The sequence below is a fragment of the Staphylococcus warneri genome, assembly GCF_900636385.1.
Classification (GTDB): Bacteria; Bacillota; Bacilli; order Staphylococcales; family Staphylococcaceae; genus Staphylococcus; species Staphylococcus warneri.
In genome coordinates this window covers 519,042-749,727 of sequence record NZ_LR134269.1, presented here as the reverse complement: position 1 = coordinate 749,727, position 230,686 = coordinate 519,042, and the positions used below count along the sequence as shown (strand labels likewise).

Genomic DNA, 230,686 nt, shown 5'->3' with positions numbered 1-230,686 from the left:
GTTATTAATTTAACAAAGACATTTTTTCAAATTTAATGAGAAGGTACGAATGAACCGAGAAGTGGCAATAAATTAATCATCACTCCACCTAAAGATAACATGGCACTGCTTTCTTTATCTCGAAACGTGATAGCTGCACTAAAAACCCCTATCATAGCAACTAATCTAGGAATCATTAATGAAGGATAATGTGGCATATTTAGAAATACACCTGCACCTGCAATAACGCCACATAGTAATGAAATATATAAAAACTGTTTCATAATTTGAACATCCTTTATTTAATCATTAAATACTTTAGATATAACTAATTATTAAAGAAAAGTCGCCTTCAAATACATTATCTAAATCCTCTGAAGTCAGGACAAAATGGCTTCCTTTTTGAATATCAAAAATATCACCGTCTGTAATTAATTTCCCTTCACCATCTATTACAGACACTAAACAAAACTCGCGTGGTTTCATATAATTTAATGTTCCTGAAATTTCCCATTTAACTATAGTGAAGAAATCATTAGAAACAATATGTGTGCATTGATGACTTTCTATAATTTCTTTTTCTGGAACAATATTAGGCAATTCATTATTAAATGCCATAACATCTAATGCTTTATTAATATTAAGTTCTCTTGACTCACCGTTATGATTATCGCGTTGATAGTCATAAACTCGATATGAAATGTCCGAAGACTGCATAACTTCATATGCAACAATACCAGCACCGATACTATGAATTGTTCCAGCTGGTACAAAGTAAAATTCACCCGACTTTACATTTACTTTTCTTAATGTATCTTCGACAGTACCAGCATCTAGATGCTGTTTAAATGTTTCTTTTGAATCTGCAGTTGTACCTAATATAATTTCAGACCCTTCCTCTGCATCAATCACGTACCAACATTCTGATTTTCCATATTGACCATTCTCATTTTCATAAGCATAAGAATCATCAGGATGAACATGAATAGATAACGGTGATTCTGCATCAACAATTTTAGCGAGCAATGGAAAATCCTTACTTGGAAACTCACCGAATAATTCTCGATGTTCTGCCCATACTTGATCTAAAGTTTGACCTGCATAGGGACCATTCTTAATTATATTTTTACCATTAGGGTGAGCTGAGATTCCCCAACATTCTCCAATTTGTTGATTGGGTAGTTGGTATCCAAAGGTTTCTAATTTATTACCACCCCACATTTTCTCATGGAAAATAGGTTTTAAAAACAGTGGCATGTCTACACCTCCATTACTCTTGATGTTTATGTAATTATCATTGACCAATACTCAATCAACGATTCGTATACTATGTATTTCATTATTAATGTTTATATCAACAATTAATAAATTTAACTCACTATATGTGATTGTATCACAATTCATATTTTTATGGTTAAGATGATTATTGACTATTTTCAATCGATATTTATGTCATTCATTACTTTTAATTATACTTTCTTAGTACATTTAAGGTGATCTCCGATATTATATCAATTTATAATCCAAATGAATAGTAACAGTATATTTCATTGTTTGGGGTTAAAAAGTATAAAAAATATATAGGCCAAGCAATGACTTGCTCGCCCTATATATTTGTATATCTCTATATTTACTACTTCATTATTCGTAAGATTTTAATGCATCTTTAATAGATTCATTACCAGATAAAATTTGAAATTCTTGCTTGTTGAATTTATCAGAAGTTACTACGTAATTTAACACACTAGCTACATCTTCTCGTGGTATTGAACCATAACTATCAAAATATAAATCTGCTTTTATTTGACCAGTACCTTTGTCATCTTTAAGACCACCTGGATGCACAATGGTATAATTTAAATTAGAATGTCTTAAATAATCATCCGCATAGTGCTTAGCGATAGTATAAGGTTTTAAGTCGCCACTTTGATCAAACGCTTCTCTTCTTGAATCGTACGTTGAAACCATTACATAATGCTTAATATCCGCTTCTTCACTTGCTTTAATCGTTTTTACTGCACCATCTAAATCTACATATATTGTTTTATCAGCTCCAGTACTACCACCAGAACCCACTGAGAAAAGGACTTTATCAAAAGATTGAAACTTATTCTTTAATTCTTCAATACTTTCTTTTTCAACATCAATATTTAAAGCTTTAATACCTTTATCTTCTAATGCTTTAACTTGTTCATCTTTTCTCACACCTGCAGTAAAATCAACATTATCATCTTTTAATTGATCAACTAACTTAGAGCCCACGCCACCATTAGCGCCTATAATCAAAATACTCATATTAAACGTCCTCCTTAAAAACTTATATCATTATTCTTACCTTTTTCCTCATTATTTAAACGCTAAATCTCTGTTGACTAAAAATACGTACTAGTTTATATTAATATATGAATACATATTCATATATTAAGAGGTGTTCGTATGACTGAAAAGAATATAGACATGTCTAATCAACAAACTTTAGAACGAGTGACAGATATTTTCAAAGCTTTAAGTGATATTAACCGCATTAGAATCATGGAATTATTAGCGTCAGGTGAAGCAAGTGTTGGCCACATTTCACATTCATTGTCGTTAACTCAATCTAATGTCTCCCATCAACTTAAACTTTTAAAATCGGTAAATCTGGTAAAATCAAAACGTCAGGGTCAAAGTATGATTTATTCTTTAGATGACCAACATGTTTCTACTTTATTGAAACAAGCAATTCATCATGCGAGTCACCCTATAGAAGGTGAAAAATAATATGTCAACACATCATCATGATCATGCACATTCACACGCACACGGGCATGTACATACAAACAACAAAAAAATCTTATTAATCTCATTTATTATTATAGCCCTATTTATGTTAGTAGAAATTATTGGCGGTTTTTTAGCCAATAGTCTGGCCTTACTTTCTGACGGCTTCCATATGTTCAGTGATGCCCTATCACTATTAGTAGCACTCATTGCATTTATCTATGCTGAAAAACATGCAACAGTATCTAAGACCTATGGTTATAAACGATTTGAAGTCTTAGCGGCACTTTTTAATGGTGTTACACTATTTGTCATTAGTATTTTAATCGTTATAGAAGCTATTAAACGCTTTTTCACGCCACCAGAAGTTCAATCAAAAGAAATGTTTGTCATCAGTATCTTAGGTTTAATTGTCAATGTTGTCATTGCACTTTTAATGTTTAAAGGTGGAGATACTTCACACAATTTAAATATGCGCGGTGCATTCTTACATGTACTTGGTGACTTATTTGGATCTATTGGTGCAATTGTCGCTGCAATATTAATTTGGACATTGGGTTGGACGATTGCTGACCCGATAGCAAGTATTTTAGTTTCTGTTATTATCTTAAAAAGTGCTTATGGTATTGCTAAATCATCTTTAAATATATTAATGGAAGGCACACCAACCGACGTTGATTTAGATATCGTTATTCAAACTTTAACGAAAAACATTGAAATTCAAAGCGTCCATGATTATCATGTATGGACGATATCTAATGATATGAACGCATTAAGTTGCCATGCCGTTGTGCCAGATACTTTAACTGTCAAAGACTGCGAGCAATTACTTAAACGTATCGAACACGATTTATTACATTTAAATATTCAACATATGACAATTCAATTAGAAACAGCAAATCATGATCATGACGAAACAACACTTTGTACTGGCGTTCATCATCATTAATATAAAAAAGTTGCTCCATCAATCTAATGATGGGGCAACTTTTAATTACATAAATTTTTCAAATATAAGTTCTTTTGCAGGTACCTGTTTCGCTTCAAATCCTTCTAAAAATTCTTCATTATCGTATGCTAATTTAACTCTTTCTAATGAAATGTCTGTGTCAGTAACCGTTACTATACCATATACAGCATGTGATCCATTATTTAATCCAACAGCACCTGGATTGAAATACATTTTGTTTTTGTCATCAAACATATGCAAACGATGGTTATGGCCAAATATGATTAAATCAGCATCTTTATCCGCAAATAATTGAGTCATTTCATTTTCATCATCTTTAACGATTGGACTAAATGGTTGTTCATCAATTGACGAAGACAATTTATCATTCTCTATTTCATAATGGATAAATAATACTTTTTTCCCACAAATTGTTTTTTCAATATAACGTGGTAATTGATTGAGTTCTTCATAATAGTCTTCATCTAAATGGCCTGCAATCCATCGGTGGTGTTCATAAAACTTATCTTTTAAATCATCCGGATAAGGAGTGCCATTAACAACAGACATAATAGCTTCATCATGATTCCCTGCAATCATTTCCATATCGTCACGATCAAATATATGATCTAATACTTTATTTGTCTCGTGACCAATTCCAATGTTGTCACCAAGATTATAAATTTTATCAATATCGTCTCTATTATCAATATCATCCAATACAGTTTCTAATGCATCAAAGTTACCATGCACGTCAGTAATAATTGCAAATTTCATGATGATATCTCCTTTCATTTTCAATTCATTAGAACATTTTAACACTTAATACCCTATTATGTTAGATATTAATTTGAAAAAGTCCAAATTTTTGATATTGTATTTATATTAACGAAAAGGAGTGCTTAAAATTTGTTTAAATATTACAACTTAGCATTTAAGAATGCTAAACCTCAGAATCTTAAAGCAATACTATTTACATTAGTAAGCTTTATCGTCATTTTTTTAATCGGTAGAGTGGCAATGGCTATGATTGGTCAACAAATCATGCAATTGCAAATGATGATGCAATTCGGTCAACCAGTCGGACCATTACTTACACCGATTATTGGACTTGCATTAGTCGTAATTTTATTATTTATCTTTTTAGGTTATCAATTAATTGCAGGTGCGATTAATGTTATTTCAAAAGCAATCAGAAAAGAAAAAGTTAAATTCTCAGATTTATTTATCTCATTCAAAAAAGGTCATTATGGTAAAAGTGTATTACTAGCATTAATCACTGTAGCATTATTTATCATAATGGGAGTCATTTTATTTTTAGTAAATAAATTGCTTGGCCTTGTAATATCACCATTAGTAAATGCTATTCAAGGACCTATTAGTGGCATGGATAATCCAATGCCTGCTTACCTAGCATTCCAAATTGGTGTAACTTTAATTGTTGGATTCATTACTTCAATCTTTTATTGGTTTTTCTTTGTGTTAATCATTAATTACACAGCAGCATACACAGAAAACCCAACACAAGGACCAATTAAACTTTTCAAAGAAGGATTTAAAGCAATTAAAAATGGCCATAAAACATGGTTAAAATTCTTCATTGGTATTTTATTAATTAATTTATTAATTACTATCATCACACGTGTATTAGTGACTCTTGTACAAATGGCAACTGGTAGTATGTCACAAACAGTTGCGCAAGTATTATTAGTTATTTTACAAGTTATTGTTATTTTAGTAACACTATTTATTTACTATGCTTTATTAATGGGAATCGTTCAATATTTCGTACTACGAGGCGAAAAAGTAACTACTGATTCTAAAAAAGGTAAAAAAGACAAAAAAGATAAAGCTATAAATAATAAAGATGCTAAATCAAAATCAACACAATCTAGTCAATTACAAGATAAAACTAAAGACAATGTTAATGATCATACAAGTAATTTAAAAGATTCAACACAATCTAATGCTCAAGATTCTAATAAAGACTTAAACGATAAAGCTACTCAACATAAAGAAGATTTATCAAATACAGCAACATCAAAAAAAGATGATTTAGAAAAAACAGCAAAAGATACAATTGATAAAAACAATCCTAATAATAAATAATAATTGATAATAATAAAAGACGGCGTTCATTGGTTTTAAACCTTTGAACGCCGTCTTATTTTATTTATCAAATTACTATACCAATTTAGTCTAATAAATGTTTTTTCAAATATTTAGCCGCACCATCTTCTTCATTAGTAAATTCTGTCACATCATTCGTCAATGCTTTAATCTCAGTTCGTGCATTTTTCATTGCCACTGTAAAATTCCCAAATTCAAACATAGCTCTATCGTTATCACTATCACCCATAACAAGAGTCTCTTCTTGTTTAATATTAAAATGTTCAATCATTTCCTTAATACCAGTACCTTTATCAGTATTATAAGCCATTGTTTCAGCATTATAACGTGATGAATTAGAAACACTAATATTTAGAGTCACTTTATTTTGCTTTAATTCATCTCTGAAATGAGTGATTTTATCTAAGTTTGTGTCAAATAAGTATATTTTCGAATAGTCTTTATCTGGTAAACTCTCTACCCATTGAATTTTATCCTTGAGCGCATCTTGTCTTGAAGCCCATTCACTTTGACCTACATTATTAGGTGGTGTATCTCCACCGCTAATCATATTTCTCATCCATTGCTCATCTTCTTTTAATACAAGTCGTTGTTCACCAAATGGAAATACTTCATAGTAAATATTTTGTTGTTGCGCCAATGACACTATACGTTTAACTGATTCTAGAGACATACTATGCTTGAATATATTTTCATCATTAACTTCCCCTGTAGTTCCATTTGAGCTAATAATACCATCTACTGAAAAACCTTCAGGAACAAGTTGATGAATTTCAGAATATGAACGTCCAGTTGCTAAAAATACTTTATATCCATTTTCTCTTAAAGCATTAATGACATCTCTCGTATATTCTGATGCTTTGTTATCTTCATGTAAAATCGTACCATCCATATCTAAAAATATTGCTTTAATGTTGTCCATATTTTCCTCCATAACATTATCATATATTACTTAAAATTTTGTCATTAAATGAATAAAAGTGCAATAAAAATAACCTCTTCTCAGTTAATATTAACTAAAAAGAGGCTATCAAGAACTTTTATAAATATTTCAAATTATTTTCTAAAGATTATTCTACTGTTACTGATTTAGCTAAATTACGTGGTTTATCCACATCAAGGTCTCTGTGTAACGCAGCATAATAAGAAATCAATTGTAATGCCACTACAGAAACTAATGGTGTTAATAATTCATGAACGTGAGGAATCACGTAAGTATCATCTTCTTTATCTAAACCTTCCATAGAAATAATACAAGTGCTAGCACCACGTGCTGCAACTTCTTTAACATTACCACGGATTGATAAGTTTACATTATCTTGAGTTGCTAAAGCTATTACTGGTGTACGATCTTCAATTAAGGCAATTGTACCGTGTTTTAATTCTCCACCAGCAAATCCTTCAGCTTGGATATATGAAATTTCTTTAAGTTTTAATGCACCTTCTTGGCTGACATTATAATCAATAGTACGACCAATAAAGAATGCATTTCTAGTAGTTTCAAGGAAATCAGTAGCAATTTTTTCCATTACTGGTGCATCATCTACGATTGTTTCGATTGCAGTAGTCACTTTAGCTAATTCTCTCAACAAATCGATATCCGCTTCACGACCATGCGTTCTAGCAACGATTTGAGCTAAGATAGATAATACAGCAATTTGAGCTGTATAAGCTTTTGTAGAGGCTACAGCAATTTCTGGACCAGCATGTAATAATAAAGTATGGTCTGCTTCACGAGATAATGTAGAACCAGGTACATTCGTAATTGTTAATGCTTTATGACCTAATTTCTTAGTTTCAACTAATACTGCACGGCTATCTGCAGTTTCACCAGATTGTGAAATATAAATGAATAATGGTTTTTCAGATAATAATGGCATGTTGTATACAAACTCAGATGCCACATGTACTTCTGTTGGCACACCAGACCATTTTTCTAAGAATTCTTTACCTACTAATCCTGCATGATAGCTAGTACCTGCAGCAATAATATAGATACGATCTGCTTGTGATACGTCATTGATAATATCTTCATCAATTTTCAAGTTACCTTCATCATCTTGGTATTCTTGAATAATACGACGCATTACTGCTGGTTGTTCATGAATTTCTTTTAGCATGTAGTGATCATACACACCTTTTTCTGCATCTGAAGCATCAATTTCAGCAGTGTATGTTTCACGTTCTTGAACTTGACCATTAGCATCTTTAATAATTACTTCGTCACGTTTCACAATAACGATTTCATGGTCGTGAATTTCTTTATATTCATTTGTTGCTTGTAACATTGCTAAAGCATCAGAAGCAATAACATTAAAGCCATCGCCAACACCAATTAATAGTGGTGATTTGTTTTTAGCAACAAACATTGTATCTTTATCTTTTTCATCTAATAAACCTAACGCATAAGAACCATGTAATAATGATACTACTTTTGTAAATGCGTCTTCTGTTTCGAAACCTTGTTTAGAGAAATATTCAACTAATTGAACAATAACTTCTGTATCTGTCTCAGAAACAAACGTAACATCGCTTAAGTATTCACTTCTTAATTCTTCATAGTTTTCAATTACACCATTATGTACTAGTGTAAAACGACCAGTTGTAGATTGATGTGGATGTGAATTTTCGTAATTTGGAACACCGTGAGTTGCCCAACGAGTGTGACCGATTCCAACTGTACCATCAATATCGCTACTATCAGCTACTTTTCGTAATTCTGCGATACGTCCTTTTTCTTTAAATACTTTAGTACCTGCTTCATTTGCAACAGCAACACCTGCTGAATCATAGCCTCTATATTCTAATTTTTCTAATCCTTTTAATAATAATTCTTTGGCATTATCGTAGCCAATATATCCTACTATTCCGCACATATTTATATTTCCTCCAATTATTGAAATAACGTTAGTAACAATGATTTATTACCCATAATTTAGTTTAGTAATCTTCTATCATTATTATTTCGGTACTACAAGTGAACAAAAACTTATTTAAACCCACTTGAAAATAAGCGTGATATTTTATCACACTTAACATTCTAACGTCTTTCATTTTATATAATATTTATTGGCGATCTTATTAACTTTGTCCAATAGGTTGCCCTACTGTTTTACTTAATAAGCTAACGAATGAGCCACATCCGGGATAGCATCCGCCGATCTTTTCGATCACTATCCTCCTCGTCTACAAGATGTGCTTATAAGCTATAAGAATTTCAACATTTGAATTAAATTCTTAATTACTGCATTATAACAACAACTTGCACAGGCGCTTTGTAATATTTATCTTCTATCCCCCTTCCCATTAAGACCTATTGTACAATGACAAATTACTCAATTGCAAATATTTTCACAAGCTTTTTGTAAAAAACTCCTAGCGTAAATTGCATATGAAATTAATTGTTAACAAACTGTATATTTACATTCTCTTTACCTATATATAATAGAATTATTGTTGTCACGATTTATATGACAAATTCGAATTTTGTTCTTATTGTAGTAATGAGCTTCTTAGATATACAATATATATAGTCAAAATACTAATTTAAAAGAGGTGTAGAAATGGCACAAACACAAGAGAAAAAAGGTTTCGGCCGTAAAGTTCAAGCATTCGGTTCGTTCCTTAGTAGTATGATTATGCCAAATATTGGTGCATTCATCGCTTGGGGATTTATCGCTGCAATTTTTATCGACAATGGTTGGTTACCAAATAAAGATTTAGCTCAATTAGCTGATCCAATGATTAAATTCTTAATTCCATTATTAATTGCATTTAGTGGTGGTCGTTTAATCCATGGATTACGTGGTGGTATTATTGCTGCAACTTCAACTATGGGGGTTATCGTTGCATTACCAGATACACCAATGCTATTAGGCGCAATGATTATGGGACCATTAGTTGGTTGGTTAATGAAGAAAACAGATGAAATCGTTCAACCAAGAACACCACAAGGTTTCGAGATGTTATTCAATAACTTCTCAGCAGGTATCTTAGGTTTCATCATGACAATTCTAAGTTTTGAAATTTTAGCTCCAATTATGAAATTCATCATGCACATTTTATCTGTTGCAGTTGAAGCTTTAGTACACGCTCACTTATTACCAATCGTAAGTATTATTGTTGAGCCAGCTAAAATCGTATTCTTAAATAACGCTATTAACCATGGTGTATTTACACCACTTGGTGCAGACCAAGCTGCTACAGCAGGTCAATCTATTTTATACGCAATCGAATCAAACCCTGGACCAGGTTTCGGTGTGTTACTTGCACATATGATTTTTGGTAAAGGTACTGCAAAAGCAACATCTTATGGTGCAGGAATCATCCACTTCTTAGGTGGTATTCATGAAATTTACTTCCCATATGTATTAATGAGACCTATGTTATTCATCTCAGTTATTTTAGGTGGAATGACAGGCGTTGCAACATACCAAGCAACTGGATTCGGATTCAAAAGTCCTGCATCTCCAGGATCATTCATAGTATATTGTATTAACGCACCTAGAGGAGAATTCCTTCACATGTTATTAGGTGTTGTATTAGCAACATTAGTATCATTCGCAGTTTCAGCAATTATTCTTAAGTTTACAAAAGAACCAAAACAAGATTTAGAAGCAGCTACTGCTCAAATGGAAGCTACTAAAGGTAAAAAATCAAGTGTATCTTCAAAATTAAGCAGTAAAGAAAATAATCAACAAGCTAGTACAACTGGTGCTACTGCAGGTGCTACATCAACAGAAGAATCTAATAATAGCGAAGACGACGCAGATCAATTATTAGATAACTATAATACTGAAGATGTAGATGCGCATGATTACAGTAATGTGAACCATGTTATCTTTGCTTGTGATGCGGGTATGGGTTCTAGTGCAATGGGTGCTAGTATGTTACGTAATAAATTTAAAAAAGCTGGTATTTCTGATGTGAATGTAACAAATACAGCTATTAACCAATTACCTAACGATGCTCAATTAGTTATCACTCAAAAAACATTAACTGATCGTGCCATCAAACAAGTACCAAATGCAATTCATATTTCAGTTGATAATTTCTTAAATTCACCTAGATATGAAGAGTTATTAAATAACCTTAAAAAAGAAGAACAATAATTTTAAATAAATATTAAATGGAGGATACCGCCATGCTATTGAGTACACGTGAAAAAGAGATTATAGAACTATTAATCAAGTATCACGGTCAATATGTCACTATTTATGACATTGCTCAACAACTGGCAGTGTCCTCTCGTACTATTCATAGAGAATTAAATCATGTGGAATCTTATATTGATACTTTTTCTATAGAATTAGAACGTGTAAACAAAAAGGGTATACGTTTAAAAGGACTTAATCAAGATATTCAAGCATTAAAACTTGAAATGACTCAACAGCAAACGCTCGATTTATCCGTTGAAGAGCAAAAAGTTATTATTCTATATGCACTTATACAATCTAAGCATGCTGTTAAACAATATAGCCTTGCACAAGAAATTGGCGTATCCATTCAGTCATTAACAAAACTGTTAGACGACTTAGAACAAGATTTGGCATTATATCAATTATCATTGACACGTAAACGTGGCGAAGGTGTTATTTTAAACGGCACTGAATCTAAAAAAAGAGAATTCTTAAGTCAATTAATGGTAAATAACTTAAATAGTACAAGTGTGTATTCAGTTATAGAAAACCACTTTGTTTACCAATCATTACATCAATCTCAGCAATCACTTGTGGATTTAGATCGAATATTTAAAGTTGAGAGAATTTTAATGGATTATTTAGGACAGCTTCCCTATTCATTGACAGAATCTAGCTATTTAACATTAACTGTTCATATCGTTTTAAGTATTACAAGAATGCAAAACAATGAATATGTATCACTTAATGATGATATTTATCAATCTGTAAAGGATACATTCGAACATGAAATTGCTAGTGAAATCGCAAAACATCTAGAGCATCTCTATGATGTTCAATTTAATCAAGCTGAAATCACATTTATTACCATTCATTTGCGCGGTTCAAAACGTAAAGATACTAAAGACACTTTATTTGAAGATAAGAAAAGCGAACAAAAAATTAAATCTTTTGTACAGACAGTAGAAGAGATTTCAGGTCAATACTTTGATGATAAAGATACATTAATTAATGGTTTATCATTGCATATTAATCCAGCTATCAATCGCTTAGAATCAAATATTGAAACTTATAATCCGTTAACCGATATGATTAAGTACAAATATCCAAGACTATTTGATAATGTGAGTAAGGCGTTACGTGTCGTTTGGCCAGATTTGATATTCCCAGAAAGTGAAGTCGCCTTTATCGTGCTTCATTTTGGAGGATCTATCAAAAATCAAGGACATCAATTTTTAAACATTCTAGTTGTCTGTAGTAGCGGTATTGGAACAAGTCGTTTATTAGCAACACGTCTCGAACAAGTGTTTAGTGAAATTGAACGTATTACCCAAGCATCTGTTAGTGACTTAAATGTATTAGATTTATCTAGTTATGATGGCATTATATCTACAGTTAATTTAGATATTGACAGACCATTTTTAACAGTGAATCCTCTACTTCCTGATTCAGATATTGGTTATGTATCATCATTTTTAAATACCAAAGAAACACATCATTTGGTAACACATAAAGAAGTAGAGACTTTATCAACATCTAAAGATGATATTTTAGAAACCATGCGTGCAGGTTTAAAATTAGTTGATTCAGTGAAAATAGAATATAAATCAGTTGAAAATTGGAAACAACATTTAGCTGATTACTTGGTCAGTCAAGATATCATTAAAGATGGGCAGTCATTCGCTGAACAATTACAACACCGGTTAGAGGATAATCCAAGTTGGATATTACGTCCTTACCCTATTGCGATTCCACATATGAAAGATGATATGTTTAAGCAACCTTGTATTCTCATCACTATCTTGGAAGAACCAATAGCGTTGAGTAATGTTCAAAATGACAATCATTCAATTAAATATATGTTAAGTATGTTTATTCCAGAAAATGCAATCATGACAAAGTTAGTTAGTACAATATCAGAAACTCTTAGTGATCATTTGGAAAACTTAGATGATTTTATGCAAAATCCACAGGAATTTAAAACAATACTGGAAAAGCAATTTTTAAAACAAATAAAACAACAATTAATTTAGGAGTGTATTAATCAATGAGTGAATTATTCAGTAACGAAAATATTTTTATCAATGTATCAGTAGGTAGTCAAAACGAAGCAATCGAAAAAGCAGGACAAGCATTAGTAGATAGTGGTGCTGTTACAGAAAACTACATCCAAGCAATGAAAGATCGTGAAGATGTTGTATCTACATTTATGGGTAATGGCTTAGCTATTCCACATGGTACTGAAGAAGCTAAAGGTAACGTTATCCAATCAGGTTTAACCTTATTACAAATTCCTGAAGGTGTAGATTGGAACGGCGAAGAAGTTAAAGTCGTTGTTGGTATCGCTGGTAAAGACGGAGAACATTTAGACCTATTATCTAAAATCGCAATTACTTTCAGTGAAGAAGAAAATGTAGAACGTATTATCAATGCTAAATCTGCTGACGAAATCAAACAAGTCTTTGAGGAGGCTGATGCATAATGAAAGCAGTACATTTTGGTGCCGGTAATATCGGTCGTGGATTTATTGGTTATATCTTAGCAGATAATAATATTAAAGTTACATTTGCAGATGTAAATGAGGAAATTATTAATGCTTTACAAAAAGAGCATGAATACGATGTTATTTTAGCAGATGAGTCTAAAACAACGACTCGTGTTAACAACGTTGATGCTATTAACTCAGCCAAACCGTCTGATGAATTAAAACAAGCCATTTTAGAAGCTGATTTAATTACAACTGCTGTTGGTGTTAATATTTTACCAATTATTGCTAAATCATTCGCACCATACTTAAAAGAAAAAGAGAATCACGTTAATATCGTTGCTTGTGAGAATGCAATTATGGCAACAGACACACTTAAAAAAGCTATTTTAGATATAACTGGTCCTCTTGGTGATCATATTCACTTTGCAAACTCTGCAGTTGATAGAATCGTTCCATTACAAAAAAATGAAAATATTTTAGATGTTATGGTAGAACCTTTCTTCGAGTGGGTAGTAGAAAAAGATGCTTGGTATGGACAGGAATTAGATCATATTAAATACGTTGATGATTTAACACCTTATATTGAAAGAAAATTATTAACAGTAAATACTGGCCATGCATTTTTAGCATATGCTGGTTACAATGATAATAAAGCAACAGTATTAGATGCCGTTCAAGATAGTACGATTGAAGCAGGTTTAAGACGTGTATTAGCTGAAACAAGCGAATATATTACACGCGAATTTTATTTCACTAAAACTGAACAATCACAATACGTAGAAAAAATTATCGAACGTTTCAATAATCCTCATCTTTCTGATGAAGTTACTCGTGTAGGTCGTGGAACACTACGTAAAATTGGACCTAAAGATCGTATTATTAAACCATTAAATTATTTATATGAACATAATTTAGAAAGAGATGGCTTAGTTAAAGCAGCTGCCCTACTTCTAAAATATGATGACAAAGCAGATCAAGAAACAGTAGAGAAAAATAATTATATTCAAGAACATGGTGTTAAAGCCTTCTTACAAACATATGCTAAAGTTGAAGGACCATTAGCAGAAGAGATTGAAAAAGAATATAATGAACTAGTTGCAAAATAAGGTATTATAAAGAACCAGAAACTAAAGTTTCTGGTTCTTTTTGTAATATAAAAACAAATGCCACTTTTAAATGTGACATTTGTTTTTATCATTTATTTATCTAAACCCATTTTGTCTTCGACTACATCTGCAATTTGTTGTGCAAATCTTTGTGCATCTTCGTCAGTTGATGCTTCTACCATCACACGTACTAATGGTTCTGTACCTGAAGGACGAACTAAAATTCTACCTTCACCATTCATTTCAACTTCAACTTTAGTCATTACTTCTTTAACATCAATATTTTCTTCAACACGATATTTATCAGTCACTCTCACATTGATTAAAGATTGAGGATAAGTCTTCATTTGTGATGCTAATTCACTTAATGATTTACCTGACATTTTAACAATAGCTGCTAGTTGTACACCTGTTAATAATCCATCACCCGTAGTATTATAATCCATTAAAACAATGTGACCTGATTGTTCACCACCAAGATTATAATTGCCACGTCTCATTTCTTCAACCACGTAACGGTCACCGACTTTTGTTTTATTAGATTGGATGCCCTCATTCTCTAATGCTTTATAAAAACCTAAATTACTCATTACTGTTGAAACAATCATATTATTATTTAACTCTTGGTTTTTATGCATTTCTTGTCCAATGATAAACATAATTTGGTCACCATCAACAATTTGTCCTTTTTCATCTACTGCAATGATTCTATCGCCATCACCATCAAATGCTAATCCGAAATCTGCGCCAGTTTCAAGAACTTTTTCTGCAAGTGCTTGAGGATGTGTAGAACCGCATTTTTCATTTATATTATAGCCATCAGGACTACAACCTACTGTTTCAGTATCCGCTTCTAAATCACCGAATAGGAATGGTGCTAAAGATGATGTAGAACCATTTGCACCATCTAATACTATTTTCATACCTTCTAAATTCACGTCTACTGTTGATTTTAAATAACTTAAATATTTTTGTGCACCTTCAAAATAATCTGAGTAATGAACGATATCAGTACCAACGGGTCTTGGAAGACTTGGATCATCTTGATCTAATAATGCTTCTATTTCTTCTTCTTGATCGTCAGATAGTTTAAATCCATCTGAACCAAAGAATTTAATACCGTTATCAGCAACTGGGTTATGTGATGCTGAAATCATCACACCTAATCCTGCATCCATTTCTCTTGTTAAATATGCAACACCTGGGGTAGAAATAATACCTAAGCGCATAACTTCTGCACCAATAGAAATTAACCCTGCAATTAATGCAGCTTCTAACATTTCCCCGGAGACTCTTGTATCTCTTCCTACAAGTACTCTAGGATTTTTTTCACCTTTATTATGCGCTAATACGTAACCACCATATCTACCTAATTTAAATGCTAGTTCTGGCGTTAACTCTTCGTTTGCGACACCTCTGACACCGTCTGTACCAAAATATTTTCCCATGATTTACTCTCCTTTTATTTCTTTCAATTATTTAACCGTAATATAAGCCTTTGTTTCTTCAGGTTTAACCTTACTTACATTTTTAGGCAAATCAAATTTCACTGTCTTTTCAGTTGATTCTGAAATATGATCTAAATCAACTTCAGCTGTAATACTATCTATACCCTGTAAGTCTTCTCTACTACCATAAATCTCTACTTCATCATCATCTAATTTTATACTATCAACTTTTTTATTATCATCTAAATTTCCAGTAGTCTTAGTATTCACTTTTACCTTTTTACTAAAAGGCTTAACAGATACTTTCAAATCTACTTGTCCTGGATTAATTGAGACGTTTAATTTATTTAAATCTTTATCGTAAGCGTTAACTTCTGCAACATCTTTTGTATCTTTGCTAATCTTACTAGCATTTTTATATGTTGCTTTTAAGTAAGCAATTTGATTCAATTGCTCTTCTCCACCTGTTACTTTAACTGTTTCTGGTGAAATTTGTTGTTTATCTATTTTATATTCATTTGAAATATCACTTTGACTTACATCCGGTTGTACATGCATCGTCTTTGTAGTTTTCTTTTCTAATGTAATATTGGCTGCTTTAGGTTTTATATTGTAATTAATACCATTACTTATTCCTTTAACTTGGAATTTTTCATGATATTTACCAGCCTTTTCTCCAGACAAATCAACAACTACTTTTAAGTCATCTGGACTTTCAATTTTTAATAATTTAGATTGTGGCCCTGATATATTTACATCTACTGTATCTGGAACATGTGTTGCATGTAAATCTTTATGATTATAAACCACTTCCACTGGAACATCTTGGATTGTCTTCGTTGATTTCTGTGAAATATCATCTGAATTAAATATGTTACCAAAAACATTATTCACAGATAAGAAGAAGAATATCGCTAAAATTAATGCAACAAATCTTAATCCCCACTTGCTTTCTAACATATTAATTCACACCTTTCTTTTGAAAGTGTGTGCCAAACCAATGCTCAGCTAATAATTCTTCAAACACTTCATTTGAAATATCTCTTCTCAATTTACCATCAAATGTAACTGAAACATCACCTGTCTCTTCAGAAACAATGACTGTAAAGGCATCTGATACTTCAGAAATACCTACTGCTGCTCTATGTCTAGTACCTAGACTTTTAGAAATTTTAACACTATCTGATAAAGGTAAATAACTAGCGGCTGCTGCTATTTTAGTCCCTTGAATAATCATAGCTCCGTCATGTAAAGGTGTATTAGGTATAAATACATTTGTTAATAACTCTTGAGAAATTTTAGAATCCATAGGAATCCCAGTTTCAATATAATCTTGTAAACCTGTTTCTTTCTCAAACACTATTAATGCACCTATACGACGTTTAGCCATATACTGAACCGCTTTAGATACAGATTGGATTAACTTCTCTTCATCTTTAGTATAGGCATTTGTATAACGTTTCAAGAAACTTCCTCTACCTAATTGTTCTAACGCTCTTCGAATCTCAGGTTGGAAAATAACTATTAAAGCAAGTACACCCCACTGAATTACGATATCGAACAATTTAGAAGTCGCAGTCAAATTTAGCATTTTACTGATTTGTTGACCGATTACTATAACAACAATACCTTTTAATAATTGTATTGCTTTAGTTCCTTTAAAAACTGTAATAAGTAAGTAAAGGACATACCATACAATCAATAAATCGAGGACACTAGTTATGACTTTCAAAGTACTAAAATTTTGAAAAAAATTGGAAAAATCCATAACATCTCCTCCGATAACATTTTCCATATCATCCATTATATCAATCATTAGAACAAGTGTCATATGAACGGAGAGAAAAATGAAAAAAACTTGCATGTCAAAATACATGCAAGTTGCAATAAATATTTTATAATAATGTTTCTCCGAAGAATGTTCCAAGTAATGAAACTGCTTGTTCAGCTGTACTATTATGTAAATCAATTAATGGATTAACTTCAACTAAATCCATAGATGTTATCATATTACTTTCATGAAGTAATTCTAAAGCAAAATGGCTTTCCCTATAGCTCAATCCACCTAATACTCTTGTACCTGTTCCTGGTGTTTCAGTTGGATCTAAAGCATCTACATCTAAGGATAAATGTAATCCATCAACATGTCTTGATTTCAAATAACTTAATGTATCATTAATAACTGTTTCTATACCAAGTTTATCTATATCGGCCATAGTATAAGTTTTAATATTTTGTGCTTTGATATACTCACGTTCACCTTTATCTAAATCTCTCATACCAATTAAAACAATATTTTCAGGTTTAAGTTTTGGTTGAATGTCATTTAAATTAACAAGATCACTTGGACCTTCACCTAATAATATTCTTAATGGCATACCATGAATATTACCTGAAGGTGACTCTTCAGGTATGTTCAAATCACCATGAGCATCATACCAAATCACACCTAGATTTTCATAGTGTTTACAAATACCAGATATTGAACCCACTGCTATAGAATGATCTCCGCCTAAAACTAATGGAAATCTATCATTTATTATCGTTTGGTCTACTTTTTGGCTAAGCGTCTTTGAAACATTAATAATTTCATCATAATTTCTCAAGCCTTGTTGCTCAGAATTAAACTTTTTCAAATCTATAGCAGGAACGTCTATATTGCCTTTATCATGAACGTTAATACCTATATTTTCTAGTCTATCTTGTAATTCTGCATATCTTATAGCATCTGGACCTAAATTCACCCCTAATTTTCTTTGACCAAATGTTGAAGGCACCCCTATAATATCTATGTTTTTCATTTATATATCCACCTCTTTTTTTCGTGTTATTTATAGAATAATGTATCCGTTTACATAAAACAATAAAAAAAAACACCTTTCCGAAGAAAGATGTTAAGAGTGAGCCATAGAGGATTCGAACCTCTGACCCTCTGATTAAAAGTCAGATGCTCTACCAACTGAGCTAATGGCTCTTATGGCTGGGCTAGCTGGATTCGAACCAGCGCGTGACGGAGTCAAAGTCCGTTGCCTTACCGCTTGGCTATAGCCCATTAAGATGGTGGAGGGGGGCAGATTCGAACTGCCGAACCCGAAGGAGCGGATTTACAGTCCGCCGCGTTTAGCCACTTCGCTACCCCTCCAGCATATTTAATTAAAAATCAATGGTGGAGAATGACGGGTTCGAACCGCCGACCCTCTGCTTGTAAGGCAGATGCTCTCCTAGCTGAGCTAATTCTCCATTAAATGACTCCTACGGGACTCGAACCCGTGTTACCGCCGTGAAAGGGCGGTGTCTTAACCGCTTGACCAAGGAGCCATGGCTCCACAGGTAGGACTCGAACCTACGACCGATCGGTTAACAGCCGATAGCTCTACCACTGAGCTACTGTGGAATAATTATATATTTGCCTGGCAACGTCCTACTCTAGCGGAACGTTAGTCCGACTACCATCGGCGCTAAGGAGCTTAACTTCTGTGTTCGGCATGGGAACAGGTGTGACCTCCTTGCCATTGTCACCAGACAAATGGAATGTATTATACATTCAAAACTAGATAGTAAGTAAAATGATTTTGCGTCGCAAAACATAAATTTTGATTAAGTCTTCGATCGATTAGTATTCGTCAGCTCCACGTGTCACCACGCTTCCACCTCGAACCTATTAACCTCATCATCTTTGAGGGATCTTATAACCGAAGTTGGGAAATCTCATCTTGAGGGGGGCTTCATGCTTAGATGCTTTCAGCACTTATCCCGTCCATACATAGCTACCCAGCTATGCCGTTGGCACGACAACTGGTACACCAGAGGTATGTCCATCCCGGTCCTCTCGTACTAAGGACAGCTCCTCTCAAATTTCCTACGCCCACGACGGATAGGGACCGAACTGTCTCACGACGTTCTGAACCCAGCTCGCGTACCGCTTTAATGGGCGAACAGCCCAACCCTTGGGACCGACTACAGCCCCAGGATGCGATGAGCCGACATCGAGGTGCCAAACCTCCCCGTCGATGTGAACTCTTGGGGGAGATAAGCCTGTTATCCCCGGGGTAGCTTTTATCCGTTGAGCGATGGCCCTTCCATGCGGAACCACCGGATCACTAAGTCCGTCTTTCGACCCTGCTCGACTTGTAAGTCTCGCAGTCAAGCTCCCTTATGCCTTTACACTCTATGAATGATTTCCAACCATTCTGAGGGAACCTTTGAGCGCCTCCGTTACCTTTTAGGAGGCGACCGCCCCAGTCAAACTGCCCACCTGACACTGTCTCCCACCACGATAAGTGGTGCGGGTTAGAAAGCCAACACAGCTAGGGTAGTATCCCACCAATGCCTCCACGTAAGCTAGCGCTCACGTTTCAAAGGCTCCTACCTATCCTGTACAAGCTGTGCCGAATTTCAATATCAGGCTACAGTAAAGCTCCACGGGGTCTTTCCGTCCTGTCGCGGGTAACCTGCATCTTCACAGGTACTATGATTTCACCGAGTCTCTCGTTGAGACAGTGCCCAAATCGTTACGCCTTTCGTGCGGGTCGGAACTTACCCGACAAGGAATTTCGCTACCTTAGGACCGTTATAGTTACGGCCGCCGTTTACTGGGGCTTCGATTCGTAGCTTCGCAGAAGCTAACTACTCCTCTTAACCTTCCAGCACCGGGCAGGCGTCAGCCCCTATACATCACCTTACGGTTTAGCAGAGACCTGTGTTTTTGATAAACAGTCGCTTGGGCCTATTCACTGCGGCTCTTCTGGGCGTTAACCCTAAAGAGCACCCCTTCTCCCGAAGTTACGGGGTCATTTTGCCGAGTTCCTTAACGAGAGTTCGCTCGCTCACCTTAGAATTCTCATCTTGACTACCTGTGTCGGTTTGCGGTACGGGCACCTGTTATCTATCTAGAGGCTTTTCTTGGCAGTGTGAAATCAACGACTCGAGGAAACAATTTCCTCTCCCCATCACAGCTTGACCTTATGAGTGCCGGATTTGCCTAACACTCAGTCTTACTGCTTGGACGTGCAATCCAATAGCACGCTTCGCCTATCCTACTGCGTCCCCCCATCGATTAAAACGATACTAGGTGGTACAGGAATATCAACCTGTTATCCATCGCCTACGCCTGTCGGCCTCAGCTTAGGACCCGACTAACCCAGAGCGGACGAGCCTTCCTCTGGAAACCTTAGTCAATCGGTGGACGGGATTCTCACCCGTCTTTCGCTACTCACACCGGCATTCTCACTTCTAAGCGCTCCACATGTCCTTGCGATCATGCTTCGACGCCCTTAGAACGCTCTCCTACCATTGTCCTACGGACAATCCACAGCTTCGGTAATATGTTTAGCCCCGGTACATTTTCGGCGCAGTGTCACTCGACTAGTGAGCTATTACGCACTCTTTAAATGATGGCTGCTTCTAAGCCAACATCCTAGTTGTCTGGGCAACGCCACATCCTTTTCCACTTAACATATATTTTGGGACCTTAGCTGGTGGTCTGGGCTGTTTCCCTTTCGAACACGGACCTTATCACCCATGTTCTGACTCCCAAGTTAAATTGATTGGCATTCGGAGTTTGTCTGAATTCGGTAACCCGAGAAGGGCCCCTCGTCCAAACAGTGCTCTACCTCCAATAATCATCACTTGAGGCTAGCCCTAAAGCTATTTCGGAGAGAACCAGCTATCTCCAAGTTCGATTGGAATTTCTCCGCTACCCTCAGTTCATCCGCTCACTTTTCAACGTAAGTCGGTTCGGTCCTCCATTCAGTGTTACCTGAACTTCAACCTGACCAAGGGTAGATCACCTGGTTTCGGGTCTACGACCAAATACTAAACGCCCTATTCAGACTCGCTTTCGCTACGGCTCCACATTAGCTGCTTAACCTTGCATCAAATCGTAACTCGCCGGTTCATTCTACAAAAGGCACGCCATCACCCATTAACGGGCTCTGACTACTTGTAAGCACACGGTTTCAAGTTCTCTTTCACTCCCCTTCCGGGGTACTTTTCACCTTTCCCTCACGGTACTGGTTCACTATCGGTCACTAGAGAGTATTTAGCCTTAGGAGATGGTCCTCCCAGATTCCGACGGAATTTCACGTGCTCCGTCGTACTCAGGATCCACTCAAGAGAGTATATATTTTCGACTACAGGATTATTACCTTCTTTGATTCAACTTTCCAGATGATTCGTCTAATATATACTTTTGTAACTCCGTATAGAGTGTCCTACAACCCCAACAAGCAAGCTTGTTGGTTTGGGCTCTTCCCGTTTCGCTCGCCGCTACTCAGGGAATCGATTTTTCTTTCTCTTCCTCCGGGTACTAAGATGTTTCAGTTCTCCGGGTCTGCCTTCTGATATGCTATGTATTCACATATCGATAACATGACATAACTCATGCTGGGTTTCCCCATTCGGAAATCTCTGGATCAACGCTTACTTACAGCTCCCCAAAGCATATCGTCGTTAGTAACGTCCTTCATCGGCTTCTAGTGCCAAGGCATCCACCGTGCGCCCTTAATAACTTAATCTATGTTTCCATCCTACAGAAAACGCGTTATTAATCTTGTGAGTGTTCTTTCGAACACTAGCGATTATTTCTTATGAATTCAAGCTTTAAAACTCTAATTCACTCGGTTTTGCTTGGTAAAATCTATTTTACTTACTTATCTAGTTTTCAATGTACAAGTTCTATTTCCAGTCAAGCGTTTGCATACTGTTTTGTTATCATTACTTTAAATACTCATTTACTCTAGTAAACTCCGCTTTAAAGTAACTCAACGCATTGTCTGCGAATCGCTTTCTTTGAAAAAGAAGATATGTGAATGTTATATAAACATTCAAAACTGAATACAATATGTCAATGTTATTCCTCATCTTCTACGAAGATGTTCCGAATATATCCTTAGAAAGGAGGTGATCCAGCCGCACCTTCCGATACGGCTACCTTGTTACGACTTCACCCCAATCATTTGTCCCACCTTCGACGGCTAGCTCCATAAATGGTTACTCCACCGGCTTCGGGTGTTACAAACTCTCGTGGTGTGACGGGCGGTGTGTACAAGACCCGGGAACGTATTCACCGTAGCATGCTGATCTACGATTACTAGCGATTCCAGCTTCATGTAGTCGAGTTGCAGACTACAATCCGAACTGAGAACAACTTTATGGGATTTGCTTGACCTCGCGGTTTAGCTGCCCTTTGTATTGTCCATTGTAGCACGTGTGTAGCCCAAATCATAAGGGGCATGATGATTTGACGTCATCCCCACCTTCCTCCGGTTTGTCACCGGCAGTCAACTTAGAGTGCCCAACTTAATGATGGCAACTAAGCTTAAGGGTTGCGCTCGTTGCGGGACTTAACCCAACATCTCACGACACGAGCTGACGACAACCATGCACCACCTGTCACTTTGTCCCCCGAAGGGGAAGACTCTATCTCTAGAGCGGTCAAAGGATGTCAAGATTTGGTAAGGTTCTTCGCGTTGCTTCGAATTAAACCACATGCTCCACCGCTTGTGCGGGTCCCCGTCAATTCCTTTGAGTTTCAACCTTGCGGTCGTACTCCCCAGGCGGAGTGCTTAATGCGTTAGCTGCAGCACTAAGGGGCGGAAACCCCCTAACACTTAGCACTCATCGTTTACGGCGTGGACTACCAGGGTATCTAATCCTGTTTGATCCCCACGCTTTCGCACATCAGCGTCAGTTACAGACCAGAAAGTCGCCTTCGCCACTGGTGTTCCTCCATATCTCTGCGCATTTCACCGCTACACATGGAATTCCACTTTCCTCTTCTGCACTCAAGTTTTCCAGTTTCCAATGACCCTCCACGGTTGAGCCGTGGGCTTTCACATCAGACTTAAAAAACCGCCTACGCGCGCTTTACGCCCAATAATTCCGGATAACGCTTGCCACCTACGTATTACCGCGGCTGCTGGCACGTAGTTAGCCGTGGCTTTCTGATCAGGTACCGTCAAGATGTGCACAGTTACTTACACATTTGTTCTTCCCTGATAACAGAGTTTTACGATCCGAAGACCTTCATCACTCACGCGGCGTTGCTCCGTCAGGCTTTCGCCCATTGCGGAAGATTCCCTACTGCTGCCTCCCGTAGGAGTCTGGACCGTGTCTCAGTTCCAGTGTGGCCGATCACCCTCTCAGGTCGGCTACGTATCGTTGCCTTGGTAAGCCGTTACCTTACCAACTAGCTAATACGGCGCGGATCCATCTATAAGTGACAGCAAAGCCGCCTTTCACTATTGAACCATGCGGTTCAATATGTTATCCGGTATTAGCTCCGGTTTCCCGAAGTTATCCCAGTCTTATAGGTAGGTTATCCACGTGTTACTCACCCGTCCGCCGCTAACGTCAAAGGAGCAAGCTCCTTATCTGTTCGCTCGACTTGCATGTATTAGGCACGCCGCCAGCGTTCATCCTGAGCCAGGATCAAACTCTCCATAAAAAAATTATGATGTTTGATTAGCTCATAAAACTAAATTAATTGTTGTAACTTTCGTTACATTATTGGAATTAACGTTGACATATTGTCATTCAGTTTTCAATGTTCATTTGATACAATCTTCATCATTATATAACTTCTTTAACTCGAAGTCAATATTTAATTAAGATTACTTTAATAAGTTTAATAGATTTATTTTCGCTTTGCAATAGTAAGTTTTACACTTTCTTAACAAAGTTTTATTAAACTTAACTTGTCGTTTTTGACGACTTTTATATAATATCAATTTTATCTTTTGAAGTCAACAATGAAATCAAACTTTTTTTCAAACTTTTTTTAAATTGATATTTTCGAGTTGAATAACTCACAAGAAATTATTCTAACAGGATTTTTCTAAAATGCAATAGAAAAAGCGTATAAAATTAAAGTTAATTTTATACGCCAAATCACTTTTTGTTACTTTTGTGTAGTTGCGATTACTTTTTGAGCAATTGTCTGATAGATTTTACCTAATCTATCTTCAGGTTGATAGATGGACGGAGAAAAGTCTGTAGGGTTCCATGTTGGTTGTTCTAATGGCAATTCGCCGAATAATTGAGTTTCTAACTCATCTGCTAATTTCGTTCCGCCACCTTTACCAAATACATACTCTTTATTGCCAGTCTCTTTACTTTCGAAATAACTCATGTTTTCAATAACACCTAAAATTGAATGTTCTGTATGTTTTGCCATAGCCCCTGCTCTTGCAGCGACGAATGCTGCGGTTGGATGAGGTGTAGTGACAATAATTTCTTTACTAGAAGGTAGCATTGAATGAACATCTAGCGCAACATCACCTGTACCTGGAGGTAAGTCTAATAATAAGTAATCTAGATCACCCCATTTTACTTCAGTGAAAAAGTTAGTTAGCATTTTACCTAACATTGGTCCTCTCCAAATGACTGGTGCATTTTCTTCAACAAAAAATGCCATAGAAATTACTTTAACACCATATCTTTCAACCGGGATAACTTCTTTTCCTTCGATACCAGGTTTTTCATCAATGCCCATCATATCTGGTACACTAAATCCATAAATATCAGCATCTACTAGCCCTACTTTTTTTCCTTCTCTAGCTAAAGCAACTGCTAGATTAACTGCAACAGTTGATTTACCCACGCCACCTTTACCTGATGCGATTGCAATAAATTCAACAGGATTATTTTTTGATAATAATCCTTCTATTGTTTTAGGCTTTTCAGTGCCTTTACCTCTATATTGTTCAACTGTACCTTCAGGTAATTCTTCAAATCTGATACCTACTGTTTTTGCACCATTTTCTTTTAGCGTTTTAACTACAGCCATTTGTAGGTCTAGTTGAGGTTGCCCACCTAATTGTGCCATAGCAATTTTTACACTCACATGTTCAATTTCTTCTTTAATAGAAACATCCACTATTCCTTCAGTCTCTTTTAAAGGAACATCAATAATTGGATCTTTTATTTCTCCAACTAATTCTTTGACTTGATTTACCGTTAACAAAGTAAATCCCCCTTATTTATATTATCTCAACTAAATAACTAAAGTGTGCTATTACCTAGTCTATCTTTTTTAGTATAAGACTTTTTATGTAATAAAAAAAGAAGTTAGCTTTAAATTAATAGCTAACTTCTAAGAATTAATTGTATTTAAACTTCTCTAATATTTTTATTCTTATTTCTAGGTTCTTTGATAAATAATGCGAAACTAAATGCAACAACTACAAATAAAGTAACTAACGCAAATGACACATCTACACCTGCAGCAACGGTTTGTCGTTGTATCATTTCTTTACTTCCAGATGTAGCTATTGTAGATCCTAACCATTTTGATCCCATACTCATAAATGTGACCATTAAAGCTGTTCCTAAAGATCCAGCCATGACACGTCCGAAGTTCATAATGGCTGTGCCATGGGAAATGTTCTTATTTTCTAACGCGTTAATACCAGCTGTATTAATAGGCATCATTAATAAAGAAACTGCAAACATTCTTATCGCATATATTATAATTAAATACATATAAGATGTGTCTGCTTTTAAGAAACATAATAAAAATGTACATATCGTTAAGATAGTAAAGCCAGAAATGATAAGTGGTCTTGGGCCGTATTTATCATAAAAACTACCTGTAAACACAGACATTAATCCATTAATTATTGCACCTGGCATAATAACTAAACCTGATAATAATGCAGATAGTGCTAAAGCATTTTGTACATACAATGGAATTAATAATGCAGGTCCAACCATGGACATCATCACTATCATTGAAGTTATGGTACTAAAACAAAAAGTTCTCGTCTTAAATACTTTTAAATTAAGTAATGGATTAGATATTGTTAATTGTCGTCTAATAAATATTAATATAATTATCAGACTTATGATTAATGTACCAATGATAATTGGATTACCGAAGCCTAAACTACCCGCACTACTGAATGCATATAACATCATACCGAATCCAATTGTAGAATATAATATAGAACGTTTGTCAAGCTTAGTTTGCTTAGTTTCATTATAGCTTGAAATAAATATAAAACCGAAGATGAGTGCGATTAATGCGATACCAACAATGATGATGAATGGCACCCTCCAACTAACATGGTCAATAATTAAGCCTGTGAATGTAGGACCAATCGCTGGTGCAAATTGAATCACTAAACCTGCTAATCCCATTGCAAACCCACGTCTTTCCCTAGAAAACAGAGTAAACAATGTAAATTGCATTAGTGGCATTAGTACACCTGCCCCCATAGCTTGAATAACTCTCGCAGTCATCAACACACCAAAATTAGGTGCTATGGCTGCTACAATCGATCCAATTAAAAAGGTACCCATTGCAGATAAGTATAATGGTCTCGTTTTAACTCGGTCCATTAAATAAGCAGTTAACGGAATCATAACACCATTAACTAACATAAATCCCGTTATCAACCACTGAGATGTACTTTCATCTATTTTTAACTCTCTCATAATATGAGGTAAGGCTGTATTCAATAATGTTTGGTTTAAAATAGCTACAAAAGCACTAATTAGCATTACAGAAACAATTAAATTCCTTCGTCTTTTACTAATTTCTATATTGCTCATGAACATAATCTCCTTTATTTGATAATAGTACTTCATTCAAACAAATTAAGAAAAACGATTCAAATTTAGTGCTCATTACTTTTTGTTATTTAAATTTGTGCTATCTGGATAGAAAATTTCTTTACAAATATATAAGAATCCAATAATTACCATAATCACCCAAAACTTAATATCAATATATGTGTAATGGACATGTATTATAAAATAAAACAATATTGTAGTAACTGAATAACCAATTAAATGATAAGTAATTCCTTGGAAATATGGATTTTGTGGCAAACGTTTTCTAAAGTAATCCATAAGATGTTCAACTGCGAATAAAGTGAAGTATCCTAAAACAATATAACTACCATAATAGAAAATATTGTCGTAAAAGCTTTTATTATAGCCAAAATATCCTAATTTAAAATATATTAAAATCCTACTTAAGCCATATAATCCAAATCCTAAAAACATCAAAAAAATCGTTCCTGATATAATAAAAATAGTAAGAACAATAAGTGTAGATATTAAATTGTACATCTTATTTCTAAAAAACTTCATTACACTTATCCTCCTCCTATTTTGAATACATTAAGTATTTTACCATTAATCGATGACCTTATAAAATTATAAAAACGCCCACAATAAATGTAGGCGTTCAAACGAATTGTTAAGTTTGATTAGTTAGTCACCGGTTTGTTCTTATAAATGAAACTCCATAATGCAACTAATACAATTGCAATAATAATTGCTAAACCTAGTACATTATGCAAATTGCTACCGAACCAACCTGCTTTCATAGCATACATATAACCCATAACCGTTGATCCAATTGAAGACCCTAAGTTTTTAGTCAATGCGTAAAATGACATCATTTTTTTCATTTGATGTGGAGATGTTTCCTCTTGCACAATGACACTATCTTTTGTATATACAAACCCAAAACTCAAGCCAGCAAGAATAACGCTAAATGCTATAAGTAAAGGGGTTTTTATACCGAAAATAATAATGATACTTCCAATGATTAGGAAGGTAAATGCGCCAATATATAATGCTTTTCTTGAAAACTTCGCTTCTAATTTAGCTAGGTTAAAGTTTAAGATTATCCATGCTACAGATAATGGAAAAATAACAAATCCACTTTGAAGCGGTGATAAACCGATTTGTTCTTGTAGATATACTGGAATATATAAATTGAAGCCCATTAAACAAATGGCAATGAGTAAATCTGTAATAAATACTAAGGCAATGGATTTATTAAATTCTACCACTGGTAAAAATGGGTGATCAGTTGTTTTTTCAACTTTATATAAAATATACCCTATCAATAATGCAAGTAATAGTGATAAAACATTCAATAAAACTTGATTTTGATTAAGCAAGCTAAACATTAATAAACCAATAAATACATAAAATAAACTTAAACCTTTTACATCAAAGTTTGTCTTAGATATGATTTCTTCCTCTGGAAAATGGAATGTAAAAATGACTAATATAATCGCAATAATGGCAATCGGAATATTAATGAAGAAAAGCCAATGCCAAGTTGCTATTTCAAGTATACCTCCACCTAAAAGTGGACCTATAATACTTGATACACCCCAAACACTTCCTACTATGCCCATGATTTTATATCTTAATGGGATTTCAAATGCAAGTTTAGGAACAATTTGTGATAACGACATCATCACACCAGCACCAAATCCTTGAATGACTCTAGATATAATGAGCATCATAAAAGTTTCACTTGTACCTGACATAAAACTACCTATTGCAAATAAAACTAACCCTGTGATAGCGATATATATAATTTTAAATCGCGACATTAGTTCACCAACAATCGGGTTTGCTATAACTAAAGCAATAAAATATGCTGTAAATACTAAAGAAATAAAGCTTCCAGCATTTAAATCTTGACGAATGGTCGGCATTGCTAGTGAAATAATTGATGCTTCAATCGCAGCCATAAACATTATCAAAATTAATGCTAATACCGTTATCATCGATTTTAATCTCATTTAGTTGTCCTCCAACTTAATTTTTCTTACAACTCAATCTATATTATAGACTTTCATTTAATAAAACAATCATTAATTAGTATGACTTTTCGTTTTGTTATATTTTATTTCATCTTTCCAACTGTAATTGTAAATAAACGCTTTATTTAATTGATTCCTAATTAATTTATAAAAAAGGTAACTAGAGACATGATTGTAAAATCTCTAGCTACCTTTAGTTTTTCATCTAAGACATAAAAAATAATATGCCTATTAAATGGAAAAATGAAGCAATTAAAATAAATATATGCCATATCATATGAAAATATGGTCGGTTCTTTTGTGCATAAAACCAAGCACCAATAGTATATGATAAACCACCTAATACAATAAATAGTATAAATAACCATGATGTTCTTAAAATGATAATAGGTGCAAATATAACACCTACCCAACCCATAACTAAATATACTATTAGACTTAGCTTATGATTGACATGAGTGGCGATTGACTTATATAAAATCCCCCACACAGTTGTCCCCCATAATAGAATAAACACAGTCCAACCTAACCAACCACCAACTACATTTAACAATATTGGTGTATATGTACCTGATATCGCAACATATATCATACTATGGTCTATAATTCGCAATACATATTTTTGTACTGTATGATTCGCCATTGCATGATAGACCGTTGATGATATGAACATCAAAAATAAACTAATGACAAATATTGAAATACTTGTCGATAACAATGCCCCATGCTTATTAAAACTATGCACTGCAGCGTATGGTAATATAACCATTGTACAAAATGATGCAAAGCCATGCGTGACAGTATTTCCAACTTCCTCACCAAATGACAAAGGCATGATATCTTTAAAAGAACTATGATTTGATTCAATATGTTGTTCTGTGTTTGACATACTCTGGACCACCTTAGTTTAAATCATTCCCATTCGTTTCAAATCAGCTGTTGCCGTTTCTACACTGTCTTTTCCTTCTTTATTTTTCAATGGTGAAAACTCTTCTTCTCTAGGTACTTGTAACGTAATAAAACTAGTACCATAACGGAAGATATCAAAATAGAATAACTCGAATTTAAGTGTTGGTCGTTCAACTACTCCAAAGTCTTCATCTAGTTGTTTTAAATTTTTAATTGCTAAGTGATATGGTAATTCCCTATCAACTGCACTCATAATAAATCCTAATTTAAATGCATGAATACCGATGTTTGCATTATCAAATTGATTTGCAACATTAGGATCTAGTTCAGAATACTCAAGAACTGTATCTTTGCTATCTTTATTTACAAGTCTACCGACACTTTCACCTTGCTTAGGTTGTATTGTCTTAGACGTAATATCTTTATTGTTGGAAACTGTAAATCCTGCAAACATAGGATCTAAAACTTTAACTAAAACATTATCAATATTATTTAAAAATATATATTTAACATTATCTTGTTTCATTTTATCAAGGTAGCCAGCTTTTTTAAGTGATTTAAAGATACCGCCATTACCGTTTGGTGTCTCCATAATATGACCCGCTTCATTTAATACAAGTTGGCCTTCTTCACTTAATGCAACGATATTATCTTGTTTAAAGAAATGTATTTTATCTATATCATAATTAAAATATTGATGTTGTTCAAAATAAGCTAAAGTAGCTTCATGATTGGTATCACTAGTCATGATATACCAATCCATTGTATGTCCTGTTTCTTTCTTCAATGCCATCAATTGACGCGCTTGTAATTCAAACAAACTTACGCCTTCTATTTCAAATGATCCTTTTGGACCTGAATACCCTAATCTAGTCCCTTGACCACCAGCCATTAATACGACTGCAAACTGGCCATTTCTTATTGCTTCAATACCTTGATTTCTATATTCATCTTTCACTTGTTCATCAAGTTCAGACTTTACAGTATATTTAACTTCCGATACATCTGATGTATCATCAATGGTTTGTCTATTAACATATAAGTTTTTATACATTTCTTGAATTTCTTCTAAATCTAATGATTCAAGTTTATCTTCAAGCGCGTGCTTTTCATTACTACTCATCAATTTTTCATATTCGTATAAATGTTGTTGATTAAATTTCTCTAATTTATTTTTCTCTAACATTAATTTGTCTCCTTATGTAAATTATAATTTCACTCGATTGTATATTCGAATTTATGTATCTTGTTTTTAATATTGCGTAAATATGTATCCCCAATGATGTATGATATCATTTACTTCACTTTGAAAAAACACATAAATAGCTCCAACTGTTAAAGCAGTTGCAAGTGATAAATCTACAAGTCCACCTGTTTTAAAATTCAACGGTGTTTTAATTGTTATTGGCAATGGATACAATAATTTAACCCCTTTAGGTGTTACCATATCTAGTATAACATGTGAAATCAATCCTATGATAATTGCTACTTCATAATATATAGGTGCCTCTATGATATGAAGTAAAAATCCAATGATTCCTATAAATAGCAATGAATGGGTAAATGTCCGATGACCAAATAACAGTCGAATTAAAAAACTAAGTATTTTAAATTTCCTACCTATTTTACTTTGGGTATGACAAATATCAGGTAATAAACTAGAAATAACCGACAATACAATAACTGTCACTGATGAAAATAAATCTGTATGAAAATATTGAGTTGTTAGAGCACCTACTAATAAACCACAAGATGCATGTGTCTTTCCAGTCATAATTACCTCTCCTTTAATAGCAATATTTTATCATATTCTCCTTATTTATACGAACGTATTTTCGGTCTCTTCTATTTTTTAAATCATTATTAATTAGTATGACTTAATTTTAAAAAGTATCACATTATATCTTGAAAACGGTTACAAAATGATTTATGATATACTTACAAAATTAATTAAAGGATGTGTATTGGATCATGGCAATGACAGTAAAAAAAGATAATAATGAGGTTAGAATTCAATGGAGAGTAGCAGATATTAAAATTCCAACAAACGAAATTAAAAATATCTCTCAAGACCAAGATATTCACGCAGTACCTAACGTTGAAGGTAGAGAAGTTTCTAGAATCGGTTCTACATTCGGTAAAACAAATCGCGTTATTATCGATACAGATGACCATGAATACATTATTTATACTCAAAATGATCAAAAAGTATACAACGAATTAACAAAATAATCTTATTTTAATAGAGTTTTCATAAACTTTGAGACAATGATATTGCTAATAATCGCAATGCTCATTGTCTCTTTTTATTTTTAATAGTCCTAATGAAGGACTATAATTTAATTAGATAACATTTGACGAATAATTTAAATATATATAAGGAGTGATTTTAATGTTTGTTGTTACAAATCGCATTACTGTTAAACAAGGTTTCGCAGAAAAAATGGCACCAAGATTCACACAAGGTGGAAAAATTGAATCGCTAAAAGGATTTAATAAAATCGAAGTTTGGCAAGTCAATAACGAAGATGATGAAACTGAGGATATGTACGTTAATACATGGTGGGAAACTGAAGATGATTTCAATAACTGGGTAAAAAGCGATGCATTTAAAGAGGCGCATCAACGACCAAAAGATTCAAAAAGCGACGAACCATCTCCAGTTATTAAAAACCAAATCGTAAAAGCAAATGTACTATCTGTTTTAAATCCATAACAATATCAATATAGTTAGAATAGAAAAAAAGCCAAGATGTGCAGTTGTTAATACAACAAATAAGGCATCTTGGCTTATATATTATAAAAATAGATGTGCGATTAAAGTAATAATAGGTAATGTAATAATTGTTCTGATTAAGAAGATAACAAATAGTTTACCGATATTAACTGGTATTTTTGAACCTAAAATGACGCCGCCTACTTCTGATAAATATATTAATTGTGTAATACTCAATGCACCAATAACAAATCGAGTTAAATCACTATGTGCACTTTCAATTAATATAGATGGTAAAAACATATCTGCAAAACCAATTAAAATGGTTTGAGATGCGTGTGTAGCTTCAGGTATTTGTAAGAGTTGTAAAAATGGAACGAATGGTTTCCCAATTAATTCAAAGATTGGCGTATAGTTCGCAATTATAGTAGCAATCGTACCAATGCTCATCACTATAGGTAATATAACAAACCACATATCTACGACTGTTTTTAATCCGGCTTTAAAGAAGCCTTTCACACCTGGTGCTTTAATCCCTACTTCTGTAGCCATATCAAATCCATGACCAATTGCTGTTTTACCTTCAGGAAGTTGCTCTGTTCTTGCATCACTCGATACTTCTTTCGCATATTCATCTGGTATCTTATTCAAGGGCCATATTCTTGGCATGATAACCGCCGCAATTAAACATGAAATAATAACACTTAAATAGAATAAGAAAAATTGATCTTGCATTTTAACAGTATCTGCAATAATAATAGCAAAGGTAATAGAAACCACACTAAAAGTAGTTGAAATCACTGTTGCTTCCCTTCTTGAATAAAAACCTTCTTCATATTGACGACTAGTTATTAATACACCAACAGTACCATCTCCAATAAAAGATGCTAAATTATCAACTGTTGAACGGCCAGGTAATGTAAACAACGGTCGCATGACAGGTCTAAATAAAGGCCCTAACAACTCTAACAGGCCGTATTCCATAAGTAATGGTAAAAATAAAGCCGCAAATAAAAATACTGCTACTAAAGTTGGTAATAAACTAGAAAACACAAGACCACCAGTATCTTCTGAATATATCATTTTAGGTCCAACTTTAAGTAACGTCATCCATGCAAAGATTACTGCTAAAACCCTTAATATTATCCAACTTACATTCACATTAAACGCATTATATAATAATCCTTTTGGATCCAATTTATCTTTTAAAATCGTAGAACAAATGAGTGTTAAAATAGCTGATAAAGTTATAATCGTCACAATGATAAAAGGCATTGCTCCACCAACAATATCTTTCAGCCAATTAGCTAAAAATGCAACAGGTAGCGTCGTTTGCTTTTTACCATCTTGTTCTACTGGTATAGGAATTAAAAATAAAATAATGCCGATAAGTGACATCGTTATAAATTTAATTCGACCTTTAATGATTTCTTGCTTAGAATATCTATTCATCTTTCGTCATCCATTTCTTTCTATTTAAAAATACAATTATATATACTCAAATTACATTTATATTTGTTTCAAAACACTCTTTCATATATATACATTTTTATGAATAATTAAGTATTTAATACTATACGCGATTTACATTCAAAGTGCAATGGCTAAAAGTTAAATAATTTTATAAATATATAGTTACTCATTTAAATATTTTGTGACATGGAAAATGCACCAAGAAACACAATATCATGTATCTTGATGCATACAATGTCTATGAGTCGTATCACTAATTATTACATTTTTCTTAATAAGAATAAGAAGTAAGGTGCACCGATAATAGCAATAATGACACCTACTGGAATATCTAATGGCGGATGAATACCTCTCGCTAAACCATCACCAAATGTTAATAATATCGCTCCGATTAAACCTGACATTATTGCGACATGCATTGTTTTATGGCCAACTATTTGTCTTGCGATATGTGGTGAAATCAATCCTAAGAAACTTATACCACCAACAACTGAAATTGAAGCGCCTGCTAACATTACTGATAAGATGAGTAACACCATTTTTAATCTTTTAACTTTAGCACCTAATGCGACAGCGACGTTATCTCCCAATCCTAGGATATCCAATTGATGGCTCAACATTAAAATTATCGGAATAGTGATAATGAACCAAGGTAATATAGATAAGAAGTTTGAAATATTATGACCGTATAAACTACCAGTTAACCAAACAAGCGCATTATTAGCATCCATTGGATTGCGAATTAATAAAAACTGCACAATCGCCGTACATATTGCCCCTATTGCTAAACCAATTAAAGCTAAATTAGATCCTTTAACATCAAATTTAGAAATTAAAAAAGACAATATTAAACTAATCATTAACGCCCCAATAAACGAACCAATAGGTAATATCGCTAATGGTGCTGATGGAAATAGCATGATGATAATAACAGCAGCTAAACTGGCACCTTTAGAGATACCTATCACATCTGGAGAGGCAAGTGGATTTCGAACAACACCTTGGATAATTGCCCCAGATATCGCTAAACTGCTACCGATAATCAGTCCTAATAATGTTCTAGGGATTCTATATTCATTTAAAATAAAATTATCATGTGTGAAGATGCCTTTAATCGCCTCGATAGGATTCACGATTACTGAGCCAATACATAGGCTAAAAATGGCACTAATAACTAATAATATTGTAACAATACTATATCTAATCATATGCTTCTTCCTTGTCATACGCGTTTCACCCCTTTAACTGTGATAAATAAGAAGTAAAATGCACCTACGAAAGAAGTCACGATACCAACTGGAGATTCAAAAGGATGTGTGACAAGTCGTGATAAAACATCAGAAAATAATAATAAATCGGCACCAATTATAATAGTGAGTGGAATCATTAAGATATAATTATTTTTGATATAACGTTTTACAATATGAGGTACGATTAAGCCTACAAATCCTATTGGACCTGCGATTGAAACTGATAAACCCGCTAAAATAATGACTAATAATCCTAAGAGCATTCGAACAACTTGAATTTTTTGACCTAATCCTTTAGCAATATCGTCGCCTAGTTCCATTATTGTTAATTGACGTCCCATAAGCATTGTAACTATCATAGCCACAACTAACCATGGTGTAATAGCAATCACTTCTGGCCACTTAACACCTGACAATGAACCTACTAACCAAAACATCACTGATGAGTTGGAATCTTCATTTAACAATATTACTCCTTGAGTCATACTACTGAAGAATAGATGAATAGCCATACCTGCCAATGCTAATTTAACTGGTGTCATTGCCTTAGTTGAACCTGAAAGTGTATAGACCGTTAATCCACCTAAAAATGCACCAATCATTGCTAAAATCATGGAATAGCTTTCAAGTGAAGGTATCAGAACCGTTATTAATACAATAACGAAAGAAGCTCCAGCATTCACACCAAATATTTGTGGTGAGGCTAATGGGTTCCTCGTAATAGATTGCATTAATAAACCTGCAAGTGCCAATGCACCACCGATTAATAAACCTGCTAACATGCGTGGCATTCTAGAATTATGTATCAAGAATGTCTGTTTCGTATCAGTATGACCTGTTATATAATGAATGATATCTTTAAATTCAATATGAGAAGAACCAATCGCTAAATTTAAATAAATACAAATAAAAAGAAAGCACACACTCACAATATATGTGAGTGTAGTGCGTTTTCTTTTTTCTTGTAGTATAGCGGATTGACTACTTTGTTCCTTCATAGTCATAGTTTTCCACCTTACTTATCGTCTTTATTGTGATCCTTTTTAGAAATCTCAACTAATTCTTTCGCCATTTCTTCAGAAGAAATTAATCCACGAGCTCTAGCCCATAAATCACGATCTACAACGTCTACACGATCATTTTTAACAGCGTCAAGTTTTTTCCAGACTGGATCTTTTTGCATTTTCTTGAATGTTGGTTCATCTGGACTCGCTTTATCAGTCATAATAAACATACGACCTGGATTAACGTCAGACAATGTTTCTGAATTCATTTCTAAATAAGGACCTTTTAAGTATTTACTTAAACCTTTTGTAACATCTGGTGATAATGCTTCTTTAAATCCTAATTGTGTTAGGAATTGACCAACATATGATTCACTAGGATGTCCTAAGAAACTTGATTTTGCCGCTACAGCTGGTAATACTTTTTCATCTTTATCAAATTTGATGTCTTTTTTGTATTCAGCAATTTTCTTATCATGTTCTTTTAGACGTTTTTTACCTTCGTCTTCTTTACCTAATGCCTTAGAAATTGTTTTGAATGCATCGATATTATCATCATAGTTCCCATCGAAACTTTTTAGTTCGATCGTTGGTGCAATTTTGTTTAAATCTTTATAAATACCTTTATGTCTGTTGCTATCAGCAATAATTAAATCTGGTTTTAACTTACTAATCTCTTCTAAATTGGGTTGCTTACGAGCACCTACTGAAGTATAATTTCCGATTTTATCTCTTAAGGGTTTAATAATACGTTCTTTTTTATTATCATCTGCAACCCCTACAGGTTTAACATCTAACGCTGCTAATGCATCTACAAATGAATATTCAAGAACGACCACACGTTTAGGATGTTTAGGAACTTTAGTTGTTCCTTCAGCACGTTTAATTTCAACCCCATCTTTAGACGCTGATTTATTTTTAGAGTCGTCTGACCCATTATTACTTACGCTACCGCATGCAGTGACTAATACTAAAGCTAACATTAAGCCGAGTATGCTCAAAAACTTGATACCTTTCATTTTTCCACTCCTTAACTATGTATATGCTTACATATATAGTTTATTGATAACGATTCTCATTGTCAATATGATTTTTATAAATTTTATAATTAATATGAACCCTTCGAATACTTTTATCATATATAATGCGGAATGGTTTTAGCATATATTTGAATTTTAAATTTCCAAGATATTAAAAAGGAGCACCTTACATTACTCTCAAAATTAATTGAGATCACTGATGTCGGTGCTCCGTTGATTAGATATTTGAATTTATATGATACGTTGAACAAAATGGCTCATTAAATGAATGAATCATCGTTTCAACTTTCGTATCAGTTACATATACTTTTTCTAGGTTTTTATTATACATCGAGCGAGATAATGCTTCATAACTCAATTGAAATTGTATTTTATTACCAATTTGATAATGATCTTGATTATTTAAATCGATCATTAAATGATCACTTGATGCACCAATAATTTGGATATCATTGGCTATCGGGCTTATATGAGTTGTATCCGTATCAATGTATCCTATATCAACTATCGCTTGCAAATATGACTGTTTCGTATGACTATTCATACGTGGTTTAATTTCTAATATTTCTGCTTCCAATACTATCGCATCTTGATACAAATGTGAAACGGGCTTGTCTGTAGTTGTATCGACGCCTCTAAATAATGTTTCACCAATTCGTAATTCATTTATTTTGCCTAAGTCATTATACATCGTTAGCGGTAGCATACTTGAGTTTCCACCCGATACAATTTTCATGCGATAACCTATTTCTCTCTCAATGGCACTAACAAATTTGTTAATCATAAAGACATCATCTTCGATTGGTGAACTTGATTTAAAACACATAAAATTAAATGACACACCAACAAGTTGAATATGGGATAAATTCAATATGGTTTCGATATATTTAACAACATCGTAAGTTAGAACACCCTCTCTACCGTCTTTCCAATCAACCATTAATATCACTTGATGTTTTATATTTAAATGTTGCGCTATACGATTCAGCTCAATAATAGTATTTAATTCGGTTTGAATACTGATTTGTGTATCTTTAATCATATTATCTAACTGTGATAATTGTGTTGATCGTAATATCGTGAATGAACAATCAAAATTAGTTAATTGTCTTATATTCTCTAATCGAGAATCTGCAAAATGTGTGATACCTAATTCAATTAATTTTTGAACAATTTGTAGGTCCCCTGCGATAGATTTAATGACAGGTGTAAATTGTATGTGTTTAGCATCTAAAATGGTTTGAAGTACTTTGGCATTGTATTGTATTTTGGATAAATTTATTTTTATATTTGCCATGTACTTACACCTCTTTTTTTATTGGATTTTCCAATTCTGTATTTAAATATTTCTTCACTTTATTTTCCATTCGCATACTTAATAATGCTTTAACTGAAATTGTTGGTCCAAATAAGACACGATGTAAAGCTTGAGCATGATTTTTATTGGCATCAATCGCCGCTTCAATTTCTTGTTGTACTATTTTAAATAATCTCTCTTCATTCACCATGTCATATTGATTAAAATGATGAATTAACTCTGCCAATTGATTTTGGACAACGGCATGTTGAAACTTACCTATTACTGCTTCAATTGAATCTGCAATTAAACTTTCATTCGTAATTTTAACATCTGGTAGCTTATGTTTTAATGTTTGTAAATCAATACGGGAACCACCTAAATCTCGGACTAAAAAGTTCATTTGATAATTAGGACCAAGATTTACGATGGTATTTTGCATATGTGCTTCTAAAGCAATACCGTAATCTTGAATATACGCTATTAATGGTCTTACTAATGTGCTTGTATATTGTCGAATAAATTGTTCTATCGATTCTGTAGTGAGCTCGTTATTTATCCATTTAATATAACTATCAACTATGACGTCATCATCAACCGGATTGCGATTCACTAGACTTGCGCTAACTATAGTTGATCCTTCTTGAGCTAACACTGGCTTTTCTCTAACAATACACGCTAATTGACGTGCTAAATCCGCGTCCACATCGACATACTCGCCAAATGGCTCAGCAGACACTTTTAATTCAGGATAAATATTCAACATATCTTGCAGTGCATAACTTAATTTAGGACCATCAACCGTTGTCACAGTAGATACTGTTCGTACAGCACTTGTCGCTTGTACATTTACAGGTAATTTTATATGAAATGGATGATGCAATAACTCCATTGTTCTAAAAGACAATGTGGCTTTAGATTCGACTGTAAACGGTGTTGGAATTAATATTTTCTCACTAATCCATGTTTTAAAACGTTCACCAATCACATGATCATATTGCCATGGATGTACAAAGATCGCCCGATAATTATTCATTTCTAAATCGAGCGGTTTTAGAAATGATTGTAATTTATCCTTAAGTTCTGGAATAACTTGATTAACGATATACTGTTCATCATTTTCCATTGATGTTGTCCTTATATGTGAAGATGAAACTAACATAATATGTAATGGAATAATTTTTTCAAATTCTGGTGCATAGCGACGTATTTCCTCTGATGTTAATGGCAACTTGGTCTTAGTTAAAGGATGTGTAGGATGACCTTCTAAAACTAAACTTTCAGAGTAACTTAAATCGTTTGTAGTACCATTATCTTTGATATGTTGCAACCATGTAAAAAAATTAATCGTGTCTGGTAGCATTGAAAATGTCATACTTTGATGAATTAATGATGTTCTATTATTAAATTGTTTATATGATTCTACAAAGCTATCCCTACTATGGATAAGCTCATGATATAAACGCTCAGATATTTCAATATCAAAAGCATCATTCAATATGTTAAGTAAACTTTCTAAACTTGTAATTTGAATGCGTTCATCACCACATTGATATGTGAATGGTCCATCAAATACATATCTTTCTAACATACTTTTTCTTAAAACATAGGCAGTTAGAACTCGTCCATGATATTGTATTTCTATTTTATCTGTTGATTGATTTATTTTTGCGTCCTCAGGACATATTCGTTCTTTTACAATTGCATTTAACATTCTATGTTGAATATTTTTATCTGCAAGTAACCACTCATTGCGTGTCATTGTGAAATTCCTCCAATTTTATGAACTCGTTGCATTAAGTAAAATATGATCGAAATGGCTACTGTACTTATTCCCATAATTAAAAATGTATTTAATACGCCAAATTTGTCAGCAAAGAAACTCATAATTAAACTTCCTAACGGTATCATGCCTCGGTCCATCATTACAATACTTAATACCTTACCCCTTTCATAATCTTTAACACTATTTTGGAAATAAACGCGATTTGTTGTTCTCGCCCATTGGCTAAATAATCCAATTAAAGTAATACAGATAAACATCATTACTAAATTATGAACAATGATACCTAATAAGGCGATACCAAAAAGTAATGAACTAAGATAATACATTTTAACAGCATCGATATGATCTAGAATTTTAGGTAATATCACAGTAGCGATAATGCCACCAATAGCACAACAAGTCATTGCAATACCAAATATTTCAGATTGTCCGGGAAAAACATGATTAGTTAAGACCGGTAATATTGTTGTATATGAAAAACCGGTTGCCATAATTAGAAGTGAAGTAAAGAAAATCTTACTACCTTCTAAATTGCGTTTGAAATAATCCAACACTACTTTTAATGACATCTCTTTTTGGTGTTCCCCCAAATCAGTTGCTTGAATATGTATTGGTAAACATAAAGCTACCGCTATGAGATAACAAATAGCCTGAGCTAAAAATGTCGTTGGTGCATGATAAACTGCTAAAATAACACCTGCAATGGCTGGACCAATAGAACGACATATATTAATAATAAATGAGTGAAATGATACTGCTTGTGTTGTTGTGATTTTATCAGATAAATCTGGTAAGACTGCTTGTCTTACTGGTGTTTCAACAGCACTTAGCATTCCTCGTAATGTCGCATAGATTAATACAATATATACAGGAATTTGATTAAATGAGTACGTCATCACACACAGTATTGCTGTAACTAAAAATGATGAAGAGATTGTAATACGCAGTAAATTTCCTTTATCATATTTATCAGCTATAGAACCTGCCCATACACTTAGTAACAAAATGGGTACGAGCCGGCAAAAATTAACTAAACCTAAATAAACTGCGTTATGATATGTAGTAAGTACAAACCAGTTTAACCCGATTTGCCCAATCCAATTCCCTAAAAACAGTAGAAATGAACTGGAAAAGAAAAATTTAGCCATAAATTTCACCTGTCTTTTTAATTGATAATAATAATCATTATCATTAATATGGATTATACAAATCTTATTAATTTTTGTAAAATATTTTTTTAGAGGTGAATTATGAATTTAATTAAAAACACAAAAGAACATAATTTAAAACTGACCAAAGATGAGCAAAATGCTTATCAATTTTTAAGTCAATCTCATCCAGAATGGTCGCAATACTTTATTGAAAATATAAATATTGGTCGCGATAAAGTGACACAAAGATTAGTCACATCAATACATAGAGAAAATCTGGTACACGGCAAAGATCATAGTAGAATATTAAAAAGTAAAGATATCGAAGCTTTGTCCATCCATCGACCTGAAGTTTTAGAAATAGAATTTAAAGCATCACATAAAAAGTTATATGCACCTATAAGTGGTCAACACGCATTTAATCGTGTAGATGTTGAAGGTCCTTTTTATTATCAATCTATAAATGATTCATCTTTTTATCGAGTAGAACATCCGAATGATATATTAGAATGGGTTTTAATTGAAGCACCGGAGTTAGATAACGAGGCTAGCGATCAATTTAAAGATGATTTAACAAATAGCGCAGCAAATATGATATTTGCTATTAGTTATCAAGCCTATAGCATGAAAGGTGAGTCACAACCTTTGTTTGATATTATTAAAAATCATAATGATAGCTATTTACGTTCAGAACAAGCTGTTATCGAAGGTCACCCTCTACATCCAGGTGCAAAATTAAGAAAAGGTATGGATTCAAGTGAGACATTTAAATATTCTCCTGAATTTGCTCAACCCATTGATTTGAAAATTATTTTGATACATCATCAATTTAGTAAAGTGCAATCATTAGATAAATCTTATAATGATACGATCAACCAACTTTTCCCTAGTATGTATCAACAACTTTTGGATGAAATAAAACAATATGATGATATCAATATAGATGATTATCATGTCATGATAGTACATCCTTGGCAGTATGATGAAGTGCTCGATCGAGATTATAGTAAAGAACTAGATCAACATATGATCATTAAGACTCAATGTACATTACCGTATTATGCTGGATTATCTTTTAGAACATTGATGCCAAAAGCGCCAAATGAAGATCCTCATATTAAGTTATCAACTAATGTGCATATTACTGGAGAGATTAGAACATTATCGGAGCAAACCACACATAATGGCCCGTTAGTGACCCACATTTTAAATCAAATATTAGTTAATGATACGACATTCAAACCATATGCATCATCGGTCATTGATGAAGTTGCTGGTATCCATTTTTATAATGAAAACGACCTAGACCCAATACAAACTGAGCGTAGTGAACAATTAGGTACTTTATTTAGAACCAATATTAACACTCATCTCAAGCAAAATGGTTTAACTTCAATGATTCCATCTAGTCTAGTCGCTCAATATCCATATCACCCTGAGCCACCAATAGTGTCATTAATTAAGTTATACCAAAGTCACCATAAATTCACTTCATACGATGAAGCTGCTCTAACGTGGATGAAAGATTATAGTCATGCCCTATTAGGCTTAGTTGTACCGTTATTAACGAAGTACGGAATTGCACTTGAAGCACATTTGCAGAACGCAATTGTACATTTTAACGAAGATGGTTCATTAAATCATTTATATGTGAGAGACTTTGAAGGATTAAGAATCGATCAAGCAAGATTAAATGATATGGGTTATGCTACAGACCAATTTCACGAGAAATCACGCATTTTAACAGAATCTAAAGTTTCTGTTTTCAATAAAGCTTTTTATTCAACCGTTCAAAATCATTTAGGCGAATTAATCTTAACCATTGTACAATCAGCTGATCATAAGAATTTAGAAGATATAATTTGGAACGATATAGCAAACATCATTCACCAAATATTAGATACAATGACCGATGTTCCTAATGAAAGAATCTCTGAAATTCAAAATGTAATGTTTGCTAAAACAATTGATTATAAATGCGTAACTACCATGCGCTTAGAAGATGAAGCACACGAATACACATATATTAAAGTAAATAATCCCTTACATTCTTAATACTAAAACGTATGAAAAAATCCGTGAGATACATATTTAAGTATCTCACGGATTCTTTATTATAAAACTAAATAACTAAATGGACAGATTATTGTAAACCTTGTCTTTCGTTATTGTTGTTGTTTTGGTTGTTATCTTTTTCATGTTTTTGTTGCCATTCTTTTTTAGTCATAACATCGTCAACTTGCATGTTAACTTCTACAACTTCTAAACCAGTGATATATTTCACTTGTTCTTTAACTAAGTCAGTTACTTTACGGAAGATTTTTGGTGCAGATTCACCATATTCTAAAATAACTTTTAAGTCGATAGCAGCTTGTTTTTCACCAACTTCAACAGAAACACCTGTTGTTACATTGTTACCACTTGAGAAAGCGTTAGTAAAGCTATCAGTGAAGCCGCCTTTCATATCTAAGATACCTTTAACTTCGCGAGCTGCGATACCAGCAATTTTTTCAACTACTTCATCAGAGAAAGTTAATTTGTTTTCAAATTGAGGTTGTTGGTTTTCTTGTTGTTGCTGTTGTTTTTGTTGTTCTTGTCTTTCTTTTTCGTTAACACCTGTTTGGTTATCATACGCTTGTTTTGCTTTATTGTTATCTACTGCCATTTTGCATTCTCCTTTTTAAATAAAATTATTATTCTTTAATCTTTTTAAAACTTTAAATGAACATCTTAGAAATTAAAGTTAAATTAACTCCATCTATTTAGAAAATTCAAAAAGTCTTGTGTACGGTCTTTAATATACCCAATTCCTATTCCTATTAAACATAAAACAATAATTAAAATTGTTTTCCAGAAACCTAAAGTTAGGAATAATATAGCTATAAGTAAAAATGCTAAAAATCCGATGATTCTCCATTTGAAAGTTTTCAATATGTTAATAAGCTGTTGCGTAGAGTCTTGTCCATTTTGGTTATTATTATTAGCCATGATATCCCTCCCTTACAACACTCTTGGACCAGAAGTTTTCTGATCTTTGACGTTTACTTCTAATTTTCTTACTGGCATTTCAGTAAAGTGCTCAACATTTTGTTTAATATCAGCACGAATACTTTCTGTTAATGATGTTGCTTGAACATTGTTTGGAACAAAGTAATCTGCCTTAATATCAATAAATGATTTTTTCTTCTTGTTGTACATTTTTGTAACAACGTTAGGTTGTCTAACTTGATCATATTTAGCAATCGTATCATAAACTGTTTTCTCAACAGCTTTTCTTGATACATAGACATGACCGTCGTCAAATTCTTTGTACAATCCAGGTTTTCTATACGTAGGTTTAAATATGCTTAGTACTAATATTAAACCAATTAATATTAGCAATCCTGCTAGACCAATCAATAGTGGTTGGAACCAATTGAATTGTAAGAAGTAATCTTGATATTGAGAAATACGACTATCTTTAATATACATAAACAATAGGAAACCAACGATGAATACGATAAGTAGGCCAAGGATAAAGTTTTTAAGTCTTTTCACCTCGTATGACACCTCCTCAATTAGTATTATATTTTTTAGTATCACACAAAATGAGTACCCTATTATAAATAAATCAAAACCAATAATTTAAAATTTAATTATCAGTTTTTATATTTAATTAAGTACTACTTATATGGTTTATTCCCATTTAATTGTAATCGGAAACATTTTTTTCAAAAAATCTAAAAACTTTTTTTATCTTTCGAACTTTTATATTCTAAAACGTCTGAATCTCTATCTTTCACTAATATCTTGTTACTTGGTCTAGGTTTTTCTTCACCCAGTGATTTAAATAATGACCATATCATTAAAATAATGACAATTGAAAACGGTAATGCTGCGATAATCAGTAAATTTTGTATGGCTTGTGTTCCACCTGTATAAATCATAATGATAGCAAATAAAGCCATAATGATTCCCCAACTGACCTTTACAATTGAAGATGGATTAATATCACCCTGTGAACTGAGCATTCCTAATACATAAGTTGCTGAATCTGCAGAGGTAACAAAGAAAATCATTATCACAATTAACGTTAAAATGCTTAAAATAAATCCAAGTGGATAATGTTCTAATGTTGCAAATGTAGCGGTTTCAGTTGCTTCTTTCGCGATGTTAGCAATTTTATTGTCTTGTAAATACATTGCAGAAGCACCGAAAACAGCAAAGAATATAAAACAAACTAATGCAGGAACGAATAATACACCTAAAATAAATTCTTTAATGGTACGTCCTCTTGAAACACGTGCAATAAAGATGCCTACAAACGGCGCCCAGGATACCCACCAAGCCCAATAAAAGATTGTCCAATTTTGTAACCATTGGAATTTTTGCTGGCTGGATGGAATTCTTAAACTCATACTAAAGAAATTAGCTATATAATTCCCTAAACCATTCGTAAACGTATTTAAAATATAAAGCGTTGGACCCACAATAAATAAACCAACTAATACAATAAACGCTAATGCCATATTGATATTACTTAGTGTTTTAATGCCTTTATCAATACCTGACCAGGCAGACCAAGTAAATAACACTGTTGCAATCGCAATTAATATCACTTGCGTACCAAAATTATTCGGCAAATGGAATAGAAAATGAAGTCCTTCATTAATTTGTAAAGCACCGAATCCTAATGTCGCCGCTACCCCTGTCACAGTAGCTATCACTGCTAATACATCAATGGCGCCTCCAATCGGTCCTTTCATTGCTTTTTCTCCAAAAATAGGTACTAATGTTGCACTCACTAAACCAGGATAGCCTTTATGAAAGCTAAAATAAGCAAAGACAAGTGCAACAATACCGTACACAGCCCATGCATGAATACCCCAATGGAAAAATGAAAATTGCATGGCATCATTAATTGCAGTTTGTGTACCTGCTTTATGTATTGGTGTTAGTTTAAAGGCATGACTAATGGGTTCAGCCGTTGTCCAAAATACTAAACCAATCCCCATACCAGCACTAAATAACATCGCAAACCACGATGGTAATGAAAACTCTGGATCTTCACCTTCTTTACCTAAAGTAATTGTTGCATATCTAGAAAATAGTAAATAAACACATACAATTAATATAAGTAATACTAATAATAGGTAATACCATGAAAAATGAACCGCTATAAATGAAGTGATATTTTTAGTAACGGTTTCTAATTGTTTTGGCAAGATTGCACCATAGATAACAAAAAGAGTACAAATGGATAATGCAACCCAAAATACAATGCTAATAGATTTATTTTTCATATGTATAACACTCCCCTTTTTCTAACTTTCATATACCCTAGCTACTTACTTCCAATCATGTTTAATTATTTTTCAATTTATATCAATTAATATTTTAATAATTTATTGAAATAAGATTGATCTATAAAAAAAATAAAAAACCTGAGACGTGATATCCCAGGTTTTGACAATATATTTTGATTTTGTATATTAATGATTCCAGATAATATAGTGTTTACTATCCAGTATCATTTGCTTAATTAAATAAATGATTACTTGTTCTAAAACACTATTTTTCGAAGTTATTTTCTCACTAATAATTAAATGTTAATTACCAACTTTCCTATCATTGTATGACTTTCTAATGTTTGATGTGCTTTGTATAGATTGTCTACTGTTAATCCTTCAATCACTTTTGTAGTAGTTGGTTGGTAGATACCTTGCTCTATTTTCGTTGTAATATCTTTTAAGTAATCATGATGCTTAATCATATCATTAGTTTGATGAACAGGTCTTGCAAACATAAACTCATGAGAAAATGAAATACTTTTAGACTTAAGTAGATTTAAATCTTGTTTTTCATTAAATGCTACAATTGTCGCGATATGTCCTCTTGGTTTAATTAAATCAATCATCGTTTCGTAATACATATCAGAATTAAATGTACAGAATATATAATCTACTTCTTCAATACTTTGTTGATTTAATTGTTGTTTTAAATCTTTTTTATGATTGATAACGATGTCTGCCCCCATGTCGTAACACCATTTCTCTGTTTCATCTCTGGACGCAGTCGTAATCACTTGTAAACCATAGTGACTTGCAATTTGTGTTGCAATACTGCCTACACCACCAGCACCATTAATAATTAATATAGTCTTACCTTTATTATCCTTTGGGTTATCTGAAATATTGAAACAATCAAACAACGTTTCTGATGCTGTAAGCCCTGTTAACGGTAAACTTGCAGCTTGTTCATTTGTAATATTTTCAGGTGCATGTGCGACTAACTGTTCATCAATTACTTGATATTCAGCATTGGAACCATGTTGACTAGGAGAACCTGAATAAAACACTCTATCTCCTACTTCAAACATAGACACATTATTTCCAATTGCTTCAACTGTACCAACTGCATCAAATCCTAAAATTCTTGGTGGATGTGATACTGTCAATTGTCTTTGTTTAGTATCTACAGGATTTACACTAATACTTTTTACTTTTACTAAAATTTCTGTGCTATTTGGCTGCGGCAGGTCTATGTCATATGTTTTAAATTGATTTCCTTCGTCTAAGTTAAATGGTTGATCAAACCCTATTGCTTTCATGCTGCAATCACCTCAAATTGATTTTAAATAAAACTGTCTGCCTCGTAATTTAACATCTACTTTTTTATTCAGGATCTGCTACTTTAATCACTTGCTTACCGAAATTGTCACCTGTAAAAAGATTTCTAAATGCTTCAGGTACTTTATCAAACCCATTCGCCACAGTTGTTTGCGTTTTTATTTTATCTTCATGAACCCATTGTGCTAATGTTTCGCTCGCATTTTTAAAATCATTTGCAAATTCGGCAACTAAGAAACCTCTCATCATGGCTTGTTTTTTAACTAATGTGCCTTGTATTCTTGGACCAATGTCATCTTCCGGGTGATTATATGAAGAAATAGCACCACACACTGGCACACGTGCAAAGCGATTAAGATGTTTAAATACTTCATCTGCAATAGTTCCACCAACATTTTCATAATATACATCCACACCATCTGGTAATGCTTGTGCTAAATTCTCAGCGAATTGTTTATCTTTGTAATCAATACCAGCATCAAAACCCAATGTATCCGTTAAATAATTTACTTTATCAGGACCACCAGCGATGCCTACCACACGACAACCTTTGATCTTAGCGATTTGACCTACCAAAGAACCTACTGCGCCTGATGCTGCTGAAACCACAACCGTTTCACCTTCTTGTGGGCGTCCAATATCTAATAAACCATGATAAGCTGTTTGACCTGGCATACCTAGTACGCTTAAATATAATTCTAGTGGTACTTCTGTAGACGGCACTATATTAACTTTGTCACTAGTTACTGTATTATATTTTCTCCAAGGCAACATACCAGTAACAATATCGCCTTCTTGGAACCCATCCGCTTCTGAAGCAGTTACTTGAGCAACGATATGACTTACAATTGGTTGGCCAACTTCAAATGGTTGAACATAGGAGTCTCCTTGTGACATTCTGCCTCTCATATAAGGATCAACTGAAATATATAAAGTTTTTAATTGTATTTCACCATTTTGTGGATTTTTAATGTCTATTTCCTCGTATTTAAATGTATCATCCTGTGGCATGCCATCAGGATATTTATTGAAATTAATTTGTTCATTATTCATCGAATCATCCTTTTTCAATTTATAGTTATTACCATAATACCTCAGTTCAAGATGTCGCAATCATTTTGTTCGAACTGTATAATATGAATCAATAAATGAGAAAAAGTTGGAGATGTATTCAATCATGAAACTAAGTATTTTAGATTATGTGCCTATTTTTGAAAATAGAAATGCTACTGATGCACTGAATCATAGTATCGAATTAGCACAACTTGCAGAAAAGCTAGGATATGAAAGGTATTGGGTAGCAGAACATCACCAAGTTTTATCAGTAGCATCTAGTGCGCCAGAGATGATTATGATGGCTCTGTTAGAACAAACGACACATATACGTATTGGAAGTGGTGGTATCATGATTCCACACTATAGTCCGTATAAAGTAGCAGAACAGTTTAAAATTATGGAAGCACGACATCCTCAACGTGTTGATTTAGCTTTAGGCCGTTCTAAAAGCTACCCAAATGTTTTTGCAGCATTGAACGAAAATAAAACTCAACCACTACAATTCGAAACCCAATTAAACGATTTACAAAAATATTTTACTGAAGATGTTACTCAACCACATCGCTTTCAAACTTTAATTGCAACGCCACAAATCAATAGTTATCCTGAAATGTTTATCCTTGGAATGAGTGAACGAAGTGCGAAACTAGCAGGTAGAAAAGGCTTGCCTTTTGTCATAGCACAGATGGGTCAAGCATCACATCACCTTCAAGCGGCTATTAAAACATATAAATCTACTATATATCAGCACTATGGAGACCGAGTCAAACCATATGTCATATTAGCAACGTTTGTTGTTACCGGAGAAAACCTAGACAAAACCAATCAATTACTAAATGCCTTTCATTTGTGGTTAATTAGGATTTTTTATGCTAATCAGCCTAAATCTTACCCTTCAATTGATACAGTTATAAATCGACAATGGACTGATAGAGAACTTAAGAAGAAGTCATCCAACGCAAACCGTGTGATTAGCGGTTCACCATATCAAGTAGCTACCCAGCTAAAGCAACTGAAGAAGGATTATCATGTTGACGAAATAATGATCTTGCCGCATGTATATGGAGAAGCCAATCGTAAAAGATTATTAGAACTAGTAATGGAATATAGTAAAACATGAGAAATTATAAAAATAAAGGTACAATATCCAATTGAATACATTATCGAACCTTTCTACCTATAAATAGAAAGGTTCGATTTGTACGTATGGAAATTGTACCTTTTTCTTATTTAGACCAAAGAAAATCTATTATTTCATTGGCTACTTGTTTATTTTCATGTAATTGGCTATGTTGTGCTGACTTTCCAGTATATTTAGATTCTTTATAACTACTCACCGAATCTCCTATTAAATATTTTAAAGATTGAGATGAAGCATTTGAAACACGCCCATCAGAATGTGTTCCATCTTTTAAGTCTCCAAATATATTTAATACTTTAATATCTTTATTTTTATAACTATCTTTAAGAGATAATAATGCTTTGTAATTATCAGTCATTTTACTTGGCTTACCATTTTGATCAACCGTAATTTCATTTACCTTTTCGTTTAAATTTAAAACGCCATTGAATGTCCCAGCAATATTAACCTCTTTATTTAATTGAGGTAAGTCTTTATCTGTACCATACATTTTCATAAAGTATGCAAATGATAAATTCCCCATTGAGTGTCCTACAAAATTATATTTATCAATCTTATATTTGGATTTAAGATTTGCTAACACATTTTTGATATTTTTAGCGTTTTGTTCAGTGTCACCATTTTTATTATCTTCCATCTCTACTTTGATTATAGGATTTGAAGCATTGTCTTTAAGATTCCCCTTAAAATTGACATTGCCATCCTTTGATACCCTTGCTGTGATGACATTATTAGTTACACCTTGTTTGACAGCTTGGTTTACCATATATTTTTCTGAGTTTTCACTACCACCATAACCATGCACGAATATTGTACCAATATGTGATTGTTTAAAATGTTCTGTATCTACTTTTGTTGCGTGATGTTGACGAACGAATATCACTGATGCAACTATAATCAATGCAATGATTAAAACACTAATCATTAGTAGCCATTTTGACTTCATAAAGTTACCTCTTTTTCATATATTTCATTCAGTATATAGTATTTTTTCAAATTTCGCACATAAAAAACCAAGGTGCATCGCAATGATACACCTTGTAAAAAATACTCTATTTAATTTCTCTTGTTTCAGCTAATTGTTTGTACCAATAAGCACTTTTCTTTGGATAACGTTCTTGTGTATCAAAATCTACATAGAATAATCCATATCGTTTTTCATAACCATTTGACCATGAGAACACATCCATTAATGACCATAAGAAATAACCTTTAACATTAGCACCATCAGCTATTGCATCTGAGATAACATTTAAATGTTGTTTAATATAATCAATACGTGCATCATCATGAACTGTTTTTTCAGATTCTATAAATTCATCTTTATAACCTAAACCATTTTCAGTGATATAGATTTTATGATAATTTGGATAGTCTTTGACAACACGCATAATTTGGTCATATAAACCTTGTGGGTAAATCATCCAATCCCAATCTGTTCTTGGTACATCGACATCAAACTCTCTTTGTCCGACACCTTTTAATTGGTATTTTGATCCACCTTTATCTCCAGTTGAGTTATGTGTAATTAGACATTCTCCATCGTAAGCTTTCATCCAATCACTCATATAATAGTTAATACCTAGGAAGTCATTTAAATCTTTAGCTGCATCTAAAATTCGGTAATCTTCATCTGTGATATCTAATTTGCCACCGTTCACAGAAAGTATATGTTGAACGCCTTCCATAGTTTCTCTTGAATATTTACCTAAATATGTTGCATCTAAAATGAATTTATTATGAATGATATCTTCTAATTCTGCTGCTTTAACATCTTCTGGATTGTTAGGATCTAAAGGATATTTAGTTGGTAATGCATGTACAACACCAATTTCGCCGTTATATCCTCCATCTTTAAATAGCTTCACTGCTTTGGCATGTGCCACCATCATGTTGTGATGAGATTGAAATACTTTTCCAAAGTCATATGTTATACCTGGAGGGAACTTCCCAACTAAGTATTGACCATCTCCAATAGGACCAATTTCATTAAATGTTGTCCAGTATTTTACTTCAGGGAACTCTTTAAAGCAGAATTCTGCATAATCTACAAAATAGTCAATCGTTTTACGATTTAAAAAGTCACCATCTTTGTGAAGTACTTCAGGTGTATCGAAATGATGTAATGTAACAAATGGTTCTACATGACGCTTATGGCATTCGGCAAATAGTTTATGGTAATATTCAACACCTTTTGGATTTACTTCTCCATAACCATTTGGGAAAATTCTAGACCATGCGATAGATATACGAATACCATTCACACCAAATTTTTCACTTAATTCTAAATCCACTGGATAGCGATGATAAAAATCACTTGCAGGTTCTGCAGTATACCAGTAATTTTCTTCTAGATAAGTATCCCATGCGACACGCCCTTTACCATCCGTTTGAGTTGCTCCTTCAGCTTGATATGCGGCAGTCGCTCCACCAAAAATAAAATCTTCAGGTAATTTTTTAGTCATTATGAAAAACGCTCCTATCTAATCTTCAAATTGTTTTTGTACAAATGCTAGTGCTGCTTGTCCATCACGCGTTAAATTAATATACTCAACACCTTGAGTTTTAACTAACTTGATACCTAATTTGTCAGTGTCTTGTTTGATATCTTCATAGTTGGAAGCCACTTGAGGGGCTAAAATAATTAACTGATAATCTTTCATAATATCCATATGTGCACCGTAGCCACCAGCTGCAGCTTTGACAGGAACATTAAATTCTTCAGCTGCTTTATTTAAAGCATTAGCTAATAATCCACTTGTTCCTCCACCTGCACATAGGACTAATACATTTGTTTGTTCTTTAATATTGTTTGTTAAGTCTGCTTTAGTTTCAGTACCTTTATTTGAATGTGATGCTAAAATAGCGTCTGCCTTTTTAGTATCGAAATTAGCTGCTACTTTATCTTGTAACTCACTATTACTTTCCTTAATGCCGGCTTCTTCTTCTAAAATTTCATTATCATACACTTTTAAGAATGGATAATAGATAATGATATCAACAACGATTAATACTACTGCAAGAACAAATGATAACAGTGCAAATTGTGTACCCATGACGATACCTAAAGGCGCTGGAGTAGTCCATGGTAAGTTAACTGAGAAACTATTCATTCCTAAAACATCAACGAAGAATTTAAAGATCCATACGTTTACAATTGGTGTTAATACAAAAGGTATAAAGAATACTGGGTTTAAAACTAATGGAGCACCAAACAAGATCGGCTCATTTACACCAAAGAATGTTGGTACAACAGATGCTCTACCAATAGCTCTGTTACGTTTAGATTTAGCTACCCACATAAACATAAATGGAACAACTAATGTGGCACCAGTACCACCCATTGTTACGATAAACATTTGTGTACCTGATGTAATAACATTATTTGCATGTTCACCAGCTTGAATTAACTTAAAGTTAGCTTCAATATTTGCATATGTAATGGCAGCAATTGCAGGTTCTACGATGGAAGGACCATGGATACCTACAAACCAGAATAATGCAAAGGCACCAAAGATGATTGTTATTCCAATCCAACCATTAGCTGCTGTAAATAACGGTTCAAATACTTTAAGTACCGCTTCTGCAACATTCGTTTTAATAGTCGCTCTAATTGTTAAATCAATACCATATAAAATTAAAATAACTGCTGAAAATGGAAAAATATCTTTGAATACTTGTGAAATATTCGGTGGTACTTCTTTAGGCATTTTGATAGTAATATCACGTTTAATAAAGAAGTTATAAACAATAACTGTGATAAATGCTGATATAAAGGCAGTTAATAATCCTTTAGTTCCTAAAAATGCATTTAAAAATCCGCCTTCTTTAGCAGGATCGGCTGCTAAGAATAAGAAACCACAGATTGACGCAAGCATTGTTGAAATAAAGTTGATTTGGTTAGTACTTTCAAGCTTACGATTGTATGAATCTGTAAGTGATTTAGCTGTCGTTCCAGCTACGAGTAATGCTACAAGTCCCATTGTATAGTTATATGGTTTCATCAAGATGCCTTCCATCTCTTTATCCCATTTGAAACCAAATACGTTAGGTACAAAAGCGATTAGTAAAAATAAACTTGAGAATAAGATGACAGGCATTGCTGAAATAAATCCATCACGGATAGCTCTTAAATAAATGTTTCTTGATAATTTTTCAAAAAATGGTTTACCCTTCTCAATTTGAGCAATTAACTTTTTCATCAAGGTCTTCACCCTCTTTTATATAATTCTATTAAATGTGACATGACATCTTTTAATAAAATCGTTGTCATTAAATGGTCTTGACCGTGCATCATTGTCACACTATATGCGATATCTTCTCCTTGAGCTTCTTTAGCTAAAAGACTAGTTTGAGCTTTGTGTGCATCTGCTATAAGGCTTTTACCTTCTTCAATTAAAGCTTCTGCTTTGTCAAAATCTTTATTTTGTGCAGCTGTTAATGCTTCTAAAAACTTAGATCGTGCATCTCCTGCAAATGCCACAATTTCAAATCCAATTAATTGTACTTCTTCTCTATTCATGAGCGTTATACTCCCCTCAAATCAATATCATTTATTTCCAAGATGTTGCTGTTTTTGTAAGTACTTTGTTAAGATCGTCGATATTTTTAAATCCAGTTGTTCTTAACCACTCACGTGCTGCCGCTTCACCTTGCTCAATATATACTTGAACAGCACCTGCCCAAGTAGCACGTCCACAAAGTACACCATTAAATTTAGCACCTGCTTCATGTGCAAATTTTAATGTTTCTTGGAATAATTCTGCAGATACACCAGCACTTAAATAAATGTATGGTAAATTTGTTGCAGCCTCTTGATCTCTGAAATGTTGTGCCGCTTCTTCTTTTGTATAAACAACCTCTCCGTCTGCAAATCCTTCAACATATTTCATATTTACAGGTACTTCTACTTTTAATACATCAACGTTGAATCGAGGTTCTGAGAATAATTTCATAGCTTCGTTCACTTTTCTAGGTTTTACTTTTGCAAATTCAACACTGCCATTATCTGCAATATTGTCATCATATGATAAAACTTCTAAGAAGAATGGAATGTCTTCTGCTACACATTCTGAACCGATTCTTTCAATATAAGCTTGTTTTTGAATATTGATCTGTTCTTCATCATCAACGTCATAATATAATAAGAATTTAACTGCATCTGCACCTTGTTCTTTTAAGCGTTTTGCTGACCATTCAACTAAACAATCTGGTAAACGGCCTTTAGCATTTACGTCGTAACCAGTTTTTTCGTAAGCTAATAATAAACCACAATTTTTATTTCTTGCTTATGTTGCTGGTAAACCATACTCTGGGTCAAGTAAGATAGATGAAGCGTATTGAGTTAATTCTTCTGCTACTAAAACTTTTAATTGTTCAATTTGTTCAACTGTTGGCTCACCAGTTTGATATTTAGCCATCATACGTTTTAAAGCACCACGTTGGTCAAATGCAAGTGCTGAAATAACACCTTGCTCATTACTTAATTGTGAAATTGCTGCCGTTTTATTTTGAGTTTTTACCATTATTTACACCTCGAATAATTCAATTTGATGATACAAATCATCATAATTATTTAAATTGACGTATCCAGTACGTGATTCTTGAGCATTTAGCATACCTAAAGTATTCGCCTTTTTAAGTAGTTGTTCATCACTCTCATGATTTAACAATGCAGCAGCGATTCCAGCCACTGTAGAGTCACCCGAACCAACTGGATTTAATACTTCTATAGATGGAATATTAACTTTGTAATATTGATTATGATGCTTAGCAAACATACCTTTGGCACCTAATGACACAATAACCCATTCGATATCATTGAAAATTGGGTTATTTAGTGCTTTCTTAAGTCCTTCAATACTCTCATCAACTGGTTGGTTTAAAAGTTGATATAGTTCATCTATATTAGGTTTAATAACTGTTGGTTTAAATGGAGAGTGTATAGATGTCATCAATGTGTCTCCAAAGCTATCAAGTATGACTGGTAATTGATGTTCATGACATTTCTCAATAATCTTTGAATAATAATCCAGATTTAATCCCTTTGGTAAGCTACCTGATATCGCTACGACGTCCATTTTTTTAATTAATGTATCAACGTGATTTAAAAAATCAGAACTTTCTTCTTCACTTATTGTTGGACCTTGTTCTAAAATCTCTGTTTGCTTTCCTTGATGTAGTACAGCAATACAATTTCTCGTTGCATCATTAATTTTGAAAAACGAATGTTTAATTTGTGAATCATCTAATTGATTTTCAATAAAATCTCCTAATGGACCACCTATTAAACCACTAGCAGTAACAGGTTCACTTAATTGATTTAATACACGTGTCACATTAAGACCTTTACCGCCTGCTGTCTTATCGATATTTGAAACTCGATTAACTGTATCTAGATGAAACGCTTCAATTGCATATGAAATATCTACAGATGGATTTAATGTTAGTGTTAATATCATATGCGTCGTCCTTTAATCGTGATACTCGCCTTTGTCCCATTTTTCTAAAAATTCATCGAAGAAATGAGGATCTGCTTGATCTGCATTATGCGTTTCTAAATGTTTAATTTTTGCAATTAACTTTTCACTTTTTTCAGTTGGTTTATATTTAGCATCGATAAATGCTTCAATAATATCGCACATTAATAGTTCACCAATGATTTTCCCACCGAAACCAATAACATTTGCATTGAGTTCTTCTTTAGCGTATAGTGCTGATGTCATATCACGTACAAGTGCTGCTCTTACTCCTGGAACTTTGTTTACTGCATTATTTATTCCTACACCTGTTCCGCAAATACAAATACCTAAATCTGCATTCCCACTAGTGACTTGTTCTCCTACTTTTTTACCGAAGATTGGATAATGTGTTCGTGTAAAATCATAAGTACCAACGTCAATGACTTCATGACCTTTTGATTTTAAGAATTGTGAAACTTCCATTTTTGTATCAGTTACTATATGATCGCAACCTAAAGCTATCTTCATTTTTTATCCTCCTTTAATTAGCACATTTTATTAAGCATATCTACACGTATTTGATGACGTCCGCCATCATAATGACCATTTACGAATCCCTTAACTACATTTTTGGCTAAAGTATCCCCAACAATTTCTGAACCCATAGTGATCATTTTTGAATTATTATGACCTCTTGTCATATAAGCAGATCTTTCATCTGATACTTCTGCAGCAATCATGCCTTTAATTTTTGTAGCAGTCATAAAGCTACCTACACCAAAAGCATCGATAGCAATTCCTAAATTGTCATCGTTCTTTTGTACTTCTTTCGCTATGGCAAGTGTAGAATCAACAAAATCTAATTCTTTACCTTCTGTTACGTCTAAAATATCGAAATTCTTTTCAACTAGGTATGTTTTAATTAAATCTTTTAAACGTTTACCATCAACATCTGATCCAATAATGATTGTCATAAAAAATCTCCTTTTTGATTTATTAATTAAAAGCGACTTTCAAAAATTAGAGAAAAGGCTTTCAAATCTTCATGTTTAAATTATAAACGTAATCAAACATTAATTCAACATAATATGTTGCTATTTTGTTTGAATTCATAGTTTATTCAAACATTTATAATTAAATTGTGTGAATATCACACATTAATGTGTGAAAAACTACTTGAAAATGTTGAATTTATGAACAAAAATAAAAAACCTTGAATCGATTGATTCAAGGTTTTGGTTCATTTTAATATTATTCAACAACTTCAATATATGATTTAATTTGGTCTAACTTTTCAGAATCAGTTACGTCCATCACTACTGCTGTCAAATCATCTAAATGACAAAAAGATGTAAAGTCTTCTTTTCCAACTTTCGAATGGTCGATTAACAAATACTTCTCAATCGAATGTTCTAAGGCTAGTTGTTGCGTATATGCTTCATCCATTGAAGATGTCATGACAGCACCATTATTAACACCATTGCTACTAAAGAACATTTTACTAAAACGTAGCTTTTCAAGTATGGTATTAGTCATTTCACCTACAAATGCTTCGGTCAAATGTCGCATTTCTCCGCCTAATAAGTAGACACGAAAATTAGTTGTTTGCTTCTCTAATAATATTTTGTATACAGGCAAGCAATTCGTAATGATGGTTAGAGAATGATGATTCATTTCTTCAGCTAAAATTTCTACAGTAGTTCCAGGACCTAAAAATAAAGTATCTCCATCTTCTATTAATGAAATAGCTTTTTTAGCAATATATCTTTTTTCTTCCATCTGATGTGTGTGCTTTTCTTTATGTGACATCTCTTTATATTGAAAAGTAGAATTACTACGTGCACCACCATGTATTTTCGTCAAAATGCCTTGATTTTCAAGTTCTACTAGATCTCTTCTTACAGTCATATCTGAAACATTTAATCCGTCTACTATTTCATTGGTTCTTACAGTTCCTTTTTTATTTACTAATTTTGCAATCGCATCTAATCTGTCGTGCTTATTCACCTTATTTTGCCTCCTTAATTAGGCTCTATAATGTATCATTGATTGTAATATAATGATAGTTAAACATATATTACTCACTGTGACTCTACTAATGTTTACCATGCTAGTTTTATGTAAATTCCATCTTATATTGAACTTTATTAAATTACAGGTGTCTTCAATATCGATAGGTTTATTATTATAATATCATTGTAAAGTGTTTTTGTGATTGAGATAAAGTTAAAGTATAGATAAATTTTTATAAAAATGAGGTGTCTTTTTGAATAATAAAATTGAATCTTTAAAAAATATACTAAATCATTCTAGCAACATTGTATTTTTTACAGGTGCTGGCGTTTCGGTAGCAAGTGGTGTACCTGACTTTCGCTCTATGGGCGGATTATTCGATGAAATATCTAAAGAAGGTTACTCTCCAGAATACTTACTAAGTCGTGATTATTTACAAGATGATCCAAAAGGTTTTATTAATTTTTGTCATAAAAGACTAATGTATATAGATAAGTCACCAAATATAGTTCATCATTGGATCGCACAATTAGAACATGACGAAAAATCTTTAGGTGTCATCACACAAAATATCGATGGATTCCATTCGGACGCAGGTAATAAATATGTAGATGAGTTACATGGGTCACTAAACACCTTTTATTGTAATCAATGTCACCATCAATATTCTAAAAAGGATGTTATTGAAAGACAATTAAAGCAATGTGATATTTGTGGCGCTACAATTCGTCCTGACATCGTATTATACGGGGAAATGTTGGATCAAAATGTTATAATGCGTGCATTACAGAAAATTGAAAATGCAGACACATTAGTTGTACTAGGCTCTTCTTTAGTCGTACAACCTGCAGCAGGGCTCATATCCAATTTCAAAGGTGACAATTTAATTATTATCAATAAAGATTATACACCTTATGATGCTCATGCTTCTTTGGTCATTAATGATGATATGATAAATGTCGTTTCAGAATTAAATAAATAACAAACAAGCACTTCTCGAACTTTCGAGAAGTGCTTGTTCACTATGACAATTATGATAAATGATAGTTGATTGATTGAGAAATATACTCAGTTATATATGGATTTTCGTATTTTTTAAAATAATTATTAAATCTTTCATCGCTTTGATATGTATCTGCTATTAAACAAAGCAATTGATTATCCATAAGTCCAATTTGATTCATAAACTCTTTCCACTCATACACAACTTCATAAGCATCCTCAACATCTATTTTATTTAAAGATAGCTTATTAAATTTTTGGAAAATCTCTTCAAACTCTTTCATTTTTTCTTCTTTAAATAGATTTTCACCGTTTGATATGACGAATTCTTTATAAATATCTGTATGTCCATATTTTATTTTTGCTTCTTCCTGATATTGCTTAAAAGCTATATTATTCAATTCATTAATTTCTGTAATTGGAACATCTTTAATATACTGTTCAACTGCACTCTTTGTATTTTCTAAACTTTCTATTTTTCTATTTAAAATTTCTTTCTGCTTTTTTAATACCATTTTCAATTCGCTATCACTTTTATTGATAACTTTACTTATATCTTTAATACTCATATCCATGCTTTTTAATAATATTATTTTTTGTAACTTCACTAAATCTTTTTGAGAATATATTCTATGATTACTTCCATTCTTTTTAACTTTCAATAATGCAATTTCATCATAATAATGTAGTGTTCTTTTGGTTACCCCTGTTATTTTCATGATTTCTTTTAAACTATATTGGTATTCCAAAACGCTTCCACCTCACTTAAAATTTCATCAGCTGATTTGATTGTTGCTTTTTCAATACTACATTTTGTTTTTTCTAAATAATATTTTATTAAGTAATACCCACATGTATAACCAACAGCGTATGGTATCCCCATTGGTTCGCCTCCATATGATTTTGAAATTTCGTCACCGTATAAATAAGGAGTTGATTCAAAAATATTATTAATAGACAAATTATTCTTTATAAGATTTTTGATTAATTTTTGGTTCTTATTCCAGTCTGTTGATGTTACCCATGGACCTATATAATCTGTACCATATAATGATTCTACAAAATTTTCTGCTAAACCTTCAGCTACAATTAATTCTGCTAATGAACCACCATCCCAATCAACATATTGATATCTAATATTATGATTAATTTCATGAGCAATTGCACTTTTAACTCTACTTAATGTATAACTATTAGGTACTAATGATAGAATAATGTACCCTGGTATGCCCCCATCACCAACATAATTTTGATTCAAGAACATAGTGGGTTTATTTTCATCACCTAATAAAGCTGTAAATATATATTCTTTTATTTTAGGTTGAACATCAGACATTTCAAATCGATGTATTGCACGCTTTATTGAATGTTCACAATCATTCCAAAATTGGTTATCCATTTCTTTTATCTTGTCTATGTCATTTAATTTAATCTCACTAGGAATAATATGCGATTGGCCTAAATATGAAAATATATCAAAATTATTACTGCACTCTTTATCAAAAGGTATCTGCTGTATTTGAAACTTCATTTCAAACTCTCTAAGTACTTTCTTTTTAAAATATTTGTTTCTTTTATCTTTTTCCATACTAACAAGTTGTCTATATACTTCATCAGATCTAATTAATTTTATATTGTACATATGATTTTTACCTCCTTACAACTAACATAAGGGATAACGTAACGTTACTTTCAAGAAATATTTATAATTAATATTATCTTTAAACAACACAAAAAAGCACTTCTCGAACTTTCGAGAAGTGCTTTTCGCTCTATTAATGGTAAACCAATTTGTTTGCGAACAAGTTCGCAACAAGCTTGGCAATATTAACGTTTTGAGAATTGAGGTGAACGACGAGCTTTTTTAAGACCTGGTTTTTTACGTTCTTTCATACGTGGGTCACGTGTTAATAATCCAGCGCGTTTTAAAGAACCTCTGTATTCAGGATCTGCTTCTAATAATGCACGAGCGATTCCGTGACGGATAGCTTGTGCTTGTCCTGTGAATCCACCACCGTGAACGTTAACTAAAACGTCATAGTTACCTTTAGTTTCAGTAACATCGAATGGTTGGTTTAAGTCTAAGATTAATGATTCAAATGGTAAGTAGTCACGTACGTCACGGTTGTTAACTTTGATGTTACCTTCACCTGGTACTAAACGTACACGTGCTACTGAGTTTTTACGACGGCCTGTGCCTTTATATTCAACTTGTGCCAATGTAATTTCCTCCTTCTAATTAACCACGTAACTCGTAGTTTTCTGGTTGTTGTGCAGCGTGTGGATGTTCAGCGCCACCATATACAAATAATTTTTTACCTTGTTTTTCGCCTAAACGACTACTTGGTAGCATACCTTTAATTGAAGTTTCAAGTAAACGTTCTGGGTTAGTTCTTCTTAATTCACCAGCAGAAATAGATTTTAAACCACCTGGGTGATTTGAGTGACGGTAATACATTTTGTCTTGTTCTTTATTACCAGTGAATTGAATTTTTGAAGCGTTGATAATGATTACATAATCACCTGTATCAACGTGTGGTGTATAAGTTACTTTATTTTTACCGCGTAAGATAGATGCTACTTCTGATGATAAACGACCTAATGTTTGGCCTTCAGCATCGATAACATACCATTTGCGCTCAATGTTTGATTCATTTGCCATAAATGTTTGACGCATAATAATTGTCCTCCTAAAAATAAATGCTTCGTTTTAGACTCTAGACAAACTTGATTAACAATAGTTACTTCCGTAATGTCTATATTCTATTTGGTTTGATTTAAAAATTGTTACGATTTAAAGCGTAGATTTCATTTATTTTGTTAACTGTTGTTCTATTTTGCTTATATATCTTGTAACACAATAAGATTCCGGGGCTTATCGTGGGGTGGATATAAAACAATACCGTTAATAATCTTATAATTTCATAGGCCTTTTGTCAATGCAATTCAATCATTTTGTAATGATTTTTTATAATGTATTTTAATTTCGTCTCCAAAATCTTTAATTAATGCTTTATCTGATAAATAAACTTTTTCTAAATATAGCCCTTCAGATGGCGCAGTAAAAGGTATTTTATTTCTATTTTTCTCCTCTAGTAATTGTGGGATTTCTTCTGGAGATCTTTTACCTTTTCCTACTTCTATTAAAAAGGCGACTAGTACACGAACCATATTATATAAGAAGCCTGATCCAGTAACGATGTAATCGAAGCCTTCATCTGTTTTTACGATTTCACTTTGGTATAAGGTTCTCACCTTACTCTCTACTTCTGTTTTTTGTGAACAGAATCCAGTAAAGTCGTGAGTACCTATAAATCGTTTTGCAGCTTCATTCATCTGATTTAAGTCTAATGAATCTGCTATATAGGTTTTCAACCCACTTTGAAATGGATCCCGATGCTTAGCTTGATAAACTTTATATCGATACCGTTTGCCTACACAATCATATCTGCAATGAAAATCTTCATCGACGTGTTGAACAGATTTCACATATATATCATCTGGTAATGCACTATTCATTGCATATTGCCATTTACTATTTTCAATTTGTAATTCTGTATCAAAATGAAAATATTGTTGGTACGCATGTACACCTCTATCAGTACGACTAGAAGGGTGTATACGTATATGGCGTTTGTGCATTCTTTTTAGTATTTTTTCAAATTGCTGTTGCACAGTTCTACCTTGTTGTTGAATTTGAAATCCTAAAAATTGGTTACCTTGATATTCTATTTCTACTAAAATACGCAATCATTTACACTCCCATAAATTTAATTAACAATAATACACCTAATATAGGAATTAATAGTAACAATATCAATGTATCTCTCAGACGCCACTGAAGTAGTCTGTAGCTCGTTCTTTCTGCGTATGCATCATATCCCCTTACTTCCATAGCAATCGCTAATTCCTCTGCTCTTTGAAAGGCAGAAATGAACAATGGAATCATCAATGGAATGAATGCTTTAATTCTTGTAACAACGCCTCCAGAACTTATTTCAGAGCCTCTAGATTTTTGCGCTAAAATAATTTTATCAAGTTCATCCATAAGCGTTGGTATGAATCTTAATGCGATAGACATCATCATACTTAATTGATGTACTGGTAGTTTCAACCATTTTAATGGTGTTAATAATTTTTCAAACGCATCTGTCAAATCAATAGGACTTGTTGAAAGTGTCATTACAGTCGCTATCATAACAATGAAAATTAAGCGTAAGGAAATATAAACGCCTTCTAAAATACCATTACTTTCAATAGTGATAAAGTGCCAATGTAAAAGAACTGTACCACCTTTTGTAAAGAATAAGTGCATTAAAAATGTAAATATTAAAAAGACAAATATTGGTGTTAGTCCTTTAATTAAAAACATAAAATTAATTTTAGCCATTCTCACAATTAATAAAATCAATATAAACAACCATGCATATGTACCAAAGGAATGGCATAAAAATATAAAAATAATAAAAATAAATACAAATATCAGTTTTGATCTTGGATCTAAATGATGAATAAATGAATTGCTAGGAAGGTAGCGTCCAATTATTAATTTATTTTTCATTTTGCCACTCCTTGTACAACTCTACAAACTCTTCTTCTGTTAAAGCAGTGGTTGGTAATTTTGTATTATATTTCGTTTCAAAGTCATGTTGTAAACAAACAACATCAGGCATAGTGATATGCCATTGATTAAGTGTTTCAGGGCGACTGAAAAGCGTTCTAGGATTTTCAATAGCCTTTACCTCACCTTTTTGCATAACGATGATTTCTTCAGCATATTTAGCAACATCATTCATGTCATGAGTCACTAGTATAATTGTCTTATGCTGTTCAGTTTGCAATTTTTTAAGTAAAGTCATAACTTGAAGTCTACTTTTAGGGTCTAGACCTGCAGTTGGTTCATCGACAACGATTATATCAGGATCCATAGCTAAAATAGAAACTAATGCTAATTTTCTCATTTGACCACCCGACATTTGAAACGGTGATAAAGACATGACATTTCGTGAAAAACCAAGTTCTAATAACATATCAAAAGCTGTGTCTTTCACTTTTTGTACATTCATATTGAAATTTTTCGGTCCAAATTCAATTTCCTTTTCTACAGTATCTTCAAAAAGTTGTGATTCTGGAAATTGGAAAACCATACCTACATGTTTACGTATAGGTCTTAAAAATTTATCTTTCGTTTTTCTGTCTATACGCTTTTCATTAAATTCTATTGACCCATTTGTTGGCTTTAGAAGTGCATTGATATGTTGAATCAATGTTGATTTACCACTACCAGTTTGTCCGACAATCGCGTAATAATGTCCTTGTTCAAAAGTAAGTGAAATGTTATTTATGGCTTTAAACTCATATGGTGTTTTAGGTTGATAAATATAGCTCACATTATTCATATTTAGACTCATAATTGATCAACCAACCCTTCATATGTGACAAATGATGAACTTTCAAACAATAGTTGATTCATTTTCATAGCAAAAGGTAATTCTAGACCTATTTTCATTAATTGATCAACATCATTATAGATTTCATTGGGTTTACCTTGTTTATAAATTCTCCCATGATTCATAACAATAATATTATCTGCACTCATCGTTTCTGCTAAATCATGTGTAATAGAAATAATTGTAATTTGTTGTTCCTTTTGAAGTTCTTTTACTAATTGTAATAATGATGTTTTAGCTACAGGATCTAACATTGATGTAGCTTCATCTAAGATAATGACGGATGGATTTAATGCTAAAACACTAGCAATAGCTACTCTTTGTTTTTGACCACCCGATAAAGAATGTGGTTCGTATTCTGCTAAATCTAACATGTCTACTTGTTTCAATGCTCTTGTCACTTTTTCCTGCATTTCGTGATAAGGTACTGAATGATTTTCCAAACCAAAGGCAACATCATACTTTACAATTGCACCCACAAATTGGTTGTCTGGATTCTGAAAAACAATACCAATTTGTTTTCTTATTTGGGCTATATTATCTTTATCAATTTTATGTTGATTAAATAAAATTTGTCCTTCATCTGATTCTTCAATGCCTACCATTAGTTTAGTAACAGTAGACTTACCTGAACCGTTGTGACCAACAATACTCGTCCATTGGCCTCGAGGAATATGAAATGACACGTCATTTAAAGTGAAGGCAGAATCACTTTGGTATTTAAAAGATACATTTTTGAATTCTATAATATTTTGTTCTTCCTTCACTTTTATTCCCCCTTATTTTTAGTTACCTTTAACATTTTACATTATTTAATATCATATGTATACGTGTTCATTATGATTAAAAGCATTTTGTATTTCTATCAATGAAGTATTAAAAAAAGCTGAGGATATAAATATCTCAGCTTAAAATAAAAAAGCGCGCACCCCATCAGTTTTGTTGAGTTCACGCTTTAATTTAATATTTAGTTTGATGGGGTACTCTGAGCTAGACAATGTCTGTATGTGGCAGATATTATCGTTGCACTCATTTGCTTTATATATAAGTAGTTAGTGTATTTATAATTAAATTATACTAATTCGATAATTACTGATTCAGCACCGTCACCACGACGAGGGCCTTCTTTAAGAATACGAGTATAACCACCTTGGCGGTCTGTATAACGTTCAGCGATTTCACCGAATAATTTTTGAAGAGCAGTTTGAGTAGTTTCATCTTCGTTTAAGATTTCAACATTTTGTAATGTTTTAGCTGCATTACGACGAGAAGCTAAATCTCCTTTTTTACCTAAAGTGATTAATTTCTCAACAACACTGCGAACTTCTTTTGCACGAGCTTCTGTAGTTTCAATACGCTCACTTACGATAAGTGAAGTAGCTAAGTTACGTAACATAGCTTTACGTTGATCAGAAGTACGACCTAATTTTCTGTAACCCATGAGTTAACCTCCTTTATCAATCTTCTTTTCTTAATCCTAATCCTAAATCTTCTAATTTATATTTTACTTCTTCAAGAGATTTACGACCTAAATTACGCACTTTCATCATGTCAGCTTCAGATTTATCAGCTAACTCTTGTACAGAATTGATTCCTGCGCGTTTCAAGCAGTTATAAGAACGTACAGATAAGTCTAGTTCTTCAATAGACATTTCTAATACTTTTTCTTTTTGATCTTCCTCTTTTTCGATCATGATTTCAGCATTTTGTGCTTCATCAGTTAGACCTACAAAGATATTCAAGTGTTCAGTCATTATTTTTGCTGCTAATGATACTGATTCTTGAGGAGTGATTGAACCATTAGTCCAAACATCTAAAGTTAATTTATCAAAATCACTACTTTGACCTACACGTGTGTTTTCAACTGTATAGTTAACACGTTCTACAGGTGAATATAGTGAATCTACTGGAATTACACCAATTGGTAAATCACTAGTATTATTTGTTTCAGCTAATGCGTAACCTCTACCCTTATTAGCAACAAGACGAACTTTTAAATGTCCACCTTTAGAAACAGTAGCAATTTTAAGTTCAGGATTTAAAATCTCTACATCACTGTCGTGAGTAATATCACTTGCAGTAACTTCACCTTCATCCTTAACATCGATTTCTAAAGTTTTATCTTCTTCAGAATAGATTTTTAATGCTAGCTTTTTGATGTTCATAATAATAGTAGATACATCTTCAACAACATTATCTACTGCTGAGAATTCGTGTAACACGCCTTCAATTTCGATGTACTTAACTGCTGATCCTGGTAATGAAGATAGTAGGATACGACGTAAGGAGTTTCCTAGTGTAGTACCGTAGCCACGTTCAAGTGGTTCAACAACGAACTTACCGAATTTAGCATCTTCACTAATTTCAATTGTCTCAATTCTAGGTTTTTCGATTTCTATCATTTACAAATATCCTCCTTAAATACGTCGACTTGATTTATACTGTTTGCTCAGTGACCTGTAACAACACAACCATAAATTAGACGCGACGACGTTTTGGTGGACGACAACCATTATGTGGTACTGGAGTAACGTCTCTGATTGCTGTTACTTCAAGTCCTGCTGATTGTAATGCACGGATAGCTGATTCACGGCCTGGTCCAGGTCCTTTAACTGTTACTTCTACAGTTTTTAAACCATGTTCCATAGCTGTTTTAGAAGCTGTTTCAGACGCCATTTGCGCTGCGAATGGTGTTGATTTTTTAGATCCTTTGAATCCTAATGCACCAGCTGATGACCAAGATAATGCATTACCGAATTCGTCAGTAATCGTTACAATTGTATTATTGAATGTTGAACGGATGTGTGCAACACCACTTTCAATATTCTTTTTCACTTTACGTTTACGAGATACTTGTTTACGTGCCATTTATTATTTGCCTCCTTTACCGATTATTTTTTCTTGTTCGCTACAGTTTTAACTGGGCCTTTACGCGTACGAGCGTTGTTTTTAGTTTTTTGACCGCGAACTGGTAAGCCACGACGGTGACGAATACCACGGTATGATGAAATTTCCATTAAACGTTTAATGTTTAAGTTTTGCTCACGACGTAAGTCACCTTCTACTTTGTAGCTATCAACTACTTCACGGATGCGACCTAATTCATCGTCAGTTAAATCTTTTACGCGAGTGTCTGCTGATACGTTAGCTTCTTCAACGATTTTTTTCGCAGTAGAAGTACCGATACCATATACATAAGTTAAAGAAATAACAACGCGTTTTTCACGTGGAATATCCACTCCTGCAATACGTGCCATATACATTTACACCTCTCTTTTATTAACCTTGTCTTTGTTTGTGTTTTGGATTTTCACAAATTACCATTACTTTACCTTTACGTTTAATGACTTTACATTTTTCGCAAATTGGTTTTACTGATGGTCTTACTTTCATTTTAATACCTCCCTATATTATGGAGTGACGATTATTTATAACGATAAGTAATTCTACCGCGTGATAAATCATACGGAGACATCTCAACAGTTACTTTGTCGCCAGGTAGAATTCGAATGTAGTTCATTCTAATTTTTCCACTTACATGTGCTAAAATTTCATGACCATTTTCTAATTCTACTTTAAACATTGCGTTTGGTAAAGTATCTAATACAGTACCTTCTAATTCAATAACATCTTGTTTAGCCATTGATTAACTTCCCCCTTTTTGCAATAGTAAGGTTATCGTCAATAGACAACTTCAACGATACGAATCTATTAGTGACTAGCTTTAATAAGTTTAACAAAAATTACGGGAATTAATTATCGTTATTTGTCACTCATATTAAATTGTATATTACAGTGTTAGTAAACATTCACATCAACATAGATCGTAAAAGTTGATCTATTGTAATTGGTCTAAGATATCAATGACATCAGTAGTAACCTCTTCAATATCTTTTGAACCATCAATATTTTTTAATACACCTTTATTATCATAGTATTCTAATATAGGTTTTGATTGTTTAACATTGACTTTCAAACGATTTGAAACAGTTTCCGGATTATCATCTTCACGTTGATATAATTTACCGCCATCAAGATCACAAATACCTTCAACTTTTGGAGGATTAAATACAAGATGATAAGTTGTACCACAATTCTCACAGATACGACGACCTGTAAGACGATTCATTAGTTCTTCCTCTGGAACTTCAATATTGATGACAGCATCAATATTTCTATCAAGTTCAGCCATAATTGAATTTAAAGCTTCTGCTTGATCGATTGTTCTAGGGAATCCATCTAATAAAAATCCTTTTTTTGCATCGTCTTCAGAAATTCTTTCTTTAACGATACCCACAGTAACTTCATCAGGGACTAATTCTCCACGATCCATGTACGATTTAGCTTCTTTACCTAAATCAGTTTCATCTTTAATCGCTTTTCTGAACATGTCACCAGTAGATATGTGTGGTATTGGGAATTTCTTAACAATTTCACTCGCTTGAGTTCCTTTACCTGCACCAGGTAAGCCCATTAAAATGATATTCATAAGTGCCCTCCTACAAATTATCTACCACCAAAGCCTTTATACTCTTTTTGATTTACTTGCGCTTCTAATGATTTCATAGTCTCTATAGCAACACCGATAACGATAAGTAAGCTTGTACCACCAATTTGAATTGATCTTGGTAAGCCCATAAACTTAGTCGCTAATATCGGTAAAATTGCAATGACAGCTAAGAAAATAGAGCCAACAAATGTTAATCGATAAAGCACTTTAGTAATATATTTTTTTGTTTGTTCACCAGGACGAATTCCTGGGACATAACTACCTTGTTTCTTAAGGTTGTCAGCCATTTTTTCTGGATTAACTTGAACAAATGCATAAAAATATGCAAATGCAATGATTAATACAATATAGATAACCATTCCTATGTTGCTTGATGGATTTGCTGTATCAGCTATTTGTTGTGCCCATTCAGCTTTAGGGAAAAATAGCGTCAACGTTCTTGGTAATAAGAAAAATGCCATCGCAAAGATAACAGGAATAACACCAGCTGAGTTAACTTTTAAAGGTAGATAAGTTGCTTGTGAACCTAATCGTTGAGCTGTTTGTTTCTTTGCATATTGAATAGGAATTTTACGTTTCGCTTCAAGTACAAATATTGCACCTACTGTTAACAGTACTAATGCAACAATGAGTGCTACTATTTTCAACCAAGCTAAAGACGTATCTTCTTGACCTACAAATGCTTGTTGGCCTGCTTGAATGATACTTGATGGTAACGTTGATAAAATACCTGCAAAGATGATAAGTGAAATACCATTACCAACACCAAACTGAGTGATTTGGTCACCAAGCCATATCAAGAATGCAGTTCCTGCTGTTAAAGTTAGTGCAATCAATAAATAACTATATACAGAATGACTTACAATTAAGCGGCCACCATATAAGTTATTGAATTGGAACGACATACCTATTGACTGAATGAATGCTAAAATAATAGCGAAATAACGTGTTACATTGTTGATTTTTCTTCTACCTACATCACCTTGTTTAGCCCATTCAGAGAACTTAGGAACAATATCCATCTGTAATAATTGCATTACAATAGATGCGGTAATGTATGGCATGATTCCCATCGCAAATATTGAAAAGTTCTTCAAGGCTCCACCACCGAAAGTGTTAAGTAAATCAGTGACACCTTGAGAACCTTTTGCTGCTTGATCAAAAGCATTAGGATTTACTCCAGGAGCTGGAATATAAGTCCCAATCTTAAAGATCACTAACATTGCTAGAGTGAAGAAAATCTTGTTTCGAACTTCTTTAGTTTTAAAGAAGCTCACAAGCGTTTGAAACATTAGATCACCTCGTGTGCTCCACCTTTAGCATCAATAGCTTCTGCTGCTGAAGTTGATAACTTATGAGCTTTCACTGTTAATTTTTTATCTAGTGAGCCGTTACCTAGTACTTTGATACCAGATTTTTCGTTCTTAACAACACCAGATTCTACTAATAAAGCTGGAGTTACTTCAGTACCATCTTCGAATTGATTAAGTTGGTCTAAGTTAACAATAGCATATTCTTTACGATTTATGTTAGTGAAACCACGTTTTGGTAAACGACGGAATAATGGTAATTGTCCACCTTCAAATCCAGGTCTTACTTTACCACCTGAACGTGCTTTTTGACCTTTATGTCCACGGCCACTTGTTTTACCATTACCAGTTGCTGCACCACGACCTACACGGTTTCGTTCTTTACGTGAACCTTCTGCTGGTTTTAACTCATGTAATTTCATGTCGGCACCTCCTTAATTATTTTTCTTCTACTGTTAATAAATGTTTAACTTTGTTGATTTGCCCACGAATAGCAGGGTTATCTTCAACAACTACTGAACTATTAGTCTTTTTAAGACCTAAAGCTTCAACAGTTTTACGTTGTGTTTCAGGACGACCAATAACACTACGAGTGAGGGTAATTTGTAATTTAGCCATAACTTATTTTCCCTCCTTAATTATATAATTCTTCAACTGTTTTGCCGCGTAATTTCGCAACATCTTCAGCGTTTTTAAGGTTTTGTAAACCATTTAAAGTTGCACGAACCATGTTAATTGGTGTGTTTGAACCTAATGATTTACTTAAGATATCAGTGATACCTGCTAATTCTAATACCGCACGAACTGGTCCACCAGCGATAACACCAGTACCAGGAGCTGCAGGTTTCATGAATACACTACCTGAACCATAACGGCCAGTGATTGTGTGAGGTGTAGTACCTTCAACACGTGGAACTACAACTAAATCTTTTTTAGCTGCTTCTACAGCTTTTTTGATTGCTTCTGGTACCTCTTGTGCTTTACCAGTACCGAAACCTACACGACCATTTTTGTCTCCCACTACTACTAATGCAGTGAAACGGAAACGACGTCCACCTTTAACAACTTTAGCAACACGATTGATTGTAACAACGCGTTCTTCAAATTCTTTCGTTTCTTCTTCTCTACGAGCCATGTATTTGTCCCTCCTTTAAATTAAAATTCTAAACCGTTTTCTCTAGCAGCTTCTGCTAATGCTTTAACGCGTCCGTGGTATAAGTAACCTCCACGATCGAATACGATTTCTTTAATTCCTTTATCACTTGCTTTTTTAGCAATTGTTTCGCCAACTTTTGTTGATAAATCAACTTTTGTAGCTGATTCGTTAGCAATATCTTTATCTTTAGATGAAGCTTGAGCTAATGTTTCGCCTTTAACATCATCAATGATTTGTGCGTAAATGTGTTTGTTTGAACGATATACATTTAAACGTGGCTTTTCAGCTGTACCTGATAATTTAGTACGAACACGTGAATGTCTTTTCAAACGCACTTTATTTTTATCAATTTTACTGATCATTTCAATACTCCTTTCTGTAGAGTGTTATCTATTATTTACCAGTTTTACCTTCTTTACGGCGTACGTATTCACCTTGGTAACGAATACCTTTACCTTTATAAGGTTCTGGAGGTCTTACTGAACGGATGTTAGAAGCGATTGCCCCAACTTGCTCTTTAGATACACCAGAAACTTTAACAGTTGTGTTTTTCTCTACAGCGAAAGTAATTCCATCTTCGGCTTTAATTTCAACTGGGTGAGAGTAACCAACGTTAAGTACTAAATCATTACCTTGCATTTGAGCACGGTAACCTACACCAACAAGTTCAAGCGTTTTTTCGAAACCTTGAGAAACACCTTGTACCATATTATTTAATAAAGCACGAGTTGTACCATGATCTGTTCTGTCATCTTTAGAATCAGATGGTCTTACAACTTCAATTGTGTTTTCTTCTTGTTTGAATGTCATTCTTTCGTTTAATGTTTTTGATAATTCACCTTTTGGACCTTTAACAGTTACATTGTTTTTGTCAAAAGTTACTGTTACGTCACTAGGGATGTCAATAATTTTCTTACCAACACGACTCATGTTATGGCACCTCCTTATTATTTATTACCAAACGTATGCGATAATTTCTCCACCAACATTACGTTTTCTTGCTTCTTTATCAGTGATAACACCTTCAGAAGTTGATACTAATGCAATACCTAAACCATTAAGTACTTTTGGTACTTCGTTAGCTTTAGCATAAACACGTAAACCTGGTTTTGAAATACGTTTTAATCCTGTGATAACACGTTCATTGTTTTGACCATATTTTAAGAATAAACGAATAACACCTTGCTTATCGTCTTCTACGTATTCAACGTTTTTAATGAAACCTTCGTTTTTTAAGATTTCAGCAATTTCTTTTTTGATATTAGACGCAGGTAATTCTAATTTATCGTGACGAACCATGTTTGCGTTTCTTACACGAGTTAGCATATCTGCGATTGGATCTGTCATTGTCATTGATTGTTGCCTCCTTTCAGACTCTTGTTTATTACCAGCTAGCTTTGCGTACGCCAGGAATTTGGCCTTTGTAAGCTAATTCACGGAAACAAATACGGCATAATTTAAATTTACGATATACAGAATGTGGACGACCACAGCGTTCACAACGAGTGTATTCACGAACTGCGAATTTTTGTTTTTTTTGTTGCTTAGCAACCATTGAAGTTTTAGCCACTTAATTAGCCTCCTTTTAGAGATTATTTACGAAATGGCATACCGAAGTTTGATAACAATTCACGAGCTTCCTCGTCAGTGTTAGCAGTAGTTACGATAACAATATCCATTCCTCTTACTTTGCTTACTTTATCATAATCGATTTCAGGGAAAATTAATTGTTCTTTAACACCTAATGTGTAGTTACCGCGACCATCGAATGCTTTTTTAGAAACACCTTGGAAGTCACGTACACGTGGTAGTGATACTGAAATTAGTTTGTCTAAGAATTCATACATTCTTTCTCCGCGAAGTGTAACTTTCGCACCGATTGGCATACCTTCACGTAAACGGAATGTTGCAACTGATTTTTTAGCTTTAGTTACTAATGGTTTTTGACCAGTGATTAATTCTAACTCTTCAACAGCGTTATCTAACACTTTAGAGTTTTGAACAGCGTCACCTACACCCATGTTCACTACGATTTTGTCAATTTTAGGTACTTCCATTACTGAACTATAGTTAAATTTCTTTACTAAGTTCTCAGTAACTTCAGAATTGAATTTTTCTTTTAAACGGTTCAAAGTGGATCCTCCTTTCAACTAGTAATTAATTATTAGATTTAATTTCTTCGCCAGATTTTTTTGCAATACGAACTTTTTTACCATCAACAAATTTGTAACCTACACGTGTTGGTTCGTTTGTTTTAGGGTCTAATAATTGTACGTTAGAAACATGGATAGCTGCCTCTGTTTCTAAAATTCCACCTTCAGGGTTTAATTGAGTTGGTTTTTGGTGTTTTTTAATAACGTTAACACCTTCCACAACGACACGGTCACGTTTAGGTTCAGTAGCTACTACTTTACCTTCTTTACCTTTGTCTTTACCTGCGATAACTTTTACGTTGTCACCTTTTTTGATATGCATGTGGGCACCTCCTTATATATTTTGGTTAATTGATTTTATAGTACTTCTGGTGCTAATGATACGATTTTCATGAAGTTACCTTCACGTAATTCACGAGCAACAGGACCAAAGATACGAGTACCACGTGGGCCTTTGTCATCACGAATGATAACACATGCATTTTCGTCAAATTTGATATATGAACCATCGTTACGGCGTACACCTGATTTAGTACGTACTACAACAGCTTTGACAACATCGCCTTTTTTAACAACGCCACCTGGTGTTGCATTTTTAACAGTACATACGATAACATCGCCGATGTTCGCTGTTTTGCGACCAGATCCACCTAATACTTTGATTGTAAGAACTTCACGAGCACCAGAGTTGTCTGCTACTTTTAAACGTGTCTCTTGTTGGATCATTAGTTAAACCTCCCTTATCTCTAATCTTGAATTAAATAATTACTGACTCTTCAACAATTTCTACTAAACGAAAACGTTTTGTTGCTGATAAAGGACGAGTTTCTTGAATTTTAACAATGTCTCCTAATTTAGCTGAATTGTTTTCATCATGAGTTTTGTATTTTTTTGAGTATTTTACTCGTTTGCCGTATAATTTGTGTGTTTTGTAAGTTTCAACAAGTACTGTAATTGTCTTGTCCATTTTATCAGAAACAACTCTACCTACATAAACTTTACGATCATTTCTTTCGCTCACTTTTGTAACCTCCTCTTTCAATTAATTATTGATTAGCCTTACTTTGTTCAATTTCTCTTTCACGAGCAACAGTTTTTAGACGTGCAATCGTTTTTCTTACTGTGCGAATACGTGCAGTTTCTTCTAATTGACCTGTAGCTAACTGAAAGCGTAGGTTAAAAAGCTCTTCTTTTGAAGATTTGATTTGTTCTTCGATTTCTGAAGTGGTTAAGTCTCTAATTTCCTTAGCTTTCATTTGTTTCACCACCCAATTCTTCACGTTTTACAAACTTAGTTTTTACTGGAAGTTTGTGACTTGCTAAACGTAGTGCTTCGCGTGCAACTTCTTCTTGTACACCAGCGACTTCGAATAAAATTCTACCAGGTTTAACGACTGCGATCCAGCCTTCAACCGCACCTTTACCGGCACCCATACGTACTTCTAAAGGTTTTTTAGTATATGGTGTATGAGGGAAGATTTTGATCCAAACTTTCCCACCACGTTTCATATAACGAGTCATTGCAATACGAGCTGATTCGATTTGACGAGAAGTGATCCAAGACGTTGTAGTTGCTTGTAAACCATACTCACCAAATGTTACATAGTTACCGCCTTTTGAACGACCAGTTGTTTTAGGACGATGTTGACGACGATATTTAACACGTTTTGGTAGTAACATGATTATTTTCCTCCTTCACTAGTGTTCTTAGTAGTAGGAAGAACTTCTCCACGATAGATCCATACTTTAACGCCTAATTTACCATAAGTAGTATCTGCTTCAGCGTGTGCATAATCGATGTCAGCACGTAATGTATGAAGTGGAACAGTTCCTTCAGAATATTGTTCAGCACGAGCAATATCAGCTCCGCCTAAACGACCTGATACTTGAGTTTTAATACCTTTAGCACCAAGTTTCATAGCTCTTGTAATAGCTTGTTTTTGTACACGACGGAATGAAGCACGGTTTTCTAATTGACGTGCGATATTTTCAGCAACTAATCTTGCATCGATATCAATTTTCTTAATTTCAATTACGTTGATGTGTACTTTTTTATCAGTTAAAGCGTTTAATTTGTTACGAAGTTTATCAATTTCAGAACCGCCTTTACCAATTACCATACCAGGTTTACCAGTATGAATTGCGATATTAATACGGTTTGCAGCACGTTCGATATCTACGTGAGAAACTGATGCTTCTTTTAATTCATTATCAATAAATTTACGGATTTTTAAATCTTCGTGTAATAGTGAAGCGAAATCTTTTTCAGCATACCATTTTGCTTCCCAATCACGGATAATTCCAACACGAAGTCCGATTGGATTAATTTTTTGACCCACAGTATTCCCTCCTTAGAAAGTTATTAAGCTTCTTTAGCTTCTTCTTTACCGTCACTTACGACGATTGTAATGTGGCTTGTACGTTTGTTGATCGCACTTGCACGTCCTTGCGCACGTGGGCGGAAACGTTTTAAAGTTGGTCCTTCGTTAGCGTAAGCTTCTTTAACTACTAATTCATCTGTGTTCATGTCGTAGTTATGTTCAGCATTAGCTAAAGCGGACATTAATACTTTTTCGATAACTGGAGATGAAGCTTTGTTTGTTAATTTTAAAATTGCAATAGCTTCTCCAGCATTTTTACCTCTAATTAAGTCAAGAACTAATCTTACTTTACGAGGTGCGATTCTTATTGTTCTAGCAACCGCTTTTGCTTCCATTAGGATTTCCTCCTCTACTTATTAAAAATTATCTTCTTGTTTTTTTATCGTCAACAGCATGACCTTTAAATGTACGAGTTGGTGCGAATTCACCTAATTTGTGACCTACCATATCTTCTGTAACATATACAGGTACATGTTTACGTCCATCGTATACTGCGAAAGTATGACCAATGAAATTTGGGAAAACTGTAGAACGACGAGACCATGTTTTAATTACTTGTTTTTTTTCACTTCCGTCTTGTGCTTCAACTTTTTTCATTAAGTAATCATCGACGAAAGGTCCTTTTTTAATACTACGAGCCATTTGGGCGCCTCCCTTCTTATTCTGTGCGTGCAGCTGTTACGCCGCACACCCAAATAAGTTAATTTTATTATTTTTTCTTACGTCCACGAACGATAAGTTTGTCTGATGATTTTTTACCACGACGTGTTTTCTTACCAAGCGTAGGTTTACCCCAAGGTGACATTGGAGATGGTCTACCGATTGGTGCACGACCTTCACCACCACCGTGTGGGTGATCGTTAGGGTTCATTACAGAACCACGAACTGTAGGGCGGATACCTTTCCATCTTGAACGTCCAGCTTTACCAACATTTACTAGTTCGTGTTGGATATTACCAACTTGACCAATAGTAGCACGGCAAGTTGAAAGAATCATACGAACTTCACCAGAGCGTAATCTGATTAATACATATTTACCTTCTTTACCTAATACCTGTGAGCTAGCACCAGCTGAACGAGCGATTTGTCCACCTTTACCAGGTTTTAACTCGATATTGTGGATTACTGTACCAACAGGAATATTTTGTAATGGTAAAGCATTACCTACTTTGATATCTGCTTCAGCACCACTTTCAACTGTTTGACCTACTTGTAATCCTTTAGGTGCGATAATATAACGTTTTTCACCATCAGCATATACTAATAATGCAATGTTAGCTGAACGGTTTGGATCATATTGGATAGAATCAACTTTAGCGTTGATGCCGTCTTTGTTACGTTTGAAATCGATAACACGGTATTGACGTTTATGTCCTCCACCATGATGGCGAACAGTCAATTTACCTTGGTTGTTACGTCCCGCTCTTTTCGGTAGCGGTTGTAATAATGACTTTTCTGGTGTAGTTTTCGTAATTTCAGCGAAATCTAATGAAGTCATATTACGACGACCATTAGTTATTGGCTTATACTTTTTAAGAGCCATTGTCGTTTACCTCCTTATTGGTAATGTTTTTTAGTTGAATAAGTCGATTGAACCTTCTTTAAGTTTTACAATCGCTTTTCTTCTTTTATTTGTGTAGCCTTGGTAACGGCCCATACGCTTTTTCTTAGGTTTGTAGTTGATGATGTTTACATTATCAACTTTTACGTCGAAGATTTCTTCAACAGCAATTTTAACTTGTGTTTTGTTAGCACGAGTATCAACATCGAATGTATATTTATCTTCTGCCATTGCTTCTGAAGATTTCTCAGTGATTACGGGGCGCTTAAGAATATCTCTAGCTTCCATTATCCGAGCACCTCCTCAACTTTTTTAGCAGCAGCTTCAGTGATTACAACACTGTCAGCGCTTGTGATATCTAATACATTTAAACCTTGAGCAGTTGTTACTTGAACACCTGGGATGTTACGTGCTGATAATTCAACATTTACATCTTCGTTTTCAACAACTACTAAGACTTTTTTAGGTTGTTCTAATGTAGTTAAAACATTTTTGAATTCTTTTGTTTTTGGTGCATCGAAACCGAATGCATCTACAACTGTGAATCCATTTTCTTTAACTTTGAATGATAATGCAGAACGTAATGCTAAACGACGCATTTTCTTAGGCATTTTGTAACCATAACTTCTTGGAGTTGGTCCGAATACAACGCCACCGCCACGCCATTGTGGTGCACGGATTGTACCTTGACGAGCACGACCTGTTCCTTTTTGTCTCCATGGTTTACGTCCACCGCCACGTACTGCTGAACGGTTTTTAACAGAATGTGTACCTTGACGTAATGAAGCACGTTGTAAATTAATAGCTTCAAATAGAACGCTATTATTAGGTTCGATTGCAAATACTGCATCGCTTAATTCAACTGAACCACTTTTTGATCCGTCTACTTTTAAAACATCATAATTAGCCATTATGCATTTTCCTCCTTTCGCTTGTTAATTATTTATTACCTTTTTTAATTGATTTAATTGAAGTTGAAATTTCTACTAAACCTTTTTTAGGTCCAGGTACATTACCTTTTACTAAGATTACACTGTTTTCAGTGTCAACTTGTACTACTTCTAGGTTTTGTACAGTAACTGTGTTTCCACCCATACGGCCTGGCATTTTTTGACCTTTAAATACTCTTGAAGCATCTGAAGCCATACCTACAGAACCTGGTGCTCTGTGGAAATGAGAACCGTGTGCCATTGGTCCACGAGCTTGTCCGTGACGTTTAATAGCACCTTGGAAACCTTTACCTTTTGAAACGCCTGTAACATCAATGATGTCACCAGTTTCGAATGTATCAACTGAGACTTCTTGACCTACTTCGTATTCATCAACGTTAACGTTTCTGAATTCACGAATGAAGCGCTTAGGTGCTGTGTCAGCTTTTTTAGCATGACCTTCAGCTGGTTTATTAGCATATTTATTAGTTTTAGAACCTTTTTTGTATGCTTTTTTATCTTCAAATCCTACTTGGATTGCGTTGTAACCATCAACTTCTTCAGTTTTCTTTTGTAATACAACGTTTTGTCCTGCTTCTACTACTGTAACTGGGATTAATTCACCGTTTTCTCCAAACACTTGTGTCATCCCGATTTTTCTTCCTAAGATTCCTTTGGTCATCGAAAGTCCACCTCCTAAATTTTTCTATTATAATTTGATTTCGATGTCTACACCAGATGGTAAGTTTAAGCCCATAAGAGCATCAACTGTTTTTGGTGTTGGGTTAACAATATCGATTAAACGTTTATGAGTACGTTGTTCGAATTGTTCACGTGAATCTTTGTACTTATGCACGGCACGGATGATTGTATAAACTGACTTTTCAGTTGGTAACGGAATTGGTCCAGAAACATCTGCACCAGAACGTTTAGCAGTTTCAACAATTTTCTCTGCTGATTGATCAATCACGCGGTGATCATAAGCTTTTAATCTGATTCTGATTTTTTGTTTTGCCATAATTTTCCCTCCTTATTCGTCTACATTTAAGTGATAGACTTCTCCACGAAAACTATCTCACACAGCGCCATGGCAAAGCGGCCGGGTGTGTCAGTAACCTTTCGCTTCATCGCGTTTCTTAAAGTCCAACATTAGATATGTTACATGAAAAACACTGATAAATCAATGGTTTTCACTAACTTTTTTCTGTTTTGTCTAACACATACTTTGTTATTGTACTTTAAATGTATTGCTTATTCAACCGTTTTAGGGAATTTTTTTACTTTATTTCTATTTTCATTTTGTCTGTTATAAACTTTTTAATACTAACTTTAGTTTCTTTTTATTATAATAGAAGAGAACGGGGGTGAATTAAATGAAAAACGGTATTAAACTAACCCTAGCAATTATTGGAGTATTTTTAATCATTTGCGAATTCTTTTACGGCATTCCATTTTTAGGTGGCAGCGTTATTGTAAGCTTTGGATGGCAGCCATTATTATTTAATGCATTTTTATATCTAATTCTTACTATAATATTATTAGTAGATACTCAAAATACTATTAAACCTATGGTGATTATTCCGATACTTGGGATCATTGGATCGTTTGTCGCATTTATTCCTTTTGTAGGTATGATTATTCATTGGGCATTGTTTGTATTGATGATTTTCTTTGTCTTTATTGTACTAGCTGCGCCAACGTACATTCCGAATAAAAACGCAAGAGTCATCTATACACAATATAAAGATGGTCATAAATCTAAATAGATATCTTATTACTTCAATCTAAAAAAGACGTTCACACTCATGTTGGTGTGAACGTCCTTTTTATTTAGCCATGTACGAATACGAAGTATAAAATGAATAATACCATTAATACATACATAATCGGATGTACTTCTTTATGTCTTTTACTAATTAACATAGTAATTGGATAGAATATAAATCCACATGCAATACCAGTAGCTATTGAATATGATAAAGGCATCATGATAATTGTAATAAATGCTGGAACTGCAACTTCGAATCGTTTCCAATTGATTTCAGCAAAATTCGCTGCCATTAACACACCTACTACGACAAGTGCTGGCGTTGTAACCGCACTTGTAACTACAGCGATTAATGGACTAAAGAATAATGCTAATAAGAAACAGAATCCAGTTACAATACTGGCAAAACCTGTTCTAGCACCTACTGCTACACCTGAAGTTGATTCAATGTAAGATGTAGTTGTTGTAGTACCGAAAATAGCACCTACAATTGTTGCTAGTGAGTCTGAGAATAAAGCTCTACCTGCTCTCGGTAATTTATTATCTTTCATGATACCGGCTTGAGTTGCTACTGCAACTAAAGTACCTGCTGTATCAAAGAAATCTATAAATAAGAAAGTTAAAATGACAATTAAGAATTGTATCGTAAATAATTGTCCTGGATCTTTAAATGCTTCAAATGCAGCACCAAATGTTGGTTTGATACTAGGAATTTGACCAACAACGCCAGTAGGTGTATGAATTTGACCTGTAATCATACCAACTATGGCAGTGATAATCATACCAATAAATATAGAACCTGGTACTTTTTTTGCATATAATACTACTGTAATTACAATACCAAATATTGCTAATAACACTGGCGCTTTTGTTAAATGACCAAGTGTGACTAATGTTGAATCATTTTTAACAATGATACCTGAACTTTGTAAACCGACAAAGGTGATAAACAATCCTATCCCAGCTGAGACGGCCATTTTCATTTGATACGGAATCGCGTTAATGATAATCTCTCGAAGACCAGTGACGGTCAAAATCGCGAAGAAGATACCCGAGAATAAAACGCCTGTTAAACCGACTTTCCAAGGAATGCCCATTGTTAAAACAACTGTAAATGCGAAGAATGCATTTAATCCCATTCCTGGTGCTAACGCAATTGGATACTTAGCAATAAGGCCCATAAATAATGAACCTACAAATGCTGCTAAGGCAGTTGCTACAAAAATGGCTCCTTGATCCATCTTCATATCTGCAGATACACCCTTAACTCCTGCTAAACTTAAAACTTGTGGATTTACTGCTAAAATATACGCCATTGATAAGAAAGTAGTGATACCACCCAAGATTTCTCTTTTAAAGTTTGTACCATATTCATCGAACTTGAAGTATTTTTTCACGGCTAATGCTCCTTTTTTTGAAATACTTTAATATTTTAATACCAATTTTCTAAAAAGACAATACTAAATACGAACTTTCATAATTTTCGGCACGTTTTTGTTCGAATTTATTTATAATTTTAGATTTTTTAAAGCATCTTTAAACGGATTATTATCAAGTTCTTCTTGTTGATTCATATATTTTTTCATTTCTTTTTTGGATACTTTACCACTCGATTTTTCTTTCATACGTTTATCCATCTGCGCTTGGGTTTCTGAATGACCACATACACATCTATATGTTGCATCTTTTCCTCTACCAAATAAAGTCATTTTCTTTTTACAGTTTGGACAACGCGCGTTTGTTTTTCTTTGAATATTTTTTTTTGTTTTACATGTTGGATCTTGGCAAACTAACATTTGACCATTTTTGGTTTTGACTTTAATCATAAATTTACCACATGTAGGACATTCGGTAGTGGTTAAATTATCGTGTTTGTATTTCTGTTCACTATTCTTAATAATGTTTACAATTTCAGTCGTAAATTCCTTCATCTTTTTTATAAATTGCTGCTTATTATATTTTCCTTTTTCAATTAATAGTAATTTTTCTTCCCATTCAGCCATTAATAATGGTGATGTTAATTTTGATGGTGCAAGCTCTAAAATTTGTTTACCTTTTGATGTTACTTTAATTTTGCCATCTCTTGATTCAATTGCATTCATATTGAAGAGCTTTTCAATAATATCAGCTCGTGTGGCAACAGTCCCAATACCCCCCGCTTCTTTAAGTGTATGTACGTGTTTTTTATCATCCAAATGTATATAATTCTGAGGACTTTCCATAGCTTTTAATAATGTTCCTTCATTAAAATAATCTGGCGGTGTTGTTTGATGTGACTTTATATCGGTATGTTGTATATTAACTGTTTGGTTATTTTTAAAAGGATTCTGAGTAACAATTTCTGTTTCTTGTTGTTTCAATGCTTTAAACCCTAATTGAGTTGTGACATTTTCGTTTAATACAAATTTGAACTGACCTACTACTAAATGCACTTTAATATGTTGATATTCATATGGTGGCATTAAACTTTCAAGAAATCTTTCTACTATTAACATATAGATTTTCATTTCTCTATTACTTAATTGAGATAAGTCAGGTCTTATTTCGGTTGGAATGATTGCATGGTGATCAGAAACTTTTTGGTTATTAAATATATTCATTTTAGTAGAATAAGATTGAGACATTAATGCTCTTATATTTTCTTTATATTCTGTCGCCAATAATGCTTGTAATCTTTCTTTTATAGTTGACACCATATCGGTTGTTAAATAATTAGAATCAGTACGCGGATATGTAACTAATTTATGTCTTTCATATAAATTCTGTAAAGTATTTAACGTTTCTTTTGGTCCCATCTTATAGCGATGATAAGCATCTTGTTGTAAATCCGTTAAGTTATATAAAGATCTAGGGTAAGTCTTTTTATGTTTTGATACTACATTTTCTATTTGACCCTTTTTATTTTTTATATCATCTACTATTGATTTAAGTTCTTGTTGGTCAGTGACTCGACGTTGCCCAGAATCAAAATTAAACTCAAACCCGTCTACTTTAATTGTTAATGTATAGTATGTTTGCGGTTTAAATTCATTAATTTCATTTTGACGAGATTGAACCAATTGAATGGTAGGCGTTTGAACTCGACCTAAAGATAATTGTGCATCATATTTTGTTGTCAAAGCTCTTGTTGCATTGATACCAACTACCCAATCTGCCTCACTTCTTGCTAGTGCTGCTTCGTATAAGTGTTGATATTGACGGCCATCTTTTAGATGATTAAAACCATCTTTAATAGCTTTCTTAGTTACTGAACTTATCCATAATCGCTTAATAGGTTTTTTGTTTCCAACTTTATCTAAAATAAGTCTTGCAACGAGCTCCTCTTCTCTACCAGCATCTGTGGCAATGATTATTTCATTAACATTGTCTTTTTGCATTAATGACTTTACTGTTTTAAATTGTTTACTTGTTTTGCCAATCACTACTGTTTTCATTTGTTTCGGAATGATTGGTAAATCTTCAAGTTTCCATTCCTGAAAAGCCTTGTCATATTGTTCAGGTGTTGCATTCGTAACTAGATGACCTAGTGCCCAAGTTACAATATATTGATTATTTTCAAAATAACCATTCCTTTTCTGATTTATATTAAGTGCACTTGCAATATCTCGTGCAACTGAAGGTTTTTCTGCTAAAATTAATGATTGCATTTGTGATAATTCCCTTTCTTATTTAACTATAATAAATATAGATTTAAGCTTTTTTAATGTCTATAATAATTATGTTTAATGGATTACATTAATTGTAACATGTACATGTATCAATTAACTTTCATTTATTTGTAATTACCCATATAATTATATTAATCACTATGTTACGGAGGTAGGATTATGGACATTATTCAGTTGAATGACCCAAAAGAAATAAAATCTTTCATTGAAACTTCTGATTACCAAGTAACTTCCTATTTATATAAAATACCTCAACAATTTACTGAATTTGATCAATTATTAGAAGAAGCAATTAATCATCCTGGCGCATTTGCCATTATTGAAGATAGCCAAATCAAAGCACTAATTTTTGCAATTCCATATGAAACTTATAAATTCAAAGTTATTGGTCCATTTATAGAAGCAAATTACACATTGTCTCCGGAATTATTCCAACAATTATTTGACACTATGATAGCTGGGCAACCTGATTATGCGGTATATAATTTTTCATTCGAAGAAGGCGTACAAACATATAAACCTTTCGTTAAACAAATTCAAGCGAGTTATAATTTCACAGACTATTATTTAGAAGCTCATCAAGATATAGGCGATCTAGGAAGTGAACAAAATATTATTGAATACCAAAAAGGATTTTATCGTGCATTTTCACGTATGCATCAAAAAACATTCAAACACGATGCTATGGATGCAAATGACATCATAAATAGTATTGATGAGACACATCGATTATTCCTATTCGTTAGTGAAGGTTTATTAAAAGGTTATTTATATTTAGACGTTAATACGCAACAAGCTAGTGCTGAAATAAAGTATTTCAGTTCACATATTGATTATCGTATGAAGGGTATCGCCTTTGATTTATTAGAATACGCATTAAATTATGCATTTATTCATTTTGATTTGCGCAAAGTTTATTTCAAAATACGTAATAAAAACAGTAGACTTGTGGAACGATTTAACGAATTAGGTTTTAAAACGAACTACGAATACAAAAAATATAAATTAGAACCACAACATATACATGAAACAGTTAATAATACCGATAATTAAAAATGTCTATTATACATCTTCCTATAATTGGGGGATGTATTTTTTTAATGCAGCAAACCAATATTCGAGCGATGTTTTTTACTATTCTATCAATTTGTTTTAGAATTAACTCCAAGTGTTATTAAGGGGAGCACTTAATTCGTAATTTAGGAGAGTGAGAAACATATGCAGTTTCTTGATATTTTAATAGCATTGTTACCAGCACTATTTTGGGGTAGTGTTGTTATTATCAATGTTTTCGTTGGTGGTGGCCCCTATAACCAAATCAGAGGTACCACTTTAGGTGCACTCATTGTAGGTATTTGTTTACTTTTAACTGGTAATGCAGCATTTGACGATTTAACAGTCATTATAGTTGGATTATTCTCTGGTGCTCTTTGGGCATTCGGTCAAGGGAACCAATTAAAATCTGTTAATTTAATTGGTGTATCTAAAACAATGCCTATCTCAACTGGCATGCAGTTGGTCGGCACCACTCTATTTAGTGTTATTTTCCTTGGTGAATGGAGTACTATGGTACAAGTTGTATTCGGTCTATTATCCATGGTGCTATTAGTCGCAGGTATAGCATTAACATCATTAAAAGCTAAAAACGAAGGAAAATCTGACGATCCAGAGTTCAAAAAAGCAATGGGTATTCTTTTAATTTCAACAGTTGGTTATGTTGGTTATGTTGTATTAGGAGATATCTTTAATGTTAGTGGTACTAAAGCGCTATTCTTCCAATCAGTCGGAATGGCAATTGGTGGATTCATTTTATCAATGAATCATAAAACATCAATCAAGTCTACTGCCTTAAACCTTATTCCTGGTGTAGTATGGGCAATCGGTAACTTATTTATGTTCTATTCACAACCTAAAGTAGGCGTTGCAACTAGTTTTTCATTATCTCAATTATTAGTTATCGTATCTACACTTGGCGGTATCTTTATCTTAGGAGAGAAAAAAGACAGTCGTCAGATGACAGGGATATGGTCAGGTATTATCCTTATTATCATTGCTGCTATTATTTTAGGTAATCTAAAATAATTTATTTATAGGAGGCTCTTAAATGTTTAAAGACTTAGAAAATAAAGTAGTCATTATTACAGGAGCCGGTAGTGGTATTGGAAAATCATTTGCAGAAAACTTTGGTAAAGCTAAATCCAAAGTTGTACTTAACTATCGCTCTGATAAACATGATGATTCTTTACAAGAATCAGTAGATATAATCAAACAAGCTGGTGGAGATGCTTTACTTGTTCAAGGTGATGTATCAAAAGAAGAAGATGTGATCAACTTAATTAAACAAACCGTTAATCATTTTGGAACGTTAGATATTATGATTAATAATGCTGGTTTTGAAAAACCAACACCAACTCATGAAATGACGCTTGAAGAATGGCAAAAAGTTATAGATATTAACTTAACTGGCGCTTTTATCGGTTCAAGAGAAGCGATAAAACAATTCAGAGATGAAGATAAACAAGGTGTTATCATTAATACTTCAAGTGTTCACGACACAATTCCATGGCCTAATTACGTCCATTACGCTTCTAGTAAAGGTGGATTAAAATTAATGATGGAAACAATGTCGATGGAATATGCTCAGTTTGGTATCAGAATTAACAATATATCTCCTGGGGCTATTGTTACTGAACATACCAAAGAAAAATTCTCTGACCCAAAAACACGTGCAGAAACATTAGAAATGATTCCTGCCAAAGAAATTGGTGATGCTCAAGACATTGCTAATGTAGCTTTATTCTTAGCATCAGATTTAGCTCATTATGTTCATGGTACTACCATTTATGTTGATGGTGGTATGACAAACTATCCTGCATTTATGGGTGGTAAAGGCTAAATCAAAAAAATAAACCATGCAATATACATGCACAATATATGTTATTTAATAACACTATGTTTGCTTGTATTGCATGGTTTTTATTTTAGTTCTGTGACAAAATGACTATGAAACAAAGAATGCTTGATACATATATAATATAATAATACTAATGACAATCGTTAAATTAGTAACCATCCCTATTAAAGGTAACGTTTTGTATTTAAATTGAATTGAATAAGGTATAATCGCCACTCCTACAGGTAATAACCATGTGATTAATAATGTTGTTTTAATCATTTGATCAGATACCGGTAAGAAATAATGTACAAGAAGTCCTGCACCTAAGCCAATTCCGTAATGTAGACATAGGTATTTGATTGCAATAGGTAAATACGCTCGATCAATTGTAAAGCTCAGCATAACACCTAATAAAATCATAGACATTGGCATATTGGCTTTACCTAAAATTGAAAAGAAATCTATGGCTACTTTTGGTAAATGTATATTAGCCATATTTAACGTAAACATAACAATGTATGTAACTAGCGGAACCGATTGAATTAGTTTTAGTCCTAAAAATTTAAAGTTAAACTGGTCGCTTCCCTCACTATAGTAACTACCAACAAAGTAAGTTAGACCGAACATAATTACTGCTCCACCAATATCAACCATTCCAAAATAAACCATACCCGTTCCCGGCCAAATAGCATCTACAAGTGGATAAGCAAATAACCCAATATTCATAGAACCAATCATCATACCTACTGAACCACGCATTTGATTATTATATTTTCGAAAACACCAAATAACGATAATTTTAGCTAATACTCCGTAAATAATCATCATAACAGGCAATATCGAAAACGATGGATTTAAATCAGCATGATTCAAATTAACAATCACTAAAGAAGGTAGGGTTACATTTAAAACTAAAGTGGAAAGTACTTGACTATCCGTTGCTTTTAAATAATTAATTCGCTTTAAAAAGTACCCTAAAGCGATTAAAAGAATAATCATTACAAATTGCTCCGTCATACCAACCCTTCTTTCACGTATCTCAACTCTTACAATTGATAACTTTAACACATTTGCTATAAATTTTAGAACCACTTTGTTTCATGATATAATTTAAATACTCTGTAAAATTAAAAATAAAGGAGTTGTCTTTGAATGAATTTAGAATCTAAATTAGCTGAACTTAAATATGATTACACGCGCCTACAAGGTGATTTGGAAAAACGTGAGTCATTAAATCAAAATATCGATCCACTAGTTAATCAATTAGAAGAAATCGAAAAAGAGATGGCTATGGTGAGAAAGCAAATAAATGAACAATAGTGTTTGTGGTGTCACAATATCATTACATTTTTTATTAAAGACATCCTAGTCATAAGTAATAGAACGTGCTAATATAAATTCGAAATAGAAAGGATGTCAATTCATGAAATTATACTTAATCTTATTACCTTTACTATACTTAATTGTAAGTTACATAAGTATATTCAAAATGAATTCTATATTTACTAGAATCTTAAGAATAATCATGGCTGTGTTATTATTATTTGTAGTTGCTATTACTACAATGCAATTCCCAAATGAAAATTGGTGGGTATTCATAGTCTTATTACTGTTAGTTGGTAATGTTGAAGTAACAGCATTTAAATCACTAAAAAATGATGTAAAAGGTGTAAACATATTAAACATCTTATCCATTGGATTATTTGTTATTTATATTATTCTAACCTTAATTTTATATTAATAATTAAGCCTCTTATCCCTTAGTTGGGATAAGAGGCTTTTTACATACTATTTTCTGTTTAGTTTTCGATATATTTTATCTTTAAGTGTAAATAATATTTCATAAATTACCGGAACAACGATAAGTGTTAATATCGTTGAAGAAATAAGTCCTCCAATAACTGTTGCAGCCATACCTTTAGAAATTAATATAGAACTGTCTTCCCCAAAGAGTAATGGTACCAATGCACCTATTGTTGCAATGGCTGTCATTAAAATAGGACGTATTCTTGTGCCACCTGCTTCTATTAATGCAGATTTCATATCCATTCCAGATTTTTCGTTATTTATTACTCTATCTATTAATACGATTGCGTTGGTCACTACAATACCAATTAACATCAACATACCAATCAAACTAGGTACTGAAATGGTTTCGCCTGTAATTACAAGTGAAAGCACAACGCCAATAACCGTAAATGGTAACGAGAATAAAATGGTAAATGGTGCTAAACCACCTTTAAACGTAATGACTAAGATAAGATATACTATAATAATTGCTGCTAACATCGCTATCGCAAGTTGAGACATAGCAGAATTAATATCATCTGTTGCACCACCAACGTTCACTTTTACACCATGTGGTTTATCCATCTTATTGACTTTTGACATGACTTTTTGAGAAGTACCACCGACATCGCTATTTGTTATCTTACCAGAAACTGTTGTTGAATAGTCACCATCTTCTTGTGTTAGTTTACTTGGTGTTGAAGATTTTTCCAGTTTGGCAATCTCACTTAATTTAATTGTTCCACCCGTTGGTTTCTTCAATTTAATATTTTCTAATTTACTTTGAGACCAATCTGTCTGTTTGTTTTGTTTTACTTTCACATCAATTTTCTTACCATTTTCCTTTACTGTCGTAACTGTTTTTTCAGGTAAGTTTTCATTTAAATTCATAGCTAACTGGCTAGCAGATATACCATTATCAGCCGCTTTATTTTGGTCGACTTTGACTTCATATTGTTGATATGTTTCTGACAAGTCGGATTTGACATTATTGATGCCTTTAACATCTTTCATTGTACTTTCTATTTTATGAACTGTACCTTTAATCGCATCTGTTGAAGGTCCTTGAACTGTCACTTCAATAGAATCATTACCTGCACCAGTTCCTAAATCTTGGTTTTTCCATTGTCCTGGATGTTTAAAGGAATCGACATGCTTAAGGACCTTATCTGGTTCTTCCTCAAAGTTAGGTGTGTCTTTATCGTAGTCTACCATCAAGGCCATACTATTTGTACTTCCTGTAGGATCAGAAGGTGTGGGTCCACCTACTGAGTATTGTACTGTTTTTACTTTATTTTTTGTTTTAAGATATTTTTGAACTTGTTCACCATGTTCAAGTACCGATTTTTCAGTTTCTCCAGGTTTTGGTGTATAAGTTAACGCCATGAATTTATTATCACCTGATGAAATGTAGCTTGTACCTAGTTTAGCCGCGCCTAGACCAATGCTGCCTACTAGTAGAACAATACTAATGATAATAACTATCCATTTATGATTGAGAGACCAATTGAGTAACTTTTTATAACCAGTGCTGATTACACCTTGCGCTTGTTTCTGAGGTTTAGTTTGAATTCCTTTTCTAAACAATGTTGAACCTAATGCCGGAACAACAGTAATAGATACTAATAATGACGCTAATAAACTGAATGTGATAGCTAATGCAAATGGTCTGAACATCTCACCAACTGATCCTGATACGAATGCTAGTGGTAAGAATACAATGATAGTCACAAGAGTTGAAGATAGAATAGGTTTAAACACTTCCGTTGTAGCACTGACAATAAGTGAATCACCTTTAAGTTGTTCATTTCTATCTGATAAGCGTCTATATATATTTTCTACAACAACAATAGAATCATCAATGACACGTCCAATTGCTACTGTTAGGGCACCTAATGTCAATATATTTAATGATACATTAGATAATTTAAGTGCAACTAATGCTATTAAGATTGACATTGGTATTGAAACAATTGAAATGGCCGTTGTTCTTATATTTCTTAAGAATAAAAGTATAACTACTATCGCTACAATGGTACCTAAAGCTGCTTTTTCAATCATCGTATATAATGAATCTTCAATAGGCTTTGCTGTATCCATTGTTTTAATGGCTTTCATTTCACTATTATTTTTTTCAAATTCATCTACTTTTTTCTGTACATCTTTGGCAACTTGAACAGTATTAGCATCTTGTGCTTTAGTAATTTGTAAGTTAACTGCATCCTTACCATTTGTTTTAGAAATTGATGTACGTTCATCACCAACTGATATATCCGCTACATCTTTTAATTTAAATGATGGCATTGAGCTAGATGAACCTTGCTTTGAACTACTCGCTGATGATGGTTCAGATGGCATTAAACTTTCACTATCTTGATTATCAGCACTACCGCTTTCGCTACTTTGTCCTTGACCAGCAATCGTCGCTGGTATCTTTAGATTCTTAAATGCATCAACAGAAGTAAATTGACCATCTACAACAATTGATTTGTCTGTATCTCCAAATTGGAATAAACCTAAGGGTGTTTCCCTAGTGGCAGTCTTCAGATAGTTTTCAACATCGTCTGCCGTGACACCTTTACTATCTAACTCTTTTTGTTTGAATTTTAATGTCACTTCACGATTGGTTTGACCATTTAATTGTGCATTTTGTACACCATCAATTGTTTGTAATTTAGGAATAAGCTGTTGATTTAACTTTTTCGTCACCGATTTTAAATCATTATCTTTATCAGTTAAAGAATATGCGATAATAGGAAAGGCATCCATCGAATTACGTGTTAATTCAGGGTCACTGACACCATCTTTAAATTTGATTTTGTCTATTTCCTTCTTTAATTGTTCCTCTGCTTTATCCATATCTGTGTCATTATTATATTCAACAGTCACTATAGAAGCATTTTGAATAGATTCTGTTTTGACACTTTTAACATAAGCCATCGATCTCACTTGGCTATCAATTTTACTACTAATTTCATCTTGTGTCGTTTGCGGTGTTGCACCTGGCATTGTTGTTTGGACAGAAATCATAGGATTTTCAACATCTGGTAATAATTCAAGCTTTAATTTAGCGCTAGCATAAACGCCTCCTAAAATAACAAGTAATACCATAAGGAAAATTGCGAATTTATTACCAAGAGAAAATTGCAATAGTTTTTTTATCATTTATCAAGTGTCCCCTTTTATTAATTTCTAGTCTTAGTTCGATACGCATAAATTGCAATGTTCATTCAAAAAAATCTGAACGTTCTTTTATAGACAGAATCGTTCAGATAAAATGGTTAAATTTATTTACGTTTTAATTTTCGTGAAAGTTTAATTTTAGCTTTCGTTAATTTAGGTTTCACTTGTTCGATAAGTTGATACAATGGTTGATTTAAAACATAGTCAAATTCACCAATTTTTTCACTTAAATAAGTGCCCCATACTTTTTTGAACGTCCATAATCCATAATGATCAGACTCTTTGTCAGGATTATTATCAGTGCCGCCAAAGTCATATGTTGTTGCACCATGATCACGCGCATATTTCATCATTGTATATTGCATATGATGGTTTGGTAGAAAATCACGGAAATCATTAGATGATGCACCATATAAGTAATATGATTTATTTCCTGCAAACATTAATAATGCACCTGACAGATAAATGCCGTCTGGATGTTCTTTTTCAAGTTCTAACAAATCATTTTTTAAATCCTGAGACTTTTTAATTTTGTTATTTGCATCATTAATCTTATTTAATGTTTTTTTGTCTTGCTTTTTATTTTGAAGCTTTTCAATTTCATTTTCTAAATCTGTTATTTCTGAGTTTACCGTTTCAAGGACCGGTTTAGGTTCTAACTTAACTAAGAATAGTTCTGCATCACCATCATCATGTAAGGCATCATATATATTTTCAAAATAGCTAATGTCACGCGTTAAGAAACCATCACGCTCACCAGTAATTTGCATTAAATGCGCAAAAGTTTTTAAGCCTTCTCTGCCAGCTCTTTCAACCTTTGTACCACGTTTAAGGGCAAGTCTTACTTTAGAACGATTTCGTCTTTCAAAACTTTGGATAATATCTTCGTCTGATTTATCTATTGGCGTTATCATAGTCATTCTAGGTTGAATATAATCTTTAGATAATCCTTCTTTAAATCCTTTGTGTCTAAAGCCTAGGTTACGTAAATTCTTCAATGCTTCTGCACCATGTTCGACTTCAACATCTGGATCTATTTTAATAGCATAGGCTTTTTCGTCTTTAGCTACTTTTTTCGCTTCTTCTAATAATTGTGATAACGCATCTTTGTTATCATAATCTGTTACAAATCCTCTTGAAACATAACATAATGTAAATGGTAGTTTAGGAATCTTCTTAAATAATAATTGTCCAACACCTTTGATTTCACCATTTTCACCAACCGCAATCCTTCTTGAATACCATCCAGTCAATTTCTTAGTTTCTGCCCATTTCGTAAGTTGCAGTAAATCGCCATTTGGATGAGATTTTACAAATGCGTCATGTTCTTGATTAGTGATATTCATCTTTTCCATGGTTTATAATATCTCCTTTATATTAACAATACCTATAATTATACAACGTCTGAATATAAGTGTCGACAAAACACATTAACGATTAAACTTCAATATTTAACTTTATTTCCATCGATACTAGATGAGTATTTTTATCAAGTTTAATTCGTTTTTAAAGTTAGATTAATCTTGATATAATATACTATCTAATTCTAAAGGAAAGTAGTGTATTTAATGCGGCCAACACTCATTGTATTGTTCATTGTTTTTAATCTTGTTTCTATTATTACTACTGTACAAAGTGGATTTACCATTGACTATTTTAGTCTGAAAGTCATCATAGCAATATTCACTTTAGTATTATCTATACTATTTTTATTAATTAGAACGACTTCTTTGTGTAGTTGCTTAAGTGTTATATCTGTTATCGTTGTTTTTATTCATATCGCTATTATTATTCAAAGTGCCTATAATTATCTATATTAATGAATCGGCTCGAATCGATATTTAGCACCTCTAATATATAGTGAATATGGTGCCGTAGCTTCAGTATCCTTAAGCACTACGGTATGATAACCAGATTGTTTACCATCTTCAATACGAAAATATATCTGGTCTTCTTTCAAAATCAAATCCGTATATTTCTCAGTTTCTTCAACTATTTCCATATCAAACCAATTTTGCCAGTTCTTAACTGTCTGAGCTCTCTTACTACTTGAAACCATAATCATATCAATAGAAAATTGAGTTTGATATAACGACTTTAGTTGTTCATGTCGATTGGCGTCTCCTTGATCCCATTGAATAAAGAATGGTGGTTTGACCATATAACTTGGATCAGCTATATAGATAAGACGCCACGTTATTTTTTCACCTCTTTTAGTTTCTCTTTCCATATTTACAGGACCAATGACATCTATATTTCTATCTTCTAATGTCTGTTTAATCGCATCAATATTACTTGTTCTTAAACATATTGTTTTGAATCCTTGTTTAAAGTTATCTTGAGCTATTTTCGTCGCAAATGACACTCTACCCTCTTCGGTTTTAGCTAATTTTTGTAATTTCTCTTGGTCTTCTACATCTAAAAATTCTATGTAATTTTCATTTATATAGGACAATTTATTAAATGTTCCAAATTTATGATGTTTCCCTCCGGAATTGAGTTTAACAACTTCACCTGGAAACTTAAATTGCTCTAATTGATCAATATAATGAATGATATGATCAAATTTCAAATCCATGTTATGAGCTCCTTTTTACATTTCTTAATCCTTATTTTAACAAATGTATCGATAATTTACTTCTAAAACCTAGCAAAAAAGTATTGCAAAATATAGCTTTTAGTCCTATAATAATGCTTGCGTTTAAAAAGGTTAGCCAAGCTAACTAATTTATAATATTTTGGGGTGTACTCATGATTAGTAATGATTTTTTTAATAGTTTTATAAGTATTTATCGACCTTATATTAAATTAACACAACCAATATTGGACCGATATGATATCCATACTGGTCAATGGCTTGTATTAAAAGACATAGCTCAATTCCAACCGACGACTTTAGTTAACATTTCTTACCGTCGTTCTATAGAGAAACCAACAACACGAAAGTTTATCAAAGTATTGTTAGAAAAAGAATTGATCACATTTACAACGGGTAATGACAAGCGTCAAAAATGGTTGAGTTTAACAGAAGAAGGCATGCAATTATTTAACGCGATTAATAAAGAGGTTAATGAAATACAAAGTGAAATTATTAAGAAATCAGGTGTTAATGAGCAACAATTATCAAAAATTATCGAGTCAATGTCTATCATTTATGAAACAATACTAAAGGAGAGTCAAGAATGAATGAATCGTCAGCAACTAAAGCACCTATTTTTACCAAACGCTTCAATCTAAATTTCATCATAAACTTTTTCGTATACTTATGTATGTATTTGTTGATTGTTGTAATTGCTGGATATAGTAAGACTGAATATCATGCATCAGATAGTTTAGCAGGCCTTGTCGTTGGTTTATTTATTGTAGGATCATTAATAGGTCGTTTTGGAACAGGTAAATATGTAAATTTATTTGGTCCTAAAAAGATATTAATATTTGGTTTAAGTTGTTTGATAATAACTCAAGCACTTTATTTTATTCCAAGTAATATTTATTTCTTAATGTTTGTACGTTTAATAAATGGTATTGCGACAGCGATTGCTACTACAGCTACAGGAACTATAGCAGCATATGTAACGCCTCAAACTCGTAAAAGTGAAGGTATCAGCTTATTTTCATTAAGTTTAGTATTAGGTACTGCCGTAGGACCTTTCTTTGGTATTCTGCTGCTTAATGCCTTTTCAATCACTGTACTATTCACTTTATGTATTGCATTAGGAATCATTGGTTTACTATTATCTTTATTCATTAAAATAGATTTTGAAACTGTTAAACCCAGTCATAATGCTTCAGAACCTAAGGGGTTCAGTATCCATAACTTTATCGCCAAAGAGGCAGTTCCAGTAGCATTTGTGATGATGTTAGTTGGTGTAACTTATGCAGCTATATTAACTTATTTACAAGTGTTTGCGGAACAACGTGACTTAGTTAATGCAGCAAGTTATTTCTTTATTTTCTATGCTATCGCTTCATTAGTCACACGACCTATAGCAGGCCGTCTCATGGATAATAAAAATGAAAATGTTGTGGTTTACCCAGCATTCATTGCACAAATACTATGTTTTATTTGTTTAGTTTTCAGTTATAACAGTGGCTTATTATTACTTGCTGGTATTTTACTAGGTATAGGATATGGAAACCTTTCTTCATCTATGCAAGCTATTTCTATAAAAGTTTCACCATCATCTAAATATGGCTTAGCCACATCAACTTATTTTATTGGTCTAGATATCGGCGTAGGTTTTGGACCTTCATTCTTAGGATTATTTACGCATATGGTTTCATATAGTCAGATTTATGGCGCAATGGCTATATTAGGTCTATTAACTACAGCTGTATACTTCTTGGTACATGGTAAGAAAGTTAGACATACGTATTCTTATGAATAATGATTAAATCAAGCTAATTTTATTAAATTTAAAAAGCTAGAGAAACCTCATTAACAAGGCTTCTCTAGCTTTCTTTTTCATTATATAGTTAGTTTGCAATACTAATCGCTTCTATTTCATTAATCATTTTATCAATTAATTTCTTTTGTGACGCATTGAAGAAATAATAGACTTGTCGTTCGTCTGTTTCAGAACGTAGTTTTGAAATAAGTTCTTTTTTATAGATTTTACGGATAATGACATCAATTTTACTTGTATCCCAAAGCATTTCAAAATGTAATGTATCTCTTAATTCTTTTCCACTTATTTTCTCTCCTTCAAAGACTTTGTATAATACAACAAACTCTTCAATTGAAATACGATAAGTTGATTTCAACCAATGCTTAAGTTGACTTAGCTCTCTTTCAGATGCAATAAAACCTTGTACTTTATTTGTCATAATAAAATGCCTTCTATGTTGATTCTTAGATGTGATGTTTGTATTGTACAATTAAATTGCTTAACTTTATTATATAACATTGTTAGAATTTTATCTATTACAAATATTAAATTTAAGTCTAAAATTGGTTTGGAATTACATCATTTTAAAGTACGATTTTAATATTGAAAAGTAAATAAATGTAAAAGCACAGATATCACAAAACGTTTTAAATCCATTAATCGAATAATTGTTTCTAAAATATGAGTCTTCTTTTATTCATAATTAGTTTTATAGTTTAATGCTATCCGCCTATATAATTCATGTTTATTTTATTACGCTTTCTATTTTGAACGGTTTGTTCAGTTCGCTCATCAGAGTAACGATCATCTCTAACATGCCATAGTGCTTTAAATTGCTCTAATAACATTGCATCTGTTGCACCTGATCGCATTAAAGCTTTGACATCAAACCCCTCTACTTCTGCAAATAAACAACCATAAAATTTTCCATCTGAAGATAAACGTGCCCTAGTACAAGATGAACAAAATGACTGAGAAACACTTGTAATCAATCCAAATTTCACTTGATTATCTTTATGTCTATAGTACTTTGCAACCTCACCAAAATATTTTGGTTCTACTGGTTCTATATCAAAATGTTCTTCTATCATACTTAACATTTCATCTTTAGTTACTACTTTACTGAAATCCCAACCATTGTCGTTCCCAACATCCATAAACTCTATAAATCTGATTTCAATGCCTCTATCTTTAAAGTAATCTAACATCGGAATGATTTGATCATCATTAATGCCTTTTTGAATGACTACATTCACCTTAATTTCAAACCCTATTGATATAGCATAATCAATCTGTTCTAGTATTGTAGATGCTTTAATATTTCGGTTGTTAATAGCTTGAAAAACTTCATCATCTATCGCGTCTAGACTAATATTAATTCGTCTTAAACCTGCATTATATAAATTTTGACCATGTTTTTTTAATAGTAAGCCATTTGTAGTCAATCCAATATCTTCTATACCTTCAATTTGATTCAGTTGCTCTATGAGTTGGTAAAGATTTCTACGTAGTAGTGGTTCACCACCAGTAATTCTTATTTTTTTAACACCCAATTGCGCGTAAAGCTTAGATATTCTTACCATCTCTTCGAATGTTAATAATTCTTCTTTGGGTAAAAAGACAAAATCATCACCAAATATTTCTTTTGGCATGCAATAATCACATCTAAAATTACATCTATCAGTGACAGATAATCTTAAATCTCTTATTGGTCGACCTAATTTATCTTTAATTTGCTCTACCATCATGGACCCTCCTTATTAACTTAACTGTTGTTTTAAAGTGTCCAAGTCTTGTTGTGAATTGATATTATAATACCAATATGACGGTGCTTTGATGTCTTCTACTTTAATCCAATCTATATTCATTTGATTATATAATTGTTTAAAACTATAATCATCGGACTCTAGAATATCTTCTATAACGGCTTTCGTCTTAGGACTATAAAAACCTATAGTTGGAATATAACGCCCTGATGCTTTTACCGTTGCGATATCTATTTGATCATCTATTAAGTGTGACACCATAAATTGATAGAGTTGATTAATAGCTCTTTCACTGATCATAGGTGTATCAACTGACACTACAAAAAATAATTCTTCATCTGGATACTGTTGCATAGCTGTAAATATACCTGCTAATGGGCCTTTCCCTTTATGCTCCTCGGTATCCACGACCACGTTCGTATGGTCAAATTGATTTTTTAATTGATTATTTGTACTAATCAAAATGTCATTAAACATATTTGTTGATTCTAATACTTTGATAATACGCTGATAAAACATTTGACCTTCAACTTCGGCAAATGCTTTAGGACGTCCAAAACGTCTGGATTCTCCTCCAGCGAGTATAATTGCTTTCATTTATTTTATCCTCCGCTGACTGGTTGTATGAGTGCCACAGTATCACCAGATCCTATCATATCTTTGTCTTTTACAAATTCTTCATTTACCGCAATTTGAAATTGCTTATGTGTTAATTCAGGATGTCGTTGTAATAATAAGTCTTTAAAAACTTCAACAGTTACTTTCTCTGACAAATCAATTGATTCTGACTGTTGATTAATCATATCTTTAAGTTCTGCAAAGTAGAGTACTTTCATTTCACTTCCCCCTTTGACTTTCCTCGTAGCTACCTTTTTGGTGCCCTTGCCACTCCGATCCATCTTCCCAAATTTCTTTTTTCCAAATTGGAACAATTTCTTTAATTCGCTCTATGGCATATTCATTTGCCTGATACGCATATTTACGATGTGGAGAAGATACGACAATTAAAACAGCTATGTCTGAAATTTGTAATGGACCTATTCTGTGAACAATAGTTGTGACGGTTCCTGGCCACTTTTCTTCTATTTCTTGGCCAATTTGAGCCATTTTCTTCTCTGCCATTGGAATATATGCTTCATATTCTAAATACTCTGTTTTAACGCCTTTCGTCCATTCACGTACATGACCAGTAAACATGACCATTGCACCTTGATGTTCATTTAATGTGAATTCACGATAGGGTTCAGTTTGAATCGGTGTAGTTACGATTTCAAATTGCTTCATTTTGCTCAATCCTTATGTGTTACTTTATTTATTAACCATTCATCAAATTTTTGATATGCATTTGGTTCATTTAATTTTATCCTATAACATATATTGTTTAAATGATTTAACTCATGTAATTGTTTTTCATTATCGTAAACAATAATCTTGTCATAATTTTCATGTTTGAATCCTTCAACTAGTACAACATCACAATCAATTGTAACAGATTCCTTAATAATATTAGAAAGGCTTTGTTCAGTCGTTCTAGTGACTGTTTGACGATAGGCATGACCTTGTACAATACTTTGATCGGCACCTGATTGAAAGTGTTTCATATGGTCTACAGGCTGATGTTGTAATTGTATGTCTTCACCTTGATGACCATGATGTTTGATACTTGCAACTTTAAAATTTTGCTCTTTTAAAAATGATATTGCATGTGTCATCAATGTTGTTTTCCCAACATTTTTATATCCAATAATTTGTAAGATCATATATTTAATTCCTCTTCGTAAGCCGCTGACTCAGTGAGTATAACATCAACAGTATGTCCTTGTTTAAATCCACGCGTACCTCCTGGCAACATAATCATGGCATTGGCATGTGCAATAGCTACGACCGCACCCGATTTATTAAACCCGGAAGGTACAACAGTTGCACCTGCAGGAGTTAATGTTGCAGTAGCTCGTATAAATCTTGTAAATGGATTTGCTTTAGTAAAATCTTCCATAAGCGTTGCTTTTACAATTTGAGGATACACCGCTTTGGCATTCATCATATGATTCATCGCTGGTTTCACAAATAATTCAAAGCCAGTAAAACATGCAGACGGATTACCAGATAAACCAAACAAATATTTTTGATTAGCTACGGCTACGGTTGTTACACTACCTGGACGCATAGCGACTTTATTAAATAATACATTGGCATCTAAAGCTCGATAAATTTCAGGTAAATAATCAAAATCTCCAACAGATACACCACCTGTCGTAATGACCATGTCATGTTGCTCCATTGCATGTTTAACAACTTCAATACTACTTTGTAAATCGTCTTGTTGTATCTGATAGGATCCTACGTGGATGCCAAGTTGTTCAGCTAGTGCTTTAATCATTGGTCCATTTGAATTTCTAATTTTACCTGGTTGAAGTTCATCACTTACATCTAACAGTTCACTGCCAGTAGCTATAACTGCGATACTAGGTTTTTCATAAACTTCAACTTCTGTATAACCATAGGTTGCCAAAACTGCAATAGCACCTGGATTAATACGTTGACCAACTGTTAATACAATGTCTCCAGTTTGTGTTTCTTCACCTTTTAATGACACATTCTCGTGGTGTTCGAAAGATTTTCTAATAGAAAATGTATCTTCTTCCTCAACTGTTTGCTCAAACATCACCACTGCATCTGCGCCTTTTGGTAATTGGGCACCTGTCATAATACGTACCGCTTCGTATTGCCCAACTTCTTTATGTGACACTGAACCAGCCCCAATATGATCTATCACTTTAAATTTGATTCGATGGTCACCACGAGCACCTACAGTATCTTTACTTCTAATTGCAAAACCATCGTAAGGTGACTTATCAAATCTTGGAATATCATAAGTAGCTACAATGTCATTCGCCAATACATAACCAATACTTTCTTCTAATGACACAGTTATTTTATTTGAACGAATATTTTGATTTACAATTCGTTGAATAGCTTCTTTAACAGGAATTGGACTTCTTTTTTCAAATGGCATTTGATCATCTCCATAAATAATTTTTCATGATATACTTGTGTCGAAAAGGAGGATTAACATGTCAGAATTCACACACATTAACCAACAAGGTAACGCTAAAATGGTCGATGTTTCTAATAAGGAAGTTACTAAACGAACTGCTATTGCACACTCAAGTATTATAGTGAATGAAACAATTTATAAACAAATTGTTCAAAATACTAACGCTAAAGGTAATGTATTAAATACAGCACAAATTGCTGGAATTATGGCTGCTAAAAATACATCAACGATTATTCCAATGTGCCATCCGCTTCCATTAACAGGTATAGATGTTTCATTTGACTGGAATACAACACATTCAAATCATTTCGAACTGAACATTCAAGCTACAGTATCCACAACAGGTAAAACTGGTGTAGAAATGGAAGCCTTAACGGCTGCCTCTGTAACTGCTTTAACCATATATGATATGACTAAAGCAGTAGATAAAGGTATGATAATAGGTCAAACCTATTTAACATCTAAATCCGGTGGAAAATCAGGAGATTATCATCGATCCAATTAGTTTTAATTCGATAGTTAAGAGGCAGAAGGACATAAATAATCAAACATCAACTACGATCAACATATGATTTATACTAAGAATCTGACGTCCCTGCCTCCTTATCTTCATTTCGTTAGTTCATGTATCAAATGATTAAGTTCAGGTTTAATGAGCTTGTTAATAGCTAACTTAATGGCGCCTGTAGATCCAGGTAATGCAAATATTAATGCTTCGTCATGTGTTCCAGCTACTGCTCTTGATAATAATGACCTCGTACCTACATCTTCTGTATAACTTAAGTATCTGAATAGTTCACCAAACCCCTCAATTTCTTTGTCTAATAAAGGTCGCACAACCTCAATGGTTACATCTCTTTGTGCAATTCCTGTACCACCAGTTGTGATAATGACATCAATATTTTTTTGTTGTAACCAAGTTTGTAATTGGCTGTGTATAGCCTCTTGATCATCTTTTACAATTTGATAATTTTCCCTTTTGATATTTATATTTTCATCTTTTAATAGCGTTTGTATAAGTTGACCGCCCTTATCTGTTTCGTAATTTCTAGTATCTGAAACTGTAAGTACTGCAACTTCTATATTTCTATCTAATTTCACATTTGTGTGCATCATTTAAGTCCTCCTAACAATCATTATCCAAATAATTGATTAATTAATTTTGTTGCTTCATTAGGATTATTCATACCGTGAATAAGCAATCTTCCACCATTAAACGCAACGATACGATATCCATTGAATGTAAAAACAATCATATATGGATTCTGTTTATATTGAATATGGTGTGTCTTTAAAAATGCTTCTAACATTTCCTGGGAAATTGTCGAGTTATTGTATTGTACAGTATCTCTTCCACATAACGTTGTATATTGTCGTTGGTTGCGCTTTAAGAACGGATAATTGGGTGTTTTTCCACAAGTAGGACATGTGTCGTTATGCATATTTTTAAAACCAATGGCATGATGGTAACCTTCCCAAATGTCACCATATTTCAATTTAATATCTGTAGACTGATTGGTTAGCACTTTTAAAGCATCAGCAAGTTGAAAACTAGTTGTCATCGTTACAGCGGGTTGTATCACCCCTACTGTATCGCAAGTCAAATTAATTGAAGGCAATTGTGGGACTAGACAATTGAAGCAAGGCGTCTTACCAGGTATGAAAGTTGTTTGAGCATATGTACTTTGAACAACACCCCCGTAAATCCATGGTATGCACTTTTGATATGCAATATCATTAATGAGTTGACGCGTTTCAAAGTTATCAGTTGCATCAATAATTAAATCAATGTTAGTTGTGTAGATGTCTAAAAAGTATGCATCAACATGTGATACATAAGCATTAATATCAATATCATGACGAATCGCTTCTAAATGATTCTTAGCTGCTATGACTTTCGGTAACATATCTTTTGCGTCTTGTTCAGTGAATAAGGTTTGTCTCTGTATATTACTAAGCTCAATATAATCACGATCAACAATTGTCAATTGTTGAATACCCGCTCGAATCAAACCTTCAGCTACATGAGTTCCCAATGCTCCCATCCCTACAATCATGACATGTTTTTGACCAATAAGATGTTGTCCTTCTTCTTTAATATGTTTAAATAAGATTTGCCTTGAATATCTCTCTTGATCCATCTTTGAATCTCCCTTAAATAGTATTGCTTCTATTATAAAACTTGTTGGACAAAGTGACAAAAAGTCTACATAAAACAAGCGAAACTATATGATGAATATCATCTTAATATAGTTTCGCCATAATTATTTACGCTATTTTTAAGAAATCATTATTAATTCATGAGCAAGCGTATGTGCCTCTTCATTAGAATGTGTAACAAAGATAATTGGTATTTTCCATAAGTTATAAATTTTATGAACTAGGTTCATACTCTCATACTTAGTATGGTCATCTAAACTAGAAAATGGCTCGTCTAAAAGTAATAAGTCGGGTTTAATACTTAATGCTCGAGCTAATGCTACACGTTGCGCTTCTCCTCCGGATAATGTGATAGGATATTGATCAACTAAATGTGAAATATTAAGTGTATTCATAACATCATTGATATGTTTCGAAGATTGCGTCATAAATGTAATATTTTGTTGCACAGTAAGATGTGGAAATAGCTGATAGTCTTGAAATAAATACCCAATTCGTCTTTGTTGAATTTTGAGTTGTATTCGTCTAGATGAACTAGTAAGTATCCGTTGATTTACTTCAATTTCAGCTTGATCTGCTTTCTTCAAACCCGCAATCATATTTAATATAGTCGTCTTCCCTATGCCGGATGGACCTTGTATAGCATAAATTTTAGGGGCGTCATCGTTTATATGAATCTCGATATTACGTTGATTAATTTTATGTGATATATCAATTTTCAACATTTAATCACGCTCCCTGAACTTATCATAATTCATTAAATTGATCGTCATAATGACGACTATTGAGAATGCTACAAGCACTAGAACCCATAGCCAAGCTTGATTTTCTTTACCTTCAACTACTAAGAAATAAATTTCTAATGGTAAAGTATTGGTTTTATTTGGAATGTAACCAGCTACCATTAATGTCGCACCAAATTCTCCAATTGCTCTCGCAAAACTCATCACTATGCCAGATAATATATAACGTTTCGATAATGGAAGTACAATACGATAAAATATTTTACTTTCACTTGCACCCATTGTGCGTGCTGTATCTAACATACGTTTATCTATACTATTAAATCCTTGAATCGTATGTTGATACATAAGCGGAAAACTTACTATTACTGAGGCAATAACTGCACCTGTAAGTGTAAACACTACTGGCAGATGTAATATATTATTGAAGAATAGACCTATGATTCCCCGCGGTGAAAAAATAATAAGTAATATAAACCCCATCACTGTTGGCGGTAAGACGATAGGTAATAAGATGAAACTCTCCACTATTTTTACCCAACGCTTTTTACGATGGTATAGCCATTTAGATACAAGAATACCTAAAATCATGACAATGATGGTACTCATTGTTGCCACGCGGATAGATATCCAGAATGAAGTTAAGTCAGGCATGAAAGACAACTCCTATGCTGAGAACTGATAGTCTTTGATAATTTGTTTAGCTTTATCTGTTTTTAAGAATTCCATCCATTTTTTAGCTAATTTTTTATCTGAAGTAGCCCCAGCTTTATAAGTGATTGGTTTTGATAACTTCACTTGTTTAATTTCTTTTACATTGTCGATTTTTTTCTTATTTTTATATAAATCTGTTTTATAAACAAATCCTTGTTGTGCGTTACCCTTTTGCACATAATTTAATACTTGTTTAACATCTTTTGCATAAATGACTTTATCTTTAACAGTATTCCATAAATCATTCTCTTCTAAATATTGTTTGCCATACTTACCTGCTGGAACTGTCTCAATTTGGCCTAAAGCCAATTTATCATTTCCTTTTAAATCTTTAACAGAATGATAATCTTTGTCCTTTTCACCGATAAGTACTAAGTTATTTTTAGCATAATTATATGTATCATGCGCTTTCTTTTTATTTTTTAAGATATCAACATCTTTTGTATTAGCTGACATGATAACGTCAACTGGTGCACCTGATTCAACTTGTTGTCTTAAAGCACCTGAACCTCCATAGTTAAAGTCAACTTTAGCCTCTTTATGTTCTTTTTCAAATTCTTTTTTCAATTCTTTACTAACATCTGTTAAACTTGCTGCTGCTGAAATTTGTAATTCTTGTTTCTTACCATTATCAGCCTTGTCACTTTTTTTACCATTGTCAGAAGATGAATTCGAACATCCTCCTAACACTAGTAAACTCATTAACATTACTACAAAAATACTTTTAATTTTCATTATAAAACCTCCTTATTCTCTATTATACTTCAAGATGTATATCATTTATTATGACATTTTCGTGTAAACATTTGATAGCAATTTTTAATTTCAACCTTTTTCTTAATTATATAGTACATAATGATTTAAAATATATCATTAACCCTTTAATATATTAATTATAGAGATAAAGGGAGTAAAGATATGAATAGAGATATATCATCTAATCAAAATATTGTACGATATGAAAATGGACAACTTAAGGAAAGTGTTGACACATATGTGACTGAATTCCCGCTAACAATAATGGTAAATGGCGAAGAATTTGCCACTGTTATTTGTAGTCCCACTAATATGGAAGAATTAGTATTGGGTTTTTTAGCTTCTGAAGGTGCCTTATTAAAAAAAGATGAATTAAAATCCATTCAAATTGATGATAGTAAAGGCTTTGCTCATGTCGAATTAACAAAGTCATTAAATGATCGCTTCGAATATTCCACTAAACGCATGATTGCCTCATGTTGTGGTAAAAGTCGTGAATTTTATTTCCAAAATGATGCCGCTACTGCTAAGACATCACTATCGAAAATAACAATCACACCTCAACAAGTATTGAATATGATGACTCGTTTACAAAGTGCGAGTACGATATTCAAACAAACGGGTGGTTTGCATAATGCAGCAATTAGTGATGGTGATACATTTTTCGAACATCGACAAGACATTGGACGTCATAATGCCCTAGATAAGCTATATGGCTTTTGTATTCAAAACCATATACCTGTTAGGAATAAAGTTTTAATATTCAGTGGTCGTATTTCTTCAGAAATTTTAATCAAGGCTGCTAAAATTGGCGTAGGTGTTATATTATCTAAGTCAGCTCCTACTACACTTGCGATTCAACTTGCACATGATTTAAATATCACAGCTGTAGGTTTTATTAGAGATGGTAATTTCAATGTATATAGTCACCCTGAACGTATTAAAGCTGCTAAAGATTCTAACGAATAAGTCGAATCTTTAGCAGCTATTGTTATATTTTTTCTTTTAAAACTTGATATCTAAAACTGCGATATACATACCCTTGCTTCAAATACATGTCTTTAACTGTATCTTCACCATCGGCAACTAACATCACTGGTCTTTCACCGGCTAATTCACCCACAAATGCTTGCATCGTTTGCCCAATACCATTTCTTTGGTAGTCCTCTAAGACACCAAATCCATCTATTTCAACCGAGTTTTTATTTTCAATGATATCTACAATACCAACAGGTTGACCGTTTAAATAACTAACCATTGGTGTTGCTTTATTGATATTAAAATTTTGTTTAACATTCTTAACGCTTTGTTTCGCATATTTTTTACCAAAGGGTAATGAAAATTGATAATAAATATCAAGATAGTCTTGCAAATTTTCCCTATTAACTTTGATTAATGTGACATCGTCTCTTTTGTTTAATTGTGCTAAATCTTGTCCTTCTATTAAATAAAATTCTAAGACTCCCAGTTTAAATCCTAATTCTTTAAATAAATCAAACCATGCTTCATTAAGATATTCATTTTCTGGGAAATAAAAGGATAAATGGTCAGATCCTTGTGTAACATGCATTTCTTTTTGTGTTTCAATATCTGTTAGCCATTGAACTTGTGTCGGACACTGATGATATAACCATGTATTATTAGAATATTGCAATGCATCAGTCGGTGTTAAATAAATGGTTTTGCGTGCATCTTCAGATAGCATATTTCCTTCTAAATAAATGTCTGATATCGTCAAATGTTTCATCCTTATCCCATCCCTGCCGATAATTAGAATCGTTTATCATTCTTATATGAAACATTGTCTTATAGTCATTTTATTTAATCAACTGTTTGAATCGAGAATGATTCAAAATCGTTGCGCCTACTAAACTTGCTATGATCGCTTTAATAATGTCACCTGGCATAAATGCTAACGATAATTTAATAGATTCTTTTACTGGGATATTTGTAATGAACCCCATAATGATTGTTCCTAAAATATCTAAACCAAGGACACCTACCACTAAAGTTACAATTAATAAAATAATAAAATTGATTTTATGTAAATATTTATCTCTAACCCATCCGATAAAGAAAGCAACAAATGGATATAAGAATAAAAATCCTGCAGATGGACCTGCAAATGCGCCTATACCGCCACGTCCGCCAGATAAAACTGGTAATCCTACTGCAGCTAGTAATAAAAAGATAACTACGCTTAATGTACCTAATTTTCTACCTAAAATGATACCTGCTAAGAATATACCAATATTTTGTAATACAATTGGAACTGGCATGATTGGTAACGGGACACCAGGTACTAACCCTAATATACATATAATTGCTGCCATCAAGGCTGTGTAAACTAAATCTTTTGTACTCAATATGTTCATCCTCCTTACATGAAGATGATTATACCATTAATGTAAACCTAAGTGAATATATAGTTTACATTAGTTCGCTCGTTTAGCTAAGTCTCCTATATAGTTAAAGAACTTATTACGTTCTACGTAATTGATCATATTAATCTCTCTACCATTATCACGTTGAACAGTTCTGCCTTGACTCGGACCATGAGCAATCACATCTACATTTAGTTTTACTGATTTAGTTAATTTTGGATTTCCAACATAAGCTGTTGTCAGTACATCCCATAAGAAATAAGTTGAATTAGTAACAAAATGAGTTAATGGAGGCACCGCTGCATAACTCACTCCTAAGAAGTCAATACCCGTAAAATGACGTTCATCAGCCCATCGTTGTCTTACATCTAAAGTTAATGGGACTTGGTTTGTACTTTCTAGTGCAACCATATCTATTTTAATTTTACTATCAAATACTATTTTAACTGCTTCTGGATCCCAGAAAGCATTCCATTCTGCGGTACCATCATGTTCAGGTTCTTCAACGTTTCCTTTTTCTAAAAATGTACCACCCATCCACACAAGTTTTTCAATTTTATTTTCGATTGTGGGATCGGTTTTTAAAGCTTTGGCTAAATCTGTTAGTGGTCCTGTAAATAATAGAATTAGCTTATCGTCTGCTTTTTTAAGTTTATCTATAATATCTTCGTATGCTTCAAGTGTATTTTCTTTTGACTCAGCATTGGCCACTTTTTCATTTAGAATCGGTAATGCATCCATGAAAAAAGCATGCATTCTCCAATCTTTTGGAAATGGGTTTTTCCCTCTTTCATAAGAAGGTGCAACATTAAGTTTTTGCTTCGAAAATCGATTAATTATTTTGATAGATGCGCTTAAAGATGGTTCTAAGTAGCAATCTGCTCCTATTGTACTAACCCCAACTAGTTCTACATTTTCCATATGTAAAAGTAAAAATAATGATACTAAATCATCGACGCCACCATCATGATTAAAATAAACTTTTTTCATAAATAATACTCCTTTAATTGTATTTAAAATATTTTAATAATTATTAGCTATTTCATTATATCGAATAATTACAAAGATGACATAAAAGAACAAAAAGAAGTTGAACCATTGACTGACCATGGCTCAACTTCTTCATTATTGATATCGTTTATTTAGTATCCATTAATTTTTTCTTTAAATCTTTACGCATAAAGTCTAAGCTATACGGATCATTATACCAGTATGTTTCTGCTTTCACTTTAATCACTTTACCGTCTTTAACTGCTGGTAAGTTTTTCCACATATTAGTTTTTTCATAAGCTGGTGTTGCTTTGCCTTCACTTGTTGAAACAATGTAATCGCCAGCATATTTATCAACTTTTTCTTGTTTCACTTCAGCAAATCCTGCTTTTTTAGTTAAATCATCAACTGCTTTAGGCATTTTCAAACCAAATGCTTGATATAGAATTTCTCCACCACGGCCCCAATGGTCGCCATAAGTATATAATTTCTTATCAAATTCATCAAAGATAGTTACAGTTTTGTCTTCACCAATTTTATCTTTGATTTCTTTACCATCTTTAGCAGTTTGATCTTTCCATTCTTTTTCCCATTTTTTAACTGCATCTTCTTTACCTAGTAGTTTACCTAGTTCTTCTTGTTGTTCTAAATAATTATGTTTTGCATAGTTAAATGGCACAGTTGCTGCAATTTTCTTGTATTTTTTGATACTCTTATTTTGATCTAATACAATAATTAAATCTGGTTTTTCTTTAGCAACTTTCTCAACATCGTCGTCACCAACTTTAGTAACACCTTTAAATTTATCTTTTAAAACATCACTTTGATCAACTTGGTTACTTACTGCTACAACGTTACCACCTAATTTTTTTACGCCACCAGCATATGATGGTGCAACAACAGCAATACGTTTTGGATTTTTAGGAATATCAATTTTTTTCCCATCATCCGTTTTGTAAGATTTTGTTTCTGCCTTTTTATCAGACTCTTTAGAGCCATTCCCTGAATTGTTACCACATGCAGCTAATAACAACACTAATGCTATTAAAGGTAATAATAATTTTTTCATATTTTCCTCCTATTGAAAACGATTATCAATTTCATTAAAATTATACAAGATTGCATGTAGTTTTACAATAAGTTTTTATAATAATAAATTTGATATTTTGCTACGAATTTTAATCTAACTTACATTAAACCAGTAATACTTTTAGCAATATTAGTATATGCCATATCTTCCATTGGAGGATTATGAAGTCCTGCTCGCATGTCACGATAATATCTTTGTAGTGGTCTTTCCATCTCTAGACTCTTAGCACCAACAATTCTCATTGCTAAATCTACCACTTCCAAGCCTTGATTTAATACTAAGACTTTACTTGCAGATGTCTCATTCCAAATATCCGTATCTTTCTCATATAATTGATATCCATGAGCAGTACTCCATAGAAAATGTCTTGCAGATAATAAAAGTGATTCCATTTTACCTAGATTTTGTTGTACTGTCGGAATTTCAGCAATTGTGCCATCTATGCTATTAGGACTATATGTTTTTGCAAAATCTACTGCATAGTCTCTTGCAGCTTGAGCAATACCTAAATATACACTTGGAATATGCAATATCCATCCATTCAATGATGGCTTACGTTGATGTTCTACAAAATATTGTTCAGGTATCTTCACATCATTTAAAACTAAATCATGACTTTCAGTTGCTCGCATACCTATCATGTTCCAATTATCAGCTATTTCTAAACCTTCAAAGTCTCTAGGAACTAAAAAGAAACCTACTTGTCCTAGTTCTTCTACATAAGCACCTACCACAAAGTGCGTTAATGCCTTACTCATTGACGTAAATGTTTTAACACCATTTAAGACATATCCGTCATCAACTTTGACTGCGTTTGTGGCAGGACGACCACCACGTGTTGGGCTACCAGTTTCTGCTTCACTCACTGCACGATTAACGAGTGCACCCTTCTTCACTTCTTCAGCAAATTCATCTAACAAATCTTGTTCCCACAGTTGTTGTTCATAAAGTTGTCCCACTACACTTAAATGCCAACCAATAGAAAGGGCTGTTGCACCATCGATACGAGCTAAATGTGTTTGTAGAATAACCATATCTTCAATTGTTCCACCCTCACCGCCATATGCTTTAGGTAAGGTTAATAATGTATATCCTTCATCAATGAGCCATTGTACATTTTCATATGGAAAACGTGATTCGATATCATTGTTTTCTGCATATGATTTAAATTGCTCTTCTACAGCCTTAAATTTGTCTATCCATTTTCGTTGCAACTCAGTTTGGACTAATAATGATTGTCCCATTTCTTCACCTCATTAACGTATATCTTTTAGCTTAATTATTCTTAGTTTAACACTCGACATTATTAATTAAAAGTACTGAAATCACAGAATCCCTACTTTACCGATAAGAATTAATATGATAAGTTAATTTTAATGATAAAGGGAGGTTAGCAACTTGATCAAAGTAGAACATTTATCTCATTTTTACCATTCAAATCAAGTGCTTAAAGATATTAGTTTTTCACAACAAAGGGGATCAGTGACAGCTATTATAGGCCCTAGTGGTTCTGGGAAGACCACTTTACTTCGTACATTGAATGCACTTGCTATTCCGTCAAAAGGTCACATCACTATTGATGACTATCAGTTCAATGCAGAGCAGCACAATAAAAAAGATATTTCACACCTGAGACAACAATCAGCAATGGTCTTTCAAAATTATCAACTGTTTAAAAATAAAACAGTACTCGAAAATATAACTGAAGGTCTCATATATGGCCAAGGTAAGAATAAAAAAGAAGCTATACATATCGCTGAAGAACATTTGCGTATGGTGAATTTGATAGCACATAAGGATAAATATCCAATTCAACTTTCCGGAGGTCAAAGCCAACGTGTAGGCATCGTACGCGCACTTGCACTTAATCCCAAAGTCTTACTATTAGATGAACCTACTTCAGCATTAGATCCTGAGTCGATTCAAAGTATTTTAAACTTAATCAAAAATATCGCACAACAAGGTATGACGATGGTTATAGTGACGCATGAAATTAGTTTTGCCAAAGCGATTGCCGATCAAATTTTGTTTATTGATAATGGGGAATTGATTAAACAAGGCACACCTAACGATGTTTTACATCAGCCTAGTAATGATCGCATCCAACGTTTTATCCAAAGAATTAAAACAGAGGAGGATGCAACGTGAAACGTATAAAAATGTATCTCATGTTAACCGTTCTCGTATTAAGTGTCTCTCTTCTTTATTCATGCTCTAATGATAATGAGCAACATGCAACGAAATCACATCCAAAAGAAATTAAAGTCGCACTTTCAGCTGAAGTTAACCCACCCTATCTGTATACTGATAAAAACAATCATTTTATAGGGTTAGATATGGAATATATGAAACTATTAGAGAAGAAATTACCGCAGTATGATTTTAAATATGAGGTTGGCGAAGAAGAATCTAATTTAGTAGGTATTGGTTCTAATAAGTTTGATATGGGCATTAATTGGTTCTTTAAAACGCCTGAAAGAGAGAAGCAGTTTTTATACCAAGATGTGCCGTATAGTTACGCACTACCTATGCTCGCAGTTAATAAGAAGAATAATGATATACATCAACTCAGTGACTTAACTCAAAAAAGGTTAACACCTATGGCTCCAAGTGGTGGTTTATTTTCAATTTTAAAACAATATAATCAGACTCATGATAAAAAGATAGATATAGATACGATTCAATCACCTTCTAACGGTGACAACTTGAAGATGGTTGGTAATGGCCGTCGTGACGCTATGTTTCTAAATTGGAATACATATAAAGCTGTTCAAGACAAAGTTCACGAAGACGTTAAGATTGGTGGCATCGTTAAAAAAGAACCGCTTCATATTGTTTACAATAAAGATAACCAACAATTACATGATGATATCGATCAAGCGACACGTGAATTAAAAAAAGAAGGCAAACTTCAACAATTATCTCAGAAATACTTTGACATCAATGTATTCGAAGATTTAAACAAGATTAATCGACATAAGAATCAATTGGAGGTGCATTAGTTAAATGTCTGCTACACAATGGCTAGATTTATTTAATCAAGTCGTCCAACAATTGCCAATTACGTTAATCATGATTATATGTGCACTCATTTTAGCAACTATACTAGGTTTAATCCTTACTATAATACGTATAAAACAAGTGCCCTATCTATCAACATGTGTGAGAATCTACCAATCATTTATGAGAAGCACACCACTTCTCCTTCAATTATTTTTAGTTTATTTTGCATTACCTCAATTTCTGTTAATATTTCATATCAATATCAATCATTTTGATCGATTATTTTTCATTATTTTAGCATTCAGTCTACACAGCGCAGCCTATTTATCTGAAGTATTTCGAGCAGGTTATTTATCAGTGGATTATCGTCAAATTGAAGCTGGTCTTTCAGTAGGATTAAGTTATCCAAGAATCTTGAAAGACATCATTATACCGCAAGCATTAAGAAACAGTATTCCCAATTTAACAACCCAAATCATTGAACTAATTAAAGATACATCATTAGCTTTCACTATTGGCATTATAGATATGATGGGACAAGTTCAACTAATTATTGGAAATAATTATGGGTTAGGTATGTTAGAAGTCTATATTGTGATTTCTATAATCTATTGGTTACTAGCATTAATCATTCAGGGAACATTTACAATTATCAGTAAAATTTCAGAAAAGCCTTATCAAGTTTAAGGGGGATATACCAGTGACTTTTATTTTCCATACTATTATTGAAGTTTTAAAAGGTGTACCTCACACTTTAGCAGTAACTTTAATAGCCATGTGTGTAGGGATACTGATTGGATCCATATTTGCTCTGATTCGTTTACATCGAATTCCTGGACTATCTCAATTTGTAGTCATCTATAATTCATTTTTTAGAAGTACACCCTTAATAGTTCAATTATTTGTGTTTTATTATGGAGTCCCAGCATTCATTCTTTGGTTTAACACCATATTCAATACAAAAATGAATCCAGATATGGTCCCTCCTTTAATGATTGCAGCTATCACTTTTTCATTACATGCAACTGCATACTTATCCGAATCAATTAAAGGTGGTTTACTTTCAGTAGATACAAAACAAATCGAAGCTGCACAAACAGTAGGCTTATCCAATTGGAATGTTTATCGACGTATAGTATTTCCACAAGCATTTGGATATGCACTACCTAATATTGAAAACCAATTTATTATGCTATTAAAAGGGACATCGCTCGCTTTTGCTGTCCAAGTAACTGAAATAATGGCAATTAGTACTGAAATTGCTAATGAAGGCTATCAATTTGTACCAGTTTATACGGTCGCTGCACTATTTTATTGGGCTTTAGCGATTATTATTGAGCTCATCTTCCATAAGTTAGAACATCATACAACCCATTATTTAGTGTCATAAACTAAAACTCTGGAACACAACACTTTTAAATAAGCGTGAACCAGAGTTTTTTAACTAATTCTTGTTCTCGAGATTTCTATGAGGACGACCAGCAAATAACATAATCCATGTCGCTAGAATAAATGGCATTGTTAATGATGGTAATCCAATAGGTTCAAGCATCGTATTCAAACCCAAATGTAATAATACAGTTAATAATAACCCTAGGAATGTTGAAAAATATGTATTGATACTCGTCTTGAATGTGGTACCCAATGCAATTGCTGTTAAAATTAAATTATAACCAAATAACCCTTGATTAATGTCATTCACGTTACCACCTAACATTGCTACAATTACAAAACCGAGTATATTACCTAAAACGGCATATACCGTTGCTTTTCTAGAGCCAATTAAAATACCAATTAATATAAGCAAGCCTGCCCATACGCTAGGAATAATAAAGACTTCACTAAAGCCTTCTAAAGTGGTTTTAATGATATTTACATGTTCAGAACTATGGTTCTTCACAATGGATTCTACAGTTCCCGGAATGATATTCAACGGTGTTTTAACAGCTCTCACTTGTTCTGAAATTGAAACTGCAAACCAAGTTACAATAACAAATGGTGCAGTTAACATTGCTATACCATATGGCTTTAACCATTCTCTAATAGCTGAACCAACTGGTAAAGTTAGCACAGTAGCCACAATCGTTATCAAAATACCTGCCCAATTTTCATTTAAAAACAAAGTTAATGCAATTGCAGTTAATACTGGACTAAAACCAGCTAAACCATCATTGATCTCTTCATTAGAATAATTAACATGTGGTGCTAATACATATGCGATTATACTTCCAACGAGTGCACTTAATCCCACTTTCCAATTACCAATAAATAAAGCAATTAACACTAATAATCCTGTGTAATGATTATTAATTAATAACACTTGGGATATATTCTTTAAGATAATACTTACTGCTTTCATGACATATGCCCCCTAATTTCATAATTATCATGATACATCACTTTTTAAAAAATGTGTATAAATATGTTATTTACTCTTTTTATATAATATACGTATTAATAAAATTAAATGATTTTTATAATTGCATTCTAAAAATCAAATATTTTGTGCCTTTTATTTAAAATTTGAAACTTATCGACTCATTATACTTGTTAATTATTAAAAATCGTCCTAATATAAAATTTGCAAGTTTATTTTGCAATTATAAATATTTGAAAGAAGGGATTATTTTGCATTTTACACAACGAGAGCAAGATAAATTAATGATTGTTGTGGCTGCAGAAGTTGCTCGTCGCAGAAAAGCACGAGGCCTTAAACTAAACCATCCAGAAGCACTTGCTTTAATTAGTGACGAATTATTAGAAGGCGCAAGAGATGGAAAAACAGTAGCTGAATTAATGAGCTTTGGTAAAACAATTTTAAATGAAGAAGATGTAATGGATGGTGTTGCAAGTATGATTACTGAAATCGAAATCGAAGCAACATTCCCAGATGGAACTAAATTAATCACTGTCCATCATCCAATAGTTTAAGGAGGACGTTAATATGATTCCTGGAGAAATTAGAATTAAAAATACAGATATTGAAATTAACCCAAATTCACCAGAAACGGTACTTGAAGTAAAAAACACTGGAGATCGCCCTATTCAAATAGGCTCACATTTCCACTTTTTTGAGGCTAACTTAGCTTTGGATTTTGAACGCGACAAAGCTTACGGTAAACATTTAGATATTCCTGCTGGTGCAGCTGTCAGATTTGAACCTGGAGATGTCAAACAAGTCCAACTTGTAGAGTATGCAGGTAATCGTAGAATTTATGGCTTCCGCGGATTTGTAAATGGCCCTATCGATGGTTCCCGTGTATATCGTCCTACTGGCGAAGACGATAAATATGCAGGCGTATTCAATGACGAAGGCCATGATAATGTCAATAAAAAAGGTGGTACTAAATAATGAGCTTTAAAATGACGCAATCACAATACACAAGTTTATACGGTCCAACCGTTGGTGACGCTGTAAGATTAGGTGATACTAACCTATTTGCAGAAGTTGAGAAAGATTATGCTAATTATGGTGACGAAGCTACATTCGGTGGTGGGAAATCTATTCGTGATGGTATGGCACAGAATCCTAACGTAACTCGTGATGATAAAAATGTAGCCGATTTAGTTTTAACGAACGCAATGATTATCGATTATGACAAAATTGTTAAAGCGGATATCGGAATTAAAAACGGCTATATTTTTGCAATCGGTAAAGCGGGTAATCCTGACATTATGGATAATGTGAATATCATCATTGGTAGTACAACTGATATTATTTCTGCTGAAGGGAAAATCGTAACAGCTGGTGGTATTGATACTCATGTTCACTTTATCAATCCTGAGCAAGCAGAAGTCGCATTAGAAAGCGGTATTACAACACATATCGGTGGTGGTACTGGTGCTTCAGAAGGTGCAAAAGCAACAACTGTAACCCCTGGTCCTTGGCATATACATCGTATGTTAGAAGCTGCAGAAGCATTACCTATCAATGTTGGTTTTACAGGTAAAGGACAAGCAGTCAATCACACAGCACTTATCGAACAAATCCATGCTGGTGTTATTGGTTTAAAAGTTCATGAAGACTGGGGTGCTACACCATCAGCATTAAGTCATGCATTAGACGTAGCAGATGAATTCGATGTTCAAATTGCACTTCATGCCGATACATTAAACGAAGCTGGTTTTATGGAAGATACAATGAAAGCAGTTAATAATCGTGTCTTACACATGTATCATACTGAAGGTGCTGGTGGCGGACATGCACCTGACTTAATTAAATCAGCGTCTTATTCAAATATCTTACCTTCATCTACTAACCCTACATTACCTTATACGCATAATACTGTAGATGAACACTTAGATATGGTTATGATTACACACCATTTAAATGCTTCAATTCCAGAAGATATTGCATTTGCAGACTCACGTATTCGTAAAGAAACTATTGCTGCTGAAGATGTATTACAAGATATGGGTGTATTCAGTATGATTAGTTCTGACTCACAAGCGATGGGACGTGTCGGTGAAGTTATCACGCGTGCATGGCAAACCGCTCATCGTATGAAAGAACAACGTGGTCCATTAGAAGGCGATTCAGAATATAACGATAATAATCGTATTAAACGTTATATTGCGAAATATACAATTAACCCTGCTATTACACATGGTATTTCTGACTATGTTGGTTCAATTGAATCTGGTAAATTAGCTGACTTAGTATTATGGGATCCTGCTTTCTTTGGTGTTAAACCTGAGCTTGTAGTAAAAGGCGGTTTAATAAATGTAGCAGTTAATGGTGATGCTAATGGTTCTATCCCAACATCAGAACCAATGAAATATCGTAGAATGTATGGACAATATGGCGGTAATATTACTCATACAGCTATGACATTTGTATCTAATACTGCTTATGAAAATGGTATTTACAGACAACTTAACTTACAACGTATGGTAAGACCTGTTAAAAATATCCGTAACTTGACAAAAGCAGATATGAAGAATAACAGTGCAACACCTAAATTAGATGTTGATCCACAAACATATGAAGTTTATGTTGATGGGGAAAAAATTACGAGTGAAGCAGCAACTGAGTTACCATTAACTCAAAGATACTTCTTATTCTAGGAGGAAGCATATTAATGATTATCGAAGAAATACAAGGCAATATAGCCAATTTATCAGCTGAAGAAAAAAATAAACATGTCGAAAAAGTATATCTAGAAAATTCTGATTTAGTTAAACGTATTCAACGTGTCAAAACAGATCATGGTAACGAATTAGGTATTCGATTAAAACAACCTATCGACTTACAATATGGTGATATTTTATATCAAGATGAGAACAATATGATTGTCGTAGATGTTAATTCTGAAGATTTATTAGTGATTAAACCACGTAATTTAAAAGAAATGGGAGATATTGCTCATCAACTTGGGAACCGTCATTTACCAGCACAGTTCACAGAAACTGAAATGTTAGTACAATATGACTATCTTGTAGAAGATTTACTAAAATCTTTAGGTATTCCATATAGTCACGAAGATAGAAAAGTAAATCAAGCATTTAGACATATAGGACATTCCCATGATTGATCATCAAAATTTACGTTTATTTCAGTTCTGTGATTCGCAATTTCCAACGGGTGCTTTCAGTCACTCATTCGGATTAGAAACCTATATACAACGTGAGTCAGTCAATAATGATGACACTTTTGTACAATGGTTAAAATTATTTTTAAATGAACAGTTAACGTATTCGGATGGTCTTGCGATGAGAATTGTCTATGAGGCTCTAGAAGCAAATGACACAGAAAAGATTTTACGTATGGATCAACTTATATTCGTACAAAGTATTCCTAAAGAAACACGTGTTGGTGCAAAACAGATGGGAACACGTATGGTGAAATTAGCGACGGAATTATACGATAGCGAATGGATTAATTGGTATCATGAACAAATGAAAAATAAAAAAGCCAAATTGCATCCAGCTATCTGCTTCACTATGCTTGGTTATCATTTAGGTGTTGATATAGGAACAATCATTGATTATTACCTTTATCAAAATGTATCAAGTTTAACACAAAATGCAGTGAGAGCTATTCCTTTAGGACAAACTGCTGGGCAAAAAGTGGTTACACAAATGGTGCCTTATATCGAAGAAACAAGAAATCATATATTATCACTTGATGAAAGCGACTTTGGTATGACAGCACCCGGTTTAGAATTAAACCAAATGGAACATGAAAATGTTAATGTAAGAATCTTTATTTCATAGGAGGTATCAGTATGACTGAACCAATTAAAATTGGAATTGGTGGCCCTGTTGGTGCAGGTAAAACCCAATTAATAGAAAAAGTAGTTAGACGTCTAGCCAAAGATATGAGCATCGGCGTTATAACGAATGACATTTATACAAAAGAAGACGAAAAGATCTTAGTTAATACAGGTGTCTTACCTGAAGATAGAATTATTGGTGTAGAAACAGGTGGTTGCCCTCATACAGCAATTCGTGAAGATGCTTCTATGAACTTTGCTGCTATTGATGAGTTATTAGAACGTAATGATGATATTGAACTTATCTTTATTGAATCTGGTGGCGACAACTTAGCAGCTACATTCAGTCCTGAACTTGTAGATTTTTCAATCTATATTATCGACGTTGCTCAAGGTGAAAAAATCCCTCGTAAAGGTGGACAAGGTATGATTAAATCAGACTTTTTCATCATCAATAAAACGGATTTAGCACCACATGTTGGCGCATCGTTAGAACAAATGGCTGAAGATACAAAAGTATTTAGAGGCGACAGACCATTCGCGTTTACTAACTTAAAAACAGATGAAGGTCTTGATGAAGTGATTAAGTGGATTGAACGAGATACTTTACTTAAAGGATTATCATAATGTCTCAACAAGCTTGGACAGGTCAACTTGATTTAACCGTATTTAATAATGGAAGTCGTTCTGTTGCACGTGATATCTTTTTTGAAAAAGCATTAAAAGTTATTCGTCCAGTATATTTAAACGGATCAACCATCCCTACTTTCTATATTGTTAATGTCGGTGGTGGTTATCTTGACGGTGATCGTTATTCAATGAATTTTAATATTGAAGAAAATGCTAGTGTAACACTGACTTCTCAAGGTGCGACGAAAATTTATAAAACATTAAACGACAGAGTGGAACAGTATCAAACATTCCATTTAAAGCCAAACGCATACATGGAATATGTGGCAGATCCAATTATTGCATACGAAAATGCTAAATTTTATCAATACAATCGCTTTGACTTAGATCAAACCAGTGCCATGTTTTATACTGATATTCTTACACCTGGTTATTCATCAGAAGATAAAAACTTTTCATATAAGTATATGCATTTGGTAAATGAAATATACATCGATAATGAATTAGTAACTTATGATAACCTTATGTTAAATCCCGAAAAAAATTCAATAGATTCTATTGGTTATATGGAAAATTATACTCATTTAGGATCAGCTTATTTTATTCATCCTAATGTAAATCAAAGATTTATCGATGAGGTTTATGATCAAATTAAACATTTTGAGAAAGAATTAAATTGTCGACTTGGCATTTCACAATTACCAACACACGGGCTATCGATTAGAATTTTATCTAACCGTACACAGTATATTGAAAAGATCCTTGAAACAGTTCAAGCTTATATTGCTAATATGCTGTATGATAGAAATTTAAATTTCTTAAGAAAATATTAATGTGAATCAAGTGTCAAAATGATTAAAATTTAAAAAGGCTTGGTTGCCATTTGGTAACCAAGCCTTTCTTTATTTGAAAAATAAGGGGCGAAGCTAAATTATGTAATTAAGATGCTATTCAGTTTGTGGTTAATGGATCATTTTTATCGTATCTACAATAAGAAAACATTCATTAACCTTGAAACACACCCATTTTCCAATAAGTTTATAATGATAAACACCTATAATTCCCTAGCTACACGATAAAAGCGTAACAACTAATGCTCCACTTTCTTACTCAATTCCAAAACTTGCTTTCCATCACAATTAATTATCTGAATTTGAACCATTAAATATAAAATATAATAAAACAAGTCACTTAGATATATTGTTCTAATTCATCAATGAGTTGCTTAATTTTATCCTTTTGTTCTTTTGTCACAAAAACTATTACTGTACGTTCGTCATGCACGCTTCTCTTTTTAGATAATAAATTTAACTCTTTTAATTTTTGTAATGCTTTAGTTAAGTAATATGGTTTAAATTCAGAACATGTTGCAATTTCTTTAGAAGATATTTCATTAGACTCACTTTTTAATATGTAATTCAGAATATAAATTTCTTCATAGTTAAGATTATATTGCTTTTTTGTATCTCTAAAGAATTTTTTCACTTGAAATGTAGCGTCAACTAAATCATTAATATTTTTTATTTTTGCCATTCTAAAACCACTCCTCTGATGCACATCTTGTTGTAGCAAGGTTTACATAATTTCATCTTACTGAATTGATCTCCACCCATGTTACAAAGTTCATTTTAAACAAACAAGTTTAAAAATTCAATAATTTTATTACTCGAATTTGCATTTATATATTTATTTCTTTTCTCAAACATTTATTTAACTTTTTTCATGGTTATTAAAATATATATATCACAAATTTACCACTTATTCTGAAAGCGTATATTTTAAAATTTTTATAATTCCCATTTGATTAGTTGGATTTTTACAAATAATAAATTGCTAAGCAATATTAAAATAAAAATAACGATATGCCATAATAATACGTATTATCATGGCATATCGCTATATATCATTAGTAGTATTGACAGTTTCATTTCAAATATTTCTTATAACCGCTTGTTTAAGCCTGTATTTTATCTTTTACAAAATCAACAAACGCTTGAACTTCATTAGATTTAAAATCGTGCATCGGTATTTTACCAATATTAAAATTAAATATAATTGTTTCACCATCATATTCAATTTCATTCACTTCATCGTAGCCAATATTTCTATAATAGAATTGACCATTCATATCTACATTCATAATTAAACGTTCAGACGTAGCTATAAATGCACCCTCAAATTGAGATTGTCCTTGAACTTGGTAATCCATAATTCCTAACACTGAAGGACCTTTCTTTTCAGTTGGGAATAAATCATTGGGATTGACATTATCTAAAATCATACACAAACTCCTTCTATCTATAACTCATCTATTTATATATCTTTAATTCCCTTTTTTAAAATTTCATAACATGATTCAATGATAGAAACGACTAAGTTCATATTAGAATGTTTTATTTTAAGTTTGATCGTACGTTCATCTTCGACACATCTTTCTTTTATAATATAACCCTTTTGTTTCAACTTCTTTATATTGGGACTTAAAGCTACAACACCTCTTTGTGTTTGATATCTCATATACTTAATTGTCATTTCATTTTCATTAATAAGTAATGTAGCTAGTACATAGAGTTCTTCAATTGAAAGGTTATATTTATTTAAACATTGACTAATGTAACTAATCATTTCATTACAGGTTATAACATATTTAATAGAATGTTTTGTTGTAGCATTTATAATTAATTGATTTGAATTAAGCATTTCAAGAAGTTCACTAAATAAAAAATGTATTTTTTGTTTCTGTAGCTCTGTTATCGATATACTTAATTGTCGTTGGTCTTCATCCTTACGATCTTTCAAAATCCAATGTTGTTGATATAAGTATTGTAACATTTGTAGTATCTTTGTTTTTTGTTCGACCATTTCAAGTTGATTAAGATCCATATACTTTTCATTGTTTTTCTCATTAACTAAAAAGTAAAGTAATTTAATATGATCAAATGTTAAATGGTATGAATATTTTAAATAATCGTTAGCGACTTTAATAATCATGTAGTGCGCAATAAACGTCTTTATTTTTACATTTGGCATGATGAATCTTCCCCTTTACATACCAGTCATACATCATTAACTAAAATATTAATATGAACCATTGCTATACTTGGTAGTTGTATCGTGTTTTTACCTATTTCTTTTTTACAAATTTCACCAATCCAATATAAATTTTCTGTTTTAATCTCACTTGTATCTGATTTCCTATCTCCTTTAGTTGACTTCATAAAAGGCTGATAGTCTATCATGTTAATTTCAGCATGATTGATATTAGTTATATTTGCGAAATTGAATTGAACAAAATCAATATTAGGATTTTTAGTCATTGGTATATCTAGTAGTGCAATACACTGATATTCATTTCTATAATGAGACACTATCAAATTAGCATTCTCAAATATAACTTTACCACGCAATTGATTATAAATATCCAATAAAAACAATATGGAATGAGTCGATGTGATTTGAGAAAATTGTATATCTTTCATATCAATATCATCCCAATGTAAACAGACAGCATTGACATTTTTCAGTTGTTTAAAAATGTCTTTAAATTGTTTAAAATGCGACTGTTTGATAAAACAAGTATGATTACCCTCTATCAAATTACTAATCATTAATTTTTCATTTTTAATAAAATCAAATTGACTTACTTTATTTAAAGGAATCATGATCATGTCTACTAGTTTTTCAGCCTTATCAATCATATTTAATTGTTGTTGATAAGGAGACCAAATTAATTGATAATCATCAAAATATACATTCAATAATTGTTTAAATTCTTTAATTCTATCAATATTAATCCCTCGAATTAAAACTTCTAATTTTTCATTTTTAAATCGCCTTTTTATTTGAAATAAGATTTTGATTAATTTTTGGATGGCTATTTTTTCAATTGAAGTCAATTCATCTGAGTGTTCTGTTTTAATCTTATAAACTGGAATCATATTCACATCATTTAACATTTTTAATCGTTGATTTAAATGTTCTTCAAATACCTTGCTTTGTTTTATGAGTGAAGTTAATTCAACTTCTATAATGATATGGATCGGCTTACATCTATAATTCAATTTCTCTTTCAATTTCAACAAATCAAAATGACTGAGCGTTATTAATTTATCCACTTCTATATATAATTGATGAGGGACAATCCTTTTGCGCTGTTTACTTACTGGGAAATGAACATCAATCATCATAGATGATTGTTGATTATCTTTATTCACGTGGTTCAAAAGTCTTAATATACTTTCGTCCAATTTAATTTCTTTTGTTTTATTATTAGAGATAGACGTCTCTATATATAGTTTTCTAATTAATTTTGGCGTTTGACCATAAGCATCTTTAAATAATTTGATAAACCTAGAATAATGATTGAAACCATGATTTATCGCAATAAACTCGATTGATTGATCGGTTGATAAAATATCAATCAAACAAAATTTTAGTCTAATATGTTTTAAATATTGGTTAAAACTATAATAAGGTGTATGTTGAAACATTTGTGTTAATTGATGACTTGGCACATTAGTTGCATTTACTAATTCATTCTTATTTATTTTTCTTGAGTGATTGTCTACTAAATAATTATGAATAGGTTCTGAAATGAGTGAAATGCCCTGATTCCCTTTTTCATCTGAAGCGATTGAGCATAATTCAATACATAAATATTTGATAATTTTATCAATCATCATTTCTTCTGTTTGATTCATACATTTTATTTCGATTAACTTGGTTAGTAGATCAGTAATTTTTGAGTAGTTCGACGTTGGTATTTCTCCACCTATTAGTCTTGTTCGAGGTGTTACAAATCTCAAGAAATCCTTAGTTGAAACTTCTATTAAACAAGTTATAGCTTGATTTTCACTTTTAATTTGATATACATCATTCATCATTACGAGTAAAACACGACCAGGCCACATCTCATACTTTTTTAAATTAACGATCATGTTACCTGTCCCTTTTAACCAATAAATAAGTTTGATATTTGACTCTTTACTATTATTAATAATTAAATTCTGAAATATTCGGACTGAATAGTTTTCTATCATGTTGTTTCCTCACGCTGCTTACAATAACATCATCCACATAACTTCATGCTTTGATTTAATAAGTATCTCTTAATTAGATAACCTCTATCTTCACATTCAATTTTATAACGATTTAATATTCTATACTATCAATTCTTTTAAAGATTATATCAATTTTCATTTATATTTAAACAGCATGTTTTAGACTATTAGTTACTTTATCCATTTTTCAATATATTTTATCACTCGTTGATAACTATCATTTATTAAGAACAGTTCATATTTTACATATATTATTAAATGATGTTGTCCTACGCTTTAATTTATTATTCATCCTTTAAAATATAATACAATTTAAATTTTCTGTAAGTTTACAGATATGTAACACATTTTTTCGTAATATTTTAAATTCATTTAATAAATGGCATAACCATCATATTTCAACAAAATCATTGCCGTATTATTTTTATTTTAAGTTGTGTAACAATATTAGCAAAAAATTACAAATCCATAACAACGCCCACAAACCTACTTTTTTTTGGTAAAGTATTGCTTGTCGTTAAGAACGAATTCATTTACATAAAAACATAGCTTTTATGCTATTAAAATTATAAAAATAAATTGGAGGATATTTATCAAATGAAAAAAATCGCTACAGCTACAATCGCAACTGCAGGAATCGCTACTTTCGCTTTTGCAAATCATGATGCTCAAGCAGCAGAAAATAATAATGGTGGATATAACCCAAATGATCCAACTTCTTACAGTTATTCATATACAATCGATCAACAAGGTAATTACCACTACACTTGGCAAGGAAATTGGAGCCCAGACAAAGTAAACCATAATAACAGCTACGATTATGGTTACAATACTCAAGCTTACAACAATTACAATAACTACAATTATAATAATTATGATTATGGCTATAACACTCAAGCTTATAACACACCACAACGTACAGGCGGTTTAGGTGCTAGTTATTCAGCAACAAGCCATAACGTACATGTAACTACGACATCTGCACCATCTTCAAATGGTATTTCATTATCAAGAGCAACTTCAAATGGCGGAAACTTATACACTGCTGGACAATGTACATATTATGTATATGACCGTGTAGGTGGAAAAGTTGGTTCAACTTGGGGTAATGCTAATAATTGGGCAAACGCTGCAGCAGCTGCAGGTTACACTGTAAATAATCGCCCAGCAGCAGGTGCTATTTTACAAACAACTCAAGGTGGATTTGGTCATGTTGCTTACGTTGAAAGTGTAAACAGTGACGGTTCAATTCGCGTTTCTGAAATGAACTATGGACATGGTCCTGGTGTAGTAACATCACGTACTATCTCAGCTAGTCAAGCTGGTTCATATAACTACATTCACTAATCATTTTTAGTCATATTTAAAAAACCGAGTATTATGTTCACAAAATTGTGAATGTAATACTCGGTTTCTTTATATGATTGCAACTATTATATTAACGATTTAATTGAGAACAGTAACTAAATAACTGTCTCGTTAATAACCAAGTAAACCAGGTAATATCGCTACAACCTTACCCGGTTCTTGGTTACAAACAAATTCAAATAATCTTTCTTGATTCGCTTTTTCTACATAATAATTGGCAATTTATTAAATGTTGTTTAAAAGAATTCGTTTAGTCTAATATTTCATGATTAAATTCCGCTACAAAACTCAATCACTACTCTAATTAGAAGGATATTTATCAGTTAAAACATCATTCAGATATAATCGCTACAATTTATATCTATGTAATTGTTTTAACTTATTTAATACTTTCCACATTTTCATTCATTTAAACTTCACTTTTATTAATTTTTTTAATTCCTATTCCTGTAAAGCCATAAATAACTGCAATGATTGCACATATATAACAAGGAACGGTCCATATAAAGAAGTCATTAACACTTACATTTAATTGATGTGCATAGTATATACCTGATGTTCCCCAAGGTATTAAAGGCAATACCATTGTACTTGAATCTTCCAATGTTCGAGATAATACAGTTTGGGATAAATGTCTCTCTTCGAACATTTCTTTCATAAGTACCCCTACCATTATAATAACGATAGATGCGACACCAGCTGCAAAAACTAGCATGAGACAACATACTACTGTTACTAATATAAGTGTGCCAACAGAATTCACACCTTTTGATACTGTCTTTAATAAAACATCTAGACAACCGGCTTTTTCAACAATACCAGCAAATGCATACCCACAGAATATGGTCACGATAATTTCAGTCATACTCATCATGCCACCCTGTTCTATTAGTGCTTTGACACTATTTGAAACATGACTTTGATTTACCATAGTATGACTAAAACCATTAAATGTTGCCTTGAAACCATCAACAATATTGAAATGATTGTTAAATGTTCCTACTAAAAGTGCACTTAAACTTGATATTAACATCGCAGGTACAGTAGAAATTTTTAATAGTAAGCATACTATAATCACAATTAATGGAATCCATACAAATATATTAATATTGTATACCTGTGTTAATTCATGAAGTAGTTGTTTAATTTGCTTAGGATTCGTATGACTTTGATATTTTAATCCTGCAAAAAACCAGACAATTAATCCAATGATAGAAGCAGGTATCGTAGTCCACATCATCGATCTAATATGTGAAAAGATATTGACTTTTGTAACTAATGCGGCTAGGTTGGTCGTATCTGATAGTGGTGACATTTTGTCACCAAATACTGCACCAGCAATAATAGCGCCTGCAGCCATACCACTTTCAATACCTAATTGATTTCCGATTGATATTAACGCAATACCAGCAGTTGATGCTGACCCCCATGCCGTACCAGTCGCTACTGACGTAATCGCACTAATGATAAAAGCAGAAACTAGAAAATAACTTGGATTTAAAAAATTAAGACCATAATAAATAAGTGCAGGTACAGTACCGGAGAACATCCAACTACCTACAATAATACCCACAGCTAAAATAATAAATATCGCCGGCATCGCTGTATTCAATCGTTTAGATATCCCTTCTTCCAAATCTTCCCAACGTAATCCTACCCGATAAGCAATACATGCTGCATAAGCTGAAGATATAAGTAATAAAACTTGAATAGGTATATTAAAGATGACAAATCCTGTTGTTACTACGATTACCATAACTATAATTGTAGATATAGACTCTAAAAAAGTTGGTTGTCTTTTCATATATCTAAACCCCTTTACTTTTCTTTTTGAAACAAGACCTCTTTCCTTTCCATATTTTTAAATCACTATTCTAAATCTAATTTATCTAATCCTAGTTCCTCAACTGTTAGACCATCTTCAAAGAAATCACGTTCTAAAATAGTAGAAGCAATGACAATCACTGCATCAATATTAGGCGTAGGTACATCAATCACACGTCCCAAGCTAGACCATAGTACTAAGCCATATGCAATGTCTTCTGTTAAATATCTATTTTCTACATGATTAGGACCAGGAATTTGAGAGAATACTGGACTCGTATTAAATAAACGATTTAACGGCTCATCCTCATCTTTACGTTCTAAATAGCCTCTTTGAATTCTAGATTCTTTAGCAGTTTCTAATTCAAATCCTAATTTACGCCCTAAATTCAAACGTTCTAATTCAATACCATGAAGTAGACGAACAGTATGCTTTGTAATCCCTTCTTTATATAGTGAGAATTCATCTGCATAATCAATACGTCCAACATTTAATAAAGTAGGCCCTGGATGTACCTCTGGGTTACCATTTTCTAAATTGGTTTTAAGTAAACTTTCCTCTTTAACCAAATTCGGATAAATTTGTGAAACTTTATCATAACTGTCATTTAATTCTTCTCGATTAAATGTAGAGAAGTATACTCTACGCACGTTCAATGATAAATCGACACGTGCTTCATTAAAATCAACGCGTGTACCATAAGTTAATGTATTAGCTTCAGCAAAATGAGGCATTACATCAATATGTCTATCTTCAAGTACATTCATAAAGCGTATAGATGCCATTGATGCAGCGATATTAAAGAATATCAGTTGATCATTTGTGACATGATAAGACATCACTTTTGCATAATATTCGATAAATGAAGATGGGATAATGACTTGTATAATATCTGCATCCTTCATCACATATTCAATATCATCACTGATATCCGTGAACTGAATGAATTTTTCTTCTCCTTCATTATTAAAATCAAATCCACCTTTTTCTATTGGTTTATTGAATTTTTCTAGAGATTGGTTACGACAATACAATTTAACCTCATGACCTTTATCCACCATGTCTAGTGCAGCTGTTACAGCACCATTACCTGAACCAATAATTGCTATTTTCATTAAAATCCTCTCTCTTTCTTAATCTTTTTCTTTCATTAAAAAAGCGGGACTGAAATGACTTTTATAAAAAGATTTCTTAGCCCCACTCTATTTTTCAATCTTGCTACAACTACTAAATACTAAAATCAAACATTATAGATGTAACAATCATTTTTAATTGGACATTTATGTTTAAATACTTGAATTAGGTATGATTAACGTCTCAATTATTTTCAACCCATTAACTTGTAATAATTTTATATATCCTTATTTTAAATGAATTAAACCTTTAAATGAACAATAACGTATATCATGTTATAAGTAAATCTAAAAACTTATTTATCAATTTATAATTATTTGATATAGTAAAGATGTAATAAATTTAATTTACATATAAAATGGAGGTAATACCATGACAGAACACAATCAGAATGATGTTTTACATGATCAATCTTCTGAAGTAGTTGATTCAGATAACCAAGAATCTCGATTAATGGCTATGTTAATCTATTTATTAAGTTTATTCAGTGGTTTTATTGGTCCGCTTATCATTTGGATAATCAAACATAAAGAATCTCGTTTCGTTAATAAAGCTGGTAAAAATTACTTAAACTTTGTTATTTCCTATACAATTTGGACAATAATTATATTAGTTGTTATGTTAGTTCCATTTTTTATCGGGTTAAGTATGGGTACTGATACCTCTATGACTGTAGGTTTTATTATCTATATCATTGGCTTTATTATTATGATGGTTTTAGCCTTTGTTTCATTTATTTTTACTATTATTGCATGTGTTAAATACTATAATGGCAATGAATACCTAATTCCACTTAGCATTAGATTTTTCAAATAATCTCTAACACATTTATTACAACTCTTTGTAATATTTATGATTGATGGTCATTTATTAAATTAATTATAAATCAGTGTGGATGCACTTTGTAAGCGTTACAAACTTTTATTACCATGATTCTCGTTTATTACAGCGAGCGTCATGGTTTTTTTAATTTAATTACGATGCTGTAACATTCCGCACAAGGTAATGATTTTCTGTTAAAGTTACTCTTGTCGTAAAAACGATAAAACTTAAATTGGTAAATGAAGATGATTTCCGGTTCGCTACGCCGTATCTTCTTACATAATAAAACCAAACAAAATTCGGGAGGATATTTATCATGAAAAAAATCGCAACTATTACTACATTAACAGCAGGCATTGGCGCTGCATATTTCGGTACAACTGCTCATCACGCAGATGCTGCAGAATTTAATCAATCAAATAATCAATCATATAATTATAATACAGCTCAAACATCTACTAGCAATACTACATCAGAAAGATCTGCTTCTGGTAACTTATATACAGCTGGTCAATGTACTTGGTACGTTTATGACAAAGTTGGCGGAAAAGTAGGCTCAACTTGGGGAGACGCTAGAAACTGGGCATCAGCTGCACAACAAGCTGGTTATACAGTCAATCACACACCAAAAGCTGGATCAATTTTACAATCATCAGCAGGTGGTTATGGTCACGTTGCTTATGTTGAAAGTGTTGGTTCTGACGGTTCAGTTACAGTTTCTGAAATGAACTATAGCGGTGGACCTTTCTCAGTAAGCACACGTACTATTTCTGCAGGTGAAGCAAGCTCATATAATTATATTCATATCTAATTCATATATGAAATAGACATTTAAAGTCTGTAGATGCTTTTAATTAAGCATTTACAGGCTTTTTTCTTTCTATAAATTATTCCCCTATTCACATCCTTTTTTAGAATATGCTTCCCTAATATTGAAATACATATATAATAAAACTTATTTTGAAAATGTATCTTAACGACATCAATTTCAAACTTTGCCCTATATCTTTAAATTTGAGAGAATATTCTTATTGTTATTTGATAAGGAGGACCTTTACATTGAAATGGTTAAAAGTCATTCTAGCAGGACTAGTTGAAATCATATGGGTTACTGGACTGAATAATGCTGATTCAATTTTCAGTTGGTTATTTACACTTATCTTTATCATTTTAAGCTTTTATCTCGTCATCAATGCTACGAAATCTTTACCAGTTGGTACAGTGTATGCGATATTCGTCGGCATTGGAGCAGCTGGTACTGTGATCGTCGATATACTATTTTTCAACCAACCTTTTACATTTATGAAAATATTATTAGTTACTTTATTAATAATAGGTATTATAGGTTTAAAGCTTTCCACAACGGATGATGTTGAAGGAGGTAGCAAATAATGGCTTGGGTGTATCTTTTAATCGCAGGTTGTTTAGAAGTGATTGGTGTTATATTGATGAATGAATGGTCTAGAACTAAACATAAAATTTTCATTCTTCTCATTGGTATTGCCTTTGTATGTAGTTTTAGTACATTAAAACTATCAATGATAGATATTCCTATGGGTACTGCTTATGCTATCTGGACAGGTATTGGTACAGCTGGGGGTACGATGATAGGTATGATCTTTTATCATGAATCCAAAAATATTATGAGAATTCTTTGTATTCTACTTATACTAGGATCAGTCATTGGATTACGTTTAATCAATTAATATATTATTCAGCTCATATGTTTATTCATTGTTTAGAGTATTATCTTTTTATATACTGTTGATAAAAGGAGTGATTAGGATGGAAAAAGTATTTATCGCAGGTGCAATTCCAGAGGTCGGTTTAAACCTTCTCAAAGAACATTTCGAAGTAGAAATGTACGATGATGACGGATTAATTAGTAAAGATGCGCTAATAAATGGTGTTAAAGATGCCACTGCATTAGTAAGTTTATTATCAACTAATGTAGATAAAGATGTGATTGATAGTGCTAAAAATTTAAAAATCATTGCTAACTATGGTGCAGGTTTTAATAATGTAGATATTGACTATGCACGTGAGAAAGATATTGATGTGACAAACACACCGAAAGCTTCAACCAATGCTACAGCTGATTTAACCATTGGTCTTATCTTAAGTGTCGCAAGACGTATTGTTGAAGGCGACGAGTTATCACGTACGAAAGGCTTTGATGGTTGGGCTCCCCTATTCTTTAGAGGTAGAGAAGTTTCTGAGAAAACCATTGGCATTATTGGATTAGGAGAAATTGGTGGTGCAGTTGCAAAACGTGCACGTGCATTTGATATGGATGTTTTATATACTGGACCTCATCGTAAAGAGGAAAAAGAACGAGATATCGGTGCTAAATATGTTGATTTAGATACATTACTTGAGAATGCAGACTTCATCACAATTAATGCTGCCTATAATCCTGATTTACATCACTTAATTGATACTGAACAATTCAAAAAGATGAAATCTACAGCTTATATTGTTAATGCTGGACGTGGTCCAATCATTAATGAACAAGCACTTGTAAAAGCCTTACAAGACAAAGAAATTGAAGGTGCAGCATTAGATGTATATGAATTTGAACCTAAAATTACAGATGAATTAAAATCGCTTAAAAATGTTGTACTTACACCACATATTGGTAATGCAACATTTGAAGCAAGAGATATGATGGCTAAAATTGTAGCAAATGATACAATTAAAAAATTAAATGGCAAAACGCCGCAATTCATTGTTAATCCTCAAAAGTAAAACAAAAGGCAATCCAAATCACATCATTGATTTGGATTGCCTTTTTACTTATACACTATTTTTCTTTAGATTTATAAAGAAATTTAGTTTGGTTTGAAGCAATTTTATTCGGTAATATTTTCATCATTGTATTTCTGCATTTGATCATCAAACTGTTATGATATTGTGCAATCTTTCCAATTTTACGTGATTTTTTAATCACTTTTGCTGTATGATTTACTCTTAATTTATCATATCTTTCTAATGCTTCATTGAAGTCATATGATTTTAAACAGTTAGCTAATACAATTGCATCTTCCATAGCTTGTCCTGCACCTTGACCCATATTAGGTGTTGTTGCATGTGCTGCGTCACCTAGTAAAATAGTACGCTCTTTAACGAAAGATTTTAGTGGTTTCATATCATAAATATCGTTTAATATAATGCCTGTTTCACTTTGTTTATCTAATATTTGTCTTACAATATTGGGATAATGATTAAATCGTGCTTGTAAATGTGGCTTACCAAATGATTGGTATTTGACATCTTTTTCTTTAGCGTTGATTATGATAAACCAATATGCTTGGTTATCAATTAATGGCACAATACCAACGCGTCCTTGTTTGCCCCAAAATTCTTTAGCTACATCCGTTTCATCTAAATGAATATCATCGACTAGCCCACGGAAGCATGTATAGCCTTGATATTGAACCTTGCTTTGGCTATCAATAGCTTCTCTAACAATTGAATGTATGCCATCTGCACCAATACATAAATCAAAGGCTTCACTTTCTTGTTCCATGAAATGAAGAATGACTTTTGAATTACTATTATCTATTTTAGTTACGCCATGTTTTAAATAAATGCTGTCTTGTTGTACATAAGACTGAATAATACTGATTAGTGTTTGACGAGATAATGTAACATTAAGTGTATCTCGTTTTAAATGCGCAGTCATCAATGGTTTATTATGCTCATCAAGCGTTTGCATTGATGTTAAATTCTGACCCGCATTTTTTATACCTTTCGCTAAATCGTGGTTGTGTAGTTTTTGAATGACATTGTCACCAATACCTATACCCGCACCCACTTCTCTAATTGCATCATTTTTTTCAAAAATTTTAACTTGATGACCTTGTTCTTGTAATAGTGCAGCCGCTGTTAAGCCACCGATCCCTGCACCGACAATTGCGATTTTCATATGATTCCACCTCAACATTGTGATTCTTATATATTTTATCACATCTCATACATTTACAAAATTGAGTAAACTAAAGATATGCTTGCCACAATAAAAAGAGTATACCGCTCGCTTTCAAGCAGATACTCTTATCAATTTATAATTTAAATGTAATAATCTTTTCGAACTTTGTCTTTTTTGATTCCAAATTGTTCGTAATATTTCTTCATTATTTTTGCTATATTGTCAGCCCAGTGGATGTCACTTGCATATTGATTCTGTCCTGGTGTTTTCGGGTTCCATCTCATTTGATAAAGTGAAATTTGTTGATTTTCAAAATATTGATTCCTTACAAATTTTGCTCCACCTAATATTGCCTTTCGTGGCGATGTCCAATCTTCCTTTTTGGCATAACTTTTACCAGTATGCACCGCATTCTCATCAAATGCACCGATACCATAAAAATTATAATAATTGTGTTTACCATCTTTGATTCCATGTGCCAATTCAGAGTCACCATTTCCAGTTTCCACAATTGCATGGCTGATTAAGTATATAATATTAACTTCATATTTATCTTGAGCATCTATAAAACTTTGCCCTTGATTCTCTAAAATCCCTTTTCCTTTAAGCATTTTATTAACTTCTTCTTTTGACATAGGTACTTTTTCGGAAATATCCATATATTTGAGTTTGTTATCGCCATGATGAATTGACATGGCCTTTTTAATATCATTTTCATTTGCTTTTTTAAACTCACCATGATCTTCTTTCATATTAAGTACGCCTTTATTTTGTTGACGTGAGACCGCTTCGTTAAAAGACACACGTTTATCATTATTAAATAAATTAGTATCAAAAATGATATACAGTATTCCGAAAACAATCAATAGTAAGAGGATAATAATAGTACTTACACGGGACTTACTCAATTTCTTCATTCAATAAAAGCTCCTATTTTAACTATTTAGACAAAACGACATATGCGATTACAATTGCTATGACAACGATAAAGAATGATACGTTAATTGCAATCTTCATACCTGTTCTATCACGAAATAGTACATTAAATATTACTAAACTAATAGCCAACGATACCGTAAAAAATGTGATGGCTAATATCAACTTCAACATTATTAAAAAGATGATACCAATCACTAATAAAACATTAGATACGATAGCCATAGCTTTTAATATATTGGGATTAATCATATGACACCTCTATTCACTTAAAATAATACTTATCCTACATGATACATGATTTAATTTGTAAATGTCGACATAAAGAAATAAGGTCAGAACATGTGATGGAAAATGAATCATCCATCACGCTTTTGACAAACCTGTTCATCAAAAGTTGTTTGTTCTGACCTCTTCTTATATCTAATCTTCTCGAGACATACCTTTTAATAAATTAAGCATATAGGTGATACTTCTATTCATATCATCATCTTTAAGAACCCCTAGCAAGCTTCGAACACTCGTTTTGGAATGGCTACTTGCTTGATTGGCTACATGCATACCTTTATTCAGTCTATTGAGCATCTCACTTAAGTCTTTAACATTTAAGTCGCCAAGTAAAAATACTAATGATGCCATATTAGATAATAATCCAGTATAAATATCTTTATTTAATTCGACTGCAAATTTATTAATAATAACTTGTCTACCTTTAATACCACCAGATAGTGCGTCTAACAATTTCGCTTCGTCTAAAACTTTAACTAATCGAATTGCTTTCATGATACTATCTTTATTCTCAGATATTGCATCTAACACTTCATTGAGATTATCTGCTTTGACTTGTTCATCTGATTTTTCCATGCGTTTAATTTGAGTTATTCTTTCTGCCATCAGTCATTCACCTGATTTCCTGGGAAAATATAGTCTGGACGCGCCCATTTTTTATCAACTCTGACACTATATTGTGGATTACGTTGTTTGTCTACACGGAAGTTAGTTGGGTTTAGCGGTGATTTACCACGTTTAGTTATCACTTCCATTCTTGCACTTGTACGTTTATACGATGGTGTATCTGTGTATGGATCTACATCACTATTAGTAAGTAAGTTGATTGCACCCATATTACCATTTTCTAAAGCATCATTATTTAAAGGAATGTAAATTTGTTTTCCACTTACGCGATCTGTAACATGTACCGTTAATGTAGCTTCGCCAGTTTCAGAAATTAATTTAACTTGTGCACCTTCATGAATACCTCTATCTTCAGCAAGTTCTGGTGAGATTTCTACAAAGGCATTAGGCACTTTATATTTAATCATTTCAGTTTGATATGTCATGTTTCCTTCATGGAAATGTTCTAATAATCTACCATTATTAACATGTAAGTCATACACTTCATCTTCTTTGAAGAAATTATCGAATGTTAATGGATAAAGTTTTGCTTTACCGTTATCAAAGTTAAATCCATTTAAATAAAGTAATGGCTCATCTGTACCATCTTTATGCACTGGCCACTGTAAACTATTAAAGCCTTCTAATAAGTCGTAACTTACACCTTCATATAATGGTGTCACACGTGCAATTTCATCCATAATTTCGCTTGGATTTTTGTAGTTCCAGTTAAATCCTAAACGATTTGCGATAAGTTGGAAAATTTTCCAGTCTGGTTTAGAGTCACCTTTAGGATCAAGTGCTTGGTATAACCTTTGGATTCGACGTTCAGTATTAGTGAATGTGCCATCTTTTTCTAATGACGGACTAGCTGGTAATACAACATCTGCATAAGTTGCTGTATAAGTTAAGAATTCGTCTTGAACAACCATAAAGTCTAGTTTTTCAAAGGCAGCTTGAACAAAATTGATATTAGAATCAACTATTCCTGTATCTTCACCATATAAATATAGTGAATTAATTTCACCATTATGAATACCTTCTATCATTTGATGATTATCTCGACCTGGTTTCTTATTTAATTCGACGCCGTATTCTCTTTCGAATTTCGCACGAACATCATCATCAACTACTTTTTGATAACCTGTAAATTGGTCAGGCATGCTACCCATATCGCTACAACCTTGAACGTTATTATGTCCACGTAATGGATATGCACCTGTACCTGGTTTTCTATAGTTACCTGTTACTAGTAATAAATTTGAAATGGCAGTACTTGAATCACTTCCGATATCTTGTTGTGTGATACCCATTGCCCAACAAATAGATACTGATTCTGCTTTAGCTACTTCTTTAGCAAAGTTAATCAAACGTGATTGAGGGATGCCTGTAGCTTCTTCTGCAAATGCCATCGTAAATGGTGCTAATGATTCATAATACTTCTCAAAATCATCTACCCATTCGTCTAGGAATGCTTTGTCATGCAGATCATGATCAATAATATATTTCGTTACAGCACCTAACCATACTAAGTCTGTACCTGGTTTCGGTTGATAAAATTCATCTGCACGTTCAGCCATTTCATGTTTTCTAATATCAAATACATGTGATTTTTGTCCAAATAATTTTTGAGCTCGTTTCATTCGTGATGCAATAACAGGGTGTGCCTCAGCAGTATTTGTACCAATTAATACAGTCATTGCTGCTTTTTCAAGGTCTTCAATACTACCTGAATCACCACCGTGCCCGACAGTTCTAAATAATCCTTTAGTAGCCGGTGCTTGGCAATATCTTGAGCAGTTGTCAACATTATTCGTTCCAATGACTTGTCGTGCAAGTTTTTGCATTAAATATGACTCTTCATTTGTTGCTTTTGAAGAGGAAATGAATGCCAAATGATCTGCGTCATATTTGTCTTTAATTTGTTTGAAATTATCTGTAATAACATCTAACGCTTCTTCCCATTCAACTTCATGAAATTGACCATCTTTACGCACAAGTGGTTTCGTCAAACGTTGATCAGAATTAATATGTCCCCAAGAGAATTTTCCTTTCACACATGATGCAATTTTATTAGCTGGAGAATCATGTGAAGGTTGTACTTTCAACACTTCTCTATCTTTAGTCCATACTTCAAATGAGCAACCTACACCGCAGTATGTACATACTGTTTTGGTTTTGTTAATTCTCTCTTTACGCATTTCCGCTTCAGAATCAGAAATAGCAAATAATGGACCATAACCTGGTTCAGCCTTTTTAGTTAAATCAATCATTGCAGCTAATGAACCTGGTTCAGTATCTGTCATATATCCAGCGTTACCTTCCATATTGACTTCCATCATGGCATTACATGGACAAACTGTTGCACATTGGCCGCATGATACACATGAAGATTCATTAATAGGTACATCATTATCCCAAATAACTCTAGGATGTTCACGATCCCAATCAATACTGATTGTTTCATTTACTTCAATATCTTGGCATGCCTCTACACAACGTCCGCACAAAATACATTGGTTCGGATCATAGCGGTAGAATGGACCATAATCTTTTTCATATGGCTTTTCTTTATATTCATAAGTTTGATGTTGAAGCCCCCACTCGTCCATCGTATTATGAATTTCACAGTCTCCATTGTTATAATCACACACTGTACAATACAACATATGTTTTTCTAAAATACGATCTAATGCTTCTTTTTGAGATGCTTGTACATGATCCGTAGTTGTATTGACTGTCATTGGTCTATCAATAGTTGTGCCACAAGCTCTTTCTATTTTGCCGTCAATTTCTACAGTACAGGTATCACAAGTTTGAATAGGCCCCATTGACTCGTTATAACAAATGGCTGGTACGAACGTATCTCTCGAACGTATAAATTCAAGTAAGTTGGTACCTGGTTCAACCAAATAATCTGTACCATCTAGAGTGACGATTAAATGTTCTTTCATATTTTCACCCCATTATATATAGTTCCGTATATGCTAACGTTATAATGTCTAACTTCCATCTATTTAAAATGCCCCACACATATATGTATAGATAGAATCAGTTTAATTGTATAACTTTAACCATGCAATGTTAAGTATTTTTAAAATTTAATTGATTGTTTAATGTGAGTATTTAAACCAATACAAATAATCGAATTAAAAAAAGACAATAGCGACGATTTTAAACTATCGCTATTGCCCTTAATTTAAACTGGTTATTATTTATTATGATATCGTTATAAATTCAAATTGTCTTTAAGTAAATTCGTGTTCTCTTGAAGTGAGCTATCGCTAGGTACAAAGTAATATAATCCGTCATCTTGTATGCCGCCTTGACCATCTAATTGATGTCTACTCACTGTATCATTAGCATCTTTATATTTACTTCTAATTGTATTGAGTTCTCCTAATGACAGATCTGTTTTAACATTCTTTTGTATTTCATTCATTAACGGTGCAAAATGTGTAATCGATGACGCACTAGTCATTTTATTAGCCATAGCTTCTAGAATGAGTTGTTGGCGTTCTTGACGGCCGAAATCTCCACCAGCACCTTCTTCTTTACGACTTCTAATAAAGCTCATCGCCTCTTCACCATTAACATGCGTTTTCTTACCTTTTTCAAAATGTATTCCGTTTGTTGTAAAGGTATCGTTACTTACAACATCAATTCCACCCATAGTATCTATCATGTCATGTAATCCATCCATATCGATCGTTGCGTAATGATCAATGGGAACATTCATTAATTTTTCTAATGAATTGACAGCCATATTAGGACCACCATACGCATAAGCATGTGCTATTTTTGGTTCTGTTGCATAGTTAATTTTATAGTATAATTTTAACAAAAAGGAGTCTTTTGTATGAACTATTTCAGATATAAACAATTCGATAAGGATGTTATTACTGTAGCCGTTGGCTACTACTTAAGATATGCATTAAGTTATCGTGATATATCTGAAATATTAAGAGAGCGTGGCGTGAACGTTCATCACTCAACGGTCTATCGATGGGTTCAAGAATATGCTCCTATTTTGTATCAAATTTGGAAGAAAAAGAATAACAAAGCGTATTATAAGTGGCGTATTGATGAGACATATATCAAAATCAAAGGAAAATGGTGTTATTTGTATCGTGCCATTGATGCAGATGGTCATACATTAGATATTTGGTTACGTAAGAAACGAGATAATCAATCAGCATATGCGTTTATTAAAAGACTTATTAAACAGTTTGGTAAACCTCAAACAATTATTACAGATCAAGCACCTTCAATGAAGGTGGCCATGTCTAAGTTGAGGAAAGATTTTAAACTCAAATCTAATTGTCATTGTACATCTAAGTATCTTAATAACCTCATTGAACAAGATCATCGTCATACTAAGGTGAAGAAGACAAGCTATCGAAGTATTAATACGGCAAAGAACACGCTCAAAGGCATTGAATGTATTTATGGATTATATAAAAGGAACCGTAGGTCTCTTCAGATCTACGGATTTTCTCCTTGTCACGAAATTAGTTACATGTTAGTCAGTTAAACGAAGACTGACACAATAAAATGGTGATTAGCTATATTTTTCTAACTTTGCAACAGAACCCTATTTTTTCTGTTGTACCTTTACCAACCATTTTAGCTTGAGTATCTCTAGGTACACTTACAATCTCTGTTTTCTTCTCTTTTGGATTAATAGATAGAATCATAATCGTATCACTACGAGATCCGCCACCTTGCGCTTTACGTTCAGCATCCGAATCTACACCAAATAATGCTATCGTGAATGGATCACCATTTTTCAAATTAACTTTGCCGTTTCTTAAATGTGAATAATCTCTATTTAAAGGATTATGTATTTTATCTCCAGTAATAAATATCTTGGCAATGACATATATCATTGCTAATAGCGCTAATATAAATAATATGCCAACAAACCAAACTAAAATTTTAGCTGGTAGACTCATTCTATTTTTTTCTGTTCTGCGCACACCCATCATTCCTTTTCCATAATTACTTTACATGCTATATACCTTTATTATTATATAATAGAAAAATATTTTTACTATACTTCTAAAGTCTTATTATGCGAAATTTATTGTAAAATATTAATCCTAATGGAATATGGAATAATGATTTTAATATCGAACATTATCTTATCTTTCATAACCCATATCACTATTTAAAATTTCAAGTACTGCGGAGTAACATCCTTCATTACTAATAATAAATGGCGCAGCTGTTGATAAATCTATAGGTCCACCATTTAACGCTGTCATTTTCAGCCCAAGTTCTTTCGCAAATAAAAATTGTGCGGCAATATCCCAAGGTTTAGGATTAGTATTGATATGTGCACCAAATTGACCTTTAATCACCCTAATTGAATCTAAGCCACAAGAACCAATAATTCTATGACTAAAAGACGCATCATATAATTGATGAATCGTTTCATCATTCATGACTTGTGTATTGAACGATAATATGGCTTCTTCTATATCCATATTAGGTGGTTGTTTCATCACTTGCGCATTATCAAATGCGCCTTCATTTTCAATAGCCTTATATAAATGTTGATGTGGGTAATCATATATATATGAAAGCTTAGGTTCGCCATCTACAAAATAACCTAAAATAATACAATAATCTTCCTGTTGTTTCACCAAATTAGACGTACCATCTATAGGATCCATAATCCAAACATGTCCTTGTCTAGGATCTATCTCATCATTATTTTTTTCTTCTGCAAATAACCGATGACCTTCAAGTTGTGTTTGTAGGAATACTTGAAATTCGTTTTGAATTTGTTTATCCACATTTGTCACTAAGTCAAAGCGATTTAACTTTGTATCTGTTTCCATTTCCGCGATTAAATTTGGGATGATTTGGTCTACGTTTTTCAACCATTTTGTTATCATTTCATCTATCTTGTGCAAATCAATGTTATGCATTAATAACACCTTCCTATATATCTAAAAATATTAATGATTTTATCATAATTAATTAAATTAAATGTGTTAATAGCTATAGTAACATGCCAGTGTCCATTTGCATCTTTTTACATAAAAAAATCGGCTAGTCTTATGCTAGCCGACAAATAGAAAGGAAAGTAAGTAATAAATATTGAAGATGTTTTAGTGTAACTCGAACGATTACCAGCTATCTGTTATATAGCTCTACCCCTTTGTTAATCGCTCCCCCTGTTACAAATAATATATTAACATAAAGCGTTTTCTTTTGTAAGCGTTTTCCAAAATTTTTTTAGACCATTTTTTCACTTTTTAATCCAAAAATGCGCTATAAATGTCATCATTGTCGCTTATATGATATAATTATTGTAATATGTAATGTTAATTTGGAGGTGACTTTCATTGAATAAGTTAGAACGACAAAATCGCTTAATAACAGAAATACAACAAAGTAATAAAATAACTGCTTCTGAATTAGCCAAACGTTTTAATGTATCAAAACGTACCATTCTGAGAGATATTGATGATTTAGAAAATCAAGGTGTTCAAATTCATGCTTCTCATGGTAGCCAGGGTGGTTACAAAATTCAAGATGCACAAGCCAAAATTGCACTTACTTTGACTGATAGTCAATTGTCTGCGCTATTTCTTACCTTAAATGAAAGTCAATCTTATTCTACGCTACCCTATACTAAAGAAATTCAAGATATACTTAAACAATGTTTAACTTTACCTCAAACGCGTGTACGAAAATTATTAAAAAAAATGGATTACTATATAAAATTCGAAGATACCGCACAGATAACACTTCCAAATATCTTTTCCGATATTTTAATTTACTGTACTGAACGAAATGTCATGCTTGTAGATTTTTATGAAGACAATCAAACTATTGCGGAGAACGTTATCTTTATTGGTCTATTATGTAAAGATGGTCAGTGGCATGCTGTGGTATTTGAAATTGGACTAGGTTCTACACGAGAACTCCCTATTAAAGATATACAAGATATCTCCTACTCATTTGAAAAAACAATTAAAACGCATGATATTACGATTGATAATTATCAACAATTTTTAAACCCAACTGATTTACACGTGTAATCAGTTGGGTTTATTGTATATTACATAGAAATTGTATATATCGTGATTATAAATGATAATAGATTATTGAGCATATGAATCGTAATAGAAGACGCTAAATTTCTGTTTGACTTTAAATATACGAATACTAAAATAACTGCGAGTATAAAGTATGCACCAAATTCTAATGGTGATTTAGCATCACTTACATGAATTAGTGAAAATGTTACAGCGGAGATAATCCCCATAAAAATAAAATTAAATTTTTTTCCTAATTCACCTATAATGATATGTCTGAATACAATCTCTTCAACGATAGGCCCAACAATCACTATCAATATAAAAGTGATTGGTAAAAATAGAGGGGTCTTAAATAATTGATTTAATGCTAATTCATTCTGTGTTTCATTAAATTGCCATGATTGCGGTAATAATTCCATCATCCATTCATAGGCTTTTGACGCACAAATTGAGATAATGAACATCACAATTAAAAATTTCCAATGCTTTTTTATATAATTAATCCCATTCTTCAAGCGTTCTGAAAAGGAACTGATATGCATAAGGTAAAAACATAAAATGGCAATAACATAACTCATGGTTTGTGCAACGGTAGCAACCATCTCACCCATTAATCGATCTATATGTATATAATGCGTATTTAATATATTTACACCTATCCTTGAAAATATCATCATTGTTATAAAGATAATTGGTATTAAAAATAAATCTCTCCAAGCAATATCTTTAAAACGGTACCCTTTGTTCGAAAGTTTCATATCTATATTTCCTTTCTTTTTACATTTAACTACTAAGGAGGCTTTATGAATTCTCAAGAAACATTAAACCATATTGAATTAAAATTAACACAACTTATCACACATACTGAAATGCTAAAATATTACTTAGTATCACATTATAGCAAATTTGAACCATCATTAAATGAATTTAATACATTCATCATTAAAGAAAGTAATTGGATTAAGACAAATTCAACAAACCGCAACTGTACTTCTTTAAGTCATTTCACTCATTATCAAAATTTAATTGCTTACCTCGTCGAATACCCGCTTCATACTATTAATTATGGTGATATTTTTCATCATATTATCGAATACCAAAATATGATTTACCGTACACTTATTCAATTTAAAGATCACACTTTTTAATTCTACTTATTTCCCTCATTATATTTTTCGTATTTTATTCTCCAAAAGTACTATTTATTTTATTTATTAATATTTTTGTAAAAAACAAACCTAAATCTAAAATGTAAATTGTAAATGACTAATATTAGCGTTATAATCGGATATGATTAAGCTTATAAATGAGGAGGATGATCATGCTCGGTTTCTCGGTCTCGTTAGGAAGTAAATTAAATCAATCTTATATTCAATCAATGGTATCTCAGGGATACGATACTATTTTTACTTCTCTACAAATACCCGAAGAGGATGATCAACTTACACTGATACATTTTGGGGAATTGTGTCAGATATTATCTCAATATTCAATCACCTTTATTATTGATGTGAATCCTTCTTTACTTAATCACCACTTTTACAGTTTATTAGATCAATACGCTCATGGGGATTTTGTTATCAGAATCGATCACGACCTTAATATCAATCTTATTCATGATATACAGCAACACGGTTATCGATGTTGCATTAACGCAAGTACGATAACTCAAAGTGAATTATCCACGCTATATCGTCATTCAAATATTCAATCACTAGTATACTGTCATAATTATTATCCAAGGCCGGATACTGGATTAAGTGCGACATTTGTCGAACAACAAAATGCACTCATACATTCTTTTGATTCAATGGCAGATATATATGCCTTCATTCCAGGAACTGAATTAAGAGGACCCATTTTTAAAGGTTTACCAACTATCGAGGTACATCGTAATCAGCATCCTTGTTTCGCGGTTCATGAATTAGAACGTGTTGGTATCTCAAATATTATTATTGGAGATACTAGGTTTGATTTAAATTTAGCGCGTCAACTCTATCAAATGTGTGTCCAACGACACTTTGAACTGCGTGTTAATGTCACTGAAAATATCAATGATGACCTGTCAAATATACTATTTACTAAGCATCATTCAAGAATCGATTCGCCCGAACATATCATACGTTCTTATGAATCTAGACACTTAATTAATCAAACTATTGAAGCCGTTGGTATCGACCAAAGATTACCCGGAGATATTACTATCGATAATCATCTGAATGGTCGATATGAAGGTGAACTACAAGTAATTAAATCACCACTTCAAGGACATCCAAATATCAATCGTATTGCACGAATTTATAAACAGGATCAACCATTTATCCATTTGATAGCGCCAGGTGATACTTTTGAATTTAAATGTTTAAAGGAGCAATGACAATTGAATCATTTAACGACTGAATCACGTAATACAGAGACTATGCATTTAGATGAAATGTCAATTCAAGAAGCACTTCAAACGATGAATGACGAAGATCAATTCGTTCCCAAAGCTATAGAACCGATCATTCCTGAATTAACAAAAGTCATCAAAGAAGCGATATCTAAATTCAAGAAACATGGTCGATTGATATACATTGGTGCAGGCACAAGTGGTCGATTAGGTGTTTTAGATGCAGCAGAATGCGTACCTACATTTAATACTTCACCCGATGAAGTCATAGGTATTATTGCCGGTGGAAGTAAGGCTATGACAGAAGCTGTTGAAGGTGCGGAGGATAATGAAGAACAAGGGAAAGCTGATTTAAAGGCAATTCAACTATCAAAAGATGACATAGTGATTGGTATTTCTGCTAGTGGACGTACACCTTACGTTAAAGCCGCTTTAGCCTATGCAAACGAGGTTGGCGCCGTAAGCGTATCTCTTTCTTGCAACACAAACAGTGAGATGAGTAAGTTAACACAATATGTGTTGGAAGTACCTGTCGGACCAGAAGTATTAACCGGTTCAACTCGCTTAAAATCAGGTACAGCCCAAAAACTCATTCTCAATATGATATCTACCATGACGATGATTGGTGTAGGGAAAGTTTACGATAACTTGATGGTAGATTTAAAACCAACAAATCAAAAATTAATTCAACGTTCTATTCGAATTATTAAAGATATATGTGATTTAAATGACGAAGAAGCTAAGTTACTCTATGAAAAAGCCGATCAAAACATTAAAACTGCTGTTGTGATGTATTTATGTGACACAACTAAAGATGATGCACAAAACAAATTATTACAACATAATGGTGTGATTAAGCAAGCCATCAAAGGTTAAGGGGGCTAATTCTATGAGTAAAGAAGACAGACTCGCACAAGAAATCATCAATGCGGTAGGTGGAATGCGTAATATACAGCGTATCATGCATTGTATGACTAGAGTGCGGTTATCCATTAAGAATCCAGATATAGTTAATTATGATGAATTACATCAAATAGAAGGTGTCATAGGCATCGTTGAAGATGAAACACTTCAAATCATTGTGGGTCCCGGTGTAGTAGAGAAAGTGGCAGGACATATGGCAGATTATAGCCATGTACCGTTAGGTGAAGATATCTCCTATTCGGACAATCAAAGTTATCAATCTCAAGCTAAAGAACTTGCAAAAGAAAATAAAAAGCACTACCAAAAATCAAGAAAACATAGTAAATGGCAACGTTTCTTGAAATCAATTTCAAATATCTTTATTCCTTTAATCCCCGCTTTTATCGGTGCAGGTTTAATCGGTGGTATTGCAGCTGTGCTCAATAATATGCTTACTGCTCATATGATTTCTGGGGATTTTATGAAACAACTCGTAACCGTATTAAATGTGATTAAAGACGGAATGTTAGCATATCTAGCCATTTTCACTGGTATCAATAGTGCTAAAGTATTTGGCGCAACTCCTGGTTTAGGTGGTGTCATTGGTGGCACAACACTACTAACTGGTCTGACTGATGAAAATCCGATTAAAAATATTTTCACTGGTGAACCACTTGTTGCTGGTCAAGGTGGAATTATAGGTGTTATATTCGCTGTTTGGATACTGAGCATTATTGAGAAAAGACTACATAAAGTAACTCCAAATGCTATAGATATTATCGTCACACCAACATTATCCCTACTCGGAGTAGGATTATTAACTATTTTTATCATCATGCCAATGGCTGGGTTTGTATCAGATGGTTTAGTTCACGTCGTTAATTGGGTAATAGACGTTGGTGGTGTCTTTAGCGGATTTATCATCGGTGCATTTTTCCTTCCACTAGTAATGTTAGGACTTCACCATATTTTTACGCCAATTCATATTGAATTGATAAACAGTACTGGTGTAACTTATCTACTACCTATTGCTGCAATGGCGGGTGCAGGTCAAGTTGGTGCTGCATTAGCATTATGGGTTAGATGCCGACACAATCAACCACTAAGAAACACATTAAAAGGTGCCTTACCTGTTGGATTCTTAGGTATCGGGGAACCACTGATTTACGGTGTAACCTTGCCGCTTGGAAGACCATTCTTCACTGCTTGTATAGGTGGAGGTATTGGAGGTGCCGTCATTGGCGGTATTGGTCATATTGGAGCTAAAGCTGTAGGACCTAGTGGCTTATCACTATTGCCACTGATATCAGATAATATGTATTTAGGTTATATTGCTGGATTGCTGTCAGCATATATCGGTGGATTTATCATGACTTATTTATTTGGAACGACTAAAGAAATGAGAAACTCTAATAAACTGGGTGATTAAAATGACAAACATTTTATATGAAATAGATAACCAGTATCCCTATTTAACAAAAAATGAGAAAAAAATAGCAAATTATATTTTGAATGCACCGCACCATGTTGTGCAAATGAATTCTCAAGATCTAGCACAAGAACTTGATACAAGTCCATCTTCTATTATTAGATTTAGCAAAAAAGTCACTGAAGGTGGTTTTCACGAATTAAAAATTGGTTTATCTAAATATTTACCAAAAGAGACCACGGTCTACAATGTGGAATTAGTTGACAATGAAAGTACAGCATCATTAAAAAAGAAGATGCATTCTCGTGCTAAAGGTGCTTTGAATAATGCAAATGAAACACTAGACGATAAAACAATTGATCGTATTTGTGATCAATTTAAACAATCGAATCGCATTTTCATATATGGTTATGGCGCTTCATTTGTCGTTGCAACTGATTTATATCAAAAGCTATCTCGTATTGGAATGAATGTACAACTTGTACAAGAGACACATATTTTCACTACTATGTTAGCATCCTGTGATAGTCGAGATTGTGTTGTTTTTATTACTAATAATGGTATGCAAAGTGAAATGCAAGCCATTGCTAAAGTTGTAGTAGATTATCATATTCCAATTATTACAATTACAAGTTCTTCAAAAAATATTATTTCTCAGATGTCAGATATAGTACTAGATTATGGACAATCAGATGAAAATGAAATGCGAATGGGTGCGACTACATCATTATTTGCACAAATGTTTACGATCGATATCCTATATTATCGTTATATAGCTCTTAATTATCAATCATCGTTAGACTTCATTACACAATCAAAAATGGCATTAGATAATTATAGAAAACATCTTTCCAATATTGATTTCAAACATTAAAAAAGATACAGTTTAGACATTAATGAGTGTCTAGACTGTATCTTTTTCAATTCTATAGTTCGAAAGAAAAAAGAGGTTAGGACAAAAGCGTTTAGGATTTCCTACAGAAAATCCTACTTTAAGGACCCCGTTAATCGGTTCCCCAAAGCACAAAAACTTTATGTCTCAACCTCTTTAAAATCAAACTATTTTAATGTATTATTTTTTCTTGCCTGTTGTTCAGCTTTATTATATCTAATGAAGTAATAAATAGTAACGATAGCTAAGAAAATAATACCAATCACTACTGAAACCACTGTTTCTTTATTAAATAACATTCCAATTAAAACAATAACTAAAAATGCAATTGTTAAGTAACTTGCTACCATACCACCAGGCATTTTGAATGGATGGTTTTTCGTTTCTTCTGGATGTAATTTTCTAAAGCGAATATGGCTAAATAAAATCATAAACCAAGGAATCATACCAGGTAAAATAGATGCACTGTAAACATATACGAAAATGCTATCAGCACCTTTAATGAAAGTTGGTAATATCACATTTAATAATGCTCCAATTAAAATACCTGTAGAAATCGCTAATACTGTATATAATGGCACACCATTTTTCATTACTTTAGTGAATATCTTAGGTAATTGACCTTTACGTGCTAATGTATAAATCATACGGCTCGCACTGAAGATACCTGAGTTACAACCAGACATTGCTGCTGTTAATACAACAAAGTTAATTAATCCTGCTGCAAATGTAATACCTACTTTAGCAAATGTTGCTACAAATGGGCTACCGATGTTTCCTAATTCATCCCAAGGATAAACTGAAACGATAACGAAGATAGCACCAAGATAGAAAATTAATATACGCCAAATGACACCATTAACTGCTTTGACAATATTTTTTTGTGGATCCTTTGTTTCTCCTGCTGAAATACCAATTAATTCTACCCCTTGATATGAACCAATGACAATAGATAATGCAAAGAAGAATCCAACAATACCATTTGGCATAAATCCACCGTGTGACCATAAATTAGAAATACCAACTGGATGTCCGCCATTTCCAATTCCAAATAAAATTAATCCAAATCCTGCAATAATCATTAAAATAATTGTTACAACTTTAATCAACGCAAACCAGAATTCAAATTCACCGAACGCTTTAACTGACACTAAGTTAGCTGCTGTTAATAGAAGAACTGCTATAATTCCCGGTATCCAAGCTGGTAAGTTCGGGAACCAATAATTCATATATTCTCCTACTGCTATTACTTCACTCATACCAACAACAACCCATTGGAATATATTACTCCAAGCGGTCATATAACCTGCTGCTGGATGTATGTAATCACTTGCAAATGTAGCGAATGAACCCGTTGTCGGATTAATATATATCATTTCTCCCATTGCTCGCATAATTAAAAATAAAAATATACCCGCAATTAAATATGCAAATATTACAGATGGCCCAGTCCATTTAATGGTGCTTGTTGCTCCCATAAACAAACCTACACCAATCGTACCGCCAAGTGCGATCATTTGCATTTGACGTGCACTCAATCCCCTTTTTAATTCATTATTCTCCATAACAATAACCCACCTCTTTTTACTAAGATAAAATAATAATAATCTTATTTACGCAATTATACTATAAAATGACGAAATTGAAACAATATTTTAACAATTTATTGAAATCGCTTACAAAACTGGCATGGCAGTCTTTTGCAAAACCGCAATTTTACTACATTTGCAATAAACAACTGCCTTAAAAAATATTTAAAAAAAAGAAAATGATTCATGTTTTTTAACTTCGAAATAATCGTAATGGTCACTGTTTTTGTTTTCTAATATAGTTTTATTTAATCTCTAACTCATTTATGTTCTCAAGATTCTTTAACGTTTGTTCAATTATGGTTTATGATATACTTTTCATATCATCATTAAGGAGATCGTTATGAGTCAAACATTAATTAAAAAAGCACTAAAAATTTCAGCTATCTTTTTAATTATCTTTTTCTTACTCAATTATTTTTCAGTTAAAAACCCAAATTTACTACCACTCATTGGTAAATCTGTATTAGCTGCAGTTGCATTCTTTATCATTTATGTAGTTGCTTTTACAGTTTTAGATTCTCCAGAGAGAAAAATGAAATTTGGTACTACATTGCATATAGCAATCATCATTGGTTTAATTATTGGTGCATTGATATCACAGATTCAATTAGGTGTTTTAATAGGTATTGTTATTGGTATCATTGCTGGTTTTATTTGGGAATATATTGAAAAACGAAATGGAGGTCAACGTTAATGTCAGTTTTGATTGGCGTCATCATTTTAATACTATTAATTATCAGTTTTATACCGAATTATAAAGCCATGAAATTAGCAAAATCACAAGGTCAAAAGACAACACGTTTTGCCATAATGGTCGGTATCGATGCGATTTTAATCGTGTTAATTTTAGTTACATTATTATTAAAAATCATGTAATAATTTATTTCATATATGAAGAAACCCGTTTCAGATTGAGTTAATGATCTCAATCTGAAACGGGCATTTTTATAGTTTACCTTGTAATAATAGGAAATATCCAATTGTAGCTAAAATCAAATAAATCACTGTCCCCACTACAAATGATCTTACATGCACATGAAATGGAACACGTTTATTAAATATGGGTCCTAAGATTAAATTACCTATACCAATAATAAGTGGACCAGCTATAAAAAATAGTATCGTGTAAAACATGCCATACCTCCTATTTCACTTCAAAAAAGCGTTGCATAATGTCATCAAAATCAATATCTTTGGCAATATAGTTTACTGAAGTAAAATCTTGTTCTTCTGTCATGACATTCGTGTTGACGATAACATCCAAGCCAGCTAAATTGGCAGCAGTTGCACCATTAACTGAATCTTCTATTGCTAAACAATGGGTTGGATTATAATTCAACTGTTGCACCGCTGTTAAATAAGGTTCAGGATCAGGTTTGACATTCGAAACATCTTCTCTGCCTACAATGACATCAATATATTCGTCTAAACCTAATTTATGGAAGGTAGGAAGTATATCTTCTCTATGACTACTTGTTGCAATAGCCATTGGAATGTGACGTTGTTTTAAATATGCCATTAAATTTCCAATCGTTTCAACGATCGGAAGTTGGCTACTTGTATCATTATGTTCTTTATATATTGCTGCTTTCTTCTCTGAACCAAGTAATGATTCTAAATACTGATGAAGCTCAGTTGCTGCACCACCTATCGATCTACGATAAAAAGCTAACGATATAGGGGCTTCGTTGTGTTTTACTAAATGTTTATTGATGACATCGAAAAGATGTTTTTCTGTATCGATAATCGTACCATCAAAATCAAATACAACTGCTCTGTACATAATATATGTGCTCCTTTGTCTCTCTTAAGTTAAATATGTTCATTGATTCATATTTTAACATAATCAGACTTTCCATTTCCCTTAAAAGTGCATCAGAGACGTTTACTTTTAGAAGACCAGTATTTAGCAAGAATAGGACCTGAAATATTGTGTACTAAGCTGAACACTGCCCCCGGTACTGCAGCTAAAGGACTGAAATGAACAGTAGCCAGTGAAACTGCTAAACCAGAATTTTGCATACCCACTTCAATAGCAACTGCCTTTTTATCTGGATAATCCATTTTAAACACTTTAGCTAATAGATAACCAATTGTATATCCTAATACGTTGTGTAATATTACGACGACAAAAATAAGTAATCCTGTTTTTAAAATTTGTGCTTTACTACCTGCAACTACAGCTGCCAATATAAGTGAAATCGCAATAACAGATACAAGCGGTAATGCCGTCGCTGCTTTATGAGCAAATTGGCGCGCTACCTTTTGGAAAACAAATCCAATGATTATTGGAATCAGTACCACTTGAACAACAGACCACAACATACTTGTGAATGATACATTTAACCATTCATGCGCAAAAAGATAAATCAGTGCTGGTGTGACAAAAGGTGCAATCAGAGTTGAAACACTTGTGATTGCAACAGATAACGCCACATTCGCTTTAGCTAAGTAACTCATGACATTACTAGATGTTCCACCCGGACAGCACCCTACTAGAATGACACCAATCGCAATTTCTGGTGGTAAATGAAAACCTTTGGCAATCAGAAAGGCTAATGTTGGCATAATCGTAAATTGCAAAATCACCCCAATAATAACGGGTTTAGGTGATTGTAATACAATCTTGAAATCTTTTGGATCAATCGTCATCCCCATTCCTAGCATGACAATACCTAATAAGTAAGGGACAAATCCTCCTAATATAGCCATATGTGATGGAAACACAAAACCAATTATAGCTGCCACTAACATCCAAAATATAAATGTCTTAGTGGCAAATTGACTCATACGATTCAACATATAAACACATCCTTAATCGTTAATAATGACAAATATTATCACAACTCATAATTATGAACAATATTATTTTCAGAATTTTTCGATATTTTAAGGTGTATAAAGTCTTTGTAACGAGATTTTAATAAAATGCTAAACACCATGGTACACTTGATTTCGCTAGCTTTATATCCATATTCTTATTAACCTTCATTCAAAAGTCCTAGTGAATATCAAAAAGAAGCGTGGTACAATCAATTTAACGAAATAAAAAAACAAATATCCTACATAACTATATATTATTTGAGCCACGTACGAATGTTAGCAATTGGGAGGCATAACATGTTGATAGACAAATTTGAAACCTATATCATCAATATCGCAGATTTAAAATCGCGATCATCACGCAAATCTTTAACAAAGCTTTGTAAACAACTTAAGTTTTGTGAATCATTTCAATACCAAATCTTTAAACAACAAGGTATGTACGCTTTAGAAGTCAGCTTACCTAAACAACAACTACCTTACTTTATTAGCTTTTTAAGTTTCCATAACTTTACCATTTACCAAATTTTATCACCAAAGCAACTAGACGAATTACTTGATTCAGAACGTTTATACCAATCTGCTAAACGATTTGAATTATCTATCGATGGCTTACAAGACGCATTTATCAAAGACAAAGTGATTGATATTATGAATATGTATATGAATCACTATAATATTAGCTATACATTAAATAAAAATTGTGCAAGTATCATTTGTCCTCCTGATATTTTTTCTAAATTACTACATACTATAGCAACACGTAACATAGATATTCTTTCAGCAGGATATAAATCTAAAATGATAAATAAAGCAAGAATTTCATAATTCAACTATTTAAACACTAATTATAAAAGGGATTCCGAAACGATATTGTTTCGGAATCCCTTGTTTTAATTATTTTTCATCATTATCGTAAACTAAGTGTTCAAATGATTCTCTCACTTGTGGTACAGACATACCTACAACGACTTGTACACTTTTGCCACTTTTAACTAGGCCATGTGCCATTTGATTATGTGTAAAATAACTACTGTCTTCTACTTTATTTTCATCATTAACTGTTAATCTTAATCGAGTTGTACAATTAGTAACATCTTTAATATTTTCTTTACCGCCAAGTCCTTCTAAATAATAAGCTGCCTTATCATCATATTCATTTCCGGTTGACTGAGGTTGCGCCGTCTTGCCTTCGCCTTTTTTCTCTTTGTAATCTTGTTTAGAGAATAATTTAACTTCTTCTTCATTTTTACGACGACCTGGTAGTGGAATATCAAATTTCAATATTAAAAATCTAAATAATACATAGTAAATACCTACAAATATTAAACCAATAACCACTTGAATCACATATGTCATCCAATGTTCTTTGCCAAGTGGTATCCAGTTTGTAGCTAAGAAGTCTAAAACACCACCGCCCATGTTACCTACTAATCCAAATCCATACATAATTGTATCCATTGTAGCTGCCAGTAAAGCATGTAATACGAATAAATATGGTGCAATAAATAAGAATGTAAATTCTAATGGTTCAGTAATACCCGCAACAACCGCTGTAAGTGTTGCTGGTATTAACAATGCAGCCACTTTTTTACGATTCTCTTTTGGTGTTGTTGAATACATAGCTAATGCAATACCTAAACAGCCGAATACTTTTCCGTTACCTTGTAACATAAAGCCGTATGGGAATTGTTCTTTTAACGGTTTACTACTTTCTGCAAATTGGTTTAAATGTTGCAACCATTCCGCTTTGAGACCATGATTGACAACGACTGGACCAACTTCAATCGGTGCATAAATGAAGTGATGTAAACCTGTTGGGATCAACACTCTTTCTAAGAAATGATATAACCACACGCCTACATATCCTGATCCGATAATAAAGTGTTGTACTGACGCTATACCATGTTGAACTGTAGGCCATACGACACATGTAATTGCTGCAACAGGTAACATAACAAAGAATGAAATCGTCACTACAAATGTTAATCCTTGGAATACGCCTAACATTTCTGGAAGACGTTTACTATAATAACGATTATGAATCCATGTAATAATACCTGAGATAATAATACCGCCTAAAATATTAGTATCTAATGTTTCTATCCCGGCAATTGCTTTAAGACCAGTAACATTTTCAACGCCTTTTTCTAAATTGGCACCAAATGTATGTGGCCATTGCGTTAATATCGCATTAATAAATGTATTAAACATCAAATAGCCCATTAATGCAGCTAGTGCAGCATGTCCAGGTGCTTTTTTAGCCAAAGATAATGGTAAACCTACTACAAATACAATTTCCATATGGTTGAATATGACCCAACCACCTGACTCTATTACTGACCAAAATTTAAACCAAAATGTATGTTGGTCTGCTAAACCTCCCATAATTGTTGGGTTTTTAAATAATGTTGCAAACCCAAGTACAATCCCAAAGAAAGCAAACATCAAGACAGGTACAATCATTGCACTACCAAAACGTTTGATTGCATTCATTATAATTACCTCCACATCCCAATTTCGTTCTATTTCACATTGAAAATGAGTATTAAACCATTCCTTTCAATGTCTTATCTTGTTTCTAATATATAGTAAACGCTTACATCACTACAACGTCATTGACGCATTTTGAAAGTATTTTGTATAATCAGATTATGTTTTCTTATGATGAAAATTTTTTCAACACTAACAAATGAGGTGTCGTCATGTTTCTAGATGAACGTGTGAACGCGAACTTTAATCAACTCAATGACAATGATTTACAAATTGCAAATTTCGTTAATACCCATGTTGATTTATGTAAAAATTTGAAAATTCAAGACTTGGCGCAACATACACATGCATCAAATGCCACTATACATCGCTTTACACGAAAATTAGGATTTGATGGTTATAGTGACTTCAAATCATTTTTAAAATTTGAAAGTGAAAAGAAAAATCAATTGCCTTCTGACTCTATCGAATCATTTAGACAAGAAATTGAAAATACATTTAATTATTTAGATCGTATAGATTATGAACTATTAACTAATAAAATGAATGATGCTGGAACGATATATTTATATGGAACAGGTCGAGCTCAAATCAATGTGGCTGAAGAAGCACAAAGAATATTATTAACAATGCATAAAAACATCATTATTCTTTATGATGTCCACGAATTAAAAATGGTCTTAAACAAAACAGTATCGCAAGACCTTTTCTTTATCATTTCACTATCTGGAGAAACATATCAATTAAAAGAAGTGACTCAGTTATTACAATTGAGACAAAAATATTTTATCTCTGTCACAACGATGAAAGATAATTCGTTAGCCCAACAAGCAAATTATAATGTTTATGTATCTAGTAATACATTTTATTTAAATGATGGCACTGACTATTCAAGTTTCATTAGTTATCATATTTTCTTTGAAACGCTGCTCAGAAAATATAATGAACGCAAAGAGAAAGGCGACCTCAATTGATGCATTAGCCTATAAAGATAAAAAGCCAGTAAATGAGCTTTCTTAAGTTCATTTACTGGCTTATATAACTTATGTTTAAAACGAATTAGTTATTTTTTTGTTCTTCAATTTCTTCTAACACTGCATTCATTTTATCAAACATAAGTTCAAATCCATGTGCAGTGGAATCATGATATTCTTTCTTTTTCTGTTTGTATTCAAGGTTGGTTAATCTTCTTTCGCGTTCCATATATGATTGATAATAGAAGAACATTTGTGTGCCACCTGATTCACGTTCAAAGAATTCTACTTCTATAATATCCTCATCGTTACTTAAGCCTGGCATACCTATTGTCATTTTAATAAATTCATCCATGACTAATTCTTCGTATGTACCTTCGATAATATTTTGTTTGCCATTTCTACTATCAACGATACGATACTTACCACCTTCTTGGACATCTGCTTCAAATGATTTATTCGTACGTTTCGACGTCATAAACCATTGTTTAAGAATATCTTCTTTCGTCCAAGCTTCATAAATTGTTTCTGGTGAATATTTTAATAAACGTTCAATATCAATTTCTACATATTCATTTTCCACATTATACTTTGCCACTTTCAGTCACCTACTTTCACTCTTAATACTATTTTAACGTATTTGTTCAAACTTCCAAACATTTATACATTAAAAAAGATTGCGCTTCTACACATTTAGTCTAGTTTACCATTAAAACGCTGACTTAAAACATTTTCAATATTTATAATTCTATTTATCAACTAAAAAACCGAGACTAAAAAGTCTCAGTTTTTAATCATATTTATGCTTTATTTTTTAATTTCGGATACCCAATTAAAATAGCAATCAGCCCACATACTCCAAGCATGATTGGATAAATACTATAAGGTACAAGTAAGAATGGTGAGATACCAGCCACTCCTGCAGCTGAAATAACTTGAGGACTATATGGTAATAAGCCTTGGAAACATCCACCAAATATATCTAAAATACTAGCTGATTTACGTGGATCAACATCATATTCATCTGCTATATTTTTAGCTAATGGTCCTGACATAATGATTGAAATAGTATTATTAGCTGTTGCAATATCTGCTACACTAACTAAACTGGCAATACCTATTTCAGCCCCACGTTTAGATTTCACGCGCCCTCTAACTACATTTAACAACCAATCTATACCGCCATTATGTTGAATAAGTCCTACTAAACCACCAATTAATAGGGCAATCATCGCAATATCTTCCATACCTATAATCCCTTTAGATACAGCACTTAGTAATCCTTTCCAACCAAATGAGCCATCAATAAGACCAATGATTCCAGATAAAACTGTTCCACCAATAAGAACGATAATCACATTGACACCAACTAGCGCTAGAATCAACACCAATAGATATGGAATGACTTTAACTAATTGGAAATCATAACTTTTAGAATGATCCATGGAAATACCATTTGTTAGGAAAAATAGTACAACTATAGTTAATATCGCACCTGGTAAAACAATTCTAAAGTTTACTTTAAATTTATCTTTCATCTTCGTATGTTGTGTACGTACAGCCGCTATCGTAGTATCAGAAATCATAGAAAGATTATCTCCAAACATAGCGCCACCAACTACTGTAGCCATAGCTAATGCTGCAGAGACATCTGTTGCTTGCGCAAAGCCAAATCCTACTGGTGCAATAGCTGCTACTGTGCCTACTGATGTTCCCATTGAAATAGAAACAAACATACAAATGATAAATAAACCTACTATAATTAAATTTTCAGGGATGAGAGACAATCCCAAATTTACAGTAGAAGTCACGCCACCCATTTTCTCTGTAGTCGTAGAAAATGCGCCTGCTAAAATAAAGATAAGCATCATTAAAATAATATTTGAATGACCTGCACCTTTAGTAAACACTTCAACTTTAGTGGCAAATTTTTCTTTGCGATTCATCAACAAAGCAACGATTACTGTAATCGTTATCGCAACATTTAACGGCATCGTCGTGAAATCACCCGAGATGATACCTACACCTAAAAATAACAACATAAATAATAATAACGGAAATAACGCCCAAGCATTACCCTTTTTAGTTTCTTTCATCATTAGACCTACTTCCTTACAAAAAATACCTCTTTTCCTTATGATAAAGAAAAGAGGTCCATCTACAACGATTATCCCCTTATCTTCAAACCTAGACAGGTTACTGGAATTGGCACATGATTCAATGTTGCCGAAGCTTCATAGGGCCAGTCCCTCCACTTCTCTTGATAAGTGATTCATATTTAACGTTTACGTTACAAGATAATTCCTATGACGTCAATCATAAATTATAACTTCGTCGTAAAATATTTTTCATAAATAATTAATGCAACAGCAACTACGAATAACATTGCAATAGCTATACCAAAGACGATCCACCATTTTAAATAAAGTGATACAATCATTAAAATAATAGAAATGATCGTCATACTAATCATCAGTATTTTAAATTGTCGTTCACGTTGTTGAGAGATCACTTTATAATCTCGATGATTTTTCCTTTGTGTATCATCATCAATTTGTAATTTAGTTTCTATATAAAAAACAAACGCCATAGTTACCATTAGGATTAAGAAACCAATCCATACATGGGATTGTGATATTAGCACTATTCCGGCATAACCTAAATACAAACACCCCGCAATAATACCTAATAACCGGTCGATTGTTTGATTAATCCATATGATATTATTTTTAATATTTTTATTAACAAAATACAGATTTTTTAATGCATTGGTTAAAGCAAATAAAAGTATTAAAATGATTAAAAACCATTGATTTTTAGTAAATAACGAAAATATAACTATAGCGATTATACCTATTATGAACGGAGCAACCCTTATAAACCTATCTTTCACCATGTCATAACCTCCTTTAGATATAAGATTTAATTTGCATGTCCTCGTATAAAATGCCAATCCCTTAAATATATAGGGTATTTTTTAATTAAATTTCATTCTTCAAAAAGGTTAATAATTTTATATTTTTATTTTACATTAAACATATTTTTATTCCAAATTCATAATAAAATTGGATATAGTTATCATATAATTTGTCACAAAAAAATAGTCGATAAAGTATTAACACTTTATCGACCAACTTATATTCATTAGTTAATTTGAATACCGCCTGTCACACCGAAGACTTGTCCAGTTGTATAACTTGATTCTTCAGATGCTAATAGGACATATGTTCCTGATAATTCAACAGGTTGTCCTGCACGGCCAAGTGGTGTTTCCTTACCAAATTCAGGAATATTTCGTTGTGGTTGTCCACCAGTAATTTGTAATGGTGACCAAAATGGTCCTGGGGCTACACAATTGACACGAATACCTTTTGCGCCAAGTTCTTCTGATAAACTTTTTGTTAATGAGATAATTGCAGCTTTCGAAGCGGCATAATCATGTAAAATAGGACTTGGATTATATCCTTGAACAGATGATGTTGTTGTAATTGATGCACCTGGTTGTAAATATTCTAACGCTTTTTGTACTGTCCAAAATATAGGATATACATTGGTTTCAAATGTCTCTTTAAATGATTGTGTATCAAACCCTTGTATATCGTCATGGTATTGTTGATGTCCAGCTACTAATGTCACATTATCCAGCCCACCAAGTTGTTGATGTGCTTCTTCGACCATGTCATAGTTAAATTGTTCATCACGTATATCACCAGGCAGTAACACTGCTTTTTGTCCCGCTTCTTCAATCACTTGTTTAACTTCTTGTGCGTCTTTGTCTTCACTTGGAAGATAATTAATAGCAACATCTGCGCCTTCTTTAGCATAAGCAATAGCTGCTGCGCGTCCAATGGCAGAATCGCCACCAGTGACTAACATTTTATATCCTTTTAATCGACCGTGTCCGACGTATGATGTCTCACCGCAATCTGGTTCAGGTTTTAATTGGCTTTGCAAGCCTGGAAGTGGCTGCTCTTGTTGTTCATAGTCTGTTGATTTGAATTTATTTCTAGGATCTTGTGCTGACATTTCAAATTCATCTCCTCAATTTGTATATGTTCTCATATACCCAAGGTTATCCAGATGTTAATCATACTATCTTTATACAATTTATGGAGACTATTGATTCAGAAGACGTTTAGTGAGTGTCACAAAATATGTCGGCACTTTTTCTAAAATACGTTCATCAGGATCAAATAAAGGATGATGTAGATCATACTCACTATTAGATCCTATGAATGCAAATACGCCGGGATACGTTTCTGTATAACCAGAAAAGTCTTCACCAATTGTTAATGGTAAATCCATAATTGATACATGATAACCAACATCTTCTGCTACTTCTATCGCTATATCAGTTAATTCATCATCATTAATCACTGTTCCAGGAAGTCGTGTATATCGGCAATCAACTTGTAAATTAAATGTTTGTGCTAAACCATCAGCAATTTCATTCATTCGTTGTTCGATATACGCTCTATGCTCAGGTTTAAATGAACGGACAGTACCTTGTACATAGGCTTGATCCGCAATGACATTCCATGTATTTCCACATGAAATTTCACCAATTGTAACAACGGCATTATCAAATGCAGATAAATTTCTACTAACAATCGTTTGTAAACTATTAATCAGTTGACCTAAAGCCACCGTTGGGTCATTACCTTGTTCTGGTTTAGCAGCATGCGCGCCTTTTCCTTTAATATCAAATTCGAAACGGTCTACTGCAGATGTAATAGGACCTTTTTTAATTGCAAAGTCACCAATGTCCATCGTTGGATAATTATGGAAACCTAAAACTGCTTTTACACCGTCTAATACACCTGTAGCTACTACTTTTTTAGCTCCATGACCTAGCTCTTCTGCCGCTTGGAAAATGATTCTCACTCGACCATTTAGTTCATTCTCTTGGGCTTTCAATTGTGTTGCAACGCCTAATATACTTGCCATATGAATATCATGACCACATGCATGCATGACACCTTGATTGGTTGACGTAAATTCATGTTCGACTTGCTCATTGATAGGTAGCGCATCTATATCAGTTCTAATCGCAATCATTTGGTCCCCTTGTCCTATTTCTGCAACTAATCCTGTATCTAAAGGTAAATCTAAAATTTTTATCTCATGTGCTTCTAAAATACGTTTAAGTCGTTGTGTAGTTTCATATTCTTTCTCTGATATTTCAGGGAATTGGTGAAATGTTCGTCGCCAATTCACATAGTCTGTATAATCAGTCATTGTTATCTCCATCCCTTTCAACCTAAAAACTATTTTTCTATATATAGTAACATAATTGTCAAACTTTTCTAAAAATACACTGATCCTTTTACTATAAACAAAAAACCGTACCGACAATGTCGGCACGGTCATTTCAATGAACACTTTGTCTTAATCTAATGAAAATTCATTATCTACAATTACTCTACCATCTTTAATCACTTTTTGAGCATGGTTGATACCAAAGTGATAAGGAATATATTCATGGTTTGGCGCATTCCAAATAACGATATTAGCTTTGTCGCCTTCATTAATTGTACCTGCGTCTAAATCAATAGCTTTTGCTGCATTAACTGTTACCGCATTCCAAACTTCATTTGGTGATAATTTTAATTTCAATGCGGCAATGGCCATAGCTAATTGTAAGTTATTAGTAACACTGCTACCAGGGTTATAGTCTGTTGCAATAGCGATAGCACCATCATTATCTAGCATACCTCTCGCATCTGCATAATCATTTTTATCTAGATAGAATGTCGTAGCTGGTAATAATACGGCTACTGTGTCACTATTTTTTAATTTTGCTTTACCTTCTGCACTTGAAGCAACAAGGTGATCAGCAGAAATTGCATTTTCGTCAATAGCTAACTCTAGACCACCAAGTGGATCAATTTCATCAGCATGAATTTTAACTTTAAATCCTGCCTCTTTCGCTTTTTGCATATAATGTTTAGATTCTTCAACTGAGAATACACCCGTTTCACAGAAGATATCTGCAAAGTCTGCATATTCTTTTACTTCTGGTAAAAGCTCAATCATCTCATTTAAGAACGCTTCATTAGACTCTGCTTCTTTAGGAACCGCATGTGGTCCTAAGAATGTATGTCTCATATCTAAACCGTATTTCTCTGCTAAACGATTAGACACTCTTAATTGTTTAAGTTCATTTTCTTTATCTAAACCATAACCACTTTTACTTTCAACGCCTAAAACACCATGTTGAATCATTGTTAGTAAATCGTGTTCAGCTTTTTTAAATAAATCTTCTTCACTAATGTCACGTGTGGCTTTAACTGTTGATAAAATACCGCCACCAGATTCTAATATCTCTAAATAAGATTTACCTTGTCGTTTTAATGACATTTCATGTTCTCTTGAGCCACCGAAAACTAAGTGCGTGTGTGCATCAATCAATGATGGTGACACTACTTTACCTGTAGCATCAATCACTTGTTCAGCATCATATTTATCAGTATGTGGTCCTGAATATACAATTTTACCGTCGTTCACAACTACCGTACCATTTTCAATCACATCTAATTGATCAAGTTCCGCACCTTTTAAAGGACGATCAGTTGATTTTGGTAAAATAAGCTCTTTAATGTTTTGAATAATTAAATCGTTCATTATTTATCACCTGCTTCATCAATCATTGGAATTTTGATGCCTTTATCTTTAGCCGTTTGAATGGCGATGTCATAACCGGCATCAACATGTCTTACTACTCCCATACCCGGATCTGTAGTTAATACACGTCCTAATCGACGATCTGCACGTTCTGAGCCATCTGCTACAACAACCATACCAGCATGTAATGAATAACCCATACCTACGCCACCGCCATGGTGGAATGAAATCCAAGAACCGCCTGCTGCAGTATTAATTAATGCATTAAGTACAGCCCAGTCACCTACTGCATCACTTCCATCTCGCATACCTTCTGTTTCACGGTTTGGACTTGCTACTGAACCAGAATCTAAATGATCTCGTCCGATAACAATTGGTGCAGAAATTTCACCATCACGCACTAATTTATTAAGTGCTAGTCCCATTTTGGCACGTTCTTCATAGCCTAACCATGCAATTCTTGAAGGTAAACCTTGATAAGAAATTTTCTCTTCTGCTAGATCTAACCAACGAATTAATTTTTCATTATCCGGGAATAATTTTCTCATTTCTTCATCTGCACGTTCAATATCTTTTGGATCACCACTTAATGCTGCAAAGCGGAATGGTCCTTTACCTTCACAGAATAATGGTCTAATATATGCAGGCACAAATCCTGGGAAATCAAATGCATCTTTTACTCCGTTATTATATGCAACTTGACGGATATTGTTACCATAGTCAAATGCAACGGCACCTTGTTTTTGGAATTCAAGCATTAACTCAACATGTTTAGCCATTGAAGCTTGAGATAATTCTACGTATTTTTTTGGATCTTCTTTACGTAGCTTTTTAGCTTCTTCAACTGAATATCCTTGTGGTACATAACCATTTAATGGGTCATGTGCACTTGTTTGGTCAGTAATAATATCAATTTTAAATCCTTTGTCTAAAATAGCTTTGTGAATGTCTACTGCATTACCTACTAATCCTATAGATAAAGCTTCCCCTTTTTGTCTAGCGTCTTCAGCTAATTTTAATGCTTCATCTAAATCGTTAGTCTTGATATCGCAGTATTTTGTTTCGACACGTTTATCAACACGACTTTCGTCGACATCTACACAAATAGCTACACCATTATTCATAGTCACAGCAAGTGGTTGTGCACCACCCATACCACCTAATCCAGCAGTAAGTGTTACTGTACCTGTTAAATCACTTTGATATTCTTGATTACCAAGTTCAGCAAATGTTTCATAAGTACCTTGAACGATACCTTGTGAACCAATATAAATCCAACTACCTGCTGTCATTTGACCATACATCATTAAGCCTTTTTTATCTAATTCATTAAAATGATCCCAGTTCGCCCATTCAGGCACTAAAACTGAATTGGAAATTAATACTCGTGGCGCTTCTTCATGTGTTTTAAATACTGCCACTGGTTTACCAGATTGTACAAGCATTGTTTCATCTGCTTCTAAATCTCTTAATGTATTTTCAATTGCTTCAAAGGCTTTCCAATTACGAGCAGCTTTACCAATACCACCATATACCACAAGTTCTTCTGGGTGTTCCGCTACTTCTGGATCTAAGTTATTATATAGCATTCGTAGTACTGCTTCTTGTTCCCAACCTTTACATTCGATATCTAACCCTTTTTTTGCATGAATTTCTCTCATTACTATCTCTCCCATCCGAAATAATATCAAAATCCAAAATATATTAAGTTTCTCTTTAATCATTATCTTCTAAATATTCGTACTATTCAAAAGATAACAATCACTATTAATCAGGTTGTTACAACCATATTATATTATGCTAAGATATAGATAACAAATATAAATAAACTAATTATTTATAGATAAAAACTATGATATATAGGAGATGACCTATGAAAATCATTCAATTAGAATATTTTTTAGCCGTTGTAAAATACAATAGTTTTACGAAAGCCGCTAATTTTTTACATATTAGTCAACCTTCCTTAACTGCAGCTATTAAAAAAATGGAAGCTGATTTAGGATACGACTTATTTATGCGTACTACCAAAGATATTAAAATCACTGAAAAAGGGATTCAGTTTTATAAATATGCTGAAGATCTAGTAGAATCCTATCGTTCAACAGTTGAAAAAATGTATGATTTAAATGTGTCTTCGGAACCCCGTATTAAAATGGGCATTTTAGAATCCACGAGTCAATGGATGGCCAATGTCATCCGTGCACATCATAAGCGTTACCCTAATCAGCAATACCGAATTTATGAAGTGCATGATCAACATCAATCCATTGAGCAACTTACCAACTTTAATGTTCATTTTGCCTTAACAAACGAAGAAATACGCCATCAAGATATTACATCGATCGCATTATATAAAGAATCTTATATATTATTAACACCTAAAGATGCATTTCCAAAGCAAAAAACGATTCAATTGGATGACTTACCTTTAATTTTGCCGAATAAAAATTCTCAAGTTCGTAAACACTTAGATGATTATTTTAATAGAGTAGGTATCCACCCTAATATCATTATGGAATCTGATCGTTTTGAATCCGCTACTAATCTAGTCCATTTAGGTATTGGTTATGCGGTTATTCCACGATTTTATTACCAATCATTTAATACACGGAATTTAGACTACATTAAAATACGCCCTAATTTAGGACGCAAAATTTATATTAATTATTTAAAAAAGAGAAAGCACTCTGAACAAGTACTTTCTCTTATTGAACAATGTATTGATTATTGGAATTTATAATAAGAAGTGATGCACTAAATTCGCAATCAGTTTCGCTGTACGATTGTCTTGATCGTATTTAGGGTTCATTTCAGCAATACTTACTGATTTAACCTTTTCACTTGGGACAATGCGTTTTGCTAATTCAAACACTGTATGTGGATAGATGCCTAAGACTGCTGGAGCACTAACACCTGGAGCAAAGGCACTATCTACAACATCCATACAAATCGTAAACATGATTACATCATGATCGTGAATAAAACGTTCAATCATATCTTTAATCGGTGGTGATACTTGATGTAATAATTCATCAGCATAAACAAATGATACGCCTTTTTCTTTAGCATAGTCGAATAAACCTTGTGTGTTACCACCTTGAGAAATACCTAATACCATGTAATCTGCATTGTCGTCTTGTTCTAGTATTTGTCTAAAACTCGTACCTGAAGTGGATTCACCTTCATCACGTGTATCAAAGTGGGCATCAATATTAATAACCCCAATTGACTCATTAGGATACACTTGTCTAGTCGCTAAATATTGTGCATAGGCGATATCATGCCCACCACCTAATAAGAATGTTTGCTTATGATTATGAATAGACTTAGCTGCTAATTCTGCAAATTCCTTTTGAGTATCAATTAGTGCGTCATGATCATGCTCGACATTTCCATAATCAACGATTTGTTCACATTGATTCAAAATTGGTAAGCCAGCGAACGCTTTTTTAATCGCATTAGGCCCCTCTTTTGCACCTACACGCCCTTTATTTAGTTCGACACCTTTATCAATCGCATAACCTAAGATACCAACACCTTTTTGTTTAGATGCTAATTCTACTTGTCTTAAGTCATTAAATTGGATAGTTTGAAAATGTCTAAATTGTTTGGCATCTGTTTCACTATCTAATCTTCCAGTCCATAAGCTTGGTTCAGCTAGTTGATACATTGTTCTTCCCCCTTGATTTCTTTGCTTTATCCTTATAATTAAAGTATAACTTTGGCTCACACTTAATTCAATGTTGTTCTTATATTCCCGTTTAACCTAAATTTAATTACGTTTATAATTCATTACTATTACATTTTGATGATAATTAAAATAGACAATTTATCTATCATCTTTTAAGATGTATAATTGTAAATAAAACAATAATTGCTTGTTTCCGTAATGGAGGTTACATAAAATGAAAAACAATCGAATTTCTGGGTTTCAATGGGCAATGACAATATTTGTGTTTTTTGTCGTGACAATGGCCTTATTCGTAATACTTAGAGATTTCCAAGCAGCAATAGGCGTGAAACGTTTTGTATTCGACATTACAGACCTTTCTCCATTTATTGCAGCTATCATATGTCTACTTGTCTTTAAACATAAAAAAGAACAAATGGCGAGTTTAAAATTCACTTTTAGTCTCAAAGTTATTGAGCGTTTATTACTCGCATTAATCATACCTTTATTTATTTTCATTATCGGTATGTTCTGCTTCAATACATTCGCAGATAGTTTCATCCTACTACAAGCATCTGATTTATCTGTGTCAATATTCGCAATTTTAATCGGTCATTTAATCATGGCGTTTGTAGTAGAATTAGGTTTCCGTTCATATTTGCAACATATCGTTGAAACAAAGATGAACACATTATTTGCGAGTATTGTTGTAGGTATCATTTATTCTATCTTTAATGCTAATACAACATACGGTCTTGAGTTCGCAGGCTATCATTTCTTATATACATTTGCTTTCTCAATGATTGTAGGTGAGTTAATTAGAGCTACTAATGGTCGTACCATTTATATTGCTACACTTTTCCACGCAGCAATGTCATTTGGTTTAGTATTCTTGTTTAGTGAAGAAATTGGCGATTTATTCTCTATGAAAGTCATCGCCTTAGCTACGACTGCTGTTGGTTTAATTTATATCATTTTAAGCTTAATCATTCGTGCTATCTTTTATAAAAAGACGAATCAAAATTTAGATGAAGTAGAACCTAATAATTATTTAGATCATGTTAGCGATGATAATGACAATGATTATACTGAAACTAAGCATGATAATAGTAGAATTTCAGATAACCATGATCGTCATAAAGATACATTAGATGCTCAACATCAAGACAATAAGTATGACGCTCAAGATCATGGTCATGACTCTGAGTCAACTGATCATTTAAAAGAACATACATCATATAAACAAGATCGTCGTTCATCCGTTGTTTCTGATTTACAAGATGAAATCAAACAAACTGAAGAACATAGCCCTAACAACAAATATTAATTAATCAAGCCCGTCACATTCATATTAATGAGTGGACGGGTTTTTTTAACGTTTAAATGTCGAACCTAAATGGGTAAATTTAGTCAGGCAAAATTATATTTATTAGGAATGTTAAGATACTATAATATATTTCCTCATTCTTTAAGGAGTGGTTTGATGAATTTAGAAGAAAATAATAACCCTATTACAATAATTGGTGGTGGCATCGGTGGTTTAACATTAGCACGTGTACTATATGTGAATGGCATACCTGCTAAAGTGTATGAATCTGATGCATCACGTGACGCACGTACACAAGGTGGACAGTTAGATATACATGAATATAATGGTCAAGTTGCACTGGAAAAAGCAAACTTAATGGATGAATTCCGTTCTATTATTCAAAAAGGCGCTGACGCAACACGTATTGTAAATCAAAATGGTGAATTACTATTAGATTTACCTGACGACGAATCCAATGGCCGACCAGAAGTTTTACGTGGTGATTTAAGAAATATTTTAATCGACTCATTACCAAAAGACATGATTGAATGGAATAAAAAAGTAGACCACGTAGAAAAATTGGATAAAAAACAATATAAAGTTGTATTTAGAGATAACACATCTGTAACAACTGCTCAACTTATTGGTGCAGATGGTGCTTGGTCTAAAGTACGCAATATATTAACTGATATTAAACCACATTATTCTGGTTATACCTTTATTGAAACCTATTTATATGATGTTGATCGTCAATATCCTAAAACAGCTAACAAAGTAGGCAAAGGTGCAATGTATGCTCTATCACCAAATAAAGGTATAGTTGCTCATAGAGAAGCAGGCGATATTTTACACACGTATATTCAAATGAATTGTGATAGCGAATGGATAGATAGCATTGATTTTTCAAATGGCCAAGAAGCAACTAATACTATAGCTGCAGAATTTAAAGGTTGGTCACCAGAAGTCACTGCTTTAATTACTCAAGCGGATAGTTCTATTACACCTCGTAAAATTAATGCTCTACCTGATACACATCGTTGGAAACGTCAATCAGGTATCACATTAATTGGTGATGCTGCACATTTAATGGCACCATCTGGTGAAGGTGCTAATTTAGCAATGTTAGACGGTGCGGAATTAGCGGAATTAATCGCTGAACATCCAAATGATATTGATAAAGCTATTGCTTTATACGAAGAAAAAATGTTCCCTAGAAGTGAGGAAGAAGCTAAAGAATCTCATGAATTATTAGATATTTGTCTAGGTGCAAATAGTCCTCAAAGTTTAGTCGATTTATTCAACAGTGCACAATAAAAGTTGAATCATATTAAAATAAGCGTCTATAGTCGTTCTCATGAACGGCCATAGACGCTTTTGTTATTGAGTAAGAGTTAATTTTACTAGATATTATACTTGTCGATTCATCTTTTTAACACCTTGTTGTGTGCCGATAATTGCTTGGTCAGCCACATCAAGGAAATAACCTGTTTCTAAAACACCTGTGATGTGAATTAAAAATTCATGCATTTCATAAGGATCAATACCTTTTGGTAATGCACAATCTAAAATATAATTACCATTATCAGTCGTAAATGGGACATCATCCGTAACACGACGTTCTGTTGTCACGCCGTCAATTGTTTCTATTTTCTTAGCAACTTGATACCAATTAAATTTATCTACTTCAACCGGTAATTTAAATGTTTCACCTAGGTAGTTAACAACTTTGTTTTCATCAGCAATAACCACAAAGCGGTCTGCCATTTCATCGATTACTTTTTCTCTAAATAGCGCTCCACCGCCACCTTTAATAAGGTTAAGCTGAGGATCTACTTCGTCAGCACCATCAATAGCTAAATCGATTTTATCAATATCGTTTACATCAACAATATTAATATTTAATTCTTTAGCTAAAAACGCCGTCTTATTAGAAGTACATACTCCGATAATATTATAATGTTTTTCATCAATAAGTTGAGCGATTTTAGGCACTAATAATTCAATTGTACTTCCTGTGCCAATACCGAGCGTCATACCATCCTCGATTTGACTTAAAACATCATCTAGCGTCATCATTTTGAGTTGTTTTACATCATTCATCACGTCATGAGCCCCTTTTCTAAATCGTTTACATTTCTTATTTTACATGACTTTTTCAATTTAACATACCATAATCAACGTTTAATTTTTAATATATTTTAAAATCTTTCATAAAAATGAAATTCTATAGTAAAATACACTTCAAACAATAATTTAGGGGGGACCATGATGATACCAGTGTACGCCATTTCGACAGGAAAAATAGAATCACTTCAATACAAAGATGCCAAACCTATGCAATCAGCAATCAATAAACAACCTTTTAAAGATCAAATGTGGCTATCAAAATTAGGATTTGTTGATGATGAACAAGCTTATAAAGATCATGGTGGTCCAGATAAAGCCGTATGCTGTTTTAGTAAAAAGAACTATGACATGTATCGTGGTGATTTACTTGATATGCCAGAGTACGCCATGTTCGGTGAGAATTTGACAATTGAAGATTTAGATGAAAATGTCGTTTATTTCGGTAACCAATATCAATTAGGCGATGCAATTATCGAAGTTTCTGAAATTAGAGAACCCTGTTGGAAAATCCAAGCAAAGTACGGGCTTTCTGACTTGGTTAAACGTATGTCTCAATCAGGCAAAACGGGCTTTTATTGTCGTGTCATTAAAGAAGGATATGTCAGTCAACATCATCACTTAGAATTAATAAAGGAAGCCGAATTAGATACACAACTATCCGTCCAAACATTAAACGACATTTATTATAATGACAGAAAAAATGCAGACAGAATCGCATCAGCATTGAAAAATCCATATTTATCGTCTAAAAGATATGAGAAACTTGAAAAAATGTATCAACGTGCAACAAAATAAACAAAAAAATAAAACAATAAAAAGAGTAGAACAATTACATCGTAAAAAACGATGTTTATTCTACTCTTTAACTTATTTCTCATGAATTTGATAGCTCGTTTGTGAATAAAACATTTCATTCGCTTTTAATATTGATGAAGCTTGATCACCATATAAGTTAATATCATTTGGCAAATACTGTGCCTCGATTGTCAAACCCGAATGTGCTTTATAAATATTTGCATAACTTTTCCAGTTTTTCGGTTGATTAAATGTATATAATATGACGTAAGGCATATCCGTTTTAACATCTAATTGAAACTCATCATTATCTATTGATAATTGTTGTTCCCCTACTTTGAACGGATGATCTAAACCATTAAATTGAGACACTTGTTGTGATATCGGCTCATGGCTACTTTCAAAAATGTCTTTAAAATATATGGCGTCCTTATTAAATATCTGTTGTATATCTAACGTGTTGTCTGAACTAATCATATGATCCTCATTTAATGGATACATATTCAATTTAGAGCTAGACACTCGATGATTATCAATAACGTTATTATCTCGATTAAGATTAAAATAAACGCGGTTCATAGGGTTAAACAAAGTAGTTTTCGTTGATATAGCTTCATATTGAATTGTCCAACAATGATTCGCATCATATGTATGAGTGACTTTAATTTCCATATCCCCTGGATAATGATCATCTGCTTCTTTTAACGTTGTTTTGAAAATGATTTTGACATGTCCTAAATCGTCTACAACTTCATAGTCAAATAATTTAGAATCTAAACCATGACTACCACCGTGAATATGATGTTGGCCATCATTAGCTTCTAATTGATATGTTTCTCCTTCTAAATTAAAAGTCGCATTTGAAATACGACCACCATATCGTCCAACAGTCGCCCCAAATCTAAATGGATTATCAAAATAAAATTCATCCGCTTCAACAACATTCCCTAATACAATATTGTTGTCATGATATTTCCATGACACAATTCTCGCACCATAATTTGTAAATACAATTTTGGTTTCTTCATTATCAATTTTAATTAAGTCTACACCATATCTTTGATGCTCAATTTCAACATTCATTACATACTTCTCCCTTTCAAACACGTTTATTATGCCCGATGTGGTAACAGCATAATTAAGACGCCTATTAAACAGACGAATGCACCCAGTATATCGTATTTATCTGGCATATTCTTATCAATAAGCATAGACCAAACTAAACTCATAACGATGAATACGCCCCCGTATGCAGCATATACTCTTCCAAATGTCGGAAATGTTTGTAGTGTTGCTATCACACCATACAAGATGAGTATCACGCCGCCAATAACACCTAGCCACGATGGTTGGCCTTCCCGAAGCCATAACCATATTAAGTAGCCGCCTCCAATTTCACATAAACCCGCTAATATAAATATAAAAAAAGAATAAACCATCACAAACATTACGCCTTTCTGTTCATTATCTATGAAGCTTCACTTTATACAACATACATGAGTTCATATGAATTATCTACCTCTTAAATCCAAGACATGAATCTGATTGTCATTTCATTAAAACCTTAGTTATAAGTAACTCGGGGTAAAGAGTCACTGAATAATATAAAAAAATGTCGCTTGTGATGCCTATTTATCTTCTATTGTATTATATTAATTGGCTTGCTAATACATACATATTGTTACACTTTTTCTACTAATATGCCATAGTAAAATACAAATTAAAGAGGAAGAACGTTTTGTAAACTCTTACAAGTTTAATTTAACGCGCTTCCTCTTTTTTAATTATTTTTTCATTACCTTTTTAATGGTATTAAATAGTCCTTTTTCAAAAGTTAATACAGAATCTTTATATGTTTTAACGGCGATCCATAATAAAATAAACATCACTACAACTGATATTAATATACTAACGATGATTTCCCAAACTTGTAACTCAGTCGATTGGGCACGTACTAACAATTCAAAAGGTGCTAAAAAAGGTATAAAGCTAGTTATTTTTATTAATAAAATGTCAGGTTTAAACATACTGAATATCGCAATATAAAAAGCAATCATTGCAAATAAAGTTAATGGCATTAATGTTTGGTTAATATCTTCAATTCTTGTTGCTAAAGAACCTAATATTGCCGCTAGCAACACGTATGTTAATATTCCGATAATCATACATAACAATCCTACGATTAAAACTTGCCAAGTGATATGACTCATGGATACATGAAAGTCTTTTAACATTCGTTTTAAATCAAAGGCAAAGATACAAATGATAGCAACTACAACAATCATTACAATTTGTGTTAAAGCGACAGCGATAATCCCTGCAATCTTAGCCATAATATGAGTGATTGGAGATACACTCGTAATAATCATTTCAATGACTCTTGATGTTTTTTCTGTGGCAATTTCCATTGCAACTTGTGTTGCGTAATTGAAAACAATAAAGAACATCAACATTAGAATCGCATATACTAGAACTAAATTAAGTAGTTTTTGACCTTCATCCAGTTGCTGATCTTTCTTATCTGAGAGGACTTGACTGTCAACCTTACTTTGGGACTGTAATTTTTTCAAATCATTGTTACTTAAATGTAGTTGCGATGCGACTAGTTTAGATTGAATCGATGTCAGTACCCCATTTATTTTTTGCTCTTTTTCTTGTGAGACACTTTCTTTACTCAAGATAGTTGCTGATAACTGTTGTTTATCTTTCACCTTAATGATATAGGCTTCTTTTAACTTTTCATTTTTCACTTGTTTCTTCGCTTCTTGTTTACTTACCTTTTTAAATGAAGCATCTTCATCAATCACATTTCCTTGTTGTTTAATGGCTTTGTATATTGGCTCACTATTCGTTACGATACCGATTTGATCACCGTCACCTTTAAACATATCCATGATTTTGTCAGCATTGGATAATGCTATCATTAAAATAATGACAATCGCCATGAAGATGATAAAAGATTTAGATTTCACTTTACTTTTATATGTGAGTCCAAATGTAGCCCAAAATTTATTCATGTAAATCACCCACCTTATCAATAAAGATGTCTTTAAGGGAAGGTTCTAGTACTTGGAAGCGACGTACATAGCCATGTGAGATGACATGATGATATATTTTTTCTGCAACGGATTCATCTTGTATCGTCACTTTGATATGACGTTTATTTGTTTCAAAACCTATCACACCTTCAATATCAGCTATGTCAGGCATTGATTTATCAGTTTCAATGATAACTTGCTTATAACCATGTGAGGCTTTCACGTCATGTATGTCACCTGATACCACAAGTTCACCATGGTTCAAGATACATACATCGTCACATAACTCTTCAACATGTTCCATACGATGAGAACTATAAATAATTGTTGAACCTTGATCATTTAAATCTTTTACAGCTGATTTGAGTAATTCAACATTAACAGGGTCTAAACCACTAAAAGGTTCATCTAATATCAGTAATTCTGGTTGATGCAACATACTTGCTAATAATTGAATTTTTTGTTGATTACCTTTGGATAAGGCATCAATACGTTTATGACGATTTTCTGTTATAGCAAATCGTTTGAGCCAATAATCAATATTTTTCTTAATATCTGATTTAGACATCCCTTTAAGTGTTGCAAGATAAGTCAGTTCATCTTCCACAGTCATTTTAGGATGTAAACCACGTTCTTCTGGTAAGTAGCCAATTCGATTATACATTGACTGATCAATCGCATGACCATCATATGTAATGTGTCCTTCAGTAGGTTCGCTTAATCCTAATATCATCCTAAAGGTGGTTGTCTTACCTGCACCATTACGTCCTAAAAAGCCAAGCATTTTCCCTTTTTCAAGATGGATAGAAATATCATTGACTGCCGTAAATTGATTGAATTTCTTCGTCACATGATCAATATGTAATGACATGTTTACCTCCCCAAATAATATTTTTATTATTATTTAATATAACATTATTAGTTCTATTAATGAATTTAGATTTTGCAATATGTCAAACTTTACAATTATTTATGTAAGCACTATCATTAATTTTATCATAGAAGATTAAATTAAAGTTAACTTCTTAAAGATGATTAAACACGACATCAAATTTAAAGGGGATATATAGAATGAGTTATAGTATTGGTATCGATTACGGCACAGCATCAGGACGTGTCATTTTGGTAAATACATCTGATGGAAAAATTGTTTCAAGTTATGAAGAGACTTATCAACATGGTACCATCGCTGAAGAATTAGGAGGAGAAACTTTACCCCATAATTACTTCTTACAACATGCTGGTGATTATCATCACGTACTAGAAAATGGTGTTAAACACGTTTTAGAAGAAAGCCAAATTAATAAGGATGAGGTCGTAGGTATTGGTGTTGACTTTACTAGTTGTACAGTGGTCTTTTTAGATGAGAATTCAGACCATTACATATGAATGAAGACCTATCTCATCATCCTCATGCCTATGTTAAATTATGGAAACATCATGGCGCTCAAGACGAAGCAACTCAAATGGTTGAAGCCAATGAGAAAGCTAATCAAAATTGGTTAGATTATTATGGCCATAGTGTAAACAGTGAGTGGATGATTCCTAAAATCCTCGAAGTAAAACATAAAGCACCCGAATTATTAGAACGCGCCCATTATATAATGGAAGCTGGAGATTATATGACAAGCTTACTCGTCAATCAAAATATCCGCTCTAACTGTGGTATAGGATTCAAAGGATTCTATGATGAAGTAAATGGCTTTAATTATGATTTCTTTGAAACCGTAGATCCAGAATTACCACAAATCGTCAAAGATAAATGCGAAGCACCTGTCATTCAAATTGGTGATAGCGCCGGGTCATTATCAGAATACTATCAAAACTTATGGGGACTATCTTCCAATGTACAGATTTCCCCTTACATGATTGATGCCCACTCTGGCGTTTTAGGTGCAGGTGCAATTGAAAAAGGTGAATTCACACCGGTTATAGGAACAAGCACATGCCACTTAATGTTAGACCCGAAACAAGAACCTATCCCTTCTATTACAGGTTCAGTTAAAGACGCTATTATTCCAGGGTTATATGCTTACGAAGCGGGTCAAGCAGCTGTAGGTGATTTATTTAGTTACTCTGAACGAATGGCCCCACAACATATCGTTGAAGAAGCAGCCAAACAAGATAAGAGCGTCTTAGAATATTTAGAAACACTTGCATCACAAATTCCTGTTGAAGACCAACACGTAGTTGTCTTAGACTGGCACAATGGTAATAGAAGTATTTTAAGTGATAGCCATTTAACAGGTAGTGTCTTTGGCTTAACATTGCAAACACCTTTTGAAATGGTTCATCGTGCTTACTTAGAATCTACTGCTTTCGGTACTAAAATGATTATGAAACAATTCGAAGATAATGATATTCCAGTTCATACTGTTTATGCTTCTGGCGGTATTCCTAAGAAAAGTCAATTACTCGTCGACATCTATGCTAACGTATTAAATAAAAAAGTTGTCGTCTTAGAATCTTCAAACGCAACAGCATTAGGCGCTGCTATGTTGGGCGCAAATGTGGGTGGTGCATATGATACATTAAGAGAAACCGTGCAACACATGAAACAGCCTGTTTATTATGAAAAACAACCAGATCCAGAAAAAGTAAAACATTATGAAAAATTATTTGATAAATATCAAAAACTACATGATTTATTAGGTCGTGAACATCCAGAATTATCATATATCCACGAAACAGAATAATTGTTATTAAATATAAATAGCTATACTTGTCGTTGATCATATTGATTCAACGCAAGTATAGCTATTCTTTTATGATTTAAGTTTTTTTATGAGTCAAATATATACGACACTTACTTTGAAATAAAAGCTAGCGTCATTATCGACACTAGCCTTTGAAGTTTAAATTTCATTTGTTGTATTGCGATATAACTTCGCTTTGTCAACTGGATTTTAATTCGGTTCGTTAACCGGTTCATTCACTTCATATTTAGGACTTGGCCCATATTGGTTGCCTTCATTTTTACTATCTAAGCAACTCACCACAATATTATAAACACCTAATACTAGACAGATTAAAGCGATAATATAATATGTGATTAATACGCCTACATTATCTATTAGACCACTAGCGTTAATAACAATATTAAATACATTCAATAATACCCCAATGACAAACGCAATGATTGGAATCAACATTGAACGAGAAGTATCATGGAATCGACGTGCTAAAATGGCCAAATTAGGTATTATAGTAGCCAATGAATAAATAAGGATATAAATAGTCCCTATAAATATACAAATAATTCCAATACCTAATGCGCCACTACTTTCATTAAATGCACCTAAGAATAAACTTGGGTAACCAATAATCATAAGTATAATGGCAGGGCACATAAAGATTAAATGCCATAATTGCATAAACCAATACTCGCTACGTCTAGATCTCCCTTTAAAATTAAAATAATTTGACCAAAATAATTTAAATGATGCTTTAAAACCAACTTTTTCTCTCATATTAGTGGCTCCCTTCAGATCATCAATTCAATTTATTTTATTACTCTTAATAACTCTGATACATTAATTAAGTAATAATATTGTTTCTATTGTCATTGTATCAAACAACAAGACTTTTAAAAATATAAATCAAAAAATATTTTAAGAAATTTTAGAATAAATTCTTATAACAAATATTTTTATAGAGGTGCCAAATTTATGGATTTTAAACAACGTAGCACAACGGACATAGCTAAAGCATTACTCGGCGTTCGCGTTATTTACCAAGATGAACACCAAACATATAGTGGCTATATTGTGGAAACAGAAGCTTACCTAGGTATTAAAGATCGTGCTGCTCACGGATATGGTGGAAAGCGCACGCCTAAAGTAACTTCTTTATATCAAACTGGTGGTACGATTTATGCACACGTCATGCATACGCATCTATTAATTAACTTTGTTACAAGAGATGTTGGTGTTCCTGAAGGTGTGCTTATACGCGCAATCGAACCTGAAGATGGTATTGAAGCTATGAAAATCAATCGTGGCAAAAGTGGCTTTGAAGTGACTAATGGCCCTGGAAAATGGACAAAAGCCTTTAATATTCCACGTTCAATTGATGGTGCTACTTTAAATCAATGCCGACTTTCCATCGATATTAAACATCGTAAATACCCTAAATCAATTATTGAAAGTGGACGTATAGGCATACCGAATAAAGGTGAATGGACTAACAAACCACTTCGTTACACAGTTAAAGGGAACCCTTATGTCTCTCGTATGAAGAAATCAGATTTTCAAAATCCTGACGATACTTGGAAATAAAACGATAGAGAGGTTGAGACAAAAAGTTTTGTGCTCTTGGAAACCGATTAACGGCGTCCCAAAATGAGCTTTTTGTCTTGACCTCTCTTAAAATATATCTTTATTGCACGTTGATATCCCCAGAGTCATTAAACAACTCGACGTTATTGTCCCCTTCTCCAATTCGATGACGCTTAAATTCTTTGTTATCTATGTTAGAATCTCCAGAATCATTATGTGCAATAAATGTAGTATTTTTAGGATGCTGTTGATAATTCAAAGTAATATCTCCACTATCATTTGATACATATAAGGATTGATCTGGAACACACTTACTCAATTCTATATCGCCTGAATCATTTTCTATTTTGCCGTTGGTGAATTCGATATGACTTGTTGATATATCTCCAGAATCATTGTTTACTTTTAGTTTTCCTAGTTTACTATCTTTTAAGAAAATATCTGATGAATCTACCGTAACATCTGATTTCTTACTTATTATATTATCGATAGTGACATCACCAGAGTCACCTTTTACAGTTAATTGATCAATCGCTTTTGGAACTGTGATTACTAATTTGTGCTTTGTCATGTAACCAATTCTAAAATTAATATTTGATTGATGGTCTTGATCACTAATATGCCATTCACCATTTTTTACATCACTATTTATTTTCTTATCTGAGTTGCCTTTTTCTTTAGTTGAGAACGTACTACCACGTTTGATTTCAACATCACTGTTATCAACATCTAGATCTATACTATTAATTTGTGCTTTATAAACTTTATTTAACTTAGTGGCATTGTCTTGCTTTGAAGCTAATGTTTTCCATTCTGAAAAAACGCCTATACCAAAACCAATACTTAAAATTAGTCCAAATATAAATAACGTTAAAACTAGCTTTTTCATGAATGAACACTTCCTTTCACAATTGAGATATTCCATTTTAAATACATAATCGTTAATTTAAGAATCCAATGACATAAGAAAATGCTAATAGCTAACAGCATTAAACCAACACCAAACATGAGACCACTCATATAAACATCATATAAAATAATAGAATTTACACCTTCGGTAATATATTTAATAATTAAAAATACTGGTGCACTTAAGAGTGTGATTGTAAATACAACTAAAGTAAGCAAAAACATAAAAATAAAGAATGCCGGTACTAATACAATAAAGAAATTAAGTAATCCTAAACCCATGACCGCTAAAATAGCACTCAAAATATTTTTTGCATTCTTTTTCTCATCAACTTTATCAATAGCCAATGAAGCATTTAATTCTTTAGCAATCATCTTTGGGTTTCCTAAATGTTTGGAAATCTCTTCTTCTGATTTACCTTCATTTTTACCACTTATAAAATGTGTTTCGTATTCATTATAGATATCCTTTTCCTCATCTTTATCCATATGTCTTAAATGACTTATGAGTTGTTTTAGATAAGTTTCTTTATTCATTGCGTTCACTCTCCTCTACAAAGGTATTAACTGCATTTGAAAACATTTGCCATTCTTCTTTCAATAATGCTAATCTTTCTTGCCCTTGATCAGTAAGCCGATAATATTTTCTCGCTGGTCCTTCGGTTGATGGTTGATAATACGTCGATAGTTCTCCGTTCTTTACCAATCTTCGTAACAAAGGATAGACAGTACCTTCTGCAATCGTCATATAGCGAGAAATATTTTGTACTAAAGAATAACCGTACTGATCTTCTCGTTTGATGATAAGTAAGACTATCAGTTCTAATGCACCCTTTTTAAACTGTGTGTTCATAGCTAGACCTCCAAAGTGTAATAATCAGTACTGAACATTACACAGTAGTAATTATCTATAATATAGCACTTACTACTGTACATTGCAAGGTACTAAATAATAGATAGTTTCAAATCATCATATTCTCTTCTTTCACATTTTTAAATTAATATAGATAAAAACTATTTTAGATTAATGATTAATAGGTATAAATATAATTGATATTAATTTCAAAACTAGATTTATTGTACACATATATGTATAATGGATATTGTGGCTTTTTATAACGCTTACATATTTTAATTGAATAGCACATAAACATAGGTTTTGGGATAACTTCTAAGGGGGAGTTAAAATGATTGAATTAGATGCTATTACCACACTGTGTTTAGCATGTATTTTATATCTTATTGGTCAAACGATCATTAATCATGTCTCGATTTTAAGAAGAATTTGTATTCCAGCACCAGTAATTGGTGGTTTAATTTTTGCTATTTTAGTAGCTGTCTTAGATTCATTTAATATTGTGAAAATTAAATTAGATGCCTCATTTATACAAGATTTCTTTATGTTGGCATTCTTCACAACGATCGGACTCGGTGCATCTCTTAAACTATTTAAAGTTGGCGGAAAGGTCATGCTATTGTACTTTATGTTCTGTGGCATTATGGCATTCTGTCAAAATGTGATTGGTATTTCATTAGCGAAGTTATTAAATATTAAACCTTTACTAGGTTTAACTGCAGGGTCAATGTCAATGGAAGGTGGTCATGGTAATGCGGCCGCTTATGGTAAAACCATTCAAGATATGGGGATTGATTCCGCTGTCACAGCCGCCCTTGCAGCTGCAACATTAGGCTTAGTATTTGGTGGTTTAATTGGTGGACCAGTCGTTAAGTTCTTAATTAAACGTTATAACCTAAAACCTGAACATAGTGACGATTCATTTAAAAATTATGGTGAAGTTGAATATAATCAATCACTTCATGAAAAATATAAACCTACTCAAATTTTCTTTATACAGTTCACAATCTTAGTTTTCTGTATGGCACTCGGTACATATATTGGTAATACATTTACTAATTTAACAAACGTGAATATTCCGATGTATGTAGGTTCAATGTTTGTCGCAGTATTCGTTCGTAATATTTCTGAAGCTGCTGGTTTCAACATTGTGGATCTAAAAATTAACGAACAAATCGGAGATATTTCGTTAGGTATCTTCTTATCATTAGCTTTAATGAGTATTCAGCTAACTGAAATATACTCATTAGCTTTACCATTAATCATTATCGTTCTTGTACAAGTTGTATTTATGATCTTGTTCTCTATTTTCGTTCTATTTAGAGGTTTAGGAAAAGATTATGATGCGGCAGTAATGGTTGGTGGATTTATAGGTCATGGTTTAGGTGCTACACCTAATGCGATGGCAAATTTAGATGTGATTACTAAAAAATATGGCAATTCGCCAAAAGCCTATTTAGTTGTTCCTATAGTCGGAGCTTTCTTAATCGACTTAATAGGTGTCATCATTGTTATGGGCTTCATACAATTTTTCCAATAATAAAATACCCGTACGTAATACATGCTCATGTCTTACGTACGGGCTTATTTAATTTGATTCAGTTAACCTCTTTGGATATCTAAACCACGTTGCTCAATCCAAGATAACAATTCAGTATTAAATATCATATCTTTATGGGTTAATTCATTGATATCTTTAGCATCTAGCATTGTCATTATTTTCTTCATATGATCTAAAAATGATTCAACGTATTCAATCGTTTGTGTTATACCGGCCTGCTCAACTTGATTTAAGAACGGACGTGACATACCTACTGCTTTCGCACCTAGCGCTAAACATTTCACAGCATCTAATGGGGTACGTAAACCTCCACTTGCAAAGACATTTAGTTTATCTTGAAAATCAGAACTTTCTAATAGTGATTCAACTGTTGATTGTCCCCAATTAGATAAATAGTCCATATCTTTATTTGAACGTCTCTCATTTTCAATATCTACGAAATTCGTACCACCACGTCCGCTGACATCGACATAAGTAACGCCTACATTAAGTAGTGATTTATATGTCTCTTTGCTCATACCAAATCCTACTTCTTTCACAATCACAGGTACATCTACTGCATTAACAATTGCTTCGATATTTTCCATCCAATTAGCAAACTCTCGATTACCTTCAGGCATAACTAATTCTTGAGGTGAATTAACATGAATCTGTAGCGCCTGTGCATCTAATAGTTCAACAGCTTTAACTGCTTTGTCTACGGGTACGTCAGCACCCACATTACTAAAGATAACACCGTCTGGATTCGTTTCTCGAACAATCGTAAATGATTCTGCCATTTTAGGATTTCGTAATGCAGCATGTGTGGAGCCCACAGCCATTGCAAGACCCGTTTCACGTGCAACAATCGCTAATTTTTCATTAATTTGTTTTGTCCATTCACTACCACCAGTCATGGCATTAATATAAACTGGGTATTTCAAATTAAAATCGGATGTCTTTGTCGTTAAATCTACATCATCCACATCAATATTTGGAATCGAATGATGAACAAACCTCACTTTATCAAAATCAGATAATGTAGTATCATGTTGCGCCATCGCTATTTCAACATGTTCATTTTTTCTTTGCTCTCTCTGAAAGTCACTCATTACTATACCGCCTTTTCCAAATGATTCATTTTATAATTACAAGGTTTAAAACCATTTTTTTCTTTTGAAGAAGATAATTAAAATAATTGAGATGATTAGCATGACAAATAGGCAAATAAAGTAGCCATAATGCCAATTTAATTCTGGCATATACGCAAAGTTCATGCCGTAGATACCTGCAATAAAAGTTAATGGTGAAAATATTACAGATACTAATGTTAAAATTTGCATAATATTATTCATTCTAAATGAAGTATAGGATTCGTAATTTTCACGTATTTCATTTGTCATTTCTTGGGATGTACGAATCACATTACGTTGTTTAATTAAATGGTCATCAATATGTTGTATGTACATAGAATGCTTTGTATCGATAATTAACTTACCTTCACTTTTAATGGTATCAACCAATTCTTGCATTGGAAATAATACTCGCTTTATCTTAATTAGATCAGAACGTAGTTGGAATACATTATCCATCACGCTTTTACTATAGCGATCATCTACATGTCTGTCCTCAAATGTATATACCTTATCTTCAATGTCATAAACAAAATTAAAATATTTATCTACCATGCTGTCTAATATATGTATCACTATATCCGCACAGTCCAAATCGGAAACATGATGTCTTTGATTATCTTGAACTACTTTTTTAAGTGATTCAAAACGTTTATGATGATATGTTACCAATGTATTACCTTGCAAGAATACATTTAACGCAATAGCTGCATAATCATGTGTTAATATACTGTGAAACACAATATATTGATAGTCATCATAAGCTTTATATTTCGCTCGAGGAATGCCATTAATCGCATCATCGATTTCTAAATAGTTAAAGTCAAAATGATTTCTTAAAAATTCATTTTCTTTCTCTGTTGCATCTTCAAAGTCATACCAAACAATGGTCGCTTCACTCGGAACATCTTCTATGCGACTCACCTCTGTTAATGGTTGGGAAGCGGTTTGGTATCGAATGGTCATCGTCATCTCTTTACCCCCTGATAAGCAATTCTTTTTTATTTTATCATGAATTGAATTACGTGTATGTCTTAATTTAATTTAGTAAAATAAGTATCAAGCAAACAATAAAGGAGTAATAGTCATGTCTCAAACATTTACTGTAAGTAAAACAGTGACAGAAGATTTTATCGATCACAATAATCATATGCATGATGCATATTATAATATCATTTTTAGTGATGTCATTGATGATTTTAATTATAGTCACGGTCTTTCTTTAGATGAACGTGCACAATATGAATACACAACATTCACAATTGAAGAACATACTAGTTTTTTATCAGAACTAACTTTAAATGAACAATATCATGTTGAGTTATATGTTTATGATTACGATTATAAACGCGTTCATTTCTTTTTAAGAATGGTTCGTCAAGATGGTGAAATTGCTGCAACCAATGAAGTCATGATGATGGGAATCGACCAAAATAAACGTCGCTCTGCTGCATTTCCTGAAGATTATTATCAACAAATCGAGCGCTATGCTCAACAAGAACAACAAACAATCGAATGGCCTAAGCAATTAGGACATCGTATTGGTATTCCTCATAAGGGGGATCAATCATGAGTGAATCTATCCGCTATACCATTCAAAACGAATTACTAGATTTATATGATGATGTCAAAGTAGGATTAAGTGATTTAAATGAACAAAAAGCGCTAACTATCAATGGTCCTGCTTCTAAGTTATTCAAACGTGCGACACGCATGAGTTATATACAAGGACAAAAGCAAGCCATAGATGAAATGAATCAACTACTTGAAACATATGATATTGATGAACAATTCCTTGAACACTATAATCAATTAGCTAGTCGTATAAGAAATGACAATATTGAAAAAGTCTTTTCATTTAGTAATTTGACTGATATTCCGAGTCACTTTGAAGAAACTATAGCTGATCTTTACTTTTCAAAAGGACAAAATTTCATTATTAAACATATCAATTCTATTATGGAATAAACAAAAACGATGAACAACGCCATTTGTTGCTCATCGTTTTTGTCATTTTAATTATTTTTAAGTGCTTTGGTAATTTGTTTAATCACTTTATGTGATTCTCGTATTGGATACAGTGGAAAATCATGAACCATTCTTGGATATTCATAGAACGTAATTTCTTGTCCCATCATTTCTAGTTTTTCTTTAAATAAATGCATATCTGGATTGATAATTTCTCTTCCTCCACCGATCATATAAACTGGTGGTAAGCCTTCTATAGGACCATATATTGGAGACACACGTTTATCGGTGAGTGATACATTGTCCGCCCAACGTTTCATAATCTCATTGACCCCGAAACGACTAATTAGGATATCTTTCCCTAAGAGTTCATCTGTGATGTCTTTATTAGATAATGTAGCATCTAATAATGGCGAGATTAAATATAATTGGCGTGGTACTTGTTCATTATTTTCAATGAGCGATTGAACTAAATTCAATGCCAATGCACCACCAGATCCATCACCCATCACAATTATATGTTCAGCTCCTACTTCATCCACAAGTTGATGATATACATCTCTTACTGCTTTTTCCGTATCTTCAATATGATAATCTGGCGCTTTAGGATAAATAGGTAATACAACTTCATGTATTGTTGAAAGTGTTAATTTATCAATAAATCTCCAATGAAATGGTGAGGGTTGTAATGTATTATAGCCACCATGTAAATACAATATTTTTCTTTTTGACTCATGTCTAAAGTTAAATCGAAATACTTGCATGTCCCCTAACATAAGTTTATCTAAATTCGCTTTAACATTTAATGTAGAGGGTTGCTTATGTTTTTTCTCATTTTCAACTTGTCTTTTTTCAAAAAACTTATCCACTGCTTCATCATTGTCGAAAAATATTGAACGATTGTGTAGAATATACTTGTTTACCACTCGGTTCATAAATCGATTCTTCATAAATAACTAAACCTACCTCTTTGCAATTTTTAAAATTAAAAAACAATTTGATTAAAAACCTACATTCGTAACTTAAAAAGGGATATAATTTAAAGTATATTTTAATTTAGTCATGAATTTCATTTTATAAATTGTCTAATTTTTATTGTCTTTGATTATTCATTATTATAACAAAATAAGACTGGAAATGATAAATAAAGATATGACTATTTTCAAGGAGGCAACGTTATGACTAATCAACAAAGAAGATTAGAAAAATTTGATGATGCATTTCAAAATGAACAAATGCATCGTGGTAAGCAATATGGCAAGAAAAAACGTTCTTGGGTTAGTATGATCATTCAAATCATCGTACTAGTTTTAACTGCAATTACAGGTTATAGCATGTACAATCAACCTATCTTTAATATTGTATTTGCTAAACAAACTATCGATTTCCACCAACTTAAAAATTTCCAAGATACTGTAACACAAGTTGGTAATATTAATATCAATCTAGGTAATATAGATCAACTACAACAATCAATTGATCGCTTATTACTAGTGTTTTATGCCTTTTTCGCTTTATGTATCATTAGCATGATTATATCTATATTAACGATTATCTTTAATCGAAGTGCTTTAAAAGTTATTAACATGTTATTCTTGGCTATTATGTTAGTCATTACAATGTATTTTAGTTATATTATTCATACTTTAGCTGAAAAAATAGCAGATTCATTCAAACAATACTATTTATCTGTATCACCGGATCAAGTTGTGACTGAAGCTGATGCCATTCATAATGCATTAATTTTATTAGCTTGTAGTATTGGTTTATTAATCATTAGTCTATTCTTTAGAAACCGAAGAATTCGTATTAAATAATTAAAAAGAGCCAATGGAGTCATCTATAATAGGATAACCTCATTGGCCCTTTTTTAGGTGGTTTGAAAATTCACTACAACAAACTTCGTTTCCCTTTTCGGTTCGCCTTAGTTTTCCTAAGGCATAAGTGGCCCTAACAAACTTCGTTTGTAAGGGCCACTAAAAAATGGGATCGATATCGAAGTCGATACCGATCCCATAAAAATCATGCCCCCACAACACAATTTTTATCATCTTCTATTTATTACTTTTATTCATTAAGTCATGTCTCATTCAATTTGTCTTAGTCTTCTGCTCTTGATTTTGCTGCTGATACATCTGCTTTTTTCTTACTTTGTAAGAAGAAACTTAAAATAAGCGCTACTAAACTTATAATAGTTGCAATGATAAATGCATCGTTAATGCCTTCTACAGAAGCTAATTTGTTTACATATTGTAATAACACTTTCATGGCACCTTGTTCGCCACCAAATTGTTGTGCTAATTCACGCATATGGTCTTGAACCATTGGATTTGTTTTATCCAACTCTTCGCCAAATGCTGCAACATGATTTGTTGTTTGTGTAGTCATTACAGTAACAAGAATGGCAGTACCAATTGAACCTGCTAATTGTCTCATCGTATTCACAAATGCGTTACCATGAGAAATTAAACGTGCTGGTAATGCGTTCATACCTGCAGTCATGATAGGCATCATGATAAATGCCATACCAAATGAACGTAAGACATAAATACCCATGATTGATAAGTATGGTGTATCCATATTTAGCTTAGTTAATTCCCAAGTTGCATATGTCATGACACCAATACCAAATATAGCTAATGGTTTAATACCTATTGTATCAAGTAATTTACCTGCAATAGGACCTAAGGCACCCATTACTAATGCACCCGGAAGCATTAATAGACCTGAATCCAACGCTGAGAAACCACGTAGATTTTGTAAATAGATTGGTAAAAGAATCATACCACCATATAAACTCATCATAACAATCATGTTAATCACTGTTGTTAGTGTATATGTTGGGTATTTTAAAACTTCTAAATTTAACATTGGTGCTTTCATTCTTAATTCTCTAATAACGAATAAGGCAATGAAAATAATACCAATGATAAACATTGAAACAATTTCAGTTGAACCCCAACTTTTATTACCGGCTTCAGAGAAACCATATAATAATGCGCCGAACCCAATTGTACTGTAAATAATACCAGGTACATCGGCTTTAGGATTCGTTGTTCTTTGATAAAGTCTAAACCAGAAGAAACCAACTGCAATTGCAACAAGTCCGATAAAGAACATACCATAGAACATTAAATTCCAGTCATAATTTTGAACGATATAACCAGATAATGTTGGTCCGATTGCTGGTGCTAAAATCATAGCAATACCCATTGTTCCCATTGCTACACCACGTTTTTCTGGAGGGAAAATCGTAACAATAACATTAGAACCTAATGGCATTAAGATACCAGCACCGATAGCTTGTAAAATACGTCCAGACATCATCACTGGGAAGTTCATTGAAATCGCACAGATTAATGAACCGATTGTAAAGAGTACTAAACCTATTATAAATAACTTTCTATAAGAATATTTATTAAATAGGAAGGCACTTATTGGTATTAAAATACCGTTAACTAACATAAATCCTGTCATTAACCACTGACCAGTTGATGCAGAAATATTAAATTCAGTATTAATTTTAGGTAAGGCAACATTTAATAACGTTTGGTTTAAAATAGCGATAAACATACCAAATAACATTGCCGCTAAAATCTTACCTCTTGTGATACCTTTACCGAAGATAAAATCAGATTGTTGATTTTTAATCTTCTCATTAACTCTAGCCTCTTCTGAGTTAGGGTTGATTGGTTTATGAACTTCGTCAACTCCGCTATCCTCATCTGATTTATGAGAAGTGTCTTCAGAACGACGTAACGTCCCATGTTCATTCTTTGTTGAATCATCCGATTCATTCATAGATTCGAAATGATGTTTTCTTTTATCATCTTCAATGTGATTAGAAGTAGAACTAAAATCGTTTGGAGATGATGTTTGTGACTCAGATTTTTCTAAATCACTTGCTTTAAATTTAGATTGATATGATTGACTCTCAGAACCTTTTGTTGAGCGTTGTTCCACTTTTTGGTTTTTCGTTTTTTTCTTACCTTTAGAAACGAAGAAATTAATCAAACCAAGAAGTATGAGCGCGATTAAAATATAAACAATAATGAAGGTCGTTGTCATTTAATGACCCCCTTAATTTTTATGAATTTTGACTTCAGCGTTCATACCTGGAACAACATTTTTAGATGGTTCAGAATCTAGAGAAATTCTAACTGGTACAACTTGTGATACTTTAGTGTAGTTACCATCACTATTAGATGAAGGCATTAATGAGAAGCTAGCTGCTGTAGCATCACCGATTTGATCGACTTTACCACTTACAGTTGCTTTTTGTCCGTCGATATCAACATCAACGTCATTACCTTTTTCAATATCAGCAACGTCTTTTTCATCAACGTTAGCAGTAATATATAGATCATCTAAATTGTACGCATAAGCGATTGGGTTCCCAGCTTGAGCCATTGAACCTTCCATACCATCTGTTTTAACGATTGTGCCATCTTTAGGCATTTTGATGCTCATCTCTTTAGATTGACCACCTTCGCCTTGAGCTGCTACTTCAGCTACTTTATCGCCTTTTTTAAGTTTCTCACCTTGCTTAACGTCAAGTGATTTAATTTCACCTGAAGCTGGACTTGCTATTTTCATTTGATCGCCATCTACTTTGGCGTTATCAGTACTAACATAGCTCGTTGCATTGTTCCAGAAGTAGAAACCTACTACTCCGATAACAATTAACACAATGATAGTAATGATATTAATTAATACCATTTTCTTCATGAATATATCCTCCTATTTGCTTTTAAAATTCACTTTATCTATTATAGATACATGTAGATAAAAAAAACACCGACACTTTAAAAAAATGTGTCGGATTGATGACTAAGGTGACTGCTTATGAAACGAAGAGCTAAATTTAAAATTATTCAAAGTATGATAAATTTATTAGATGAATATCCATTCGATGAAATTACGATTAAAATGATTTGTGCATATAGTGGCGTTAACCGCTCTACTTTTTATGATAATTATAAAGATAAATATGATTTATTGGAACAAATTCAAAATTATCATCTATCTAAATATTTAAAGTTACTCAAAACTTTATATAATAATTTCGAAAGTGTGCGCGTCGATAAAACTAAGTTATATAAATTCTTTTTAATTGTTACAAAGTATATAAAGCGCAAAGAATCATTCTATCGAGCTATATTTATTACATATCCTAATAAAGGATTAGCAATGAAATATTTTAATGCTACAAAGGTTGCTTATGAAAATGTGATTGAAGATTATCCAAATTCAATTCAAAATAAATCATTGTTCATCACCTATTCAATTGGTGGACAGGTTGGTGTCATATTTTATTGGTTACGCAATGGTTGCAAAGAATCTCCAGAAGTAATTGCTGAAAACTTATTAGCAAATACAATTAAATTACAAAGATAATTAAATTAAGCCAGAAAATGAGCATAAGCAACTCATTTTCTGGCTATTTTTATCTTATAAATCAAACCCATTCTTAAGATCGACGTTGTAGTCTCGTATAAATGGTTTGTAAAATAATCATAATCACTGCTGTCATACTAATAATCACCACATAAGGTATCACATTATGTTCACCCATCACATTAACTAATGATGACATAAGTCCTCCTAATAGAAATTGTACCAATCCTAATAAACTAGAAGCACTACCTCTCCCTCTTGTACTTTCATCCATAGCAATTGAAAAACCTAAACTTGCAACGGCTGTAACCGGTGCAACTAAAATAATAAAACCAATGACTAATATCCAAAAACTCAAATGATTTAGTAGTGTAATAGCAACTATCACAACGCCAAGCACTTGAATATATGTCACAATTTTCAACAGTTGTCGTCTCTCTATTCGATCGACAAGCACACCTACTAATTGGCTTGAAATAATTAATGTAATACCAATTGCTGCAAACATAATACTAAATTGTAGAGCTGACATACCATATATTTTTTGAATAATGAATGGTGATGCTGAGATATAAGTAAATAACATAATAAAAGAAAAGCCTTGGATTAACATAGGCAACACAAACTTAGGTGTCTCTAATAAATGTTTAAAGTTTTTAAACATTTCTTTAATACCATCACTATCTTTTTCATCGTCCTGTAAAGACTCAGGCACTTTGGTTAGAGAACCAATAACCATGAGTATGCCAAAGACAGTTAGTATAATAAATACCATTCTCCATACGGCTAAGCTTAAGATAACACCACCGATAGCCGGAGCGATAACAGGTGCAACACCATTTACTAACATGAGCAATGATAAAAATTTAGTTAACTCTTTGCCTTTATACATATCACTGGCAATAGCTCTTGAAATGACGGAAGCCGCCCCACCTGTTACACCTTGAATAAAGCGTAATGCAATCATTATTTCGATATTCGTGACAAAGACAATACCTAAACTTGCTAACGTATAAATGAACATTGATATCCATAACGGTTTCTTTCTGCCGGTAGCATCTGATATCGGACCTGCAAATAAGTTTCCTAACGCTAACCCAATCATAAATAACGATAATGTGAGTTGTGCATTAGACGTTGTGGTATGAAAGTCATTTTTGATTTCTGGTAATCCCGGTAAAAACATATCTATCGATAATGCACCAATAGCTGTTAGTGCACCTAAGATGATTACAAATATAGGGGATTGTTTTTTTGATTGTACCTTTTGATTCATTTTTGAAACCACCTTAATATTTTTTAGCAAATGGCTTTATTTTTACATATATCAATATATTACGCTATACATTCTATTTTATGCAATTGGATTTTTATCCCTATAAAAAACAGAAGCAGAACAGTGCCCGCTTCTATAATAAGATCACTTGTCCTACGTCCATCATTACTATTATTCATTTGATGCTTTAATTAAATTAAAATCATTACCTTTAGATGTTTCTTCTAATTCGTAGTCTTTATTAATCAATTGCCCATTTTCATTTATTTGTTGGATTGTCGCTTTAACTTTATCTCCACTTTGACTTGCACTTATGACTTGAGATGTTTGAAATGATACTAATTGATTATTCTCTAATTGATGTTTCATCGTGTCATATAATGATGAATTTTTCTTAAAGTAACTTGATATTAAGTCAAAGTTATTCTCATTCAATGCTGAATTTAATGCTAAAGAGTATCCGCTAAAAAATTGAGTAAGTTTGTTTTTCAAACTATTTTCTTCTTTTTCTTTTTTAGCCACGTATTTATCAATTTCATCACTATCGAAGTCTAAGGTAATTGTGGTATTATCTTTGAGTTTTGATGCTTTGATCGTCTTAGTTTCTGATTCGAAAGTTTTATCTTTAGCTGAACCTTCCGCGGAGACGGTAATATCTTTATTCTTAGGATATGGTCCATATTCTTTAGAATTTGAATATGATAACGTACGATCATTAATGATTACTTTTTTCGATTTATCTGTAAGTTTAGAAGCACCTTTTAATTTAATATTGAGATGTGCTTCATCAAAATCTTCAGTCACATTGACGGTCTCACTATTGGTAGCTTTAAAATCAAAGTCAAGTTTCCCACTAAACACACCATTTTTAGTTTCTTTAGTAGCATCTATACTATAATCACCTGGAATAAAATGGCCTAATGGCGTTGTTTTATCCGCTTCTGCAATTACTTTTTTACGTTTACCACCGGATTTAAATTCATATTTTGTATCTACTTTTGGTTTGACAACCGGTTGTTTCGTCGGTGCATTAAAACTCATATTATCAAATATAAGATATCGTGTACCATTTTTACTTACGCGTAACACATCTTGGCCATCTCTTGTTTGAATATAAGATGCCACGCTAGAATGACTCTTATTTAATTTATCAACTGTATTTCTGACATCTCTAATAAAGTTTTTAATTCCTACTTCTTTTTTAATATATTTAATATATGCAGAAGCTTCATCAGGATCTACCTTATTATCTTTAGTACTGAGTAATGTAGCCACTTTTTGATTATCGTCATTGTCTATCGCATTGACTAATATTTTTGTTTGAGCATTAGGTGAATTAAAATTTCTTAAAAGGAAGAATAAAATGACCAATAAGATGATAATAAAAAATATAATGGCAACTGGTACAATCTTTCTAATCTTTATATTTGTTGTTTTATCTGAAGATTGATTTGTGTTGCTTTGATGCTGTTCACTATTATTTTGCTTACTTTTATGCTTTGTTTCTGTTTTTATTGACTGGCCACAATTTTGACAAGTGTGTGCATCCTTCTCCACAGAAGCACCACACTGAGGGCACTGTTTCATCTTATCACCTCTACTCAATTTCCAAACACTCGTCAGTTTAAAATAATTTCCATCTACGATTTATATCTATTGTTAAAAACGATTAATTTATTATTAATTTCAATAATTCAATCAATATACATTCTATTATTACAGATAATTTCATTATATAACTAAATGATTTCCAACAACATACATATTTAGTCTTATGACTAATCTACTATCAAATTATATTCCTAAAACTTCTATTATGTATAGTGTAGATTTAATGATATTTAAGATAATTTAGAACTGTAATTTGTCATTCTATAATTAATAACTTCTAAGACATGTCTAACTTGATCCAAATCTTCAGAAGAAAAATCTTTTGTAAAATCCATTGCGATATCATTAATCAATGTTTTACGCTTCTCCATGTATGACTTTCCTTTTTTAGATAAAGTTATAAACTTAAGCCTTTAATCGATATTAGCATTAGGCTTTTCTAGAACAACTAATCCAGCATCTAATAACTTACTAATTCTTCTACTCACCGCCGCTTTATTAACACCTTGCTTTTCTGTAATTTGACTTATTGTCATGGATTCATTATTAAGCATAGCTAGTACATTGGATTGTTCGACAGAAATGCCATATTCATTTTGTAAATCTTTCAACAATTTAGCCGTTAAAGTATTTACATTATTAATAAACATTTCTAAAAATGCGATATGATCTTCTAATTGTCTAGTCATATATATCTCCTCAAGACCGTGTTGATTTATATAAATTATTTATTTTTCATCCTATAAATGATATCAAGAAAAATTATAAAATGAAACCTTTAAAACAGTTTTATCACAATATCTTTTGAGTTGCTTATTTATTTACTATCAACTACATTTATATGTACATACAATATAGAGGTGTGCGCATGATTCCATTGATTTTAACGTTAGTAATCATCTTGATAATCTTGTCATTATTGATCAACCAATACATCACATTAAGCGTGACAGGATTTATTTCTACTATTATATTAGGTTTCTTTAATTTAATATTTCATCTCATTACCTATAGCATTCCGTATGAATTAATTATCCTTATGCTCATTTTAATAGCATTTTGTTTATTAAAACATCATGCTATTCTGTTTAATCAGCGTGGTCGTCATTTTATTAAGCAAATGTGTTTAAGCATCATGCGTTTAATATTATTTATGAGTGCTTGCTTCTATATTAGCCTGTCACCTTTAGTTATTATTAATGGCATTGCATTATGGCTAAGTTTGATCGGTTTTACAACATTATTTGCATTTCTTTGTTATCTCACGTGGTCATCCACATTTGGTTCACGTCATTTCAATCAATCAGTGGATTTAATTATTGTATTAGGAGCAGGTATATTTACTGAAGAAGTGACACCAATGTTAAAAGAACGATTGGACCGCGCACTTGAAATTTATCATTATTCTGAACATAAGCCTAAATTACTAGTATCAGGTGGACAAGGTCCAGATGAACCTATACCAGAGTCAATCGCAATGCAACGATATTTGATTAAACAGGGTGTACCCAATGACAATATTTTATTAGAACAACAATCTACCAATACACACACAAACTTTGTATATTCTAAAGACATTATTCATGACTATTTCGTTAATATGCCAAAGATAGTATGTGTAACAAGCCAATTTCATATATTGCGGGCACTCAAATTAGCAAAAAATTTAGATATTCCAACTTATGGTGTTGGCAGTCATACGCCCTATCATTTCTTCCATATTGCTTTAATTAGAGACTTTTTAGGTGTGATGTATCAATATCGATTACTTTTAACAATATATTTTGCACTCACATTTTGGATAAGTATCATCATTTTATGGATTAAATAAAAAGTGTCTTATATACGTTACTTTTATGACGTACATAAGACACTTTTTTTATAAATATCCTATAATGTTATATGTTTTACAATCTTACCATCATCAAGATAAATCATTTTATCAGCATATTCAAATAATCGTTGGTCATGTGTGACCATAATCCCACACATATCATTATTTATAATTTCCTTTTTAATCATTTTTACAACAGATATTGCTCGTTGAGCATCTAAACTAGCTGTTGGTTCATCTGCTAGTAACAGTTTAGGATTATTCATCAATGCTCGCATAATTGCAACTCTTTGTTTTTGTCCACCCGATAACATATGAGGAAAGGCATTTAATTTGTCTGATAATCCAATGTCACTCAATAACTTCGATGCACGTTGATTTGCTTCCTTTTTTGACATTCCTGCTTCTCGTCCTACAATTGTTAGTTGGTCCAACACTGATAAATAAGGGACTAAATGTGATGATTGGAATATAAATCCAATATCCGTTAAACGGCGTTCAGTATTACGTTGAGTATTTGAAAATAATGGCTTTCCTTGATAATTAATCTCTCCTTTTGTTTGAGAAAGTAAACCACCTAGAATGGATAAAAGCGTAGATTTTCCTGAACCTGAGGCACCTGAAAGTATAATAAACTCTCCTGGTTCCACCGTGATATCAATATCTTTCAATACCTTTGTTTCAGTCTCTCCCTTACCAAATGTTTTCACAATATGGTTAACTTGTAATGACATTATTCTCCACCTCCAATTGCTTCTATAGGATCAACTTTAATAACTTTAATGAATGATAATAACGCACCGATAATAGCGACGATGATAAAAATACTAATTACTAAAAGATAGTTAATAGTAGTTAAGTGAAACGGCATTGTCACAGGTAAAATCATAGCAATACCAGCAATTATACCGACTGAAATGACTACGGATAATAATGTCACAATTAAAATTTGAAGTAATAAAGACGTCAGTAAATGTCTAGTTTTGATTCCAATTGCTTTTAAAATGCCAATTTCTGATATTTTTTGAATGGTCATGACATAGAAGAAAGCACTCAGAACGATTGCTGTAATAACGAAAAGGCTAATCACCATCATATTTAACGGTGCTTGTTCGGCTTGATAACTTGCAATGTTTGTTTTCAATTCGTCGGTATTCGTCACTTTGATGCCTGGAATATCGTTTAATTGTTTTTCTTTCTGTTGAGATAAAGTTTTAATTGGATAAAATGATGCATATTGTTTATTAATATCCTGGAATCCCTTTTGATCCATCAATACGATAGAGCTATGTGCATACATTGCATCATCAAGAATACCTGTGACTTTATATGTTTGTTGATGGTGCTTGAACTGAATAACATCCCCTATTTTAATACCTTCACCTGTCAGTTTTTGATTCACTGCAATTTGATTGTGCTTTGTAGGTAGTTGCCCTTCTTTCAAATCAAATTGTTGTTCTTGTGGAGAATACATTGTGAGTACATCTTCATCATTATTACCCGCCACTTCTAAACTTTGTAAATTCATTTGAGTAGGCTTTATGTTAGTCTCCTTATTAATTTTCATTTGCTGTTTTGGAGATAGTTGAGATTTTTCAATCTGAGGTTCTTTCATATCTTGAGTTATATAATGTGTTGATTTAAATTGATCGAACAAAGAAACATTTTCTCTAGCTAGTCCTTGTGCTAAACCACTAATAAATAGCACCATTAAGCTTAATAAGATTATGATTAACATGATTAATACATATCTAAACTTATAAAATTTAATTTCATTCCATGCTAATTTCATTCATACTCGCTCCTATACTGTGTTTGTTGATAGTTGTATCATAAGGAACATTTGTGAACTGAATATGAACTCAAGCATACATTGTTTTATAAAATTTATTCATTGTATAATAAAGTAAAAAGGAGTGTGGATATGAATCGTTGCCTAATTGTAGATGATGACCCTAAAATATTAAATTACGTCTCAACACATTTGGAAAGAGAACATTTTCATACATATACTCATACCAATGGTGAAGAAGCACTTCATTTTCTTGATAATCATCAAGTTGATATTGCAATCGTGGATATTATGATGCACGGAATGGATGGATTTGAATTATGTCATATGATTAAAGAAGATTACGATTTACCAGTTATTATGTTAACGGCGAGAGATGCACTAAGTGATAAAGAACGTGCATTTATAAGTGGAACGGATGATTATTTAACTAAGCCTTTTGAAGTAAAAGAGCTAATATTTCGTATTAAGGCTGTCTTACGTCGGTACCATATCCATACGGATGAAAAATTAACGATCGGGAATTTAACCTTACATCAAGCTTATATGGAAGTTGTTGTAAATGGTAAAACGATGACATTACCTAACAAAGAATTTCAACTTTTATTTCTATTAGCTTCAAATGAAAAGCAAATATTTTCTAGGACACATCTTATCGAAAAAATATGGGGTTATGATTACGAAGGTGATGAAAGAACTATTGACGTACATATAAAACGATTGCGACAACGATTACAGCAATTAGATTCAAACGTGACAATTAAGACAGTGCGTGGTCAAGGTTATAAGGTAGAACACCATGTTTAAAACGTTATATATCAGAATCGCTATTTATACCATTACCGTCATATTATTCAGTGCCTTTATTAGTTTTATTTTCACAAATATCTATTACCATTTTAATTTAAAGGCGTCTAATGATACGAAAATCATGACAACGTTAAAAGAAGCAAGAGATTTTGAGGGTGACAATCATAATAATCATCTTAATCATTACTTTAAACATCTTGGTCAAATGAATTATCAAATTATGACAGTTGATCAGGATGGTAAGAAAACATTCTATGGTACAAAATTTAGAAAAGATAACTTATCGCAATATCATATTAAAAGTGTGTTAAAGGGCAATGAATATCATGGTATTAAAAATAAGCCTTTCGAACTTTTTGTAACTGGCTTTTTCGATAATGAAACAGATAATACTGTAGGATTACAATTTAAAAATCATCACGAGAATGTCGCTGTCTTTATGCGCCCTGATATTGGAGAAACATTTAGTGAATTCAGACTATTTTTAGCAGTGCTCTTAACTTTATTATTATTAATCTCTATTTCACTTGTCATCGCTTCAACCTATGCCATTGTTAGGCCTGTTAAACAATTAAAACAAGGCACAGAAAGATTAATGAATGGAGACTTTATCACCCCTATCAAGCAGACCCGTCAAGATGAAATAGGTACACTACAATATCGCTTTGATACGATGCGTCAATCTTTAAAGCAAGTTGATGAAATGCGACAACATTTTGTTCAGAATGTATCACATGAAATTAAAACACCGCTCACACACATTAGACAATCATTAGTAGATTTAGAACATGCTAAGAATCAAAACGAACGTCAACAAAGCATAAATGATATCTATCAAATTACAAACCAGTTGAGTGAACTTACAAAAGAATTATTATTACTATCAGAACTCGATAATGCTCAGCATTTAACTTTCTCGGATCAAATTCAACTCGATCAATTAATCAATCGTATTGTGCGACATGAACATTACGCTATCGACCAAAAATCACTAATGTTGATGTCAGATTTAGAATCCACTTATTTCCTAGGAAATGAAAGATTGTTACATCAGGCCATTAGTAATTTAATTATCAATGCCATTAAATATTCAAATGAAGCATCACTGATTAATATCGAATTGAAACAAATAGCTCAAGGCATTCAAATAAAAGTTACAAATCAAGGTGATGTCATCGACACGTCAGAGCAATCTCATTTGTTTGAACGCTTTTACAAACGTAGTACAGATGACAATAGTAACGGATTGGGTCTAGCTATTACACAATCTATTATTCAACTCCATCACGGAAAGATACATGTTACAAGTAGCCATCAAGATGGTACAACCTTCACAATTATTTTGCCTAAAAATATATAATAATTTCAAAATCAAGAATTAAAGCTATGTGGTCAATCAGCAAAGATAATAACCACATAGCTTTATATATTAACCGTTTATCTTTATTTATCCTTTTCCAAATAATTATTATGTTTTAATGATTAATATAGAGGAGGTTACAACTGTGCAATTAAAATTATTTATTAGCCCTACTGAACAGAAACAATTTGTAGAAATCCATTCACCACAAATGGATAAAAATGTACAAAAAATAATTCAAACTGTTGAAGACATTGATCGTTTAACTGAAATAAATGGCAAATTAAATGAAGATATATTCCAACTAAAAATCGAACACATCACTAGCTTCCGTACTCAACAAAAACATGTTGTAGCAATATCAAATGGCAAAGTTTTCAATACTAAATACCGACTATATGAGTTAGAAGAACAACTCCCAAACACTTTTATTCGTATATCTAAGTCAGAAATTGTTAATCAAAATGCCATTATTAAACTACAGTTAGAAGCAAACGGATTAATACGTATGTATTTAAAGAACTTAGACGATGATTACACTTATTCCTCTAGAAGATATTTAAAATCAATAAAGGAGAGATTATCATTATGAAAAACATTTATAAGTCACTTTTCATTAGTTTAATAATTGGGTTATTGATATCTAATTTTTTCAGTTATCTCCATGCTAATGGACACTATCATCCATTGTCACCGTCTTCAACTATGGGAACCATTTATTACCATTATCTTTCAGAACCTATCATTATGTTGATATCAATGTCTATTTGGATGCTGATAGGTCTTTTATTTTCATTTAATAGTCTAATATTTAATGCTACCGATTGGAGTATTACAAAATCTACATTTATTCATTTTATTTGTAGTTATTTTCCATTTACTATCCTTGCAATCATAGCAGGTTGGTTCCCCTTAGAAATGATGAGTTTAGTTTCATACACCGTTATTTTTATAGGCATCTACATCTTGATATGGTTTATAAGTTACTTTAAAACTAAAAGAGAAATCAAAAATATTAATGAAAAAATTTACCAAATGAATTCTAATCATTAATAATAGCGCCTCACTTAATAGTAGTAAACTACTTATAAGTGAGGCGCTTTCGCTATATTATTTAACTTTTAAATGTTTAACAATTTCTTTATTTACTGCGTGATATACATCTTCATGTTCTGATAAGTTTAAACCGAATGAAGGTACCATTTCTTTAATTGCTGGCTCCCATGATTTAAAGTCATCTTTATAACATCTTTGAAGTACGTCAAACATGATATCTACAGCTGTTGATGCTCCTGGTGATGCACCTAGTAATGCTGCTAATGTACCATCTTCTGATGTAATTACTTCTGTACCAAATTGTAGGTTTCCTTTGGCATCTTTAGTATCTTTAATCACTTGTACACGTTGACCTGCCGTAATGACTTCCCAATCTTCATCTTTAGCATTTGGTAAGAAGACACGTAAATCGTCAACTCTTTCTTCATTTGAAAGCATTAATTGAGATACTAAGTATTTAGTTAAATCAAACTCTTTAACACCTGCTGATAACATTGTTATGATATTGTTTGGTTTTACTGATTTAATTAAGTCTAAGTATGAACCTGTTTTTAAGAATTTAGGTGAAAATCCTGCGAAAGGTCCAAATAATAGTGAACGTTCACCATTCACAAATCTCGTATCTAAGTGAGGTACAGACATAGGTGGTGCGCCCACTTCAGCTTTACCATACACTTTCGCATGGTGACGATTAATCACATCAGGGTTTTTACATCTTAAGAATAAGCCACTAACTGGGAATCCTCCGATATGTTTAGATTCTTTAATACCTGTTTTTTGTAGTAATGGCAAGCTTGCACCGCCTGCACCGATAAATACAAAGTCAGTTTCATAAGTTGTTACTTGATTATTCGTTAAATTTTTCACTTCAACTAACCAAGTCCCATTACTTTGTTTTTTAATATCTAATACTTCATGTTTATATTGAATTTCAACATTCTTTTGTTGTAAATTACTAAATAATTTTTTAGTTAAGGCACCGAAGTTAACATCTGTACCAGTTTCATCATAAGTAATTGCAACTGGTTCATCATCTGTTCTACCTTCCATCATCAATGGTACCCATTCAGCAATTTTGTTTCTATCTTCTGAAATTTCCATTTTACCGAATAATACATTTTTTTGAAGACTTTCTACGCGTCGTTTTAAGAATTCAACATTGTTAGTACCTTTTACGAAGCTCATATGTGGTACTGATTGGATGAAGTTTTCAGGATTTTCTAACTGACCTGTTCTAACTAAATATGCCCAAAATTGTTTAGAAATCTGGAATTGTTCATTGATTTTAATCGCTTTACTAATATCTACAGATCCATCTTTACCTTCTTTAGTATAGTTCAATTCACATAATGCTGAATGCCCTGTACCAGCATTGTTCCATACGTTTGAACTTTCTTCGCCAGGTTGATTTAACTTTTCAAATACTTTAATTTCTTTGTCAGGCGTTAATTCTTTTAATAATGTTCCTAGTGTTGCACTCATAATACCGCCACCAATTAAGATGACGTCTGTTTTGCTATGTTGTGTACTCATAACAAATACAGTCCCCCTTTTTAGTTGATTAATGAAACATCAAATGATCTAGACTTATATTAAAGCGCTTTTTAATTAGATAAAAAATAAAATCAATAATGTTATTCTTTTCTAAACATCATTTTGTCTTAGTTTTATTATTCATGAAATCTAGTCATAATCACTCAATCCATTACCTAAAACATGACACTTAAAACATTTTATATTGTACCATATCATGACTATTTTAATGAATACAATCACCTATTGTACAATATAATTACAATTAATCATCTTAGGTTAATTCAATTGAAATTAATATTTATCTATATTTCAACCAAATAGATGTTTTCTAAATATTGGTAATATATCTATTTTAACATATTCGTTTATCTATTTTGTAAACTATGTCATGATATAATAATTAAAAATTCACAAAACATAAGAGGTGTTCAAATGAAGTCGTTCACATTTTTCATGCATAATATCTATGCCATGGGCGGTACAGTTAAATCGATTTCGCAGCTAGCTAACACATTAGCTGAAAAGGGTCATCCTGTTACGATTATTTCAGTCTTTAGAGGCAAGGATCATCCCTATTTCAAATTACACAAAGATATCAAAGTACAAGTTTTAGTTGATTATCGTTTAAAACCAACTCATTTCAATGCTATTTTAGCAAATCGTATCAAAAAATATACACCCCTGTTAAAGCCTAAACGCATATCTCAATATGAACCTGGATTAAATCAATTTTCGAGTTACGTTGAGAAAAAGATGATTAAAGCGATCAAACGTGTATCAACAGATGTCCTAATTGGTACAAGGGCAAGTTTCAATATCTTAATTGCTAAATATCAGAATAAAAATGTTACTACCATTGCTATGGAACATATGAATTTCAATGCACATGATCAAAAATTCCAAAATCAAATCATTAATGCCTACCGCAATGTTAATAAAGTGACAACGTTGACTACAGCTGATCAAGCTATATATCAATCTAAACTAAAAACGCCTGTTTATGTCGTACCAAATATTGCTAATAATAAACGCATCGCTGCTCAAAAGAAAAATATTATTCTTGCAGCAGGCAGATTAGAATACGAAAAAGGATTTGATCTCTTATTAGAAAGTATCAGATTAATTCAAGATGATTTAAGACATTTAAATTATGAGTTACATTTATATGGTGATGGACAAGAGAAAGACCATTTAAAACAATTTATCGACCAATATCAATTAAAAGATATCGTACAACTTTATCCTGCCACACCATCCCTTAATCAAAAGTTAGCTCAAAGTAAAATCACTGTCATACCATCTAGAAACGAAGGGTTTGGTATGGTGATATTAGAAGCTATGGCACAAGATAACGTAGTTATAAGTTTCGATGGGAATACTGGCCCTGATTCAATCATTAAAAACGGTAAGAATGGTTACTTAGTTGCTCATGATGATACATCACAACTTGCGAAACGTATCGATTTAACGATGCATAATGATGATGAACTACAACACATTCTTCAAGAAGGACATGAGACACTTCAATCATATTCTGCAGAAGCCGTATATCACGACTTCATGAATATGTTCAATTAGCTTTCATTCATTAAATATCTTGTACTAAAAAAACTGATTTCTCGATCATCGAGGAATCAGTTTTTAAATGCTTATTTAATTTATTCTTACAATATCACAGATAATATAAATGTCCAGATACAAATGAAGATAAGTAATCCAACACTGTATCTTAAAGTCATTTTTAATAGTTCTGATTCTTTACCTACTTCTTTAACGGCTGCAGTTGCAATAGCAATGGATTGAGGAGAAATCAATTTCGCTGCTACGCCACCGACTGTATTAGAAGCGACCAATAATGAACCACTTGTACCAATTTGTTGTGCTACAGATGCTTGAATAGGTGCAAATAGTGAGTTGTTATTCACAACTGAACCGGTCATGAATACACCAATCCAACCTAGTATTGGAGATAATAATGGGAATACATCGCCTGTTTTTGCAATTCCTTGACCCATAGCACTACTTAAACCACCATATGTTGTAATTTTAGAGATAGCTAAAATAAAGCAAATTGTTAAAATCGGTAACCATAACTCTTTAAATGTTACGCCAAATAAACGCCCTGCGTCACCAAATCCAACTTTTTTAGACATTAATACAGTAATAATAATCGTAATTAAAATCGCTGTACCCGTTTGTCCAATCAGGTTCAATGATAATGTGATTGGTTTATGTGCGACTTCACTAAATGTTCCTGGCAAATTAAAGTTCAATACTAAGCTTGATAATTTACCTTTAGGCAAGAATAAATTTTTGAATGATGGTGAGCTCCAAATCATAACTATAATCGTTAAAATGACAAATGGACTCCACGCATATAATATTGATTTAGCACTGTGATGTTTAACTGGTTCAGGTTCTACATCTTTTTGAACTCTAAACGTATGTTTAGGTTGGAATTTTCTAGAGAATAATGCTAAAGCTAACATTGATGCTAATGGTGGAATGATATCTGCTAATTCCGGTCCATTAAATACGGTTAATAAAGCTTGTAATACAGTATAAGTAATTGATACAACTAAGATTGAAGGTAACGTTTCTTTAATTCCTTTGAATCCATCAATGATAAAGATTAATAAGAACGGAATGAAGAAGTTGATAATAACTAAAGTAAATACAGATGTTTGAGAAACGCCCATAGCTGATACATCACCAGGTAAATGTAAAGTATCTATAACACCAACTGGTATACCAATAGCTCCAAATGCACCTGAAGCCGCGTTTGCAACTAAGCATAACATAGCAGCTTGTAATGGTCTGAAGCCTAATTGTGCTAATAATAATGCACAAATCGCAATAGGCACCCCAAATCCAGCAGCCCCTTCTAAAAAGGCATTAAATGAAAATCCAATTAATAACAATTGAATACGTTGGTCTTGCGAAATACTCGTGATACTATCTTGAATCGTTGAAAACTGACCAGATTCTAGTGTGATTTTATAAAGTAATACTGCCATCATAACAATATAACCAATAGGAATAATACCTTGGAAGAAACCTTCCACAACTGCGCCTGAAGCAATACCTACTGGAAGTTTGAAGAACGGAATTGCGATTAACAGTGTTACAACTAATGTTGTCACTGCCGCATAAATCCCTTTCATTTTAAAAACAGTTAAGCATAATAAAAACAGAATAATAGGGATTGCAGCAATAATGCTAGATAACACTAAGTTATCAAATGGATTGAATGAATTTACTAACATAGCTTGACTCTTCCTTTACTATAAATTTTGTTGTCTCTAGCTAGATTTATATCAAAAATTAAATTATTAATATCTATGATTGTGACTTTTCATTAAATTATATTCATTTATTACTTGTGAACTTTTTCACAATTAAAATATATCATCTTCTAGTTAAAATTACAACATTGTTTTTATAGTTTTTCTCAATTATTTAATAATATTCTCAATCACTCATTCTTTTAAATTGTATTCGAATGTGAAAACGATTTTTTCATTAAAGATAAGTGCCGCATGATGTATTCATTCGACTCACGTGATAAAATAGGAAGAATAAATTTAGTCTAAAGAGGTCAACGATATGATAAAGCAAATTAATATTACTAATTTAGAAAATATAGATATTCAACTCACGAAAGCTTTAGATGAAGGCTACACTCATTTTGCCCCTTATTCGAATGACATGATGATTCATCAAAAAATGCTCGAGGCTGTAGAGTTAAAAAGTACTTCAATCATTGTTGATTATACAATCGACAAATCATATCTAAATGATTGCCGTTATTTTGGGCTTGAAACCATCGATTTTATAGACTGGGTGAAAAATATTAATCATTATCCAAATGTGATTTTTGAAATTAAATCAGCCTTGTCGCATTTAGAAAAATTCAATATTGAAACTATATTCGATTTAGCTTTAGTTACAATTTTAAAAGGCCAACTTGCTGTCGATGGACATGTCGTCTATGATTTCAAAGCACCAATGCAAACAAGCACAGAACTTTGGTCATCTATTGATAAAGATAATATAAGTAAAATCAATCAATTCTATTTAAATACGTTAGCTTATGAACATCGTCAAAAAGTACCTTTTCCTAAATTCACTTTTGATGACCATAGTGACTTAAGATATTCAGATTCAGTGTTATTAAGTACAAAATTCAAATTACCAAAATGGATGTTCAAACCATTTAAAAACCATTCATTAAAAAAGCATAGAGAAATAAGTTATATCTACGATAAAGATTCAACGGTATTGAAAGATCATGTTGTCTTTATTGGCTTTGATTATGGATATCGTGGCAATTCTAAATATTTATTTAGTTATTTTGTTAAGCGTAATCCAACTATCAAAACTTATTTTGTGACAAATGATAGACAAGGACCACATTTTATATCGCCTGATGATTCAGAGACCCAAGCGATGATTGAAACAGCTCGAGTTGTAGTTACTGAAAGCTATATACCAGATAACATCAAACCTAATGGTACTATTATTCAACTTTGGCATGGTACACCAATTAAAAAGTTATTTTTAGATAGTCGAGAACCTAATCAAAACTTAAATATTTATAATTACAGAGCTCGTAAATATAATAAATTAGCTAAACAAGATTATTTAGTTTGTGACTCTAAACTAGCTATGGATAAGTTCCATTCAGCTTTTCCAACACATCATACTGACGTGTTACCAATTGGTTATCCAAGAGTACAATATTTATTAAATAAACTGGATGAGTCTTCATTTCATGAACAACTTAAACGTGAATTGGAATGTGATTTAAATAAACCTGTGCTATTATATGCACCGACATGGGTTTCAGACCATCATGATGATGCATTATTACCGATTTCAGAACAATTATTAGCTAAATATAATGTCATATTTAAAGGACACGTTGAAAGCGAGCATATAGCTCATTTACCTGATGGCGTGATTTTACCCCAAAAAGGTATTGAAACACAGGACCTATTACTTATTTCTGATGTTGTTTTAACAGATTATTCTTCAATTATCTTTGATGCTTTAACAATAGATAAACATGTGTGTCTATACACACCGCATCATACTGAATATGTCGAAGAACGTGGTGTTTATAAAGACGTTATTAAAAGCTTATCTAATGTTTGGTATACCGATGCTGATTTGTTAACACGCGATTTATTAAATGATATGGTTCCTAAAAATCACAATCCATACATCAATAAGGATAACCAATCATTACAATACTTAACTCAATTAATTCAAGATGAACTAAAATAAAATTGGTTTTGATAAAAAGCGTACCACAAATAATGAGAGTTTGTGGTACGCCTTTTTCGTAATATATCTATTCAGATTTTTAATCTATTTTCCATAAGCTGGATCAACAACAACAGGTTGACCTTGACTATTTACTGTAACAACAGAATAAACACCATTTTGTTGTGGATCTTTGAAACTAAATACGTATCTGTAATTACCATTGTTACCTTCAATACCATAGTCATTATACGTTTTATTATGATTACCATATAAATTAGCTTCTTGTTTAGCAATATCTAAGGCAGTTTGGAAGTTTGGTAATTGTTTAAGTGCTTCTGATTGGTTCACATTGTCTCTTGTTAAGCTTCTTGCAACATTTGCTGCATTGGTACCATGATAAGGTGCTACATAACCGTTAGTACCTTGTGTAGATTGTGTACTTTGGTTTGATGAGCCTTGATCATTATTATTACTTGGTTGCTGATTATTGTTTGTAGCACTATTATTATTTCCATTCGCATTTTGTGCTTGTTGATCTGAACTGCTTCCATTATCATTGGATGTTGCTTGTTGGTTATGATCACTATCTTGGTTATTACTTGTTGAATTGCTATTGTTTGAAGCTACGTTATCATTTTTATCTTTGTCTTTGTTTTTATCGCCTTTATCTTTTTCTTTATCAGACGATTTATCCTTTGAATGATCATTAGACGCTTTATCTTTCTGTTCTGTTTTCGACTGATCATCTTTAGAACTATCTTTGTCCTTACTACTATCATCATTCGAACAAGCCGCTGCGCCTAAAACTAAGGATAAAGCTAACAAACTCGTATACAATTTCTTCATTAATAAAACCTCCTATAGTATATTAATAAACCATTCAAACATCTTCAGCCCATTATCAATGCATTTACATTGATAATTAAAAACATAAAAAAGGGCATAATATTTAATTACTTATAAATATTATACCCTAATTTTATTAATTTTTCGTATTATTTTAATAAAGATTAACCTTCTATATCTTTATGAATTAAATCTCCAATATATTGAGATGCTGTACCTTTATCAATTGAACAGAATCGATTATAAAATGCATCAATTTTATCTTGATAGTCATGTTGCACCTTATCTAAATCTTTAAGTTGTTTTGCTAATTCATAAGGTTCTGTGAAAATAGGACCTGGTAAATCTTTTTTATAATCCATATAGAAGCCTCGTAATCCTTTGTCATATTTATCAATATCATATGCAAAGAAGAATTGAGGGCGTTTTAAAATACCGTAATCAAACATAACTGAAGAGTAATCTGTAATGAGACAATCACTCACTAAGAATAACTCTGATACATCGTTATAATTAGAAACATCCACAGCAAAGTTTTCAAATCCTGTTAAATCAATCGCATTTAAAATTAAATAATGCATACGTAAAAGAATAACATAGTCATCGCCTAATTCTTGATATAAATTATCTAGGTCGATTTTTAGTTCAAATAAATACTTACCTTTACTTACGAACTCGTCATCTCTCCAAGTTGGTGCATACATAATGACTTTTTTATCTTCAGGGATATTTAAGTTCTTTTTAATTTCATTTTTAAACTCTTCATCATCTGCTCTATTTACTAAAATATCATTCCTAGGATAACCAATTTCTAACATTCTAGGTTCATCCATCCAAAATGCACTTTTGAAAATTTCAGTAGAATATCTGTTTGGAGAAATTAAATAATCCCATCTTGATGTTTCACGATTAAAGTTACGTTTATATTTAGGTGTCGTCGTACCTGGCATACGCACTACTTTCATATCGTTCGCTAAGCGTTTCAATGGTGTGCCGTGCCAAGTTTGAATGTACGTTTGATTTTCTTTCTTATTTAAATATAATGGTAATCGCGCATTTGAAACCCAATGACTCGCTTCCGAATACGCTTTATAATATGCCTCTGAATTTCGTTTAACTGTTTCCGCATTACCTGGAACCACATGGTTTTTCGGATTTTTAAAAGACCATACATAACGGTAATTTGGATAATATTTTTGCATATATTCATAAATATATTTAGGACTATCGCTGTAGTTTTTACCACCGAAAGATTCAAATACAATCGTTTCTGGCTTAACATTGTCTTCTTTATCTGTTAATTCATAAATTGAACGGTCTTTGTTCTTATTACGTAAAACAACATTTTTAACGTGTCTTAATGTTTTTCTGAATTGATTCACTTGGAATGCTTTTTCAGTATCTTCATTCATTAATAAAATCGTTTCAATTTTATTGATTAGATGTTGATGTTTAATCAAGTTCACATTTAAATAACGTGCAAGTTCAACAAGTGTTTCTTTATGTGCAGCATATCGTTTCTTAATATCATGATGTGTAGGATCAAAATCTCTCGCAATTTGTTGTTCTAATTTATTAATAATAAATGATTTAGTCTCTTTATGAGTGACACGTGCCATTGCATCGTAGAACATTTTGACATAATCTTCGAATAAGATGTCAAAGTCTTGTTCACTCAATGTTTTACCATCAAATGGATCATACACTTCTCCACGATAATAGAATGAGAAATTCGTAATTCTCATAAATTTATTAACATATTTTGAATACTCAATAACGAATGACCAGTCTGTATACACATTTAAATCTTCATTAAACTTTAAATCATGTGCTCTGACGATGGCCGTTCTAAAAATAATGTTACAAGCAGTTTGCTTTCTTAAAAATGAGTTAATGTTACGTTTACCATCAAAATAGTTAACTTTTACTTTGTCTAAGTCAACATATTGTGGCTTTTTAAGCATAAATGAATGCACAGGTGCAATTAACCCATCTGTATAATTAAATTTATCTAAGTAAAAAGTAATTGCATAAGAAGCTAATTCGTCATCTGCGTCTAAGAACATGAAATAAGGGGTTTCTACTTCCTTCATTGCAACATTACGTGCGTGGGCATGTCCTTGGTTTTCTTCTAATTTAATGTAATTAACTTTTTTATCATAATCTTTAAGAGATTCTTTCATCAACGCTTCTGTTTGATCTGTAGAACCATCGTTAACTATGATAACTTCAAAATCTTGAGTACGTTGTTGCTTAATACTTTCTATACAACTTTGAATATACTCCTCTGAATTATAGTAAGTGACAATAATCGTCAATGAATGCATCTAATACGTCCTTTCCAACGTTAAATCTTTTTATATTTATCTAATTATTTTAATCATAATTAAAAAATTAACGTCATCATTATATCTGACTTTGAACTGATATGCGAATAATTCAATATGTGATTTGAAATCAAATCATAGAAAGTTTAAATTATAATTCTTTTTCCATGATAATATCTCTATCTACAACATCACCTGTAATAAACTCATGGTGTCCTGTTTCAACAAATCCTCTTGATTCATAAAACTTAATGGCTTGAGGATTATGTTCCCATACGCCTAACCAAATTTTTGATTTCCCAAATGCTTTCGCCTTCTCAACAGCAAGTTCTATTAATTTTTTGCCTCTGCCTCCACCTTGGTGTGATTGATAAAAGTAAATACGTTGCACTTCTAAATAATCGGGACCATGTGGTTCAGTTTGTGCATCATCAACATTAAATTTTGTATACCCAACAATGTCGTCATCTTCAGTAAAAAAATAATAAAATGAGAGTGGTTCTTGTAATTCCTTTTTTAAAGTCTCAATATTAAACGCACTATCAAAGTACTTTTGTAAATTATCATCTGTATAATATGGTCCAAAGGTTTCATAAAATGTATCTATTGCTACTTTTTGTAATGATTCAACTTCTTCAATACTTACTTCCCTTATTTGTTTCATGATTACATAAATCCCCCTTTAATCGTATAGATTAACAATACTTTATCTTATTTCTTAAAAAAATTCATCTATTATTAATTATTTTCATAATCAAAGCAATAACTTTGGACTTCAAACATCTCGTTTTGATTCTAACGGTATTTAGCTTAAAAAAATCTTTTAAAAAGTAAAATACTTATTGATAATCTTTATCAATAAGTATAAAGTTATAATTAATCAATCACACTCATAAAGGATGGAATTAAATGGAAAATTTGTTTGTATTAGGAATTACTGGACCTACAAGTCTTGTCATCATTAGTATTATTGCCTTAATCATTTTTGGACCGACGAAATTACCACAATTTGGACGTGCTATTGGGTCGACTTTAAAAGAATTTAAATCCGCAGCTGAACACATGGATGACGATTCTACAGACACACCCAGTAAAGCATCAAAATCACAACGTGAACAATCAAAATAACTCGACATTATTAGACCATTTTACTGAACTACGACAACGATTAGTACGTATACTGATTGCCTTTATTGTCGCAACAGTGATAACTTATCTGACGTCACATTGGTGGGTTAAACCCTTTTTACATTATATAAAACGGTCTAATGTGACGTTGCACACATTCTCGTTTACCGAAACTATACAAATTTATATTATGATTATATTTACGGTCGCACTTTGCATTATTGCACCACTGATTTTCTATCAACTATGGGCATTTATCGCACCAGGCTTACATCAACATGAACGCAAATTCATCTATAAATATAGTATCTTTTGTGCAGTTCTTTTTATTCTTGGCGTTATATTTGCCTTTTTTATTGGTTTCCCACTGATTATTAATTTTTCAATTAACTTATCAGATGCCCTTAGTATCGAACCAATCATAGGTTTAAAAGCGTATTTAGAAGAACTCATAAGATGGCTACTTGTCTTTGGGTTTTTATTCCAAATACCAGTACTATTTTTAGGATTAGCACATTTTGGTTTAATTGATCCGCGCCAATTAGGTACTTATCGTAAATATATTTATTTTGCATGTTTTGTAGTTGCTAGTATCATTGCACCACCTGATTTAGTACTTAATTTATTATTAACGTTACCTTTAATTCTTTTATTTGAATTTAGTATGCTCATCGCCAAAATCACATATAAACAACAAAACATCTCGAACGAAGTCTAATATCTTCATTCGAGATGTTTATTTATTTCTTACGATTGTATAAAACAAACCCAAGGATAAGTATGATTAATATGACTTGAGCAATAATTGTTTCAACGCTTGGGTAGAAACCAATCCAACTTAATGTTGGTAATCCTTCAATACTATGCTGAGGCATATAGCCTAATAATTGTAATTTTTGAATACTTACACCTAACATTTTAAATGTCATGACAAATATTAAGATAGACAGTACTCTAAATATGAATCGTACAGGAATAAGTTTCACGATAAATCTAAATGCAAATGCGAAGATAATTAATATTATGATTGCTAATCCTATACCAAGAATAAAATCTTTTGTAGTAATACTACCAATCATTCCCATATAGAAGATAATGACTTCGACACCTTCACGTAATACTGAAATTAATCCAATAGTACCCAGTAATATTAAATTACCGTTACTCATCGCATTGTTATACATGCTCTGAATCATTTCATTCCAACGTTGGGCATTTGATCTTCGATGCATCCAAATACCAACAACATACATTAATACCACTGCTACGATACCTAAAATAGCTTCCATACCTTCTCTTACGACGCCATTATTACCAATCGTATAGATAAAGGTAATACCTAGTCCAATACTTAAAATAAGACCTAATAAGGCACCGCCTACTACACTTGACGTTCCTTTAACATCCTTAACTTTACGTGTCATCGTAGTTAAAGTCATGATAATTAATAATACCTCGATACCTTCACGTAGGAAAATAATCATGACATCTACAAATGAATACTCACCTTGTCCGACCGTATCTTTGATTTCTGAATTTAATTCTTGTAACCCTTTTTTCACACGGTCTTTATTAGATTGATCTAAAATACTTTGGTAGTAAGGAATTTTATCTTCTATTTTAGTATATAAACTACTATTTTTAGTTTGAATTTTACCTTCGACATATGGCCAGATTTTAACAAATTGCGATAAGGATGCATCTGCTTTATCTAAATCATTGTCATTGATACCAGCAATCGCTTTATCTAATTCTTCATTGAGTTGAGTAACTTTATACTTATCTGAGTCTGAATCTGATTGCTTTTGATCAACGGTATCAATGCTGTTCTTAAACGTTGACCATGCAGATTTAACTTTGTCAGTATCTAGTGGCTCTTTTTGAATGGCAACTCTTAGTTGCATTAAATTAACTTCAATTTGACCATATTTACCATCATCATAATTTCGAATGACTGTTTCATTACTCGTCCATATCGAATTTAAATCATTGTTTAATGATTGTAGTTCTGAGTGATTTTTATCTTTGATGGCTTTTTTCATTGGTGCGTCTTTAGCATCAACTGCTTGTTGTAATTCCTTAATCTTTCCTGAAGCGTCTTTAGAAGATTGTTGGTTTTCATAAGCTATAAGTGCTTTAGTCAGTTCACCAAGTTTGTCTGCTTTAGCATCGTCTGATGAAGCATGTTCTACTTCTTTCAACTTACTATTAACTTGTTTGCCTTCTTTGCTATCATTATTAATCTTTAACGCTTTAATTTCTTTTTTAACGTCTTTTAATGCTTTAGCTTTATCAGATTGGCTTTTATCTTTATCTGCAATTGTCGATTTCGCATCAGTAATCGCAACATATGTTTCGCTCATTGAGGCTGATTCGGCGTGTGCAGGTGTAAATCTGAAAATAGATAGCCCAATCATTAATATCACAACTATTTTAATTAAATAGTGTTTCACCTAGGTAGCCTCCCTTTTGTACGCCTGGCAATACGATAAATGTAGCAGTACCTCTATGCGTAATATATTCATTCAATTTGTCTTTATGACCTAGATGATTCTGTATATCAATAAATTGTTGTGGTGATTTTTGGAAACTAATAAATAATAATCCTGTTTCTAAATTGCCAGTTTTTTCGTTAGTACCCGCAGTATAATTATACGCACGTCTTTTAATTGAAGTTTTCGCTTCTCTTGCCAATCGTGCATGGGCGTCTTCTGGAATGACATATTCTCCTGTACTATCTTTAGCTTTTAAATCCAACTCATCAAATTCTTTTTTACCTGTTAACGGTGCACCTGAACCTCTTTTTCTACCGAAAGTAGCTTCTTGTTCTTCTAATGCAGTACGATCCCATGTTTCGATGTGAATTTGAATACGTCGAATGATACAATATGTGCCATTTTTAGCCCAACCGTCATTAATAAAGACATAATCTTTGTATTCATTCGTTTTACGCGGATTAACTGTACCATCCTTAAACGCCATTAGATTTCTTGGTGTTTCTTTACCTTTGACTGATACAAATCCGTTTTGTGACCATTTTACTTTGACTAAATCCCTAAACGGACGTATTAAGTTATGTACAGCATGAAATGTCACTTGCTCATCATTAGAACAAGCTTGAATCATGATGTCACCATCACTATAGTCTTCGTCTATTTGATCATTTGGAAAATGTGGTAAATCTTTATAGTCTTTTCGTATTTTGTCAGAAAGACCTAGCTTTTTCATAAATGATTTACTCACACCAAATGTTAAAGTCAATTTACTAGCGCCTAAACCAATTGCTTCGCCAGTATCAACGGGCGGTAATAAAGGATTCTTACTATCCTTTTCGACTGCATCGCCGTCAGTCATATTTGCCGCCATTTTAGTCCATTGTTTAAACATATCTTTAATGGCGCTTTTATCTTTAGATTTAAGTTCTAATGATACAAAATTACATGTTTTTTGAGTTGGTGTTGTTATGCCTGCTTGTACTTTGCCATAAAATTCATATGCATCTTTTTCTTCATCTTCTGGTGTATCAAACATTGACTTAAATGAAAATACACTTCCTGCTCCACTTGCGCCAATGACAACGCCAGCTCCACCAATACCCATCATTTTTAAAAATGAGCGTCTTGAAACAGATGACGATGATTGATTATCTACTTTACTCATTCTGTAACCACAGCCATCTTACTTAGTGGTTCTCCTAAAGAATTCACTGCATCTGAAAGTGCTTTTCTATCTTTCTTAGTTACATCGTTATAAGATTTGTATCCGTCTCCGTCTTTATATTTATCAAGTAATTCATTCACTTTATCAAAGTTCTTTTGAATATCAGCACTTAATTTTTTATCTTTTTTCTCTAATGTTGGTTTGAATAATTCATAAATCTTTTGTGCACCTTCGATATTAGCTTTGAAGTCATATAAATCTGTGTGAGAATAAATTTCTTCTTCACCAGTAATTTTAGACGTTGATACTTCATTTAATAAATCTACTGACCCCTGTAACATTAACTTAGGTGTAATATCTAATGTATCTGCCTTAGCGTGTAGCTCTTTAGCATCTTTTAATAATTGTTGTGCATCTTTCTTAGTTGTATCGTCTATTGTGTTATCTTGATATAATTGTTTCTCTATTTTATGGTAACCAGACCATTCTTTTTCTTTCTTTTCTTCTTTCATATCTGCCAAACGTGCATCAATTTTGGGATCTAAATCACCAAATGCTTCTGCAACAGGTTCTGAACGTTCATAATACATACGTACTTTAGGATATAATTCTTTCGCTTTATCCATATCATTATTGTCAATCGCATCTACAAACTGTTGAGTCCCTTTTAAGAATTCATCTAATTGTTTATCAGTATATTTTTCATATTTTTTAGTAGCTTCTTTTAATTCAGCTTTGTTTTCACTATTATTACTACTCTTACTAGAATTATCTTTACCACTGTCACTGTTATTGCCACATGCTGCTAAAAGTAAAGACGACGTTAATAAAATTACTGGTAATTTCTTCATTCCTACACCTCTTCAAATTTTTCATTTACCACGCTGATTTGACGCGCTATATATACAGAATATTTTTATCTATGTAATATCAATTGATAATCATTATCAAAATAATTATATGGGTCTATTTTAAATGTGTCAACAACAATTCTTTTCAATTTTTATGAGACAGTTTTTTTAACATTTTAATTTCTAAAACTTTATGCAATTTCACTTCGTTTTATATTAAAATAACTATGGCAATATTTTGCTAAATATAAATAAGGAAAGTAGTAATCATTTTAATAAGTAGAGGAACAATTTATAATGAAGGTCAATAATATTGAAGGAGTGACATGTTTTGACAGAAGAATTTATGGCTTATGTCGTAGATAGAGATGATGAAGGAAAGGTCTCTGCAGATTTTAAGCAAATCACTATAGATGATTTACCTGAAGGGGATGTGCTTATCAAGGTACATTACTCCAGTATTAACTATAAAGATGCATTAGCTACCCAAGATCGAAATGCGATTGTTAAACAATATCCAATGGTGCCAGGTATTGATTTATCGGGGGAAATTGTAGAATCTAATGCCCCAGGTCATTATGTTGGGGATAAAGTTATTGTGACAAGTTATGATTTAGGTGTGAGTCAATTCGGTGGATTCAGTGAATATGCTCGTGTGAAGAGTGAATGGATTATCGATTTACCTGAAGATTTAACTTTAGAAGAAGCTATGATTTATGGTACTGCTGGTTACACAGCTGGTTTAGCTATTGAGCGTTTAGAAACTGAGGGATTAACAATAGAAAAGGATAATGTATTAGTTAGAGGTGCCTCTGGTGGCGTTGGTATGTTATCAGTCCTAATGTTAGATAAATTAGGTTATGATGTTGTTGCTAGTACTGGGCGTAAAGATGCAACTGACAAATTGAAAACATTAGGTGCCAAGGAAGTTATTGATCGTTTACCTGAATATGATGGTAAAGCATTAGGTTCAAGAACTTGGCAGGCTGCTATAGATCCAGTTGGTGGCGAAAGTTTAGCTAATATCATCAATAAGCTTGATAATAATGGTAGTATAGCCGTTATCGGAATGACTGGTGGCACTCAATTCGAAAGTTCTGTCTTTCCACTTATTTTAAGAGGTATCAGTATATTAGGTGTTGATTCTGTCTTTACTCCAATTAAACTACGCAAACTCGTATGGCGTCGTCTTGCTAAAGATTTAAAACCAAAACAATTACATGATATTAAAGAAGTTATTGCGTTTGATGACTTACCAAATGGTATTGAACGCGCAATGAATCACCAACACATGGGCCGAATTGTTGTCGATTTTGGTGTTAAATAACATAATAGTATTACAAAGAAAAGGCGTCCTCGCTACATTGTCGCGGACGCCTTTTTACTATGTTTAAAATAAAATATACATTCCAGTTGAATGTGGTTCTGTAGATTGAAAACCAAATTTTTCATACAATTTATCAGCGGGATAATCCGCCATTAAACTTACATAAGTACCTTTCACTGCATTATCATGAACGTATTGCATTATGTGTTCCATAATTGTACGACCATACCCTTGTCCTTGATAATCTGGATGGACAGCAATATCCACAATTTGAAGTGCTGTTCCTCCATCTCCAACGATTCTACCCATACCTATTAATGACGAATCATGATATAAAGTGACATTAAAACAAGCATTAGGTAGTCCTCTTTGAGCCGCTTCGATGGACTTGGCACTCAATCCCGCATCTATTCTTAATTTTAAATAATCTTCTACAGACGGTGCTAAATGTTTAATATCTACCATTATGACTCCCCCAGATTTTTCATTTAAAATAAATATTGATTGATAATGTCTTTATTAGATTCTTTGAAAATATCATTATGACTTGAAACATAGCCTTCCGTTGGAGCGTCTGGTTGAATATATGTTTTAGCAAGATTGGCCGCGTTACCTGCATCACTAAAAGCACTCGCAATCAGGTGAACCTTTGCCTCGTGATGTACAATGTCACCACACGCAAAGATACCTGGAATATTAGTAGTTGTATTTCCAAAACCTTTAACACGATATTCATCGTATAGTTCAAATTGCGATGTACAATCTTTTAATAACGGATTCTCATGATCAAAGCCATGGCTAATAATGACGTCATCAAATGAAGCTATTGAAATATCACCATTCTCTACATTTTCTAATTTAACTTGGTGAATATACTTATCTTCTTCGTTACCTATTAGTTCACTAATTTGTGTATGTGGTATCAATCTTACATTTAAATCCTCTAGGACTTTAGTCATTGCTTCATATCCAGACACTTCTGGTTTTCTAAAAATAACTGTCACACTGTTCGCAATTTGAGCAATATCGCGTGCCCAATCTAATGCAGTGTTGCCACCACCAGAAATAAGAACATCTTTCCCTTTGAATCTAGCAAATGATTGCACGACATAATGTAAGTTCGTCAGTTGATATCTTTCTGCCCCTTTGATATTTAATGGTTTGGGATTTATAATGCCACCACCGATTGCAAAAATGACTGATTTAGAATGGAAGATGTGACCTTTTTCAGTTTCAACTTCAAAATGTCTTTCCTCCTTTTTTCTAATATCTATGACACGTTCATTTAAATTCACTTTAGGATTAAAATGTAACCCTTGTTGAATCATATCTTCTATAACTTGATAACATGGTTTCGGTGCTACACCACCTATATCCCATATGATTTTTTCTGGGTAAACTTGCATCTTTCCACCTAATTTATCTTGCACGTCTATGATTCTCACAGACATCCCTCTTAGACCAGAGTAAAAGCTTGCAAACAACCCTGCTGGACCGCCACCTATAATTGTAACGTCTTCCATTTTGCTTCCCCCTAAAATAACACTGTAAATAACATACATTTATACTTTAACTGAAAATTATTATCATTTAATACTTTTTCATTATACTACACGACCTATAACATATGAAGCAAATCACTCCATAAAAAAACTCGTGAGTCTGTATACTCACGAGTTCGCTTTAATCTCTCGGTTCTTTAATAATAGCTTGTCTTAATAAGAAAAATAGTATTAATAATGCGGCTAACATTGCCGTATGTCCCATTCCTGCAAAACCAGGGAAAGATGCTGGAACAGTTTTACCAATGACTTGATATGTACCTTTGACCGTCATCATACCAATTGTAACTAATACACCAATATGGTAAATCACGAAAAACCAATTAAATAAATAATAACTACTTAATTTAAAGACCTTTTCTAAAGGTAGTAATAATAAGAACATGAACATACCTAAAATTAATGTATGTGTATGGACTAATGATAATTGTGTATCACCCGTAAAATGATGAGCTTTAGTCAATTCTCTATAATAAAAACCACTAAATAACCCAATAATCATATAAATTAAAAATGAGTATAATAATCTGCGCATGATGTTTCCTCCCTCACATCTATATTATAGAACATATTTATCATTATGAAAGTGACAATACAACAACATCATGATTATTTTAAAATTTAAGTTATATTAAAAGAGGTAGAGAATTAACGTTGAAATATGTCGCTATGTCATTTAGCGATACTTCAATGGTTAAATACCTCCACCTCTAATTGAAATGATTATTTACGTGATTTCTTAAAAATCGCAATTAATGAAAGTAAAATTGCGACAATAGATACTATCCATAATGCAATCGTACTACCACTTGTAGTTGATGATTGATCACTATGTGAACCACTTGGATTTGCACCTTTTTTCACAGTTGTAATTGGTGCAGGATGTTCACTATCTTCTTTTCCATCCCATTTAACGACGTCACCGTTATCATACGTTTGAACAGCTTTCCATTTAAAACTGCCTTCTTTGTCAGGATTAGCGGCTACAATTGGAAATTCTATAAATTCATTTGGACCTATACCTTTTCCAGTTGCTTTCCATGTTACTTTTGTGATGTTTCCCTTTTTATCTTTTTCAAAAGAATGCTTAAACCCATCAACCGGCGCTACATTTTCAAGATTCACACCTTTGGGTACTGTTAACTCTACTTTAACTGTGTTGTCATTCTGTTCTACAGGAACACGTACGTCATATTTATCATATGATTTAGGTTCACTCTCATTAGGATTTAATGTGACATGTGCATCTGCTACTTTAAATAACCCTAATGCAAAAAATAAAATAAAACTCATTGATATTAATTTTTTAAACATAATTTTGCTCCTTAACCTGGAATATTAATTTGACTCATCATAACACCTATAAAAATAAGTATGATCCCTATTACCAATTCTGTAATCAATGTCATGCGGTTGACTTTTTGACGTTTACCAAGTGCTTTTGAAGTTTGATAAAATCCTAATGCCATCATAAGTATAGTACCGATGATTTTAACTAACATTAATGTTGTCCATGTTTGCATATTTGACCAAATCGCCAAAATATTGGTTTCATCAATTGCCATTAACACACCTGAAATGATAATCATCGTTACCGCAATCACATTTACTTTAAATAGCATTGAGCGAACTGTCTTCATTTGATTTAACGATTTCTTAATCATTGCATACCATACGAGATATACAAGTGCGCCTAACCAGAGCGTCATACCTGCTATATGTATCGTCCTAATCACAATGGACCAAATCGGAAATGTTTGTGACCACGCATGACCTGACATCGCTATTGTTAAAATCATTACAAATGAAACAAGTACATACCATATGCGATCCATATTTCTAATTATGATTAACGCATATAATAATATCATTGCAATTGAGCTTAAAATAAATGGAAATTGCATTAAAACCTCCATATTAAGCGACAAAATATCATCTACTACGTCAGAAGTTAAAGTCATCATGTAAAGCAATAATGCCATTACATATGACATCATCAACATAAATGCAATACCAAACTGTTTTGGAAATAGATCAAACGACTTCAATTGCTTTCGTTGGGCTATACGATTCAACCAAAAGAAACCAACTAATATAATCGTAGCGCCTTCCGCAATATATCTCATAACACCAAACCAGAAACTTGGTTCTTCATAAAAGGCATTAGATGTATCTATATCTTTCGCAGTAACTTTACCAACTGAAAATTCAAATTGGTCTCCAACTTCATGTCCATCGGCCGAAATGGCTTGCCATTTAATTGTATGTGTACCTTTGCCGACTTTGTCAGTTGAAAATGCTAACGTTTTAGACCATCCAGACGTCGATGGTTTCACTTTACCTAATTCTTTTCCTTTATCATTGTATAATGTGATATTGGAATACTTAGAGTTAACAGGTTCATTAAACTCTAATTCAATCTCATTAGGCATGTGTTTTACAACGCCATTTTGTTTAGGATTCGTCTTTTCCAAAGTTGCATGAGCTGAAGCTTCATTCATCAGTGATGGCATCAACGAAAGAAAACAAATCATTATTAAAGCAATAACGATTTTTGGGTACCTTTTAATATGTACCATCGAATCCCCCTATCTTTATTACTTCAACTTTCTTTCCACATTACATCATAACGATTACCATTATCATTCACAATAATATTAAAAATTGTTCACGAATTAGACAAAAAAGAGGTCAGGACAAACGCGTTTAGGATTTGAGCAGAACCGAACGATGATAAAGAACTACTTCCTTATTCATAGGTTAGTAGTTCTTACAAACTCAATAGTTGAGTTTGTTCATTTGAATTGTTTTCCAAATTTTGTCGAATCGTGAGCGTTTGCCCAACTTGCATTGTTTGCAGAAATTGGAATACCAATTTCTCTATGTTGGGTCCCTTCTGCCGATAATCCTGCTTTTGGGACGCCGTTAATCGGTTTCCCAAAGCACAAAAACGTTATGTCTCAACCTCCAATTGAATACTAATGATTATTCTTCTAATAAAGCTTCTTTATCTACTGTTAGTTTATTTCTTAATAAATATACAATTAGCATTGCTGCTAAAGCACATAATGTCTCAGCAATTAATAATGACCATACTACACCAGTTAGACCGAACAAACTATTCATAACGAATAACACTGGAATAATGACTGTTCCTTGTAAAATAGCCATTATCGTTGCACCACGTCCTTGTCCAGTTGCTTGTAACATACCAGTAAATAAGAATCCAATACCATTTAATAGTAATGATGTCATTGTAACTTGTAGCATAAATGTTGCTAGACTAACAATGTGTGGATCAGTACTAAATAATTGAATAATTTGGTGTCCAAAGATGAACACAACTACCATACTTACTGCAAAGATTGCAAAAATAGATACTATAACTGCTTTAACTGTATCTTTCATTCTTGATTTATTAGCAACAAAGTTATAAGCAATTAATGGTACAACCCCTTCACTTAACCCCATAATAATTAATTCTGGGAATTGTACTAATCTAAATTGAATACCATAACTAGCAATCGCATAGTTACCATAAGTAGCTAAGAATAAGTTCAATACTAATCCAGTTACACCCATAAGTACTACCATTAAGAAAGCAGGAATACCAATTTTGAAAATTTCTGCCATCATTTCTTTTGTAGGTTTGGCAAATTTAATATTTACAGATAAAGAATCAATTTTTTTCATAAAATAAATGATAAAGAAGACCGCAGCTACTAAGTTTGAAATTGCTGTTCCTAAAGCTGCTCCAACCACATTTAAATCAAATCCAAAAATTAATATTGGATCTAAAATCATATTTAATACAACACTTGCTAACATACCAGCCATTGATACAAATGGTGCGCCAACAGCACGTGCAAATTGTTCTAAAATAAAGAATACAATAACAAATGGTGCACTTAAGAACATAATTCTTAAATATTCACTTGTGAAATGAATGGTTTCACCATGTGCTCCTAATATTTGAGCAATTTGATCTGTAAATGGTATTGTAATTAATGCGATGATAATACCAAATAGTAATCCACCATATATTGAGAAACTACTTACATATTTACTTTTACTATAATCTTTGGCACCCAGTAGTCGTGAAATATACGTTCCACCACCAACTCCAAATAAATTACCAAATCCCATCAAAGCTGCAAAGATTGGCAATGTTAATGAGATAGCTGAAATCATATGACTATCATCTAAAAATCCTATGAAATATACATTTAAAATCCCATAAATTACACTTAATAAACTTCCTATCATCATTGGCAATGAGAAATGCATCATTGCTTTAAAGATTGGTGCTTTTTCAAAAAAATACAATTGTTCGTCTTTCATTATTCTTACTCCCTTTTTCGTTAGATGACTAACAGTTAGATTTCTAACTATATCTTGAAAAATAATGTGGTTATTATCAATAGCAATAACCACGCATTATTCTAAGTTTTTCATCATCTGTTCTAAATATTCTTTTAATTTTATTTTATCTTCTTCGGCAAAATTTAAAATCATTCGCTCTTCAATTTCATCAAAGACCTTTGTAAATGACTCGACTAACGTTATACCTTCATCAGTTAGTTTCAAAATTTTACTTCGTGTATCTTCTGGATTTACCTTTCGATATACTAAATCTCTCTTTTCGAGATTTTTTAATATACTACTAACTGTTGAGCCTTTTCTATCGAACGTCTTCATGATGTCCTTTTGTGAAATGCCCTTTTCTTGATGTCGATAAATGTAACCTAATGTATGACTCTGTTCTTGAGTAATTCCAAAATCATCTAACCTTCGATCCGCATAGTTTTTCATTTGGTGCGCTAAGCTTCTTAATAAAAATTGATACGTTAATTCCATCGCTTCACCTCATTTAGTTAGATATCTAAGTAATATAATAACATGCTTTTTCAAATTTACAACCGATATATTAAAGTTCTAATTTTCTGATTATTAAACAGGTACATAGACCTATAAATAATAAAAAAGCTAACTCAAAAATGAGCTAGCTTTATAAATCTTCATTATTATAATGCAGTGTAACCACCATCAACAGTAATGACTGATCCTGTAACGAATGATGACGCATCTGAAGCTAAGTAAAGCGCAGCACCTTGTAATTCTTCAGGAACACCTGGACGATTCATTGGTGTCATGTTCATCCAAGTATCAATCATGTCGCCACCTTTAGCGAAATAATCTTTAGTTAATTCTGTTTTCATGTATCCTGGTGCAATAGTGTTGACACGGATATTATGTTTAGCCCATTCGTTAGCTAAACTTTTAGTTAACATGATAACAGCTGCTTTAGATGTATTATATGCTGCTTGTGGTTGTGGTGTGTTAACAATAACACCTGACATTGATGATGTATTAACGATAACACCGCTTTGTTGTTTACGGAATACTTCTCCTACAGCGTTCGTTACTAATACCATACTATTTAAGTTAACATCCATCGTTTTTTTCCAACGTTCGTATGGCATATCTTCAAAATCAACATGTTCATTAATACCTGCATTGTTAAATAAAATATCGATATGACCAAAAGTATCCATTGTTTCTTTTACCATAGCGTTAACTTGATCAATATTTGTGACATCTACTTCACAAGCGATTGCTTTGTTACCTGTTTCTTCTTCGAATTCTTTAGCTGTTTGTTGACCAACTTCTAAATTCATATCAGCAATCACAAGATTAGCACCCGCTTCAGCTAATGCTTTCCCCATGGCTTTACCTAAACCAGACGCACCTCCTGTTACAATTGCAACTTTATTTTCTAATTTAAATTTATCTAATACTGACATTCAATCCATCTCCTTATGTTTGTATATATGCTCATTTTAGAATAAATCGAGTTAAATTCATAGTGCAAACGCTTACTTTAGTCGATAAATATTTTTCATATTACACTTATGAGATAAAATTGAAATTTATTTTGCATAAATGAACACTCATATTTACTCGACAGTATTTCCAAAGGTTCTTCAATTTATTCAAAATTTTACATTTACATAATCTTAATATTCACAACACAATGACTTAAAAATTGATTACTACCCTTTAACAAGACATAACTATACTATTAGAAAACTTTGTATAGTTATGTCTCTTGAAATCTTGCTTTACAAATACATAACATCTAGGGGGATCATATGGTTATTTCAAAAAAACTCGCTTCAGCTACTTTAGGTATTCTTATTGTTGTTTTATGTGCTGCAACGTTTTTAGATCAATCTATTTCTAAACATTTAATGGATCAAAACTCTTTATTTGGCACTATTTTCCAAAATTATGGACTCTTCCCACCCACATTTGTACTTATTATATCTATGATTATTTTTAACTATTATGTGTTTAAGACATTTAAAAATAGATTGGCACAAGCTATCATTTTAATTGTATCTTTTGGTTATACATTAATTAAGACTAATGCATTGGTATCTGAAACAGTTCAATACATGATGTCTACATCAGAAAATATTAAAAAGCATAAACCTATGGGTATGGCAAATAACGAAGGAAACACTGGTGAAGCTTTATCAATTGGATTAAGTTTCTTAATTTCATTCATTATCTTAATCATTATTGCCTTAATTTGTTATCAATTTTGGTTAAAACGTATTGATATGTCAGAATTAGAAAGACTATTTAAAGTCTCTATTGTTAGCTTTATGGTATTACTCATTGGCCTAGAACTTGTAGATAATATGAAAGAACTGTGGGGACGTGTTAGACCATATGAAATTGAGGATAAAGCTGGTCATTTTACCAATTGGCTTACAATTAATGGTAATACGGGACATAGTTCCTTCCCTTCAGGTCACACTGGCAACGGTGCTTTCTTCATGTTCTTTGCATTTTACTTTAAAAAACTATCAACAAGACAATGGATGTTTATCATAGGATTAATCTATAGTGTATTGATGGCTCTAAGTAGAATCAGAATAGGCGCTCACTTTACAAGTGATGTCACTATGAGCTTAATCATCATGTTTAGTTTAATGTTAATCGCTGATTTCCTAATCAAAAAGTTAACAGCCAATCATATAGCGGAACACCCCGATTAAAGAACAGTATATTTTTGATAGTAGCTTGAGACACTTAAATGATGTCTCTGGCTATTATTTTAGTCCCTATAAATTGACTTTGCCATTTCTAAAAATGCATTAGCACCTTTGGATAAATGATTGAGTTTGTCATATTTATAAGCTAAAACAACATGATTTGCATACTTAGATGTATCGAGTTTGATAAATTGTCCTTTAAACTGAGGCATGCTATTTTTAACACTTTCGGGGACATATGTCATGCCTAATCCTTCATTAACTAATCTTAATGCATTATCCACACTCATTGTCTCCATCACTATGTGTGGTGTTATACCATCATTTTCTAGAATTTGATCTGTAAGATGTCTTAACGCCATGTTAGGTTTCAATAAAATAAAATGGTCACTTTTGATAACATCATGTATGTCTTCCACATTTTTATCCTCACTTTGATGACTTAAATGCGATGAATAATCAGGTGGTAATGCTAAATAAATCGCTTCTGAATATAAAACATCATATTTAAAAGTCCCTTGATAAAACGGTAATATCGTTAATGCGATATCTATTTTATTATCTATAAGAAGTTGTTCAATTCGATGTGACGGCTCTTCTATTAACTTTAATTCTATACCTGGATACGCTTTTATAAATTCAGGCAATATATCATATAACGTGTGCGCTGCTAATATAGGATTCACACCTATTACTAATCTTCCCTTTTTCAATGCTGAGATGTTCTGTAATTCTTGTTTCATTTCTTTATATGTATATTTGATTTGATTCATATAATCCAAATAACGTTCTCCTGCATACGTTAATGTAATTGGATTACTATCTCTATTTATCAGTGTTACCCCTAATTCTGATTCTACTTCTTTAATAAATTTACTCAAATAAGGCTGAGAAATATATAAATGTTTGGCTGCTTGAGAGATGCTCCCAAAGCGTCCAACTGCCTCTAAATATTGAACTGAATTTGTATTCATCATTTAACTCACCACTTTCTCTGTATAACCATTTGGTTATGGTTTTAATATCTCAATAAGTCTTTTACAAATCACACTTTCAGGCAGATAATAGTAATTGTCATCAAATCGACATAAATTAATACTTAAAACAATTGAATAGTTATCTCTAAATATACACAACTTGTAGTTCTTCTTTAGAATTGATTTTCAACACTTCAGTTAGGCGTATTATTTATTATAACTTCTTTCACAATTTATTTACTATTAAAACAATATTCGACCTATTCTAGGTCAAATATCACATTTAGGAGGAATTATGTATGAATAGAAATGTCATCGTTACAGGCTCTGGCCAAGGTATTGGTTATGCTATCGCACAAGCATTTGATCAACAAGGTGATCGTGTATTCATTTTTGATATGAGCAAAGACGCAGCTGAATCAGCAGCACAATCATTAAAAAAAGGTGTTGCCTATCAAGTAGATGTTACGGACGAAGCGACTGTTAAAAATGCTATTAATGACGTAACTAATCAATATGGTGCTATCGATGTTTTAGTTAACAATGCAGGTATTCAATATATCTCTAAAATTGAAGACTTCCCATTAGACAAATGGAACCAAGTTATTGGAGTTATTCAAACAGGTACGTTCTTAATGACTAAACACGTATTACCAAGCATGAAACAACAACAAAAAGGCCGTATTGTAACTATTTCATCCGCACATGGAGAAATGGCTGATCCATTCAAATCAGCATATGTAGCATCTAAATTCGCACAAATTGGTTTCACAAAAACGATTGCGCTTGAAACAGTAGATGATGGTATCACTGCAAATGCTGTATTACCTGGTCCAGTTCGTACAAAATTAATCGAAAATCAACTTGCAAAATTAGCAGAACAAGATGGTACTTCTGAACAAGAAGCAATGGAAAAACACATTACAAGTAAATCGCCAATGAATCGCTTATTAGAACCTTCTGAAATTGCGGATACTGTTGTTTTCTTAGCATCAGATGGCGCATCTGCTATCACAGGTGAAACAATCAGCGTATCTGGCGGTTCAAACGCATAATTCATTATTAACATTTAAGAAAGAAGGAATTTTAATATGAGTCAATTACAAGAACAATTAATTGGTACATGGGCATTAGTAAGTTATCAAGATGAAGATGAAAATGGTAAAATTTTCTATCCCCTAGGTAAAGATGCAACTGGTTTTATTATGTATAATCCAGATGGTTATATGTCAGCTCAATTGATGCAACAAGGTCGCCCTGCATATGCATCTGGTGACCTTCACACAGGTACTAAAGATGAAATGGCAGAAGCTGCACACGGTTATTTAGCTTATGCTGGTAAATATGAATTAGATGAAGAAAACCAAACCGTTTATCATACGATGAATGTAAGTATGAATCCAACTTGGTTAGGTGATACACAACCACGTGTATTCAAACTTGATGGCAATACACTTAGCATTGAAAATGGAAACAACCCTAATCAAAAACTCGTTTGGCAACGTGTTAATCATTAATATTCAGAACATAAAGAGCAATCCCAGTAATAAGGGATTGCTCTTTTATATATATACATAAAAACACTGTCAATAAGCTTTGAAAGCTTATCGACAGTGTATATTTAAAGTTTAACTTTATGATGGTACTTCAGTACGTTTTGTACTATGTTTTCTAATTGCTGCTGCTAATAAACTAGACACAGTACCGAAAATCATAAATCCAATAAGCATCCACATTGTTGAATTTAATTCAATATGGTGATTCATATAAATGATTTCTTTTAAGCTTGTAGCATAATGTACGAATGGATTCCAATCTACAATATAACGTTGATAGAATTTAGGTAACATTTGTTTTGGTAACATTACCATTTGCATACTAAAGAACATTGCAATGAAGAAGATTGGTACTGATTTCATACCTAACCAAGTCATTGTTCCTAGTATTAAACCAACAAATCCCATAATCGCTAACGCTACGAAGATTGCAACACGGTTTGGATGATCGAAATCAAATCCAAGTGCGCCTCCCATAAAGTACACATATGCAAAGCTACCAGCAAATGCTGCAATCGCTGTAAATACAATTTGTCCTACAGAAGCAATTAAACGATGTGCAATTTTAATATTGCCACTTGTTCTAAATGCGAAGAATAATAGTACTGAGATAACAATTGATCCCATCCAGATTGGCATAAACATTAAGAATGGTGCGTTACCGCCACCTTGATGATCTTTTACTTTATTGATTTTTTCATTATCCACTTTAACAGGGTTAGTTACAGAATCAATATCTTTAGCATCAACTTTAACATTTTGTTTTTCTAATGTTTGAAGACTTTGTTTTGTAATTTGTTTATTAATATTGTCGCCCATACCTGACAATACATTTGTAGCCATTTGAGAACCTTGTAAACTTGATCCTTGGCTCACAATTGTTTTCAATTGTGCTTGTTTGACATCAACACTTTGATTGCCCATTTTTTTAGCCATCATTTGTGCTTGTTGCGCTGGCACTTCACCAGATTCAACTTTTTCTTTCATTTCAGCTTTTTTGCTGTCCATGACTACTTTTTGAGTTTTACTCATAGCATGTTTAGAAAAATCTTTTTCAAATATAGCAGCGCCATAATATTTTTCATTTTCCATGCCTTTTTTAGCATCTTTTTCACTATCTACTTTGACCCATTTGATTGCTTTAGAATCACTATCTAATAATTTATCTTCTAGTTTGTCACCAATATTCATCTTTTTACCTTGAATAGATGTACCTTCATCGTGGTTTACAATTGCGATAGGCATATCTTTAGGTTTAGGGTTAAACGCTGGATAAAATGCAATTGCAAAAATCATTAATATTAAAATGATTGCGATTGGTGTCAACCATAGTAATTTGCTTTTAAATATATTCATAACTTTTCCTCCCTTGAAGCAATTCAACATTGTGTTGAATATTTATCACTTTTCCAATTATAATGAGTTTAAATAAATAAACAACAATCAATTAATAGAAAAACGTCCGTTATTGAACACAATGATGAATATTGTCTATTAACTAAGGGAGGTTTTACATTTTTGAAAGAAGATAGACGCGTTCGCAA

235 protein-coding genes, 6 tRNA genes, 3 rRNA genes, 5 pseudogenes and 1 riboswitch (1 of these 250 running past the window's edge) are annotated in these 230,686 nt (G+C 32.7%); of the genes and pseudogenes, 75 read left to right on the top strand and 174 right to left on the bottom strand.

Annotation, left to right across the window (positions count from 1 at the left end):
• Positions 1-32: 32 nt before the first annotated feature.
• The 3 genes from EL082_RS03595 to EL082_RS03585 form a co-directional block, all read right to left on the bottom strand.
• Complete coding sequence (locus tag EL082_RS03595; protein WP_002467225.1) at positions 33-263, bottom strand: hypothetical protein; 231 nt, start codon at positions 261-263, stop codon at positions 33-35.
• Positions 264-297: 34 nt separating this feature from the next.
• Positions 298-1,236, bottom strand: a complete 939-nt coding sequence (locus EL082_RS03590) for a type I phosphomannose isomerase catalytic subunit (RefSeq protein WP_002467207.1) — start codon at positions 1,234-1,236, stop codon at positions 298-300.
• A 384-nt stretch (positions 1,237-1,620) separates the two neighbouring features.
• Positions 1,621-2,274, bottom strand: coding sequence for an SDR family oxidoreductase (locus EL082_RS03585; protein WP_002467233.1), 654 nt, complete (start codon positions 2,272-2,274; stop codon positions 1,621-1,623).
• A 141-nt stretch (positions 2,275-2,415) separates the two neighbouring features.
• Between EL082_RS03585 and EL082_RS03580 the strand changes: the two genes are divergently transcribed.
• Positions 2,416-2,739, top strand: coding sequence for an ArsR/SmtB family transcription factor (locus tag EL082_RS03580; protein ID WP_002467218.1), 324 nt, complete (start codon positions 2,416-2,418; stop codon positions 2,737-2,739).
• Between the two features lies 1 nt (position 2,740).
• Positions 2,741-3,688, top strand: coding sequence for a CDF family zinc efflux transporter CzrB (czrB, locus tag EL082_RS03575; RefSeq protein ID WP_002467237.1), 948 nt, complete (start codon positions 2,741-2,743; stop codon positions 3,686-3,688).
• Positions 3,689-3,733: 45 nt separating this feature from the next.
• On the opposite strand, the gene EL082_RS03570 is transcribed toward czrB, so the two are convergent.
• Entirely contained in the window at positions 3,734-4,465 is a 732-nt protein-coding gene (locus EL082_RS03570; protein WP_002467221.1) for a metallophosphoesterase family protein, read from the bottom strand.
• A 132-nt stretch (positions 4,466-4,597) separates the two neighbouring features.
• Here EL082_RS03570 and EL082_RS03565 point away from each other — a divergent pair, with 132 nt between their 5' ends.
• The gene (locus tag EL082_RS03565) at positions 4,598-5,797 is read left to right on the top strand and encodes a hypothetical protein (protein ID WP_002467216.1); all 1,200 of its coding nucleotides are present in this window, start codon (positions 4,598-4,600) and stop codon (positions 5,795-5,797) included.
• A gap of 85 nt (positions 5,798-5,882) precedes the next feature.
• Here EL082_RS03565 and EL082_RS03560 read toward each other — a convergent pair whose 3' ends face one another.
• Together EL082_RS03560 and glmS are read right to left on the bottom strand one after the other, a co-directional pair.
• Positions 5,883-6,740 (bottom strand): HAD family hydrolase, encoded by an 858-nt coding sequence (locus EL082_RS03560; protein ID WP_002467226.1) that lies wholly within the window; start codon positions 6,738-6,740, stop codon positions 5,883-5,885.
• 148 nt (positions 6,741-6,888) lie between these two features.
• Positions 6,889-8,694: a glutamine--fructose-6-phosphate transaminase (isomerizing) gene (gene glmS / locus EL082_RS03555; protein ID WP_002467205.1), complete on the bottom strand. Its 1,806-nt coding sequence runs from the start codon at positions 8,692-8,694 to the stop codon at positions 6,889-6,891.
• A 687-nt stretch (positions 8,695-9,381) separates the two neighbouring features.
• On the opposite strand from glmS, the gene EL082_RS03550 reads away from it, so the two are divergent.
• The 4 genes from EL082_RS03550 to EL082_RS03535 are packed head-to-tail and all read left to right on the top strand — an operon-like array spanning position 9,382 to position 14,550.
• Positions 9,382-10,929, top strand: a complete 1,548-nt coding sequence (locus tag EL082_RS03550) for a PTS mannitol transporter subunit IIBC (RefSeq protein WP_049414659.1) — start codon at positions 9,382-9,384, stop codon at positions 10,927-10,929.
• Between the two features lie 32 nt (positions 10,930-10,961).
• The gene (locus EL082_RS03545; protein ID WP_103286367.1) at positions 10,962-12,989 is read left to right on the top strand and encodes a BglG family transcription antiterminator; all 2,028 of its coding nucleotides are present in this window, start codon (positions 10,962-10,964) and stop codon (positions 12,987-12,989) included.
• A gap of 14 nt (positions 12,990-13,003) precedes the next feature.
• Positions 13,004-13,438, top strand: coding sequence for a PTS mannitol transporter subunit IIA (locus EL082_RS03540; protein WP_002467235.1), 435 nt, complete (start codon positions 13,004-13,006; stop codon positions 13,436-13,438).
• Positions 13,438-14,550, top strand: coding sequence for a mannitol-1-phosphate 5-dehydrogenase (locus EL082_RS03535; RefSeq protein ID WP_015364810.1), 1,113 nt, complete (start codon positions 13,438-13,440; stop codon positions 14,548-14,550). Before EL082_RS03540 ends, EL082_RS03535 begins: the two co-directional genes overlap by 1 nt.
• A gap of 92 nt (positions 14,551-14,642) precedes the next feature.
• On the opposite strand, the gene glmM is transcribed toward EL082_RS03535, so the two are convergent.
• The 20 genes from glmM to EL082_RS03435 form a co-directional block, all read right to left on the bottom strand.
• Positions 14,643-15,998, bottom strand: coding sequence for a phosphoglucosamine mutase (glmM, locus tag EL082_RS03530; RefSeq protein WP_002467229.1), 1,356 nt, complete (start codon positions 15,996-15,998; stop codon positions 14,643-14,645).
• Positions 15,999-16,025: 27 nt separating this feature from the next.
• Positions 16,026-16,958 carry a CdaR family protein gene (locus EL082_RS03525; protein WP_015364809.1) on the bottom strand — a complete coding sequence of 311 codons (933 nt, stop codon included), beginning with the start codon at positions 16,956-16,958 and terminating at the stop codon, positions 16,026-16,028.
• A 1-nt stretch (position 16,959) separates the two neighbouring features.
• Positions 16,960-17,766 carry a diadenylate cyclase CdaA gene (cdaA, locus tag EL082_RS03520; protein ID WP_002451707.1) on the bottom strand — a complete coding sequence of 269 codons (807 nt, stop codon included), beginning with the start codon at positions 17,764-17,766 and terminating at the stop codon, positions 16,960-16,962.
• A 127-nt stretch (positions 17,767-17,893) separates the two neighbouring features.
• Entirely contained in the window at positions 17,894-18,799 is a 906-nt protein-coding gene (rocF, locus tag EL082_RS03515) for an arginase (protein WP_103286366.1), read from the bottom strand.
• A 100-nt stretch (positions 18,800-18,899) separates the two neighbouring features.
• Positions 18,900-18,972, bottom strand: a tRNA-Lys gene (locus EL082_RS03510).
• 3 nt (positions 18,973-18,975) lie between these two features.
• A tRNA-Gln gene (locus tag EL082_RS03505) sits at positions 18,976-19,050 on the bottom strand.
• A gap of 6 nt (positions 19,051-19,056) precedes the next feature.
• A tRNA-Tyr gene (locus EL082_RS03500) sits at positions 19,057-19,140 on the bottom strand.
• 22 nt (positions 19,141-19,162) lie between these two features.
• Positions 19,163-19,238, bottom strand: a tRNA-Val gene (locus EL082_RS03495).
• A 6-nt stretch (positions 19,239-19,244) separates the two neighbouring features.
• Positions 19,245-19,316 (bottom strand) — tRNA-Glu (locus tag EL082_RS03490).
• Between the two features lies 1 nt (position 19,317).
• Positions 19,318-19,392 (bottom strand) — tRNA-Asn (locus EL082_RS03485).
• A 14-nt stretch (positions 19,393-19,406) separates the two neighbouring features.
• Positions 19,407-19,521: ribosomal RNA gene (gene rrf, locus EL082_RS03480) — 5S ribosomal RNA — on the bottom strand.
• Positions 19,522-19,591: 70 nt separating this feature from the next.
• Positions 19,592-22,513, bottom strand: a 23S ribosomal RNA gene (locus tag EL082_RS03475).
• A gap of 378 nt (positions 22,514-22,891) precedes the next feature.
• Positions 22,892-24,444: ribosomal RNA gene (locus EL082_RS03470) — 16S ribosomal RNA — on the bottom strand.
• Together the 16S, 23S and 5S rRNA genes with 6 tRNA genes alongside form the textbook arrangement of a ribosomal RNA operon.
• A gap of 453 nt (positions 24,445-24,897) precedes the next feature.
• Entirely contained in the window at positions 24,898-25,962 is a 1,065-nt protein-coding gene (locus EL082_RS03465) for an Mrp/NBP35 family ATP-binding protein (protein WP_002466519.1), read from the bottom strand.
• Positions 25,963-26,108: 146 nt separating this feature from the next.
• Entirely contained in the window at positions 26,109-27,551 is a 1,443-nt protein-coding gene (locus tag EL082_RS03460) for an MDR family MFS transporter (RefSeq protein ID WP_002466479.1), read from the bottom strand.
• Between the two features lie 75 nt (positions 27,552-27,626).
• The gene (locus EL082_RS03455; RefSeq protein ID WP_002466494.1) at positions 27,627-28,094 is read right to left on the bottom strand and encodes a SepA family multidrug efflux transporter; all 468 of its coding nucleotides are present in this window, start codon (positions 28,092-28,094) and stop codon (positions 27,627-27,629) included.
• 119 nt (positions 28,095-28,213) lie between these two features.
• On the bottom strand, positions 28,214-29,551 hold the full coding sequence (gene sdrM / locus EL082_RS03450) for a multidrug efflux MFS transporter SdrM (protein ID WP_015364807.1): 1,338 nt from the start codon (positions 29,549-29,551) through the stop codon (positions 28,214-28,216).
• Between the two features lie 226 nt (positions 29,552-29,777).
• Positions 29,778-30,461 (bottom strand): PAQR family membrane homeostasis protein TrhA, encoded by a 684-nt coding sequence (trhA, locus tag EL082_RS03445; RefSeq protein WP_002466495.1) that lies wholly within the window; start codon positions 30,459-30,461, stop codon positions 29,778-29,780.
• Positions 30,462-30,479: 18 nt separating this feature from the next.
• Positions 30,480-31,667, bottom strand: a complete 1,188-nt coding sequence (locus EL082_RS03440; protein ID WP_015364806.1) for a UTP--glucose-1-phosphate uridylyltransferase — start codon at positions 31,665-31,667, stop codon at positions 30,480-30,482.
• Positions 31,668-31,733: 66 nt separating this feature from the next.
• Positions 31,734-32,255: a metal-dependent hydrolase gene (locus tag EL082_RS03435; protein ID WP_002466485.1), complete on the bottom strand. Its 522-nt coding sequence runs from the start codon at positions 32,253-32,255 to the stop codon at positions 31,734-31,736.
• Between the two features lie 197 nt (positions 32,256-32,452).
• Between EL082_RS03435 and EL082_RS03430 the strand changes: the two genes are divergently transcribed.
• A complete protein-coding gene (locus tag EL082_RS03430; protein WP_002450471.1) occupies positions 32,453-32,713 on the top strand; it encodes a SunI/YnzG family protein in 261 nt (86 codons plus the stop codon).
• A 160-nt stretch (positions 32,714-32,873) separates the two neighbouring features.
• Positions 32,874-33,197: a heme oxygenase gene (locus EL082_RS03425; protein ID WP_002466508.1), complete on the top strand. Its 324-nt coding sequence runs from the start codon at positions 32,874-32,876 to the stop codon at positions 33,195-33,197.
• 81 nt (positions 33,198-33,278) lie between these two features.
• On the opposite strand, the gene EL082_RS03420 is transcribed toward EL082_RS03425, so the two are convergent.
• The 7 genes from EL082_RS03420 to EL082_RS03390 form a co-directional block, all read right to left on the bottom strand.
• Complete coding sequence (locus EL082_RS03420) at positions 33,279-34,649, bottom strand: YjiH family protein (RefSeq protein ID WP_049415969.1); 1,371 nt, start codon at positions 34,647-34,649, stop codon at positions 33,279-33,281.
• A gap of 281 nt (positions 34,650-34,930) precedes the next feature.
• Positions 34,931-35,896: a FecCD family ABC transporter permease gene (locus EL082_RS03415; RefSeq protein WP_019236015.1), complete on the bottom strand. Its 966-nt coding sequence runs from the start codon at positions 35,894-35,896 to the stop codon at positions 34,931-34,933.
• Complete coding sequence (locus EL082_RS03410; RefSeq protein WP_002466523.1) at positions 35,893-36,924, bottom strand: FecCD family ABC transporter permease; 1,032 nt, start codon at positions 36,922-36,924, stop codon at positions 35,893-35,895. The genes EL082_RS03415 and EL082_RS03410 overlap by 4 nt, the downstream gene beginning before the upstream one ends.
• Before the next feature lie 11 nt (positions 36,925-36,935).
• On the bottom strand, positions 36,936-37,943 hold the full coding sequence (locus EL082_RS03405) for an ABC transporter substrate-binding protein (protein ID WP_049415972.1): 1,008 nt from the start codon (positions 37,941-37,943) through the stop codon (positions 36,936-36,938).
• A gap of 238 nt (positions 37,944-38,181) precedes the next feature.
• Complete coding sequence (locus EL082_RS03400; RefSeq protein ID WP_002466487.1) at positions 38,182-39,261, bottom strand: alanine racemase; 1,080 nt, start codon at positions 39,259-39,261, stop codon at positions 38,182-38,184.
• 4 nt (positions 39,262-39,265) lie between these two features.
• Entirely contained in the window at positions 39,266-41,023 is a 1,758-nt protein-coding gene (locus EL082_RS03395) for an IucA/IucC family protein (RefSeq protein WP_002466481.1), read from the bottom strand.
• Positions 41,020-42,195, bottom strand: a complete 1,176-nt coding sequence (locus EL082_RS03390) for an MFS transporter (RefSeq protein ID WP_002466514.1) — start codon at positions 42,193-42,195, stop codon at positions 41,020-41,022. The genes EL082_RS03395 and EL082_RS03390 overlap by 4 nt, the downstream gene beginning before the upstream one ends.
• A 102-nt stretch (positions 42,196-42,297) precedes the next feature.
• On the opposite strand from EL082_RS03390, the gene EL082_RS03385 reads away from it, so the two are divergent.
• Positions 42,298-44,253, top strand: coding sequence for an IucA/IucC family protein (locus tag EL082_RS03385; RefSeq protein WP_015364802.1), 1,956 nt, complete (start codon positions 42,298-42,300; stop codon positions 44,251-44,253).
• Between the two features lie 88 nt (positions 44,254-44,341).
• Here the strand turns inward: EL082_RS03385 and EL082_RS03380 are convergent, their stop codons facing one another.
• The 6 genes from EL082_RS03380 to EL082_RS03355 form a co-directional block, all read right to left on the bottom strand.
• Entirely contained in the window at positions 44,342-44,863 is a 522-nt protein-coding gene (locus EL082_RS03380; protein ID WP_002466478.1) for an Asp23/Gls24 family envelope stress response protein, read from the bottom strand.
• Between the two features lie 83 nt (positions 44,864-44,946).
• Positions 44,947-45,186, bottom strand: a complete 240-nt coding sequence (locus tag EL082_RS03375) for a DUF2273 domain-containing protein (protein ID WP_002450482.1) — start codon at positions 45,184-45,186, stop codon at positions 44,947-44,949.
• A 12-nt stretch (positions 45,187-45,198) separates the two neighbouring features.
• Entirely contained in the window at positions 45,199-45,735 is a 537-nt protein-coding gene (gene amaP, locus EL082_RS03370) for an alkaline shock response membrane anchor protein AmaP (protein ID WP_103286145.1), read from the bottom strand.
• A 182-nt stretch (positions 45,736-45,917) separates the two neighbouring features.
• Positions 45,918-47,480 (bottom strand): BCCT family transporter, encoded by a 1,563-nt coding sequence (locus EL082_RS03365; RefSeq protein ID WP_002466475.1) that lies wholly within the window; start codon positions 47,478-47,480, stop codon positions 45,918-45,920.
• A gap of 299 nt (positions 47,481-47,779) precedes the next feature.
• On the bottom strand, positions 47,780-48,787 hold the full coding sequence (locus tag EL082_RS03360) for a zinc-binding alcohol dehydrogenase family protein (RefSeq protein ID WP_031464029.1): 1,008 nt from the start codon (positions 48,785-48,787) through the stop codon (positions 47,780-47,782).
• A 64-nt stretch (positions 48,788-48,851) separates the two neighbouring features.
• The gene (locus tag EL082_RS03355) at positions 48,852-49,859 is read right to left on the bottom strand and encodes an NADP-dependent oxidoreductase (protein WP_049415978.1); all 1,008 of its coding nucleotides are present in this window, start codon (positions 49,857-49,859) and stop codon (positions 48,852-48,854) included.
• Between the two features lie 124 nt (positions 49,860-49,983).
• Between EL082_RS03355 and EL082_RS03350 the strand changes: the two genes are divergently transcribed.
• Complete coding sequence (locus EL082_RS03350) at positions 49,984-50,982, top strand: LLM class flavin-dependent oxidoreductase (protein ID WP_019236020.1); 999 nt, start codon at positions 49,984-49,986, stop codon at positions 50,980-50,982.
• Positions 50,983-51,088: 106 nt separating this feature from the next.
• Here EL082_RS03350 and EL082_RS03345 read toward each other — a convergent pair whose 3' ends face one another.
• The 9 genes and pseudogenes from EL082_RS03345 to EL082_RS03305 all read right to left on the bottom strand — a co-directional run bounded on the left by EL082_RS03345 (position 51,089) and on the right by EL082_RS03305 (position 59,471).
• Positions 51,089-51,949 (bottom strand): alpha/beta hydrolase, encoded by an 861-nt coding sequence (locus EL082_RS03345; protein ID WP_002466493.1) that lies wholly within the window; start codon positions 51,947-51,949, stop codon positions 51,089-51,091.
• 106 nt (positions 51,950-52,055) lie between these two features.
• Positions 52,056-53,468, bottom strand: coding sequence for a 6-phospho-beta-galactosidase (lacG, locus tag EL082_RS03340; RefSeq protein WP_002466520.1), 1,413 nt, complete (start codon positions 53,466-53,468; stop codon positions 52,056-52,058).
• 18 nt (positions 53,469-53,486) lie between these two features.
• Positions 53,487-55,208 carry a lactose-specific PTS transporter subunit EIIC gene (locus tag EL082_RS03335; protein ID WP_002466517.1) on the bottom strand — a complete coding sequence of 574 codons (1,722 nt, stop codon included), beginning with the start codon at positions 55,206-55,208 and terminating at the stop codon, positions 53,487-53,489.
• 5 nt (positions 55,209-55,213) lie between these two features.
• Positions 55,214-55,525 (bottom strand): PTS lactose/cellobiose transporter subunit IIA, encoded by a 312-nt coding sequence (locus EL082_RS03330; RefSeq protein WP_002450492.1) that lies wholly within the window; start codon positions 55,523-55,525, stop codon positions 55,214-55,216.
• A 31-nt stretch (positions 55,526-55,556) separates the two neighbouring features.
• A pseudogene (gene lacD, locus EL082_RS03325) lies at positions 55,557-56,528 on the bottom strand (tagatose-bisphosphate aldolase).
• Positions 56,529-56,531: 3 nt separating this feature from the next.
• The gene (lacC, locus tag EL082_RS03320) at positions 56,532-57,464 is read right to left on the bottom strand and encodes a tagatose-6-phosphate kinase (RefSeq protein ID WP_103286146.1); all 933 of its coding nucleotides are present in this window, start codon (positions 57,462-57,464) and stop codon (positions 56,532-56,534) included.
• A gap of 12 nt (positions 57,465-57,476) precedes the next feature.
• Positions 57,477-57,992, bottom strand: a complete 516-nt coding sequence (gene lacB / locus EL082_RS03315; protein WP_002466506.1) for a galactose-6-phosphate isomerase subunit LacB — start codon at positions 57,990-57,992, stop codon at positions 57,477-57,479.
• Positions 57,993-58,009: 17 nt separating this feature from the next.
• Positions 58,010-58,438 (bottom strand): galactose-6-phosphate isomerase subunit LacA, encoded by a 429-nt coding sequence (gene lacA / locus EL082_RS03310; RefSeq protein WP_002466484.1) that lies wholly within the window; start codon positions 58,436-58,438, stop codon positions 58,010-58,012.
• Positions 58,439-58,715: 277 nt separating this feature from the next.
• Entirely contained in the window at positions 58,716-59,471 is a 756-nt protein-coding gene (locus EL082_RS03305) for a DeoR/GlpR family DNA-binding transcription regulator (RefSeq protein ID WP_015364794.1), read from the bottom strand.
• Between the two features lie 259 nt (positions 59,472-59,730).
• Here EL082_RS03305 and EL082_RS03300 point away from each other — a divergent pair, with 259 nt between their 5' ends.
• A complete protein-coding gene (locus tag EL082_RS03300) occupies positions 59,731-60,459 on the top strand; it encodes an NAD-dependent protein deacylase (protein WP_049415990.1) in 729 nt (242 codons plus the stop codon).
• Positions 60,460-60,508: 49 nt separating this feature from the next.
• Here the strand turns inward: EL082_RS03300 and EL082_RS03295 are convergent, their stop codons facing one another.
• The 37 genes from EL082_RS03295 to rpsJ form a co-directional block, all read right to left on the bottom strand.
• Positions 60,509-61,228 (bottom strand): MerR family transcriptional regulator, encoded by a 720-nt coding sequence (locus EL082_RS03295; protein ID WP_002466500.1) that lies wholly within the window; start codon positions 61,226-61,228, stop codon positions 60,509-60,511.
• Complete coding sequence (locus EL082_RS03290; RefSeq protein WP_103286147.1) at positions 61,207-62,121, bottom strand: DUF2268 domain-containing putative Zn-dependent protease; 915 nt, start codon at positions 62,119-62,121, stop codon at positions 61,207-61,209. Before EL082_RS03290 ends, EL082_RS03295 begins: the two co-directional genes overlap by 22 nt.
• Positions 62,122-62,306: 185 nt before the next feature.
• On the bottom strand, positions 62,307-62,699 hold the full coding sequence (rpsI, locus tag EL082_RS03285) for a 30S ribosomal protein S9 (protein WP_002450501.1): 393 nt from the start codon (positions 62,697-62,699) through the stop codon (positions 62,307-62,309).
• A 19-nt stretch (positions 62,700-62,718) separates the two neighbouring features.
• The gene (gene rplM, locus EL082_RS03280) at positions 62,719-63,156 is read right to left on the bottom strand and encodes a 50S ribosomal protein L13 (RefSeq protein WP_002450502.1); all 438 of its coding nucleotides are present in this window, start codon (positions 63,154-63,156) and stop codon (positions 62,719-62,721) included.
• Positions 63,157-63,425: 269 nt separating this feature from the next.
• Positions 63,426-64,229 carry a tRNA pseudouridine(38-40) synthase TruA gene (truA, locus tag EL082_RS03275; protein ID WP_002466509.1) on the bottom strand — a complete coding sequence of 268 codons (804 nt, stop codon included), beginning with the start codon at positions 64,227-64,229 and terminating at the stop codon, positions 63,426-63,428.
• A 4-nt stretch (positions 64,230-64,233) separates the two neighbouring features.
• Complete coding sequence (locus tag EL082_RS03270; protein ID WP_002466501.1) at positions 64,234-65,040, bottom strand: energy-coupling factor transporter transmembrane component T family protein; 807 nt, start codon at positions 65,038-65,040, stop codon at positions 64,234-64,236.
• Positions 65,030-65,890 (bottom strand): energy-coupling factor transporter ATPase, encoded by an 861-nt coding sequence (locus EL082_RS03265; RefSeq protein ID WP_002466498.1) that lies wholly within the window; start codon positions 65,888-65,890, stop codon positions 65,030-65,032. The genes EL082_RS03270 and EL082_RS03265 overlap by 11 nt, the downstream gene beginning before the upstream one ends.
• Positions 65,887-66,696, bottom strand: coding sequence for an energy-coupling factor transporter ATPase (locus EL082_RS03260; protein ID WP_002466476.1), 810 nt, complete (start codon positions 66,694-66,696; stop codon positions 65,887-65,889). The genes EL082_RS03265 and EL082_RS03260 overlap by 4 nt, the downstream gene beginning before the upstream one ends.
• 305 nt (positions 66,697-67,001) lie before the next feature.
• Entirely contained in the window at positions 67,002-67,370 is a 369-nt protein-coding gene (rplQ, locus tag EL082_RS03255; RefSeq protein ID WP_002466473.1) for a 50S ribosomal protein L17, read from the bottom strand.
• Positions 67,371-67,386: 16 nt separating this feature from the next.
• Entirely contained in the window at positions 67,387-68,331 is a 945-nt protein-coding gene (locus tag EL082_RS03250) for a DNA-directed RNA polymerase subunit alpha (protein ID WP_002450508.1), read from the bottom strand.
• A gap of 76 nt (positions 68,332-68,407) precedes the next feature.
• Entirely contained in the window at positions 68,408-68,797 is a 390-nt protein-coding gene (rpsK, locus tag EL082_RS03245; RefSeq protein WP_002450509.1) for a 30S ribosomal protein S11, read from the bottom strand.
• A gap of 23 nt (positions 68,798-68,820) precedes the next feature.
• Positions 68,821-69,186, bottom strand: coding sequence for a 30S ribosomal protein S13 (gene rpsM / locus EL082_RS03240; RefSeq protein ID WP_002450510.1), 366 nt, complete (start codon positions 69,184-69,186; stop codon positions 68,821-68,823).
• A 22-nt stretch (positions 69,187-69,208) separates the two neighbouring features.
• Positions 69,209-69,322 (bottom strand): 50S ribosomal protein L36, encoded by a 114-nt coding sequence (rpmJ, locus tag EL082_RS03235; RefSeq protein ID WP_000868342.1) that lies wholly within the window; start codon positions 69,320-69,322, stop codon positions 69,209-69,211.
• 31 nt (positions 69,323-69,353) lie between these two features.
• Entirely contained in the window at positions 69,354-69,572 is a 219-nt protein-coding gene (gene infA, locus EL082_RS03230) for a translation initiation factor IF-1 (RefSeq protein WP_001829792.1), read from the bottom strand.
• A 195-nt stretch (positions 69,573-69,767) separates the two neighbouring features.
• Positions 69,768-70,418, bottom strand: coding sequence for an adenylate kinase (locus EL082_RS03225; protein ID WP_002450511.1), 651 nt, complete (start codon positions 70,416-70,418; stop codon positions 69,768-69,770).
• Between the two features lie 17 nt (positions 70,419-70,435).
• Positions 70,436-71,731, bottom strand: coding sequence for a preprotein translocase subunit SecY (gene secY / locus EL082_RS03220; protein WP_002466482.1), 1,296 nt, complete (start codon positions 71,729-71,731; stop codon positions 70,436-70,438).
• Positions 71,731-72,171: a 50S ribosomal protein L15 gene (gene rplO, locus EL082_RS03215; RefSeq protein ID WP_103286148.1), complete on the bottom strand. Its 441-nt coding sequence runs from the start codon at positions 72,169-72,171 to the stop codon at positions 71,731-71,733. The genes secY and rplO overlap by 1 nt, the downstream gene beginning before the upstream one ends.
• Positions 72,172-72,187: 16 nt before the next feature.
• Complete coding sequence (gene rpmD, locus EL082_RS03210) at positions 72,188-72,367, bottom strand: 50S ribosomal protein L30 (protein ID WP_001096576.1); 180 nt, start codon at positions 72,365-72,367, stop codon at positions 72,188-72,190.
• 16 nt (positions 72,368-72,383) lie between these two features.
• Complete coding sequence (gene rpsE, locus EL082_RS03205) at positions 72,384-72,884, bottom strand: 30S ribosomal protein S5 (protein WP_002450514.1); 501 nt, start codon at positions 72,882-72,884, stop codon at positions 72,384-72,386.
• A gap of 20 nt (positions 72,885-72,904) precedes the next feature.
• The gene (gene rplR, locus EL082_RS03200) at positions 72,905-73,267 is read right to left on the bottom strand and encodes a 50S ribosomal protein L18 (protein ID WP_002450515.1); all 363 of its coding nucleotides are present in this window, start codon (positions 73,265-73,267) and stop codon (positions 72,905-72,907) included.
• A gap of 31 nt (positions 73,268-73,298) precedes the next feature.
• Complete coding sequence (rplF, locus tag EL082_RS03195) at positions 73,299-73,835, bottom strand: 50S ribosomal protein L6 (RefSeq protein WP_002450516.1); 537 nt, start codon at positions 73,833-73,835, stop codon at positions 73,299-73,301.
• 24 nt (positions 73,836-73,859) lie between these two features.
• On the bottom strand, positions 73,860-74,258 hold the full coding sequence (gene rpsH / locus EL082_RS03190) for a 30S ribosomal protein S8 (RefSeq protein WP_002450517.1): 399 nt from the start codon (positions 74,256-74,258) through the stop codon (positions 73,860-73,862).
• Between the two features lie 31 nt (positions 74,259-74,289).
• Positions 74,290-74,475, bottom strand: a complete 186-nt coding sequence (locus tag EL082_RS03185; RefSeq protein ID WP_001829713.1) for a type Z 30S ribosomal protein S14 — start codon at positions 74,473-74,475, stop codon at positions 74,290-74,292.
• A 22-nt stretch (positions 74,476-74,497) separates the two neighbouring features.
• A complete protein-coding gene (rplE, locus tag EL082_RS03180) occupies positions 74,498-75,037 on the bottom strand; it encodes a 50S ribosomal protein L5 (protein ID WP_002466470.1) in 540 nt (179 codons plus the stop codon).
• Positions 75,038-75,062: 25 nt separating this feature from the next.
• The gene (gene rplX, locus EL082_RS03175) at positions 75,063-75,380 is read right to left on the bottom strand and encodes a 50S ribosomal protein L24 (protein ID WP_002466469.1); all 318 of its coding nucleotides are present in this window, start codon (positions 75,378-75,380) and stop codon (positions 75,063-75,065) included.
• 35 nt (positions 75,381-75,415) lie between these two features.
• Positions 75,416-75,784 carry a 50S ribosomal protein L14 gene (gene rplN, locus EL082_RS03170; protein ID WP_002466492.1) on the bottom strand — a complete coding sequence of 123 codons (369 nt, stop codon included), beginning with the start codon at positions 75,782-75,784 and terminating at the stop codon, positions 75,416-75,418.
• A 31-nt stretch (positions 75,785-75,815) separates the two neighbouring features.
• Complete coding sequence (gene rpsQ / locus EL082_RS03165) at positions 75,816-76,079, bottom strand: 30S ribosomal protein S17 (RefSeq protein ID WP_002432741.1); 264 nt, start codon at positions 76,077-76,079, stop codon at positions 75,816-75,818.
• A gap of 25 nt (positions 76,080-76,104) precedes the next feature.
• On the bottom strand, positions 76,105-76,314 hold the full coding sequence (rpmC, locus tag EL082_RS03160; protein WP_000644737.1) for a 50S ribosomal protein L29: 210 nt from the start codon (positions 76,312-76,314) through the stop codon (positions 76,105-76,107).
• Positions 76,304-76,738, bottom strand: coding sequence for a 50S ribosomal protein L16 (gene rplP / locus EL082_RS03155; protein WP_002450520.1), 435 nt, complete (start codon positions 76,736-76,738; stop codon positions 76,304-76,306). The genes rpmC and rplP overlap by 11 nt, the downstream gene beginning before the upstream one ends.
• A 2-nt stretch (positions 76,739-76,740) precedes the next feature.
• Positions 76,741-77,397 (bottom strand): 30S ribosomal protein S3, encoded by a 657-nt coding sequence (gene rpsC / locus EL082_RS03150; RefSeq protein WP_002450521.1) that lies wholly within the window; start codon positions 77,395-77,397, stop codon positions 76,741-76,743.
• A 23-nt stretch (positions 77,398-77,420) separates the two neighbouring features.
• Positions 77,421-77,774 (bottom strand): 50S ribosomal protein L22, encoded by a 354-nt coding sequence (rplV, locus tag EL082_RS03145; protein ID WP_001829734.1) that lies wholly within the window; start codon positions 77,772-77,774, stop codon positions 77,421-77,423.
• A 28-nt stretch (positions 77,775-77,802) separates the two neighbouring features.
• Positions 77,803-78,081, bottom strand: a complete 279-nt coding sequence (gene rpsS / locus EL082_RS03140) for a 30S ribosomal protein S19 (protein ID WP_049415998.1) — start codon at positions 78,079-78,081, stop codon at positions 77,803-77,805.
• 67 nt (positions 78,082-78,148) lie between these two features.
• Positions 78,149-78,982, bottom strand: coding sequence for a 50S ribosomal protein L2 (gene rplB, locus EL082_RS03135; protein WP_002450523.1), 834 nt, complete (start codon positions 78,980-78,982; stop codon positions 78,149-78,151).
• A gap of 30 nt (positions 78,983-79,012) precedes the next feature.
• Positions 79,013-79,288 carry a 50S ribosomal protein L23 gene (gene rplW / locus EL082_RS03130; protein WP_002450524.1) on the bottom strand — a complete coding sequence of 92 codons (276 nt, stop codon included), beginning with the start codon at positions 79,286-79,288 and terminating at the stop codon, positions 79,013-79,015.
• The gene (gene rplD, locus EL082_RS03125; protein ID WP_002450525.1) at positions 79,288-79,911 is read right to left on the bottom strand and encodes a 50S ribosomal protein L4; all 624 of its coding nucleotides are present in this window, start codon (positions 79,909-79,911) and stop codon (positions 79,288-79,290) included. The genes rplW and rplD overlap by 1 nt, the downstream gene beginning before the upstream one ends.
• 28 nt (positions 79,912-79,939) lie before the next feature.
• Positions 79,940-80,611, bottom strand: a complete 672-nt coding sequence (gene rplC / locus EL082_RS03120) for a 50S ribosomal protein L3 (protein WP_002450526.1) — start codon at positions 80,609-80,611, stop codon at positions 79,940-79,942.
• 27 nt (positions 80,612-80,638) lie between these two features.
• A complete protein-coding gene (gene rpsJ, locus EL082_RS03115) occupies positions 80,639-80,947 on the bottom strand; it encodes a 30S ribosomal protein S10 (RefSeq protein ID WP_001118667.1) in 309 nt (102 codons plus the stop codon).
• A gap of 355 nt (positions 80,948-81,302) precedes the next feature.
• On the opposite strand from rpsJ, the gene EL082_RS03110 reads away from it, so the two are divergent.
• Entirely contained in the window at positions 81,303-81,695 is a 393-nt protein-coding gene (locus EL082_RS03110) for a hypothetical protein (RefSeq protein WP_002450527.1), read from the top strand.
• Between the two features lie 64 nt (positions 81,696-81,759).
• Here the strand turns inward: EL082_RS03110 and EL082_RS03105 are convergent, their stop codons facing one another.
• Both EL082_RS03105 and EL082_RS03100 read right to left on the bottom strand, forming a co-directional pair.
• Positions 81,760-83,094, bottom strand: a complete 1,335-nt coding sequence (locus tag EL082_RS03105) for an NCS2 family permease (protein WP_002466521.1) — start codon at positions 83,092-83,094, stop codon at positions 81,760-81,762.
• A 111-nt stretch (positions 83,095-83,205) separates the two neighbouring features.
• The gene (locus tag EL082_RS03100; protein ID WP_103286149.1) at positions 83,206-85,344 is read right to left on the bottom strand and encodes a DNA topoisomerase III; all 2,139 of its coding nucleotides are present in this window, start codon (positions 85,342-85,344) and stop codon (positions 83,206-83,208) included.
• Positions 85,345-85,524: 180 nt separating this feature from the next.
• Here EL082_RS03100 and EL082_RS03095 point away from each other — a divergent pair, with 180 nt between their 5' ends.
• The 3 genes from EL082_RS03095 to EL082_RS03085 all read left to right on the top strand — a co-directional run bounded on the left by EL082_RS03095 (position 85,525) and on the right by EL082_RS03085 (position 88,261).
• Positions 85,525-86,418: a GNAT family N-acetyltransferase gene (locus tag EL082_RS03095; protein WP_002466515.1), complete on the top strand. Its 894-nt coding sequence runs from the start codon at positions 85,525-85,527 to the stop codon at positions 86,416-86,418.
• A 165-nt stretch (positions 86,419-86,583) separates the two neighbouring features.
• Positions 86,584-87,447, top strand: coding sequence for a GRP family sugar transporter (locus EL082_RS03090; protein WP_002466496.1), 864 nt, complete (start codon positions 86,584-86,586; stop codon positions 87,445-87,447).
• Positions 87,448-87,469: 22 nt separating this feature from the next.
• Positions 87,470-88,261, top strand: coding sequence for a glucose 1-dehydrogenase (locus tag EL082_RS03085; protein WP_031464033.1), 792 nt, complete (start codon positions 87,470-87,472; stop codon positions 88,259-88,261).
• A gap of 105 nt (positions 88,262-88,366) precedes the next feature.
• Here EL082_RS03085 and EL082_RS03080 read toward each other — a convergent pair whose 3' ends face one another.
• Positions 88,367-89,278 carry an AEC family transporter gene (locus EL082_RS03080; RefSeq protein WP_002466477.1) on the bottom strand — a complete coding sequence of 304 codons (912 nt, stop codon included), beginning with the start codon at positions 89,276-89,278 and terminating at the stop codon, positions 88,367-88,369.
• Positions 89,279-89,413: 135 nt separating this feature from the next.
• On the opposite strand from EL082_RS03080, the gene EL082_RS11900 reads away from it, so the two are divergent.
• Together EL082_RS11900 and mspA are read left to right on the top strand one after the other, a co-directional pair.
• Positions 89,414-89,581, top strand: coding sequence for an SE1832 family protein (locus EL082_RS11900; protein ID WP_002466504.1), 168 nt, complete (start codon positions 89,414-89,416; stop codon positions 89,579-89,581).
• A 103-nt stretch (positions 89,582-89,684) separates the two neighbouring features.
• Complete coding sequence (gene mspA / locus EL082_RS03075; protein ID WP_015364788.1) at positions 89,685-90,002, top strand: membrane stabilizing protein MspA; 318 nt, start codon at positions 89,685-89,687, stop codon at positions 90,000-90,002.
• A gap of 47 nt (positions 90,003-90,049) precedes the next feature.
• Here mspA and EL082_RS03070 read toward each other — a convergent pair whose 3' ends face one another.
• The 3 genes from EL082_RS03070 to EL082_RS03055 form a co-directional block, all read right to left on the bottom strand.
• The gene (locus EL082_RS03070; protein WP_002466480.1) at positions 90,050-93,214 is read right to left on the bottom strand and encodes an efflux RND transporter permease subunit; all 3,165 of its coding nucleotides are present in this window, start codon (positions 93,212-93,214) and stop codon (positions 90,050-90,052) included.
• Positions 93,215-93,336: 122 nt separating this feature from the next.
• Entirely contained in the window at positions 93,337-94,587 is a 1,251-nt protein-coding gene (locus EL082_RS03065; protein ID WP_002466510.1) for a lipid II:glycine glycyltransferase FemX, read from the bottom strand.
• 461 nt (positions 94,588-95,048) lie between these two features.
• Entirely contained in the window at positions 95,049-95,810 is a 762-nt protein-coding gene (locus tag EL082_RS03055) for a VOC family protein (protein WP_103286150.1), read from the bottom strand.
• A gap of 173 nt (positions 95,811-95,983) precedes the next feature.
• Between EL082_RS03055 and EL082_RS03050 the strand changes: the two genes are divergently transcribed.
• Both EL082_RS03050 and EL082_RS03045 read left to right on the top strand, forming a co-directional pair.
• On the top strand, positions 95,984-96,418 hold the full coding sequence (locus EL082_RS03050; protein WP_002465446.1) for a MarR family winged helix-turn-helix transcriptional regulator: 435 nt from the start codon (positions 95,984-95,986) through the stop codon (positions 96,416-96,418).
• The gene (locus EL082_RS03045; RefSeq protein ID WP_002465434.1) at positions 96,415-97,620 is read left to right on the top strand and encodes an MFS transporter; all 1,206 of its coding nucleotides are present in this window, start codon (positions 96,415-96,417) and stop codon (positions 97,618-97,620) included. Before EL082_RS03050 ends, EL082_RS03045 begins: the two co-directional genes overlap by 4 nt.
• 88 nt (positions 97,621-97,708) lie before the next feature.
• Here EL082_RS03045 and EL082_RS03040 read toward each other — a convergent pair whose 3' ends face one another.
• From EL082_RS03040 to EL082_RS03010, 7 genes are all read right to left on the bottom strand, one after another.
• Complete coding sequence (locus EL082_RS03040) at positions 97,709-98,059, bottom strand: SarA family transcriptional regulator (RefSeq protein ID WP_002465440.1); 351 nt, start codon at positions 98,057-98,059, stop codon at positions 97,709-97,711.
• 283 nt (positions 98,060-98,342) lie between these two features.
• Positions 98,343-99,365 (bottom strand): GTP 3',8-cyclase MoaA, encoded by a 1,023-nt coding sequence (moaA, locus tag EL082_RS03035; protein WP_015364787.1) that lies wholly within the window; start codon positions 99,363-99,365, stop codon positions 98,343-98,345.
• 15 nt (positions 99,366-99,380) lie between these two features.
• On the bottom strand, positions 99,381-99,983 hold the full coding sequence (gene mobA, locus EL082_RS03030) for a molybdenum cofactor guanylyltransferase MobA (protein ID WP_002465414.1): 603 nt from the start codon (positions 99,981-99,983) through the stop codon (positions 99,381-99,383).
• 5 nt (positions 99,984-99,988) lie between these two features.
• A complete protein-coding gene (moaD, locus tag EL082_RS03025) occupies positions 99,989-100,222 on the bottom strand; it encodes a molybdopterin converting factor subunit 1 (protein WP_103286151.1) in 234 nt (77 codons plus the stop codon).
• A 1-nt stretch (position 100,223) separates the two neighbouring features.
• On the bottom strand, positions 100,224-100,670 hold the full coding sequence (locus EL082_RS03020; protein ID WP_002465448.1) for a molybdenum cofactor biosynthesis protein MoaE: 447 nt from the start codon (positions 100,668-100,670) through the stop codon (positions 100,224-100,226).
• A 5-nt stretch (positions 100,671-100,675) separates the two neighbouring features.
• Positions 100,676-101,146, bottom strand: a complete 471-nt coding sequence (gene mobB / locus EL082_RS03015) for a molybdopterin-guanine dinucleotide biosynthesis protein B (RefSeq protein ID WP_002465445.1) — start codon at positions 101,144-101,146, stop codon at positions 100,676-100,678.
• On the bottom strand, positions 101,143-102,402 hold the full coding sequence (locus EL082_RS03010; protein ID WP_002465447.1) for a molybdopterin molybdotransferase MoeA: 1,260 nt from the start codon (positions 102,400-102,402) through the stop codon (positions 101,143-101,145). Before EL082_RS03010 ends, mobB begins: the two co-directional genes overlap by 4 nt.
• A gap of 58 nt (positions 102,403-102,460) precedes the next feature.
• Here EL082_RS03010 and moaC point away from each other — a divergent pair, with 58 nt between their 5' ends.
• Positions 102,461-102,949: a cyclic pyranopterin monophosphate synthase MoaC gene (gene moaC / locus EL082_RS03005; protein ID WP_002465428.1), complete on the top strand. Its 489-nt coding sequence runs from the start codon at positions 102,461-102,463 to the stop codon at positions 102,947-102,949.
• A gap of 104 nt (positions 102,950-103,053) precedes the next feature.
• Here the strand turns inward: moaC and EL082_RS03000 are convergent, their stop codons facing one another.
• The 5 genes from EL082_RS03000 to modA all read right to left on the bottom strand — a co-directional run bounded on the left by EL082_RS03000 (position 103,054) and on the right by modA (position 106,796).
• Positions 103,054-103,557 (bottom strand): MogA/MoaB family molybdenum cofactor biosynthesis protein, encoded by a 504-nt coding sequence (locus tag EL082_RS03000; protein WP_002465432.1) that lies wholly within the window; start codon positions 103,555-103,557, stop codon positions 103,054-103,056.
• Between the two features lie 23 nt (positions 103,558-103,580).
• Positions 103,581-104,585: a ThiF family adenylyltransferase gene (locus tag EL082_RS02995; RefSeq protein WP_002465417.1), complete on the bottom strand. Its 1,005-nt coding sequence runs from the start codon at positions 104,583-104,585 to the stop codon at positions 103,581-103,583.
• A gap of 138 nt (positions 104,586-104,723) precedes the next feature.
• Complete coding sequence (locus tag EL082_RS02990) at positions 104,724-105,329, bottom strand: ATP-binding cassette domain-containing protein (protein ID WP_002465436.1); 606 nt, start codon at positions 105,327-105,329, stop codon at positions 104,724-104,726.
• The gene (gene modB, locus EL082_RS02985) at positions 105,330-106,001 is read right to left on the bottom strand and encodes a molybdate ABC transporter permease subunit (protein ID WP_002465433.1); all 672 of its coding nucleotides are present in this window, start codon (positions 105,999-106,001) and stop codon (positions 105,330-105,332) included.
• Between the two features lie 12 nt (positions 106,002-106,013).
• Positions 106,014-106,796 carry a molybdate ABC transporter substrate-binding protein gene (gene modA, locus EL082_RS02980; RefSeq protein ID WP_015364784.1) on the bottom strand — a complete coding sequence of 261 codons (783 nt, stop codon included), beginning with the start codon at positions 106,794-106,796 and terminating at the stop codon, positions 106,014-106,016.
• Positions 106,797-106,979: 183 nt separating this feature from the next.
• Here modA and fdhD point away from each other — a divergent pair, with 183 nt between their 5' ends.
• Positions 106,980-107,786, top strand: coding sequence for a formate dehydrogenase accessory sulfurtransferase FdhD (fdhD, locus tag EL082_RS02975; RefSeq protein WP_002465427.1), 807 nt, complete (start codon positions 106,980-106,982; stop codon positions 107,784-107,786).
• Positions 107,787-107,808: 22 nt separating this feature from the next.
• Here fdhD and EL082_RS02970 read toward each other — a convergent pair whose 3' ends face one another.
• The 5 genes from EL082_RS02970 to EL082_RS02950 form a co-directional block, all read right to left on the bottom strand.
• The gene (locus tag EL082_RS02970) at positions 107,809-108,564 is read right to left on the bottom strand and encodes a GNAT family N-acetyltransferase (RefSeq protein ID WP_002465443.1); all 756 of its coding nucleotides are present in this window, start codon (positions 108,562-108,564) and stop codon (positions 107,809-107,811) included.
• A gap of 70 nt (positions 108,565-108,634) precedes the next feature.
• On the bottom strand, positions 108,635-109,183 hold the full coding sequence (locus EL082_RS02965; protein ID WP_002465426.1) for a biotin transporter BioY: 549 nt from the start codon (positions 109,181-109,183) through the stop codon (positions 108,635-108,637).
• A gap of 69 nt (positions 109,184-109,252) precedes the next feature.
• Positions 109,253-110,191, bottom strand: a complete 939-nt coding sequence (locus tag EL082_RS02960; RefSeq protein ID WP_103286152.1) for a nucleoside hydrolase — start codon at positions 110,189-110,191, stop codon at positions 109,253-109,255.
• Positions 110,192-110,339: 148 nt separating this feature from the next.
• Entirely contained in the window at positions 110,340-111,260 is a 921-nt protein-coding gene (locus EL082_RS02955; protein ID WP_015364782.1) for an ABC transporter substrate-binding protein, read from the bottom strand.
• Between the two features lie 119 nt (positions 111,261-111,379).
• Positions 111,380-112,525, bottom strand: coding sequence for an acyl-CoA dehydrogenase family protein (locus tag EL082_RS02950; protein ID WP_002465444.1), 1,146 nt, complete (start codon positions 112,523-112,525; stop codon positions 111,380-111,382).
• 154 nt (positions 112,526-112,679) lie between these two features.
• Here EL082_RS02950 and EL082_RS02945 point away from each other — a divergent pair, with 154 nt between their 5' ends.
• Genes EL082_RS02945 through EL082_RS02930 form a run of 4 tightly spaced genes read left to right on the top strand, consistent with a single transcriptional unit; the run spans position 112,680 to position 115,674 of the window.
• Positions 112,680-113,429 carry an amino acid ABC transporter ATP-binding protein gene (locus EL082_RS02945; protein ID WP_103286153.1) on the top strand — a complete coding sequence of 250 codons (750 nt, stop codon included), beginning with the start codon at positions 112,680-112,682 and terminating at the stop codon, positions 113,427-113,429.
• On the top strand, positions 113,426-114,283 hold the full coding sequence (locus EL082_RS02940) for an amino acid ABC transporter substrate-binding protein (protein ID WP_002465422.1): 858 nt from the start codon (positions 113,426-113,428) through the stop codon (positions 114,281-114,283). Before EL082_RS02945 ends, EL082_RS02940 begins: the two co-directional genes overlap by 4 nt.
• Positions 114,284-114,287: 4 nt before the next feature.
• Complete coding sequence (locus EL082_RS02935) at positions 114,288-114,971, top strand: amino acid ABC transporter permease (protein ID WP_103286154.1); 684 nt, start codon at positions 114,288-114,290, stop codon at positions 114,969-114,971.
• A gap of 13 nt (positions 114,972-114,984) precedes the next feature.
• A complete protein-coding gene (locus EL082_RS02930) occupies positions 114,985-115,674 on the top strand; it encodes an amino acid ABC transporter permease (RefSeq protein WP_002465438.1) in 690 nt (229 codons plus the stop codon).
• A 54-nt stretch (positions 115,675-115,728) separates the two neighbouring features.
• Here the strand turns inward: EL082_RS02930 and yut are convergent, their stop codons facing one another.
• On the bottom strand, positions 115,729-116,643 hold the full coding sequence (yut, locus tag EL082_RS02925; protein ID WP_002465416.1) for an urea transporter: 915 nt from the start codon (positions 116,641-116,643) through the stop codon (positions 115,729-115,731).
• 269 nt (positions 116,644-116,912) lie between these two features.
• Between yut and EL082_RS02920 the strand changes: the two genes are divergently transcribed.
• The 7 genes from EL082_RS02920 to EL082_RS02890 are packed head-to-tail and all read left to right on the top strand — an operon-like array spanning position 116,913 to position 121,962.
• Positions 116,913-117,215 carry an urease subunit gamma gene (locus tag EL082_RS02920; protein ID WP_002465430.1) on the top strand — a complete coding sequence of 101 codons (303 nt, stop codon included), beginning with the start codon at positions 116,913-116,915 and terminating at the stop codon, positions 117,213-117,215.
• Positions 117,216-117,228: 13 nt separating this feature from the next.
• Positions 117,229-117,636 (top strand): urease subunit beta, encoded by a 408-nt coding sequence (locus tag EL082_RS02915; protein WP_002465420.1) that lies wholly within the window; start codon positions 117,229-117,231, stop codon positions 117,634-117,636.
• Positions 117,636-119,351 carry an urease subunit alpha gene (ureC, locus tag EL082_RS02910; protein ID WP_015364780.1) on the top strand — a complete coding sequence of 572 codons (1,716 nt, stop codon included), beginning with the start codon at positions 117,636-117,638 and terminating at the stop codon, positions 119,349-119,351. Before EL082_RS02915 ends, ureC begins: the two co-directional genes overlap by 1 nt.
• 14 nt (positions 119,352-119,365) lie before the next feature.
• On the top strand, positions 119,366-119,818 hold the full coding sequence (gene ureE / locus EL082_RS02905) for an urease accessory protein UreE (protein ID WP_015364779.1): 453 nt from the start codon (positions 119,366-119,368) through the stop codon (positions 119,816-119,818).
• Positions 119,811-120,500, top strand: coding sequence for an urease accessory protein UreF (locus EL082_RS02900; protein WP_002465437.1), 690 nt, complete (start codon positions 119,811-119,813; stop codon positions 120,498-120,500). The genes ureE and EL082_RS02900 overlap by 8 nt, the downstream gene beginning before the upstream one ends.
• 11 nt (positions 120,501-120,511) lie before the next feature.
• Positions 120,512-121,126, top strand: coding sequence for an urease accessory protein UreG (gene ureG, locus EL082_RS02895; protein WP_002465435.1), 615 nt, complete (start codon positions 120,512-120,514; stop codon positions 121,124-121,126).
• Positions 121,126-121,962: an urease accessory protein UreD gene (locus EL082_RS02890; RefSeq protein ID WP_002465418.1), complete on the top strand. Its 837-nt coding sequence runs from the start codon at positions 121,126-121,128 to the stop codon at positions 121,960-121,962. The genes ureG and EL082_RS02890 overlap by 1 nt, the downstream gene beginning before the upstream one ends.
• A gap of 358 nt (positions 121,963-122,320) precedes the next feature.
• Here the strand turns inward: EL082_RS02890 and EL082_RS02885 are convergent, their stop codons facing one another.
• The 4 genes from EL082_RS02885 to EL082_RS02870 form a co-directional block, all read right to left on the bottom strand.
• Complete coding sequence (locus EL082_RS02885; protein ID WP_002465419.1) at positions 122,321-122,662, bottom strand: transcriptional regulator, SarA/Rot family; 342 nt, start codon at positions 122,660-122,662, stop codon at positions 122,321-122,323.
• Positions 122,663-123,083: 421 nt separating this feature from the next.
• Positions 123,084-123,410 carry a PH domain-containing protein gene (locus tag EL082_RS02880; RefSeq protein ID WP_015364778.1) on the bottom strand — a complete coding sequence of 109 codons (327 nt, stop codon included), beginning with the start codon at positions 123,408-123,410 and terminating at the stop codon, positions 123,084-123,086.
• A 32-nt stretch (positions 123,411-123,442) separates the two neighbouring features.
• Positions 123,443-124,159, bottom strand: coding sequence for a transcriptional regulator, SarA/Rot family (locus tag EL082_RS02875; protein WP_002465509.1), 717 nt, complete (start codon positions 124,157-124,159; stop codon positions 123,443-123,445).
• A 26-nt stretch (positions 124,160-124,185) separates the two neighbouring features.
• On the bottom strand, positions 124,186-126,168 hold the full coding sequence (locus EL082_RS02870) for a helix-turn-helix domain-containing protein (RefSeq protein WP_103286155.1): 1,983 nt from the start codon (positions 126,166-126,168) through the stop codon (positions 124,186-124,188).
• Between the two features lie 618 nt (positions 126,169-126,786).
• On the opposite strand from EL082_RS02870, the gene EL082_RS02865 reads away from it, so the two are divergent.
• Entirely contained in the window at positions 126,787-127,536 is a 750-nt protein-coding gene (locus tag EL082_RS02865) for a CHAP domain-containing protein (protein ID WP_002465515.1), read from the top strand.
• A 430-nt stretch (positions 127,537-127,966) separates the two neighbouring features.
• On the opposite strand, the gene nhaC is transcribed toward EL082_RS02865, so the two are convergent.
• Complete coding sequence (gene nhaC / locus EL082_RS02860; protein WP_002465511.1) at positions 127,967-129,361, bottom strand: Na+/H+ antiporter NhaC; 1,395 nt, start codon at positions 129,359-129,361, stop codon at positions 127,967-127,969.
• A 65-nt stretch (positions 129,362-129,426) separates the two neighbouring features.
• The gene (locus EL082_RS02855) at positions 129,427-130,497 is read right to left on the bottom strand and encodes an NAD/NADP-dependent octopine/nopaline dehydrogenase family protein (protein WP_103286156.1); all 1,071 of its coding nucleotides are present in this window, start codon (positions 130,495-130,497) and stop codon (positions 129,427-129,429) included.
• 391 nt (positions 130,498-130,888) lie between these two features.
• On the opposite strand from EL082_RS02855, the gene EL082_RS02850 reads away from it, so the two are divergent.
• From EL082_RS02850 to EL082_RS02830, 5 genes are all read left to right on the top strand, one after another.
• Positions 130,889-131,332: a DUF4870 domain-containing protein gene (locus EL082_RS02850; RefSeq protein WP_002465507.1), complete on the top strand. Its 444-nt coding sequence runs from the start codon at positions 130,889-130,891 to the stop codon at positions 131,330-131,332.
• 322 nt (positions 131,333-131,654) lie between these two features.
• Complete coding sequence (locus EL082_RS02845; RefSeq protein WP_002465512.1) at positions 131,655-132,149, top strand: CHAP domain-containing protein; 495 nt, start codon at positions 131,655-131,657, stop codon at positions 132,147-132,149.
• A 248-nt stretch (positions 132,150-132,397) separates the two neighbouring features.
• Complete coding sequence (locus tag EL082_RS02840) at positions 132,398-132,730, top strand: DMT family transporter (RefSeq protein ID WP_002465517.1); 333 nt, start codon at positions 132,398-132,400, stop codon at positions 132,728-132,730.
• Positions 132,730-133,044: a DMT family transporter gene (locus EL082_RS02835; RefSeq protein ID WP_002465510.1), complete on the top strand. Its 315-nt coding sequence runs from the start codon at positions 132,730-132,732 to the stop codon at positions 133,042-133,044. The genes EL082_RS02840 and EL082_RS02835 overlap by 1 nt, the downstream gene beginning before the upstream one ends.
• A gap of 79 nt (positions 133,045-133,123) precedes the next feature.
• Positions 133,124-134,086, top strand: coding sequence for a 2-hydroxyacid dehydrogenase family protein (locus EL082_RS02830; RefSeq protein WP_103286157.1), 963 nt, complete (start codon positions 133,124-133,126; stop codon positions 134,084-134,086).
• Positions 134,087-134,141: 55 nt separating this feature from the next.
• Here EL082_RS02830 and EL082_RS02825 read toward each other — a convergent pair whose 3' ends face one another.
• From EL082_RS02825 to EL082_RS02800, 6 genes and pseudogenes are all read right to left on the bottom strand, one after another.
• Entirely contained in the window at positions 134,142-135,266 is a 1,125-nt protein-coding gene (locus EL082_RS02825) for an FAD-dependent monooxygenase (protein ID WP_015364776.1), read from the bottom strand.
• Positions 135,267-135,409: 143 nt separating this feature from the next.
• Positions 135,410-136,186, bottom strand: a complete 777-nt coding sequence (locus tag EL082_RS02820; RefSeq protein ID WP_002465481.1) for an N-acetylglucosaminidase — start codon at positions 136,184-136,186, stop codon at positions 135,410-135,412.
• Between the two features lie 22 nt (positions 136,187-136,208).
• Positions 136,209-136,457: a hypothetical protein gene (locus EL082_RS02815; protein ID WP_002465485.1), complete on the bottom strand. Its 249-nt coding sequence runs from the start codon at positions 136,455-136,457 to the stop codon at positions 136,209-136,211.
• A 171-nt stretch (positions 136,458-136,628) separates the two neighbouring features.
• Positions 136,629-137,099, bottom strand: coding sequence for a helical membrane plugin domain-containing protein (locus tag EL082_RS02810; protein ID WP_002465484.1), 471 nt, complete (start codon positions 137,097-137,099; stop codon positions 136,629-136,631).
• Positions 137,099-140,053 carry a formate dehydrogenase subunit alpha gene (gene fdhF / locus EL082_RS02805; RefSeq protein ID WP_103286158.1) on the bottom strand — a complete coding sequence of 985 codons (2,955 nt, stop codon included), beginning with the start codon at positions 140,051-140,053 and terminating at the stop codon, positions 137,099-137,101. Before fdhF ends, EL082_RS02810 begins: the two co-directional genes overlap by 1 nt.
• Positions 140,054-140,328: 275 nt before the next feature.
• Positions 140,329-140,910, bottom strand: a pseudogene (locus EL082_RS02800) (LCP family protein); the annotation flags it as partial.
• A 48-nt stretch (positions 140,911-140,958) separates the two neighbouring features.
• Between EL082_RS02800 and EL082_RS02795 the strand changes: the two are divergent.
• Entirely contained in the window at positions 140,959-141,633 is a 675-nt protein-coding gene (locus EL082_RS02795) for an IS6 family transposase (RefSeq protein WP_103286159.1), read from the top strand.
• 61 nt (positions 141,634-141,694) lie between these two features.
• On the opposite strand, the pseudogene EL082_RS02790 reads toward EL082_RS02795, so the two are convergent.
• Together EL082_RS02790 and EL082_RS02785 are read right to left on the bottom strand one after the other, a co-directional pair.
• Positions 141,695-142,087: pseudogene (locus EL082_RS02790) on the bottom strand (LCP family glycopolymer transferase); the annotation flags it as partial.
• 156 nt (positions 142,088-142,243) lie between these two features.
• Positions 142,244-143,035 (bottom strand): inositol monophosphatase family protein, encoded by a 792-nt coding sequence (locus tag EL082_RS02785; protein WP_002467031.1) that lies wholly within the window; start codon positions 143,033-143,035, stop codon positions 142,244-142,246.
• Positions 143,036-143,455: 420 nt separating this feature from the next.
• Here EL082_RS02785 and EL082_RS02780 point away from each other — a divergent pair, with 420 nt between their 5' ends.
• Positions 143,456-144,154: a helix-turn-helix transcriptional regulator gene (locus tag EL082_RS02780; protein ID WP_002467024.1), complete on the top strand. Its 699-nt coding sequence runs from the start codon at positions 143,456-143,458 to the stop codon at positions 144,152-144,154.
• Between the two features lie 20 nt (positions 144,155-144,174).
• On the opposite strand, the gene EL082_RS02775 is transcribed toward EL082_RS02780, so the two are convergent.
• On the bottom strand, positions 144,175-144,912 hold the full coding sequence (locus tag EL082_RS02775) for a CPBP family intramembrane glutamic endopeptidase (protein ID WP_002467021.1): 738 nt from the start codon (positions 144,910-144,912) through the stop codon (positions 144,175-144,177).
• A gap of 45 nt (positions 144,913-144,957) precedes the next feature.
• Between EL082_RS02775 and EL082_RS02770 the strand changes: the two genes are divergently transcribed.
• From EL082_RS02770 to EL082_RS02750, 5 genes are all read left to right on the top strand, one after another.
• Positions 144,958-145,302 carry a hypothetical protein gene (locus EL082_RS02770; RefSeq protein ID WP_002467029.1) on the top strand — a complete coding sequence of 115 codons (345 nt, stop codon included), beginning with the start codon at positions 144,958-144,960 and terminating at the stop codon, positions 145,300-145,302.
• Between the two features lie 173 nt (positions 145,303-145,475).
• Positions 145,476-146,531, top strand: coding sequence for a MupG family TIM beta-alpha barrel fold protein (locus tag EL082_RS02765; RefSeq protein ID WP_002467028.1), 1,056 nt, complete (start codon positions 145,476-145,478; stop codon positions 146,529-146,531).
• Between the two features lie 3 nt (positions 146,532-146,534).
• Complete coding sequence (gene murQ, locus EL082_RS02760; protein ID WP_019236043.1) at positions 146,535-147,422, top strand: N-acetylmuramic acid 6-phosphate etherase; 888 nt, start codon at positions 146,535-146,537, stop codon at positions 147,420-147,422.
• 13 nt (positions 147,423-147,435) lie between these two features.
• Entirely contained in the window at positions 147,436-148,878 is a 1,443-nt protein-coding gene (locus EL082_RS02755; RefSeq protein WP_103286160.1) for a PTS transporter subunit EIIC, read from the top strand.
• A 1-nt stretch (position 148,879) separates the two neighbouring features.
• Complete coding sequence (locus EL082_RS02750; RefSeq protein ID WP_002467023.1) at positions 148,880-149,752, top strand: MurR/RpiR family transcriptional regulator; 873 nt, start codon at positions 148,880-148,882, stop codon at positions 149,750-149,752.
• A 185-nt stretch (positions 149,753-149,937) separates the two neighbouring features.
• Here the strand turns inward: EL082_RS02750 and EL082_RS02745 are convergent, their stop codons facing one another.
• A complete protein-coding gene (locus EL082_RS02745; RefSeq protein WP_015364770.1) occupies positions 149,938-151,335 on the bottom strand; it encodes an amino acid permease in 1,398 nt (465 codons plus the stop codon).
• Positions 151,336-151,702: 367 nt separating this feature from the next.
• Between EL082_RS02745 and EL082_RS02740 the strand changes: the two genes are divergently transcribed.
• Both EL082_RS02740 and EL082_RS02735 read left to right on the top strand, forming a co-directional pair.
• Positions 151,703-152,056 carry a hypothetical protein gene (locus EL082_RS02740; RefSeq protein ID WP_103286161.1) on the top strand — a complete coding sequence of 118 codons (354 nt, stop codon included), beginning with the start codon at positions 151,703-151,705 and terminating at the stop codon, positions 152,054-152,056.
• Positions 152,056-152,238 carry a hypothetical protein gene (locus EL082_RS02735; protein ID WP_002465541.1) on the top strand — a complete coding sequence of 61 codons (183 nt, stop codon included), beginning with the start codon at positions 152,056-152,058 and terminating at the stop codon, positions 152,236-152,238. The genes EL082_RS02740 and EL082_RS02735 overlap by 1 nt, the downstream gene beginning before the upstream one ends.
• 69 nt (positions 152,239-152,307) lie before the next feature.
• Here EL082_RS02735 and EL082_RS02730 read toward each other — a convergent pair whose 3' ends face one another.
• The 3 genes from EL082_RS02730 to EL082_RS02720 form a co-directional block, all read right to left on the bottom strand.
• Positions 152,308-152,496 (bottom strand): hypothetical protein, encoded by a 189-nt coding sequence (locus EL082_RS02730; protein WP_002465537.1) that lies wholly within the window; start codon positions 152,494-152,496, stop codon positions 152,308-152,310.
• Positions 152,497-152,506: 10 nt separating this feature from the next.
• Positions 152,507-153,145, bottom strand: coding sequence for an HAD family hydrolase (locus EL082_RS02725; RefSeq protein WP_103286162.1), 639 nt, complete (start codon positions 153,143-153,145; stop codon positions 152,507-152,509).
• 92 nt (positions 153,146-153,237) lie between these two features.
• Positions 153,238-154,164, bottom strand: coding sequence for a bile acid:sodium symporter family protein (locus EL082_RS02720; protein WP_002465539.1), 927 nt, complete (start codon positions 154,162-154,164; stop codon positions 153,238-153,240).
• A 318-nt stretch (positions 154,165-154,482) separates the two neighbouring features.
• Here EL082_RS02720 and EL082_RS02715 point away from each other — a divergent pair, with 318 nt between their 5' ends.
• Positions 154,483-155,013, top strand: coding sequence for a hypothetical protein (locus EL082_RS02715; protein WP_002465536.1), 531 nt, complete (start codon positions 154,483-154,485; stop codon positions 155,011-155,013).
• Between the two features lie 69 nt (positions 155,014-155,082).
• Here the strand turns inward: EL082_RS02715 and EL082_RS02710 are convergent, their stop codons facing one another.
• A complete protein-coding gene (locus EL082_RS02710) occupies positions 155,083-156,681 on the bottom strand; it encodes an alpha-glucoside-specific PTS transporter subunit IIBC (protein WP_019236046.1) in 1,599 nt (532 codons plus the stop codon).
• A gap of 209 nt (positions 156,682-156,890) precedes the next feature.
• Here EL082_RS02710 and EL082_RS02705 point away from each other — a divergent pair, with 209 nt between their 5' ends.
• A complete protein-coding gene (locus EL082_RS02705; RefSeq protein WP_002465544.1) occupies positions 156,891-157,652 on the top strand; it encodes a MurR/RpiR family transcriptional regulator in 762 nt (253 codons plus the stop codon).
• A gap of 85 nt (positions 157,653-157,737) precedes the next feature.
• Here EL082_RS02705 and EL082_RS02700 read toward each other — a convergent pair whose 3' ends face one another.
• From EL082_RS02700 to hutU, 7 genes are all read right to left on the bottom strand, one after another.
• Positions 157,738-158,250: an SRPBCC family protein gene (locus EL082_RS02700; protein WP_002465540.1), complete on the bottom strand. Its 513-nt coding sequence runs from the start codon at positions 158,248-158,250 to the stop codon at positions 157,738-157,740.
• 202 nt (positions 158,251-158,452) lie between these two features.
• Positions 158,453-159,748, bottom strand: a complete 1,296-nt coding sequence (locus EL082_RS02695) for a Na+/H+ antiporter NhaC family protein (protein ID WP_031464044.1) — start codon at positions 159,746-159,748, stop codon at positions 158,453-158,455.
• A gap of 76 nt (positions 159,749-159,824) precedes the next feature.
• Positions 159,825-159,922, bottom strand: a riboswitch (SAM riboswitch).
• A gap of 53 nt (positions 159,923-159,975) precedes the next feature.
• Positions 159,976-160,548: a hypothetical protein gene (locus EL082_RS02690; protein ID WP_015364764.1), complete on the bottom strand. Its 573-nt coding sequence runs from the start codon at positions 160,546-160,548 to the stop codon at positions 159,976-159,978.
• Between the two features lie 248 nt (positions 160,549-160,796).
• On the bottom strand, positions 160,797-161,678 hold the full coding sequence (locus tag EL082_RS02685; RefSeq protein ID WP_002467034.1) for an SDR family oxidoreductase: 882 nt from the start codon (positions 161,676-161,678) through the stop codon (positions 160,797-160,799).
• A 90-nt stretch (positions 161,679-161,768) separates the two neighbouring features.
• Entirely contained in the window at positions 161,769-162,890 is a 1,122-nt protein-coding gene (locus tag EL082_RS02680) for an amidohydrolase (protein WP_015364763.1), read from the bottom strand.
• Positions 162,891-163,040: 150 nt separating this feature from the next.
• Positions 163,041-164,276, bottom strand: coding sequence for an imidazolonepropionase (gene hutI / locus EL082_RS02675; protein WP_002467033.1), 1,236 nt, complete (start codon positions 164,274-164,276; stop codon positions 163,041-163,043).
• Positions 164,276-165,937 (bottom strand): urocanate hydratase, encoded by a 1,662-nt coding sequence (gene hutU / locus EL082_RS02670; protein ID WP_103286163.1) that lies wholly within the window; start codon positions 165,935-165,937, stop codon positions 164,276-164,278. Before hutU ends, hutI begins: the two co-directional genes overlap by 1 nt.
• Before the next feature lie 212 nt (positions 165,938-166,149).
• Here hutU and EL082_RS02665 point away from each other — a divergent pair, with 212 nt between their 5' ends.
• Complete coding sequence (locus tag EL082_RS02665) at positions 166,150-167,019, top strand: LysR family transcriptional regulator (RefSeq protein ID WP_031464045.1); 870 nt, start codon at positions 166,150-166,152, stop codon at positions 167,017-167,019.
• On the opposite strand, the gene hutG is transcribed toward EL082_RS02665, so the two are convergent.
• Entirely contained in the window at positions 167,014-167,949 is a 936-nt protein-coding gene (hutG, locus tag EL082_RS02660) for a formimidoylglutamase (protein ID WP_103286164.1), read from the bottom strand. The genes EL082_RS02665 and hutG overlap by 6 nt on opposite strands.
• A gap of 235 nt (positions 167,950-168,184) precedes the next feature.
• On the opposite strand from hutG, the gene sdpC reads away from it, so the two are divergent.
• Positions 168,185-169,276 carry a peptidoglycan release complex CPBP-like subunit SdpC gene (sdpC, locus tag EL082_RS02655; RefSeq protein ID WP_002467298.1) on the top strand — a complete coding sequence of 364 codons (1,092 nt, stop codon included), beginning with the start codon at positions 168,185-168,187 and terminating at the stop codon, positions 169,274-169,276.
• A gap of 156 nt (positions 169,277-169,432) precedes the next feature.
• On the top strand, positions 169,433-170,572 hold the full coding sequence (locus EL082_RS02650) for an FAD-dependent oxidoreductase (protein ID WP_015364759.1): 1,140 nt from the start codon (positions 169,433-169,435) through the stop codon (positions 170,570-170,572).
• Positions 170,573-170,665: 93 nt separating this feature from the next.
• Here the strand turns inward: EL082_RS02650 and EL082_RS02645 are convergent, their stop codons facing one another.
• Positions 170,666-171,358 (bottom strand): ribose 5-phosphate isomerase A, encoded by a 693-nt coding sequence (locus EL082_RS02645; RefSeq protein WP_015364758.1) that lies wholly within the window; start codon positions 171,356-171,358, stop codon positions 170,666-170,668.
• Between the two features lie 168 nt (positions 171,359-171,526).
• Between EL082_RS02645 and EL082_RS02640 the strand changes: the two genes are divergently transcribed.
• The gene (locus EL082_RS02640; protein ID WP_015364757.1) at positions 171,527-172,180 is read left to right on the top strand and encodes an MOSC domain-containing protein; all 654 of its coding nucleotides are present in this window, start codon (positions 171,527-171,529) and stop codon (positions 172,178-172,180) included.
• 72 nt (positions 172,181-172,252) lie between these two features.
• Here the strand turns inward: EL082_RS02640 and EL082_RS02635 are convergent, their stop codons facing one another.
• The 4 genes from EL082_RS02635 to EL082_RS02620 form a co-directional block, all read right to left on the bottom strand.
• Positions 172,253-173,263 (bottom strand): aldose epimerase family protein, encoded by a 1,011-nt coding sequence (locus EL082_RS02635; protein ID WP_103286165.1) that lies wholly within the window; start codon positions 173,261-173,263, stop codon positions 172,253-172,255.
• A 29-nt stretch (positions 173,264-173,292) separates the two neighbouring features.
• On the bottom strand, positions 173,293-173,619 hold the full coding sequence (locus tag EL082_RS02630) for a YnfA family protein (RefSeq protein WP_002466554.1): 327 nt from the start codon (positions 173,617-173,619) through the stop codon (positions 173,293-173,295).
• Between the two features lie 345 nt (positions 173,620-173,964).
• Positions 173,965-175,197 carry an ABC transporter permease gene (locus EL082_RS02625; protein ID WP_002466550.1) on the bottom strand — a complete coding sequence of 411 codons (1,233 nt, stop codon included), beginning with the start codon at positions 175,195-175,197 and terminating at the stop codon, positions 173,965-173,967.
• Complete coding sequence (locus tag EL082_RS02620) at positions 175,190-176,089, bottom strand: ABC transporter ATP-binding protein (RefSeq protein ID WP_015364756.1); 900 nt, start codon at positions 176,087-176,089, stop codon at positions 175,190-175,192. Before EL082_RS02620 ends, EL082_RS02625 begins: the two co-directional genes overlap by 8 nt.
• Positions 176,090-176,289: 200 nt before the next feature.
• On the opposite strand from EL082_RS02620, the pseudogene EL082_RS02615 reads away from it, so the two are divergent.
• Positions 176,290-177,914: pseudogene (locus EL082_RS02615) on the top strand (ribulokinase).
• A gap of 210 nt (positions 177,915-178,124) precedes the next feature.
• On the opposite strand, the gene EL082_RS02610 reads toward EL082_RS02615, so the two are convergent.
• Entirely contained in the window at positions 178,125-178,688 is a 564-nt protein-coding gene (locus EL082_RS02610; protein WP_103286166.1) for a DUF805 domain-containing protein, read from the bottom strand.
• 198 nt (positions 178,689-178,886) lie between these two features.
• Between EL082_RS02610 and EL082_RS02605 the strand changes: the two genes are divergently transcribed.
• On the top strand, positions 178,887-179,495 hold the full coding sequence (locus EL082_RS02605; RefSeq protein WP_002466290.1) for a DNA-3-methyladenine glycosylase: 609 nt from the start codon (positions 178,887-178,889) through the stop codon (positions 179,493-179,495).
• 100 nt (positions 179,496-179,595) lie between these two features.
• Here EL082_RS02605 and EL082_RS02600 read toward each other — a convergent pair whose 3' ends face one another.
• The 3 genes from EL082_RS02600 to EL082_RS02590 are packed head-to-tail and all read right to left on the bottom strand — an operon-like array spanning position 179,596 to position 181,257.
• Complete coding sequence (locus EL082_RS02600) at positions 179,596-180,384, bottom strand: DUF4097 family beta strand repeat-containing protein (RefSeq protein ID WP_103286167.1); 789 nt, start codon at positions 180,382-180,384, stop codon at positions 179,596-179,598.
• On the bottom strand, positions 180,381-180,941 hold the full coding sequence (locus tag EL082_RS02595; RefSeq protein WP_002466289.1) for an HAAS signaling domain-containing protein: 561 nt from the start codon (positions 180,939-180,941) through the stop codon (positions 180,381-180,383). Before EL082_RS02595 ends, EL082_RS02600 begins: the two co-directional genes overlap by 4 nt.
• A complete protein-coding gene (locus EL082_RS02590) occupies positions 180,934-181,257 on the bottom strand; it encodes a PadR family transcriptional regulator (protein ID WP_002466286.1) in 324 nt (107 codons plus the stop codon). The genes EL082_RS02595 and EL082_RS02590 overlap by 8 nt, the downstream gene beginning before the upstream one ends.
• Positions 181,258-181,591: 334 nt before the next feature.
• Between EL082_RS02590 and gltS the strand changes: the two genes are divergently transcribed.
• Positions 181,592-182,800, top strand: coding sequence for a sodium/glutamate symporter (gene gltS / locus EL082_RS02585; protein WP_002466302.1), 1,209 nt, complete (start codon positions 181,592-181,594; stop codon positions 182,798-182,800).
• A 62-nt stretch (positions 182,801-182,862) separates the two neighbouring features.
• Here gltS and fni read toward each other — a convergent pair whose 3' ends face one another.
• The gene (fni, locus tag EL082_RS02580; RefSeq protein WP_103286168.1) at positions 182,863-183,912 is read right to left on the bottom strand and encodes a type 2 isopentenyl-diphosphate Delta-isomerase; all 1,050 of its coding nucleotides are present in this window, start codon (positions 183,910-183,912) and stop codon (positions 182,863-182,865) included.
• A gap of 45 nt (positions 183,913-183,957) precedes the next feature.
• Positions 183,958-184,905 carry a magnesium/cobalt transporter CorA gene (corA, locus tag EL082_RS02575; RefSeq protein ID WP_002466294.1) on the bottom strand — a complete coding sequence of 316 codons (948 nt, stop codon included), beginning with the start codon at positions 184,903-184,905 and terminating at the stop codon, positions 183,958-183,960.
• Positions 184,906-185,020: 115 nt separating this feature from the next.
• Here corA and EL082_RS02570 point away from each other — a divergent pair, with 115 nt between their 5' ends.
• Together EL082_RS02570 and EL082_RS02565 are read left to right on the top strand one after the other, a co-directional pair.
• Positions 185,021-185,506: a thioesterase family protein gene (locus EL082_RS02570; RefSeq protein ID WP_002466304.1), complete on the top strand. Its 486-nt coding sequence runs from the start codon at positions 185,021-185,023 to the stop codon at positions 185,504-185,506.
• The gene (locus EL082_RS02565) at positions 185,503-185,901 is read left to right on the top strand and encodes a hypothetical protein (RefSeq protein ID WP_002466287.1); all 399 of its coding nucleotides are present in this window, start codon (positions 185,503-185,505) and stop codon (positions 185,899-185,901) included. Before EL082_RS02570 ends, EL082_RS02565 begins: the two co-directional genes overlap by 4 nt.
• A gap of 47 nt (positions 185,902-185,948) precedes the next feature.
• Here EL082_RS02565 and EL082_RS02560 read toward each other — a convergent pair whose 3' ends face one another.
• Positions 185,949-186,851 carry an alpha/beta hydrolase fold domain-containing protein gene (locus tag EL082_RS02560; protein WP_015364753.1) on the bottom strand — a complete coding sequence of 301 codons (903 nt, stop codon included), beginning with the start codon at positions 186,849-186,851 and terminating at the stop codon, positions 185,949-185,951.
• A gap of 228 nt (positions 186,852-187,079) precedes the next feature.
• Here EL082_RS02560 and EL082_RS02555 point away from each other — a divergent pair, with 228 nt between their 5' ends.
• Positions 187,080-187,718 carry a hypothetical protein gene (locus EL082_RS02555; RefSeq protein WP_002466292.1) on the top strand — a complete coding sequence of 213 codons (639 nt, stop codon included), beginning with the start codon at positions 187,080-187,082 and terminating at the stop codon, positions 187,716-187,718.
• Between the two features lie 283 nt (positions 187,719-188,001).
• On the opposite strand, the gene EL082_RS02550 is transcribed toward EL082_RS02555, so the two are convergent.
• Both EL082_RS02550 and EL082_RS02545 read right to left on the bottom strand, forming a co-directional pair.
• A complete protein-coding gene (locus EL082_RS02550; protein WP_103286169.1) occupies positions 188,002-189,969 on the bottom strand; it encodes a DHA2 family efflux MFS transporter permease subunit in 1,968 nt (655 codons plus the stop codon).
• Between the two features lie 12 nt (positions 189,970-189,981).
• Positions 189,982-190,629, bottom strand: a complete 648-nt coding sequence (locus EL082_RS02545) for an HlyD family secretion protein (RefSeq protein ID WP_002466299.1) — start codon at positions 190,627-190,629, stop codon at positions 189,982-189,984.
• Between the two features lie 117 nt (positions 190,630-190,746).
• On the opposite strand from EL082_RS02545, the gene EL082_RS02540 reads away from it, so the two are divergent.
• The gene (locus EL082_RS02540; RefSeq protein ID WP_002466293.1) at positions 190,747-191,298 is read left to right on the top strand and encodes a TetR/AcrR family transcriptional regulator; all 552 of its coding nucleotides are present in this window, start codon (positions 190,747-190,749) and stop codon (positions 191,296-191,298) included.
• Between the two features lie 73 nt (positions 191,299-191,371).
• Here EL082_RS02540 and EL082_RS02535 read toward each other — a convergent pair whose 3' ends face one another.
• The 3 genes and pseudogenes from EL082_RS02535 to EL082_RS02525 all read right to left on the bottom strand — a co-directional run bounded on the left by EL082_RS02535 (position 191,372) and on the right by EL082_RS02525 (position 194,874).
• A complete protein-coding gene (locus EL082_RS02535; RefSeq protein WP_015364752.1) occupies positions 191,372-192,574 on the bottom strand; it encodes a putative multidrug effflux MFS transporter TcaB in 1,203 nt (400 codons plus the stop codon).
• Positions 192,575-192,745: 171 nt separating this feature from the next.
• The gene (locus tag EL082_RS02530) at positions 192,746-194,161 is read right to left on the bottom strand and encodes a membrane-associated protein TcaA (RefSeq protein WP_015364751.1); all 1,416 of its coding nucleotides are present in this window, start codon (positions 194,159-194,161) and stop codon (positions 192,746-192,748) included.
• 254 nt (positions 194,162-194,415) lie between these two features.
• Positions 194,416-194,874 (bottom strand): annotated as a pseudogene (locus EL082_RS02525) (MarR family winged helix-turn-helix transcriptional regulator).
• A 179-nt stretch (positions 194,875-195,053) separates the two neighbouring features.
• Between EL082_RS02525 and EL082_RS02520 the strand changes: the two are divergent.
• Positions 195,054-196,016, top strand: coding sequence for a YdcF family protein (locus EL082_RS02520; protein WP_002466296.1), 963 nt, complete (start codon positions 195,054-195,056; stop codon positions 196,014-196,016).
• Positions 196,017-196,075: 59 nt separating this feature from the next.
• On the opposite strand, the gene EL082_RS02515 is transcribed toward EL082_RS02520, so the two are convergent.
• Together EL082_RS02515 and EL082_RS02510 are read right to left on the bottom strand one after the other, a co-directional pair.
• The gene (locus tag EL082_RS02515) at positions 196,076-196,753 is read right to left on the bottom strand and encodes an ABC transporter ATP-binding protein (RefSeq protein WP_002466308.1); all 678 of its coding nucleotides are present in this window, start codon (positions 196,751-196,753) and stop codon (positions 196,076-196,078) included.
• Complete coding sequence (locus tag EL082_RS02510; RefSeq protein ID WP_002466288.1) at positions 196,753-197,811, bottom strand: ABC transporter permease; 1,059 nt, start codon at positions 197,809-197,811, stop codon at positions 196,753-196,755. Before EL082_RS02510 ends, EL082_RS02515 begins: the two co-directional genes overlap by 1 nt.
• 132 nt (positions 197,812-197,943) lie before the next feature.
• Here EL082_RS02510 and EL082_RS02505 point away from each other — a divergent pair, with 132 nt between their 5' ends.
• The 4 genes from EL082_RS02505 (at position 197,944) to EL082_RS02490 (ending at position 201,034) form a co-directional block, all read left to right on the top strand.
• On the top strand, positions 197,944-198,618 hold the full coding sequence (locus EL082_RS02505) for a response regulator transcription factor (RefSeq protein ID WP_002466309.1): 675 nt from the start codon (positions 197,944-197,946) through the stop codon (positions 198,616-198,618).
• On the top strand, positions 198,611-199,981 hold the full coding sequence (locus tag EL082_RS02500) for a HAMP domain-containing sensor histidine kinase (RefSeq protein ID WP_015364750.1): 1,371 nt from the start codon (positions 198,611-198,613) through the stop codon (positions 199,979-199,981). The genes EL082_RS02505 and EL082_RS02500 overlap by 8 nt, the downstream gene beginning before the upstream one ends.
• 145 nt (positions 199,982-200,126) lie before the next feature.
• Positions 200,127-200,573 (top strand): LytTR family DNA-binding domain-containing protein, encoded by a 447-nt coding sequence (locus tag EL082_RS02495; protein WP_015364749.1) that lies wholly within the window; start codon positions 200,127-200,129, stop codon positions 200,571-200,573.
• Positions 200,570-201,034, top strand: coding sequence for a DUF3021 domain-containing protein (locus tag EL082_RS02490; protein ID WP_002467372.1), 465 nt, complete (start codon positions 200,570-200,572; stop codon positions 201,032-201,034). The genes EL082_RS02495 and EL082_RS02490 overlap by 4 nt, the downstream gene beginning before the upstream one ends.
• 57 nt (positions 201,035-201,091) lie before the next feature.
• On the opposite strand, the gene mqo is transcribed toward EL082_RS02490, so the two are convergent.
• On the bottom strand, positions 201,092-202,570 hold the full coding sequence (mqo, locus tag EL082_RS02485) for a malate dehydrogenase (quinone) (RefSeq protein WP_002467378.1): 1,479 nt from the start codon (positions 202,568-202,570) through the stop codon (positions 201,092-201,094).
• 435 nt (positions 202,571-203,005) lie between these two features.
• Here mqo and EL082_RS02480 point away from each other — a divergent pair, with 435 nt between their 5' ends.
• Positions 203,006-204,151, top strand: a complete 1,146-nt coding sequence (locus EL082_RS02480; RefSeq protein WP_002467381.1) for a glycosyltransferase family 4 protein — start codon at positions 203,006-203,008, stop codon at positions 204,149-204,151.
• Positions 204,152-204,237: 86 nt separating this feature from the next.
• On the opposite strand, the gene EL082_RS02475 is transcribed toward EL082_RS02480, so the two are convergent.
• Complete coding sequence (locus tag EL082_RS02475) at positions 204,238-205,839, bottom strand: L-lactate permease (protein ID WP_002467374.1); 1,602 nt, start codon at positions 205,837-205,839, stop codon at positions 204,238-204,240.
• Between the two features lie 340 nt (positions 205,840-206,179).
• On the opposite strand from EL082_RS02475, the gene EL082_RS02470 reads away from it, so the two are divergent.
• Positions 206,180-207,862 (top strand): CDP-glycerol glycerophosphotransferase family protein, encoded by a 1,683-nt coding sequence (locus tag EL082_RS02470; RefSeq protein ID WP_002467379.1) that lies wholly within the window; start codon positions 206,180-206,182, stop codon positions 207,860-207,862.
• Positions 207,863-207,946: 84 nt separating this feature from the next.
• On the opposite strand, the gene EL082_RS02465 is transcribed toward EL082_RS02470, so the two are convergent.
• The 3 genes from EL082_RS02465 to EL082_RS02455 form a co-directional block, all read right to left on the bottom strand.
• A complete protein-coding gene (locus tag EL082_RS02465; RefSeq protein WP_002467376.1) occupies positions 207,947-208,690 on the bottom strand; it encodes a hypothetical protein in 744 nt (247 codons plus the stop codon).
• 164 nt (positions 208,691-208,854) lie between these two features.
• The gene (locus EL082_RS02460) at positions 208,855-211,017 is read right to left on the bottom strand and encodes a bifunctional glycosyltransferase/CDP-glycerol:glycerophosphate glycerophosphotransferase (protein ID WP_103286170.1); all 2,163 of its coding nucleotides are present in this window, start codon (positions 211,015-211,017) and stop codon (positions 208,855-208,857) included.
• Between the two features lie 151 nt (positions 211,018-211,168).
• Complete coding sequence (locus EL082_RS02455) at positions 211,169-211,681, bottom strand: GNAT family N-acetyltransferase (protein ID WP_002467384.1); 513 nt, start codon at positions 211,679-211,681, stop codon at positions 211,169-211,171.
• 245 nt (positions 211,682-211,926) lie between these two features.
• On the opposite strand from EL082_RS02455, the gene tatA reads away from it, so the two are divergent.
• Both tatA and tatC read left to right on the top strand, forming a co-directional pair.
• On the top strand, positions 211,927-212,145 hold the full coding sequence (tatA, locus tag EL082_RS02450) for a twin-arginine translocase TatA/TatE family subunit (protein WP_002452415.1): 219 nt from the start codon (positions 211,927-211,929) through the stop codon (positions 212,143-212,145).
• Entirely contained in the window at positions 212,129-212,863 is a 735-nt protein-coding gene (gene tatC / locus EL082_RS02445) for a twin-arginine translocase subunit TatC (RefSeq protein ID WP_002467385.1), read from the top strand. The genes tatA and tatC overlap by 17 nt, the downstream gene beginning before the upstream one ends.
• Positions 212,864-212,885: 22 nt before the next feature.
• On the opposite strand, the gene EL082_RS02440 is transcribed toward tatC, so the two are convergent.
• The 3 genes from EL082_RS02440 to efeO are packed head-to-tail and all read right to left on the bottom strand — an operon-like array spanning position 212,886 to position 216,656.
• Positions 212,886-214,598, bottom strand: a complete 1,713-nt coding sequence (locus EL082_RS02440; RefSeq protein WP_015364743.1) for an FTR1 family protein — start codon at positions 214,596-214,598, stop codon at positions 212,886-212,888.
• Complete coding sequence (gene efeB / locus EL082_RS02435; RefSeq protein WP_002467377.1) at positions 214,579-215,805, bottom strand: iron uptake transporter deferrochelatase/peroxidase subunit; 1,227 nt, start codon at positions 215,803-215,805, stop codon at positions 214,579-214,581. The genes EL082_RS02440 and efeB overlap by 20 nt, the downstream gene beginning before the upstream one ends.
• On the bottom strand, positions 215,802-216,656 hold the full coding sequence (efeO, locus tag EL082_RS02430) for an iron uptake system protein EfeO (RefSeq protein ID WP_002467382.1): 855 nt from the start codon (positions 216,654-216,656) through the stop codon (positions 215,802-215,804). Before efeO ends, efeB begins: the two co-directional genes overlap by 4 nt.
• A 331-nt stretch (positions 216,657-216,987) precedes the next feature.
• Between efeO and EL082_RS02425 the strand changes: the two genes are divergently transcribed.
• Entirely contained in the window at positions 216,988-217,983 is a 996-nt protein-coding gene (locus EL082_RS02425; RefSeq protein WP_002467373.1) for an acrylyl-CoA reductase family protein, read from the top strand.
• A 63-nt stretch (positions 217,984-218,046) separates the two neighbouring features.
• Here EL082_RS02425 and EL082_RS02420 read toward each other — a convergent pair whose 3' ends face one another.
• The 8 genes from EL082_RS02420 to EL082_RS02385 form a co-directional block, all read right to left on the bottom strand.
• On the bottom strand, positions 218,047-218,448 hold the full coding sequence (locus EL082_RS02420) for a GNAT family N-acetyltransferase (RefSeq protein WP_002467386.1): 402 nt from the start codon (positions 218,446-218,448) through the stop codon (positions 218,047-218,049).
• Between the two features lie 23 nt (positions 218,449-218,471).
• A complete protein-coding gene (locus EL082_RS02415) occupies positions 218,472-219,506 on the bottom strand; it encodes an NAD(P)/FAD-dependent oxidoreductase (protein ID WP_002467383.1) in 1,035 nt (344 codons plus the stop codon).
• A gap of 160 nt (positions 219,507-219,666) precedes the next feature.
• Positions 219,667-220,080, bottom strand: a complete 414-nt coding sequence (locus tag EL082_RS02410; RefSeq protein WP_002467375.1) for a DUF2871 domain-containing protein — start codon at positions 220,078-220,080, stop codon at positions 219,667-219,669.
• A gap of 188 nt (positions 220,081-220,268) precedes the next feature.
• Positions 220,269-220,859, bottom strand: coding sequence for a YcnI family protein (locus EL082_RS02405; RefSeq protein WP_002467380.1), 591 nt, complete (start codon positions 220,857-220,859; stop codon positions 220,269-220,271).
• 11 nt (positions 220,860-220,870) lie between these two features.
• Positions 220,871-222,124, bottom strand: coding sequence for a copper resistance CopC/CopD family protein (locus EL082_RS02400; RefSeq protein WP_015364738.1), 1,254 nt, complete (start codon positions 222,122-222,124; stop codon positions 220,871-220,873).
• Positions 222,125-222,530: 406 nt separating this feature from the next.
• Positions 222,531-223,886 (bottom strand): MATE family efflux transporter, encoded by a 1,356-nt coding sequence (locus tag EL082_RS02395; RefSeq protein WP_002467488.1) that lies wholly within the window; start codon positions 223,884-223,886, stop codon positions 222,531-222,533.
• 96 nt (positions 223,887-223,982) lie between these two features.
• Entirely contained in the window at positions 223,983-224,402 is a 420-nt protein-coding gene (locus EL082_RS02390) for a MarR family winged helix-turn-helix transcriptional regulator (protein ID WP_002467485.1), read from the bottom strand.
• 167 nt (positions 224,403-224,569) lie between these two features.
• Positions 224,570-225,349: an SDR family NAD(P)-dependent oxidoreductase gene (locus EL082_RS02385; protein WP_002467489.1), complete on the bottom strand. Its 780-nt coding sequence runs from the start codon at positions 225,347-225,349 to the stop codon at positions 224,570-224,572.
• 348 nt (positions 225,350-225,697) lie between these two features.
• Between EL082_RS02385 and EL082_RS02380 the strand changes: the two genes are divergently transcribed.
• Positions 225,698-226,612, top strand: a complete 915-nt coding sequence (locus EL082_RS02380; RefSeq protein WP_002467490.1) for a phosphatase PAP2 family protein — start codon at positions 225,698-225,700, stop codon at positions 226,610-226,612.
• A 59-nt stretch (positions 226,613-226,671) separates the two neighbouring features.
• Here the strand turns inward: EL082_RS02380 and EL082_RS02375 are convergent, their stop codons facing one another.
• Positions 226,672-227,586, bottom strand: a complete 915-nt coding sequence (locus tag EL082_RS02375; RefSeq protein WP_002467487.1) for a LysR family transcriptional regulator — start codon at positions 227,584-227,586, stop codon at positions 226,672-226,674.
• A 299-nt stretch (positions 227,587-227,885) separates the two neighbouring features.
• On the opposite strand from EL082_RS02375, the gene EL082_RS02370 reads away from it, so the two are divergent.
• On the top strand, positions 227,886-228,641 hold the full coding sequence (locus EL082_RS02370) for an SDR family NAD(P)-dependent oxidoreductase (RefSeq protein ID WP_015364736.1): 756 nt from the start codon (positions 227,886-227,888) through the stop codon (positions 228,639-228,641).
• A gap of 36 nt (positions 228,642-228,677) precedes the next feature.
• Positions 228,678-229,103 (top strand): lipocalin-like domain-containing protein, encoded by a 426-nt coding sequence (locus EL082_RS02365; protein ID WP_002467492.1) that lies wholly within the window; start codon positions 228,678-228,680, stop codon positions 229,101-229,103.
• A 117-nt stretch (positions 229,104-229,220) separates the two neighbouring features.
• On the opposite strand, the gene EL082_RS02360 is transcribed toward EL082_RS02365, so the two are convergent.
• The gene (locus tag EL082_RS02360; RefSeq protein WP_002467493.1) at positions 229,221-230,498 is read right to left on the bottom strand and encodes a YhgE/Pip domain-containing protein; all 1,278 of its coding nucleotides are present in this window, start codon (positions 230,496-230,498) and stop codon (positions 229,221-229,223) included.
• 162 nt (positions 230,499-230,660) lie between these two features.
• On the opposite strand from EL082_RS02360, the gene EL082_RS02355 reads away from it, so the two are divergent.
• Positions 230,661-230,686, top strand: the 5' end (the start) of a protein-coding gene (locus EL082_RS02355) for a TetR/AcrR family transcriptional regulator (RefSeq protein WP_002467484.1). Its footprint extends 583 nt past the window's final position; the window shows 26 of its 609 coding nt (coding positions 1-26); it begins with the start codon at positions 230,661-230,663; the stop codon falls past the right edge of the window.

Coding starts and splice junctions, on each gene's coding strand:
- EL082_RS02500 (WP_015364750.1), top strand. CDS start 198,611: ATGTTTAAAACGTTATATATCAGAATCGCTATTTATACCATTACCGTC.
- secY (WP_002466482.1), bottom strand. CDS start 71,731: ATGTTTCAAACGCTTGTGAGCTTCTTTAAAACTAAAGAAGTTCGAAAC.
- fdhF (WP_103286158.1), bottom strand. CDS start 140,053: ATGAAAGAACATTTAATCGTCACTCTAGATGGTACAGATTATTTGGTT.
- EL082_RS03330 (WP_002450492.1), bottom strand. CDS start 55,525: ATGAATAGAGAAGAAGTACAATTAATTGGATTTGAAATTGTGGCATTT.
- EL082_RS02720 (WP_002465539.1), bottom strand. CDS start 154,164: ATGTTGAATCGTATGAGTCAATTTGCCACTAAGACATTTATATTTTGG.
- EL082_RS02605 (WP_002466290.1), top strand. CDS start 178,887: ATGGATTTTAAACAACGTAGCACAACGGACATAGCTAAAGCATTACTC.
- moaD (WP_103286151.1), bottom strand. CDS start 100,222: ATGAAAGTACTCTACTTTGCAGAACTTAAAGATATGATTAATCAACAG.
- EL082_RS02475 (WP_002467374.1), bottom strand. CDS start 205,839: ATGTTAGTAAATTCATTCAATCCATTTGATAACTTAGTGTTATCTAGC.
- EL082_RS03405 (WP_049415972.1), bottom strand. CDS start 37,943: ATGAAAGGTATCAAGTTTTTGAGCATACTCGGCTTAATGTTAGCTTTA.
- lacB (WP_002466506.1), bottom strand. CDS start 57,992: ATGAAGATAGCTTTAGGTTGCGATCATATAGTAACTGATACAAAAATG.
- modA (WP_015364784.1), bottom strand. CDS start 106,796: ATGAAAATTAAAAGTATTTTTGTAGTAATGTTAATGAGTTTACTAGTG.
- rpsJ (WP_001118667.1), bottom strand. CDS start 80,947: ATGGCAAAACAAAAAATCAGAATCAGATTAAAAGCTTATGATCACCGC.
- yut (WP_002465416.1), bottom strand. CDS start 116,643: ATGAAAGCAGTAAGTATTATCTTAAAGAATATATCCCAAGTGTTATTA.
- EL082_RS02600 (WP_103286167.1), bottom strand. CDS start 180,384: ATGAAAAAGCTAGTTTTAACGTTATTTATATTTGGACTAATTTTAAGT.
- EL082_RS02825 (WP_015364776.1), bottom strand. CDS start 135,266: ATGAAAATCGCAATTGTCGGTGCAGGGATCGGTGGCTTAACAGCGGCT.
- mspA (WP_015364788.1), top strand. CDS start 89,685: ATGAAATTATACTTAATCTTATTACCTTTACTATACTTAATTGTAAGT.
- EL082_RS03550 (WP_049414659.1), top strand. CDS start 9,382: ATGGCACAAACACAAGAGAAAAAAGGTTTCGGCCGTAAAGTTCAAGCA.
- EL082_RS03095 (WP_002466515.1), top strand. CDS start 85,525: ATGGACATTATTCAGTTGAATGACCCAAAAGAAATAAAATCTTTCATT.
- rplF (WP_002450516.1), bottom strand. CDS start 73,835: ATGAGTCGTGTTGGTAAGAAAATTATTGACATCCCTAGTGACGTAACA.
- EL082_RS02360 (WP_002467493.1), bottom strand. CDS start 230,498: ATGAATATATTTAAAAGCAAATTACTATGGTTGACACCAATCGCAATC.
- EL082_RS02595 (WP_002466289.1), bottom strand. CDS start 180,941: ATGAATAAAGAAACTTATCTAAAACAACTCATAAGTCATTTAAGACAT.
- EL082_RS03415 (WP_019236015.1), bottom strand. CDS start 35,896: ATGACAAGGAAGAAGCATATGATTAGATATAGTATTGTTACAATATTA.
- mobB (WP_002465445.1), bottom strand. CDS start 101,146: ATGATCTTACAAATTATTGGATATAAAAATGTTGGGAAAACAACATTG.
- EL082_RS02705 (WP_002465544.1), top strand. CDS start 156,891: ATGTTTCTAGATGAACGTGTGAACGCGAACTTTAATCAACTCAATGAC.
- efeO (WP_002467382.1), bottom strand. CDS start 216,656: ATGAAGAAATTACCAGTAATTTTATTAACGTCGTCTTTACTTTTAGCA.
- EL082_RS03040 (WP_002465440.1), bottom strand. CDS start 98,059: ATGACAAATAAAGTACAAGGTTTTATTGCATCTGAAAGAGAGCTAAGT.
- EL082_RS02645 (WP_015364758.1), bottom strand. CDS start 171,358: ATGAATGATGTAAAACAACTCAAAATGATGACGCTAGATGATGTTTTA.
- glmS (WP_002467205.1), bottom strand. CDS start 8,694: ATGTGCGGAATAGTAGGATATATTGGCTACGATAATGCCAAAGAATTA.
- EL082_RS03290 (WP_103286147.1), bottom strand. CDS start 62,121: ATGTACAATATAAAATTAATTAGATCTGATGAAGTATATAGACAACTT.
- EL082_RS03455 (WP_002466494.1), bottom strand. CDS start 28,094: ATGAAGTTTTTTAGAAATAAGATGTACAATTTAATATCTACACTTATT.
- EL082_RS02565 (WP_002466287.1), top strand. CDS start 185,503: ATGAGTGAATCTATCCGCTATACCATTCAAAACGAATTACTAGATTTA.
- EL082_RS02545 (WP_002466299.1), bottom strand. CDS start 190,629: ATGAAGAAAATGGTATTAATTAATATCATTACTATCATTGTGTTAATT.
- rplM (WP_002450502.1), bottom strand. CDS start 63,156: ATGCGTCAAACATTTATGGCAAATGAATCAAACATTGAGCGCAAATGG.
- EL082_RS03425 (WP_002466508.1), top strand. CDS start 32,874: ATGTTTGTTGTTACAAATCGCATTACTGTTAAACAAGGTTTCGCAGAA.
- EL082_RS02415 (WP_002467383.1), bottom strand. CDS start 219,506: ATGGAAGACGTTACAATTATAGGTGGCGGTCCAGCAGGGTTGTTTGCA.
- ureC (WP_015364780.1), top strand. CDS start 117,636: ATGAGCTTTAAAATGACGCAATCACAATACACAAGTTTATACGGTCCA.
- infA (WP_001829792.1), bottom strand. CDS start 69,572: ATGGCTAAACAAGATGTTATTGAATTAGAAGGTACTGTATTAGATACT.
- EL082_RS03595 (WP_002467225.1), bottom strand. CDS start 263: ATGAAACAGTTTTTATATATTTCATTACTATGTGGCGTTATTGCAGGT.
- EL082_RS03045 (WP_002465434.1), top strand. CDS start 96,415: ATGAATGAATCGTCAGCAACTAAAGCACCTATTTTTACCAAACGCTTC.
- rpmJ (WP_000868342.1), bottom strand. CDS start 69,322: ATGAAAGTAAGACCATCAGTAAAACCAATTTGCGAAAAATGTAAAGTC.
- EL082_RS03535 (WP_015364810.1), top strand. CDS start 13,438: ATGAAAGCAGTACATTTTGGTGCCGGTAATATCGGTCGTGGATTTATT.
- EL082_RS02695 (WP_031464044.1), bottom strand. CDS start 159,748: ATGAAAGAAACTAAAAAGGGTAATGCTTGGGCGTTATTTCCGTTATTA.
- EL082_RS02390 (WP_002467485.1), bottom strand. CDS start 224,402: ATGGAATTAACGTATCAATTTTTATTAAGAAGCTTAGCGCACCAAATG.
- rpsS (WP_049415998.1), bottom strand. CDS start 78,081: ATGGCTCGTAGTATTAAAAAAGGACCTTTCGTCGATGATTACTTAATG.
- EL082_RS03385 (WP_015364802.1), top strand. CDS start 42,298: ATGAATTTAATTAAAAACACAAAAGAACATAATTTAAAACTGACCAAA.
- EL082_RS03590 (WP_002467207.1), bottom strand. CDS start 1,236: ATGCCACTGTTTTTAAAACCTATTTTCCATGAGAAAATGTGGGGTGGT.
- czrB (WP_002467237.1), top strand. CDS start 2,741: ATGTCAACACATCATCATGATCATGCACATTCACACGCACACGGGCAT.
- EL082_RS02880 (WP_015364778.1), bottom strand. CDS start 123,410: ATGATTTTAGATAATGTCAATCCCAATGATTTATTCCCAACTGAAAAG.
- EL082_RS02625 (WP_002466550.1), bottom strand. CDS start 175,197: ATGAATAAATTTTGGGCTACATTTGGACTCACATATAAAAGTAAAGTG.
- EL082_RS03390 (WP_002466514.1), bottom strand. CDS start 42,195: ATGGCTAAATTTTTCTTTTCCAGTTCATTTCTACTGTTTTTAGGGAAT.
- EL082_RS02775 (WP_002467021.1), bottom strand. CDS start 144,912: ATGAAACTTTCGAACAAAGGGTACCGTTTTAAAGATATTGCTTGGAGA.
- EL082_RS02870 (WP_103286155.1), bottom strand. CDS start 126,168: ATGATAGAAAACTATTCAGTCCGAATATTTCAGAATTTAATTATTAAT.
- hutI (WP_002467033.1), bottom strand. CDS start 164,276: ATGAACGATTTAATTATTCAAAACATTAAAGAGCTTATTTTACCAAAA.
- EL082_RS02570 (WP_002466304.1), top strand. CDS start 185,021: ATGTCTCAAACATTTACTGTAAGTAAAACAGTGACAGAAGATTTTATC.
- EL082_RS03100 (WP_103286149.1), bottom strand. CDS start 85,344: ATGCAATCATTAATTTTAGCAGAAAAACCTTCAGTTGCACGAGATATT.
- EL082_RS02890 (WP_002465418.1), top strand. CDS start 121,126: ATGTCTCAACAAGCTTGGACAGGTCAACTTGATTTAACCGTATTTAAT.
- EL082_RS02550 (WP_103286169.1), bottom strand. CDS start 189,969: ATGACAACGACCTTCATTATTGTTTATATTTTAATCGCGCTCATACTT.
- sdpC (WP_002467298.1), top strand. CDS start 168,185: ATGAAAAACAATCGAATTTCTGGGTTTCAATGGGCAATGACAATATTT.
- EL082_RS03585 (WP_002467233.1), bottom strand. CDS start 2,274: ATGAGTATTTTGATTATAGGCGCTAATGGTGGCGTGGGCTCTAAGTTA.
- rplC (WP_002450526.1), bottom strand. CDS start 80,611: ATGACCAAAGGAATCTTAGGAAGAAAAATCGGGATGACACAAGTGTTT.
- lacA (WP_002466484.1), bottom strand. CDS start 58,438: ATGACAATCATTATTGGATCAGATGTTGATGGTAAACGTTTAAAAGAT.
- efeB (WP_002467377.1), bottom strand. CDS start 215,805: ATGAGTAAAGTAGATAATCAATCATCGTCATCTGTTTCAAGACGCTCA.
- EL082_RS02535 (WP_015364752.1), bottom strand. CDS start 192,574: ATGAATCAAAAGGTACAATCAAAAAAACAATCCCCTATATTTGTAATC.
- EL082_RS03050 (WP_002465446.1), top strand. CDS start 95,984: ATGATTAGTAATGATTTTTTTAATAGTTTTATAAGTATTTATCGACCT.
- EL082_RS02540 (WP_002466293.1), top strand. CDS start 190,747: ATGAAACGAAGAGCTAAATTTAAAATTATTCAAAGTATGATAAATTTA.
- EL082_RS03000 (WP_002465432.1), bottom strand. CDS start 103,557: ATGCACACAAATGTGAAATTAGATAGAAATATAGAAGTTGCAGTACTT.
- nhaC (WP_002465511.1), bottom strand. CDS start 129,361: ATGAAAAGACAACCAACTTTTTTAGAGTCTATATCTACAATTATAGTT.
- corA (WP_002466294.1), bottom strand. CDS start 184,905: ATGACGATGACCATTCGATACCAAACCGCTTCCCAACCATTAACAGAG.
- mobA (WP_002465414.1), bottom strand. CDS start 99,983: ATGAAAGCAATTATACTCGCTGGAGGAGAATCCAGACGTTTTGGACGT.
- rplB (WP_002450523.1), bottom strand. CDS start 78,982: ATGGCTCTTAAAAAGTATAAGCCAATAACTAATGGTCGTCGTAATATG.
- rpmC (WP_000644737.1), bottom strand. CDS start 76,314: ATGAAAGCTAAGGAAATTAGAGACTTAACCACTTCAGAAATCGAAGAA.
- sdrM (WP_015364807.1), bottom strand. CDS start 29,551: ATGAGATTAAAATCGATGATAACGGTATTAGCATTAATTTTGATAATG.
- EL082_RS02820 (WP_002465481.1), bottom strand. CDS start 136,186: ATGAAGAAATTGAGTAAGTCCCGTGTAAGTACTATTATTATCCTCTTA.
- EL082_RS02405 (WP_002467380.1), bottom strand. CDS start 220,859: ATGTTTAAAAAATTAATATCAATGAGTTTTATTTTATTTTTTGCATTA.
- EL082_RS02855 (WP_103286156.1), bottom strand. CDS start 130,497: ATGAAAATAGCAATTATTGGTTCAGGTAATGGTGCTGTAACAGCTGCA.
- EL082_RS03055 (WP_103286150.1), bottom strand. CDS start 95,810: ATGGATTTGAAATTTGATCATATCATTCATTATATTGATCAATTAGAG.
- EL082_RS02865 (WP_002465515.1), top strand. CDS start 126,787: ATGAAAAAAATCGCTACAGCTACAATCGCAACTGCAGGAATCGCTACT.
- EL082_RS02420 (WP_002467386.1), bottom strand. CDS start 218,448: ATGGTAGATATTAAACATTTAGCACCGTCTGTAGAAGATTATTTAAAA.
- EL082_RS02835 (WP_002465510.1), top strand. CDS start 132,730: ATGGCTTGGGTGTATCTTTTAATCGCAGGTTGTTTAGAAGTGATTGGT.
- EL082_RS03225 (WP_002450511.1), bottom strand. CDS start 70,418: ATGAATATCATTTTAATGGGCTTACCTGGTGCAGGTAAAGGAACTCAA.
- EL082_RS03265 (WP_002466498.1), bottom strand. CDS start 65,890: ATGAGTCTAAATATGAATAATGTGAGCTATATTTATCAACCTAAAACA.
- EL082_RS02725 (WP_103286162.1), bottom strand. CDS start 153,145: ATGTACAGAGCAGTTGTATTTGATTTTGATGGTACGATTATCGATACA.
- EL082_RS03375 (WP_002450482.1), bottom strand. CDS start 45,186: ATGGCTAATAATAATAACCAAAATGGACAAGACTCTACGCAACAGCTT.
- EL082_RS02630 (WP_002466554.1), bottom strand. CDS start 173,619: ATGGTTTATTCTTTTTTTATATTTATATTAGCGGGTTTATGTGAAATT.
- EL082_RS02530 (WP_015364751.1), bottom strand. CDS start 194,161: ATGAAACAGTGCCCTCAGTGTGGTGCTTCTGTGGAGAAGGATGCACAC.
- EL082_RS02710 (WP_019236046.1), bottom strand. CDS start 156,681: ATGAATGCAATCAAACGTTTTGGTAGTGCAATGATTGTACCTGTCTTG.
- rpsE (WP_002450514.1), bottom strand. CDS start 72,884: ATGGCTCGTAGAGAAGAAGAAACGAAAGAATTTGAAGAACGCGTTGTT.
- EL082_RS03365 (WP_002466475.1), bottom strand. CDS start 47,480: ATGAAAAATAAATCTATTAGCATTGTATTTTGGGTTGCATTATCCATT.
- EL082_RS03345 (WP_002466493.1), bottom strand. CDS start 51,949: ATGAAGTCAAAATGGCTACTAATGATTAGTGTTTTAATCATTGCATTG.
- EL082_RS02755 (WP_103286160.1), top strand. CDS start 147,436: ATGAGTAAAGAAGACAGACTCGCACAAGAAATCATCAATGCGGTAGGT.
- EL082_RS03350 (WP_019236020.1), top strand. CDS start 49,984: ATGAAACTAAGTATTTTAGATTATGTGCCTATTTTTGAAAATAGAAAT.
- moaA (WP_015364787.1), bottom strand. CDS start 99,365: ATGGTAGAGCAAATTAAAGATAAATTAGGTCGACCAATAAGAGATTTA.
- tatA (WP_002452415.1), top strand. CDS start 211,927: ATGGAAAATTTGTTTGTATTAGGAATTACTGGACCTACAAGTCTTGTC.
- EL082_RS02460 (WP_103286170.1), bottom strand. CDS start 211,017: ATGCATTCATTGACGATTATTGTCACTTACTATAATTCAGAGGAGTAT.
- EL082_RS03545 (WP_103286367.1), top strand. CDS start 10,962: ATGCTATTGAGTACACGTGAAAAAGAGATTATAGAACTATTAATCAAG.
- EL082_RS03020 (WP_002465448.1), bottom strand. CDS start 100,670: ATGAAGCAATTTGAAATCGTAACTACACCGATTCAAACTGAACCCTAT.
- EL082_RS02960 (WP_103286152.1), bottom strand. CDS start 110,191: ATGAAAAAAGTTTATTTTAATCATGATGGTGGCGTCGATGATTTAGTA.
- fdhD (WP_002465427.1), top strand. CDS start 106,980: ATGAATAGAGATATATCATCTAATCAAAATATTGTACGATATGAAAAT.
- EL082_RS03460 (WP_002466479.1), bottom strand. CDS start 27,551: ATGAGCAATATAGAAATTAGTAAAAGACGAAGGAATTTAATTGTTTCT.
- EL082_RS02365 (WP_002467492.1), top strand. CDS start 228,678: ATGAGTCAATTACAAGAACAATTAATTGGTACATGGGCATTAGTAAGT.
- EL082_RS02730 (WP_002465537.1), bottom strand. CDS start 152,496: ATGTTTTACACGATACTATTTTTTATAGCTGGTCCACTTATTATTGGT.
- rplW (WP_002450524.1), bottom strand. CDS start 79,288: ATGGAAGCTAGAGATATTCTTAAGCGCCCCGTAATCACTGAGAAATCT.
- EL082_RS02770 (WP_002467029.1), top strand. CDS start 144,958: ATGAATTCTCAAGAAACATTAAACCATATTGAATTAAAATTAACACAA.
- rplO (WP_103286148.1), bottom strand. CDS start 72,171: ATGAAATTACATGAGTTAAAACCAGCAGAAGGTTCACGTAAAGAACGA.
- EL082_RS02950 (WP_002465444.1), bottom strand. CDS start 112,525: ATGGGACAATCATTATTAGTCCAAACTGAGTTGCAACGAAAATGGATA.
- EL082_RS02955 (WP_015364782.1), bottom strand. CDS start 111,260: ATGAAAAAATTATTATTACCTTTAATAGCATTAGTGTTGTTATTAGCT.
- EL082_RS02505 (WP_002466309.1), top strand. CDS start 197,944: ATGAATCGTTGCCTAATTGTAGATGATGACCCTAAAATATTAAATTAC.
- EL082_RS03570 (WP_002467221.1), bottom strand. CDS start 4,465: ATGAAATTTGCAATTATTACTGACGTGCATGGTAACTTTGATGCATTA.
- EL082_RS03580 (WP_002467218.1), top strand. CDS start 2,416: ATGACTGAAAAGAATATAGACATGTCTAATCAACAAACTTTAGAACGA.
- mqo (WP_002467378.1), bottom strand. CDS start 202,570: ATGAGTACACAACATAGCAAAACAGACGTCATCTTAATTGGTGGCGGT.
- EL082_RS03090 (WP_002466496.1), top strand. CDS start 86,584: ATGCAGTTTCTTGATATTTTAATAGCATTGTTACCAGCACTATTTTGG.
- EL082_RS03070 (WP_002466480.1), bottom strand. CDS start 93,214: ATGATAAAAAAACTATTGCAATTTTCTCTTGGTAATAAATTCGCAATT.
- EL082_RS02885 (WP_002465419.1), bottom strand. CDS start 122,662: ATGGCAAAAATAAAAAATATTAATGATTTAGTTGACGCTACATTTCAA.
- EL082_RS02520 (WP_002466296.1), top strand. CDS start 195,054: ATGATTCCATTGATTTTAACGTTAGTAATCATCTTGATAATCTTGTCA.
- EL082_RS03395 (WP_002466481.1), bottom strand. CDS start 41,023: ATGACACGCAATGAGTGGTTACTTGCAGATAAAAATATTCAACATAGA.
- moaC (WP_002465428.1), top strand. CDS start 102,461: ATGTCAGAATTCACACACATTAACCAACAAGGTAACGCTAAAATGGTC.
- EL082_RS02715 (WP_002465536.1), top strand. CDS start 154,483: ATGTTGATAGACAAATTTGAAACCTATATCATCAATATCGCAGATTTA.
- gltS (WP_002466302.1), top strand. CDS start 181,592: ATGATTGAATTAGATGCTATTACCACACTGTGTTTAGCATGTATTTTA.
- EL082_RS03355 (WP_049415978.1), bottom strand. CDS start 49,859: ATGAATAATGAACAAATTAATTTCAATAAATATCCTGATGGCATGCCA.
- EL082_RS02915 (WP_002465420.1), top strand. CDS start 117,229: ATGATTCCTGGAGAAATTAGAATTAAAAATACAGATATTGAAATTAAC.
- EL082_RS02765 (WP_002467028.1), top strand. CDS start 145,476: ATGCTCGGTTTCTCGGTCTCGTTAGGAAGTAAATTAAATCAATCTTAT.
- EL082_RS02515 (WP_002466308.1), bottom strand. CDS start 196,753: ATGTCATTACAAGTTAACCATATTGTGAAAACATTTGGTAAGGGAGAG.
- EL082_RS03110 (WP_002450527.1), top strand. CDS start 81,303: ATGAAAAACGGTATTAAACTAACCCTAGCAATTATTGGAGTATTTTTA.
- EL082_RS02650 (WP_015364759.1), top strand. CDS start 169,433: ATGAATTTAGAAGAAAATAATAACCCTATTACAATAATTGGTGGTGGC.
- EL082_RS02935 (WP_103286154.1), top strand. CDS start 114,288: ATGTCTGCTACACAATGGCTAGATTTATTTAATCAAGTCGTCCAACAA.
- EL082_RS02970 (WP_002465443.1), bottom strand. CDS start 108,564: ATGAAACATTTGACGATATCAGACATTTATTTAGAAGGAAATATGCTA.
- rpmD (WP_001096576.1), bottom strand. CDS start 72,367: ATGGCTAAATTACAAATTACCCTCACTCGTAGTGTTATTGGTCGTCCT.
- EL082_RS02590 (WP_002466286.1), bottom strand. CDS start 181,257: ATGAACACACAGTTTAAAAAGGGTGCATTAGAACTGATAGTCTTACTT.
- EL082_RS02465 (WP_002467376.1), bottom strand. CDS start 208,690: ATGAAGAAATTGTATACGAGTTTGTTAGCTTTATCCTTAGTTTTAGGC.
- EL082_RS03430 (WP_002450471.1), top strand. CDS start 32,453: ATGGCAATGACAGTAAAAAAAGATAATAATGAGGTTAGAATTCAATGG.
- EL082_RS02990 (WP_002465436.1), bottom strand. CDS start 105,329: ATGTTGAAAATTGATATATCACATAAAATTAATCAACGTAATATCGAG.
- EL082_RS03560 (WP_002467226.1), bottom strand. CDS start 6,740: ATGGACAACATTAAAGCAATATTTTTAGATATGGATGGTACGATTTTA.
- EL082_RS03540 (WP_002467235.1), top strand. CDS start 13,004: ATGAGTGAATTATTCAGTAACGAAAATATTTTTATCAATGTATCAGTA.
- fni (WP_103286168.1), bottom strand. CDS start 183,912: ATGAGTGACTTTCAGAGAGAGCAAAGAAAAAATGAACATGTTGAAATA.
- EL082_RS02560 (WP_015364753.1), bottom strand. CDS start 186,851: ATGAAGAATCGATTTATGAACCGAGTGGTAAACAAGTATATTCTACAC.
- hutU (WP_103286163.1), bottom strand. CDS start 165,937: ATGAGAGAAATTCATGCAAAAAAAGGGTTAGATATCGAATGTAAAGGT.
- lacC (WP_103286146.1), bottom strand. CDS start 57,464: ATGATATTAACACTAACATTAAATCCATCTGTAGATATTTCATATGCA.
- EL082_RS03435 (WP_002466485.1), bottom strand. CDS start 32,255: ATGACTGGAAAGACACATGCATCTTGTGGTTTATTAGTAGGTGCTCTA.
- EL082_RS02785 (WP_002467031.1), bottom strand. CDS start 143,035: ATGCATAACATTGATTTGCACAAGATAGATGAAATGATAACAAAATGG.
- EL082_RS02635 (WP_103286165.1), bottom strand. CDS start 173,263: ATGAATGTTGAAATTGAGCATCAAAGATATGGTGTAGACTTAATTAAA.
- EL082_RS02510 (WP_002466288.1), bottom strand. CDS start 197,811: ATGAAATTAGCATGGAATGAAATTAAATTTTATAAGTTTAGATATGTA.
- ureG (WP_002465435.1), top strand. CDS start 120,512: ATGACTGAACCAATTAAAATTGGAATTGGTGGCCCTGTTGGTGCAGGT.
- EL082_RS02620 (WP_015364756.1), bottom strand. CDS start 176,089: ATGTCATTACATATTGATCATGTGACGAAGAAATTCAATCAATTTACG.
- EL082_RS02875 (WP_002465509.1), bottom strand. CDS start 124,159: ATGCCAAATGTAAAAATAAAGACGTTTATTGCGCACTACATGATTATT.
- rpsH (WP_002450517.1), bottom strand. CDS start 74,258: ATGACAATGACAGATCCAATCGCAGATATGCTAACTCGTGTAAGAAAC.
- EL082_RS02665 (WP_031464045.1), top strand. CDS start 166,150: ATGAAAATCATTCAATTAGAATATTTTTTAGCCGTTGTAAAATACAAT.
- EL082_RS02395 (WP_002467488.1), bottom strand. CDS start 223,886: ATGAAAGACGAACAATTGTATTTTTTTGAAAAAGCACCAATCTTTAAA.
- EL082_RS03270 (WP_002466501.1), bottom strand. CDS start 65,040: ATGAAAAATAAATTAATAATTGGACGCTACCTTCCTAGCAATTCATTT.
- EL082_RS03410 (WP_002466523.1), bottom strand. CDS start 36,924: ATGACTATGAAGGAACAAAGTAGTCAATCCGCTATACTACAAGAAAAA.
- EL082_RS03085 (WP_031464033.1), top strand. CDS start 87,470: ATGTTTAAAGACTTAGAAAATAAAGTAGTCATTATTACAGGAGCCGGT.
- trhA (WP_002466495.1), bottom strand. CDS start 30,461: ATGTCAAACACAGAACAACATATTGAATCAAATCATAGTTCTTTTAAA.
- EL082_RS02400 (WP_015364738.1), bottom strand. CDS start 222,124: ATGGTACATATTAAAAGGTACCCAAAAATCGTTATTGCTTTAATAATG.
- EL082_RS02850 (WP_002465507.1), top strand. CDS start 130,889: ATGACAGAACACAATCAGAATGATGTTTTACATGATCAATCTTCTGAA.
- EL082_RS03400 (WP_002466487.1), bottom strand. CDS start 39,261: ATGGCAAATATAAAAATAAATTTATCCAAAATACAATACAATGCCAAA.
- EL082_RS03525 (WP_015364809.1), bottom strand. CDS start 16,958: ATGTTAGAAAGCAAGTGGGGATTAAGATTTGTTGCATTAATTTTAGCG.
- EL082_RS02490 (WP_002467372.1), top strand. CDS start 200,570: ATGAAAAACATTTATAAGTCACTTTTCATTAGTTTAATAATTGGGTTA.
- glmM (WP_002467229.1), bottom strand. CDS start 15,998: ATGGGAAAATATTTTGGTACAGACGGTGTCAGAGGTGTCGCAAACGAA.
- EL082_RS02380 (WP_002467490.1), top strand. CDS start 225,698: ATGGTTATTTCAAAAAAACTCGCTTCAGCTACTTTAGGTATTCTTATT.
- EL082_RS02640 (WP_015364757.1), top strand. CDS start 171,527: ATGATACCAGTGTACGCCATTTCGACAGGAAAAATAGAATCACTTCAA.
- EL082_RS02795 (WP_103286159.1), top strand. CDS start 140,959: ATGAACTATTTCAGATATAAACAATTCGATAAGGATGTTATTACTGTA.
- EL082_RS02370 (WP_015364736.1), top strand. CDS start 227,886: ATGAATAGAAATGTCATCGTTACAGGCTCTGGCCAAGGTATTGGTTAT.
- rplQ (WP_002466473.1), bottom strand. CDS start 67,370: ATGGGTTACAGAAAATTAGGTCGTACTTCTGATCAACGTAAAGCTATG.
- ureE (WP_015364779.1), top strand. CDS start 119,366: ATGATTATCGAAGAAATACAAGGCAATATAGCCAATTTATCAGCTGAA.
- EL082_RS03065 (WP_002466510.1), bottom strand. CDS start 94,587: ATGGAAAAGATGAATATCACTAATCAAGAACATGACGCATTTGTAAAA.
- EL082_RS02740 (WP_103286161.1), top strand. CDS start 151,703: ATGAGTCAAACATTAATTAAAAAAGCACTAAAAATTTCAGCTATCTTT.
- EL082_RS02745 (WP_015364770.1), bottom strand. CDS start 151,335: ATGGAGAATAATGAATTAAAAAGGGGATTGAGTGCACGTCAAATGCAA.
- EL082_RS02680 (WP_015364763.1), bottom strand. CDS start 162,890: ATGACTGATTATACAGACTATGTGAATTGGCGACGAACATTTCACCAA.
- rplN (WP_002466492.1), bottom strand. CDS start 75,784: ATGATCCAACAAGAGACACGTTTAAAAGTAGCAGACAACTCTGGTGCT.
- EL082_RS02845 (WP_002465512.1), top strand. CDS start 131,655: ATGAAAAAAATCGCAACTATTACTACATTAACAGCAGGCATTGGCGCT.
- hutG (WP_103286164.1), bottom strand. CDS start 167,949: ATGTATCAACTAGCTGAACCAAGCTTATGGACTGGAAGATTAGATAGT.
- EL082_RS02995 (WP_002465417.1), bottom strand. CDS start 104,585: ATGGATCAAGAGAGATATTCAAGGCAAATCTTATTTAAACATATTAAA.
- EL082_RS03420 (WP_049415969.1), bottom strand. CDS start 34,649: ATGAATAGATATTCTAAGCAAGAAATCATTAAAGGTCGAATTAAATTT.
- EL082_RS03380 (WP_002466478.1), bottom strand. CDS start 44,863: ATGGCAGTAGATAACAATAAAGCAAAACAAGCGTATGATAACCAAACA.
- EL082_RS02455 (WP_002467384.1), bottom strand. CDS start 211,681: ATGAAACAAATAAGGGAAGTAAGTATTGAAGAAGTTGAATCATTACAA.
- EL082_RS02375 (WP_002467487.1), bottom strand. CDS start 227,586: ATGATGAATACAAATTCAGTTCAATATTTAGAGGCAGTTGGACGCTTT.
- rplR (WP_002450515.1), bottom strand. CDS start 73,267: ATGATCAGTAAAATTGATAAAAATAAAGTGCGTTTGAAAAGACATTCA.
- EL082_RS02470 (WP_002467379.1), top strand. CDS start 206,180: ATGATAAAGCAAATTAATATTACTAATTTAGAAAATATAGATATTCAA.
- EL082_RS02685 (WP_002467034.1), bottom strand. CDS start 161,678: ATGTCAGCACAAGATCCTAGAAATAAATTCAAATCAACAGACTATGAA.
- EL082_RS11900 (WP_002466504.1), top strand. CDS start 89,414: ATGAATTTAGAATCTAAATTAGCTGAACTTAAATATGATTACACGCGC.
- EL082_RS02815 (WP_002465485.1), bottom strand. CDS start 136,457: ATGATTAATCCCAATATATTAAAAGCTATGGCTATCGTATCTAATGTT.
- EL082_RS02750 (WP_002467023.1), top strand. CDS start 148,880: ATGACAAACATTTTATATGAAATAGATAACCAGTATCCCTATTTAACA.
- lacG (WP_002466520.1), bottom strand. CDS start 53,468: ATGACTAAAAAATTACCTGAAGATTTTATTTTTGGTGGAGCGACTGCC.
- EL082_RS02555 (WP_002466292.1), top strand. CDS start 187,080: ATGACTAATCAACAAAGAAGATTAGAAAAATTTGATGATGCATTTCAA.
- EL082_RS02385 (WP_002467489.1), bottom strand. CDS start 225,349: ATGTCAGTATTAGATAAATTTAAATTAGAAAATAAAGTTGCAATTGTA.
- EL082_RS02690 (WP_015364764.1), bottom strand. CDS start 160,548: ATGGTGAAAGATAGGTTTATAAGGGTTGCTCCGTTCATAATAGGTATA.
- EL082_RS02410 (WP_002467375.1), bottom strand. CDS start 220,080: ATGCGCAGATTATTATACTCATTTTTAATTTATATGATTATTGGGTTA.
- EL082_RS02480 (WP_002467381.1), top strand. CDS start 203,006: ATGAAGTCGTTCACATTTTTCATGCATAATATCTATGCCATGGGCGGT.
- rplP (WP_002450520.1), bottom strand. CDS start 76,738: ATGTTACTACCAAAACGTGTTAAATATCGTCGTCAACATCGTCCTAAA.
- modB (WP_002465433.1), bottom strand. CDS start 106,001: ATGCCTGACTTAACTTCATTCTGGATATCTATCCGCGTGGCAACAATG.
- EL082_RS02810 (WP_002465484.1), bottom strand. CDS start 137,099: ATGGCAGAAAGAATAACTCAAATTAAACGCATGGAAAAATCAGATGAA.
- rplD (WP_002450525.1), bottom strand. CDS start 79,911: ATGGCTAATTATGATGTTTTAAAAGTAGACGGATCAAAAAGTGGTTCA.
- rplX (WP_002466469.1), bottom strand. CDS start 75,380: ATGCATATCAAAAAAGGTGACAACGTAAAAGTTATCGCAGGTAAAGAC.
- EL082_RS02900 (WP_002465437.1), top strand. CDS start 119,811: ATGATTGATCATCAAAATTTACGTTTATTTCAGTTCTGTGATTCGCAA.
- EL082_RS02610 (WP_103286166.1), bottom strand. CDS start 178,688: ATGAGAGAAAAAGTTGGTTTTAAAGCATCATTTAAATTATTTTGGTCA.
- EL082_RS02735 (WP_002465541.1), top strand. CDS start 152,056: ATGTCAGTTTTGATTGGCGTCATCATTTTAATACTATTAATTATCAGT.
- EL082_RS03440 (WP_015364806.1), bottom strand. CDS start 31,667: ATGTTAGAGAAAAATAAATTAGAGAAATTTAATCAACAACATTTATAC.
- rocF (WP_103286366.1), bottom strand. CDS start 18,799: ATGAAAAACATAGATATTATAGGGGTGCCTTCAACATTTGGTCAAAGA.
- EL082_RS03360 (WP_031464029.1), bottom strand. CDS start 48,787: ATGAAAGCAATAGGGTTTGATCAACCATTTAACTTAGACGAAGGAAAT.
- rplV (WP_001829734.1), bottom strand. CDS start 77,774: ATGGAAGCAAAAGCGGTTGCTAGAACAATAAGAATCGCACCTCGTAAA.
- rpsM (WP_002450510.1), bottom strand. CDS start 69,186: ATGGCACGTATTGCAGGAGTGGATATTCCACGTGAAAAACGCGTTGTT.
- EL082_RS03010 (WP_002465447.1), bottom strand. CDS start 102,402: ATGCCATTTGAAAAAAGAAGTCCAATTCCTGTTAAAGAAGCTATTCAA.
- EL082_RS03080 (WP_002466477.1), bottom strand. CDS start 89,278: ATGACGGAGCAATTTGTAATGATTATTCTTTTAATCGCTTTAGGGTAC.
- rpsK (WP_002450509.1), bottom strand. CDS start 68,797: ATGGCACGTAAACAAGTATCTCGTAAACGTAAAGTGAAAAAGAATATT.
- EL082_RS03250 (WP_002450508.1), bottom strand. CDS start 68,331: ATGATAGAAATCGAAAAACCTAGAATTGAGACAATTGAAATTAGTGAA.
- EL082_RS02830 (WP_103286157.1), top strand. CDS start 133,124: ATGGAAAAAGTATTTATCGCAGGTGCAATTCCAGAGGTCGGTTTAAAC.
- cdaA (WP_002451707.1), bottom strand. CDS start 17,766: ATGGATTTTTCCAATTTTTTTCAAAATTTTAGTACTTTGAAAGTCATA.